Raw genomic sequence first — 222,970 nt, forward strand, 5'->3', positions numbered from 1 at the left:
GGTGTAGCTACGACGGGTGATACGGGACATAAGGGACCTCCAAGTGCGATCAAAGTATCGCTTCTTGGCGTCCGCTGACGGGGGGCCAGATCAGACACCCCCGCGAACCCAACCCGCCCCACCTCTGACAGATTCCCGGTGACGGATCGAAGAGCATTGGGTTGTCGGGACGGAATTTGAAAGAGGGACGCGGCTTCGCCGCGTCCCTCTTTGTTTGAGGGTCTTTTGTAGAGCCGAGCCCGTGCTCGGCTGCTTTGGGACGTGGGCAACAGCAAGCCGAGCGCGGGCTCGGCTCTACACGAGCAAGCGCAGCGCGCGACCCGCTTTTGCCTTGCTTTTCTTCTTCCATTCCGTGGCGGGCCGCGCAGGAAATTGTCAGGGGCCGGGCGGGTGGGCTGTGCGGGGGCGTGAGCCGCATGGATGCGGCGATCGAGCTTACATGGACGTACTTGCAGCGTCCCCCGCGCAGCCCACCCGCCCGGCCAAGCCCATGAAGCCGGTCGACTAACAGTCGACCCTACCAAGATGTCGCCACGAGGGGCTCCGCCGTTGGCCGGACACCCCGCGACAAACCACCGCACGTGCGCAATCCCCACGAACGGCGGACAATGGACTCCTTGGCGGCCCGCCGCGCCGCCCCTCCCGCTTTCCGCTGCAAGGATTCCCCATGGCCGCCCGCAAGTCCTCCGCCCCCCTCATCGAAGTCACCGCCCGCCCCGGCCAGCCGCTGGGCATGGCGCCGGCCACCTTCCTGCGCGACTTCTGGCAGAAACGCCCGCTGCTGATCCGCAACGCCTTCCCCAACTTCCAGACCCCGGTGCAGCCGGAAGACCTGGCCGGGCTGGCCTGCGAGGAAGGCGTGCTGGCGCGCCTGATCGAGCACGACAAGACCCGGGACGGCTGGCGCGTGCGCACCGGCCCGTTCCAGGAAGACGTGTTCCCCGCCCTGCCCGACCACGACTGGACCCTGCTGGTGCAGGACGTGGACAAGTGGGATCCGGACGTGCGCGCCCTGATCGAGCACTTCAGCTTCCTGCCGCGTTGGCGCATGGATGACGTGATGATCAGCTTCGCCGCCACCGGCGGCTCGGTCGGCGCCCATGTCGACCAGTACGACGTGTTCCTGCTGCAGGCCCACGGCCACCGCCGCTGGCAGATCGACGCCAGCGAATCGATCAAGGGCAGGCAGCCACCGCTGGGCTTCCGCCCGGACGTGGAACTGAAGCTGCTGAAGGTATTCAAGCCGACCCACGACTGGGTGCTGGCGCCGGGCGACATGCTGTACCTGCCGCCGAACGTGCCGCACCACGGCGTCGCCGAGGATCCCTGCCTGACGTTCTCGTTCGGCATGCGTGCACCGTCCTCGGCCGAACTGATCAGCGACTACCTGGACACCCTGATCGCCGATGCCAACGAGAACATCCGTTACCAGGATGCCGACCTCAAGGTGCCGGCCGACCCGAACGAAATCGACACGGTGGCGATGGCGCGGGTGATCACCGCGCTCAATGCCATCCGCATGAACGACCCGGACAAGCTGGGTGACTGGTTCGGTCGCTTCATCACCACCTACCGCGCCGCCGGCGAAGTGATGGCCCACCAGGCCGCACCGGCACCGGAGGAAGTAGTCCAGGCGCTGGCCTCCGGCCTGCTGCTGCAGCGCCACCCGTGGGCACGCCTGGCCTGGCGCCGGGCCAAGCGCGGTGCCAGCCTGTACGTCAGCGGCCAGGACTTCGCGCTGCCGGTGAAGGACGCCCAGCGCCTGGCCGGCGCCGAGCAGCTCGACGCCGCCGCCTATCGCGGCCTGTCCGACAAGGGCCGTGCCGTGCTCCAGCAACTGCTGGTCGGCGGCGTGTTCCAGCTGATCGACCCGAATGAGGTGTACGAGGCCGAAGACGAGGACGACGGCGAGGATGCCGTAGTGCTCGGCGAGGTCGTTGAAGGCCGTGACCGGGTGGATGCGATCGACGCCGACGCGGTGTCCGACGATGTCCACTCCGTGACCGTGCACGACGACGGTATCGAGGTCATCGTCAACTTCGAGGACGACGAAGACGACGACAGCACTGGCCGGGCCTGAGCGCTCACAATGATCCGGGTCCAGCAGGTCAGCCACGCCGACGCCCACGTTGCCATCCACAACGTGCGCCAACGCGTGTTCGTGCAGGAACAGGGCATCGCTGCGGAACTGGAACGCGATGCGCTGGACCCGGTCAGCGTCCATGTGTTGGCACTGGACAGTGACAACCAGCCGGTCGGCACCGGTCGGCTGGCCCCGGACGGCCGCATCGGCCGCATGGCCGTGCTGGCCAGCCATCGCAGCCACGGGGTCGGTGAGGCCCTGCTGGAGGCACTGGTCGAGGCCGGGCGAAGGCTCGGCCTGGCCGAGCTGCACCTGCACGCCCAGCTGCCCGCCCGCGAATTCTATGTCCGCCAGGGCTTCCTGCCTGAAGGCGAGGTGTTCGAGGAGGCCGGCATCGGCCACCAGCAGATGCGCCGCCGGCTGGGCGCGGCCAGCGCGATCGACCGCCGCGCCGAGGCGGTGGCCATCACCACAGCCATCATCCACCGCGCCCGTCGCCAGCTGTGGCTGCACAGCCGCCAGCTGGACCCGGGGCTGCTCGACGCGCCCCCGGTACAGGCCGCCCTGCGCCGCTTCGTCACCGCCCGCCATGACAAGCAGCTGCGGGTGATCGTGCACGATGCCGCTGCGATCGCCTCTGCCGGGGCACCGCTGCTGGCGCTGGCCCAGCGCCTGCCAAGCGTGATCCAGTTCCGCGAGGTCAGCGATCCGGTCGACCGCGCGCTGGCCTCGGCCTGCCTGCTCAACGATGCGGGCGACTTCTACTTTCGTCTGATCGGCCATCGCCTCGACGGCGAGGCCGGCATCGCGCTGCCGGCACGTTCGCAGCCGTTCGAGCAGCAATTGCAGCGCGTCTGGGACCGTTCGCGCGATTGCAGCGAACTGCGCGCGCTCGGCATCTGAGCCGGCACCGCTGACCCAACCTGTCTGGAACCGGCACCAGCGGACGCGGGATACCTGTGGTGGTGCCCCTTCGTGTCCGGTTGGGGGTACAATTTGGCTGTTTGAACGCGCTCGCGCAGGGCTATTCATCTTCCTGCCGGGTCCTTCTGAAGCCATACCCCACAAAGCGAATCAACACCCTCCATCGTGGACAATCAACTGAAGCAGTTTGCGCAATCTTCGCAACTCGCCGGCGGCAACGCCTCCTATGTCGAGGACCTGTACGAGCAGTACCTGGTCTCCCCGGATAGTGTCGATCCCAAATGGAAAACCTACTTCGACGGTTTCAAGGGCCGCGAAGCAGGTGACATTCCGCACTCGGCCGTCATCTCCCACATCGCGGACGCGGCCAAGGATGCGCTGAAAGCTGGCACCGGCACCGGTGCGGGCGACGAGCGCGAGCGCAATGTCGGTCGTCTGATCACCGCCTACCGCTCGCGCGGCCACCTGGACGCCCGCCTCGATCCGCTGGGCCTGGCCGCGCCGGTCAACACCCCGGACCTGGGCCTGCCGTTCCACAGCCTGTCCGATGCCGATCTCAACAGCGAGTTCAGCACCGGCGGCGTCGGCGGCCAGCCGCGCATGAAGCTGCGCGACCTGCTCGCACGCCTGAAGGCGACCTACACCGGCTCGATCGGCGCGGAGTTCATGCACATCTCCGAGGTCGAGCAGCGCCAGTGGATCTACAAGAAGCTGGAAGCGGCCGGTGGCAACTACCAGCTGGACGCTGACACCCAGCGCCGCACCCTGGAGCGCCTGACTGCGGCCGAAGGCCTGGAGCGCTACCTGCACACCAAGTACGTCGGCCAGAAGCGCTTCTCGCTGGAAGGCGGCGACTCGCTGATCCCGATGATGGACACCATCATCCGCAGCGCCGGCAAGGATGGCGTCAAGGACGTGGTGATCGGCATGGCCCACCGCGGCCGCCTGAACGTGCTGGTCAACACCCTGGGCAAGAACCCCCGCAAGCTGTTCGACGAATTCGAAGGCAAGTTCGAACACGACGAGCACGCTTCGGCCGGCGACGTGAAGTACCACATGGGCTTCTCCGCCGACGTGGCCACCGACGGTGGCCCGGTGCACCTGGCACTGGCGTTCAACCCGTCGCACCTGGAAATCGCCGACCCGGTCGTGGCCGGTTCCGTGCGTTCGCGCCAGGAGCGCCGCAAGGACACCGCACGCAAGCAGGTCATGCCGATCCTGATCCACGGCGACGCGGCCTTCTCCGGCCAGGGCGTGGTCATGGAGCTGTTCCAGATGTCGCAGGCCCGCGGCTTCGCCGTCGGCGGCACCGTGCACATCGTGGTCAACAACCAGGTCGGCTTCACCACTTCCAACCCGCTGGATACGCGCTCCACGCGCTATGCCACCGACGTGGCGAAGATGATCGCCGCCCCGGTGCTGCACGTGAACGGCGATGATCCGGAAGCCGTCGTGTTCGCCGCGCAGCTGGCCTTCGAGTTCCGCCAGAAGTTCGCCAAGGACGTGGTCATCGACCTGATGTGCTACCGCCGTTGGGGCCACAACGAGGCCGACGAGCCGGCGATCACCCAGCCGCTGATGTACCAGGTGATCCGCAAGCACCCGACCACCCGCGAGATGTATGCCGAGCAGCTGGAAAAGGCGGGCGTGATCGCCGCCGGTGCCGGCAAGGCCATGGTCGATGCCTACCGTGAGAAGCTGGACGCGGGTGAAGTGACCACCGAGCTGGCCAAGGTCGAGAAGACCCCGCCGAGCAGCCCGCTGTTCGTCGATTGGCCGAAGCTGCTGGAAGGCAAGCTGTCCGATCCGGTCTCGACCAAGGTCGAGAAGAACAAGCTGGTCGAGCTGGCCAAGCTGATCAACACCATCCCGGACGAAGTGCAGCTGCACTCGCGCGTGGCCAAGGTCTACGACGACCGCCGCAAGATGGCCGCCGGCGAGATTCCGGGCGACTGGGGCTTTGCCGAGAACCTGGCCTACGCCACCCTGCTCGACGAAGGCCATGCGCTGCGCCTGGTCGGCCAGGACGTCGGCCGCGGTACGTTCACGCACCGCCACGCGATCCTGCACGACCAGAAGACCGACAACTACTACATGCCGCTGCGGCAGCTGGTGGATTCGCCGGAGAAGGCCACCGTCATCGACTCGCTGCTGAGCGAAGAAGCGGTGATGGCCTACGAGTACGGTTTCTCCACCACCGATCCGAACACGCTGTGCATCTGGGAAGGCCAGTTCGGCGACTTCGCCAACGGTGCCCAGGTGGTGATCGACCAGTTCATCGCCGCCGGTGAAGCCAAGTGGGGCCGCATTTCCGGCCTGACCCTGCTGCTGCCGCATGGCTATGAAGGACAAGGCCCGGAACACAGCTCGGCGCGCCTGGAGCGCTTCCTGCAGCTGTGCGCCCTGGAGAACATGCTGGTTGTCGTGCCGTCGACCCCGGCGCAGGCCTTCCACATGCTGCGTCGCCAGCTGCACATGACCACCCGCAAGCCGCTGGTGGTGATGTCGCCGAAGTCGCTGCTGCGCCACAAGCTGGCCGTGTCGACCCTGGACGAACTGGCCAATGGCGAGTTCCAGCACCTGATCGGCGACGCCAATGCCGATGCCAAGAAGGTCAAGCGCGTGGTGCTGTGCTCGGGCAAGGTCTACTACGACCTGCTGGAAGACCAGACCAAGCGTGGCCAGGACGACGTGGCGATCATCCGCGTGGAGCAGCTGTATCCGTTCCCGCGTGCGCTGCTGGCTGCCGAGCTGAAGAAGTACGGCAAGGCCACCGACGTGGTGTGGACGCAGGAAGAACCGCAGAACCAGGGCGCGTGGTACCAGATCCGCCACCACCTGCAGTTCTGCCTGGCCGATGGCCAGAACCTGCACTACGCCGGTCGCGCACGTTCGGCGTCGCCGGCTGCCGGTCACATGGCTGACCACGTCCGCGAGCAGCAGCAGCTGATTGCCGACGCACTGGTCAACCCGTTCAACGACACGTTCGCTGAATAATCCTCCCCCTATTTAGAAGACAAACCAGGAAGCTCCCGCAATGGCCACCGAAGTCAAAGCCCCGGTACTGCCCGAATCCGTCGCCGACGGCACCATCGCCACCTGGCACAAGAAGGTGGGCGACGCCGTCAAGCGCGACGAAAACCTGCTTGACCTGGAAACCGACAAGGTCGTGCTGGAAGTGCCGTCGCCGGTTGACGGCGTGCTGAAGGAAATCAAGTTCAAGGAAGGCGATACCGTGACCTCCAGCCAGGTCGTGGCGATCATCGAAGAAGGCGCCGTGGCTGCGGCTCCGGCTCCGGCCGCTGAAGAGAAGAAGGCTGAAGCCGCACCGGCCGCCGCTGCTCCGGCCACTGCCGCCGCTCCGGCTCCGGCTGCCAAGTCGGCCGCCGACACCCTGCCGCCGGGCGCCCGCTTCACCGCCATCACCGAAGGCGTGAACCCGGCCGACGTCGACGGCACCGGCCGTCGTGGTGCAGTGACCAAGGAAGACATCGTCAACTTCGCCCGCAACGGCGGCGCCGGCAAGGCCGGTGGCGCACGTCCGGAAGAACGCGTGCCGATGACCCGCATCCGCAAGCGCATCGCCGAGCGCCTGATGGAGTCGAAGAACTCCACCGCCATGCTGACCACCTTCAACGAAGTCGACCTGTCCAAGGTGTCGGCGGCGCGCAAGGAGCTGCAGGACGAGTTCGTCAAGGCCCACGGCATCAAGCTGGGCTTCATGAGCTTCTTCGTGAAGGCCGCTGCCAACGCGCTGCAGCGCTTCCCGCTGGTCAACGCCTCGATCGACGGCGACGACATCATCTACCACGGCTACTCGGACATCTCGATCGCCGTGTCGACCGAGAAGGGCCTGGTCACGCCGGTCCTGCGCAACGTCGAGCGCATGTCGTTCGCCGACATCGAGAAGACCATCGCCGACTACGCCAAGAAGGCACGTGACGGCAAGCTGGGCCTGGAAGAACTGCAGGGCGGCACCTTCACCGTGACCAACGGCGGCACCTTCGGTTCGCTGCTGTCGACCCCGATCATCAACCCGCCGCAGAGCGCCATCCTGGGCATGCACGCCATCAAGGAGCGTCCGATCGCCCAGAACGGCCAGGTCGTGATCGCGCCGATGATGTACCTGGCGCTGTCCTACGACCACCGCATCATCGACGGCAAGGACTCGGTGCAGTTCCTGGTGGACATCAAGAACCAGCTGGAAAACCCGGGCCGCATGCTGTTCGGCCTGTAAGAAACCTCCCGCCCCTCCGCGCCTGCGCGGAGGGGTTCTGGTAATGCATCAAGGAATAATTCAATGGCTGAACAATTCGACGTCGTCGTCATCGGTGCCGGCCCGGCCGGTTACCACGCTGCCATCCGCGCGGCCCAGCTGGGCCTGAAGACCGCCTGCATCGACGCAGCGCTGGGCAAGGACGGCAAGCCGGCCCTCGGCGGCACCTGCCTGCGCGTGGGCTGCATCCCGTCCAAGGCGCTGCTGGATTCCTCGCGCCAGTTCTGGAACATGGGCCACATCTTTGGCGACCACGGCATCAGCTTCAAGGATGCCAAGATCGACGTCGAGGCGATGATTGGCCGCAAGGACAAGATCGTCAAGCAGTTCACCGGCGGCATCGGCATGCTGTTCAAGGCCAACAAGGTCGCCACCTACTACGGCTTCGGCCAGCTGCAGCCGGGCAACGTGGTCAAGGTGAAGCAGCACGACGGTTCGGAAGTCGAGCTGAAGGGCACCAACGTCATCATCGCGGCCGGTTCGGATTCGATCGAACTGCCGTTCGCCAAGTTCGACGGCGAGACCATCGTCGACAACGTCGGCGGCCTGGACTTCACCGAAGTGCCGAACCGCCTGGCGGTGATCGGTGCCGGCGTGATCGGCCTGGAACTGGGCAGCGTGTGGAAGCGCCTGGGCGCTGAAGTCACCATCCTTGAGGCCATGCCGGAGTTCCTGGCGGCTGCCGACGCCGAGGTGGCCAAGGCCGCTGCCAAGGAATTCAAGAAGCAGGGCCTGGACATCAAGCTCAATGCCAAGGTTTCCAAGACCGAGATCACCGGCAAGGGCAAGAAGAAGGAAGTCATCGTCACCTACACTGACGCGGAAGGCGAAAAGACCCTGACCGTGGACAAGCTGCTGGTGGCCGTGGGCCGTCGCGCCGCCACCAAGGGCCTGCTGGCCGAAGGCACCGGCGTCAAGATCAACGAGCGTGGCCAGATCGAAGTCGATGCGCACTGCCACACCGGCGTCAACGGCGTGTGGGCGGTCGGCGACTGCGTGCGCGGCCCGATGCTGGCGCACAAGGGCTTCGAGGAAGGCATCGCGGTGGCTGAGCTGATCGCCGGCCTGCCGGGCCACGTCAACTTCGACACCATCCCGTGGGTCATCTACACCGAGCCGGAACTGGCCTGGGTCGGCAAGACCGAAGCCCAGCTGAAGGCCGAAGGCATTCCGTACAAGGCCGGCAGCTTCCCGTTCGCCGCCAACGGCCGTGCAGTGGCGATGATCGAGCCGGCCGGCTTCGTGAAGATCCTGGCCCATGCCGAAACCGATCGCATCCTCGGCATGCACCTGGTTGGCGCCAACGTCTCCGAACTGGTGCACGAAGGCGTGCTGACCATGGAGTTCAGCGGCTCAGCCGATGACCTGGCCCGCATCTGCCACGCCCACCCGTCGCTGTCGGAAGTGATCCACGACGCCGCGATGGCGGTCAGCAAGCGCGCCATCCACAAAGCGAACTGATCTGCATCATGGTAGGTGCCGACCGTTGGTCGGCACTCACCTGCAGAAGAAAAACCCCGCCTCGGCGGGGTTTTTTGTTGGCTGCCCTGGTGTAGAGCCGAGCCCACGCTCGGCTGCGCATTTGGTGGTCCGTGATGGCCTAGCCGAGCATGGGCTCGGCGCTACGCCTTTCCAGCCGGCTTCTTCGGTGGATCCTCACAGACCCGATGCTGCACCACCGTCTCGCCGACCTTCCATTCCTTGGTGACCCGGCAGCGCTCCCTGGCCTCGGGTACCGCCAGAGGCTTCGCCCCCGCAGCATTCGCTTCGTCGGCACCGGCTGCCTGCTGGCGCTCCAGCCACACCGAAGGCGGTGCTGGAGGTGCGGCCAGTACCGGGCCGGCCAACAGGGCCAGACCGACCAGCACCACCGCCCTCATGCGGGCACCGCCCGGCCACCGAGCATGCGCGCCGGCAGCATGAACAGCGCGCGCAGGAACGCGAACAGCGCCGAGAAGGTGATGCCGACCAGTCGGAACGGCAGGCTCAGCAGCCACACGAACGGCCAGGCGATCAGGGCGAGGATCGCCAGCGGCCAGCACAGTACGAACAGCAGGCACCACACGCCGAGCACGAACAGGGTCTTCATCACGGTCTCCTTGGGGCGGCACCCTGCCGCCTGCGGACACCTTGGCGCCCTGCCCTGGCGCCGGCAAACGGTTTGCGACGAAACCGGGCTGGGGGCGATGAAACCGATCCAGCGCAGTGCAACGCCACGCCCACGCCCGGCTGCGCTTCGTGGCAACCGCATGGAACCCGCGCTGACAGTGGCTCCTGCCGGTGCCTTGGCTCTCAGCGCCCGGTGGCGGTTGCCGGCCAGCGGCCGGCGTGACCGTTATTCGAACGAACCGACCGAATCGTGGGCCAGGTTGTCGAAGCGGGTGTACTCACCGAAGAACTTCAGCTTGCACGAGCCAGTCGGGCCACCACGGTGCTTGCCGATGATGATTTCGGCCAGGCCCTTGTCCGGCGAGTTTTCCTTGTTGTAGTAGTCGTCGCGGTAGATGAACACGATCATGTCCGCGTCCTGCTCGATTGCGCCCGATTCGCGAAGGTCGGCCATCACCGGGCGCTTGTCGGTACGCGTTTCCAGCGAGCGGTTGAGCTGCGACAGCGCGATCACCGGCACGTTCAGTTCCTTGGCCAGTCCCTTCAGCGAACGCGAGATTTCCGAGATTTCGGTCGCGCGGTTCTCGCTGTTGCCCGGCACGCTCATCAGCTGCAGGTAGTCGATCACCACCAGGCCCAGGTCATGCTCGCGCTTGAGGCGGCGGCACTTGGAACGCAGCACTTCAGGCGACACGCCCGGCGTGTCGTCGATGAAGATCTTGGTCTCCTTCAGCATCTTGATCGCGCTGGTGACGCGGCTCCAGTCCTCGTCTTCCAGCTGGCCGGTACGCAGGCGCTGCGCGTTGATGCGGCCGTTGGAGGAAATCAGGCGCATCGCCAGCTGCGATGCCGACATTTCCATCGAGAACACCGCCACGCCCTTCTTCGACTTGATGGCCGCGTACTCGGCGATGTTCAGCGCGAAGGTGGTCTTGCCCATTGCCGGGCGCGCCGCGAGGATGATCAGGTCGGTCGGCTGCAGGCCAGCGGTCATCGCATCGAAATCGTTGTAACCGGTCGGCAGGCCGGTGATGTTGCCGCCGTTCTCGAAGCGGTTGCGCAGCTCCTCGAAGGCATCCTTCAGTGCACCGGGCATGGCCACGAAATCGGTACGGCCACGCGCACCCTGTTCGGCGATTGCAAACACGCTCTTTTCCGCCGAGGCCAGCAGCTCGCTGCTGTCACGCCCCTCCGGCTGGAAACCGTCGTTGACGATGTCGGTGCCGACCTGGATCAGCTGCCGCAGCACCGCCTTGTCGCGCACGATCTCGGCGTAGGCCACGATGTTGGCAGCTGACGGCGTGGTACTGGCCAGTTCGATCAGGTAGGCGCCGTCCCCCACCAGTTCCATCTTGCCCTGCGATTCAAACCACTCGCCCAGCGTTACCGCATCGAACGGCCGTTCGCGCTCGGACAGCTCGCGGATCGCACGATAGATCATCTGGTGATCGCGACGATAGAAGTCGCTTTCGGTCAGCTGGTCGTTGACACGGTCATACGCCTCGGGCGCCAGCATCAGGCCACCCAGCACCGCCTGCTCGGCTTCCACCGAATGGGGCGGTACCCGCAACTGGTCGATGCGCGACTCGTCGCGATCGCGATCGAAGCCATCACCGCGCTCTCTGCGGTTGGAACGGAAGCCGGGACGAGCGGACATGCTGCGGTGTTTCCTGCAAAAGTGGACCAGATGAGTGTAGGCATGTGCCGACCCCGGCAGCCATGGACAAACCTGTGGATAAGCCGTGGGAAAACGGGGGATATCCGCCGGTACCTGACCAGACTGGCGTGAGAGCGTCGCACTGCCTGCGACGGGCGCCGTTGCGGCGCCCAAGCGGGACATTATCGCAGATCAACGCCCCGGGGTCGGATCCCCTTCGACGCAGGGACTCTGACCCCGCAGGCGTCAATCGCCCTTGACGTGCACTGCGATCAACGCCAGGAACCGGTCCACGTAACCCTGCAGGAACTTCTGCGTGCCTTCGTTGTGGATCGTGCCGTCGGCATCGATCAGGCCGTCCTTGAAGTGGATGAATGCCTCGGGCTGGCCCAGCACATGCATGTCCAGGAAGGCCAGGCAGTTGCGCAGGTGCTGCTGGGCCACGGCGGTACCGATCTGGCCGATGGAGGCGCCGATCACCGCCGCCGGCTTGCCGGCAAACGCACTGTCACCGTACGGGCGCGATCCGATATCGATGGCGTTCTTGAGCACGCCAGGCACCGACCGGTTGTACTCGGGTGTCACGAACAGCACCGCGTCGGCGGCGCGCACCTGGTCCTTCAGCCGGGTGCCCTGCGGCGGATAATCGGCGTCGAAATCCTGGTCGTACAACGGCAGATCGCCGATCTGCACGTACTGGAAGCGCGCGCGATCACCGGCGAGCTTCTCCAGCGCATGGGCCAGCTTGCGGTTGCAGGAATCCCTGCGCAGGCTGCCAACGAACACGGCGATGGTGGGGACGGACATCGGGACATACTCCTCACGGTGCGGGAGGCCCAGCCTAGTCGCCAGGCCCGTGCCATCCGGTGAAGATCAGCCGCCGGTCACGCCGGTCCGCGCCTGCCGCCAATGCGCCTGCCAGGCCTGGAACATCAGCACGTTCCACAAGTGGGTATGCCACTTGCGCTGCCCCCCCAGGAACTGCTGCCACAGCGGCTGCACCGCCGCCGCCGACAGCACGCCCTCACGCTCCAGCCGCGCCGGCTGCAGCAGGTCCTCGGCCCAGGGCCGCAGGTCGCCCTTCAACCAGTCACTGACCGGTGCGCCGAAGCCGCGCTTGGGACGGTGCACCATTGAATGCGGCACGTAACGGCCCAGCACGCGCTTGAGCAGCACCTTGCTGGTCGTCTCACTGCGCTTGAAGCCCAGCGGCAGCGACCAGGCGAACTCGGCCACGCGCCAGTCCAGCAATGGCGCGCGCGCCTCCAGGCTGACCGCCATCGAGGTCCGGTCGACCTTGCACAACAGGTCATCGGGCAGGTAGGTCACGAAATCGGCCAGCATCATCGCATCGGCCGGTGTCCCCGCGCCGTGCAGCGGATCGGCCAGGTCGTAGAAGCTGCCGGCGGCCTGCGCGCCGGGCACCGCCGCGGCAGGATCGCGCCAGCGCGAGATGCGGTTGCGGTAGACGTCGCCGATGCCACGTGCGCCGGTCTCGGCCAGCAGCGCCGCCAGGCCACCGGTCCGCGAGGCCTCGCCCTGCTGCTGCGAGCGTGCGCCCATCCAGCGCCGCAGCGGCCCCGGCACGCGTCCGAGCATCTGCCAGTTGCGCAGCGCGCGTACATACCGGGTGTAGCCGAAGAACAGCTCGTCGCCACCGTCGCCGGACAGCGCGACGGTCACGCCCTGCCGCGCCAGCCGTGCGACCAGCGCGGTCGGCACCTGCGACGCATCGGCAAAAGGCTCATCGAACATCGCCGGCAACTGCGGCACCACGGCCAGCGCGTCGGCGCCACTGACGTACAACTCGGTGTGATCACAGCCGAGGTGAGCCGCCAGCTCCCTGGCCAGCGGTGCTTCGTCATGTCCCGAGTCGGTGAAGCCGATACTGAAACTATGCACCGGCTGTCCGCTCTGCGCCTGCATCAGCGCCGCCACCAGCGATGAGTCCGTGCCGCCGGACAGGAATACGCCGACCGGCACGTCGGCCACCATGCGCAGCGCCACCGCATCACGCAGCAGCGTGTCCAGCTGTTCCTCGGCCTCTTCGATGCGGCCCTGGAACGGGGCGGCCAACGCCGCCTGCATGCGTGCGCGCGCATCCCAGTACGGGCGCTGTGCCTGCTCCGGGCGGTGTGCCGCGGCGCCTGCGGCCACAGCCGCTGCATCCAGCCGCAGCACCCGGCCCGGCATCAGCTTGTAGCAGCGCTGGTGGATGCTGTGCGGCGCCGGGATGTAATCCAGCCGCAGCAGCAAGGTGAGCGCATCGCGGTCGATGTCGTTGTCGAACGCCGGGTGTTGCCAGAGCGCCTTCAGTTCCGAACCGAACACCAGCGTGTCGCCGGCCCAGCCGTAGTACAGCGGCTTCTTGCCGACGCGGTCGCGGGCCAGCCACAGGCAACGATCCTGGCGGTCCCACAGCGCGATGGCGAACATGCCGTTGCAGCGCTGCAGGGTATCTTCCACGCCCCACTGCAGGATCGCCGCCAGCAGTACTTCGGTGTCGGAATGGCCGCGGAAGGTGTGCCCCAGCGGCTCCAGCTGTTCACGCAGAGCCGCGAAATTGTAGACCTCGCCGTTGTAGGCCATCACGTAGCGGCCGTCCGCCGAGGCCATCGGCTGGTGGCCCAGCGGGGACAGATCAAGGATGCTCAGGCGCCGATGCGCCAGCGCGATGCCCGCCTCGGCATCGACCCAGCTGCCGCCATCATCCGGCCCGCGATGGTGCAGCGCCTGGCCCATGGCCAGCGCCTGCGCCTGCAGCGCCTCGGCCGACGCCAGCGGCGCCGGCAACAACATTCCCGCCAATCCACACATGCATCAGGGTTCCTGCGCCAGGTCGAGGGCGGCGCCAATCACCGCATTGTCGCTTGGAAGCCCGAACATTGCTGCCCCTGCCAGTGGCGTGTAGGTGTCGGCGCCACAGACGCGGCGCAGCGGCAGGTGACCAAAGCCGGCCTCGACCAGCGCCGTGACCACGCCCTCACCCACTCCGCCGCTGTGGCGGCCTTCGTCCAGCACCAGCACCCGCCGCGCGCTCGCGGCCTGGGCCGCGATGAAGCCGGCATCCAACGGTACCAGCCAGCGCAGGTCGACCACCCGCACCTGCCAGCCCAGCTGCTGCTCGATCGCCCGCGCCGCGCGCAACGCCATCGGCACGCCATTGCCATAGGTGTAGATCACCAGGTCTCCGGCCTCCGGTGCATAGACCCGGCCCTCGCCCAGCACCAGCGCCCGGCCCTGTGCCGGGTAGTCGAACAGCCACTGGCCATCCCCCGCTTCGTGCAGGTCCTTGCTCATGTACAGCGCGATCGGCTCCAGGAACACCGCCACGCGCCCATCCACCCGCGCCAGTGCAGCCAGCGTGCGCAGCATCATCACCGCATCGTCGCCGCGCGAGGGGCAGCCGACCACCAGCCCGGGGATGTCGCGCAACGCGGTGATCGAGTTGTCGTTGTGGAAGTGCCCGCCGAAACCCTTCTGGTAGCCCAGCCCGGCCACCCGCACCAGCATCGGGTTGCGGTACTGGTCGTTGGAGAAGAACTGCAGCGAACAGGCTTCACCACGCAGCTGGTCGATGGCGTTGTGCAGGTAGGCCAGGTACTGGATCTCCGGAACCGGCAGCATGCCCAGGTTGGCCAGGCCCTGCGCCATGCCCAGGATCATGGTTTCATCCAGCAGCGTGTTGAACACCCGGCGTGGGCCGAAGCGGCGCAGCAGATCCTTGGTGACGGTGTACACACCGCCCTTCTGAGCCACGTCCTCGCCGAACAGCAGGCTCTGCGGATACTTCGCAAGCAGTTCCTGCAGGCCGTGGTTGATCTGGATCGCGAGATGCCGTGGCGCCTGTCGTTCCGGCAAGGCCTCGGCACCGCCATAGAGTGCCTCGCGCGCTTCGTCGGCGACCTCGCGCCGGGCTTCGGCCTGCACCGCCGCGGGCGTATAGGGTGCCAATGGCGCCATGACCTCCTGCAGCGACTGCAGCTTCGCGCGGCCTTCGGCATCGGCAGCGGCGGCCATGCAGCGCGCGCGCATCGTCTCGTAGGCCACTTCGATGGCGGCTGCATCCATCCAGCCCGATTCCAGCGCGATCTGCGCCGAGCGCAACAGCGGATCCTGCGCCTCGGCCGCGCACAATTCCGGCAATGCACGCCATTCCACCTCGAAGTCGGTGCCGGCGTGGCCCATCAGGCGCGTGGTGCGCAGATGCAGGAAGGTCGGTCGCCGCGTCCGCCGGCAGTGGTCCACTGCGGCCTGCACCTGGGCGTGCCCGGTGGCCAGGTCGAGGCCATCGGCAAGGAAATAGTCCAGCCCCGGCTGGTGGCTGAAACGCTCGGCAATCCAGCCGTCCGGCGTCTTCACCGAGATGCCCAGCCCGTTGTCCTCGCAGACGAACAGGATTGGCGCCGGCAGTTTCTGGTAGGCCGCCCACATCGCGGTGTTGAATGCGGTCTGCGCAGTGGCATGGTTGGCCGAGGCGTCGCCGAACGAGCACAGCACGATGCTGTCGGCCGGAATGGGAAGCGCATGGCCCAGCCGCTTGCCGCTCTCGATGGCCAGCGCGGTGCCCAGCGCTTTCGGCAGGTGCGAGGCGATGGTCGAGGTCTGCGGCAATACCCACAATGGCTTGCTGCCCCACACCTTGTGCCGGCCGCCACTGGCCGGGTCATCGGCGCTGGCCGCGAATGAAAGCGCCGCATCGCGCAACGGGTCGATGCCCGGCACCTGGCGCGAGCGCTCGAGCATGAAGGCGCCGGAGCGATAGTGCAGGAATGCGGGGTCGGTATGCCGGCAGGCCCGCGCCAGCAGCGCGTTGCCTTCATGGCCGGACGACCCGATGGTATAGAAGACCTTGTTCTGCACGCGCAATACGCGCGCCATCAGGTCCAGCTGGCGGCTGGCCAGCTGCGAATCGAACAGCTCACCGAAGGCCGCAGCGCTGAGCGTGCTGCCCGGCAGGATCGGCGCGTCCGGCGCAGGACGTGCGCGCGGTGTGCCTCGCCAGCCACGCACCGCGTCGAGGAAATTGGCGTCGCACACTTCGGCGCGGTTGAGCACGCGCATGCGCGCAGGAATCGGATCTGGAACCACAGCAAACATCGAACACCCTCCGTGTCGTTGTTGCGTTCCACCCGGCAGCGCCGGGCGCTATCCTGTGGGATCAGGCGGCCTCGAAGCGCGCGCGCACCTCGGCGGTCACCGCTGGCATCGCCACGAAGCGCGGCTGCGCACGCACGCGCTGCAGCCAGGCGCGCACTTCCGGGAAGGGCGCCAGGCTGATGCCGCCCTCGCCTGCCACGTCGGTATAGGCGAACAGCGCAATGTCGGCAATGCCGTATGCGCTGCCGGTGAACCACTGCGCTTCGCGCAGGTGCTGCTCCATCACGGCCAGCGCGGTGGCGGCACGCTCGTGCAGGCGTGGCAGTTCAGAACGGCGCGGTGAATCGGGCGGTGTCCAGCCGCGGATGAAGCGCGCTACCGCCACGCATGGCTCGTGCGTGTACTGCTCGAAGAACATCCAGCTCAATGCCTGCGCGCGTTCCCAACCGTCGGTAGGCAGGTAGGGCGTCCCTTCGGCCAACCAGAACAGGATCGCATTGGATTCAGTCAACACGCGGCCATCGTCGCGGACGATCAACGGCACCTTGGCGTTGGGATTGAGCGCAAGGAACTCGGCGGTGTGGGTCTGGCCATGGGCACTGTCCACTTCCACCCAGCGGTAGCGGCTGCCGAGCTGCTCCAGCAGCAGGCGGACCTTGTGGCAATTGCCGGACACCGACATGCCATGCACCGTCAACGGGACGCGCTCTTCCACCATTGCCTGATTCCTCGGATCCGGCCGGCGGCCAGCTGCACGCAGTCTGGCAAGCCCGCCGGTGAATGCCAAGCGCGGATGCAGCATGCGGACAATCTGTAGAGCCGAGCCCACGCTCGGCTGCTGTGCGCCAGATGCAGCCGAGCATGGGCTCGGCTCTACAACGGCGAACGGCGCTGCCGCCACTGTTCGCGCGACTGGCCCCAGATCTGCATCGGCTTGTCGTTGTACGGCGGTGGCAATTCACCCATGCGCAGCAGCGTGCTGCCGAGCTTGCGCGCGACCGCCCTCGAGTTGTCGTTGTTCTCGGCGATGGTGTGGATCACCTCGTCCCAGCCCAGCGTGTCGAACGCCCAGTCGATGGCGGCAACCGCCGCTTCCGGTGCATAGCCCCGGCCCCAGCTGGCATGCCGAATACCCCAACCGACCTCGGTTCCAGGCCAGTCCTGCGGCTGCCACGGTCCCATCCGGCCGATCCAGTCACCGCTGGATTTCTCGATCACGCTGAACATCGAGAAGCCGAACAGCTGCCAGGCGCCGGCCAGGCTGCAGAAGCCGCGCCATGCCACCGAGGGCGGTTGAACACCCCCCAGGGTGCGCATCGTTTCCTCGTCGGCACAGAATGCCAGGTACGGTTCGTAGTCCTCGCGCAGCAGCGGGCGCAGGATCAGCCGCTCGGTTTCCAGGCGCAGGTCGAAGATGCTCATGCCGACTCCTTGTCGAAGGGGGGCATCCATCATGGTCGATTCCCTTTCCCCACGGATGAATGCCCGTGCGCACAACGAAACGGGCCGGCATGAGCCGGCCCGTCGGGTGCAGCAGGGTGTTCTGGATTACTGGCGCGTGGCCGCAGTGGCGCCGGCAGCAGCGGTCTGCGTGACCAGCTGGCCATCGACCACCGGCAGGCGATCGCTGGCCGGCTTGTTGTCCATGCGCACGGTCTTCTCGGCGCCATCATAGCGATAGGTCACGTTGTAGCCCTTCACCACATCATTGGTACCCATGGCGATGCGGCTGCCCGGCTTGCTGGCCATGCGCATGGTGCCGGTGGTGCCGTCTTCGTTGCGATAGGTCACGTTGTAACCGGTGACGCGGCTCGACTCGGACGTTGCGGTTTCGGTGTGGCACTGGCGCTCGGTACGATTGACCACGCGACCACCCACATGGCGCTTGTCGATCTGGTTGCCGATGAAGCCACCGGCCACCGCACCGGCTGCGGTCGCGGCCTTCTTGCCGTTGCCGCCACCGACCTGGTTGCCGAGCAGGCCACCCACCACCGCGCCGACCACGGTACCGCCGACGTTGCCATCACGCTCCGGCAGGCGCTCCTGCACCGTCACGTCCTGGCAGACCTCGTGCGGGGTCTGGGTCGTGGAGGTCTCGCGCACCGGATCGGTGCCGATCACGGTGGCATAGGCCTTCTGCTTCTCGGTGATCGGGTCGACCTTCAGCACATCGGCATATTCCAGCCCGCGCGGCGCCGACGGGTCGAGCTTGTCACCACGTACGCCATCGTCGGTGGCGTTGCCATCGACCAGGCGCGACTCGCCATTGGGGGTTGCGGCGCTGATGGAGTCGGGCGATTTGTCGCCACTCTTCATGAAGGCGGCGGTGGCGATGCCACCCACCAGCAGCGCGCCCGCTGCGACCAGGACAGTTGTAGTTGTGCTTTTCATGACCTGCTCCTTGCGGACCATCCGCAACGTTCTCGGGACAGATTGCAGCATGCGCTGCCTGAACGGAATCTCCACATTTCCTGCTCATTCCTGTAACCCATTCAGCATCGGGAAATGCAGGGCCCGTGGTAGCGTTTGCATATTCCCCACGAGGATCCCCGCCATGGCCAACCCGATGCTGCTGCCAGTACTGCAGTGGGCGCGCCGGCTGCGCTACCCCACCCTGTTCAAGCTCACCGCCGGCCTGTTCGTGCTGACGCTGTTCATCCCGGACCCGATCCCGTTCATCGATGAGCTGGTGCTGGGCTTCGGCACGCTGCTGCTGGCCAACTGGAAGAGCCGCAACGCCACCACGCTACCGCCGCTGGAACAGCGTTGAGCGTGCTGGTCGACAGCCACTGTCATCTCGACGCGAGCGCGTTCGACCCTGACCGTGCCGCGGTGATCGAGCGGGCGCAGGCCGTGGGTGTGCGCCAACAGGTGGTGCCAGCGGTCACCGCTGCCAGCTGGCCGAAACTGCGCGAGGTCTGCCAGCAGGCGCCCGGGCTGTACCCGGCCTTCGGCCTGCACCCGATGTTCCTGGCCGATCACCAGCCTGGGCACCTGCCACTGCTGCGCCAGTGGATCGAGCGCGAACGCCCCTGCGCGATCGGCGAATGCGGCCTCGACTTCTTCGTCGAAGGACTGGATGCCGAGGCTCAACAGGCGTATTTCATCGGCCAGCTGGAACTGGCCCGAGAATTCAATCTGCCGGTGATCGTGCACGCGCGACGCGCGGTGGATGCGGTGATCGCCGCGATCCGTCGCGTCGGCGGCCTGCGCGGCGTGGTGCACAGTTTTTCCGGCAGCCCCGAACAGGCCGCGCAACTGCACAGGCACGGCTTCCTGCTGGGTCTTGGTGGTCCGCTGACCTACGAGCGGGCGCAGCGCCTGCAACGGCTGGTACGCGGGATGCCGCTGGAGCAGCTGCTGCTGGAAACCGACGCGCCCGACCAGCCCGACGCGGGGGTCCGCGGCCAGCGCAACGAACCGGCACGGTTGGCAACCATTGCCCGGCACGTGGCCGCGCTGCGCGGAATGGAGCTGGAGGCCCTGGCACAGGCCACGACAGAGAATGCACGGCGGCTGTTCGCGCTGCCGGCAACGTAAAGGCGGGGGCCAACCTTGGCCGGCACGCTGTAACGACCGCGACGAACCCGATGCCGGCCAGCGGCCGGCACTACCGTCACGCGTCGGCGTAGGCCTCGGTCACCTCGGTTTTCGCCTTCTTCGGCTCCAGCAGCATCTCCAGCGCCTTGCCCACCGCCGCAAAGGCGAACGCGCCGGTGATGTGGGTCGCCGCGCCCAGACCGGCACCGCAGTCCAGCTTCAACGCCGCATCGGCACCCAGGTTCGGACGAATGCCGCAGACGCTGCCATCGGCCTGCGGGTACTTCACATTCTCCAGCGAGTACACCGCCGGCACGCCGAAATAGCGCTTGGCATTCTTCGGGAAGTTGAACTCGCTGCGCAGCTTCTTGCGGATCAGCGCCAGCATGGCGTCATGCTCGGTGCGCGAGACATCGCGGATACGTACCAGGGTCGGGTCGGTGCGGCCACCGGCAGCGCCGACGGTCAGCAGCGGCAGCTTGCGGCGACGACACCAGGCGATCGTCTCGACCTTGACCCGGAAGCTGTCGCAGGCGTCGATCACCAGATCGAACCCGCGGTCCAGCAGCTCAGCCATGTTGGACATCGTCAGGAATGCCTGCACGGCGTCGACGTCGATCCCCGGGTTGATCGCACGGCAGCGCTCGGCCATCGCCTCGGCCTTGTTGCGCCCGTAATTGCCTTCCATCGCCGGCAGCTGCCGGTTGGTGTTGGACACGCAGATGTCGTCGGCATCGATCAGGGTCAGATGACCGACCGCCGAACGGGCCAGCGCCTCCACCACCCACGAGCCGACGCCGCCCATGCCGACCACCACCACGCGACTGCCCTGCAGGCGCTCGAGCGCACCCACGCCATACAGCCGTTCGATGCCGGCGAAGCGTTGTTTGACCTGTTCGTTCATCGGGCTATTTTAACGTGCAGGTGCCAGCGCCCAAAGCACGTCGGCGTCGAACCCACCGTTGCACGCCTGGAGAGCCCGCATGAACGCCAGCCCGCCCCGCCGCCTGTCCCCTGCCCATCGCTACCTGTTCGTACTGTGCCTGGGCCTGCTGATCGGCCTGGTCGCCACGGTAATGGTGGGCCGCGCCCTGCAGGCGCGTCGCGACCCGTTCCCGGACAGCCTGATGCAGGTGATGCAGCGGCAGTCGCAGCTGCTGCAGCAGGCTCAGCAGCAGAACCGCTGCAGCCTGGCCGACAGCGTTCCGCGGCTGCAGGCACTACGCCTGTTGTCCAATGACCTGGACCTGGCGTTCCCCGGGCTGAAGGACAGCACGCAGTTCCAGCAGCACGCCAGCCGACTTCGCGGCAACCTCAACACGGCGCTGGCCGCACCGCCAGGCGACTGCAGGGCCTTGGCCCAGCTCGTGGAAACGCTGCAGGCCGATTGCCGGGCCTGCCACCAGGATTTCCGCTGAGGCGCGTTCATCCTGCAGCCGGGCATCGGGTGCTTGGTTGGCGCGTTGTTCACGTTCGAAGGGAGAGGATTCGTCCACCCTGCTGCATGACGCAGTACCACCCAACATACCCGCCTTCACGGCCAGGAGACGCCCCATGAAGATCCAGCTCATCGCCGCCAGCGCCATCGCTACCCTCGCGCTGGCCGGTTGTGCCACTTCGCCCGGTTACAGTGGCGGTGGTTACAACAACGGCTACAACAACGGCGGCTACGGCAACAACGGCGGCTACAACCAGGGCCGCTGCGCCGACTGTGGCATCGTCACCCGCATCAACACCGTGCCCTCGGGCCGCACCGCGCCCAGTGCGACCGGCGCGATCCTCGGCGGCATCGTCGGCGCCGTGGCCGGCCATGAAATCTCCGACCACACCGGTGGCAGCCGTGGCAACAAGAACATTGCCGCCGCTGCAGGCGCGGTCGGTGGCGCCCTGGCCGGCAATCAGATCCAGAAGAATGTGACCAGCGATACCTACGACATCAGCGTGCGCATGGATGATGGCCGCACCATCGTGGTCAACCAGCGCGACCTGGGTGGCATCCGTGAGAACACCTATGTGCGCGTGGTCAACGGCAAGGTCATCCTGCGCTGACCTGCAGCGGGCCAAAGGCCAAGAAAAAGGCCCGCTTGCGCGGGCCTTTTTCGTGCCGGAGGACGGCAGGTGTTACATCGGCTGGACCTTGTCAGCCTGCAGGCCCTTCTGGCCCTGCACGACTTCAAAGCTCACACTCTGGCCTTCCTTGAGGCTCTTGAAGCCCTGGGTCTCGATGGCGCGGAAGTGCACGAACACGTCCTCGCCATTCTGGCGGCTGATGAAGCCGAAGCCCTTCGCATCATTGAACCACTTTACGGTACCGGTCTCGCGATCAGCCATCTCACTAACTCCCTTTGACTCTCTCTTGTTGTTGGAAACGCCTGGTGGGCGGCTGACAAGCAAGGGGGAAGCGAGGTGCATCGATGCAGCGGATCGGGAAGATCTTGCTTCATCAGGCCACGATCCACGGTGACCTTGCCAAGCTCAGCGACTGCAACTTAACCCGGCCAAAACGAAAAAGCAACTGGCAAAATCTTTCACTGTCAACCCCAAAACGGACTCCATACGGGACAGCATGGGACTCTCATTCATCTTGTATCTGCTAGCGGTCATTTTTGTCCTGATAGGCATCGCCGGCATCATCCTGCCGGCCCTCCCGGGCATCCCGCTGGTGTTCATCGGACTGCTGCTGGCCGCCTGGGCCGACGGCTTCGCCCACGTCGGCTGGCCCACCCTGGTCGCGCTCGGGGTACTGACCCTGCTTTCGCTGCTGGTGGACGTGCTGGCCACGGTTGTCGGCGCGCAGCGTGTCGGCGCCAGCCGCAAGGCGCTGTGGGGAACCTTCGTCGGCAGCATCGTCGGCCTGTTCTTCATGCCCATCGGCCTGTTCGCAGGTCCGCTGGTCGGTGCCCTGCTCGGCGAGTACTGGCACACCCGCGAACTCGGCCGCTCGACCAAGGTCGGCCTGGCCACCTGGCTCGGCATCCTGCTTGGCCTGGCACTGAAACTGGCGGTTGTGATCGCGATGCTGGGCCTGTTCGCGTTCGCCTGGTTCTTCTGAGCCACCTGGCCTTCACGCCACGCGCACGCTGTGACCGTGCATAAACCGTGGGGCTGGCCGCGATCCGGCACAGCCGCCACACTGTGTGATTCCCGAATTCATCGAAGGGCCTGCTGCAATGACCCTCCCCACGCTGTTTCCCCGTCTGGCGCCGCTGGCGCTTGCCCTGGCCAGTGCACCGCTGGCTGCGCAGGAGTTCGCGCCTACCGCCGATGCCTCACCGGCCGCCTGCGCGGCAATTACCACCGACGCGGCCCGGCTGGCCTGCTATGACCGCCTGTTCGGGCATACCGCGGAGGCTACCGCCGCCGCTGATGCTGCCGCCGAAGCGGCTGCGCAGGCCCGCCGCGAAGAACGGCAGACCGCGCGCGTGAGCCAGGGCGAGGAAAAGCTGCGCGAGCGGGTGAGCGACCTGTTCCGCCCGGCAACGCCGGACAGCGCGCTGGCCAACGCCGGCCGCGGTTCGCTGCTGGACAGCCGCTGGGAACTGGCCGAGGACTCCAAGCTGGGGCCGTTCCAACTGCGCGCCTACAAGCCGGTGTACCTGCTGCCCGCCTTCTGGACCAGCGATCGCAACACCATGCCGCACTCGCCGAACCCGGCCAACAGCGTGACCACCCCGCAGGTACTCGACAGTGCCGAGCTGAAGTTCCAGATCAGCTTCAAGACCAAGATCGTCGAGAACCTGTTCGGCGACAACGGCGACATCTGGGCCGGCTACACCCAGAGTTCGCGCTGGCAGGCCTACAACAGCGAGGATTCGCGCCCGTTCCGCGAAACCAATTACGAGCCGGAAGTGATGATGGTGTTCCGCAACGGCTACTCGATCGGTGGCTGGCGCGGGCGCATGACCGGTATCGCGCTGAACCACCAGTCCAATGGCCGCGCCGACCCGCTGTCACGCAGCTGGAACCGGGTCATGCTCAACATCGGCCTGGACCGCGAGAACTGGGCGCTGGTGCTGCGTCCCTGGTACCGCATTCCCGAAAGCCGCAGCGAAGACAACAATCCGGACATCGAGGATTACATGGGTCGCGGCGACGCCACCCTGACCTGGAACCGCAATGGGCATGAGGTCTCGCTGATGGCGCGCCATTCACTGCGCACCGGAAGCCGTTCGCACGGTGCGCTGCAGCTGGACTACGGCTTCCCCATCAGCAACCTGCTGCGTGGCCATGTGCAGGTCTTCGACGGCTACGGCGAAAGCCTGATCGACTACAACCACAAGGCCACCTATGTGGGTGTGGGCGTGTCTCTGCTGGAGTGGTTCTGATGGACGTGACGATCTGGCACAACCCGGCCTGCAGCAACTCGCGCGGCGCACTGAAGCTGATCCGCGATGCGGGCTTCGAGCCGGTGGTGATCGACTACCTGGGCAACCCGCCGGACGCAGCCACGCTGCGCCAGGTACTGGCCGAATCCCGGCTGCACGCACAGGAACTGGTACGCAGCAAGGAGGCGCTGTTCGCCGAACTGGGCCTGGACGGCGCCGACGACGCCACGCTGCTGGCGGCGATGAGCGAACACCCCCGTTTGATCAATCGCCCCGTGGTGCGCACGGCCAAGGGCACGCGGCTGTGCCGCCCACCGGAAACAGTGCTGGAGATCCTGTAACCCGAAAAAGGGGACGGAGGGAATTAAGTCGTTTGTGCACAAACGACTTAATTCCCTCCGTCCCCTTTTTTGGTTACCGCCAGTCGGTGATGCCTTCGCGGCGGTAGACCTCGGCGAACGCCGGGCGCGCCTTCATCGAGGTGGCATGCGCCTTCAGCACTGGCCAGGTGTCGCTGGGCCTGGGCATGTTGCGCGACCAACGCATCAGCATCACCAGCATGTAGTCGACCACGCAGGGCGTTGCGCCCAGCAGATATGGCCCGTGTGCCTGCAGGTGGGTGGCCACGTGCTGCCAGGCAGCTTCCAGGCGCTGCCGCGCCATCTCGCGGGTGGCCTCCACATTTGCCTCGCCGGCAATTTCATGCGGATAGAACCAGGCCCGATAGGCCGGCTGCAGCGTATTGGCACACCAGAACATCCAGCGGTAGGCATCGCCACGCTGCGGCGTGCCCGGCACCGGGAGCAGGCCGGCCTCCGGGTGGCGATCGGCCAGGTACAGGGCGATGGCCGCCGCTTCGGTCAGTACCAGGCCATCGATCAACAATGTCGGCACCACACCGGCCGGATTGAGCGCCAGGTACTGCGCCGACTTGTGCTCGCGCGCGTCGAAATCCAGCAGCACCAGTTCATGCTCGATGCCGAGCTCGATCAGCAGCCAGTGCACGACCAGCGCGGCGGTACTGGTCGAACCATACAGCGTGGTGCTCATGCGGAAGATCCTGTGCGGGTGGATCAGCCGATTATGCGCCCACGCGCGCGATCATTGCTCAGCCACAGCTGCTCATGCAGGAATCCCGGCGCTCGCCACAGGACATCATCGGCGCGCGCATCGCGCAGTCGTGCGTCTTCAGTTCGCAGGCACGGCGCAGGTCCGGATTGTCCACGTCCTTGCAGCGCTTGTCCGGCGCCGGCACCACCTGCTGCTCGCAGTTGCTCTGGCGGCTGCCGAGGGAGTCATTCTGCGCCATGCAGCTGCGATAGCCGGCCTGGCACTGCACGCGGCATTGCGCCGATGCGGGGAAATCCGCGCCTTCGTACGACGCCGGGGTGCTGCAACCGGCCAGGGCCAGCAGCACGCCTACCACGATGAACCGATGCAGGGCCATGGACACGTCCTGTGCGAGGGTGTTCCGACCGTAGCAGAACAACCGCTACCGGAACATCAATATTTTTGCCCATACAACAACGGCGCCACAGGAGCGCCGTTGTCTGGTCCGGGATGGAAGGCTTACTCCACAACCACCGGAATCTTGCCGATGCGGGCCTGCCATTCGCGCGGGCCGGTCTTGTGCACCGATTCGCCGGTGGAATCCACCGCCACGGTCACGGGCATGTCCTGCACGGTGAACTCGTAGATCGCCTCCATGCCCAGGTCGGCGAAACCAACCACCTTGGCGGCCTTGATGGCCTTCGACACGAGGTAGGCCGAACCACCAACGGCCATCAGGTAGGCCGACTTGTGCTTCCTGATCGCCTCGATGGCGGCCGGGCCGCGCTCAGCCTTGCCGACCATGCCCAGCAGGCCGGTCTGTGCCAGTACCTGCTCGGTGAACTTGTCCATGCGGGTCGCCGTGGTCGGGCCGGCCGGGCCCACCACTTCGTCGCGCACCGGATCGACCGGGCCGACGTAATAGATGAAGCGGCCCTTCAGGTCGACCGGCAGTTGCTCGCCCTTGTTGAGCATGTCGACCATGCGCTTGTGCGCGGCATCGCGGCCGGTCAGCAGCTTGCCGTTGAGCAGCAGGGTCTGGCCCGGCTTCCAGCTGGCCACGTCCTCCGGGGTGATCGTGTCCAGGTCCACGCGGGTGCCCTTGGACGCGTCATAGGTCAGCTTCGGCCAGTCTTCCAGCGACGGCGGGTCCAGCATCACCGGGCCACTGCCATCCAGGGTGAAGTGCGCATGGCGGGTGGCGGCGCAGTTCGGGATCATCGCCACCGGCAGGTTGGCCGCATGGGTCGGATAGTCGTTGATCTTGATGTCCAGCACAGTGGTCAGGCCGCCCAGGCCCTGCGCGCCGATGCCCAGCGCATTGACCTTCTCATACAACTCCAGGCGCAGCTCCTCGATGCGGTTGGAGGCACCACGGGCCTGCAGCTCGGTGATGTCGATCGGTTCCATCAGCGCCTCCTTGGCCAGCAGCATCGCCTTCTCGGCGGTGCCACCGATGCCGATGCCGAGCATGCCCGGCGGGCACCAGCCGGCGCCCATGGTCGGCACGGTCTTCAGCACCCAGTCGACGATGGAGTCGGACGGGTTGAGCATGGCGAACTTGGTCTTCGCTTCCGAACCACCGCCCTTGGCGGCAACGATGACGTCGACCTTGTTGCCCGGCACCACCTTGACGTTGACCACGCCCGGGGTGTTGTCCTTGGTATTGATCCGCTTGCCGGCCGGATCAGCCAGCACCGAGGCGCGCAGCTTGTTGTCCGGATGCATGTAGGCGCGGCGAACGCCCTCATTGGCCATGTCTTCCACGCCCATGGTGGCGTCATCCCAACGCACGTCCATGCCGATTTCCAGGAACACGGTGACGATGCCGGTGTCCTGGCAGATCGGACGGTGGCCTTCGGCGCACATCCGCGAATTGATCAGGATCTGGGCCATCGCTTCCTTCGCGGCCGGCGACTCCTCGCGCTCGTACGCGGCGGCGAGGTTCTTGATGTAGTCGACCGGGTGGTAGTACGAGATGTACTGCAGCGCGTCGGCGATGGACTGGATGAGGTCTTCCTGCTTGATCGATGTCACGGCTTGCTCGCTTGCTCGAGGCTGGCGGGGGTAATCCGCCCATTTTACCCCCCTCCCCCGGCCCCGGGGTGGTCGTGCTGGCCGCTGGCCGGCAAGATTCCCCCGACGCTCTGTCACGCCACGCGCCACTGCGGCGTCCTTGCCCACATGAACGCCGAAACCGTTTTCCAGACCCACCGCCCGCGCCTGATGGCGCTGGCCTATCGCCTGCTCGGCAGCCGCGCCGACGCCGAAGACGTGGTCCAGGATGCCTGGCTGCGCTGGTCCGGCGCCGATCCGGCCAGCGTCCGCGCCCCCGAGGCGTGGCTGGTCACCACCACCACCCGGCTCGGCCTGGACCGCCTGCGAGCGGCCAAGCGCGAGCGTGTCCACTATGTCGGCCCATGGCTGGCCGAACCGCTGGCGGTCACCCTGGAGCCTGACCCCGCGCCCGGCCCGGCCCAGCTGCATGCGCTGGCCGACGAGGTCTCGGTGGCCTTCCTGACCCTGCTCGAACAGCTCGGCCCCGAAGAACGCGCCGCCTTCCTGCTGAAGGAGGCCTTCGACCACGACTACCGTGAGATCGCCGACCTGATCGGCCACAGCGAAGCCAACTGTCGGCAGCTGGTGCACCGCGCCCGGCAGCGTCTGCAGGCCGGACGGCCGCGCTTCAACGCCGATGCCATCCAGCACCGGCAGTTGCTGACGCGCTTCATGGATGCCTCGCAGCGCGGCGACAGCGAGGCGATTCAGGCCCTGCTGCACGCCAACGCGCAACTGGTCTCCGACGGCGGCGGCGTGGTTACCGCCGCGATCCGCCCGCTGCGGGGCGCCGAGCGCATCGGGCGACTGTTCTGGGCCATCGCCCGCCGCGGCGCCGCGCATCCGGCGCAGCTGGGCTACGTCAACGGCGAACCGGCGATCCTGCGCTTCCAGGGCGACCGCCTGCACTCGGTCACCACCATCGAAGTGGTCGATGGCCGCATCGCCAACGTTTACAGCGTGCTGAATCCAGAAAAATTGCCGAAGGTTGTCACGCACCGCAACGCTGCGGCGTCCTTGTGATGAAGGCGGCCATCGTGGCCGCCGTGGAGCCCACGATGTCCAATCACACCTCCCCCCGCGTCCCCTACACCCGTCTGGCCGCCGAGGCCTTCAAGGGCCTGCTGGCCACCAGCCAGGCGGTGCATGACAGCTCGATCGACCCGACCCTGATGGAACTGGTGTTCCTGCGCGTGTCGCAGCTCAACGGCTGCGGCTACTGCATGGACATGCACGGCACGGCGCTGCGTAAGGGCGGCATCGAGCCGCGCAAGCTGGACACCCTGCCCGCCTGGCACGAAAGCCGCTTCTTCGATGCCGGCGAACGTGCGGCACTGGGCTGGGCCGAGGCGCTGACCCGGCTGACCGAGGGTGCGCCGTCGCAGGCGGCGTTCGATGCACTGGCGCCGCACTTCGATGCGAAGGGCATCAGTGACCTGAGCATGGGCATTGCGGTGATCAACGCCTGGAACCGGCTGGGTGCGGGCCTGCTGCCGCCGCTGCCGTAAAAGGGTCCTGTTGGCCGGGCTGCCGCCCGGCACCCGCAGAGGCCAGAGCAACAGCTGGAGCAACGGCAAAAGCTGGCTCTTCTGCGGGTTGGCAGGGTGGGTCAGGTCACAGGGGACGCTGCAAGTACGTCCATGTAAGCTCGGTCGCCGCATCCATGCGGCTCACGCCCCTGCGACCTGACCCACCCCGCCTTCGATAGTTCACTGGAGCTGCTGGTAGGTGTCGACCTCGGTCGACACGGTAGATCCACGCCATGCGTGGATGCGGGAGGGTCAGATCCCTTTGTGTGGCAAAGGGATCTGACCCCGGTGCCGGCCACACGGCTGCACTGACCCCCTCTGCACGTAGCAGGCGCGCACAATACGCGCATGCCTGCTTCCGCCACCGCTGGCGCTGCCGCCGCGAAGAAACCCAGCCTGCGCCAGCGCTTCAGGGCGATGCGCAATCTGCCCCCTTTCCTGCGCATGGTCTGGAAGACCAGTCCGGCGCTCACCCTGGCCAGCCTGGGGCTGCGCCTGATCCGTGCCCTGCTGCCGGTGGCGATGCTGTACGTCGGCAAGCTGATCATCGACAGCGCCCTGCACCTGAGCCAGCACGATGCCGGCTTCCCGCCGCTGGGCGAGGCGCTGTCCAGCGGCCTGCTCAATCCACTGCTGGGCCTGCTGGCACTGGAATTCGGCCTGGCCATCGCCTCGGACCTGCTCGGCCGGCTGGTCAGCTTCGCCGACGCTCTGCTTTCCGAACTGTTCGCCAACGCCACCAGCATCCGCCTGATGGAACACGCCGCGACGCTGGACCTGGAGGATTTCGAAGACCCGGACCTGCAGGACAAGCTGGACCGTGCGCGGCGCCAGACCATGGGCCGGATGAACCTGATGAGCCAGCTGTTCGGCCAGGTGCAGGACGCGATCACCGTGGCCAGCCTCGCCGTCGGCCTGCTGGTCTACGCGCCGTGGCTGATCCTGCTGCTGGCGCTGGCACTGGTGCCGGCCTTCATTGGCGAATCGCACTTCAACGCGGCCGGCTACAGCCTCAACTTCCAGTGGACGCCCGAGCGCCGCCAGCTCGACTACCTGCGCCAGCTGGGCGCCAGCGTGGAAACGGCCAAGGAAGTGAAGATCTACAACCTGCACCGCTTCCTGGTGGAGCGCTACCGGCGCCTGTCGGTGGCATTGTTCCAGGCCAACCGCGCCCTGGCACGGCGCCGCGCGTTCTGGGGCACGCTGCTGGCTGCGCTGGGCACGCTGGGGTATTACACCGCCTACGCCTACATCGCATGGCGCACGGTGCGCGGGGACTTCTCGATCGGCGACCTGACCTTCCTCGCCGGCAGCTTCCTGCGCCTGCGCCAGCTGCTGGAAGGCCTGCTGATCGGCTTCTCGCAGGTGGCCAGCCAGGCGCTGTACCTGGATGACCTGTTCTCGTTCTTCCAGATCCAGCCGGAAATCCACTCGCGCGATGGGGCCGTGCGCGTGCCGCAACCGATCCGCCAGGGCTTCGTATTCGAGAACGTCGGCTTCCGCTACCCCGATGCCGAACAGTGGGCGGTGCGCCATCTGGATTTCCAGCTGCACGCCGGCGAAGTGCTGGCCCTGGTCGGCGAGAACGGTGCCGGCAAGACCACCCTGGTAAAACTGCTGGCACGGCTGTACGAGCCGGACGAAGGCCGCATCCTGCTCGACGGCCGCGACCTGCGCGATTACGACCTGGATGACCTGCGCGCCAACCTCGGGGTGATCTTCCAGGACTTCGTGCGCTACAACCTCAGCGCCGGCGAGAACATCGGCGTCGGCCAGGTCGAGGCGATGGACGACCAGGCACGCATCGCTGACGCGGCGCGACGCGGCATGGCCGAGGAAGTCATCGACGACCTGCCCGGCGGCTACGACCAGCAGATCGGCCGCCGCTTCAAGCAGGGCGTGGACCTGTCCGGTGGCCAATGGCAGAAGATCGCCATTGCCCGCGCATGGATGCGCAATGCGCAGGTGATGATCCTGGATGAGCCAACGGCAGCGCTGGATGCCCGTAGTGAGTTCGAGGTGTTCCAGCGGTTCAGGGAACTGGCGGATAATCGCACCGCAGTACTGATTTCCCACCGCTTTTCCTCGGTACGCATGGCCGACCGCATCCTGGTGCTGGCCGATGGCCGGATCGAGGCCAGCGGCACCCATGCGCAGCTGATGGCGCAGGGCGGCCGCTATGCCGAGCTGTTCGAGCTGCAGGCGGCGGGTTACCGCTGAGAACGCCTCTCGTTCCGCCCAATGAGAACTTGTCTCATTTGAGATAGAATCACCCCCGACGACTTTCGATAGATACGCCCATGTCCTCCGCTTTCGGCGCCGAAACGGTGCTTGAGGTCCGTCACTGGACCGATGCCTACTTCAGCTTCACCACCACCCGCGACAGCGGTTTCCGCTTCGAGAACGGCCAGTTCGTGATGATCGGCCTGGAAACCGAGGCGCGACCGCTGCTGCGCGCCTATTCCATTGCCAGTGCCAACTGGGAAGAACAGCTGGAGTTCTTCAGCATCAAGGTGCAGGACGGCCCGCTGACCTCGCGCCTGCAGCACATCAAGCCGGGCGACAAGGTACTGGTCGGCAAGAAGCCCACCGGCACCCTGCTGATCAGCGACCTGCATCCCGGCAGGAACCTGTACCTGCTGGGCACCGGCACCGGCCTGGCGCCGTGGCTGTCGGTCATCAAGGATCCGGAAACCTACGAGCGCTTCGAGAAGGTGATCCTGTGCCACGGCGTGCGCTACGAGAAGGACCTGGCCTATCGCGATTACTTCGAGAAGGAACTGCGTGAGCACGAGTTCCTCGGCGAGATGATCGGCGACAAGCTGCTGTACTACCCGGCCGTCACCCGCGAGCCGTTCGCCAACCAGGGCCGCCTGACCTCGCTGATGGAAAGCGGCGAGATGCAGCGCACCCTCGGCCTGCCGGAACTGAGCCCGGAAAACGACCGCGCGATGATCTGCGGCAGCCCGCAGATGCTGGCCGACCTTCGCACCGTGCTCGATGCCCGGGGTTTCCAGGTTTCGCCGCGCATCGGCCAACCGGGCCACTACGTGTTCGAACGCGCATTCGTCGAGAAATAACCCATCGCATCTGTAGAGCCGAGCCCGCGCTCGGCTTGCGCGCGGCGCGCGCTCTCGGAGTCAGCCGGAAAAGCAGCCGAGCGTGGGCTCGGCTCTACAGCAGCGCTTCGATCGCGCTGCGCAACTGCTCCGGCCGGGTGGTGGGCGCATGCCGCGACACCACCTGCCCCTGGCGATCGACCAGGAACTTGCTGAAATTCCACTTGATGCGGGCACTGCCGAGCAGGCCACGCTTTTCCTGCGTCATCCATGCCCACAGCGGATCAGCGCCCTCGCCGTTGACCTCGATCTTCTCCGACAGCGGAAAGCTGACCGGGTAATCCAGCGAACAGAACTGGCGGATCTGCGCCGCGTCCCCCGGCTCCTGCGCGCCGAACTGGTTGCAAGGGAAGCCGATCACCACCAGGCCGCGTTCGCGGTAGTCCTGCCACAGCTGTTCCAGCCCGGTGTACTGCGGGGTGAAGCCACAGCGGCTGGCGACGTTCACCAGCAGCAACGGGTGGCCCTGATAACGGGCCAGCGCCTGTGGATGGCCGTCGAGGTCACGGAAGCTGAAATCGTAGGCGGTGGTCATGGTGGCGGGCCGAGGGCGGTGAATGCATGGTACCCGCGCCCGGACCCGGCAACATGCCTTTTGACACAAGTGCGGGCGCCGCCGGCCGGGTTACCCTCGGGCCCTTGTTTGCCTTACCGGAGTTCCTGCCTTGACCACCCGCCTTGCCCTTGCCGTGGCCATGTCCCTCGGCCTTGCCCTGCCCGCCTTCTCGGCCAGCGCCGCCACCCCGGCTGCCAGCACCCATGCCCAGCAGGCCAATCCGTTCTTCGCCGAAAGCCCGCTGCCCCTGCATTATCCGCAGTTCGACAGGATCAAGGACAGCGACTTCGCCCCGGCCTTCGACGCCGGCATGGCGCAGCAGCTGAAGGAAGTGGAGGCCATCGCCAACAACAAGGCCAAGCCGACCTTCGACAACACCATCATCGCCCTGGAAAAGAGCGGTGACATCCTCGACCGTGCGACCACCGTGTTCTTCAGCCTGGTCGGTGCCGATACCAATGACACCCGCAAGAAGCTGCAGGCCGACTACTCGGCGAAGTTCGCCGCGCACAGCGATGCGATCGCGCTGAACGGCAAGCTGTTCGCCCGCATCCAGGCGCTGTACGACACCCGCGGCCAGCTGGGCCTGGACGCCGAAGGCGTACGCCTGGTCGAGAAGTACTACGACAACTACGTGCGCGCCGGTGCCAAGCTGTCCGAGGCCGACAAGGCCAAGCTGAAGGAGATGAACGCCGAGCTGGCCAACTTGGGTACCAAGTTCAGCCAGAACGTGCAGTCGGAAGTGAACGCTTCGGCGATCACCGTCGACGACGTCAAGGAGCTGGACGGCCTGTCCAAGGAGCAGATCGCCGCCGCCGCCGAAGCTGCCAAGGCCCGCGGCCAGGACGGCAAGTACGTGATCACCCTGCTCAACACCACCGGCCAGCCGCCGCTGACCAACCTGGCCAACCGCGCCCTGCGCCAGAAGATCTACGAAGCGTCGGTCAGCCGTGGCAGCCGTGGCGGTGAGTTCGACAACACCGCGCTGGTCTCGCGCATCATGCAGCTGCGTGCCGACAAGGCCAAGCTGATGGGCTTCCCGAACTTCGCCGCCTACAACCTGACCAACCAGACCGCCAAGACCCCCGAAGCGGTCAACGCGATGCTGGGCAAGCTGGCTCCGGCCGCCGTGGCCAACGCCAAGCGCGAAGCTGCCGACCTGCAGGCGATGATCGACCAGGAACAGAAGGCGGCCGGCAAGCCGACGTTCAAGCTGGAACCGTGGGACTGGGCCTTCTACAGCGAGAAGGTGCGCCAGGCCAAGTACAACTTCGACGAGTCGCAGCTGAAGCCGTACTTCGAAATGAAGAACGTGCTGGAGAACGGCGTGTTCCATGCCGCCAACCTGGAATTCGGCCTGACCTTCAAGCAGCGCACCGACCTGCCGGTCTATCACGATGACGTCACCGTCTACGACGTGTTCGATGCCGACGGCAGCCAGCTGGCGATCTTCATCTTCGACCCGTATGCACGCGCCTCCAAGCGCGGTGGCGCATGGATGAACTCCTACGTCTCGCAGTCCAAGCTGACCGGCTTCAAGCCGGTGGTCGCCAACCACCTGAACATCCCGAAGCCGCCGGCCGGCCAGCCGACCCTGCTGACCTGGGATGAGGTGAACACCACCTTCCACGAGTTCGGCCACGCCCTGCACGGCATGTTCTCCAACGTGAAGTACCCGTACTTCTCGGGTACCTCGGTGCCGCGTGACTTCGTCGAGTTCCCCTCGCAGGTCAACGAGATGTGGGCTGACAACCCGGTCATCCTGAAGAACTACGCCAAGCACTACCAGAACGGTTCGGCGATGCCGCAGGCGCTGCTGGACAAGGTGCTGGCGGCGGCCAAGTTCAATCAGGGCTTCGCCACCACCGAGTACCTGGGTGCGGCCATGCTTGACCAGCGCTGGCACCAGATCGGCGCCGACCAGGTGCCGGCGGCCAAGGACGTGATGGCCTTCGAGCGCGCCGCGCTGGAGAAGGACGGCATCTACTACGCGCCGGTTCCGCCGCGTTACAAGACCCCGTACTTCAGCCACATCATGGGCGGCTATTCGGCCGGCTACTACGCCTACATCTGGTCGGAAGTGCTCGACGCCAACACCCAGAAGTGGTTCAAGGACAATGGCGGCCTGAGCCGCAAGAACGGCGACCACTTCCGCGCCACCCTGCTGTCCAAGGGCGGCAGCGTCGACGCGATGCAGCTGTTCCGCGATTTCGCCGGCCACGAGCCGCAGATCGAACCGCTGCTGGAAAAGCGTGGCCTGACCGGCGCCGGCAACTGATCGCCTGCGCGCTAGCGTGAAACGAAAGCCGCCCGGGAGACCGGGCGGTTTTTTTGTTGTGGTTGGGGTCAGAGCCCTTTTCTGTGAAAAGGGATCTGACCCCGGGGTCTCCGCCCCCGCGCTGGCTTCATCGTGGCGCCACGTATCCGCCCGGCACGCCTTCCGGCGATAGCACCAGCTGCCACAGCTGCGCGTGCCGGCAGCGGAAGGTGGCCATCGACCCGGCCAGGTAGAAGCGCCACATTCGCCGGAAGTGCTCGTCATAGCGCGCATCCAGCCGTGGCCACGCTGCTTCCACGTTGCGCCGCCATGCCTGCAGGGTCAGGTCGTAGTCGGTGCCGAAGTTGTGCCAGTCTTCCAGCACGAAACGGCCTTCGAACGCCCGGGTGATCTGCGCCGCCGACGGCAGCATCGAGTTGGGAAAGATGTAGCGCGCGATCCACGGATCGGTGCGATGCCGGGAGATGTTGGTGCCGATGGTGTGCAACAGCAGCAGGCCGCGCGGCGACAGGCAACGCTTGGCCACCTCGAAGAAGCCCGCGTAGTTCTTGTCACCGACGTGCTCGAACATGCCGATCGAGAAAATCGCATCGAACGGTTCGTCCAGCTCGCGGTAGTCCTGCAATCGGATCTCGATCGGCAGGCCCGCGCACAGGTTCCGCGCGAACTCGGCCTGCTCCTGCGAAATCGTCACGCCGACGCCACTCACACCGTAGCGCTCAGCGGCGAACTTCAGCGCTTCGCCCCAACCGCAGCCAATGTCCAGCACGCGCTGGCCCGGGCGCAGGCCCAGCTTTCGGCAGACCAGGTCGAGCTTGGCTTCCTGTGCGGCGTCGAGATCATCGGCGTTGCGCCAATAGCCGCAGCTGTAGACCAGGCGCTGGCCCAGCATGGCCTGGTAGAGATCGTTGCCCAGGTCGTAATGACGGCGCCCGACCTCGTAGCTGCCCTGCCCCGCCTGCAGGTTGAACAGGCGCGCCTTCAGCGCATCGGCCACTTCGCGCCAGCCGTGCACCCGTTCATCCAGGTGCGCCTGCATCAGGTGGGCGAGGAATTCATCCAGGACGTTCGCATCCCACCACCCTTCCATGTAGCTCTCGCCCAGGCCGAGCGAGCCTTGGCCCATGACCCGCGCGAAGAAGCGCGGGTCATGCACCTGGATGTCCTGTGGCTGGGTACCGCCGATGCGGACCCCGGCTTCGTGGAGCAGGCCGGCGACCCGCTCCTGCAACCCTGTATCCACGTCACCTCCTCGACTGCGGTCAACCGCGTGCGAACAGCTCCACGTAGTCCTTGGCCACGTGCGGCAACAGCACCGCCGCCGGTACATCGGCGGTCTGGGTGCCGTCCGAGTATGGACCCACCTGGTACGGAGGGAAAACAAAGCGCAGCGCGGTGATCTGCCCCTTGTCGTCGGTCAGTGGCTGGAACTGGCTGAAATTGTCGGCCTGCGGGCCAGTACCGTCGGCGATCATGCGCGATGCGTTGCGCAGCGATTCCTGCAATTGGGCCGGGTCCATGTCCTCGCCGCTGAGCCGCGTGGCCACGCGTTCGCGCAGCTGGTCGGCGACGAACTCACTGATCACCTTCCAGCCCTTGGCATCGGCCACCAGCTTGTCGGCGCTGAGCATCTGCTGCTGCTGCGGCAGCCACACGAAGCGCGCCACCAGCGGTTCGCCATGGGCGCCACCGGTATAGCGGCTGCCATCAGCACTGACCACCACCAGCTGCGGCGTTTCCAGCAGCTTCTCAAAGCTCAGCGACAGCTCGTAGGGCATGGTCGGCTTGTCGTTGCCCAGCCCGTCCAGCGCCTGCTGCAGGTCGCTGCGTGCGCTGGTGGCATAGTCCTGCAGCGCGCGCGCCAGGCCGGGGTAGCGGTCGATACCCGCCGGGTAGCTGATGCCCACCACCTCACGCTCGTTGTTTTCGATCACGTCGCGCAGGTCCAGCGGCGCTTCCGTGGCCGGCGTCTCGCCGGCGGCGGTGGCTTCGGCGGCGGGCGCCGCGTCGGTCGCCGGCGCCGGCTCGCTTTCACGCTGGCAACCGGCCAGCAACAGCACGCCCACCACGCCGGCCAGCACGCTGCCGTGCAATGGCCGGTTGTTTCCAATCTTCATCGGGATCCCCTGTTCATGTTTGTACATCATCGCCTGCCATGGCTGAAGCGTGGCCCGCTGGCACTCAGCCAACGAGCAGGTCGTGGTACTCCTCGTGCCGCTGCAGGAAAGCCTCGGCGTAGGAACATGCCGGCACCACCTTGTACTTCTGCTCGCGGGCGAAACGCAGTGCCACGCGGGTCAGCTCACCGGCGATGCCACGGCCGGCGATCGGCTCGGGCACCTCGGTGTGGGTAATCACCATGCGCTTGCGCTTGATCTGGTAGTCCAGCACCGCCAGCTGTCCTCGCACACGGGCGGTGAAGCGGTGGTTGGCCAGGTCGTGTTCGACCTCGTAGGCCAGACCGGGGGGCGTGACCGAAGCCATGGAACTGTCTCCTGCGGCGACTGCGTGGATGGTGCGCAGCCGGGCGCCATGATCGCGTGAAGCCTGAACAGGGGCAAGTCCAGTCCATTCACGTCAGTTTTCGCCCTCAAGCTGGAGGCGGGCCGGCCGCTATCGCCTATGGAGGGGTACGGCCAGGCTGGCACGACCCTTGCGACCGTTGACCATGCGCACCACCGTGGAGGCTCCCATGCACGCCAGCAATTCCCATTCCGATACCGACCGCGCCCTGCTGGAGGGCCTGCTGCAACTGGCGGTGGAAGGGCAGACCGAGGATCAGGATTTCCAGCGCATCGGCGAGGAAGTGTTCGCCCGCCTGCTGGATACCTACGGCCACACGACCCAGGCCTGAAACCGGATACGCCGGGGCCGGATCCACAGGATCCGACCCCGGCACGCTTCAGCCGCCCAGGCGGAAGGTCGGGTTGGAGAGTTCGCGCAGGAAGTGGTTGAAGATGCTCGGCTGCATGGCCAGCATGAAGATCACGCCGAACGCCGCACCTGCCAAGTGCGCGCTGTGGTTGATGCGGTCGCCGCCGCGCTTGTCCATCCAGATGCTGTAGCCGACGTAGAACGCGGCATAGATGATCGCCGGTGCCGGGATGAAGAACACCAGGATGATCGACCACGGCTTGATCAGGATGAAGGCGAACAGCACCGCCGACACCGCACCGGATGCCCCAAGGCTGAGGTAGTTCGGATTCTTCTGGTTCTTCAGGTAGCTGGGCAGGATCGAGACCAGCAGCGCGCCGATGTAGAACGCCGGGTAGGTCAGGTAGCTGCCGGTCAGCTGCACCATCACACTCTCGATGAATCCCCCGAAGAAGAACAGGGTGATCATGTTGAAGATCAGGTGCGACCAGTCGGCGTGGATGAAGCCATAGGTCACCAGCCGGTCGTACTGGCGATGGCGGTCGACGGCCGGCGGCCACAGAATCAGGCGATCGGCCAGCTTGCGGTTGTTGAACGCCATCCACGACAGGATGGCGGTGATGGCGATCAACAGCAGATTGACAGGGGTCATGTCAGGCTCAGGCGCTACGGTAGTTGTCGACCATACGATAGCGTTTCGCGTACCAACCGAAGGCCAACGCCGCGACGAAGGCGAAACCGGCGAAGAAGAACATCAGGAACGCCGCTTCGCTCAGGCCCGTACTGGCAATCCTGTGGGTCACGGCATCGTTGCGCACGGCAGCGTTGGACAGCAGCACCCACAGGTTGCCGATGGTGGTGGTCAGGTTCCAGAAGCTCATCACCACGCCCTTCATCGCCTGCGGCGCCTGGCTGTAGGCGAACTCCAGGCCGGTGGCCGAGACCAGCACCTCACCGAAGGTCAGCAGCGCATACGGCAGCATCTGCCAGAAGATCGACATGGCGTTGCCGCCGTCCATCACCACCTGGATGCCGCCGACCACGATCCAGGCCAGGCCGCTGAAGGCGATGCCGGCGGTCATGCGGCGCAGCGCGGTCGGCTCAAAGCCGAAGCGGCGCAGGGCCGGGTACAGCACCAGGTTGTTGAACGGAATCAGGATCATCACCAGCAGCGGGTTCAGCGCCTGCATCTGCGAGGCGGTGAACCAGCTCGGCATCTGCATCTGCTGGCCCTGCAGGACCCAGGTCGAGGCCTTCTGGTCGAACAGCGAGAAGAACGGCGTGGTCAGCGCGAAGATCACCAGCACGCGCAGCACCGAGCGCACGCCTTCCACGGCTTCGGCCGGATGCTGGCCGCGGGCGCGATCGAGCTGCAGCCAGGTGCCACCGCCGATGCCCGCCAGGATCGACACCAGCGCCAGGCACAGGCAGATCACGATGCCCAGCGAGCCGACCAGGCCGAACGAGGCCGCCGCCAGCGCCAGGCCGAGCGCGGCGATCACCAGGCCCGGACGGCCCTGGCCGGCCACGCGCGTGGTCAGCGCGGTACGCACCACGTTGGCGAACGAATGCGGATCCTTCGGCGGCAGCGGCACCAGCACGTAACGCTTGCGGCCCAGCCAGAACACGAAGGTAGCAATGAACATCAGGATGCCCGGGATACCGAACGCCCACTGCGGCCCCCAGTTCTTCAGTGCCAGCGGGATCAGCAGCGAGGCGAACAGCGAGCCGAAGTTGATGATCCAGTAGAAGGCGTCGAAGACGATCTTGGCCAGGTGCTTGTTGCTCTGGTCGAACTGGTCGCCCATGAACGAGGCCACCAGCGGCTTGATGCCACCGGCACCCAGCGCGATCAGGCCCAGGCCGAGGAAGAAGCCCTCGCGGCTGTTCTCGAACAGCGCCAGGCACAGGTGGCCGGCGCAGTAGACCAGGCTGAACCAGAGGATGGTGTGGTATTTGCCGAAGAACCTGTCGGCCAGCCAGCCACCGAGCAGCGGGAAGAAATACACGCCGATCATGAAGCTGTGCATGATGTCCTTGGCTTCACCGGCACGGCCTTCCGCAGTGATTTCCTGCAGCAGCAGCGAGGTGATCAGGAACTGCACCAGGATGTTGCGCATCCCGTAGAAACTGAACCGTTCGCAGGCCTCATTGCCGATGATGTACGGAATCTGGCGCGGCATCTTTCCTTGGCCGGCGATGGGGGCGACTGCGTCGTGGCTCATCCTGTAAGGCATTCCTGCAAAGCGAAAGGCGCAAGGTTACCGGAACCGGGGCTTGCGAAGCACGCTGCAGGGCTGCATGACAACGGTGCCAATCCATGGCAGGCAGTGCAGGCCCTGCCGGAAGTCACGGCACCTGCACGACAAAAGCGTAAACTTATCGTTATGTGCCCCCTCGCCCCCGCCCGCCTCCTGCTCAGCTGCCTTGCGCTGTTGCTGGCATTGCAGGCGCAGGCACGACCACAGGCGCCGGCCGCCGTTGCCAGTGAGAGCGAACCTCGGCAGCTGACGGTCGCCGCGCTGGAGCTGCCCAGCCGCGATGACGCGCAATGGAAGCAGCGCCGCGAGCAGGTCGCACAACTGCTGACTGACCTGCAGCCGGACGTGATCTCGGTGCAGCAGGTGCTGCAGCAGCAAGGCCGCAACCCGGCCTGCTGGCTGGCCAGCCGGCTGCGCTACAGCTGCGACTTCGTCACCGCCGACCCACCCAGCCAGCCACTGCGCCATGGCAATGCCATGCTTACCCGGCTGCCGGTGAGCGAGGACGGCGTGACCCTGCTGCATCCTCCCGGCACCTTCAGTGCGGCCGGCATGATGCGGCTGAAGCTGGGCGAGGCGCTGGTCAACATCTATGTGGCGCGGCTGCGCCCGGACCCGGACGAGGCCACTGCCCGCCAACACCAGACCAGCGACCTGATGACCTGGATCGGCGCCACCGCCGAAGGCATGCCCAGCCTGATCGCGGGCGACTTTTCGGCCAGCACGGTGGAGCTGGTGCGGAGCACGCCCGGCTTCCAGCCGGCACGGCGCAATCCCGGCGGCCGCCCCGAGCCGCCTGCGGCCAGTGGCGGCGGCGCCAGTGGCCACGGCTTGGACGTGCTGTTCCAGGTCAAGCACTTCGGCGGCATCCGCCAGCAGCCGATCCTGCTGCCCGCCGACGGCGACCTGCCCGGACTGCGCTTGGGCGTGTTGGCAACCCTGCGCCTGCAGGACGCTACGGCCACGGCGGAATAGGTCGTGCCGGGATCCTGCAACAGAAAAGGCCGGGGTCTCCCCCGGCCTTTCCACTCATCCCGTCACCGCGATCAGGCGATCGCTTCCTGGTAACGGCGCTCGACTTCATTCCAGTCGATGACGTTGAAGAACGCGCCGATGTACTCCGGGCGGCGGTTCTGGTACTTCAGGTAGTACGCGTGTTCCCACACGTCCAGGCCGAGGATGGGGGTGTTGCCTTCCATCAGCGGGCTGTCCTGGTTGCCGGTGCTCTCGACCACCACCTTCTTGTCCGGGGTCACGCTCAGCCACGCCCAGCCGCTGCCGAAACGGGTCAGCGCCGCCTTGGTGAAGGCATCCTTGAACTTGTCGAAACCGCCCAGGTCCTTGTCGATGGCCTTGGCCACGTCACCCACCGGGTTGCCACCTGCGTTCGGGGCCATCACGGTCCAGAACAGCGAGTGGTTGGCATGGCCACCACCGTTGTTGCGCACCGGACCCTGCAGGTTCTCCGGCAACGACTTGAGCTTCTTCACCAGCTCTTCGACCGGCAGGTCAGCGTATTCGGTGCCTTCCAGCGCCGCGTTGACGTTGTTGATGTAGGTCTGGTGATGCTTGGTGTGATGGATTTCCATCGTCGCCGCATCGATATGCGGCTCCAGCGCGTCGTAGGCGTAGGACAGCTTGGGCAGGGTGTAGGCCATGATGCATCTCCTGATTGCGAGGGCACCCGACGATGTCGGGCGGTGCGCCGTGAATGATGGGGACAGACCCGCAGATTACCAAGGGGGATGTAAAGGAAATTGCGTCCTGCCAGTGAGCACGACGGCAATTGTTACGCAGCAGTGACGCGGCGCCCTCCTCATGCGCCATGCAGCGCGCAGGCGCTACAGTGCGTGTACCACCCTCGCCCGCCCCTGCCCATGCGCAACCCCCGGCTGCTGATCACCGCCATCGCCCTGCTGCTGCTCGGCCTGGTCGCCAACCATTTCCTGCAGCGGCCGCCGGCGCCACAGTTCGCACCGGACCTGCAGGGAACACCGACCGCACGGGCCCCTGCCACGGCCACGCCCGGACGGGACAACGGCCTGCCCGCGTTCCTGCCCACCGAAGCACGCCAGACCATTGCCCTGATCCAGCGAGGCGGTCCATTCCCGCACCGCCAGGACGGCACCACCTTCGGCAACCGCGAGCAGCAGCTGCCGCAACGTCCGCGTGGCTACTACCGCGAGTACACCGTCGACACCCCCGGTGCACGCACGCGTGGCACGCGCCGCATCGTCACCGGCGGCGATCCGCCGGAGGCGTGGTACTACACCGACGACCACTACGAATCGTTCCGCAGCTTCACCGTACCGGCCCAGGGAGCGCAGTGATGAGCCGCGATGATTTCGGCCTCGGCCTGCATGACATCAACAATGCCGGCGTCTATGCCATCGACAGCGATGACATCGGCGCACTGGCCGCAGCGATGCGCGATGCCAGCCTCAAGGTGATCCGCATCGATCTGGAGGGCGTGACGGACAAGCGCACCCTGCTCGCCCGGCTCGCCGCGCAACTGGATTTCCCGGCCGGTTTCGGCGGCAACTGGGATGCACTGTCGGACAACCTGCGTGATCTGCAATGGCTGCCGGCCAACGGCTACGCGCTGTTCCTGTGCGATGTGGACGCGCTGCGCGCCGCCGCACAGAGGGACTTCGACACCCTGCTGGACGTGATGGATGAAGCCAGCCGCGATTGGGTCGGCCGCGACGTCCCGTTCTGGGTGTTCCTGTCGCAGAGCGCGTAAGGGCAACGCCCTGATAGAGGCTGACCTTGGTCGGCATGGGCGTGCCCCCCATGGATCATCCACGCATGGCGTGGATCTACCCGGCGCAGCTGGATGCACAGTAGATCCACGCCATGCGTGGATGCGCCGTCCTAGCGGCTCCCGTTGTCTTCCTGCAGTTCTTTCTTGAACGGGATGTCCGGCGGTGGTCGTGCCACGGCCGGCTGGTCCTGCATGTTGGGGTTGGTCAGGCCGCAGCCGCCACCGGCCTGCAGGATCGAAATGACGCAGGAGATCTTCGAGTTGGTGCCCGGCAACGGAATCTCCATCGCCTTGACGCCCTTGCGCACCCATTCGGCCAGCAGCGATTCCTGTGGCACCCAGTACTTGTCGAACGACGTCGGCGTGTAGTCGTACGGCGGACGTTTCAGCCATGTGCCCGATTGCGCGATGCGCTCCTTGCTCCAGCCGTCGTTGGCGCCACCGGGCGCACCGCGCTCGGCATGGCCATCGCCGTCCTGGCCCGGCACGCGCACGCTGCCATCGGCATTGAACAGGCCATTGCCCTTGCCGGCAGTGCTGGCCTGGCGGGCGCCACTGCTGGCACCGTCACGGTTACGGCTGGAGGAACCCCAGTCGTCGCCCTTGGCAGGCGTGGCCCAGTTGCCTGGATTGGGCGCCGGGCGCGCTCCGGCGTGTGCCGGTGTGCTGCCGGAGGCCGACGGACGCGTGCTGCTGCTCGTCTGCGCCGCGCTGCCTTGCGCCGCAGCCGCAGGCGTCACGGAGGCACTGCCACTGGAGGATGCCGGTGCCGCCGCCGGTGCCGGGGCCACTTCACGCTCCCGCACCTGTACATCACGACCGGTGGGCGCGCGTACGGCGGGCTCACGCCCGGCCACCGCCGCCATCCGCACCTGCGGATCGGCCACGGCCTGCACTTCACGTTCACGCACCTGCACGTCCTGCTGTGGCACGCGCACCTGCATTTCAGGGCTGCGCAGCGGTTTGGGCGCGACGGGCGCTTCGACGATGCTGACTTCGCGTTCGCGCACCTGGATGTCACGCACCTGCGGCGTGCGCACGGCCAGTTCCGGGCTGCGCATCTGGCTTGGCGTCGGCGGCGCCTGCACCGGCTGCACACTGCGCTCGCGCACAACGGGCGTGCTGTCACGTGGTACGACGCTGACTTCGGTTCGCGGCACGCTGACCGGCGGCACCACGAAATCCGTGCTGGCCTGCGCCACCTCGGTGGCCTGGACCGGTGAAGGCGGCGGCGCGGCAACCGGCGCCGGCTCGGCTTCGGCTGGCGGAGGAGGAACACTGGCGGTCGGCGCGGATGCAGGGGAAGATGCGGCGGCTTCGGCAGCCGCCGGACGGGGGGCAGGAGCTGTGGCGGCGTCCGCCTGCTGCCCCGTCGCAACCCGACCTGCCGCAGCGGCCGCAGCGACTTCGGCGCCGGGCTGATCACCCCCGCCTTCCTGGGTCGCGCGGCCGACGAACTCCACCTGCACGCGCTCGCCCTCGGCGCCCTCTTCGTCTGGCGCAGTGGTGCGGATCACCGCCACCCACAGCAGCAGCATGAAGAACAGCAGGTGCAGCAGTGCGCTGATCAGCGCCGAGGTCCAGCGCATCCAGCGCTGGTCGCGCGGCGCAGCGTCCCAGTCCTGCCAGAACAGACGGCGCAACGCCTGCCACGGTGACAACTGCGGCGATTGGCCTGGCCGGCCGGGCAGCGGACGCGGCAGCAATACCGCAATCACTTCGCTGGCATGCAACGGCCGCGGCAGCGGCCCCAGCGAGCGCAGCCACAACGCCCAGCCATAAGGCAGGCGCGTGGTCTTCTCAAGGACGGCGCGGGGCTGCTGGCGCGCCAGCAGCAGATCGATGAGTTGCTCGGCCCGGGTCAGAGGCACGCGTCAGCGATCAGGCGACGTTGTCGCGCGGGATGTACGGCGCGTGGCCGCTGTCGTGGTCGGTCGCGTCGCGCACGGCGGTCACGCCCGGCACGCGGCCCATCAGGGTCTTTTCGATGCCCTGCTTGAGCGTCACGTCGGCCATGCCGCAGCCCTGGCAGCCACCACCGAAGCGCAGCAGCACCACGCCGTCGGCCGAGACTTCCTGCACGGCCACCTTGCCGCCATGCGAGGCCAGCTGCGGATTGACTTCGTTCTCCACCACCCAGTGCACGCGCTCGACCAGCGAGGCCGCATCACCGGGCGCTTCACCCTTGATGCGCGGCGCCTTGATGGTCAGCTGCTGGGCACCGGCGGTGCCGGCGACGATGTCGATCTCGGCACCGTCGAGCCAGCCAACGCTGCCGGCATCGACATAGAGGGTGAAGCCATCGCAGTCCACCGCCCACTCGTCGCCCAGCAGGTCGGCGGGTTCGGCGAATTCCAGCCGGGCGTCGGCGCGCGGGGTACCGGGGTCGACCGCGCTCAGGCGCACGCCCATGCCAGGCACGCCCTCGCGTTCGATCAGCTTGCGGAAATGGGTCTGGGCAGTGTCGGAGATCTGGATCATCAGGCTATTCTAGCCAAGTAAGCGTCAGCCGCTCATTCGGTTTATACACCGTCCGGCGCATTGTTCAGTCAACACGAGGTGGAGATTCCCATGGCCGACCTGATTCCACTGGCCCAGGCCCGTTGCGTGCCACGCAAAGGCAGCGACCACAAGCTCGGCGAAGCCCGCCTGGCCGAACTGCTGCCGCAGGTTCCCGGCTGGGAACTGAGCGAGGGCGGGCAGGCCCTGACGCGCACCTTCCGCTTCAAGGATTACTACGCCACCATGGCCTTCGTGAACGCGCTGGCCTGGATTGCCCATCGCGAGGACCACCATCCGGACCTGGGCGTGCACTACGACCGCGCGGTCGTGCGCTTTTCTACCCACGACGTGGGCGGTCTGAGCGAGAACGACTTCATCTGCGCGGCAAAGACTTCGGCCCTGACGGAGCAACTGCCATGAACGTACGCTTGCTGAGCCTGTCCCTGATCGCTGCGACCGGCCTGGCCGGCTGCGGCTCGTCCGAACCGCCGGCACCACCGCCGCCACCGCCGACCGAAGTCGCAGCGGTGAAGACGCCGCCGCCGCAGTACCCGCTTGAACTGGCCTGCATGGGCGTGGGCGGCACCAGTACGTTCAAGGTGACCATCGGCACCGACGGCAAGCCGAGCGAGGTCGCCCTGCTGACTGGCGCGGGCAACCCGCAGCTGGACGAACTGGCCAAAACCGCCGTGCAGGGCTGGCAGTTCAAGGCCGCGACACGCAATGGCCAGCCGGTGCCGGCCACCATCCAGGTGCCGGTCAGCTTCAACCCGCCGCAGCCGAAGCCGGACCAGTGCTTCGCCATTGAAGAGCGCCTGCGCCGCGGCGGCTGATCGCACGCACCCGACGGGGCCAGCCGGCGCCCGCCTCGCCCTCGCCGCCCCGGCCCTGTCCGGGGCGGTTGTCTGTTGACTAGGACTGCGTCGGTAGATGCTGCAGATTCCCCCCGAAAACATCTGGATTGCGCTGGCGGTCACCCTCGCGGCCGGCCTCGCCACTGCGATCGGCAGCCTGCTGGTGCTGTTCTCGCGCCGCCCCAGCCCGCGCCTGCTGGCGTTCGGCCTGGCCTTCGCCGGCGGCGCGATGGTCTATGTGTCGCTGTCGGAAATCCTCAACAAATCCATTGCTTCGTTCGCACTGGCCCATGGCGAGCGCACCGGCTTCACCTACGGCACCCTGGCGTTCCTGCTGGGCGTGATCGTGATCGTGCTGATCGACCACTTCATTCCCAACCCGCATGACAGCCTGGACAAGCAGGATCCCGCGTTCCGCGAAAACAGCCGCGAGTACCTGAAGCGGGTCGCGCTGCTGACCTCGGTCGCGATCACCGCGCACAATTTCCCGGAAGGGCTGGCGACCTTCTTCGCCACGCTGGAAAGCCCGTCGGTGGGCATGCCACTGGCCTTTGCGATTGCCATCCACAACATCCCCGAGGGCATCGCGATCGCGGTGCCGGTGTACTTCGCCACCCAGAACAAGGCCTATGCGTTCAGCGCCAGCCTGCTGTCGGGCCTGGCCGAGCCGGTGGGCGCCGCGCTCGGCTACTGGTTGCTGTCCGGGTCGCTGTCGCACGCCACCTTCGGCTGGGTGTTCGGGCTGATTGCCGGCGTGATGGTGTTCCTGGCGCTGGATGAGCTGCTGCCGGCCGCCAAGCGCTATGCCAAGGGTCACGAGACCGTTTATGGGTTGGTGGCGGGCATGGGCACGCTGGCGATCAGCCTGGTGCTGTTCAAATGGTGAGGGGTTTGCGGCCGACGGGCTGAGCCCCCTCGCGGCTGGTACGTCCCACAGTATCGAGAGGTCACGGGCGGGTATGGGCCTACGCTGCGGATGTCCGGGTCCGCCTTGTAGCGAGCCGAGCACCGCAGGTCCGGCGAGGGCGAAGAGGCGCGGGTGTCTGAGCGCAGCGCGTTCCGCGCCGTCCCTCGGCGGACCGAGGAGCGCAGGGCACCGGCGCGCGGCGCCGGCTCGCGGATGGCGGCGTGTTTCTTTGGTTACTTTCTTTGCACGAGCAAAGAAAGTGACAAGCCCACTCTCCGCAGGGAAGCGACGGCGCCGACCGAGCACCCGGCGCCGCCGAACCGCCGTCAGCGCAGGCGGTCCAGCGCCTCGACCAGCTCATCCGCCAGCGGCGCGTTCAGCACATACGGGCTCTTGCCGTCGTCCAGTGCAAACTCCAGCGAGGCCGCGTGCAGGAACAGGCGCTTCAGCCCGATCTGCTCACGAAGCCGCTTGTTGACCGCAGGATCGCCGTATTTGTCGTCACCGGCCACCGGATGGCCCAGATGCTGGGCATGCACGCGGATCTGATGGGTGCGGCCGGTTTCGATGCGCACCTCGCAGTACGACTGGCCGCCGCGGCGCTCCAGCACCCGGAAGTGACTGATCGATTCCTTGCCGATGGCATTGACCTGTACATGGCGCTCGCCGCCCTGGCGCAGGCCCACGTGCAGCGGCGCGTCGACGGTCATCACGCCGTCCGGCATGCGGCCGGCCAGCAGGGTCAGGTAGCGCTTGCGGATGCCGGCGCCGTGGTCTTCACGCAACAGCGCCTGCAGTTCGCTCAGCGCCGAACGCTTCTTGGCCACGATCAGCAGGCCCGAGGTGTCGCGATCCAGCCGATGGACCAACTCCAGTGTCTGTCCCGGGCGCAACGCGCGCAGGGTCTCGATGGCACCGAAGCTGATGCCGCTGCCGCCATGGCTGGCCACGCCGGAGGGCTTGTTCAGGGCCAGCAGCCGGGCGTCCTCGAAGACGATGGCCTGCTCCAGGCGCCGCATGAACGCCTCTGGCGGGCCGGCCTTGTCTCCTTCCTCACTGAGACGGACCGGCGGCACACGCACCTCATCGCCCGCCTCCAGCTTGCGCTCGGCCTTGGCGCGGCCGCCGTTCACCCGAACCTGCCCGCTGCGCACCAGCTTGTACACCAAGCTGCGCGGGGCTCCCTTCAGCTGGCCGAGCAGGAAGTTGTCCAGGCGCTGGCCGGCGCGGTCGGCGGGAACGGTGATCATGCGCACGGAAGGCTTGTCGCCAGCGGGTTTGGTCGGGTCTTGGGCGGTCATCAGGCTGTTTATTCTGTTACACTCGGGGGGCGAGATAAGGGATTGATTTCGTTGGAAGTTACTCAGGGCCAGAAGCCCAGCTTCCGACGAATCCGGCACAGTGCGCGACCACCGCCCGCGGGGCGGCCATGTTAGCGGCTCACCGGCCTTCCCGGCCATCGCCGGATGCCTGACACGCAACCGTGCTGAACATGTCCCGCGTGGCGCTCCAGCCTGGCTGACAGCTGCCTGCGGCCCTGCAACACCCAAAACCCATAAGAGTGAAGCGCTCCCGCGGCCTGCCGTGGTGTCGTAGCGCTGGAAACCCAAGCCGCCCTCCCCGCGCTTGCGCGAATGGGCGGCGAGCCGTGTCCAGAGGCGAAACCCCATGGCGTTCCGCGCGGTAGCCGCTTGCGAGGAACGCAACAATGAAGCGAATGCTGATCAACGCCACGCAGGCTGAAGAGCTGCGTGTTGCCATCGTGGATGGCCAGTCGTTGTATGACATCGACATCGAACAGCCGTCGAAGGAACAGAAGAAGTCCAACATCTACAAGGGCCGGATCTTCCGCATCGAGCCCTCGCTGGAAGCCGCCTTCGTCGAGTACGGCGGTGGCCGCCATGGCTTCCTGCCGCTGAAGGAAATCTCCCGCGACTACTTCCAGGCCGGTGTCGACCACAACAAGGCCGGCATCCGCGAGCTGCTGAAGGAAGGCCAGGAGATCGTTGTCCAGGTCGACAAGGAAGAGCGTGGCAACAAGGGCGCCGCCCTGACCACGTTCATCTCGCTGGCCGGCCGCTACATGGTGCTGATGCCGAACTCGCCCAGCGCCGGCGGCGTGTCCCGCCGCATCGAGGGCGAAGACCGTGCCGCGCTGAAGGAGGCCCTGGACAAGCTGAACATTCCCGACGACATGGGAGTGATCATCCGTACTGCCGGCGTCGGTCGCGATGCGGAAGAGCTGCAGTGGGACCTGGACTACCTGCTCAACGTCTGGCGCGCCATCGCCGAAGCCGCACTGAGCAAGCCGGCCCCGTTCCTGATCTACCAGGAATCGCGCCTGATCGTGCGCGCCCTGCGTGACTACCTGCGCGCCGACATCGGCGAGATCCTGGTGGACACCGAGGAGATGTACGAGCACGCCCGCGAGTTCATGCAGCAGGTGATGCCGCAGACCCTGCGCAAGCTCAAGCACTACAAGGACGACATCCCGCTGTTCAACCGCTTCCAGATCGAGTCGCAGATCGAAGGTGCCTACGAGCGCAACGTGCGCCTGCCGTCGGGTGGCTCGATCGTGGTCGACCAGACCGAAGCACTGACCGCAGTCGACGTGAACTCCTCGCGCGCCACCAAGGGCAGCGACATCGAGGACACCGCGTTCCAGACCAACCTGGAAGCGGCCGAGGAAGTGGCCCGCCAGCTGCGCCTGCGCGACCTGGGCGGCCTGGTGGTGATCGACTTCATCGACATGGCCTCCAACAAGCACCAGCGCGAGGTCGAGAATCGCCTGGCCAACGCGCTGAAGTACGACCGTGCCCGCGTGCAGGTCGGCCGCATCTCGCGCTTCGGCCTGCTGGAAATGAGCCGCCAGCGCCTGCGCCCGAGCCTGGGCGAATCCAGCCAGATCGTCTGCCCGCGTTGCGACGGCCACGGCCGCATGCGCAGCGTCGAGTCGCTGTCGCTGTCGATCATCCGCGTCGCCGAAGAGCACGCGATGAAGGAGAACACCGGGCAGGTGCTGGTCCAGGCGCCGGTGGAGATCGCCAACTACCTGTTGAACGAGAAGCGCAGCGCCCTGCGCGAGATCGAGCAGCGCCACGAAGCGCCGATCGTGATCGTCGCCGACGAGCAGCTGCACACCCCGCACTATGCGGTCACCCGCCTGCGTGAGAACGAGCTCGGTGAAGAGAGCAGCAAGCCCAGCTACCAGCGCGGCACCCCGCGCAAGCTGCCGGTGCACGCCCTGACCAAGGGCCAGCTGAACATCCCGCCGCCGGCAGTGACCCAGGTCAAGCACACCTCTCCCGCCCCGGTGCGCGAGGAAGCGGCTCCGGCTGCAGCCGCTCCGGCTCCGGTCGTGGCAGCGCCCGTGGCGCCGGCTTCGAGCGGCGGCGTGATCGGTTGGCTCAAGCGCGTGTTCGGTGGCGAGCCGGCACCGGCGCCGGCTCCGGCCGCCCCGGCTCCGCGCCAGCAGCAGGACGGTGGTCGCAAGGACCGCAACAAGGATCGCAACAAGGATCGCAAGGACCGTCGCGACGAAAACCGTGGCAACGGTGGCAACGGCAACGCGCAGCAGCAGAAGGATGGCGGCAACCGCAAGGACCGTTCTGAGCAGCGCAACAAGGACGGCCGCAACGGCAATGCCCAGCAGCAGCCGCAGCAGGGCAGGCAGAAAGAGCCGCAGCAGAAGGATGGCCAGCAGCAGCCGCAGCAGCAGAACAAGCCGCGCAACGAGCAGCAGGGCCAGGGCCAGAACCAGCCGAAGCTGAAGCAGCCCAAGCAGCCGCGCCAGCAGCAGGACGGTGACAAGCCGGCCGAGAAGCCGCAGCGCAACGTCGCCGAAGCCCCGGTTGAAGGTGTGACCGCGGCAGCAGCCGTGGCCGCCACTGCCGTCGCCGCCAATGTGGTGACCGCGCAGGAAGCCACTGCACCGGTCGCCCCGGTTGCCCCGGTGGCCGCCGCTCCGGTGGACGCAGTACCGGTCGAGAACGCTGCCGGCGAGGCCGAGGTGGTTGCGGTTGCCGGTGAAGAGACTGCAGCCGACGCCCATGGCGAGCAGGCTGGCGAAGGTGCAACCCGCCGCCGTCGCGGCCGTCGTGGCGGCCGTCGTCGTCGTCGCGGTGGCGCCGAGAACGCTGCCGGTGGTGACGGCCTGGGCGATGACCAGGACGAGGGTGACGAGGGTGATGACGCCGAGGGCGTCGAGCCGAACGTCGACAGTGCCGCCCCGGCCACTCCGGTCGCCGCCGCACAGCCGACCCGTGCGCAGCCGGAATTCGATTTCGATGACGAAGCCGAACCGGTTGCCGTCGAAGCCGAGAAGCCGGTCCGTACTGCCGTCGCTGCTGTCGCCGCACCGGTGGCGGTGGTGAGCAGCGCCGTGGTCGAGACTGCCGCACCGATCACCGCCGAAGTGCCGGCGGCGGTTGAAGCCGCAGCCAAGGCAGAGCCGGTGTCCTCGCCGGTGCAGACCAGCATGCTCGATGCCATCGACGCGGCAACCCCGGCGCAACCGGTGGCTGTTGCCACACCGGCGGTCGAAGCAAAGCCGGTCGCGGTGGAAGCAGCCCCGGTGGCTGAAGTCACTCAGGCGATCGAAGCGAAGCCGGCGGCAGTCGAGGCTGCACCGGTGGCTGAAGCCAAGCCGGCCGCTACCGAAACCGCTCCGGTGGTAGAAGCCAAGCCGGAGATCGTTGAGGCTGCTCCGGTGGTTGAAGCCAAGCCGGTCGTCGAGACCGCGCCGGTGGCCGAACAGCCGGTCGCTCCGGTGGCAGTTGAAGCTGCACCGGTGGAAGCTGCGGCCCCGGTCGCCGATGCAGTGGTGACACCGTCGATCGATCCGGTCGCCGATGGCCACGCCGATGCGGCAGCCCAGGCGGCCGAAGCCAAGGCCGACGAAGAAGACGAAGAAGGCGCCAAGCGCACGCCGCCGGCGAACTGATCGCGCTTTGATCGCGTGAAAAAACGGCGGGGATCGATGATCCCCGCCGTTTCTGTTTTTGCGCCGGGCGCGTGCAGCGCTCTGGTAGAGGCCAACCCTGGTCGGCGCCGTTGTTGGAGTGAACGCGGACACGTCCGTGCCAACCAAGGGTGGCACCTACCAGGACATCAGTGCGCCGGAGCGAATTGCAGGCGGGTCCACACGCCATAATGGTCCGAGGCCCAGCGACCGCTGTCATCGGGCTGGTCGAACAGGAGCTTGGCCTCACGTGCGACCATCGCGTCCTGCTGGAAGAAGATGTGGTCGATCCGCGAGGCCACCGGGTAGTAGTGCCTGTTCAGCGTACTGGCCCTAGCCAGGTCGGTGTTGACGTGCACGCTGCCGTAGCTGTCACCGTAATGGCTGCGCAGCTCGCTCAGGTCACTGGCATCGACCAGCGCGTTGAAGTCGCCCGCGATCACCACCGGTGCGCCGGCCGAGGTGCTGGCGATGAAGCGCTGCAGGTCCTCGACCTGGGTGCGACGGATGCGCTGGCCATTTTCGTCGCTGCGCTCGTTGAAGTGGGTGGCATAGACGTTGACCGCCTTGCCGTCCACATCGATGCGCAGATGGGCGACCGTCCGGTAGTCGTCCAGCGGCTGTAGCAGGTGCTCACCCTGGGCGAGGATCGGCCGCCGGGTCAGCAGCGCATTGCCGTAACGTTTCGGCGCACCCACCGGATCGGTGGACACGAATACGTACTTGTAGCCGAGTTGGCTGGCCAGCCACTGCGCCTGGTTGCGCACGTTGCGGCGCTGGATCACCTCCTGCAGGGCAACCGCATCCGGCTGCAGGCGCTTGAGCTCGGCCAGGATGGTGCGGCGGCGGCTCGGCCAGTCCTCGCGGTCGTGATGCAGGTTGAAGGTCACCATGCTCATGCCTGGTGCGCTGGCGATGTCAGCCGCTGCCGCGGCGGTTGGCACGGCTGCCATCACGGCACCCGGCAATGCCAATGCAATGGCCAGTCCCAAGGCACGCACGGCCGTGCGTACCCTTCCCCCCTGCTGCTTCATCGTTACTGCCCCTTGCGTTCGGCGCGGCGCACCGCGCCCGGTACATCGATCTCGACCCGCGCCGGCAGCTGGTGCACGTGCAGTTCCCTGTCGGTCCATTCGGCCGCTTCGCCGTTGATGGTCGCCTCGCCCGGATCACCGGCGTACGGCCACGGCAAGACTACGCCACCGACCGGTGGCACCAGGCCCGGCTGCACCTCCAGCACCAGCTGCTTGTCGCTGCGCTGCAGGCGGTAGTTGAGCTGGCCCTGCGGCGTGCGCAGGCCCTGCACAGCGATGCCCTCGCCCTGCAGCCAGGCGGTCGGAATGCCGGCGGCCAACACCAGCGCATCGTCCATGTCACGGCTGTAGGCGAACATGTCCAGGGCCGAGCGCACGAAGTCCGAGGCGACCCAGGCATGCGGCAGGTCACCGACGAAGAACGGCTTGCGCGGCGTGCGCGAGACCACTTCGGCCCACTGGTTCCAGGCCTGCGGCGCACGGTCCTTGAAGAAGAACTCAGTCGCCTGCCAGGCGCGATCGCGCCAGCCAAGGCGGACGAAGGCGGCCACGTTGCGCCACTCGTAGGGCGTGTAGTCCTTCCACTCGCGCTTGCCGTCCCGACGGGCCACGAATTCCTTCCAGTAGCGCTCGAAAGTGGCACCGAGCGCCTGCTGCGGAAGGCGCCCCTGTTCACCGCCCGGAGCCAGCGCAATGGTTGTCGAGGTCGCATCGAAATCGCCCAGCTCGGCCGAGCCCGGCAGGTAATCGATGTTGTGCTGCTGCATCGCCGACAGCAGCGAGGCCTGCAGGTCATCACGGAACTGGTCACGCGATTCGGCAATCTGCATGGCTTCGACCTTGCCCAGCTGGGCCGCCAGCGATGCCGCATCCTTGTAGCCGCGCAACGCCCAGAAATTGTCCCAGTACGAATGCATCGGCTTGGCCGAATAGCCTTCGTGGCTGATCGAGGCCGGCATCATCCCGTAGAACGCCGGATTGCGCGCCCGATTCTCGTCCGTGCGCTCGCTGGCGCGCAGCTGCTCCATGTAGTTGTAGGCGCCCTGCACATGCGGCCACATCAGTTCGGCGAAGGTGCTGTCACCGGTATAGCGCCCATACTCGGCAATGCTGTAGATCAGCTCGCCATGGCTGTCGTTCTCCGGCACCGGATCGCTGCCACGTGCATCGACACAGCACGGCACCTTGCCATTCTCGAACTGATAGGGCGCATACCAGTTGATGTAATCACGCACCGCATCACTGCGCCCCATGCGCAGAAGGCCCTCTGAAATCATCGCGCCATCGCGGATCCAGCTGCGTGCGTACGAGCGCGTGCCCGGCTGCAGGCGCGGGCCGACCCGCGAGATCAGCATGTGCGCCACGGCGGTGCGCAGGGTATCGACCAGTGCCTGGCCCGCAGCCGGTACCTGCAACGAGACCACCCCCAGCTTCTGCCGCCACTGCTCTGCGACCTGTGCCTGCGCCTTGGCCACATCCAGCGCCTGCGGCGCCCAGCCTCCGGTCTGTGGCAACACCACCGCCACTTCTCGGCTCTGGCCAGGCTCCAGCTTGATCGTATACAGCAGCGCACCGGACGCCATGCCGGTGCTGTCCTTCACCGCCGTGCTGGCCGGGTATTTCCCGGAGGCCAGATGCATCGCGTCGAGCTTGCCATCGAACGTGCTGGCGAAGCGCGCATCCGGCACCTGCAACGGATAGATGCGCGGCTCACCGTTGATGCGCACCAGCTGTTCGCCCACATCCAGCGCATCGATGCGACTGATGCCGCCGACGGTATTGAGGAACTGGGTCGGCGGGTTCACCTGCCACGGCCGGATCGCCAGCGCCAGGGTGTACTCGTGCGCCACCTTGTCCGGATTGCTCAACCGGTAGCGGCCGATCAGCTGCGCGCGCTCCGGCGTGCCCTGCACGAAGCTGGTTACCGCCAGGCCGGCCTTCTCATGCACCCAGTCGACATTGGCGATGGGCAGGTAGCGATCCTGCAGCGACTGGGTGATGGCCACCGTCGACCAGTCCAGCAACTTGCCGTCCACGCGGATGAACGGCTCGATGCTGAAACTGCCCTTGGCCGGTTCCAGCGCACCGTCCTCGCTGATCAGTGCCTGCTCCTGGCCGCCATCGAGGCCGAGCAGGGTCCAGTACGGCTGTTCGCCCACATATGCACGCGGCAGCAAGCCGCGCGGCAGGTCGGCCGCCATCGAGGACAGGAATGCGTTCGGCGTGGCCGCGAACGCCAGCGGCTTGAGCGTGATGTCACGGATGCCATAGCGCCAGTTCGGGCCATCGTGCAGATCGAAGCGCACGTAGCGCGCGTCGGTATCCGGCAGCGCCAGCCAGTCGCGGCCGCCCGCACCGCCGATCACCTCGCGCACGGTGCGCCAGTCCCGGCCATCCTCGGACGTCCGCACGGTGTAGCGATTGGCTTCCAGGTTCGGCAGCCAGTCAATCACCGCACCGCCGATCTCGCGGCTCTTGTGCAGGTCCAGGCTGATGGTCTGCTGCTTGACCCCGCCACTGATCCAGAACGTATCGCTCTTTCCGTCGATCATCCGGTCCTGCAGCGCGGTGGCGGTGTCGGCGATCACCGATGGCACCAGCGCCGAATCATCCTGCGGCGGCAGGCCCTGCAGGGTCAGCTTGTCGAAGCACACCGTGCCGCGGCCGCCGACCTTGCTGTAGATCGTGAACTCGACCGCAGCGCTGCGCGCCATCTCCTTCTCCGGCGATGGCCCCCATGCCTTGTCGATCTGGCGACGGCGGTATTCGACCGGCGTCCACGCCTTGGGGAAGCTGTAGCCCGGACGGTTGACCCACCAGACATTATCGCCGCTGGCATCGATCAGCTTGAACTGCAGGTCGTTGCCCGGCGAATCTCCCCGCAGCTGGAAGCCGAAGCGGTAGTTGGCCGGGTACTCGATACCCAGCGCGCGGCGGATGCCGACGTAGCCCGACACCTTGTGGAAATCGTAGTCCAGGCACAGCGCGCGGCCGCCACCGGCACCGCTCACCGGCCGCAGCGAACCGCTGACCTGGTCGGACAGCACCAGCTTCCAGGCGCCGATGTCGTCGAAATCGTCCAGTACCTTCGGCGCCGGCAGTGCCGGTGGTGCGGCGATCGCCAGGGAAGTCCACAACAGGCCCAGTCCAACGGCGATCGCTCGCTTCATCCCTTGACGCTCCCCAGCAACAGACCTTGGATGTAGTACCGCTGCAGCACCAGGAACAGTGCCAGCACCGGAACCACGGTGACCACCGCGCCAGCCATCATCATTTCCACGTCCATGATGTGCTCGCGCGAGAGGGTGGCCAGCGCCACCGGCAAAGTGTAGTGCTCCTGGTCGGTCAACACGATCAGCGGCCACATGAAATCGTTCCATGCCCCCATGAAGGTGAAGATCGCCAGGGTCACCAGTACCGGCTTGAGCATCGGCAGCACGATCTGGAAGAAGATGCGCAGCTCCCCCGCGCCGTCGATGCGGGCCGCTTCAAGCAGCTCGTCCGGGATCGAACGCGCGTACTGGCGCACCAGGAAGATACCGAACACGCTGGCCAGCGCTGGCACGATCACGCCGCCAAAGCTGTTGACCAGGCCCAGCTGCTTCATCAGCAGGAACAGCGGCAGCATCGCCACCTGCGCCGGGATCACCAGCGCTGCCATCAGCACCTGGAACAGGCGTTCGCGGCCAACGAAGTTGAGCTTGGCGAAGGCGTAGCCGGCCATGGTGTTGAGCAGCAGCGAACCCAGCGTGATAGCCAGCGACACCAGCAGGCTGTTGGCGAAGTTGCCGCCCATGCCGGTGCGCGCGAACAGCTCGTGGTAGTTGTGCGTGGTGATGCTCGAAGGCAGCAGTGGCGGCGGGAAATGACTGGCCTCGCCCTGCGGCATGAACGAGACCGAGAGCATCCACAGCAGCGGTGCAAGGCTGACCAGGGCCAGCACCAGCAACGCACCATTGATCATCCACGGATACCAGCGCGACTGGCCGATTTCACGACTCATACCAACTGCCTCTTGCGGCCGAAACGCAGCATCACGGTGGTCACCGCCAGGATGATCAGGAACAGCAGGAACGCCACCGCGGAGGCGCGCCCCAGGTTCCACCACTTGAAGCCTTCCTCGAACATGAAATACAGCACGCTGACGGTGCTCTGCAGCGGATCGCCGCGGGTCATGACATACGGCTCGGCGAACAGCTGGAAATAGCCGGACACGGTGATCACGCCGACCACCAGCAGTACCGGGCCGAGCATCGGCAGGGTGATGTGCAGGAACTGCTTCCAGCGCGAAGCGCCGTCGATGCGCGCGGCTTCGTACAGGTCATGCGGGATCGCCTGCAGGCCGGCGAGGAAGATCACCATGTTGTAGCCGAAGTTCTTCCACACCGCGAACAGCATGATGGTCGGCATCGCCCAGTTGGGATCACCCAGCCAGTCGATCGGACTGATGCCCAGATGGCCCAGCCCGTAGTTCACCAGTCCATAGCTGGTATGGAACAGGTAGCGCCAGATCACCGCCACCGCCACCAGCGTGGTCACCACCGGCGCGAACAGTGCCGTACGGAACAGGGCCTTGAAGCGTGCGGCCGGTGCGTTGAGCAGCATGGCCGCGCCCAGCGACACACCGATCGACAACGGTACGCCGATCAGCACGAAGTAGGTGGTATTCCACAGCGACTTCCAGAACATCGGCGTCTGCAGCAGGTCGATGTAGTTGCCCAGGCCGACGAAGCGCAGGTTGCTGCTGTCGGCCAGTGCATAGAGGTCGAAGTCGGTCACGCTCAGCGCCAGCGCCGAGGCGACCGGCAGGCCGAAGAACACGCCCAGCACGATCAGCGAGGGGCCGGCGAAGATCCAGCCGGCCAGCGAAGTACGTTTCATTGCGCGCTCCCGGCGGCCACTGCGCTGCTCGATTGCGGCGACGGCGCGCGCTCCTGCAGGCGTTGTTGTTCATGCATCCAGCGGCGCTTGGCCAGCACCTTGTCCACGCGCTGGTCCAGTTCGGCCACGGCCTTGTCCTGCGGCAGGCCACCGCGCACCACCTTCTCGGTGACAATGCGCATTTCCTGCACGATGCGCTCCCATTCGAGCACCTTCGGCGTCGGCTTGACCCGCTCCAGCTGATCGCGGAACGCGGCGGCCAGCGGGTCGTTGGCCAGCGACGGCGCGTTCCAGGCGCTGCGGCGTGGCGGCAGGTCGCCGATGATCGAATGGAAGCGTGCCTGGATCTGCGGGCGCGACAGGAATTCGATCAGCTTCCAGGACGCCTCCTTCTGCTGCGACTTGCGGAAGATCACCAGGCTGGTGCCACCGGCGATGCCCGCGCCCGGACCGTCGGGCCCCGGCAGCGCAGCGGTGCCCCACTGTCCTTCCAGTTCCTTCGGCTGCAGTTTCTTGAACTCGCGGATGTTCCAGGGGCCGGAGATGTAGAACACGTTGAAGCCGCGGAAGAATTCATCCCAGACGTTGGAGATCTGCGTCTCGGACATCTTCGGCGCCCAGCCCTGCTCGAACATGTTGGCGTAGAAGGACAGCGTGCGGCGGAATCCCGGGCTGGCGAAATTGCCACGGGTATCGTCGTCGCGCAGCAGCGGGTCGGGCTGCTGCAGGGCCAGCGACAGCTGCTGCTCGAACTCGTTGATCGGCATCAGCACCGCGTAGCGGTTCGGACCCTGCATGCGTTTGATCGCCGCCATCTGCTCGTCCCACTCGGCCCAGGTACGCGGCGGGTGGTCGTAGCCGGCCTTGGCCAGCAGGTCCTTGCGGTAGTAGATCAGGCGCGTATCGACGTACCACGGCACGCCGACCAGCTCGCCGTGGATCACGTTGGTATCCCAGATGCCCTGGAAGTAATCTTTCGGATCGACCACAGTGGAGCGCTGCACGAACGGCTGCAGCGGGGTCAATGCATCGAGTTCGGCGAACTCCGGCACCCAGGTGTTACCGAGCTGGCACACGTCCGGCAGGCCATCGGCGGCGAACGCGGTCAGCAGCTTTTCGTGCGCGGCGGTCCACGGGATGTTCTGCACATCCACCTTGATGCCGGGATTTTCGGCCTCGAACTCGTGGATCAGCTCGCTGACCACCTCGGCTTCGCGGCCCATCGCCCAGAAGCGCACGGTGGTGGTGCCCGGTTCGGTGCGGGCGCAGCCGGCCACGGCCAGGGTGGCCAGGGCAGGCAGCGCCCAGCGGCGCAGGCGGTCGATCCAGTTCGGCATCGGGTTACTTGCCCTGGCCTGTGGTGCGGTTGGCATTGTTCTTCTGTTCCTGCGCGGCAGCCGCGCGTGATTCGGCGATACCCACCGCGCGTGCTGCCGCGGCCTTTTCGTCCTTCTGCAGTTCCAGCGGCTGGAACGACCCTTCCGGCGCCAGCCAGCCACCGCTGAATCCGGCCCGCTCCAGGCCCTTGCGGATGTACGGATTCTTCTTCATCACTTCCCAGACGAAGTCGTTGCGATAGTTGGCGATCATGGTCAGGATCGGCCCCTGGTCGATGGCGATGTAGTCGCTGGCGACCCAGCCGCGATCCGGCACCAGGCGACCGGTCTTGATCGGGATGTCGTAGTTGAAGCTGGGATTGAACGAATCCAGGAAGCCGTAGCTGGAATAGATGTAGTCGCCGTAGCGTTTGTGCATTTCCAGCGTGGCCGGGATCACCTGCTCGGGCGCGAACACCACCGAGGCGATTGCCGCAGTCGGGGCAATGGTGCCGTCATCGAAGTTCTCGCGCAGGCCGGCGCCGCGCGAGGAGTAGTGGCGGAACTGGCGCTGTTCGCCGCGGTACTCCTGCGTGGTGTTCTGCGGGCCATCGCTGGCGGTCAGGCCCCACACGTTCTCGCCATAGTCCTTCCACTGCATCGGGTTGGCGATGGCGTACTCGCGCTGGGCCAGCGCGGCCGAGCGGCTGTTGAGGAAATAGGTGCTGCCGCGCTCGCGCATGTACGCGTCCTGGATATCGCGGAAATCGATCCAGACGTGGCTGTACTGGTGGCCGAACAGCGGGCCGAAGGACAGGTATTCCTGGCCCTGGTAGACACCCCAGTCGTTGTCATAGGTGCGCGTCCACACCGTCCACGCGTCCGGGCTGACCGGGTGCGTGGGCGAGCCCAGGGCGAGGATGTAGACCATCATCGCCTCGTTGTAGCCCATCCAGTCGTGGTCGATGAAGCCGCTCTCCGGGAACCAGCCCATCGAGATCAGCGGTGCACGCTGCTGCAGCCACGGCCAGTCGACCTTCTTGTACAAGGTATCGGCGATCTGGCGGATTTCCTTTTCGCGCGGATCGTCACCGTCGTAGTACGACTGCGCGAACAGCACGCCCATCATCAGCAGTGCGGTATCCACCGAGGACAGTTCGACCCAGCTGTCGTAGCGACGGCCTTCCTGCATGTCCAGGAAGTGATAGTAGAAACCCTTGTAGCCCGCCTTGCCGGTGCGCTGCGGGCCCATCGGCACGTCGCGGAAGAACTTCAGCGTGGTCAGGGTCCGGTCGATCGCCTGGTTGCGGCTGACCCAACCGTTCTCGATGCCGATCGGATACGCGGTCAGCGCGAAACCCACCGACGCGATGCTGGCGAATGGCCGCGACGGATAGCGATCCGGGGTCAGACCATTGATCTCGTTGGTGGTGTCCCAGAAGAACTGGAAGGTGCGGCGCTCGATGTCATCGAACAGCGGCGGCAACTCCGGCTTCATCGGCCGCGGCGGTGCATCGGCCTCGATCAGGATCACCGGCGGGCGCGGCTTGGCAGGTTCCTGCTGGGCCGGCTGGCAGGCGGCCACCGCCAAGCACAGCATTGCGGCGGACAACAGATGGCGTGCCTGCATGGCGCGGTTCCTCCGGTGGTCTGATCGATGGGAAAGCATACCGTCCAATGATCTGAAATCGTTTACAAGATGCGCTCTTAAAAAACCACGAAAAACGTGGTTTGACACCGCGATCATTGCCCACGCCGCTGCCCCCTGCCCGGCAGCGGCGTGGGCAATGGACCGGCACGGGGCCGGCCATTGCCGTTCTCACACAATCGATGCCGCCGGCGGACCGGCGGCATCGGATACAGCAGCAGGCGGCGCCGCTTAGAAGCGGAAGCCCACCTCGGCCTTCACCTGGCGCGGAGTGCCGATGATGTCGCCGGTCTCGTTGTAGCTGGCCTGCAGCTTGCCGTTGGTCTTGACGTAGTTGTAGGTGGAGAAGTTGTCGAAGTTGAACACGTTGATGATGTCCAGACGGGCGTACAGCTCGGTGTTGCCCGCCAGCTTGAACGTCTTCGTCGCCTGCAGGTCGACCGAACGGTAGCCGAAGATCTTGCCACCCACCAGGAACTTGCCGGTTGCGTTGGGCACGGCCGCCTGCGGGGTCGGCAGGGTGTAGCCGCTGGCCTGCATCACCGGGTACCAGTCGTTGACGGCGGTCGGGGTGGCCAGGGTGATCTTGCCGCCGAAGGTGATGCCCCAGAAGCCCGCGTACGAACCGGTCACCACCAGGCGGTGGCGCGGTGCGCCGTTGGAGCGGATGGTCGGGTAGTCACCGATCAGGCCGCGATCGAACGCATACTTCTCGTTGATGTCGCGGTTATGGCGCGCGGTGGTCCAGGTGTAGGCGATCGAGGTGCCCCAGCCGCTTTCCTTGGTGAACGGCTTCTGTGCCGACAACAGGACCTGGGTGGCACGGGTCTTGATGCCCTGCTGGCCGATGATCAGGCTGCCGAAGCCCGGCACGTTGCAGCTCCAGGCCTGGCTCAGGCCCGGGGAGGTGCCACCACACAGGCGCGGATCATCGAAGAACTGGCCGGTCGGGTAGCGGTTGCCCAGGGTGAAGGCGAAGCCGTCGTAGCTCAGGGTGCGAGCAATGGTGGCGTCGGTCAGCCAGTCGCCGATCTGGTTGCTCATGCCCAGGCTGAACTGATCCGAGTACGGCGCCTTCAGCTTGTTGTTCAGCAGGTCCACTTCCAGGCCGGCATTGCTGGTCGCGCCGACCAGGGCCTGCAGGTTGCCGATCCCGCTGAGCAGGTTCGGGTTCCAGTCATAGCAGGCGGCCTGGCCGTTGATGCAGGCGCCGGTGGCCGGATTGCGGAAGTAGATGGTCGGCTGCGGCAGGGCCAGCTTGGTGGTTTCCAGCTGCAGGTTGTCGAACAGGTCACGGTCGTAGGAACGGCCGGCACCACCGTGGATCACGTGCTGCTCGTCGGCGTTGATGTCATACGAGAAGCCCAGGCGCGGCTGCCAGGCGTCCTTGAACGCCTTGCGGTTGTGGCCGTTGCTGATGTAGTCGCTGATGTCCAGGCCGCCCAGTGCCAGCGAATCGGCATAGGTCTGGCCAGCGGGGGCGCGCGGATCCTGCGAATAGATGGCGTCGACCACCTGCTGCGGGGTCACGAAGTCCAGATAGGACGGCGTCTTTTCGTAGTCCCAGCGCAGGCCGATGTTCAGCTGCAGGTGGTCATTGACCTGCCAGTCGTCCTGGATGAACACGCCGTACTGCTTGGACTTCGAACGCACTTCACCGGACACGCCGGTCACGCCGGTCACCGGCTTGACGAACTGCGCCTTGTACGGAATGGAATCGGGGAAGTCCGGATCGCCCAGCGAGTAGGTGAAGGTCGGATTGATCTGCGCCGCATCGGATGCGTACAGATCGATCGCCTTGTACTTCACGCCCATCTTGATGGTGTGGTCACCGGCCCACTGGATGCCATCCAGGGTCAGGTTGTCTTCGATCGACCAGCCCTTCTGGCCCTTCACCTGCGAATCCAGTGCCGAGGCGCCACCGATCTTCACGATGGTGCGGTCTTCGGGGCCGTCCGGTGCGGTGTAGGTGATGCCGTTGGCCAGCGTCAGCGGGGTCGGGTTGTTGAACGAGTCTTCGTGGGTGACCATCAACTCGTTGTAGTAGCGCTCACCACTGTGGTTCCAGCGCAGGGCATAACGACGGTCGGTGTTGACCACTTCACGGCCGGCTTCCGGCGAGGTCTGGCCACTGAACTGCGACTGGGTTTCGTCGCGGTCCTGGAAGGTCAGCTCGATGCGGTCGTTGTCGGTCGGCTCGAAGTCGATCTTGCCGAAGATCAGATCCTGCTGGAACGGCTGGCTGGCCGGGCCGAGGCCGGCGGCACCGGCCGGCGGCAGCAGGCCGGCAGCGCCGGTGACCGCGCCATCCGGCGCGATGGTGACCGGCAGGTCGAAGCGCTTGGCTTCGTAGGTCACGAAGAAGTGCGCCTTGTCCTGGATGATCGGGCCGCCCAGGGCGAAGCCGTATTCCTTCTCGGCCGAGACCATCTTCTCCTTGCCGCCCTGGCGCTCGGCCGGGGTCTTGGCACGCATGTCTTCATCGGTGTAGCGGTAGAACGCCTCACCCTTGAACTCATTGGTACCGGACTTGGTCGCAGCCGTCACTGCGGCGCTCGACACCTGGCCATACTCGGCCTTGTAGTTGCCGCTGATGACCTTGTATTCGCCGATGGCCAGCTGCGGGAACGGGTTACCGGCGCTGCCGGACTGGCCGGCCACGCCGCCGCCCTTGACGTAGCTCTTCTGGCCGACGCCGTCGATGTAGACGTTGGTGCCATCTGCATTGGTGGCGCCGCCGCGCAGCGAGGTGTTGCCCTTGGCATCGCGGGTGAAGATCAGGCCCGGCACCGCGTCAGCGAACTCCAGGAAGTTGCGCGACACCTGCGGGGTGGTCTGGATCTGCTGCAGGCTGACGGTCTTGCCAACTTCGGAGGTGCGCACTTCCTGCAGCAGGGTCGGCGCAACAACGTTGACGGTGTCCAGGTTGGTGGCCGCGGTCGAGCCCGGGCTGCTGCTGGCTGCGCCAGCGAAGTTCAGCGTCGCGGTCGAAGCCACGGTGACGGTGACCTTCTGGGTCTGGCCGTTGGCGACCACGTTGTACGTGCCCGGATCCAGGCCCATCAGCGAGTAGCTGCCGTCGGCGCGGATGGTGCCACGGCGGACGGTACCGGTGGCCACGTTGGTGGCGGTCACTTCGGTGCCGGCCTGGGCACCGGCAACCTGGCCGCGCAGGCTGGCGTTGGCCGACTGCGCCATGACGTTCGGGGCGGCAGCCAGCATCAGGCAGCTGACCAGAGCGGTGCTCAGCAGCCGGCGCGCCGGCATGCGGAAGGTGGTATGCATCATCAACTCAATCTCCGGGTGGCGGTAACCGCTTGCGCGGTCCCTGCGATCAGTCAAAAAAAAAGAAGAAACGCCTCTGGCTTCAACGGCCGGATGGCGGAGTGGTGGAATCGCGAACAATCAAGCGGGGAACCAGGGTCTGCTTGTCCCCTGCCCCATCCGTGGAGGTGCCGTCCATCAACTGCATCAGACGCGTCATGGCCCGGTCGCCGAGCTCGGCGATGCTGACCTGCATGGTGGTCAGCGACGGGTGGACGAAACGCGCCAGTGGAATGTCATCGAAACCCGCCAGGGCCACATCGGCCGGCACACGGACCCCTGCCTGCGTAAACGCATACAGGCAGCCCAGGGCCATCATGTCGTTGGCGGCGAATACGGCATCGGGCAGCGCTCCGGCTGCCAGCAACTCCTGACCGGCACGATGGCCGGAAGCTTCGTCGAAATCACCGGGCAACTCGATGCCTTCGGCGCCACCGCCAGAAGCCGCCAGCGCGTCACGGAAGCCGCGCAGGCGCTCGCGCGCGTCGAAGTTGAGGTCCGGACCAGAAATGAAGGCAATGCGGCGGTGGCCGGCATCCAGCAGGTGGCGGGTCATCGCCATTGCACCGGCGTGGTCGTCGATGCTCAGCACCGGGTGGTCCTGCCCGGGCAGATAGGTGTTGATCAACACCGTCGGCAACGACTGCGGCAGGTTGTCGGTCAGGAAGCCCGGACTCTCGGCATAGGGCGAAAGCACCAGCAGGCCGTCGACGCGGCCGCGCATGGCACGCAGGGCGGCGCCCTGCTGTTCCTGGTCACCGTGGTAGCTGGACACCAGCAGGTGCTGGCGGCGGTTGCGGGCCACCCCGTCAATGCCGCGCATCAGCTCGGAAAAGAATTCGCCGTACAGGTCAGGCAGCACCACGCCCACCGTATTGGTGCGGCGGCTGCTCAGGCTGCGGGCGGCGGCGTGCGGTGTGTAACGCAGCCGTGCGGCCACCTCCAGCACAAGCTGGCGGACCGGTTCGGCGACATTTTCATGCCCGTTGAGCGCGCGGGAAACCGTGGCCACGGAGACCCGGGCTTCGCGTGCGACGTCTTTGATTGTGATAGCTGCCTTGTTCACGAAGCCGCCCTCCACGGCTTGGACCTACCAGCATTGGCGCGGAATGTAAGCGTTTCCATCCAGGCTTGTAAACAGTCCGTTAGGCGAATGTCCCGAAATGGACATGAAAATCTGTCCGTGGCCAGACCCGCAGGGACCGGCCAGGACAGTGCGGGACAAGGACTCAGCCCTGTTCTGACGGGGTCTGTGCGCGGATGGACAGCGCGTGGATATCGGTCTCCATCATCGACCCCAGCGCGGCATAGACCGCGCGATGTCGGGCCAATGGAGCCAGCCCTGCGAAGCGCTCACTGACCACATGCACGTTGAAATGGCCGCGCCCGTCGCGCGCACCGGCATGGCCGGCGTGACGATGGCTGTCGTCCTCGATCTCCAGCACGCTCGGCGCCAGCGCCTGCTGCAGCGCACCACGGATCCGCTCGATCCGTTCCGCGTTCACGGCAGCACCTTGCGGAACGGGCGGACCTGCACGCGGGTGTAGACGCCTGCAGCCACGTACGGGTCGGCATCGGCCCAGGCCTGGGCCTGCGGCAGCGACTCGAACTGCGCGATCACCACCGAACCGCTGAAACCGGCCGGGCCCGGGTCTTCACTGTCCACCGCCGGGCACGGCCCGGCCAGCAGCAAGCGTCCCGCGTCGCGCAGCGCATGCAGCCGCGCCAGATGCTCCGGCCGCGCCTGCAGCCGCTGCGCCAGCACATCCTGGCCGTCATACCCTTCGATCACATACCACACCGGCATTTCCTCGCTTGCGTTGTCGGGTCCGCCGATTCTAGCCAATGCAGCCCCTGCCCCGGTCCGGCTGGACACTGGCGCAGCAAAGGCTTACCCTAGACTCCATTGCACGTGGCTGGATGCAGCAGCCCGTCGGTTTCTGCGGCCACGCAGCCCCCGGCGACAGATCCGCTGCTTCAAACCGGACCACCTGGCCGGGCCACGTAGACGACCTCCCCGTAGTTCTGTCGCTGCCGTTTACTGCGGCGCGTCCTGCTGTTTGATATGTGTGGAATCGCGCCGATCCCGGCGTGTCTGGTGCCCTGGGGCTCCGTGGCGTTGGCCCGGCGAACCCGGTGCCGCGACTGGTCCGTTGCAATCCTGATGTCCATTAGATGACTTCCGAACTCGCGCTCGACGCGAACCCGCCAACCCGGCCGCCCGCCCCCCAGCAGCAGGAAATGCCGCTGGCCGTGGTGCATGGGCAACCGGTCCTGCAGATCCCACAGGACCTGTACATCCCGCCGGACGCGCTGGAAGTCATCCTGGACGCCTTCGAAGGCCCGCTGGACCTGCTGCTGTACCTGATCCGCCGCCAGAACCTGGATGTGCTGGACATTCCCGTGGCCGAAATCACCCGGCAGTACGTGGAATACATCACCGTGATGCGCGAGCTGCGCTTCGAGCTGGCGGCCGAGTACCTGGTGATGGCCGCGATCCTGGCCGAGGTGAAGTCGCGGATGCTGCTGCCGCGCCCGGTCAGCGAGGAAGGCGATGAGGCCGACCCGCGCGCCGAGCTGGTGCGCCGGCTGCAGGAGTACGAACGTTTCAAGCAGGCCGCCGAGGACATCGACGCCCTGCCCCGCCAGGACCGCGACACCACGGTGGCGCATGCCTTCATGCCCGAGCGCGCCACGGTGAAGCTGCCGCCGCCGGTGGACCTGAAGGAAATGCTGCTGGCCCTGCACGACGTGCTCAAGCGCGCCGAGCTGTTCAGCGGCCACGCCATCAAGCGCGAAGCACTGAGCGTGCGGCAACGCATGGGCGAAGTACTGGGACGCCTGGAAGACGGCAAGTTCTATCGTTTTGAAGGGCTGTTCACCGCCGAAGAAGGCAAGCTGGGCGTGCTGGTCACGTTCCTGGCGGTGCTGGAACTGGCCAAGGAACAGTTGCTGGACATCGTCCAGGAAGAACCGCTGGCGCCGATCTACGTGAAGTCGCTGGCCGCTGGAAACACCAACGCGCCGCTGCAGTTCAGCAGCGAGTTCGACGACAACGACGCCGCCAATGCCAACGAGTGAGCGCTGACTGCCGATGGATCAATCGCTGATCGACCGCATTGTCGAGGGTGCCCTGCTGGCCTCCAGCCAGCCACTCACCCTGGCCCAGCTGAAGGACCTGTTCCCGGAAGAGGAACCGGCACCGCCGGGCAGCATCGAACGTGCGCTGGAGCGCCTGCGCGAGGCCTGCGAAGGTCGTGGCGTGGAACTGGTCGAGGTCGCCTCCGGCTTCCGCTACCAGGTCACCAGCGAAGTACATGGCTGGATCAGCCGACTGTGGACCGAACGCAAGACCCGCTACACCCGTGCCACCCTGGAAACCCTGGCGCTGATCGCCTACCGGCAGCCGATCACCCGCGGCGAGATCGAGCAGGTGCGCGGCGTGGCGGTCAGCAGCAACATCATCCAGGCACTGGAAGAACGCGAATGGATCCGCGTGGTCGGCCACCGTGACGTGCCCGGCAAGCCGGCGCTGTTCGGCACCACCAAGGGCTTCCTGGACTACTTCGGGCTGAAGCGGCTGGACGAACTGCCGCCGCTGTCGGAACTGAAGGACCTGGGTGAGCTGGAACCGCAGCTGGCCCTGGACCGTGATGCACCGGCCGTGGCCGGTGCCGAGGGCCCGGACATCTCGGCCGGCGCCGATGGCGTTGCCGCGAACGATGACGCCGGCCTGGCCGGCGGTGACACCCCCGATTCCGCCAATGCAGCCCCTGCATCGGCCTCCGATGAGCAAGCACCTTCGCCCCTCGATGATGGGCACCCCGATTCCGCGCCGGGCGAGCGCGCGGTGCCAGTGAACGAACGCGAAGACAACGCCGTCGCGATGACGACCGTGGCTGTTGACCAAGCCGATTCCGAACCAGAGGCCGACCTCGAAACCGTCGGCCGGAGCAAAACTGATGAGTGACACCCCCCGTAACAAGCTCTCGCTGAAGCGCGAAGCCACCTCCGAACAGTTCAAGCTGGAAGAGCGCCTGCACAAGGTGCTGGCCCAGGCCGGCCTCGGCTCGCGCCGCGCGCTGGAACAGCGCATCGCCGAAGGCCTGGTCAAGGTCAACGGTGAAGTCGCGCAGACCGGCATGTCGGTCAAGAGCGGCGACAGGATCGAACTGGATGGCCGTGGCTTCGTCGCCACTGCCCTGGCCGAGCCGTCGCGCGTGCTGGTCTACAACAAGCCGGAAGGCCAGGTGACCACCCGCGAAGATCCCGAAGGCCGCCCGACCGTGTTCGAGTCGCTGCCGCCGCTGAAGGGCGCGCGCTGGATCGCCATCGGCCGCCTGGACATCAACACCACCGGCCTGCTGCTGGCCACCACCGACGGTGAGCTGGCCAACGCCATGATGCACCCGTCGTTCGAGGTCGAGCGCGAGTACGTGGTGCGCGTGCGTGCACCGGAAGGCGAGGAAAAGGTCTCCGACGCCATCGTCGACCGCCTCAGCCGTGGCGTCGCACTGGAAGACGGTCCGGCCAAGTTTGATGAGATCGAACGCATCGGCGGCACCGATTCCCACGACTGGTTCCGCGTCGTGGTGAAGGAAGGCCGCAACCGCGAAGTGCGCCGCCTGTGGGAATCGCAGGGCTGCCAGGTCAGCCGCCTGAAGCGCACCCGCTATGGCAAGGTGAGCCTGCCGCGCGAACTGGCCCGTGGCCATTCGGTGGAACTGGGCACCGCTCAGGTGGAAGCGCTGCGCGCCCAGCTGAAGCTGGAAGAAGGCGCACCGTCGGCACTGACGCTGCAGCCGGTGATCGGCCAGCGCCGCGCCGCCAAGACCACCGTGCGCGTGCGCGAAGGTGGCCGTGGCAACGCCTACGTCAACGGCCACAACACCGCCGACGAAGGCCGCGAGCTGCGCCGTTTCGACAACGTCCGCGAAGACCGCGGCCGTGGTCGCGGCGGCAAGGGTGGCGGCTTCAAGGGCGGCCTGACGGTCAGCGGTGAAGCGGCGGCCAAGCAGTCGCAGAAGCCGTTCAAGCAGCGCCCGCCGAAGAATGATCGCTCGCTGCCGGAAGGCAACCCGGCCGCGTTCCGTACCTGGTACGTGCCGGACGGCGTGAGCACCGGCCCGAGCGGCCATCGCAACGCCGGTCCGGGCGCACGTGGCCCGGGTGCCCGTGGTCCGGGCGCGGGCGGCCAGGGCCGTCCGTACGGCAAGCCGAAGGGCCCGGGCGCCGCCGGCGGCCAGGGCCGTGGCGGTTTCGGTGGTGAAGGCCGTGGCGGCGCAGGCGGCCAGGGTCGTCCGGCCGGTGCCGGCAACCGCTCGCAGGGCCAGGGCAACAAGCACCCGTACGGTCATCCGGGCAACGCCCCGAGCTTCCCGTCCGACCATGCAACCCCGGGTTTCAACCCGTATGGCAGCCCGAAGCCGGCACAGGGCGCCCGTCCGGGCGGTCGCGGCCCGGGCGGTGGCAACCGTGGCCCCGGAGGTAACCGCGGCCCCGGCGGTCCGGGTGGCAACCGTGGTCCCGGCGGCAACCGCGGCCCGGGCGGCCCGCGCCGTAGCGGCCCACGCGGCGGCTGATCACAGGCCACGCTGAAATGAGAAACCCCGGCCCAGGCCGGGGTTTTTCTTTGTCTGTTGGGTCGATCCGTTGGCAGATCCACGCCATGCGCGGATGAAAAGCGTGAGCTAGGAATTCTTTGAAAACGTGCAATTAGTGCCATAGGTCGACGCGAGCAACGCGATGAACGCCTATCGTGAACCCTCACCCGCAACATGAGGCATTGACGATGGCGTGGTACACCGAAGCAGCGCACCTGCAGGCAGAGAAGGTCACACAGGTATGGACTGACACGCATGGCCCGGCCGAGAAGGTCCAGACGTCAGGCATCTATCGGTGCAAGGGCTGCAAGCGTGAAGTGACGTGCAACAAGAACGATCCATTCCGCCCCAATCCCATCACCAGCACGCGCCCCACGAAGGCGACATCCGCTGGAAGCTGATCGTGCGCACCAACACCGACGGCATCTGATACAAAAAGGGGACGGAGGGGATTAAGTCGCTTTTGCCTCAAAGGGGCGAAAGCGACTTAATCCCCTCCGTCCCCTTTTTTTGGGATCAGCGACGGCTGATGGTGAAGGCGGCGCCGTCCACGCCCAGGTCCCAGCCCTTGCCGGTACCGGACAGGGCCAGCGAGATGTCACCCTTGGTCATCACCTGCGCGTTGCTGGACTTCACGGCACCCGCATGCGCGCCAACCGAGGCGTAGGTGCCCAGCAGTTCGTTGACGCTGACGGCGCCAGTGAAGCTGCCACGGCCATTGGTGATCTTCGACTTGCCCACGGTCAGGCCGCCGCCCTTCACTTCGATACGTACCGGCATGCTGGCGCCATTGCTGCAGGTGACGGTGCCGTTGCCGGAGGCGGTCTTGTAGATCAGCGACCAGCCGGACAGGTTGTAGCGCAGCTGGCAATCGAGATTGCCGGCAGCGTGCGCAGCCGGGGCCAGCGTTGCAGCAGACAGGGCCAGCAGCACGGCGAAAGGCTTGTTCATGGCAGGACTTCCAGTTCGGTCGGACTGACGGCAAATCTAGCAGCGCGCGCGTGCACGTTGGATGCAGGCGCGCGCGCTGGTGCGGCATTGTTCAGGCCGTGGCTCAGGCCTGTTCGTCCAGGTGGAAGGCATCGGCATCGAGCATCGCCGGGAAGCGCGCGCGATGTGCGGCCAGGGCATCGGCCGAGATGGTGGTGGTCACCACCTGTTCGCGTTCGCGGATCTCCACCTGCGGCTGGCCAAGGAAGTCGATCACCGCGCTGTCGCCGGCGTAGTGCAGCTGGTTGCCGTCCACGCCGACGCGGTTTACCGCCGCCACGAAGCACAGGTTCTCGATCGCGCGCGCGCGCAGCAGGGTCTTCCACGCATAGGCGCGCGCCGACGGCCAGTTGGCCACGAAGATCTGCAGATCGAAGTCCAGCTGCTGCGGACGCTCGACGTTGTAGCGGTTGCGGCAGAACACCGGGAAGCGCAGGTCGTAGCAGACCTGCGGATTGATCCGCCAGCCCTTCCATTCCACGCTCAGGCGCTCACGGCCGGCGGCATAACGCTCGTGCTCGCCGCCGTAACGGAACAGGTGGCGCTTGTCGTAGTACTCCAGCGTGCCATCGGGCGTGGCGAACAGCAGGCGGTTGTAGACGCCTTCGCCATCACGCAGCTGCACGCTGCCGATCACCGCCGCGTTCAAGGCCTTGGCCTGCTCGCGCACCCAGGCCACGGTCGGGCCGTCCATGCCTTCGGCCTGGGCAATGGCCTCGTTGGAGAAACCACTGGTGAAGGTCTCCGGCAGGATCACCAGGTCGGTGGTGCCGGCCAGCGGTGCCAGCAGCGCGCCGTAGTAGGCGCGGTTGCCGGCCGGGTCGTGCCAGCGGGTGTCGCCCTGGACGAGGGAAATGCGCAGGTCCTGCATGTCCATGCCTCCGCTCACAGCAGGCGCAGGCGTTCGATCGCCGCGTCCATGGTCGCTTCGTTCTTGGCGAAGCACAGGCGCACCAGGCGCTGGCCGGCCGGCGGAGTCTCATAGAACGGCGACAGCGGGATGGCGGTCACGCCCTTCTCGATGGTCAGCCACTTCACGAACTCATGGTCCGGCAGGTCGCTGATGGCCGAGTAGTCGACCAGCTGGAAGTAGCCGCCCGGTACCGGCAGCGCCTTCAGGCGGGTGCTGGCCAGCTGCTCGCGGAAGCGGTCGCGCTTGGCCTGGTAGAACGCGCCCAGTTCCAGGTGGTGTTCCGGCTCATCGCGGATCATCGCGGCGAAACCGTACTGCGCCGGGCCGAAGCTGGTGAAGGTGTTGTACTGGTGCACCTTGCGGAACTCGGCGGTCAGCGCCGGCGGGGCGATCGCATAGCCGATCTTCCAGCCGGTGCAGTGGTAGGTCTTGCCGAAGCTGGAGATCACGAACGCGCGCTCGCGCAGTTCCGGGTAGCGCAGCGCTGACTCATGGCGACGGCCGTCGTAAATGATGTGCTCATACACTTCATCGGAAATCAGGTAGATCTGCGTGCCGCGCAGCAGTTCGGCCAGCGCCTGCATGTCCTGCGCCGACAGCATCGCGCCGGACGGATTGTGCGGGGTGTTGACGATCAACATGCGGGTGCGCGGGGAGATCGCTGCACGCACGCGATCCCAATCGACGGCGAAGGTCTGCGGATCGAGCGACACATGCACCGCCTTGGCGCCGGCCAGGTCGATCGCCGGCTCGTAGCAGTCGTAGGCCGGGTCGAGCACGATCACTTCCTCGCCCGCACGCACCACGGCGTGGATGGCGTTGAAGATGGCCTCGGTGCCGCCGCTGGTGACGGTGATCTCGCTGTCCGCATCCACCTGCGCGCCGTAGCAGTCCAGCGCCTTCTGGGCGATGGCCTGGCGCAGCGGGGCTACGCCGGTCATCGGCGGGTACTGGTTCAGCCCGGCGGCCATCGCCCTGGCCGTCTCATCGATCAGGCGCTGCGGCGCGGAAAAGTCCGGGAAACCCTGGCCCAGGTTGACCGCGCCGTGTTCGGCGGCGAGCTGGGACATCACGGTGAAGATCGTGGTACCGACCTTGGGCAGCTTGGTGGTGGGTTGCATCGGCCTGGACTGTGGGGAACGAGGCCCAGAAGTGTACGAAATCCGCGCTGCGACTGTGGGTTCAGCCGGTAGCGCCGGGCCATGCCCGGCGGCTCTTTGCATATGCCTTGCGGCCGCCGGGCATGGCCCGGCGCTACCGGGACAGCATTCACCGCTACAATTGCGACCGCACTCCGGCATGAAGACCCCTGCCCCTTGAACACCCCTGCATTGCTGGCCGCCAGCGGCCTGAGCTTCTCCCGCAATGACGAGCCGGTGTTCGGCCCGCTGGACTTCCATGTGGACGCCGGCGAAGCCCTGCTGGTGCAGGGTGGCAACGGCGCCGGCAAGACCACCCTGCTGCGCGTTCTGGCCGGCCTGGCCCGGCCCGGCGCCGGCCAGGTGCGAATCGATGGCAAGCCCGCCAGCAACGCCGAGCGTGCGCGCTATGTCGCCTATCTCAGCCACCTGCCGGCGCTGAAGCCGGACCTCGGCACGCTGGAGAACCTGCACTTCCTGTGCGGCCTGCACGGCCGTCGTGCGCGGCAGATGCCCGGCAACGCGCTGGCCATCGTCGGCCTGGCCGGTTACGAGGACACTCTGGTACGCCACCTGTCGGCCGGGCAGAAGCGGCGGCTGGCACTGGCGCGCATCTGGCTGTCGCCGGCGCCACTGTGGCTGCTCGACGAACCCTACGCCAACCTCGACCTGGAGGGAATCACCCTGGTCAACCGGATGATTTCGGCGCACCTGCGCGCCGGCGGCGCTGCGCTGGTCACCACCCACGGCGCCTATGCCGCACCGCCGGTGCGCACCCGCCAGCTCGACCTCGGCGGTGCCGCATGATCGCGCCGGGCACCGAACCAGGCCTGTGGCAGACCGCAGGCGCCCTGCTCAAGCGCGACCTGCGCCTGCTCTGGCGCCGACGCGGCGACGCGCTGCAACCGCTGCTGTTCGCGGTGCTGGTGGTGGTGCTGTTCGCGCTGGCCCAGGGTCGTGAGCCACAACTGCTGGCCGCTACCGCCGGCGCGGTGCTGTGGCTGGCCGTGCTGCTGGCGGGACAGCTGTCGCTGGATTCGCTGTTCCGTTCCGACGCCGAAGATGGCTCGCTGGAACAGTGGCTGCTGGCGCCGGTGCCGCTGGCCTGGCTGGTACTGGTGCGCGTACTGCTGCACTGGGCCACCACGGCACTGCCGTTGATCGTGGTCAGCCCGCTGCTGGCCGAAATGCTGCATCTGCCGCATGACCAGCTGCCGATGTTGCTGGCATCGTTGCTGCTGGGAACGCCGTTGCTGAGCCTGATCGGTGGCGTGGTCGCTGCACTGACCGTCGGCATCCGGCGCTCTGGTATTCTCGTGGCGTTGCTGTCGTTGCCGCTGTACGTGCCGGTGCTGGTGTTCGGTGCAGGCGGCCTGGCGGCAGCCGGACGCGGGCAGGATCCGGTCGGTGCGCTGCTGATGCTGGGCGCCGGCCTGCTGGTCGCGCTGGTGCTGGCGCCGCTGGCCACCGCCGCTGCAATACGTATTTCTCTGAGTTGACCGAGCTGAGAGCCAATCCACCCCTGCTGGATAGCCGCCACGCATGAATCCGATTGTCCGCTGGTTCCACCAACTCGGTTCGCCTCCCACGTTCGACCGTTTCGCTGCCCGCTGGTCGCGGGTGTTCTACCTTGCAGCAGTGCCGGTGCTGCTGGTCGGCATGTGGCAGGCGCTGCTGGTGGTGCCGCCGGAAGCCAAGCAGCTGGACAGCTTCCGCATTCTCTACATCCACGTGCCCAGTGCCTGGATGAGCCTGTTCGTGTTCGCGCTGATGGCGCTGTATGCCGCGATCGCGCTGATCTGGCGGATCAAGGTCTGCGAGATCCTGGCCATGGCCTGCGCGCCGATGGGCGCCGGCTTCACCCTCATCACCCTGCTGACCGGCAGCATCTGGGGCAAGGGCACCTGGGGCACCTGGTGGGACTGGGACCCGCGCATGACCAGCGAACTGGTACTGCTGTTCCTGTACCTGGGCGTGATCGGCCTGTACCACGCCATCGAGGACCGCCGCAGCGCTGCGCGCGCCGCTGGCCTGCTGGCCATTGTAGGTGTCAGCCTGCTGCCGGTGATCCGCTATTCGGTGGACTGGTGGGGTGGCCTGCACCAGCGCCAGTCGATCAACGTGTTCGGTGAATCGGCGATCAGCAGCGCGATGATCGCGCCGCTGTGGTGGATGGTGATCGGCACCAAGTTCTGGTTCGCCGGTTCGGTGCTGGCCAAGGCCCGCGCCGACAATCTCGACCGCGAGGCCGGCAAGGCCTGGGTCGGCGGCCGTGTCCATGCCGCGCGCGCCTCACGGGAAGCCCAGCCATGACCCACCTGCCCTATGTGATCGGCGCCTACGCCGTATTCGTGCTGGTGCTCGGCGCCGATGCCCTCGGTTCGTGGCTGCGCCTGCGCGTGGCGCGCCGGCTGGCACTGGCCCGCCAGCAACGGCAGCAGACCCGCGCTGGCAGGCAGGACGCGGCGACGCCGCTGTCGACGGAGCTGGAACGATGACCCCGGTGCAGCGTCGCCGCCTGGTGTGGGTGCTGCTGGCCCTGCTCGCCTCCGGCCTGGCCACCGCGCTGGTGGCGATGGCGCTGGAGCGCAACATCGCCTACCTGTACACCCCTTCGGAAGTGCTGCGCGGCGATGTCGATGCACAGTCGCGTTTCCGCTTGGGCGGCATGGTGGTGAAGGGCTCCTTCAACCGCCCGGTCGGCTCGCTGGAGGCGCGCTTCGACGTGACCGACGGCGATGCACAGCTGGCGGTGACCACCTCGCGGATCCTGCCGGACATGTTCGCCGAAGGCACCGCGGTTGTCGCCAGTGGCCGCCTGCAGGACGGTGTCTTCGTCGCCGACGAAGTGCTGGCCAAGCACGATGAGAAGTACGTGCCGAAGGAAGTGGCCGACAAGATGGGCGATGCCCATCGCAAGCACGACGTGCCGGTGACGGCCCCCGAGGTACGCTGAGTGCTGCCCGAACTGGGTCAGATCCTGCTGTTGTGTGCGTTGCTGGCCTCGCTGCTGCAGGCCGGCCTGCCGCTGGCCGGTGCGCATCGCAACAACGCGGCATGGATGGCGGTGGCGCGGCCTGCCGCCTTCGCGCAGCTGCTGCTGTTGGCCGGCGCCTTCGCGGTGCTGACCGCCGCGTTCGTGCAGCAGGATTTCTCGGTGCGCTACGTGGCCGAGAACTCCAATTCGCTGCTGCCGCTGATCTACCGCTATTCGGCGGTGTGGGGCGCGCATGAGGGCTCGCTGCTGATGTGGGCGCTGGTGCTGGCATTGTGGACCGGCGCGGTGGCGCTGTTCTCGCGGCACCTGCCGGCACCGGTGCAGGCCCGCGTGCTGGCAGTGATGGGCGTGGTCAGCGTCGGCTTTCTCGCCTTCCTGATCTTCACCTCCAATCCGTTCCTGCGCCTGAACCCGGCGCCGCTGGAAGGCCGCGACCTCAATCCGCTGCTGCAGGATCCGGGGCTGATCATCCACCCGCCGATGCTGTACATCGGTTACGTGGGCTTTGCGGTGCCGTTCGCGTTCGCGGTGGCGGCATTGCTGGAAGGTCGCGTGGATGCGCGCTGGCTGCGCTGGACGCGGCCGTGGACCAACGTTGCCTGGGGCTTTTTGACCCTGGGCATCGCACTGGGCAGCTGGTGGGCCTACTACGAGCTGGGCTGGGGCGGCTGGTGGTTCTGGGACCCGGTGGAAAATGCCAGCTTCATGCCGTGGCTGGTCGGTGCGGCACTGATCCATTCACAGGCCGTGACCGAAAAGCGCGGCACCTTCGGCAGCTGGACCCTGCTGCTGGCGATCGCCGCCTTCGCGCTGTCGCTGCTGGGCACCTTCCTGGTGCGCTCGGGCGTGCTGACCAGCGTGCATTCATTCGCCGCCGATCCTTCGCGCGGCCTGTTCATCCTGGTGTTCCTGTCAGTGCTGGTCGGTGGCAGCCTGCTGCTGTACGCGCTGCGCGCCAGCCAGCTGAGCGTGGATGCCGATGATCCGCGCCGTGGCTTCACCGCCACCTCGCGCGAGACCCTGCTGCTGGCCAACAACCTGCTGCTGGCCACCGCCTGCGCGATGGTGCTGCTCGGCACGCTGTACCCGCTGCTGGCCGATGCGCTGTCGCTGGGCAAGATCTCGGTCGGTCCGCCCTACTTCGGCAGCCTGTTCCTGCTGCTGATGGCACCGATGATCCTGTTGCTGCCGTTCGGCCCACTGGTGAAATGGCAGCGTGACCAGCCCTCGCGCGCCTTCGCGCTGCTGGCACCCTGGCTGGGCCTGGCAGTATTGCTGGGCGCGCTGGCCTGGTGGCAGGCACCGCAGAATGGCTGGAAGGCCGGTATCGGCGTCGCCGCTGCGGCCTGGGTCGCACTCGGCACCGCACGCTTCGTCTGGCAGCGCCTGCGCGGCAATGGCCGCTTCACCGCCGAGATGCTCGGCATGATCGTCGCCCACGCCGGCATCGCCGTGTTCCTGGCCGGCGCGCTGCTGGTGGAGGCGCTGAACGTGCAGCGCGAAGTGGCGCTGGCGCCGGGCCAGCAGCTGGTGGTCGGTCGCTACGAAGTCCGCTTCGAAGGCGTGGACCATCGCGAAGGGCCGAATTTCATCGCTGATCGAGGCCACCTGCGGGTGTTCCGCAACGGCCGCGAGCAGGCCCTGCTGCATCCCGAGAAGCGCCAGTACGCCAGTGGCGGCCAGGTGATGACCGAGGCCGGCATCGATGCACGCTTCGACGGCGACGTCTACGTGGCATTGGGCGAGCCGCTGGGCAACAATGCATGGGCGGTCCGGGTGCACATCAAGCCGTTCGTGCGCTGGATCTGGCTCGGCGCGCTGCTGATGGCCCTGGGCGGATTCATCACCGCCGCCGACCGCCGTTTCCGTCGTCCGTAGGAGTTCCCATGTCCGAGTCCCCCGCCCCGCGCCCCTCCCGCCCGCTGCCGCCGGTAGCCATCGTGATCGGCGTGCTGTTCTTCTTCGGTCTGCTCGGGCTGATGATCTATGGGGTGATGAAATCGGGCGACCCGCAGCGCGACGTGCTGCCGTCGGCGCTGATCGACAAGCCGGCGCCGGCGTTCGCGCTGCCAGTGCTGCATGACCCGGAAATGATCGTACACAGCGACGAGCTGCGCGGCGCGCCCTATCTGCTGAACGTCTGGGGCAGCTGGTGCGCGGCCTGCCGTGAGGAACACCCGGTGTTGACCCGCTTTGCCGAGAGCAAGCGCGTGCGCGTGATCGGCTACAACTGGAAGGATGATCCGACCGACGCGCTGCACTGGCTGGAACAGCTGGGCAACCCGTTCATGGTGGTGCTCAGTGACGTCGAGGGCCGCACCGCGATCGACTGGGGCGTGACCGCCGCACCGGAGACGTTCCTGGTCGATGGCAGTGGCATCGTGCGCTGGAAGTACAGTGGCGCGATGACCCAGCGCGTGGTCGACGAGAAGCTGATCCCGGCACTGGAGAAGATCGAGAAGGCCCAGGGCAGTGCCGGCAACACCCTGCAAACGGCGCCCTGAACCCATGCGCTGGCTGCTGGCGTTGCTGCTTCTGATGGTGCCGCTGGCCTCGCTGGCCCAGCAGCCGCTGCACGATCCGCAGCCGCTGCAGTTCCGCGATGATGCCGAGGAACGCCGCTTCCATGACCTGGCCGCGCAGCTGCGCTGCGTGCAGTGCCAGAACCAGTCGCTGGCCGATTCGAACGCGCAGATCGCCCAGGACCTGCGCCGCGAGGTGCTGCAGCTGATGCAGCAGGGCCACGACAACGCACAGATCAAGCAGTTCCTGGTCGCCCGATACGGTGAGTTCGTGCTCTATCAGCCGCCGTTGCAGCCGGGTACCTGCCTGCTGTGGGGCGGCCCCCTGGTGGTGCTCGCCGCCGGTGCACTGGTGGTGCTGGGCATCGTCCGCCGGCGTGGACGCAGCGTCAGCGCGGCGCCGGCCGGCAAGGCCGATGAAGGAGACGAATGGTGAACCATTGGCTGCCGGTGCTGGCCGGCCTGGTTGCTGCGCTGATGGCAGCACTGGTGCTGTGGCCGTTGCGCCACCACGGTCGTCGCGGTTTCGTGGTCGTCGTGTTCGCACTGGGCGTGGCCGGTGCCTGCCTGTACCTGCTGGTCGGTGATCCGCGTGCAGCACAGGTACAGCCGACGCCGTCGGTAGCCACCCTGCGCGATGGCGTGCAGGCCCTGCAGGATGCACTGAAGCGCGACCCTCAGCGTGCCGATGGCTGGGCATTGCTCGGGCGTTCGCAGGCCGAACTGGGCAATGCCTCAGCTGCGGCAGACGCCTTCGCGAAGGCCGCCGAATTGGCACCGGATGATCCTGGCGTGCTGGTGGAAGCCGCGCAGGCGCGCGCGCAGGCTGATGCCGGCAAGCAGTTCGATGACACCGCGATGGCCTGGTTGCAGCAGGCACGTACACAGGCCCCTGACGCCGAGCGCGCCAGCTGGCTGCTGGGCATCGCCCTGCGCCAACGCGGAAAGAACGCCGAGGCTGCGGACGTGTGGAGCGGCCTGCTGCCGCGACTGGAACCGGGTGCCGCGCAGGCGCTGCAGGCGCAGATCGCGATTGCCCGCGAGGCCGCCGGCCAGGCGCCCGATGCTGGCGCCGCGGCGCCACCGGCGCTGCTGCAGGTGCGCGTGCAGCTGCCGGCACTGAACAACGCCGAGTGGCCCGCCAGCACCCAGGTGTTCGTGCTGGCCCGTGCCGTCGGTGGCCCGCCGATGCCGGTGGCCGCTCGCAAGCTGCCGCTGAGCGGATTCCCGGACACGGTCGGGCTGGGCGACGGTGACAGTCCGATGCCAACCGCACCGCTGTCAGCCCATCGCGAAGTGGAAGTACTGGCACGCATCTCACGCACCGGCAGCGCCAACCGCAGCGAGGGCGACCTGCAGAGCGTTCCAGTGAAGGTAAGCCTGCCGCATGAAGGCGTGGTGGAACTGCGGTTTCCCTGACTTGTAGAGCCGAGCCCACGCTCGGCTGCGATTGGGTTGCCGGCGCCCGCCAGCCGAGCATCGGTTCGGCTCTACAGCAGATCCACGCCATGCGTGGATACGACGGTCCGGTCCGCGTCCACCCGCTGCTGGAAACCAGCGTGTCGCCAGCTCCACATGCCGCCCCGCTAGAATGCCTGCATGACCGAATTCATCCCGCCCGGCACCCGCTTCCACGCCCTGCCTTCGCCGTTCCCGTTCAAGCGCGGTGGCGCCCTGCACGGCGCGCGCGTGGCCTACGAGACCTGGGGAACGCTGGCGGCCGATGCCAGCAATGCGATCCTGATCGTGACCGGCCTGTCCCCAGACGCGCATGCAGCGGCCAACGAGGCCAACCCGGCACCGGGCTGGTGGGAAGCGATGGTTGGCCCCGGCAAGCCCATCGATACCAACCGCTGTTTCGTGGTCTGCGTGAACTCGCTGGGCAGCTGCAAGGGCTCGACCGGCCCCGCTTCGCTCAACCCGGCCAACGGTCAGCCCTACCGCCTGGACTTCCCCGAGCTGTCGATCGAAGACGGTGCCCGCGCCGCCGTCGACGTCGTGCGTGCACTAGGTATCGAGCGGCTGGCCTGCGTGGTCGGCAACTCGATGGGCGGCATGACGGCCCTTGCCATCCTGATGCTGCATCCGGGCATCGCGCGCAGCCACGTCAACATTTCCGGCAGCGCGCAGGCGTTGCCGTTCTCGATCGCGATCCGCTCGCTGCAGCGCGAGGCGATCCGCCTTGACCCGCGCTGGAATGGCGGCCACTACGACGATGCCGAGTACCCCGAGTCCGGCATGCGCATGGCGCGCAAACTGGGCGTGATCACCTACCGCTCCGCGCTGGAGTGGGATGGCCGCTTCGGCCGCGTGCGGCTGGATTCGGACCAGACCGACGACGATCCGTTCGGCCTGGAATTCCAGGTGGAAAGCTATCTGGAAGGCCACGCACGGCGCTTCGTGCGTTTCTTCGATCCCAACTGCTACCTGTACCTGAGCCGCTCGATGGACTGGTTCGACCTGGCCGAGTATGCCGACGGCGACGTGCTGGCCGGGCTCGCAAAGATCCGCGTGGAGAAGGCGCTGGCGATCGGCGCCAACACCGATATCCTGTTCCCCGTGCAGCAGCAGCAACAGGTTGCCGATGGCCTGCGCGCCGGCGGTGCCGATGCGCACTTCATCGGCCTGGAATCGCCGCAGGGCCACGACGCCTTCCTCGTCGATTTCGAGCGTTTCGGCCCGGCCGTGCGCGGCTTCCTCGACGCGCTGTAAGTGGCGTGGCGGCGTAATCTCGCGCTGGCTGCCTTCGGCGCGTTGATCGCGCTGATGATCAGCGGCGTGCTGCCGCTGTGGCTGGGCGGCTGGTGCGTGCTGGCCAGCGCAGTGTCGTTCGGCCTCTATGGCCATGACAAGCGCGCGGCGCAGCGAAAGCAGTGGCGGATTCCCGAGCGCACCCTGCAGCTGCTGGCCTTTGCCGGTGGTTGGCCCGGCGCGCTGCTGGGCCAGGCGATGTTCCGCCACAAGCACCGCAAGGCCGCGTTCCAATGGGTGCTCTGGCTGTGCGTGCTGGCCAACGTGGCCTCGATCGCGGTACTGCTGCGCGAGTTCTCGCGATAGCCAACCTGTAGAGCCGAGCCCATGCTCGGCTGCCTCTGCTCTACAGTAGATCCACGCCACGCGTGGACATGCCTCGATCAGAGTTCGCGGATCAACACCCCATCACGCAACCGGTACTGCGCATCGACCACGCCTTCGGGCAGGTCGTCGTGGGTGATCATCAACAGGCTGCGCCCGTCCAGCAACCCGGAGAGATCGTGCAGCAGCGCACGTGCGGTATCCACGTCCAACCCTTCGGTTGGTTCGTCCAGCAGCAGGATCGGCGCGTTGCGCAGCAGCGCCCGCGCCAGCGCCAGCCGTCGCGCCTGGCCGGCCGACATCGTCGCGCCGTTCTCGCCCACCCAAGCCTGCAGGCCCCCGTTGCGCTCGGCCCAGTCGCCCAGGCGCACGCGACGGAGGACCGCCCACAAGGCGGCGTCGCTGGCATCGGGATCGCCCAACCGCAGGTTTTCTGCCACGCTGCCGGCAAACACCGGTGCGTTCTGTGGCAGCCACGCCAGTTGCTGGTGCCACTCAGCCTGGGCGACGTCGCGCAGATCGCGGCCACCATAGGTGATTCGCCCCTGCTGCGGATCCCACAGCCGCAGCAGCAGGCTGGACAGCGTGGTCTTGCCACTGCCGCTGTCGCCGCGGATGGCAATGCGTTCGCCTGGCGCCAGGGTCAGCTGGAGACCGGACAGCACCGGCCGCGCCGCGCCCGGCCACTGGAAATGCACATCGTCCCAATGCACGCGCGCGGCTTGCGGCACCGGCTGTGGCACTTGCGGATCGTCCACCGTCGGCGGTTGCTCGACGATCGCCTGCAGGCGATCTGCGGCAATGCGCCCGGACTGCAGCGACTGCCAGGCCAGGCCCATGCCGGCCCACAGTTCAATCAACGCCACGGTCAGGAACACGAGGCCCGCCGCCATCTCCGGCGCGATGCGCTGCCGTTCGGCGGCGTGCAGGGCCAACGCCAGCATCGCCACCAGGCCCAGCCCGGCCACCAGGCCGTGCAGGGTCGAGGCCGCGATCAGGCGCCAGCGACGGCGGCGGTCGCGCGAGACCAGCAGCTTGGCTGCCACGCGTACCTTCAGCTGCCACGCGGCATCGGCATGCAGCGCGGCCAGATCTCCCGCCCCTTCCAACCCTTCAAAGGCCGCGGTGCGCAATGCGGCGCGATGCGCGGCGCGGTCGGCTTCTTCATCATCGTGGCCACGCACGCCCAGCCACGGCACACCGAAGGCGATCAGCAGCGCCAGCACCGCCAGCAGCACTGCCGCCGACGGCAGGATCAGCGCCGCCGATGCAACCGCCACCACCGACAGCGCACCCAGCGCCACCAGCGGCCCGATCGCCCGTACCAGCAGGCCATCCACTTCGCCGATGTCGCCCAGCAGTCGCGCCAGCAACTCGCCGGTACGCGTAGCCCCCAGCCGTGCCGGCGCCAGTGGCAGCGCGCGGCGGAAGAACCAGACGCGCAGATCGCGGGCGATGCGCAGGGTGGCATCGTGGCCCACCAGCTTTTCGAAGTAGCGCGACACGATGCGCGCCATGGTCAAGCCACGGATACCCGCAGACGGCGAGAAGAAATTGAATCCCTGCCCCAGGCCTGCGGCACCGGCCAGCGCGGCCGCAGTGAGGAAACCACCGGACAGGCCCAGCAATGCAGTGCCGGCCAGCATCGTGGTCCACAACAACAGGATCGTCAGCAACAGGCGCGGACGATGACGCAGGAACACCGCGCGCAGCGAATCAGGCGAACGGCTCATGCGCGCACCGCCTGTGCCGGTTCCACCAGGCGGCCTTCCGGCAACAGCAGGCAACGATCGGCCCAGGCGATCACCGCCGGGCTGTGGGTGGCGACCACCACGCTGCGGCCACGTGCATATGCGGCCAGGCTGCGCAGCAATGCCGCTTCGGTATCGGCATCCAGGAACGCGGTGGGTTCGTCCAGCAGCAGCACCTGCGGATCACGCAGCAGAAGGCGGGCCAGGCCGATGCGACGCGCCTCACCACCGGACAGGCCGAAGCCACGTTCGCCGATCACCGTATCCAGCCCCTGCGGCAGGCGCTGCGCAAACTGCAGTACCTGCGAAGCCTCGGCCACCGCGCGCAGGCGCGCATCGCTGGCGCCGGGATCGGCCAGGCGCAGGTTGTCGGCGATGCTGCCGTGGAACAGGTACGGACGCTGGCTGGCATAGGCCACCTGCACGCCGGGACGCACCTGCAGCTTGCCGGCACGCGGCGGCAGCCAACCGGCCAGCGCCTCCAGCAACGTACTCTTGCCGGACCCGCTGGGACCGACCAGGGCCAGGCGCTGGCCCGCTTCCAGCAGCACGTCCAGATCCTGCAGCACATCGTGCGGCGCGCCCAGCGGACGCAGCACCAGACCCTGTGCCCGCAGCGGCGGCAGCGCGGCCTCGGCCGGCTCCACCGCCAGCGGCGCAGCTTCGTTCTCGATCAGGCCCTGCTCATCGGGCAGCGACTGCAGCAGGCGCTCCACCTCGGCAGCGGCAGCCAGCGCATTGGCACGGTCGTGGTAGTGGGCGGCCAGCCGTCGCAGCGGCGCATAGAATTCCGGCGCCAGCAGCAGGCAGAACAGGCCCGCCCCCAGCGTCGGTACCGTTGCATGCAACGACATCATGCCCAGATAGCTCAGCCCGAGGTACAGGGCGACCATCGCCACGCTGACCGAGGCGAAGAACTCCAGCACCGTGGACGAGAGGAAAGCGATGCGCAGAACCTTCAGGGTACGCACGCGCACGCCTTCGGCAGCCGCCTCGATCCCCTCCAGCTCAGCCTCGCCGCGGCCATACAGGCGCAGCAGGCCCAGGCCCTTGATGCGGTCGGCGAAATGGCCGCTCATCCGCGCCAGCTCACCCAGCTGCGCGCGGCCGGCCGCTTCGGCCCCCCAGCCCACCAGCATCATGAAGAACGGTACCAACGGTGCAGTGAACAGCAGGATCAGCGCCACCACCCAGTCGACCCAGGCTACGGCGGCCAGGATCAGCAGCGGCACCACCACCACTTCGGTGCGTACCGGCAGGAAACCGCTGTAGTAGCTCTCGATCGCATCAGCGTGATGCAGCATCAGTTCGCCCAGTTCGCCGGTGCGGCGCTGGCGCAGCCACAGCGGCCCATGGCCAAGCAGGCGTCCGAACACGCGTTCACGCAGGGCCAACCGCGCGGCATCGGCCACATCACCGGCGGCGGCCTGGGTGGCGCTGCCCAGCAGCGTGCGCGCCACCAGGATCGCCGCCAGACCGCCCAGCACCGGCAACCCCGAGGCCAGCGGCGCGCGCTCCACCAGCACCTGCTGCACCAGCCAGGCGATGGCGGCCGCCTGGCCGATCAACAGGGCACCGGACAGGCTGATGCACAGTGCCGCCAGCTGCTGGCGGCCTCGGGCGGAATGGGCCAGATCGGCCAGCCACGCCGCGCGGACACGACGCTGGCGGGCAGTTTCGGCCTCCGGGGACAGGGCGTCGGGGGTGGTTTCGGCGGCGCTCAAGGGGTCTTCACGGGCAACGGGGGAGACACGGCATTGTAGGCGCAGGCAATGGCCGACCTCTGCGGCCAGCGGTCGCAGTCTTCATCGGGTTGGCATACGATCAACCGGGGCATCTGTTCATACATTGATCTGGATCAAGGCTGTTTGAAGTAGTCGGTCACATCATTCACGTCGTAGACCACCCTTCCCGCCACCTGCAACGGCACTATCCCACGAGGTAGCCAGGCCATGATTGATCAGACAGTCGTAGAACTGTCGCGGCTGCAATTCGCGCTGACCGCGATGTACCACTTCCTATTCGTACCGCTCACCCTCGGCCTGTCCTTCATGGTGGCCATCATGGAGAGCGTGTACGTGATGACCGGCAAGGAGATCTGGCGCAGGATGACCCTGTTCTGGGGCGTCCTGTTCGGCATCAACTTCGCCATGGGCGTCGCCACTGGCATTGTCATGGAATTCCAGTTCGGCATGAACTGGTCCTACTACAGCCACTACGTGGGTGACATCTTCGGTGCGCCGCTGGCGATCGAAGGCCTGATGGCCTTCTTCCTGGAAGCCACCTTCGTCGGCCTGTTCTTCTTCGGCTGGAATCGCCTGACCAAGGTCAAGCACCTGATGGTGACCTGGCTGATGGCGTTGGGCACCAACCTGTCGGCGATCTGGATCCTGGTGGCCAATGGCTGGATGCAGAACCCGACCGGTGCGGTGTTCAACCCGGAAACCATGCGCATGGAAGTGGTCGACTTCATGGCGGTGGTGTTCAACCCGGTGGCGCAGGCCAAGTTCGTGCACACCGTCAGCGCCGGCTACGTGACCGGTGCGGTGTTCGTGATGGCGATCAGTGCCCTGTTCCTGCTGCGCAACAAGCACAAGGACCTGGCCCGTCGTTCGTTCGCGGTGGCCGCAGCGTTCGGCCTGCTGTCATCGCTGTCGGTGGTGGTGCTGGGTGACGAGAGCGGTTACGCCGCCAGTGAACACCAGAAGATGAAGCTGGCCGCGATCGAAGCGATGTGGGAGACCGAGCGTGCGCCGGCCGACTTCACCGCCTTCGGCATCCCGAACCAGGACACCCACCAGAACGACTATGCGGTGAAGATCCCCTACCTGATGGGCCTGATCGCCACCCGTTCGTTGAACCAGCCGATTCCAGGCATCCTGGAACTGGTCGAGCGCGCCGAACACCGCGTGCGCGGCGGCCAGCTCGCCTACGGCGCGCTGGAACGCCTGCGTGCGAACAAGAACGACGTGGAAGCACGCGAGATGTTCGACCGCCACTGGCAGGACCTGGGCCACGGCCTGCTGCTCAAGCGCTACCGCGATGACATCCTCAACGCCACCCCGCAGGAAATCTCGCAGGCGGCGATGGACACGGTGCCGCGCGTGATGCCGCTGTTCTGGACCTTCCGCGTGATGGCCGGCCTGGGCTTCTACCTGATCGCCTTCTTCGCGCTGGCCTTCTACTACTCGTGCCGCAACAACTTCCAGGACAAGCGCTGGTTCCTCAAGCTGGCCCTGTGGACGCTGCCGGCACCGTGGATCGCGATCGAGTGCGGCTGGTTCGTGGCCGAGTATGGTCGCCAGCCGTGGGCGGTCGATGGCGTGCTGCCAACCTTCTATGCGGCATCGGGCCTGGCCCTGCATGAAATCGTGCTGACCCTGGCCGGCTTCACCGCGATCTACACCGCGCTGATCGTGGTCGAGATCAAGCTGATGCTCAAGGCGATCCGCAAGGGTCCGGACGAACTGCTGCCTTCGCTGCAGTCGCCCCAGCCGCATGCTTCCCACAATGCCTCGGCGCCCGCCGCCGGCCAGGCCTGAGGCAGGAGAACCAAGATGGACTTCATTCTTCTGGACTACACCACGCTGCGCGTGATCTGGTGGCTGCTGCTCGGCATCCTGCTGATCGGTTTCGCCGTGATGGATGGTTTCGACCTGGGCGTGGGCACCCTGCTGCCCTTCGTCGCCCGCACTGACGCCGAACGCCGCCGGGTGATCAACACCATCGGCCCGGTCTGGGAAGGCAACCAGGTGTGGCTGATCCTGGGTGGCGGCGCGATCTTCGCCGCCTGGCCGCCGCTGTACGCGGTCAGCTTCTCTGGCTTCTACCTGGCGATGTTCGTGATCCTGTTCGCCCTGATCCTGCGTCCGGTCGGCTTCAAGTTCCGCAGCAAGATGCCCAGCGAACGCTGGCGCAACACCTGGGACTGGGCGCTGTTCATCGGTGGCTTCATTCCCGCACTGATCATGGGCGTGGCCGTGGGCAACGTGCTGTTGGGCGTTCCGTTCCATTTCGATGACAGCATGCGCATCTTCTACACCGGCTCGTTCTTCGGCCTGCTGATGCCCTTCGCGCTGCTGGCCGGCCTGCTCAGCGTGTCGATGCTGGTCGCCCACGGTGCGGCCATGCTGGTGATCAAGACCGACGGCCCGGTGGCCGAACGTGCAGCCCGCTTCGGCAGCATCGCGGCAATCATCGCCTTCGTGCTGTTCGCAGTGGGTGGCGCCTGGGTGGCCTTCGGCCTGCCGGGTTACCAGATCACCTCGCAGGTGGTTACCGATGGCGCCACCAATCCGCTGCTGAAGACCGCCGAACTCGGCGCCGCCGGTGGCTGGATGCGCAACTACAGCGCGATGCCGGCCACGATCCTGGCCCCGCTGCTCGGCCTGGCGGGCCTGCTGGCCAGTGCGGTGCTGCTGCGTGCCCGTCGTGGTGGCTTGGCCTTCATCGCCTCCGGTGCGGCCATCGCCGGCATCATCCTGACCGTCGGCTTCGCCATCTTCCCGTTCCTGCTGCCGTCCTCGAGCCAGCCCACCTCCAGCCTGACCGTGTGGGATGCCTCGTCCAGCCACCTGACCCTGTGGATCATGCTGCTGGCCACGGCGGTGTTCCTGCCGATCATCCTCGCCTACACCACCTGGGTGTACCGCGTGCTGAAGGGCAAGACCACCACCGAAGAGATGGGCAACAACCCGAACGCCTACTGATTGCCGGTGTGCCGGCCGACGGTCGGCACACCCTTGAACAAAGGAGATTGACCATGTGGTACTTCGCCTGGATTCTCGGTGCCGGCCTCGCCTCGACGGTGGCCATCCTCAACGGCATGTGGTTCGAAGCCCGCGAGCAGAACCGCATCGAGAACGAAAATCGTCGCTGAGCTGTAAAAAAACCTTGCCGCCCTGGCCTTCACACGGTATCTTAGGCGGCTCCTTCGGGGTGTAGCTCAGTCTGGTAGAGCGCTACGTTCGGGACGTAGAGGTCGCAGGTTCGAATCCTGTCTCCCCGACCACTCACGTGGTCGCATTGAAGCCTGGTGAAGTCATCCAGGCTTTTTTGTTCCCTGAGGTGGCACTGCTTCGGCGGTGTGAAGAAAACAGCATTCACCCCTTGCCGCCATCGGGGTGAATCGCTAGAATAGGCGGCTCCCTTCGGGGTGTAGCTCAGTCTGGTAGAGCGCTACGTTCGGGACGTAGAGGTCGCAGGTTCGAATCCTGTCTCCCCGACCACTTCGGTGGTCACCAAGAAGCCTGGAAGACATCACTGTCCTCCGGGTTTTTTTGTACCCAGCGCCAGGCCGCCCGCATGACGGGACCTTGCCGGAGCGCACACGTACAATGGCCGCGCTGCCGGCCCACCTGCAGCCCCCACCCCCACCTGCCGCTTCGGCGTAGACCGATGCCGGCGCTGCATGCCATTGCCGCGGCGTGCGACACCTGCAAGGACCACCGATGAGTTCCTCCACTTCCGATTCGCCGTCGCTGCTGCACGGTCGCGTCCTCGCGTTTGCCGCGATCCTGCTGGCAGCAGTCAACCTGCGCACTGCGGTCACCTCGATCACCCCGCTGCTGGACGTGCTCGGCCAGCAGTTCGGCTTCGGTACCACCATGACCGGCGTGCTGGGCATGCTGCCGACCGCCTCGTTCGCGCTGTTCGGCGTGGCCACGCCGGCACTGGCGCGGCGCCTGGGCCTGGAACGCACTACGCTGCTGGCGATGCTGATGGCGATGGCCGGCCTGCTGCTGCGCTCCAGCGCCGGCAACGTCGGCACGCTGCTGCTGGGCTCGGTAATCGCGCTGGCCGGCATGGGCATCGGCAACGTGGTGGTGCCGCCGCTGGTGAAGCGTTACTTCGCCAACAAGGTCGGCACCATGAGCACGCTCTACATCAGCGTGCTGCAGCTGGGCACGATGCTGCCGGCGCTACTGGCAGTACCGGTGGCCAACGCTGCAGGCTGGCGCGTGTCGCTGGGCATGTGGGCGCTGCTTGCACTGGCCGCCGCGCTGCCGTGGCTGCTGCTGGCCAGGCGCGCACCGAAGCCGCTGGCCGACGCCGCCGATCCCACCGCGCAGCCGCACGGAAAGGTCTGGCGTACGCCGCTGGGCTGGAGCATGACGCTGATGTTCGGCATGACCTCGCTGATGACCTATTCGATGTTCACCTGGCTGCCGCGCATCGTGGTCGAGGCCGGTGGCACGCCCGCGTTCGGCGGCGTGATGGTGGCCGTGTTCTCGGCACTGGGCCTGCTGCCGTCACTGGTCATTCCGTCGATGGCGGTACGCCTGCAGAACCCGTTCCCGCTGGTGCTGATCGGCTTCTTCTCGTTCGTGATCGCCTTCACCGGGCTGCTGCTGGCGCCGATGAAGGCGCCCCTGCTGTGGGCCTGCCTGCTCGGCGTCGGCCCGTCCACCTTCCCGCTGGCGCTGACCCTGATCAACCTGCGCACCCGCACCCCGGCCGGCTCGGCCGCGCTGTCGGGCTTCATGCAGGGCGTGGGCTACAGCTTCAGCTGCCTGGGCCCGTTCCTGGTCGGCTGGCTGCATACCGTCAGCAATGGCTGGACGCTCCCGTTCAGCTTCCTGTTCGGCTGCGCCACCTTAATGCTGTGCGCCTCGTGGGTCGCCTGCAAGCCCCGCAAGCTGGAAGATCTCTGGTAGCCCGGCCGGGGCCGCCAGACGGCCCCGCCTACCGCTCGTCAGACACCGGGCAATCTTGACGCCGAACTGACAATTCCGGGCGGATAGTGCCCACGAATGCCCTTCCTTGCCGCGTGCCGGCATCGGGCATGGGGGCGGCAGCGCCGCCCAGGCCACCACTCGGTGTGCGGGGGACTCTCGTTTCAGACAAGACATTGCAGGTCGCTGTCCGGGTTGTATCCGTCTTCAATGGGCGGGAACGCACGAAGGGAGTGACGCGGGCCACGGCCACGCCAAATACTGGCATGTGATTTGCGTCACATTTTCACAGGTTGTCTGGTTCGGAAGCCAAGGGGGTCCCCAATGGTCGTCCACCGCCGACTGGCGCTCTGCGTCGGCCTCGCATGCACCGCTCTGGCCTGGGCCAGCGGCGCCGCTCCGACCGACCGCGACACGGCCCTGGCCGAGATCGGCCGCTACCGCGACCAGGCCCGCTGGCTGGATGCGCTCGGCGCAATCGAGCGCGCCAGCCAGCAGCAGCCCAACGACGATCTGCTGTTCAAGCTGCGCGTGCTGACCCTGGGCGACATCGGCAATGCCTGGCGCGCCTGGGAGCTGTACCAGCAGCGGCCGCAGCTGTTCGACGACGCCCAGAAGCAGCGCCTGGAAGGCGACTACCTGGCCAAACTCGTGGTCTGGAGCCTGGCCTACAGCAGCAGCGAGGACAGCCGCCTGGAAGAAGCCGAGTCGACCCTGGCGCGCATGCAGCGCTACGTCGGCGGCGAAGGCACCCCACCCTCGCAGGCCCCACTGCGCATCCGCATGGACCGGCTGATCCTGCTCAACCGGCTGGGCCGCCATGTACAGGTGCGTGAGGAAGCACGAGCCCTGCAGGCCGAAGGCCACACCCTGCCCGACTACGTGCTGCCTGCCGTGGGCGATTCGTTGATGGGCACCCTGCACCCGGAAGAAGCCATTCCGGTACTGCAGGCGGCCGTCGCTGGCGATCCGGCGCGCGACGCCTCGCATTCGGAACTGGCCTACGCCTACCTGGAAAGCGAACAGCAGGAAAAGGCGATCGACCTGCTGCAGGCATGGCGCGACAAGGAGCCGGCGTGGCGCTGGAGCAATGGCAAATCACCGTACGCGAACTGGTCACGCTACGAGGCCGATCTCAACCTGGCAATGGTGCGCGCTTACAGCGGCGACCTGGTCACTGCGCAGCACGATCTGGAGTCGATGGTGGACATCGCACCCGGCAACGGAGGCCTGCAGAGTGCGCTGGGCAGCGTCTACATGATGCGCGGCTGGCCACGCAGGGCACTGCAGCGACAGCAGATGGCACACGCGCTGGACCCGCGTGACATCGAACCGCGGCTGGGCATGGAAGAGGCCTACGTCGCCCTGCAGCGCGACGACCTGGCGCGGCCGCTGCACGATGACCTGGTCGCACGCTATCCCACCCAACCGGCTGTCGAACGCATGGACCAGGCCTGGCGTGCGCATCGCGGCTGGCAGCTGAAGGCATGGACCGACATCGGCCGCAGCTCCGGTGGCGGTGGCACCTCGCCACTGGGCAACAACGATCGCCACTACGGTGTGGAAGTGGAGACACCGATCCTTGATGACCGCTGGCGGTTGTTCGCCCTGGCCGACCGGCGCTCGACCGATTTCCAGGACCAGCGCATCGATCCCCTGTGGCTGGGTGCGGGCGTGCGCTACCGCTTCGGGCAGCTGGATGCGGAAGCGGCCGTCCTGCGCGCCAACGACCACATCGGCGATACCGGCCTGCGGGCCGCCGTCGGCTGGCAGTTCAACGATTACTGGCACGCCGGCCTGGTGGCCGCGCGCAATGATCCAGAAGCCTCGATGCAGGCGCGCGCGGCCGGCATCACCGCCGACAGCGTGAGCGCACAGGTGGACTACCGGCGCAGCGAGCTCACCCACTGGACGTTCGGCGCCAGCCGCTTCCGCTATGACGATGGCAACCACCGCGAACTGTTCAGCACCCGCCTTGACCAGCGCCTGCTGACCCGCCCGCGCTGGCTGATCGATGGCCTCGCCAGTGCCTACACCAGTCGTGGCAGCCGCGACGATGCGCCCTACTTCAACCCGAAGCGCGACCGCATGGTCGAGATCGGGCTGCGCATCGACCAGCAGCTGTGGCGGCACTACGAACGCCACTTCCGCCACCGGCTGACGGTCTCGCTGGGCGACTACTGGCAGGACGGCTTCGGCAGTGCGCTGGTGCCGTCGGTGTCGTACATGCACGAATGGCAGCTGGGCCCGGGCCGCGTGTTCGAGTACGGCGTGCGCTGGTCGCGGCCGGTCTACGACGGCCACCGCGAGCGTCATATCGGCTTTGAAGCCGCACTGCGCTGGGGAGACTGACATGGCCTGCTTCCTGCGACTGATCGTGCTCCTGCTGCTGGCCATCACGCCACCGGCCTTGGCGCAGCAGGCCGCGCATCTCGATGCGATCGACAATGGCCTGCTGATCCTCAGCTACCACGACATCCGCGACCAGGTCGCGGCCAAGGGCGATGCCGATACCTATGCGGTGAGCACGCAGAACTTTGCCGCACACCTGGACTGGCTGGGCGCGCATGGCTATCACCCGGTCTCGCTGTCGCAGGTGATCGATGCCTCGCAGGGCCGGGCCACGCTGCCGCCCAAGCCTGTGCTGCTGACCTTCGATGACGGCCTGCGCAGCGTCTACGACAAGGCCTTCCCATTGCTGCAGGCCTACCGCTACCCGGCGCTGGTGGCGGTGATCACCGACTACGTGGACATGGCTCCGGGCCGCACCATCGACTACGGCTACCGTCCGTTCGGCCGCGATGACTTCGTCACCTGGGCGCAGCTGAAGCAGATGCACGACAGCGGCCTGATCGAAGTGGCCAGCCACACCGACGACCTGCACCACGGCGTGCTGGCCAATCCACAGGGCAATTCAACGCCCGCCGTGGTCACCCGCATCTACAGCCCGGCCACGCACAGGTACGAGACTGAAACGCAGTATGAGCAGCGCCTGCGCGCCGATCTCTCGCGCAGCGTGCAGCGCATCGAGCAGCACCTGGGCGTGCGCCCGCGCGCCATCGTCTGGCCATACGCCGCCTACAACCAGTTGAGCAACGACATCGCCGAACAGCTGGGCATGCCGGTGTCCTTCGATCTGGAGGGCCGCAGCACGCCGGTGGCCAGCGACCTGCATGGCCTGGCGCGCTTCCTGGTCAGCGACAATCCGACCGTGGAAGGGCTGGCCTACGAGCTGCGCCGCGATGTCGCGCTCGATGGCATCCGTGCCCTGCAGATCGACCTGGATGATGTCTACGACGCTGACCCGACGCAGCAGGCACGCAACCTCGATGCGCTGGTCGAACGGGTCAAGCGCATCGCGCCGACGCACGTCTACCTGCAGGCGTTCGCCGATCCGGACGGCAACAACACTGCCGATGCGCTGTACTTCCCCAACCGGCACATGCCGATGCGTGCGGACCTGTTCAGCCGCGTTGCCTGGCAGCTGAAATCCCGCGCCGGCGTGAAGGTCTACGCATGGCTGCCGGTGCTTGGCTTCGAGCTGCCCGACCCGGTGCAGCGCAAGGCGCTGGCGATCCGCAACGGCGATCCCGATGGCATGTACCGGTTGGACTTCACCAACCCGAAGGCCCGCCAGATCATGCTCGACATCTACGAGGACCTGGCGGTCAATTCCTACTTTGAAGGCCTGCTGTTCCATGACGACGGCTACCTGCGCGACACCGAGCTGCCGGCACTGGCAGCCGGCGGCGATGGCAGCGCGCGCACGCAGGCGCTGATCAGCTTCACCCTGGCGCTGCGCGACAGCGCGCAACGCTGGCGCCCGAAACTGGCCACCGTCCGCAACCTGTACGCTGAGCCGGTGCTCCGCCCGCAGAGCGAGGCCTGGTTCGCGCAGCGCCTGGACCTGTTCAACAAGGCCTATGACCAGACCGCGCTGATGGCGATGCCGTGGATGGAAGGCAGCCAGCACCCCGAGCGCTGGCTGGACCAGCTGCTGGCCGCAGTACGCGCACACGACCCGCAGCTGCAGCACACCCTGTTCGAGCTGCAGACCGTCGATTGGCGCAACGGGCAACCGATTCCCGCCGAGCGCCTGCGCGCACAGATCCGCCAGTTGCAGGCACAGGGCGTGCACCACTTCGCCTGGTACCCGGACGATTTCATCGCCGACCAGCCCTCCACCCGCGATGCCCGCGCGGCGATGTCCGCCGGCACCTTCCCGTACCCGGAGAAGTGACATGGACATGCATCCGCTGCTGCAGGTCCTGTTCCAGTTCGCCTTCTACTACCCGATGGTGATGGCGTTCTTCTGGATGTCCGGCGGCCTCTACTACTACTACCGGCGCGAACGCCACTCGCGGCCACGCAACGATCCTCCATTGATGGTCGATCCCCCCTTCGCGAGCCTGCTGGTGCCCTGCCACAACGAGGCAGAGAACCTGGATGACACGCTCACTGCGGCGCTGGCCCAGCGTTACCCCGCCGACTACGAAGTGATCGCCATCGATGATGGCAGCAGCGATGACACCGGCGCGCGGCTGGATGTGCTGGCGGCAAGGCACCCGCGGCTGCGCGTATTGCACCTGGACCGTAACCTGGGCAAGGCCAATGCGCTGCGCATGGGTGCACTGGCCGCTCGCTCGGAGTACCTGGTGTGCATCGACGGCGATGCAATGCTGGAGGAACATGCGCTGCACTGGATGGTCTGGCACCTGGTCAGCGGCAACCGGGTTGGTGCGGTCACCGGCAACCCGCGCATCCGCAACCGCTCCACCCTGCTCGGACGCCTGCAGGTGGCCGAGTTTTCCTCGATCATCGGCATGATCAAGCGCGCGCAGCGCGTATACGGGCGCATCTTCACCATCTCCGGGGTGATCGCCGGCTTCCGCCGTACCGCCCTGCACCAGGTGGGCTGGTGGTCGGATGACATGGTGACCGAGGACATCGACATCAGCTGGCGCCTGCAGCGCGCGCACTGGGACATCCGCTACGAACCCAATGCGCTGTGCTTCATCCTGATGCCGGAGACCCTCAAGGGCCTGTGGCGGCAGCGCCTGCGCTGGGCCCAGGGGGGCGTGGAGGTGATGCTGCGTCACGCGCGCTCGCTGCTGCACTGGAAAGAGCGGCGCATGTGGGGCGTGCTGCTGGAGTACGTGCTGAGCGTGATCTGGGCCTACACCATGTTGTTCATCGTGCTGCTGTGGGCACTGGGCAAGTTCATCGAGCTGCCGCCGCAGCTGCATATCGCCAGCCTGCTGCCGCAGTGGCATGGCGTGATCCTGGCGCTGGTCTGCCTGCTGCAGTTCGCCAGCAGCCTGATCATCGACCGGCGTTACGAAACACAGATTGGACGCAACTATTTCTGGGTCATCTGGTACCCGATGGCGTACTGGCTGATCAGCCTTTCCACCACCCTGGTGGCGCTGCCGAAGACACTGCTGCGCCGTCGCAGCAAGCGCGCCACCTGGACCAGCCCTGACCGGGGGATCCGATGAACGCGCAACGCCCGTCCAACCGCTTCGACTCACGGATGATCCGCAAGCCACACCGCCAGCCGCGCTTCCAGCGCACCGCCTGGGGCTTCGTCACCCTGGCGTTCTGGGGCTTCTACTTCTACCTGTGGGCGCCCCTGGTGACCCTGTTCTCGTGGTTGGTTGGCGGCCAGCTGGCCTGGCAGCAGCTGTACGAACGGCAAAGCCAGTTCGATCCCTACGTGCTGGTGGCATTGCCGCTGATGCTGTTGTGCGCCAGCGTGCTGCTGATCGGTTGGGCCGAGTACAACCGTGCCCGCTTCCGTGGCCGCGAGCGTCGCCTGCCGCGGCCACTGGCCAGCCTCAACGAAGTGGCCGCCGATCTGGGTGCCAGCAGCGGCCTGGCCGAACGCCTGATGGGCTGCAAGGCCGCCACGCTGCACATGGATGATCACGCACGCCCGGTCGGCATCCGCCGCGAGGTGGTGTAGCCCGACAGCCCGGTGGATGCCGGCCTTGGTCGGCACCGGGGTCTGCCGCGAAGAACATCCACGCATGGCGTGGTTCCACTTATGTGCGCGTCTGCCCTTCGCCACGCACCACGAAGCGTTCGACGGTGAGCGCTTCCAGACCCATCGGGCCATAGGCATGCAGGCGCGTGGTGGAAATGCCGATTTCGCTGCCCAGGCCCAGCTGGCCACCATCGGAGAAGCGCGATGAGGCATTGACCATCACCACCGCCGAGCGCAGCGCAGTAACGAAACGCTCGGCATGGCCGGCGTCTGCGGTCGCGATCACTTCGGTGTGATCTGAGGTATAGCGGCGGATGTGCGCGATGGCCGCATCGAGGTCGTCCACCACGCGCACGGCCAGCACCAGGTCGAGGAACTCGGCAGCGTAGTCCTCCTCGGTCGCCGCCGTGCTGCCCGGCAGCAGCGGCTGCGCCTGCGCATCGGCGCGCAGCTGCACGCCGCGCTCGCCGAGCGCCTGCGCCACGCGCGGCAGGAACGAATCGGCTACGTCACGGTGTACCAGCAGTGTCTCCAGCGAATTGCAGGCGGCTGGCCGGCTGCACTTGCCATCCACCAGCAGGTCGATGGCCTTGCCCAGGTCGGCGCTGGCATCCACGAACAGATGACAGACGCCCTTGTAGTGCTTGATCACCGGTACCCGCGCATGCTCGGCAACGAAACGGATCAGGCCTTCGCCACCGCGCGGAATCGCCAGGTCGATCAGCTCATGCAGCTGCAGCAGTTCCAGCATCGCCTCGCGGCGCAGGTCGGTCAGCACGGTCACGGCGGCCGGCGGTACGCCGTTGGCCTTCAACGCACCGGCGAGTGCCTGCGCGATCGCGGTGTTGGAGTGAATTGCCTCGGAACCACCACGCAGGATCACGCCGTTCCCCGCCTTCAGGCACAGCGCCGCGGCTTCGGCGGTCACGTTCGGGCGCGCCTCGTAGATCATCGCGATCACGCCCAGCGGCACGCGCACCTTCTGCACGCGGATGCCGTTCGGGCGCACGTCATCGCGGGTGACCTCGCCGACAGGATCTGGCAATCCGGCCACTTCGCGCACGGCTTCGGCCATCGCGAACAGGCGCGGCGGGTCCAGTGCCAGACGATCGAGCATGGCGCTGCCCACGCCCTTCCCGCGCGCGGCGGCGAGGTCGCGTGCGTTTCCGGCCAGGATCAACCCTGCATTCACTTCCAGCGCCTGCGCCATCGCCAGCAGCAGCGTGCGTCGTGCCGCACTGTCCAGGCCGGCAACGATCTGCGCCGCATCACGGCAGGCACGCGCCTGCGCTTCGATCTCGCTCATCGGTGTGTCCTTCAATCCGGTCATGGCAGCACCAGGTCGTCGCGATGGACGACGCTGCCGCCGTAGTTGTAGCCGAGCACGGCCTGGATGTCGCGCGAATGGTGGCCGGCAATCCGGCGTACGTCGTCGGCAGCATACTGGCTGACGCCACGGGCCACGCAGACACGGCCCTGCGGCGCGTTCCAGCACACCTGTACCATATCGCCGCGGCGGAACACGCCCTCTGCACCGGTGATGCCACCGGGCAGCAGCGAGGCCCCCTTCTCGCGCATCGCCTGTGCCGCACCGGCATCGATGACGATCACGCCCTCGGCCAGCGGTGCATGCCGCAGCCAGTGCTTGCGGGCGGCCTCGCGGCTGCGTGCGGCATGGATGCGGGTGCCGAACAGGCGATCCTGCGCCAGCGCGCGCACCACGTCACCGCTGCGGCCATTGAACAGATAGGTTTCGATGCCCAGGCGCCCGGCCTTCGCCGCCGCCTCCAGCTTGGTGCGCATGCCGCCGGTACCGGCGCGCGAGCCGGCGCCGCCCGCCATCGCCAGCACCTCGTCACCCAGCTCCGGCACGTCGTGCAACGGCCGCGCATCGGCCACGGTGCGCGGGTCGGCGCTGTACAGGCCATCGATATCGGTAGCGATGAACAGCGCATCGGCGTCGACCAGCGCCGCCACGGTGGCAGCCAGGTTGTCGTTGTCGCCGAGCTTGAGCTCATCCACCGACACGGTGTCGTTCTCGTTGACCACCGGCAACGCGCCCAGGCGCAACAGTTCACTCAACGTGGCGCGTGCATTGAGGTAGCGGCGGCGGTTGCGCAGGTCGTCGTGGGTCAGCAGCACCTGCGCCACCGGGCGCTCGAAGAAGCGCTGCCAGAGCCCGATCAGCTGTGCCTGGCCGAGCGCGGCCAGGGCCTGCCTCGCCGCCATCGCCGCGCCAGGCTTATCGGCCCGAGGCAGGATCGCGCGCCCGGCAGCGACCGCGCCGGAAGACACGATCACCACCTCGCGCCCGGCCAGGACATTGGCCGAGACGAACTGCGCCAGGCCCAGCGCGTGGCGTGGCGACAGGCCGCCGCCATCAGCTGCCAGCAGGCTGCTGCCAACCTTGAGCACCGCACGCCGCCACGGCGGCAGCGCTTGTTCGGGGAACGGCGAGGCGACGTGGGCAGCGTGCTGGATCATCGGTCAGGCTCTCAGCGGGTGTTCCATTCGTGCACGGTCAGGTCGGAGGCCTGCATCGTCACCAGTGGATCGGTGGCGACGATGGCCTGTGCCTGCGCCAGGCTGTCCACGTTGCACAGCACGTAGGCGCCACCGCTGCCATCGGCGAAGCCACCGGTCAGCTGCAGCTTGCCCTGCGCCTGCAACGCATCGAGGAAATCGCGATGCGGCTGCACCGCTGCATCGTTGAAGTCCGGCCGGCGCATCGCCAGCACCAGATACACCGTGGCCGCCATCAGGACAACGCCTGCCAGCGCGCGCGCAGTTCGTCCAGGCGCAGGTCGGCGGCCGAGCCCGGCGATACACGCGCGGCCAGGCTGCCCTCCGGCGTGCGTCCCTGCCCTGCACTGTCGGCACCGGCCGCAGCGGCCTTGTAGGCCTCGCGGAACGGTACGCCAGCCACGGCCGCCTCCACGGCGACGTCGGTGGCATACATGCCCGAGTCGATCGCTGCGCGCAGCCTGTCGTCGCGCCATTCCAGGTTGGCCAGCAATGCCGGCAGCAGCTCCAGCGCGGCCAGGCCGCGGCCGAAGCCATGGAAGATGGCGCCCTTGGACGATTGCAGGTCGCGGTGATAACCCGAAGGCAGCGACAGCAGCTGCTCGATCTCGGTGCGCGCAGCGGCGACGCTGGCGTGGGTGGCGCGCATCAGCTCGATCACATCCGGATTGCGCTTGTTGGGCATGATCGAACTGCCGGTGGTGTACTGCGCCGGCAGCGCGACGAAGCCGAACTCGGCGCTGGTGAACAGCGACAGGTCCCACGCAATGCGGCGCAGGTCCAGCGTGGCGCCACCGAGCGCTTCCAGTGCAGCCAGCTCGAACTTGCCACGCGACAGCTGCGCGTAGATCGGCGAGACCTGCATGCGCGCGAAACCGAGCGCGGCGGTGGTGTGCTCGCGGTCCAGCGGCAGGTTCACGCCGTAGCCGGCGGCGGTGCCGAGCGGATTGGCATCAACCAGCGCATGGGTGTCACGGGCGCGGATGGCGTTGTCGATGAAGGCCTCGGCCCAGCCCGCCCACCACATTCCGGCCGAGGACACCACGGCACGCTGGATGTGGGTGTAGCCGGGAATCGGCAGATCCTTCTCGGCCTGCGCGCGGTCCAGCGCGACCTTTGCCACTTCGGCGCTGAGCTGCGTCACGCGCTGCAGCTTCTCCTTCAGCCACAGGCGGGTGGCGACCAGGATCTGGTCGTTGCGGCTGCGGCCGGTGTGGATCTTGCGACCCGCATCACCAAGGCGTTCGGTCAGGCGCGCCTCGATCGCCGAGTGGCCATCCTCGTACTGCGTATCCAGCACGAAGCGGCCTTCGCGGAAGTCCTGCGCCAGGATCTCCAGTTCGCGCAGCAGGCCGGCAAGCTCATCGGCACTGAGGATGCCGATGTGCTGCAGGCCCTGCGCATGCGCGGCGCTGGCAGCGATGTCATGCAGGAAGAACTCGCGGTCGAGGATCACGTCGTCGCCGGCGAGGAAGGACTGGATCTGGGCGTCGACAGCGACGCCGGGCTTCTGCCAAAGAAGGTCTGCCATGGGGGCTCCGGAAGGCGTGTTCAGTGCGGGATCGACGTCAGTTCGTCGATGCCCAGCGCGAGGTTGAGGTTCTGCATGGCCTGGGTGGCCGCGCCCTTCAGCAGGTTGTCCAGCGTCGCCACCACCACCACCCGCTTGCCGCCCGGCGCGAGCGTGAAGCCACCGACCTGGGCACCGTGGCGGCCGGCGATGCGGCTGACCCACGGCGCTTCGTCCACCACCTCGATCAGCGGTTCGCCCGCATAGGCCTGCTGGAAGCGCTCGACGATCTGCTCACGGGTCTGCACGCGGTTCAGCCACAGGTTGGCGGTCAGCGTGATGCCCCGGAAGTGTGGCGCGACGTGCGGCATGAATTCCACGGCCACGCCCAGCTGCACCGACACCTCGCGCTCGTGCACGTGGTTGGTCAGCGCGTACGGCATCAGGTTGTCGGCCAGCAGTTCGACGTTGTTCTTGTCCGACGGCGTGGTACCGGCACCGGAGTAGCCGGAGACACCGAAGCACTGCGGCGGACCGGCCAGCAGGTCCAACAGCGGATGCACCGCCAGCTGCATCGCGGTGGCATAGCAGCCCGGGTTGCTGATGTGCTTCTGGCCGTTGTAGCGGCCGCGGGTCAGCTCCGGCAGGCCGTAGTACCAGCTGTTGTCGAAACGGTAGTCGGCCGAGAGATCGACGATGACGGTGTCAGCCTTCGCCGCTTCCAATGCGGCCACGAACGGCGCGGCCAGGCCGTTGGGCAGGGCCAGGATCACCGCGTCCACGCCCTTGGCCGCCACCGCATCGGCGTCCAGGTTTTCGTACTGCAGCTCGCCCTGGAATTCCGGGTGGTGGTCGGACAGGCGCTGCCCGGCGCGCTCGCGCGAAGAGACGAAAGCCAGCTTCAGCCGCGGGTGGGTGGCCACCAGCTTGATCAGCTCGGCGCCGGTATGGCCGCGGGCACCGACGATGCCCAGGGTAAAAGTCGAATCGTTCATGCGTGACTGTCCAGGCGGTACTGCAGGTGGCGCTTCACGCCCTGCCATTCCGCATCGATGATGGAGAAGATGACGGTGTCGCGCGGCGTGCCGTCGGCGTGCCGCTTGTGGTTGCGCAGCACGCCATCCTGCTTGGCGCCGAGGCGGGCGATGGCGGTGCGCGAGGTGACGTTGAACCAGCTGGTTTCCAGCACCACGCTGATGCAGCCCATGGACTCGAAGGCGTGCTGCAGCAGCAACAGCTTGGCCTCGGTGTTGGCGCCGGTGCGCTGCACGCGCGGCGTGTACCAGGTGTAGCCGAGGCTGAGCCTGGGCACGCTGGCATCCATGTCGTAGAAGCGCGTGCTGCCGATGATGTCACCGGCGGCGTCGCGGATCACGAACGGCAGCACCTTGCGTTCGGCATGCGCCTGCAGCGCGGCCTGCACATAGTGCTCGACCTGCTGCGGTGACGGCACCTGGGTGTACCAGAGCTGGTCCAGGCCGCTGCCTTCGAGGGCAGCGCGCAGGCCGGGGACATGCCCAAGCTGCAGCGGCTGCAGCGCCACGTGCTGGCCGCGCAGGGTAGGCACCGTGTTCCACACGTCAGGAGGACTCATCGCTCACCCCAGCAGGCTCGGCGCGCGCTGGGCGCAGTGGTCGACGTAGGTCTTGATCCGGTCGATGCCATCGGCGCCGAACCAGAACACTTTCCAATGGTCCTGCTTGTAGCAGCCATCGGACTCGGCGTAGTAGAAGTGGTTGATCGGGTTGCCGTGGCGCGAGCGCCAGAACAGCTGCGGGGTCTCCTCCAGCATCACGTTCCAGACCGCACGCCCCAGGCCTTCACCCTGCGCGTCGTCGAGCACAGCGAACTTGTCCAGGTACACGCCTTCGGCCTCGTCGGTGAGGATCACCGCAGTGCGGTAGTTCTCGCTGACATAGGCGCGCAGCAGCCTGGTCTTTTCGAAGTAGTCCGGCACCAGGGTGCGGCCGAAGCTGGATTCGATCAGGCCCTTCAGCCGCGGCAGGTCGAGCTCGCTCCAGGCGGTGGCGCGCAGCACTTTCTCACCCTTGCGCACCAGCGTGCCCGAGCCCTTGTGGGTGAACAGTTCCTTGGCCAGGTCGGCCGGACGCGTGATCGACACCGACGACTCCAGCGGCAGGCGGTCGAGCAGGTCCTTGATCTGTTCGATCTTCACCTTCATGCCGCCGTGGATCCACGGCTGCGCGATGAGGTGGTCGTACTCGGTGGACAGGTTGATCGAATCGATCACGTTGCCCGCCTCGTCCAGCAGGCCCCCGGTGCCGGTCAGGAAGATGATCTTGTACGGCTGCAGTTCCTGCACCAGCTCGTTGGCGGCAAAGTCGGCGTTGACGTTGAGGATCTGGCCACCGGCGGTTTCACCCAGGCTGGTGATGACCGGGATCGAGCCGGCACGCAGGCTGGCCTCGATCGGTGCCAGGTTGACCTTCTTCACTTCGCCGACCAGGCCGTAGGTGTCCACGTCCAGGTACTCGGCCTCGAACACGCCACCGGTAATCGAGGTGGCACGTGCGCCGTTCTGCTGCAGCGCCTCGACCAGGCGCAGGTTGGACTGCTGGAACACCCGGCGCACGATCGCCAGTGCTTCCGGCGAAGTCACGCGCAGGCCGTTCACGGTCTGCTTCTCGATGCCGGCCGCCGACAGCTCGGCATCCAGCTGCGGGCCGGCGCCGTGCAGCACGATCGGGGTCAACCCGACTTCCTGCAGGAACGACAGCGAAGAGGTCAGCGCGTCGAGATCGTCGCGCAGCACCGCGCCGCCGACCTTGACCACGGCGAAGCGCTTGGCGTCCAGCTGCGAGAAGCGCTTGAGGTACTGGCTGATCTCCTTCGCGCTGGCCATGCTGGAAAGCAGGCGCACGATGGTCTGGCGGGTCTGGCGGTGGGGCTGGAGGGCAGGAGACATTTCGGTTTCGTCACAGGCGGCGGTCGCCGCGTTGCAGTCCCGCCATGCCCGTGGCATGGCGGCGTTGTAGGGTCGATCAGGCGCCGGCGGCGATGATCCGGTGCACGGCGTGGGTATAGCGCTGCAATTGGTCCAGCGTCACGAACTCATCGGCGGTGTGGGCCTGGGCGATGTCACCCGGGCCGAATACCAGTGTGGTATAGCCAGCGGCCGAGAACAGCGACGCCTCGGTCCAGAAATCCACGGCATTGCCGATCGGCAGCTCCAGCGCATCGGCCACGTCGCGCGCCAGCAGGCGGCGGTTCTCAGCTTCGGCGATGTCACCGGCGGGCAGGCTGGGACCACGGAACGTCTCGGTGAACACGGCGGCTTCCGGCTCGGCGAAACCGGCGAAGGTCGCCAGCAGGCCATCGATGTCCATCGACGGTAGCGGGCGGAACCCGAAGCGCACCTCGGCAGCCGGTGCGATCATGTTGGCCTTGATACCGCCTTCGACGCGACCGATGTTGAAGCGCAGGCCGGTCAGCCCACCGAAGCGCGCCGAAGCCAGCGATTCCACATGATCCAGCGCGCGATTGCCCCAGCGCATGGCCTGGTGCAATGCGCTGGCAGCCGCATCCTGCTTGCCCGACGCATGGCCGGCACGGCCGGCGAACTGCATCAGCACCGAACTGATGCCACGATGCGCCAGCACCGCTTCGCTCATGGTCGGTTCGGCCACGAGTACGGCTTCATACGGCAGGCCACGCGCCAGGAACGCGGCGATGCAGCGCGGGTCGTTGGCTTCTTCGTCGCTGGAGAACAGGAACGCGGCATCGCCATCGCTGGCGTTGGCCGCCGCCACCAGCGCAGCGGCGGCGCCCTTGATGTCACACACGCCCAGGCCGACCACGCGGTCGTCCAGGCGGCGCATCACATGCGGATCGGCACTCCAGTGCGGCGAGTCCGGTACGGTATCCAGGTGCACGTTGAACAGGAACTTCGGCGTCCCACGCACGGCGTACAGGCTGACCGCACCGGCGCCATGGTCGATCACCTCGACGTTGAAGCCGGGCAGGTTCGCGCGCAGGTAATCGAAGATGCCGCCGATGGTGATCGCACGCGGCGGGTTGCGGGTGTCGAAGGACACCAGGACCTGCAGGTGATCGAGCGTCTGTTCAAGCATGAAACAAAGATCCTGTGGAATTCCGCCGGGCATGGCCCGGCGCTACCGTGATGCGTCTGGTGGAGAGCCCCCTTCTTGTTGAAGGGGGCGCGCCAACGGCGCAGGGTTAAGGTGGAATGCGCGGGAGACGCGCGCGCAATTCAATCGCTCAGCGATTGACTTGCGCGTAAAGCGTCGAACTCATGCCGAACAGCTTGATGAAGCCTTCAGCCTCTTCCACGCCCCAGTCGGCCGACTGTGCGTAGGTGGCGCCCTTGGTGTTGAGCAGGTGCGGCGACTTCACCGCCACCGCGTCGACGCGGCCACCGCGGGTTTCCAGCACCACTTCGCCGTTGACCTTGGCCTGCGAGGACTTCAGGAAGGCTTCGATGTCGGTCTTCAGCGGGTCGTGGTAGAAGCCTTCGTACACCAGCTCCACCCACTTGCGTGCCACGTCCGGCTTGAAGCGGTTCTGCTGCTTGGTCAGCACGGCATCTTCCAGCGCGCGGTGCGCGGCCAGCAGCGAAACCAGGCCCGGGGCCTCGAACACGATGCGGCCCTTCAGGCCGATCACGGTGTCGCCGGTGTAGACGCCGCGGCCAACGCCGTACGGGGCAAACAGCTTGTTGAGCTGGGCCAGGATCTGGTCGCCCGGCAGCGCCTTGCCGTTCAGTTCGACGGCTTCGCCTTCAACGAACTTCAGGGTCACGGTCAGCGCCTGTTCCGGCCACTCGCTGCGCGGCGAGCACCAGCCACGCGCACCTTCGCCCGGGGCTTCCCAACGGTCGATCTCGCCGCCGGACATGGTCACGCCCAGCAGGTTCTCGTTGATGGTGTAGGCCTGCTGCTTGGCGCGCACGCCGAAGCCGCGCTCTTCCAGGTACTTCTGCTCGTAGGCGCGGGTCTGGGTGTGTTCCTTCTGGATCTCGCGGATCGGCGCGATGATCTGGTAGTCGCCCAGTGCCTTCACGGCCAGGTCGAAGCGGACCTGGTCGTTGCCCATGCCGGTGCAGCCGTGGGCGATGATGTTGGTACCCAGCTCGGCAGCACGCTTCAGCGCGGCATCGACGATCAGGTAGCGGTCCGAGACCAGCAGCGGGTACTGGCCCTGGTAGCCTTCGCCGGCCCACACGAACGGCTTGACGAAGCCTTCCCAGATGGCCGGGCCACCATTGACGGTGACATGGCTGGTCACGCCCAGCTCGGCGGCACGCTTCTCGATGAAATCGCGCTCCTCATCATCCACGCCGCCGGTGTCGGCGAACACGGTGTGCACGTTGTAGCCGCGCTCCTGCAGGTAGGGCACGCAGAAGCTGGTATCCAGGCCGCCGGAGAAGGCGAGAACGACGTCTTTGTTGCTCATGGGGAGGGTATGTCCTGGTAGCGCCGGGCCGTGCCCGGCAGAAATGATTGAATCGGAAAAAATCAGCGCCCGGCAACGGCGGCCATGATCGCCTTCTGCACGTGCAGGCGGTTCTCGGCTTCGTTGATGGCGATGCACTGCGGCGAATCCATCACCGCATCGGTGGCTTTCACGTTGCGGCGCAGCGGCAGGCAGTGGCTGAACACCCCGTTATTGGTCAGCGCCATCTTCCGCTCGTCCACGATGAAGTGCTTGAACTGGTCGCGGATCGGCTTTTCCGGTTCCCAGTTGCCGAAGAACGGCAGCGCACCCCAGCTCTTGGCGTAGACCACGTCGGCGCCGGCGTAGGCGCTGTCGATGTCATGGCTGATCTTCAGCGAACCACCGCTCTCGGCCACGTTCTGCTCGGCCCAGCCCATGTAGCGCTCGTCGAGGATGTAGTCGGCGGTCGGGCACAGCAGGGTCACGTCCATGCCCATGCGGGTGGCGATGGTCAGCGCCGAGTTGGCCACGGCGGTGTTCAGCGGCTTGGGGTGGTAGGTCCAGGTCAGCACGTACTTCTTGCCGCGCAGGTCCTGGGTGCCGAAGTGCTCCTGCAGCGCCATGATGTGGGCCAGCTCCTGGCACGGATGGGTGATGGTCTCCATGTTGATGACCGGCACCGGCGAGTACTTGGCGAAGCTGTTGAGGACGATGTCCTGGCGGTCGTAGGCCCAGTCGATGAACTTGGGGAACGCGCGCACGGCGATGATGTCGCAGTAACGGCCCAGCACCTTGGCCACCTCAGCGATGTGCTCTTCGGTATCGCCGTCCATCACCGTGCCGAGGTTGAACTCGATCGGCCACGCATCCTTGCCCGGCTGCAGCACCACCGCGTGGGCACCGAGCTGGAATGCGCCCAGTTCGAAGCTGGTGCGGGTACGCATGGACGGGTTGAAGAACACCAGCGCGATCGACTTGCCCTTGAGCTGGTCGCCGAGCTTGTTGCGCTTGAACAGCGCGGCCTGGGTCAGCAGCGCGTCGAGATCGCTGCGGCTCCAGTCCTGGGTGTTCAGGAAGTGCTTGGGGGACATCATCTTTCCTTGCGTGGCGGCGCCGGGTTCGACGCGGTGGAAGGGAAAACAGGAAGCAAAGGTGAAACGAAAAGGTTGCAGTTGCAGCTTTCAGAACGCGGAAACGAAAAAACCCAGCCGGCGGGCTGGGTTTTTTTCGGACGAACAGCAAAAAGCTCCGGTTACCCAGCGAGAATGTGGGGTTCCGGTCGACGCGCACGCGAGGTCATGCCCGACGCCTGTCGGGCTGCGCTGCTGTCGTGCTGGAAGTCGGTGAGCTTCATGGCCGAATATCTTTGCATGCGGCCGTGACCGGCGCAAGGGGCCGGGGTCGCAGAATCAGGGATTGCCGGCGGCGCCCTGCTCCGGACCCACCCAGGGGGTGATCGACACCCGGATCTTGAGCCGGTTGCCCGGGTCTTCCGGCAGCCGCGACCGATACTTGGTGCCCTTGTAGACGTAATCCACGTCGTAGGCGATGGGCCGGCGGAATTCACGCCCCACCGGAACGATGCGGCAGTCGCGGGTCAGCATCGGACCGGTGTTGGCCGGCGCCGGGGCCGGCGACTCGGTTCCGACCTCCTCAACAACCTCCTCATCGCTGCGCTTGAACATCGAGCGCACCGAATCCCAGAAGCGGCTGATCCGGCCCTTGTCCTCGACCGGCTCCTCGCCGGTCACGTTCACCGGGGCCAGCGTCCGTGTCGACACCGGCTCGCAGTGCTCCTCGGTACGGGTCGCGCGCAGGGTCTGGAACACCGGCTCGACGTTCAGCACCTGGGCGTAGTCGAACTTCACGTTCTCCACGATCACCACCCGGTTGCGGGGCTCGGCCTCCTGGGCCAGCACCACGGCGGGCAGCGCCGACAGGCAGGCCAGGGTCAGCAACGCGGTGGATTTCATTGGCGACGGGAGCAAGGACACGGCAATAGTGTAGGCAGTGGCGAGCGCAAGGGGCTGAACATTACCCGTCCACGCCGCTCCTGCCCACCCCACCCTGGACGGACCCGGCGTCCACCGGTGGCAGCCAGTGCCCCCAAAGGGGGCCGACACGTTCTAAAATCACAGGCTTGTCCCCCAGCCACAGCCCCATGACCCTGCGCCTGCACAACAACCTGACTCGCCAGCTCGAACCGTTCACTCCGCTCGACCCGGCCTGTCCGACCCTGTATGTGTGCGGCCCCACGGTCTACAACTACGTGCACATCGGCAACGCCCGTGGCCCGGTGGTGTTCGGGGTGCTGGCCGACCTGCTGCGGCGCCGTTTCGGCGCGCTGCGCTACGCCCGCAACATCACCGACGTGGACGACAAGATCAACACCGCCGCGCGCGAGCAGGGCGTGCCGATCAGCACCATCACCGGCAAGTTCGCCGCCGCCTACCGTGAAGACATGGCCGCGCTGGGCGTGGTGCCGCCGGACATCGAGCCGGAGGTGACCGCGCACATGCCGCAGATCATCACCATGATCGAGCAGCTGATCGCCAATGGTCATGCCTACGCCGCCGAGGGTCACGTACTGTTCGCGGTGGCCAGCTTCGACGGCTACGGCAAGCTCTCGCGCCGTGACCCGGAAGAAATGCTGGCCGGTGCCCGTGTCGACGTGGCCCCGTACAAGCGCGACCCGGGTGATTTCGTGCTGTGGAAGCCGTCCAGCGACGACCTGCCCGGCTGGGAATCGCCGTGGGGCCGGGGTCGTCCGGGCTGGCATATCGAATGCTCGGCGATGGCCGCCGCCCACCTGGGCGAGACCATCGACATCCACGCCGGCGGCGTCGACCTGCAGTTCCCGCACCACGAGAACGAGATCGCGCAAAGCGAATGCGCCCACGGCGGCAAGATCTTCGCCCGCTTCTGGCTGCACAACGGCATGCTCAACTTCGGCGGCGCCAAGATGAGCAAGTCGCTGGGCAACATCGAGCGCGTACACGACCTGGTCCGCCAGCATCCGCCGGAGGCGCTGCGCCTGGCCCTGCTGTCGGCCCACTACCGGCAGCCGCTGGACTGGTCTGATGCGCTGATCGAACAATCGGTGCGCACCCTGGACCGCCTGTACGGCACGCTGCGCGAACTGGCGTCGATCGAGGCCACGGCAGTGATCCCCGCCAGCGTCGAAGCGACCCTGGACGACGATCTCAACACACCCCAGGCGCTGGCCGAAGTGGCCCGCATCGCCGCCGACGCGCGTCGTGCCACCGACCCGGCCGAACAGGCGCGCCTGAAGGGCGAACTGCTCGGTGCGGGCCTGGTGCTGGGCCTGCTGCAGGCCGACCCGGCGCAGTGGTTCGGCACCGCAGCGGGCGACGAGGACGACGATGCCCGCGTCCAGGGCCTGATCGACGAGCGCGCCGCGGCCAAGAAGGCACGCGACTTCGCCCGTGCCGACGCCATCCGCGACCAGCTGGCCGCCGAAGGCATCGTGCTGGATGACACCCCGCAGGGCGTTCGCTGGTCGCGCAAGCGCAGCTGACCTGCCCTGCCCCGTGGCCGGTCCGCCGGCCACGCCCCACCGTAGAGACTGTTGTGACCGACTCCCCGTTCCCGCTTGAACCCACCGCCGCCGAGGCCCAGGCCGCCATCGCCGAGGAATTCGGCTTCTTCGGCGACTGGTCCGAGCGCTACCAGTACCTGATCGACCTCGGCCGCAAGCTGCCGCCCTTCCCGGAAGAATGGAAGACCGAAGAGCATCGCCTGCTCGGCTGCCAGTCGATGGTCTGGATCGTGCCCGAGGGCAACGCGCAGTCGCTGCGCTTCCATGCCATCAGCGATTCGGCGATTGTCTCCGGCCTGATCTTCCTGGCGCTGCGCGTGTACTCCGGGCGCTCGGCGCAGGAGATCCTGGACACCGAGCCGAGCTACATCCAGGACATCGGCCTGGCCCGCCACCTCTCGCCCACCCGCAGCAATGGGGTGGCGGCGATGCTGGCGTTCATCCGTGAGACGGCGCAGGCGCAGCTGCAGCGCGACCCGCCGTGAGCGAACCCGCCACAGCCGAAGACAGTGCACTGGGCCTGCTGTCCCGCCCCGGTTTCGCCAGGCTGCTGGCCTACCGCATCTTCGCGATGCTGTCCTACCAGGTGGTCGCGGTCACTGTCGGCTGGCACATCTACGAAGTCACCCGCAATCCGTTCTCGCTGGGCCTGATCGGCCTGGCCGAGGTCGTGCCGTTCTTCTGCGTGGCTCCGTTCGCCGGTTACCTGGTGGATCACCTGCCGCGCCGTCGGCTGGGCATGGTCGCCTGTTGCGGGCTGATCGCCACTGCACTGGTGTTGACCAGCGTAGCCATGGGCTGGCTGCCGATTGACGGCGTGTGGCCGATCTATGCGGCCATCGCGCTGACCGGCATGGTCCGCGCCTTCCTGTCGCCGATCTACAACGCCTTGTTCGCCCGCGTGCTGGCCCGTGACCAGTTTGCCCGTGGCGCCGGCCTGGGCGCGGTGGTGTTCCAGGCCGGCATGATCGCCGGCCCGGCACTGGGTGGCGTGCTGGTCGGCTTCGGTGGCAAGGGTCTGTCCTACGCGGTGGCTACGGCCTTTGCGCTGGTGGCGATGGCCTGCCTGGCCACACTGAAGGTGGAAGAACCGGTGCATACCGGTCCGGCCGCACCGATCTTCAAGAGCATCGCCGAAGGCGCGCGCTTCGTGGTCGGCAACCGGATCATGGTCGGCGCGATGGCGCTGGACATGTTCTCGGTGCTGCTGGGCGGCGTGGTAGCGATGCTGCCGGCGTTCCTGCACGAGATCCTGCACCACGGCCCGGAAGGCCTGGGCATCCTGCGCGCGATGCCGGCGCTGGGCTCGGTGTGCGTGGGCCTGTGGCTGGCGCGCCACCCGCTGCAGCGCAATGCCGGCCGCGTCCTGCTGTTCGCGGTGGCCGGCTTCGGCCTGTGCGTGATCAGCTTCGGGTTGTCGCAGCATTTCTGGCTGTCGGCGCTGATCCTGCTGTTCTACGGCGCGTTCGATGGCGTCTCGGTGGTGATCCGCTCGACCATCCTGCAGTTGGCTACGCCGGAAGAAATGCGCGGTCGCGTATCGTCGATCAACGGCATCTTCATCAGTTCGTCCAACGAGCTGGGCGCGTTCTATGCCGGCACGATGGCGAAGCTGCTCGGCCTGGTGCCGGCGGTGGTGCTGGGCGGACTCGCGGTGCTGAGCGTGGCCGGGATCACCGCGTGGAAGAACCCGACATTGCGGAAATTGAATCTTCGCGACCTGCAGTGAACCTGTAGAGCCGAGCCCATGCTCGGCTGCGTATTTCCGTGCGCCCACGCAGCGGTTGCGCCGGGCCGCGCCCGGCGGGCTTCTTCCGCGACCGCGGCGGGGTGTACCTTTCTTTGCTCGTGCAAAGAAAGTAACCAAAGAAACGCTCCGCCATCCGCGAGCCGGCGCTGCGCGCCGGTGCCCTGTGCTCCTCGGTGAATCAGGGGACGGCGCCGAACTCGCTGCGCTCAAACAGCGGCGCCTCTTCGCCCCTGATTCCCCTGCGGTGCTCGGCCCGCTACAAGGCGGACCCAACAGCCGCGAGCGCACGCATGACCGCTCCTGTCGGCCTGAGCCGAGCGTGGGCTCGGCTCTACATCGGCCGCGCACGCAGGAAACCGTCGAGAGCCTGCGGGTGGGTCCGGGCAGGACCGTCCGCGGCATGGATGCCGCGGCCGAGCTTACAGGGATGTACTTGCAGCGTGTCCTGCCCGGACCCACCCGCAGGCTCACGCCGATACCCGCAAGGCGCCGCTCTACGCAACCAACACGAACCCAACAAAAAACCCGGCCGAAGCCGGGTTTTTCGCATGACCAGACAACGAACTGGAATCAGTCGCCCTGCTGCTTCTGCAGGTGCTCCCAACGCTCCTGGGCGTCGATGGTGCGCTCTGCGGTGAGGCGCGCTTCCAGGCGCTCCAGGCCGATTTCTTCGCCGGTGTCGACGCAGTAACCGTAGTCGCCAGCTTCCAGGCGCTTCAGGGTGCTGTCGATCTTGCCGATCAGCTTGCGGTAGCGGTCGCGGGTACGCAGTTCCAGCGAGTTCTCGGTCTCGCGGGTCGCACGCTCGGCTTCGTCGCCGATGTCACGCACTTCCTCGCGCAGGTTCTCGATGGTCTGCTTGGACTCTTCCACCAGGTCCGCGCGCCAGTTCTGCAGGCGCTGGCGGAAATACTCCTGCTGCAGCGGGCTCATGTATTCCTCTTCCGAGGACGGCTTGTAGCCAGCCGGCAGGATCGGGCGGCCAGTGGCCTCGTCGGTCTTGTACTCGACCACCTTGTACTTGCTGCGCGGGGCCGGTGCTGCCGAGCGGGCGGCGACGGCCACGGCAACCTTGCCGACAGGGCGCGACGCGGTCTTCGGGGCGGAATCGGATTTCACGGCGGTTTTGGCAGGCGATTTCGAAACGGGCACGGGATTCTTGGATTGCGGGGCCTTCGAAGCGACAGGAGCGGCGGCCGGGGCCGGTGTTGAGGCCGGTTGGGCTGCCGCCACTGCCACGGTCTTGGCCGGGACAGGCTTGGCCGGAGCCGGCTTGGCAGCAGGCTTCGGTGCGGACTTCACTACTGGGGCCGGGGTCGGCTTTACGGCCGGCGCGGCAACGTTCTTGGCAACCTTCTTTACAGCGGCAGGCGTGGCGGCCGGTTTAGCCGCAGCGACCTTCTTTGCTACGGGCTTGGCGACCGGCTTGGCTGCAGCCTTCTTCACCACCGCCTTCGGCGACGGTTTGGCGGCTGCCTTCTTGACCACCGGCTTGGCGGCGGCCTTCTTCACCGGCGCGGCCTTGCTGACGGTCTTCTTCACCGGCGCCTTCTTGCTGGCGGCGGCTGGCTTGGCCTTGGCGGGCGCAGCGGCCTTCTTCGCCACCGGCTTGGTTGCCTTGACCGGCGTTTTCTTTGCGGTGGCCTTCCTGGCCGCCGGTTGCGAGGACGCTGCCTTGGTCGCCGGCTTGCTGGCCGGCTTCTTGGCAACGGGCTTTGCCGCCAACTTCTTCACAACAGGCTTGGCGGTTTTCTTGGCGGCCGTTGCGGCCTTCTTTGCAGTTTTTTTAGCAGCCACGAAACGCTCTTCCTTGGATTTCCCGGGGCCCGGGAAAGCGGGCCTTTATAGCCTACCCGACCCGCAGCAGCAACCTTGGCACCCTGCTCCATTCAGTCCTGGAGCCAAGGCGCCCTGGAGGGCAGTCCGACGAACACGGACCGCCTTGCGCGGTACGGAACCTGGCCAGCACCCGACGGTGCTGGTACCGGTCGCAGGCCATCGGCGACATGCGACCAACGCCCCATCCTGCACAAATGCGTCCTTCATGCCAACTGGCATAAGATGACTGGGTGATCTCGCGCCTGCTCATTGCCCTGCTGCGCTTCTACAAGCGCTTCATCAGCCCCCTGCTGGGGCCGCGCTGCCGTTTCGTGCCGAGCTGTTCTGAATACGCGATGGACGCCATCTCGCGGCACGGCCCGCTGCGCGGCAGCTGGTTGGCTGCGCGCCGGCTGGGCCGCTGCCATCCGTTCCATCCCGGCGGCTTCGATCCCGTGCCCGAGTCCCCCAACGCCCCCTCTTGCCGTTGCACAGGAAAACACTGACATGTCCTCCACCCTCATCACCAACGCCCGCATGGTCAACGAAGGCCGCACCTTCGATGGTGACCTGCGCATCGAGAACGGCCGCATTGCGCAGATCGGCGCCGGGCTGGCGCCGCGCAACGGCGAGCAGGTGGTGGACGCGGCCGGGCGCTGGCTGCTGCCCGGCATGATCGATGACCAGGTGCACTTCCGCGAACCGGGCCTGACCCACAAGGGCGACATCGCCAGCGAATCGGCGGCCGCCGTGGCCGGTGGCCTGACCAGCTTCATGGACATGCCCAACACCAACCCGCCGACGCTGGATTCAACCATCCTGGAAGCCAAGTACGAGCTCGCGCGCGGCCGCGCCTGGGCCAACTACGGTTTCTACCACGGTGCCAGCAATGACAACCTGGACGCGATCCGTGCCCTGGACCCGAAGAAGGCCCCGGGCGTGAAGGTGTTCATGGGTGCTTCGACCGGCAACATGCTGGTCGACAACCCGGAAACGCTGGACGCGATCTTCCGCGAATGCCCGACCCCGATCATCACGCACTGCGAAGACACGCCGATGATCGATGCCAACCTCAAGGCCTTCCAGGAAAAGTACGGCGATGCGCTGACCCCGGACATGCACCCGGACATCCGTTCGCGCGAAGCCTGCATCAAGTCGACCCGCCTGGCGATGTCGCTGGCACGCAAGCACGGCACCCGCCTGCACGTACTGCACATCTCCACCGCCGATGAGCTGGCGCTGTTCGAGAAGGGCCCGCTGATCCGAGCCGATGGCAGCCGCAAGCAGATCACCGCCGAAACCTGCGTGCACTTCCTGCACTTCGCGCGCCCGGACTACGCGACCAAGGGCAACCTGATCAAGTGCAACCCGGCGATCAAGGAAGTGTCCGACCGCGAGGCAATCACCGCTGCCTTGGCCGATGACGTGCTGGACGTGCTGGCCACCGACCACGCGCCGCACACCTGGGAAGAGAAGCAGAAGCCCTACGCGCAGGCGCCGTCGGGCCTGCCGCTGGTGCAGTACGCGCTGGTGGCCGCGCTGGAGCGGGTGCACGACGGCAAGCTGACCCGCGAGCAGGTGGTGCAGAAATTCGCACATGCGCCGGCGCAGCTGTTCGACGTGGAAGAACGCGGCTTCCTGCGCGAAGGCTACTTTGCCGACCTGGTGCTGGTGGAGGACGTGCCGTTCACCGTCAAGCGCGAGGACGTGCTGTCCAAGTGCGGCTGGTCGCCGTTCGAAGGCACCACTTTCCGCTCGCGCATCGCCTCCACCTGGGTCAACGGCCAGCTGGTGTGGGACGGCAGCAAGCTGGTGGGTGAGCCCGCCGGCCAGCGCATGACCTACGACCGCTGATGCGTTCGGCACTGATGATCGGGGCGCTGCTGCTGGCCGCGCCCCTGTTTTCCTCTTCCCCGGCGCAGGCGCAGGATGGCATCGGCAGCCTGATCGACAGCCGCGTGGTGTTCCCGGCCAGTGCCTCGCAGGGCGCGCTGGTTATCGGCAAGGTGCCCGCAGGCAGTCGCGTGCAGTACGCCGGCCGCCAGCTGCGGGTGAGCGGCTACGGCAGCGTGGTGTTCGGCATCGGCCGCGACGAGAAGGGTCCGCTGCGCGTACAGGTGCAGCGCCCCGATGGTGGCAGCGAGACAGCCACCATCGCGGTAACGCCGCGCGACTGGCCCACCGAGCGGGTGAATGGCGTGCCGCCGAAGACGGTCAACCCGCCGCCGGCGATTGCCGAGCGGATCAAGCGCGAACAGGCGCAGGTGACCGCCGCACGTGCCCGCGATGACGACCGCACCGACTTCACCCAGACCTTCATCTGGCCGGTACAGGGCCGCATCAGCGGCCGCTTCGGCAATGCGCGCGTCTACAACGGGCAGCCGGGGGCTGGCCATTCCGGCATGGACATCGCGGTGCCGACCGGCACCCCGGTGAAGGCGCCGGCGGCCGGCATCGTGACCTTCGCTGGGCCGGACCTGTACCTGACCGGTGGCACGCTGCTGCTCGACCACGGCTTCGGGGTCAGTTCCAATTTCCTGCACCTTTCGCGCATCGACGTAAAAGTTGGCGACCGTGTGGAGCAGGGCCAGGTGATCGCTGCCGTCGGCGCCACCGGCCGTGCCACCGGCCCGCACCTGCACTGGGGCATGAACTGGTTCGACACCCGCATCGATCCGTTGCTGGTGCTGGAGCGGAAGTAACGCCCATCGCCCGGTGCGGTGGTGAGCCGCTGTTGTAGAGCCGAGCATGGGCTCGGCTCTACAGACAGCATTCAATCAACCGCGCGAGGTAGCGCCGGGCCATGCCCGGCGGAGCGCGGGATCAACCGCGCGCTGCCCACCACACGCGCAGCAACGTGCGCACCGGGGTGGCTTCGATTGGCTTGCCTGCGGCCTGCGCGGCAACGCGGGCGCGCGCCAGGCTCGACCACACGCGCCGCGGGCGCGGGCCCGGCACGCGGCTGCCCCATCCTTTCAGCAGGTACTGGGCCCAGCGCTGCGCGGCCGTGCTGGAATCCTCATCCAACAGGCTGCGCGGCACACCGGCTACGCCGGCATCCTGCAGGCGCTGGGCCAGCGTCTGCAGCTGCACCGCACGACCGGCGCCGGTGCGCGGCTTGTCGGCAAACAAGGCCGCTTCCACTGCGGCCACGGCCTCGGCGTAATTGGCCAGCGCACGCTCGGCACCGGCTGCATCCAACGCAACAGTACGCGCTTCAACGAGGTCCGGCAGCGCTTCGGCCAGTTGCACCCACGGCGCACGCACCGGCTCCAGCAGACGGCCCAGTGGATGGCGCGAACGATGCCCTGCCCAGCTGCGCAGTTCCTCGCCCCACCACGCCAGCTTGGCATCGGCCGGCAGCGGATCGCCGCTGGTGTTGAGCATGTCGTCAAACTCCTGCAGCAGCGCAAACCACGCCACTGCGAGCTCGCGTTGCGGTTCGGCCACGAACGGAGCGGCCACCGACCATTCCGGCCAACGGCTGCGCCACTTGTCGAGGAAACTGTCCAGCGCGGTACTGCTCACTACGGGATTCCTTACGGCTGGGCCGGGGCTGCCGGCCGGGTCGGCCAGAGACTGGCCAGTTGCAGAAGTTCAGCGTTCTCGACCAGCACGTCGGCCTGCCAGGCCAGCGGATCGTCGCTGTGCAGGCGGTAGCCCCACAGCGCCGCCACCGACGGCATCGCGGCAGCACGTGCAGCGATGATGTCGCGCTCGTCATCGCCCACGTACACGCAGTCTTCGGCGGCCATGCCAATGGCCTGCGCAGCGTGCAGCAGTGGAAGCGGGTGCGGCTTGCGCTCGGCCAGGCTGTCACCGCCGACCAGCACCGCGCAGCGCTGCTGCCAACCATGCTGCGGCAGGATCAGGCGCGCCAGGTACTCCGGCTTGTTGGTGACGATGCCCCATACCGTACCGGCCTCATCCAGCGCGGCGAGCATGCCGGCCACGCCGTCGAACAGCACCGCGTGCTGGCCGATCAGCGCTTCGTAGCGCTGCAGGAATTCCGGGATCAATGCATCGCGCGCAGCGGCATCCAGGTCCGGGAAAGCGGTCCCGACCATCGCGCGCGAGCCCTTGGAGACCACCGGCCGCAGCTGCGCCGGATCGATCGCTGCCCGGCCCCGCTCGGCCAGCATCGCATTGCAGGTGGCGACGAAGTCCGGCGCGCTGTCCAGCAACGTGCCATCCAGGTCGAACAGCACCGCACGCGGGAAGCGGGCGGAGGTCATGCCGGCTTGACCGCGTAGGCCAAGTAGTTGATGTCGGTGCGGCTGCTCAGGCGGGCATGGTTGCGCCACGGCTCGTAGGCCATGCCGCTGACATCCACCAGCTGCAGGTCGGCCTCGCGCAGCCAGCGCGCCAGCTCGGCCGGCTTGATGAATTCCTGGTAGTGGTGGGTACCCCTGGGCAGCAGCCGCGCCACGTACTCGGCGCCGACAATCGCCACCGCGAAGGCGGCCGCGGTGCGGTTGATGGTCGACAGGAACAGGTGGCCGCCCGGCTTCAGCAGGCGCTTGCAGGCGTCGATGATCGCGCCCGGGTCTGGCACGTGCTCCAGCATTTCCATGCAGGTGACCACATCGAAACTGCCCGGCTGCTCGGCGGCCAGATCCTCGGCGGCCTGCACGCGGTAGTCGACCTTGGCGCCGCTTTCCAGCGCATGCAGGCGCGCGACCTTCACCAGTTCCGGGGCCAGGTCGATGGCGGTGACGTCGGCGCCGGCCTGCGCCAGTGCTTCGCTCAGCAGCCCGCCACCGCAGCCGATGTCGAGCACGCGCGCGCCACGCAACGGCACGCGGTCGGTCACGTACTTCAGGCGCACCGGGTTCAGCGCATGCAGCGGCTTCTGCGGGCCGTCAGCGTCCCACCAGCGGTTGGCCAGCGCGGCGAACTTGTCCAGCTCGGCCTGATCGAAATTGGAGGAAGCGTGAGGGGCAGTCATGAGGGGTCCTTGCGGCGCCAGGGATCAGGCGCGGATATGACGGATGCGCTCGCGCCACTGGCGCGCGTTGGCGATGATGCCCGGCAGGTCCATGCCGACCAGCTCGCGCTGCACCAGCTTCGGCTTGCCGGCGATCCAGACGTCGCTGACCTGCTGGCGGCCGGTGGCATACACCAGCTGCGACAGCACGTTGTGCAGCGGCTGGGTTTCCAGCGCCGACAGGTCGACACAGACCAGGTCGGCCTGCTTGCCGATTTCGATCGAACCGATACGGTCACCGAAGCCCAGCGCGCGTGCGCCGCCCAGCGTGGACGCGCGCAGCGTGGTCGCCGCGTCGAGCGCGGTGGCATCATCGGCCACGGCCTTGGCCAGGATCGCTGCGGTACGGTTCTCGCTGAACATGTCCAGGTCGTTGTTGCTGGCGCAGCCATCGGTGCCGATCGCCAGGTTCACGCCGGCGCGCTGCAGGGCGCAGGCCGGGCAGAAACCGGAGGCCAGCTTCAGGTTCGATTCCGGGCAGTGCACCACGCTGACGCCGCGTTCGGCGCACAGGTGGATTTCCGCATCGGTCAGCTGGGTCATGTGCACCGCGATCAGGCGGTCGTTGACCAGGCCGAGCCGATCCAGCCGCGCCAGCGGGCGCTGGCCGTGCAGCTTGATCGAATCGTTGATCTCCTGCGCGGTCTCGTGGGTATGCAGGTGCACCTGCATGTCGAGCTGGTCGGACAGCATCCGCACCCGCTCGAAGTTGGCATCGTTGACCGTGTACGGCGCATGCGGCGCGAACGCGGTCCCGATCAGCGGATCGGTGCGCCACTGGTCGTGCAGTTCACCAGCCTTGGCGAAGTATTCGTCGTCGGTCCTGGCCCAGGCGGTGGGGAAATCGATGATGACCGCGCCAACCAGTGCGCGGAAACCGTGCTTCTTGTAGACCGCAGCCTGCACGTCGCCGAAGAAGTAGTTCTCGTTGGCGCAGGTGGTGCCGCCGCGCAGCATCTCGGCGATGGCCAGGGTGGTGCCGTCGGCGACGAACTCAGGACCAATCACCGCCGCTTCCACCGGCCAGATGTGCTGCTGCAGCCAGGTCATCAGCGGCAGGTCGTCGGCGACGCCGCGCAGCAGGGTCATCGGGTTGTGCGTGTGCGCGTTGACCAGGCCCGGCATCAGCGCCGACTCGGGGCGGCTGACCACCTGCGCGGCACGGAAGCGTGCGCGCGCCTCGGCACGCGGCAGGATGGCCACGATCTCGCTGCCACGCACGGCAACGGCATGGTCTTCCAGCACCACCGCATGCGGCTCGATCGGAACGACATGACCGGCTTCGATGAGCAGGTCGCAGGCTTCGGGGAGGTGCGGGCTATCGCTCATGCGGGCTCACTGGCTATTGGAGAAGGGCCTGGCGGGAGGCGGTAGCGCCGGGCCATGCCCGGCGGCTGTCCGCTGCGGCGCCATGGGCGCCAGCAACGGGTCCGGGCGGTGCCCGGAAAGCCGAGCGCGGGCTCGGCTCTACAGTGAGGTCGGCCAACCGCCGGAACCTTATTTGACGCGTGCGGAGTATTCGCCCGAACGGGTGTCGACACGGATCACTTCGTCCTGGTTGACGAACAGCGGCACGCGGACCACGGCACCGGTTTCCAGGGTGGCCGGCTTGCCGCCGCCGCCCGAGGTGTCGCCACGGACGCCCGGATCGGTTTCGGTGATCTTCAGTTCGACGAAGTTCGGCGGCTGAACGAAGATCGGCTCGCCATTCCACAGGGTGACCACGCAGGACTCTTCGCCCTTCAGCCACTTCTCGGCGCCGCCCATGCCGGCCTTGGTGGCCTGGACCTGCTCGAAGGACTCCGGATCCATGAAGTGCCAGTATTCGCCGTCGCTGTACATGAAGTTCATGTCGGTATCGACGACGTCGGCTGCATCCAGCGAGTCGGTCGACTTCATGGTCACTTCCTGGGTACGCCCGTCCTTGATCAGGCGGTACTTCACGCGGGTGAAGGCCTGGCCCTTGCCCGGCTTGACGTATTCGGTGTCGATGATGACGGCCGGTTGGTTGTTGACCAGGATCTTCATCCCGTTCTTGACGTCGTTCATGCCGTAGCTGGCCATGCGTAAACTCCTGAGTGGCAGAAACGCCGCGGGTGCGGCGAGCCGTTAGAATGGAAAGCCCACCGGATGCCGGTGGGCGACTGTTTTTCTGCCCCCATGATAACCGCAGGCCCCCTCTCCATGCAGCTTTCCGCCTTCCCCCGGCCCCAGTCGCCAGGCGCGCCCGCGCGCTGGCAGCAGCTCTGGCGCCAGGCGCTGCGCGACCCGCACGCCCTGCTGGCCCGGCTGCAGCTGGACCCGGCGGCGCTGGGTGTCTCGGAGGCGGCCATGAACCAGTTCGCATTGCGCGTGCCCGAGGGCTTCGTGGCCCGCATGCGCGTGGGCGATGCGGCCGACCCGCTGCTGCGCCAGGTGCTGCCGATCGGCGAGGAAATGCGCCCGGCGCCCGGGTTCAGCTTCGACGCGGTGGGCGATGGTGCCGCCAGGAAGGCTACCGGGGTGATCCAGAAGTACCGTGGCCGTGCCCTGCTGGTCGCCACCGGCAGCTGCGCGATCAACTGCCGCTACTGCTTCCGCCGCCACTTCGACTATGCCGCGGAAAACGCTGCCAAGGGCGGCTGGCAGGAGGCCGTAGCTGCCATCGCGGCCGACCCGGACATCGATGAGGTGATCCTGTCCGGCGGTGACCCGTTGTCACTGGCCACGCACAAGCTGGTCGAGCTGACCGACGCCCTGCGCGCGATTCCGCATATCCGCCGCCTGCGCATCCATACCCGGCTGCCGATCGTGCTGCCGGAACGCGTGGACGATGAACTGGTGTGCTGGCTGGGCAGCCTGCCATGGCCGCTGGCGATCGTGGTCCACGCCAATCACGCCAATGAATTCGACGCCAGCGTGGACGCGGCGATGGCCCGCCTGCGCGCTACCGGCGCCCAACTGCTGAACCAGGCGGTGTTGCTGCGCGGGGTCAATGACAGCGTGCAGGCCCTGCAGGACCTGAGCGAGCGCAGCTTCGACGCCGGCGTGCTGCCCTACTACCTGCACCAGCTGGACCGGGTCGAAGGCGTGGCCCACTTCGAAGTGGATGATGCCCAGGCCAAGGCACTGATTGCCGGCCTGACCGCACGCCTGTCCGGTTATCTGATTCCCAAGCTGGTGCGCGAGCTGCCGGGCGACCCGAGCAAGCGCCCGCTGTAATCCGGGGGCGGGGTCAGATCCCTTTTCCTGCGGAAAAGGGATCTGACCCCAGGACAACGGCAGCAGGTCAGAGGCCCGATTCGATCATCCGCACCACTTCGGTGGCGGTCACCGGGTGGCTCAGCCAGTAGCCCTGGCCAAGATCGCAGCCGCGCTGCACCAGCAGTTCGAACTGCGCCTGCTGCTCGATGCCCTCGGCCACCACCGTGATGCCCAGTGCGTGGGCCATGGCGATGATCGCCGTGGTCAGCGCCAGATCGTCGGGATCGCGCTGCATGTCGGCCACGAAGCTCTTGTCGATCTTCACGCCGTCCACCGGTACCTGGCGAAGATGGCTGAGACCGGAGAAGCCGGTGCCAAAATCGTCCAGCCAGACCTTCACGCCGGTGCGGTGCAGCTTGTCCAGCAGCTGCGCGGCAACCATTTCGTCGCCGATCACCGCGGTTTCGGTCAACTCCAGGTGCAGGCGCGACGCCGGCAGCCCGGACTCGTGCAGGCACTGCGCGACCAATGCCGGCAGTTCACCGCCGCGCAGCTGCCGTGGCGACACATTCACCGACACGAACAGATCATCGCCGCCCGCCCCGCGTGGCCACTGCGAGGCTTCCATGCAGGCCGCACGCAGCACCTTCGGGCCGATGAGCTCGATCAGCCCGCTCTGCTCGGCCACTTCGATGAACACCGACGGCGGAATCGTGCCCAGGGTCGGATGCTGCCAGCGCAGCAGCACTTCCACGCCGACCATGCGCCGGTCGCGCATGCGGAAGATGGGCTGGTAGGCCAGGCGCAGCTCGCCGCGCTCCCAGGCCCCGCGCAGCTCCTGCTCCATGTGCACGCGGCGCTCGACCGCGTGGTCCATCGCACGGCTGTAATAGCGGTAGCAGTTCTTGCCGGCCATCTTGGCCTGGTACATGGCGATGTCGCCGTTCTTCAGCAGCGTGGTCGCATCAGCGGCATCGTCCGGGAACAGGGTCACGCCGATCGAAGTGCCCAGGAACAGTTCCCGGCCCTGCACCACCAGCGGCTTGCCCAGCTCGCGCACCAGCACTTCGGCCAGCAGCCGTGCGTTGGCCGCCACGTCGCCATCACCGACCAGGATCACGAACTCGTCGCCGCCAAAGCGGGCCAGCAGGGCTTCATCGCCACCGGCCTCGGCAACCGCACTGCCGATGCGCTGCGCGAACTGCAACAGCGCTTCGTCACCGGCCTCATGGCCCAGGGTGTCGTTGACGCGCTTGAAATCGTCGATATCGGCAAACAGCAGGCCCAGCCGATGATTGGATGCGCGCGCGGCCATCAGGCGATGGTCCAGCGCTTCCCGGAATGCCAGCCGGTTGGTCAGCCCGGTCAGCGCATCGGTATAGGCCATGCGCCGCACCTCGCGGTCATGCCGGGCGATGGCATCGCGCATTCGGGCGAAGCCGCGCACCAGCTCGCCGACCTCGTCGTCGCGGGTGTTCTCGGCCAGCGGCGCCTGGTAGTCGCCAGCTTCGATGCGGCGCGCCGCAGCGGCCAGGTCCCGGATCGGCGCCACCAGGGTGCGCTGCACGTACAGGATCACCACCACGCCGATCACCACCAGCAGGCCCAGCATCAGCAGCAGCCAGCCCAGGTGGCGGCTGCCGACCTGCTGCAGGCGCTCGCCAAGCGTGGCATTGGCGGCCTGTTCGCGCCGCTGCACCTCGTCCAGCGCCATGCCGACGCGGACGCCGCCGATGCGCTGGTTGCCGACCATGATCGGCATGGTGTTGTCGAGCACCTTGGGCGATTCCTGCACCACCAGTGCCTGCGCCACCGCGGCCTTGGGGGCCAGCGGGTCGGTCATCGGCTGGCCGAAGCCGGACACCTCGATCGAGCCGTCATGCACCAGCCGGCCGCGTTCGTCGAACACCAGCACATAGCGCACGACCGGTTGCCGTGCGGTGTTGCGCACCAGCGCACCGACCTGATCCAGGTCGCGGTAGTACAACGGGTTGGCCAGCGCGTCGGACAGCTCGCGCGCCATTGCTTCGCCGCGGCTGCGCACGCTGCGGTCGAACAGTTCATGGATGACGCCACCACTGAGGTTGCGCACCTCGCCCTGCATCGCCGCCTGCCGCCCCAGCAACACCGCCAGGATCGCCACCACCACGACCATCGCCCCGCCCATCGCCAGCAGGAACCGGGCCTGCATTCCCGAGCCGAGCCACTTCATTCCACTTCCATCCGCACGCGCGTCAATCCTTGTTTCAATTCATCCAGCCGCTGCTGCGCATGCGCATCGACGCGGTGGAAACCGGAAGTGCCGAAAAACCGATGCAGCGCCCCCTGTGCCTGCGGGTCGCTGGCCGCCTGCAGCAGGACGTCCTGCAGCCGGTCACGCACCCGCGGGTCAAGGTCGGCGCGAACCATTTCCACCGCCCGCGGGTAGGGTTCGGTGCGCAGCAGTTCGCGGAAGTCGCGCCGGAATGCCGCAGGCATCCGTCGCTCGTCATTCCAGTCCACGCTGCTCACCGCCCCCACTTCGACCATGCCCTTGTGCACGAACGTGGCGATGTTCAACTCGCTACGTGCGAACACGTACCCCACGCTGTCCCGGCCCGGCACGTCCCACACACCGGCCAGGATCTGCGGCGCCAGCCCTTCCTGCAGCAGCGTCATCACCGGCACCAGGTAGGCACTGGTGGACGCCGTGTTCTGCAGCGCCAGGCGATGCCCGCGCAGGTCCTGGATCCGCTGGATCGGACTGTCGCGACGCACGAAGAACACGGTCTGGTACTCACGCACGCCGTTGCGCTCGGTCAGCAGCAGCGGCCGCGCGCCACTGCGCTGGCCCAGTGCCACCGCCGTACCCGACGTTTCCGTGACCCAGTCGACCCGCCCCCGCCGCAGATAGCTGGCCATCTGCTGCGGGTCGCGTGCCATCAGGATCCGCCCTTCGGTGATGCCGACGTCGTGCATGCGTGCCACTACATAGTCCAGCAACGGTTGCAGCTGCTCGTAATGGGCCTTGGGATCATCGCTGATCCGGCCCAGCACCAGCACCGGGTCCGGTGCTGCACGCACCGTCCCGGCCAGCAGGATCATGACCAGGCTCAGCAGTCCCCTCTGCACTGCCCTTCGCAGACCCGACACAGGCTTCATCCCCCCTGGGTATCCGGACAGACTACCCGAAAAAATGAGAACGTCGTCAGCTGTCCTTGTTGCCCGCCTGTGCCAGCCGCGCCATCCGCTGGGTGTCGGCAAGGATGCCGCGCAGCAGGCGCACTTCCTGCTCGCTCGGCTCGCTGCGCAGGAACAGCCGGCGCAGCTTGCGCATCGCCGATTCCGGGGCGCGGCCCTTGTGGAAATCGATCTCGTCCAGCGTGTCACCGAGCTGGGCGAAGAAGCTCTCCATCTGTTCATGGCTTGCTGCCTGTTCGCGGAAGCCGGGCTCGGCATTGGGGGCCGGCTGCGCGCCCAGCAGCTGCATGCGCGTTTCATAGGCCAGCACCTGTACGGCGGCCGCCAGGTTGAGCGAACTGAACGCCGGGTCTGACGGGATGTGCACTGCGGCGTGGCAGAGCTGCAGCTCCTCGTTGGTCAGGCCAGTGCGCTCACGGCCGAACACCAGCGCCACCTCGGCGCCCTCGCCCGCCTTGGCCACCGCACGAGCGGCGGCATCGGCCGGCAGGTACTCCTCCAGCTGCACGCGGCGGGCACGCGCGGTGCAGCCCAGCACCAGGCGGCAATCGGCCACGGCCTCGGCCAGGGTGGCCACCACCGGGGCGTCCCCCAGCACATCTTCGGCACCGGCCGAGCGGCGGAAGGCCTCCTCGTCCAGCGGTTTCTCGGGGGCGACCAGCACCAGGCGGGCCAGGCCCATGGTCTTCAGGGCACGGGCGGCGGCCCCCATGTTGCCGGGGTGCTGGGTACCGACCAGGACGAATCGGAGGCGGGTGGCGGCGGGAAACTGGGACATGAACAGGGAAAAGGTCGAGCTGGACGATGACCAATGGTAAACTGTGCGGCCGGCCACTGCGCCGGACCCGCTCTTTTCCCCCGCCAGTCCATCTCTTCTGCCTTTCCGGGAGCCCACGCCATGCAGAAACCCGCCGTCACCGTCATGGTCAAGGCCGCCCGCCTCGCCGGCAACGTCCTGTTGCGCAACATCAACAAGCTCGAGGCACTGAACGTGGTGCAGAAGGGCCGGATGGACTACGCCAGCGAAGTGGATGCGGACGCGGAAAAGGTCATCGTCAAGGAACTCAAGCGCGCTTACCCGGACTACGGCATCTTCGGCGAAGAAGGTGGCGTGCAGGGCGAGCGCCGCCAGATGTGGGTCATCGACCCGCTGGACGGCACCAGCAACTACCTGCGTGGCGTGCCGCACTACTGCGTGTCGATCGCGCTGGTAGAGAACGGCGAGCCGACCGACGCGGTCATCTTCGACCCGCTGCGCAATGAACTGTTCACCGCCAGCCGGGGTGCCGGCGCCGTGCTGAACGACCGCCGCATCCGCGTGGCCGACCGCAAGGATCTGGAAGGCACGATGATCCACACCGGCTTCGCCCCGCGCGAGCGCAGCCGTGCCAGCGCCCAGCTGAAGGCGGTTGACGCCCTGCTGGTGCACGGCGAGGACATCCGCCGCACCGGCTCGGCCGCGCTGGACCTGGCCTACGTGGCCTGCGGCCGTGCCGACGCCTACTTCGAGGCCGGTGTGAAGGCGTGGGACATCGCCGCCGGCCTGCTGCTGGTCCGCGAAGCGGGCGGCAAGGTCTGTGACTTCAAGGGCGCCACCCTGGGCCGCATGGACAACCGCGGCCCGGAGACCCACCAGATCGTGGCCGGCAACCTGAAGGTGGCCGAGTCGCTGCAGAAGGTGCTGGTGAACACCGGTTACGCGGCGGAGTTTGACGCGAAGTTCTGAGATTCCGTGTAAAAGCGATTCATGGAGACGGCACCTGCGAAGGTGCCGTTCCCGTATCCGCGGTGATCGTGCTTGTCACTTTCTTTGCGCGCAAAGAAAGTAACCAAAGAAGCGCTCCGCCGGCCGCGAGCCGACGCGCTGCGCACGCCGGTGCCCTGCGCTCCTCGGCCCGCCGAGGGACGGTGCGGGAACTCGCTGCGCTCAGACACCCGCACCTCTTCGCCCTCGCCGGACCTGCGGTGCTCGGCTCGCTCAAGGCGGACCCAAGGTCAAATGCCACAGCTGCACCCAGTACATCTTCGCGACGGGTGGATGCTGTTGTTCTTGATCTTGATCTTCCAGTCCGCCTTGAGCGAGCCGAGCATCGCAGGCGAATCAGGGGCGAAGAGGCGCCGGTGTCTGAGCGCAGCGAGTTCGGCGCCGTCCCCTGATTCGCCGAGAAGCGCAGGGTACCGGCGCGTAGCGACGGCTCGCGCCCCGGCGGCGTGTTTCTTTGGTTACTTTCTTTGCACGAGCAAAGAAAGTGACACCCCTCCGCGGTCGCGGAAACGACTCTCGCCAGGTCGTACCCGGCGCCACCAATGCATCGGCGCGCAAACAAAAACGCCCGGCGCGAGGCCAGGCGTTCCTGCACTATCTTGAAAGCAGAAGCTTACGCCACCGTCGACGCCCGCAGCGCGGCAATGCGCTCTTCCAGCGGCGGATGGCTCATGAACAGCTTCTTCGCCGTCGAACCGGCAATACCGAACGCGGCGATCTGGGTCGGCAGCGTGCTCTGGCCATGGTTGAGCTGCAGGCGCTCCAGCGCGGCGATCATCTTCTGGCGACCGGCCAGCGCGGCACCGCCGGCATCGGCGCGGAACTCGCGGTGGCGCGAGAACCACATCGAGATCATCGTGGCGAACAGGCCAAACACCATCTCCAGCACGAACACGATGATGTAGTAGGCGAAGCCACGGCCGCCGCCTTCGCGGTTGCCCGACAGCGCGCTGTCGATGATGCCGCCGACCACGCGGGCCAGCACGATCACGAAGGTGTTCAGCACGCCCTGCAGCAGCGCCATGGTGATCATGTCACCGTTGGCGACGTGGGCGATCTCGTGGCCCAGCACGGCTTCAGCCTCGTCTTCGCTCATGTTGTGCAGCAGGCCGGTGGACACCGCCACCAGCGCGTTGTTGCGGTTGGCACCGGTGGCGAAGGCGTTGATCTCCGGGCCGTCATAGACCGCCACTTCCGGCATGCCGATGCCGGCGGCCTTGGCCTGGCGCTCGACCGTGGCCAGCAGCCAGCGCTCGGTCTGGTTGCGCGGCTCGGTGATCACCACCGCACCGGTGGAGCGCTTGGCCATCCACTTGGACAGCAGCAGCGAGATGAAGGAGCCACCGAAACCGAAGATGCCGGCCATCACCAGCAGGCCGCTCATCGAACGCGCGTCCACGCCCAGGATCGACATGACGATGCCGGCCAGGATCAGGACCGCGAGGTTGGTCGCCAGGAACAGGGCAATACGGGTGAACATGGGAAAATCCGGCTCGGAAGGGATCGATATCCGTCAATTTGCGGTGCGCTCAGCTTGAATTCAAGCGCCAACCTGACCGACGATTCAGCCTGCATGACCGCCATTGTTCCCTGCGGCCGCTTCGCGCCCTCGCCGACCGGCCTGCTCCACCCCGGATCCCTGCTTGCCGCCTTCGGCAGCTGGCTGCTGGCCCGCCACCACGGCGGCCTATGGCGGCTGCGCATCGAAGACGTTGACCCGCCGCGTACCGTGCCCGGCGCCGCGCAGTCACAGCTGCAGGCACTGGCTGCGTTCGGCCTGGTCCACGACGGCCCGGTCCTGTGGCAGAGCGCTCGAGGCGAGGCCTACCAGGCCGCGCTGGACGTGCTGCAGGCCAGCGACCAGGCCTTCATCTGCCACTGCAGCCGCAGCGAACTGGCTGCCAGCGGCGGCATCCACCACCGCTGCGTTGCGCGGCAACCGCGACCGGACCCCGCCGTCCGCTTCCGCGTGCCACCGGGCAGCGTCGTGCACTTCGACGATGGCCTGCGTGGCCCGCAGCAGCAGGACGTGCATGCCGAAGTCGGCGACTTCGTGCTGCGCCGTGCCGACGGCTGCTGGGCCTACCAGCTGGCGGTGGTAGTCGATGACGCTGCGCAGGGGGTGACCGAAGTGGTGCGCGGCGCCGATCTGCTCGATTCCACCGCGCGGCAGATCCTGCTGCAGCAGGCGCTGGGCCTGGCCGTGCCGCGCTACTGGCACCTGCCGCTGCTGCTCGACGCCCCCGGCCACAAACTGTCCAAGTCGCTGGCGTCGCTGCCGGTGGACAGTACAAGGCCGGTGCCGGTACTGCGCGCGCTCTGGCAGCTGCTGGGCCAGGCCCCTGCCGCACTGGACGGCGCCGATGACCGGGATGCGCTGCTGCACGCTGCGCAACGGGCATTCGACCCGGTTCGACTGCCGCGGACCGACATCCTGTTGCCGGCCGGCGCACTTTCCGCGCCGATGTTGCAGAATCCCCCTTCCCCCATCTGATTCCCGGACAGCACTCCATGACATCTCGCGTCGCACTGGTCACCGGCGGAACCGGCGGCATCGGTACCGCCATCTGCCAACGCCTGGCCGACCAGGGCCACCGGGTCGCCACCAATTACCGCGACGAGGACAAGGCCCGCGCATGGCAGCAGGCGATGACCGAGCGCGGCTACAACGTGTCGATCTTCCCGGGCGATGTGTCCGATCCAGGCAGCGCCGAGGCGCTGGTGCGTGCGGTCGAGGCCGAGCTGGGCCCGGTCGAGATCCTGGTCAACAACGCCGGCATCACCCGCGACACGACGTTCCACCGCATGCGCGCGGACCAGTGGCACGATGTGATCAACACCAACCTCAATTCGGTGTTCAACGTCACCCGTCCGGTCATCGAAGGCATGCGGCGCCGCGGCTGGGGCCGGGTCATCCAGATCAGCTCGATCAACGGCCTGAAGGGCCAGTACGGCCAGGCCAACTACGCCGCGGCCAAGGCCGGCATGCACGGCTTCACCATTTCGCTGGCCCGCGAGAACGCCGGCTTCGGCATCACCGTGAACACCATTTCGCCCGGCTACGTCGCCACCGACATGGTGATGGCGGTTCCGGAGGACGTGCGCGCCAAGATCATCGCCGATATCCCCACCGGGCGCCTCGGCAAGCCGGAGGAAATCGCCTATGGCGTGGCCTTCCTGGTGGCCGAGGAGGCCTCATGGATCACCGGCAGCAACCTGGACATCAACGGCGGCCACCACATGGGCTGGTAAGCCGCGCAGGGGCCGCTGCGGCGTGCGCTGACGGCCCCTGCCGATGGTCATGCTGCGCAGCACGCAAACCCTTGCTGCGCAACATGATCGCTGCTGAAAGCCAAGCCTGGCGGGGGCTGGGGCGGTTGCAACCGCTGCTGCACTGCGCCATGCTGCGCGTCTACTGTGACGAGTACCGCTTCATGGCTGCGACCCGCATCATCAAGAAGTATCCGAACCGCCGTCTCTACGACACCGAGATCTCCAGCTACATCACCATCGAGGACGTGCGCCAGCTGATCCTGGACGGTGAAGACTTCGAAGTCCGCGACGCCAAGAGCGGCGACGACCTCACGCGGTCAGTCCTGCTGCAGATCATCGCCGACCAGGAACAGGACGGCGAACCGATGCTGTCCACCCAGCTGCTGAGCCAGCTGATCCGCTTCTACGGCGACTCCCTGCAGGGCTTCATGGGCAATTACCTGGAGCGCAGCATGCAGGTCTTCCTCGACCAGCAGCAGCAGTTCCGCCAGCAGATGGGCAACCTGCTGGGGCAGACCCCGTGGGCGATGATGAACCAGCTGACCGAGCGCAACCTGGAGCTGTGGCAGGAATTCCAGCGCAGCATGGGCAGCGGCTTCGGTGGCCCGCGCCCGGGCGGCACCGGAACGGGAACCGGCAACAAGCCCGGCGAACCCGGCACCGGTACCGGCAGCAAGACCCGCCGCTGAGCTGCAGCAACGGCTGATACGAAAACGGCGCGCCCCTGGCGCGCCGTCTTGTTTGGCATCGCGCCAACCGTGCGTCAGCGTTTGGCCTTGCACCCCGTGCACACGCGCTCGACCTTGTAGCCCTTCGCCCTCAGCTTCTCGACCACGCCATCACTGCCCAGCAGGTGCAGCGTGCCGACCACCACCAGCGTACCGCCCTGCCCGGCCTGCAGGTACGGCTGCAGCTTCGGCACCCAGGCATCGTTGCGACCGGTGTTGATGCGCTGGTACAGCTGCGGATACTGCTGGCGCATCTCTGCCGCCATCTTGGTCCACAGCAGGCGCTCGTCGCCGCGACGCCATGCATCATGCAGCAGCCGCGCCTGCTCATCGGCCTTGCCGGCCTGGTCCAGTGCTTCGGCCAGCATCTGCCGCTGTTCCTGCACCGTCATCCCGTCCAGCATGCCGATCTGGGTATCGATATCTTCCAGTCCCGCGGTCTTGCGGCCGGTCTTCTGCGCGCGTTCCATGAAGTGGCGGTCCAGGCCCAGCGCCGGGTCCAGGCCCAGCTTCTGCATCTGCCCGATCGAAATGCTCAGACCGACGAACCAGGGCTTCATGCCCTGCATCTGCGCCAGCGGCAACTGGTTCTGGGCAGCAAAGGCCTGCAGCTTCTGCCAGGTGGCCGCATCCAGATCACGCTTCAGCTCGCTGCCATCGGTGCGGGTCGCAGCCTGCACCATGCGGCTGGCCAGCTGGGGCGATTGCATGTCTTCCGGCGACAGTTCGAACACCACCCGCTGCGAGGCTTCGAACGCCTGCTCGACATCGGGCGACAGCGGGTAGTCCTGCGGCTTCAGCAGATGGAACGATCCCAGCAGGTATACGCGTGCGTCGCCCGGGCCGGTGACTTTCCACAACAGGGGCACCGGCGGCTTGGCCGCCGTTGCGGCCGCGGCCGCGGCAGGGCTGGCCTGGCCATCGCGGGCCGTGGCCAGTGGCGCCACTGCGCAGGCCGCCAGCAGCAGCGCGGTACGGAACAGGTGTTTGATCGGCATGGTCAGCCTTCTCCTTCAGGCAGGTGGTAGGCCTTCTCGCCCGCTTCCACGCGCAGGTCCAACCGGTTTTCCGGCGGCGCCAGCGGGCAGGTCGCGTAGGCGGTGAACGCGCACGGTGGGTTGTAGGCATGGTTGAAATCGATGCGCACCGTGCCGTCTGCAGCGGGGGCCTCGGTATCCAGATAGCGCCCGGCCGGATAGCTGCCGCGGCCGCTGGTGCGGTCGGCGAAGATCAGGAACAGTGGCTGCCCGGGCGCACCGATGGCCTCCAGGCGCCAGCTGCGGCCATCACGTTCGAACTCCACCGCACCGGCATTGGGCATCTCGGTGGTCAGGCCAGTGATGTCGACGATCGGCAAGGTCTTCCCCGGCGGATGCGCGATGAAGCGCGCCTGCACCTGCCAGTCCGCGCCGCCCGGCCAGTACTGCAGGCCGGCGAAATCACGCCGCGCAGGTGCCTCGGCATGCTTGACCCGCAGCGCGTCCCGTGGCCCCCGGCGGATGATGCTGAGCTGGCCCTTGCCGCCATCGAAGGCCAGCAGCGTCGGCTGCGCGTCCTTGTCGGTGTCGACGCGGATGCGGCCACGCACCGGCTGGCCGTCGTGGCTGACATCGACACCGGCTTCAGGCGTGAACCACCACTGCGCCCCGTCGCGACGCAGCAGGCCCAGCCTGTCCGGGCCAACCGTCAGGCGGATGCCGTTGGTGGCGCCGCTGCCAACGAAATGGGATTTGTTCTGCAGCCAGTGCAGGCCGACCAGGGCCGTCCAGCCATCGGGCCGGGTCAGGTCCTGGTAGCGCGCTACACGCCATTGCTGCTGCGCGGCCGCGTAGGCCGGATCTTCAGCGACCGTCGGCGCCGGCGGTGTTGCCGGGCTGCAGGCGGCCAATACCACGGCGGCCAGCAGGCCCGCCACTCCCCGATAACGCATCGATGCTCCCCTCAACGTCCGCGCAGGAACCAGCGGTCGATCTCCGCCAGCGAAAAACGGGCCCAGGTCGGTCGGCCGTGGTTGCACTGGCCGGACCGTTCGGTGATTTCCATGTCGCGCAGCAGCGCGTTCATTTCCGGCACGGTCAGGCGCCGGTTGGCACGCACCGCGCCATGGCAGGCCATGGTCGACAGCAGCTCGTCGCGTGCACTGGCCACGCGGCGGCTCTGGCCATGCTCGCGCAGGTCGGTCAGCACGTCGCGCAGCAGTCCTTCCGGTTCGGCATGCGCCAGCAGTGCCGGAATGCTGCGCACGTGCAGCGACCCGGGGCCGGCCCGGGTCACCTCGAAGCCGAGCGCCGCCAGTGTGTCGGCTTCGCTTTCGGCGGTGTCGGCCTCGCGCTCGCCCACCGCCAGCGTGATCGGCACCAGCAACGGCTGCGACTGCAGGCCGATGCCATCGTGCGCATTCTTCAGGCGCTCGTAGCCGATGCGTTCGTGGGCCGCATGCATGTCGACCACGATCAGGCCTTCAGCGTTCTCGGCCAGGATGTAGATGCCATGCAGCTGCGCGATCGCGTAGCCCAGCGGCGGTACACCCGCGTCGGCACTGGTCACCGGCAACCCGTTCTCGCTCGGCATCGGCGGCAACGCCGCTGCGCGTTCGGCACCGGCCGGCGTGGCATACAGCGCGGCGTAGGCGGCCGGTGCATCGGCCACCTGCAGGCCCAGCGGCTGCTGCGGACGCCAGCCTGAAAATCCGCCACCACCACCTCCCGAGCCGGGCGCAGCCCCACGCACCAGCCCGAACCCCGACGCGCCGGCGCTCGATGCCGTCGGGACGGCGGCGGCGTCCGCCGGATGTGCGGGGCCGGCACCGATCTCCTGCGCCGACATGCCTGCACGGGTATCGGCCAGCGCATCCTTCAACGTGCGATAGACGAAATCGTGGACCAGCCGCGAATCGCGGAAGCGCACCTCGTGCTTGGCCGGATGCACGTTGACGTCGACGCGGGTCGGATCCAGTTCGAGGAACAGCACATAGGCCGGCTGGCGGCCGTGATACAGCACGTCGCCGTAGGCCATCTTCACTGCGTGGGCGACGCTGCGGTCACGCACTGAGCGACCGTTGACGTACAGGTACTGCTGGTCGGCGCTCGCGCGCGAATAATGCGGCTGCGCAATCCAGCCATGCAGGCGCAGGCCGGCGCCGCTGTGGTCCACGCGCACGGCCTGGTTGGCGAAATCCTCGCCCAGCGTTTCGGCAAGGCGTGCATCGGAATACAGATCGCCCGGCTTGTAGCGCCGCGAGGCCTTGCCGTTGTGCGACACGCGCAGCTCGACATCCGGCCGCGCCAGCGCCAGCGAACGCAGCCACTCTTCGATATGGCCCAGTTCGGTACGCTCTGCGCGCAGGAACTTGCGCCGCGCCGGCACGTTGTAGAACAACTCACGCACTTCCACCGTGGTGCCCGGCGCATGCGCGCGCGGGGTCACCTCGCCGATCTTGCCGCCTTCGATCTGCAGTGCCGAACCGTGCTCGTCGTGCGCGCGGCGCGAGCACAGGGTGAAGCGGCTGACCGATGCGATCGACGGCAGCGCTTCTCCCCGGAAACCGAGCGTGGCCACCGATTCGAGATCGTCAAGATCGGCGATCTTGCTGGTGGCATGGCGCGATACCGCCAGCGGCAGCTGTTCCGGTGCGATGCCACTGCCGTTGTCGCGGATGCGGATCAGGCGTACACCGCCCTCTTCAAGATCGATATCAACGCGGCTGGCGCCGGCGTCGATCGCGTTCTCGACCAGCTCCTTGACCACCGACGCGGGTCGTTCGACCACTTCGCCGGCGGCGATCTGGTTGATCAGGATCTCCGGCAACGGCCGGATCGGGCGCGGATGGGTAGCAGACGTCATGCGGGGATGATAACGGAGCGGCCGAGGGTAGAGTCGAGCCATGCTCGACTGACGGGCTACCGGCAAGGCCCAGTCGAGCGCGGCTCGACTCTGCAGAAAGCAGAAACCCGCCTTCGGCGGGTTATTTGCTGCCGCCGGCCATGGTGGCTGCGGCGTCGATCTCGGCCTGCGCGCGGGCAGCATACAACGTGCCCGGCGGCGGTTGGCGGCTGAAGAAGGTGTGCACGCCATCCAGCACAGCGCCAGCGACCTTGCGCTGGTAAGCCGGGTCCGTCAGGCGGCGCTCTTCATCCGGATTGGAGATGAACGCCGTTTCCACCAGCATCGCTGGCATGTCCGACGTGCGCAGCACCGCGAAGTTCGCGCGCTCGATGTTCGGCTTGTGGTTGTTGCCGATCCGCTTCAGGCCGCCCAGCACGTGGCCGGCGGCGTCTTCGGACGCCTTCATGTAGCCGCTCTGCGCCAGGTCCAACAGCACATTGGCAAGCGTGCCCTCGGTCTGCTGCAGGCGAACGCCACCGACCAGATCGGCCGCGTTTTCCTTGTCTGCCAGCCAGCGGGCGCGCTGCGAAGAGGCACCCTTGGTCGACAGCACGTACACCGACGAACCTGTGGCCGAGCGGTTCTCGGCCGCGTCGGCATGGATCGAAATGAAGATGTCCGCCTTGTTCGCACGCGCCTTCTGCGCACGCATCGGCAGCGGGATGAACACGTCGCTGTCGCGCGTCAGGTAGGCCTTCAGGCCCGGCGTGGCGTTGACCTGGCGGGCCAGCTCACGCGCCACGGCCAGGGTGACATCCTTCTCGCGCTTGCCGGTCGGGCCGATCGCACCCGGGTCCTGGCCACCATGACCAGGATCGATCGCCACCACAAGATGGCGCATGCCGGGCTGCATGCGGATGCGCGATGCATCGCTGGGCATGGCCGGACGCGGCGGCTCGGCCGGCGTCGGTGCCGGTGTAGGGGCCGTTGCCGGCGGCGTGGTCACCACCGCAGCAGTGCGCTGGCCGGCGAGGATTGCAGCCGGCGAGGATGAAGGCGTGCTGCTGGCCGCGACACCTGCCGCAGCAACCTGGGCCGGCGCGCTGGTCGGTGCGGGGGTCGGCGTGGCGGGTGCGGCAGCGCTGGCGCTGGCCTGCTGCTGCACCTGTGCGGTCAGCAGGGCGGTGGCCCGCGCAGCATCGGTGCGTGACTGCGCGTTCTCGGCCGGCGTGGGCGCGACTGAGCCCCCCGCAGCGGCCGCCTGCGGCTGCACGGCCGGTGGCGTCGCCGGGCGGCTGGTGGTGGCCACGGCAGGGCCATCACCCGGCCATTCGATCACCAGCTTGGATTCATTGCCCTCGCGCTGCATCTGCGGGCGGAACGGCGCCACCGATTCGGCAAGGTCGAACACGACACGGAAAGTGCCCGGGACCGGCTGTCCGGTACGCACCGCCGTGACCACGCCCTGCGCGGCCGGCATCTTCAGGTTGCGTACGGCGCTGGAGTCGGGGAAATCGACCACCAGGCGGTTCGGGCCGGCCAGCGACAGGGTCTTGTAGCCGCCACTGCCGACCAGTGAGATCTCGGCACGGGTGCCGGTCGCGCCGGTGTTCAGCAGCACCTGGCGGACTTCACCCGCCCACGCACTGACGCTCGCCAGACCCAGTCCGACGGCGGCACAGATGGCGATGAGACGGTTCCCCGGGCGCATGGCTCAGGATTCAATCACCGCGCTGAACGGAATGCAACACCTTTTTCCTTAATAATCCGTAACCTGCCGATCTTTGTTCTCGTCAGCCGACAGAAATGGCCTGCAAGTCGCCCCCTTGGGGCAGCCGTTTCAGCCATTCATGTCCAACGTCGCTGCCCGCGGTGAGACTGGCGCGGCGCCCATGTCCTTCGATCTCCAGTGCCACCACCAGGTCGGTCGGCGGCAGCGCGCCGGCGCCCCGTTCCGGCCATTCGACCAGCCACAGCACCGCGCTGCCTTCGTCCAGGCCGAGGAAATCCAGCTCACCGGCCTGGCCGATGCGGTACAGGTCCAGGTGCCACGCCTCACCGCCACTGGCCAGCGGATAGCGCTCGACCAGGGTGTAGGTGGGGCTGCGGATCGCGCCCTGCACGCCCAGCGCCCGCAGCAGCGCGCGGGCCGTGGTCGACTTGCCGGCGCCCAGGTCGCCGCGCAGTTCGATCAGCGCCTGCGGGGGCCGGGTGGCCGCCAGCCACTGCCCGAGCAGTTCGGTGGCGTCGCTGTCGGCAAGGAAGAAATCGGTCATGGGAAGCGTTCCGGGTTGGCCAGTCGCCGCAGCGGCGCCAGCAGATCAGTAGGAAGCAGGCCGCGTGCGCCGTCAGCGGCAGCCGCGTCGCCGGCCAGCGCATGCAGCAACGCGCCCGCCGCGGCGGCATCGAAGGCGGCCAGGCCCTGCGCACGCAGGCCGGCGATGATGCCGGTGAGCAGGTCGCCCATGCCCCCCACGGCCATGCCGGGATTGCCGGCGGCGATCAACCGGGGCGTTTGCCCGGGCGCCGCCACGATGCTGCCGGCGCCCTTCAACACCACCACCGCATGGAAACGCTCGGCGAGCGTCTGCGCACAGGCGTAGCGATCGGCCTGGATGTCGCTGGTGCTGCAGCCGAGCAGGCGTGCGGCCTCGCCCGGGTGCGGTGTGAGGACGGCGCCGGGCAAGGCACGCGGATCCTGCGTCAGCAGGTTCAGCGCGTCGGCATCGACCACCAGTGGTCTGGCGCTGGCCAGCACCCGCGCAAACAGTGCGCGTGCCCATTCGTCCTGGCCCAGACCGGGCCCGATCGCCACCACCTTGGCCCTGTCAAGCAAGGCCGGCAGCGCTTCGCCGTCTTCCAACGCGTGGGTCATCGCCTCGGGCAGCCGAGCCAGCAGTGGACCGACGTGGTCGCGGCGGGTGCCCAGGCTCAACAGCCCCGCCCCTGCGCGCAAGGCGGCCTCGGCTGCCATGGCGATGGCACCGCCGCTGCCGTGGTTGCCGCCGACGCACAGCACGTGGCCGGATTCACCCTTGTGGGTATTGGCGCGGCGCGGCGGCAACAGGGCCGGCAACCGTGCCTGCGTCCAGTACTCCACGGCAGGCGACACGCTTTGCCATGCGGCCGCGGGCAACTGCAGGGGTGCCAGGGCCTTGTGCCCGCAATGATCCAGCGCGTCGCCGGTGTACAGCCCGCGATGGGCCACGATGAACTGCAGGGTCCGCGCAGCGCGTACTGCCGCGCCGGGTACCGCACCGCGGTCGGCATCGACGCCACTGGGCACATCCAGGGCCAGCACAGGTGCCGCCTGCGCATTGATCGCAACGATCAGCGCCTGCGCCGCGCCCTCCGGCGCGCGATCGAAACCCAGCCCGAACAGGGCATCGACCCAGAGGTCGGCCTCGGGCAGCGCGCCGTCGAACTCGGTGATGGCGCCGCCGTCGGACCTGAATTCCGATGTTGCACGCTGCGCCAGCGCCGTCGATGGCGCCCGGCCCGGCAGGACGATCACCCTCACCTCGCGCCCGGCCTGCAACGCGTGGCGAGCCAGCACGAGGCCGTCGCCGCCATTGTTGCCCGCACCGACCACCACGCCGATGCGCTGCGCCTGCGGCCAATGCTGCAGCAGGCACTGCCAGGCGGCCTGGCCGGCCTGCGCCATCAGTCCCCAGCCAGCATCCCCCGCCAGGGTGGACGCCTGGGCATCCAGCGCACGCGCGGCAGCGGAATCGAACAGATCGGCGAGGTTGGCCATGCAGGGATTTTATACTGGTGCGCATGTCCCTCGCCCCCTCCCCCGTCGATCCAGCCCAGGCCGTGCAGCGCATCCGCGAACTGGCCCGCGCGCATGGCTTCCAGCGCTGCGGCATCGCCGGTATCGAGCTCGGCGAGGACGAGGCGCACCTGGCCGACTGGCTGGGCCAGGGCCTGTACGGCACGATGGACTGGATGGCGCGCCACGGCACCCTGCGCGCACGACCGGCCGAGCTGTTGCCCGGCACTGTGCGCGTGATCTCGGTGGGCATGGACTACAGCCACAAGGATGACACCGAAGCGTGGGCGACGCTGGCCGACCCGGGCCGCGCCTACGTGGCGCGCTATGCGCTGGGCCGCGACTACCACAAGCTGATGCGCAACCGCCTGCAGAAGCTGGCCACGCAGATCAACGACGAAGTCGCGCCACTGGGCTACCGCGTGTTCGTCGATTCCGCCCCCGTCCTGGAGCGCGCACTGGCCCGCAACGCCGGGCTCGGCTGGATCGGCAAACACACCTGCCTGATCGACCGCCATGGCGGTTCCTGGTTCTTCATCGGCGAGATCTACATCGACATCCCGCTGCCGATCGATACGCCGGCCACGGCGCACTGCGGCACCTGCACGCGCTGCATCGATGTCTGCCCGACCCAGGCCATCACCGGCCCGCAGCGGCTGGACGCGCGGCGCTGCATTTCCTACCTGACCATCGAACACGACGGCGCCATTCCCGAACAGATGCGCCCGCTGATCGGCAACCGCATCTATGGCTGCGACGACTGCCAGCTGGTCTGCCCCTGGAACAAGTTCGCCAAGCGCACCGACGAAGCCGATTTCCGTGCGCGCAACAACCTCGATACCGCGCGCCTGGACCAGCTGTTCGCCTGGGACGAAGCCGAGTTCCTGCGCCGCACTGAAGGCAGCCCGATCAGGCGCAGCGGCCATGAGCGCTGGCTACGCAACATCGCCGTGGCGCTGGGCAATGCGCCGTCCTCGGCCGAAGCGCTGGCTGCGCTGCAGACCCGCATCGACGATCCCTCGCCGCTGGTGCGTGAACACGTGCAGTGGGCACTGGGCCAGCACACAGCGCGCTGACGTGCGATCCTGAGCCCCCGTTCCGCCCGCAGCACGCCGTTTCCATGCAGCCACGCAACAACGACATCCTCACCCCCAGCCAGCTCAACACCCTGGCCCGCGACCTGCTGGAAGGCAGCTTCCCGGCGATCTGGGTCGAGGCCGAACTGGGCAGCGTGGCGCGTCCTGCCTCCGGACACCTCTACTTCACCCTGAAGGACGCGCGCGCGCAGCTGCGTGCGGCGATGTTCCGGATGAAGGCGCAGTACCTGAAGTTCGTGCCGCGCGAAGGCATGCGCGTGCTGGTGCGCGGCAAGGTGACCCTGTACGACGCCCGTGGCGAGTACCAGATGGTGCTGGACCACATGGAGGAAGCCGGCGAAGGCGCGCTGCGCCGCGCCTTCGAGGAGCTGAAGGCACGGCTGGAGGCCGAGGGCCTGTTCGACCCGGCACGCAAGCGGCCGCTGCCGGCGCACGTGCAGCGCCTGGCCGTGATCACCTCGCCCACCGGCGCCGCCGTGCGCGACGTGCTGAGCGTGCTCGGCCGGCGCTTCCCGCTGCTGGAAGTGGACCTGCTGCCAACCCTGGTACAGGGCAGCAGTGCCGCCGCGCAGATCACCCGGCTGCTGCAGGCCGCCGATGCCAGTGGCCGCTACGACGTGATCCTGCTGACCCGCGGTGGTGGTTCGCTGGAAGACCTGTGGGCCTTCAACGATGAAACACTGGCCCGTGCGATCGCCGCCAGCCGCACGCCGGTGGTCTCGGCGGTGGGCCACGAAACCGACTTCAGCCTGAGCGACTTCGCCGCCGACCTGCGTGCACCAACGCCCTCGGTGGCGGCCGAGCTGCTGGTACCCGACCAGCGCGAACTGGCCCTGCGCCTGCGCCGCACGGCCGCCCGCATGGTGCAGCTGCAACGGCATGCGATGCAGCAGGCGATGCAGCGCGCCGACCGCGCCCTGTTGCGCCTGAACGCCCAGAGCCCGCAGGCACGACTGGACCTGCTGCGTCGACGCCAGCTCGATCTGGGCCGGCGCCTGCATGCCGCGTTCAACCAGCAGCAGGAGCGCCGTGCCGCGCGGCTTCGCCATGCAGCGGCGGTCCTGCGCGGGCACCATCCACAGCGCCAGCTCGACACGATGCAACGCCGCCTGGCCACCCTGCGCGGACGACCGCAGGCAGCGATGCAGCGTCTGCTGGAGCGCGATGCACTGCGACTGCGCGGGCTGGCACGTTCACTTGAAGCAGTCAGCCCGCTGGCGACCGTGGCGCGTGGCTACAGCATCCTGACCCGCAGCGATGATGGCACCCTGGTGCGGAAGGTTGATCAGGTACAGCCCGGTGACGCCCTGCGGGCCCGCGTCGGCGACGGCGTGATCGACGTGCAGGTCAAGTAAAGGGGTTCGGCAGGGCTGCGCCCTGCACCTGCCGGAGCTTCAATCAAAGGTCGAAGCAACAGCAAAAGCCGGCTATCCGTGGATGGCGGGGCGATGTCGGAGTGCGGGGACGCCGCAAGTACATCCCTGTAGGCTTGGCAGCCGCTTGCTAGTGTGCGCTTTCCTGCGCACACGGCAAGACCAGGGTTGGGCGTCCTGCCCAACCCGCCCGAGGCATGCCTCGGGCCCATGCGGCTGACACCCCGCACTCCGACACCGCCCCACCTCTGACAGTTTTCCGCGATCGTGTAGATCCACGCCATGCTGGATGACTCTCCATCGGAATCGAATATTTCGAATCGAGATCGAAAAGCATCCACGCATCGCATGGATCTACCGTGTCGACCAAGGTCGACACCTACCAACAGCAGCAGAAATCTGTCGAAGGCGGGGTGGGTCCGGTTGCGGGGGCGTGAGCCGCATGGATGCGGCGACCGAGCTTACATGGGTGAGGGCGCTTTGCTTGCGAAGCACTGCTTCGCAAGCGCCCGAACGCACAGCCGCCCGCGGCTGGGCCGGGCCCCGGAGGGGGACTTGCAGCGGCCCCCGCAACCGGACCCACCCCGCCACCCCACGGAATGCACGCTGTTGCTGTTGCTGTTGCTGTTGCTCTGGCTTCGGCAGGTGCAGGGCGCAGCCCTGACGAACACCCCCCTACTTTGCCTGCTCGCAGAACTTCTGCCGGTACTCGAGCGCCTTCGGCATCAGTGCCTGCAGGTTCTGGATGCGGGTGCCCGGATTCGGGTGGGTGGAGGCGAACTCCGGCGGCGCCTGGCCGCCACTGGCCTGGCCCATGCGCTGCCACAATGGCACTGCCTCGCGGGGATCGAAGCACGCCGCTGCGGCCAGCATCAGCCCCACTTCGTCGGCCTGCGTCTCGTGGCTGCGCGCATAGGGCAGCAGATAGCCGTAGCCCATCGCCGACATCATCATCTGTTGCTGCTGCGCATCCATGCCGCTGGCGGCACCGGCCATCTGCCCGATCTGGGTCAGCTTCTGCTGCGCCATCCGCTGCGCACCATGGCGCAGCAGCGCGTGGGCGATCTCATGGCCCATCACCACCGCCATCGCATCACGCGTACGCGCCACCGGCACCAGGCCGGTGTAGACCGCCATCTTGCCGCCCGGCAGGCAGAACGCATTGGCCTGCTCGGACGGGATCACATTCACTTCCCACTGGAAATCCCGCGCGAAATGCGCCGGCTGCACGCCGTGCTCCTGTGCCAGCGCGGTCTCCACCACATCCACCTTGGCGATCAGGCGCTGCGCGATGTCGCGCACATCGCGCGCGATCGGCGCATTCGGATCCATCGGCCGTTCCTGTGAGAGGATCTGCTGGTAGGCCTGCAGACCGAGCGCGGTCTCCTGGCGCGCATCCAGGCTGCTGTCGATCATCACCTTCTCGCCGGTGTAGGGATCGACGGTGCGATTGGAGAACCAGTAGAACACCGCATAGCCCGCCGCCAGCAGCAGCACCCACCAGCGGATGTTGCCGAACAGGCCGCGTCGCTGCGGGCCTTGGGGCGAGCGGGAAAAGGGATCGTTGCGCATCGGTGGTCTTCCAGCAGACCCCGCCGGCTGGCGGGCACGGCGCAATCTTAGTGCGCGGACGCCAGCAGCGGGTGAAGCCCGATGCCGCTCAGATGCCGCGCACCAGACGGAAGCCGATGCGCGCATTGGTGGTGTCCGAATCCTGCGATTGCCGCCAGGCCGCACGGGTCTGCTCGGGCGCATTGGCCCAATTGCCGCCCCGGATCACCCGTGACCGGCAGCCCGGGTTGAACCAGGCGACACCGTCGGACGGCGCACGCCGGTAGCTGGCGTGCCAGCAGTCGGCCACCCATTCGCTCAGATTCCCGGCCATGTCGTGCAGGCCGAAAGCATTGGCCTGGAAACTGGCCACCGGCGCCGGTCCCCACCAGCCATCGCCATAGCCGATGAAAGCGTTGTGCCAGTGCCGACCCGAAGGCGAGACGTCCTTGCTGCCGGTGAAATTGCCGCTGCCCGGCGGCGGCGTACCCGCGTCTCCCCAGGGGTAGCGGCCACTGCTCCCGGCGCGCAGCGCATATTCGAATTCGGCCTCGCTCGGCAGCCGGTAGCTGCGTCCGGTCTGCTCGGACAGCCATGCCGCGTAGTTCTCGGCATCCCGCACGCTGACATGCATCACCGGCGAGTTGCCCAGTGCGCGCGCGCCATCGTAATCCGAACGCCAGTCGACGCCGCTGCGGCGGATGAAATTGCCGCTGCGCTCGTCATAGACCACCGAGTGGCCGCGCCGGGTCGCACGTGGTCGTGCATTGGTCGACTTCACATAGCGCTCGAAATCGCCGACGGTAACCTCGGTGATCGCCATCGCGAAGCCGCGGTCAAAGCGAACGTAATGGGAGGGGCGCTCGGCGTCGGTGGAGCCGGGCTCGGCATCACCCGCGCCCATCTGGAAGCCGCCATGCGGCACAACCACCATCTGCGGACCGCGCCCACCATCACGCATCGCGTCGCTGAACACCTGACCCGGGCGGAAGCTGCCGTAATGGGTGGCCAGATCGATGCGTTCGCGCAGCTGGGCCACCACCGCATCCCCCGGCAAGGCGATGCGCAGGGCCTCGGCCAGCTTTTCGCGCGCCGGCTTCAGCCCCTGCGGCGTCGCCAGCTCGCGCAGGCCCTCATCACGCAGCTGCAGCAGCGCGGCGGCGCGGATCTGCTCGATGCGCTCGAAGGCATCGGCAATGGTCGGTGACGAGTCACGGACCTTGCTGGCTTCGGCCAGCCAGGTGCCCGCACTGGCAAAGTCGCGCACGCGCGCGGCGTCCTCGGCCCGGCGGATCAGGCCACTTTCGGCCGCCGCCAGGCCCTGCCGCGCCCGGCTGTTGTGTTCGTCCAGAGCCAGCGCTTCACGGAAGTTGCCGATCGCACCGTCGCCGTCCTCACCGATCCGCCCCGACCGCAGGTCTTCCTCGCCAGCACGGTTATAGGCCACCACGCGCTGGGCGAGCTCTACCCGGCCCTGCAGCGCGCGCACCTTCTCATCCTTCGGCGCCAGGGTCAGCAGCACCAGCGCCTGGCGACTCGCCTCGGCCAGCGCCTCGCGCTGCCGCAGTGGCCGAACCAGCAGGGCATCGGCCTGCTGCTGCAGGCGCTGGCGAGCACGCTGCAGGCCGCTGCGGGCGAGGCGGTCATCCGGGTCTTCCTCCTGCACCGCCAGCCACAGCGGAACCGCCGCGTCGGCGTCCTCGTACAGGTGCCCTTCGCTGAACGCCTTTTCGGCTGCGCGGCGCAGCTGGGCGACGCTGCGGCCCTGCCGGTCGACCCGCGGCGGTGTCCACCGCTGCACGTCCTCGGTGGCATCCTCACCGGCAATGGTGACGCTGCCCTGCCCGGTCCCCGGTGTCGGCTCCGCCAGTGAGCCTTCCTGCGGCCGCGCGTCTTCGCCAGCAGCCGGCCCCGGCTCCGGTGTCGCCGAGGGCGACGGTGTGCAACCGGCCAGGGCCACGGCCAGAGCGGTGCACAGCACGGACGACAGCGGAAAACGCAAGCAGGATCTCCTTCGGCACGGACGCGGACCGACGTTAGGCTATTCTCCCCTGCCTGAGCAAACCCGAGTAGTAGGCCCTGACCCGTGGCAACCTGGATCACCACCCCCGCCGAGCTGGATGCGTACTTCCAGCAGCGTCCGGCCCGCATCGGCCTGGACACCGAATTCATCCGTGAACGCACGTTCTGGCCGCAGTTGGCTCTGGTGCAGATGGCGGTCGGGCAGGACATCCTGCTGATCGATCCGCTGATTCCCGGTATGGCCGAGGCACTGGCGCCGTGGCTGGCCGATGAGTCGATCACCAAGGTGATGCACAGCGCCAGCGAAGACCTGGTTGCCTTCAAGTGGACCTGCGGCGTGTTGCCGCGACCGCTGTTCGACACACAGATCGGCGCCTCGCTGGCCGGCATTGGTGGCGGCATGGGCTACCAGAAGCTGGTCGCGGAAATCACCGGCGTGGCGCTGGCCAAGGGTGAAACGCGCTCGGACTGGATGCGCCGTCCGCTCTCGGAGTCGCAACTGCAGTACGCCGCCGACGACGTCGAGCATCTGTTCGCGCTGCATGACGCCATTGATGCCAAGTTGCAGGCGCTGGGCCGCCAGCAGTGGCTGCACGACGACGGCGAGCGCCTGCTGGCCAGCGTCGCCAATGACGAGGACCGCTGGCCGCATCTGGCGATGCGCTCAGCGCAGTTTCTCGATGCTCCCGCGCAGCGCCGCCTGCTGCGCCTGCTGCGCTGGCGTGATGTGCAGGCACGCAGCAGCGACCGCCCGCGCAGCTGGATCCTGGACAACGAACTGGCCGCCACGCTGGCACGCACGCCACCGGCCGATGCCGCCGCGCTGGCCACGCTGTTTGAACAGTTCCCGAAGGCACCGCGCAAACTCGCTGGCGCCGTGTGGCAGGCGCTGGACACACCGCTGGCCGATGAGGCCGAGGCACCGCTGGCGCTGCCGGCCAACGACAGCAACAAGCAGGCACTGAAGAAGCTGCAGGACGCGGTCGCCGAGCGCAGCCGCGAACTGGGCCTGCCGGATGGCGTGCTGGCCTCGCGCAAGCACCTGGAAAGCTATCTGGAACGTCGCCAGTGGCCGGCCGCACTGGCGGGCTGGCGCCAGCAGGAGCTGGAGTCGCGGCTGCAGGCGCTGCTGCCGGCACGTTGAAGCGCCGAGCACGGCGCCGGATTGCGATCCGGCTACCGTGGAAGGCCATGAAAAAGGGCGACCCGGATCACCGGGCCGCCCTTTGCATTCCAGCAGTGCGATGGCGGGAAGACCCGCCACCGTCGCAACGCCTTACCAGTTCATGTTCAGCGAGACACCGACGGTGCGCGGTTCGTTGTAGACCGCAGCCATATAGTTCTCGATCACACCCTTGAGGTTCTTCTCGTTGGTGATGTTGCGCGCGAACAGCGCCACTTCGTAGGCACCGTAGTTGCCCGAGTAGCCGATCTTCAGGCCGCCTTCGAAATCACCCTTGGAGTTGAACTCCTTGCTGTCGTACAGCACGAAGCTGGTGTAGCCCTGCTTGTTCCAGTCGGTGGAGACGAACATGGTGCCGGCGTCGCTGACCGGGAAGTCGTAGCGGGCGGCCAGGTTGACGTTGTACTTCGGCGCGTTCGGCAGCGGGTTGCCGTCGATCTGCGCGAAGGTGTTGGCACCGACCTTGATGGTCGGGTCATTCACCGTGCACACCACCTGGCCGTTGAGGCCGCAGACCTGCGCGTAGACGCGCTTGTCCTTGATCTCGCTGTGCAGCAGGCTCAGGCCGGCGCTCAGGGTCAGGTTCGGGATCGGGCGCAGCTCCATGTCCGCTTCGAAACCATAGGCCTTGGCCTTGTCGGCGTTGAACAGCACGCCGTTGCCGTCCGAATCGTTGCCGTTGAGCTGGATGTCGTTGACGGTGTAGGTGAACGCGGTGGCGTTCAGGCGCAGGCGGTTGTCCCACAGGCTGCTCTTCACGCCCGCTTCCCAGGACAGGATGGTCTCGGAATCGGCGGTGGTGAAGTCGGCATTGAACACGGCCGAGCGGCCCTGGATGGTCGGGCCGCGGAAGCCGCGGGCGACCTTGGCATAGACGCTCACGTCCGGCGTGATCTGATACATCGCGCTCAGATCCCAGCTCGGGGTGGTGTCGGACATCTTGACGTCGGTGCGGCCCTTGTAGGTGACCACGCCAGCGGCAGTGTCAGCCGTCTTCAGCAGGCGGGTGTGCTTCTCGTCCCGGGTCTGGCGCAGGCCGGCCGTGACGGTGAACTTGTCGGTGAAGGCATAGCTCAGCTGGCCGAAGCCGGCCCACGAGGTGTTCTTGTTGCGCAGGCGCACCCAGTTGTTCGGGTTGCGGGCCGCGCCCTGCAGGAACCAGGCGCGCTGGTAGAAGTCGGTGGTGTCGCTGCCGTTGAAGTAGAAGGCACCGGCCTGCCACTGCAGCGCGCTGTCGTCATGGCTGGCCAGGCGGAATTCCTGGGTCCACTGGTCCAGGTCACGGATGCGGCCCATCGACTGGCCGTAGCCGTTCGGCACGCCGTTCACCGGGAAGTTCACCGCGGCGCCACCGTCGGTGTCGCCACGGCTGTAACCGGAGGTGGTCTCGTAGGCGGTGATCGAGGTGAAGTCGATCGCGCCGAAGTCGTAACGCGCCTTCACCGAGCCGCCGTAGGTCTTGTAGGCCTGCGGGTTGTTGTCGGCTTCGTCGTAGGCGACCTGGTCGCGCGGCACGTCGGTCTTGTTCGAACCCTTGGTCAGCGCACCGCGCAGGAACAGGGTCGAGGTGCCTTCGTAGTCACGGGCGTGGGCCGAGGCCAGGATCGAGAACTGGTCGCTCGGGGTCAGCAGCAGCTGCGCGCGTACGTTGCGGTCATCGAAGCCGCCCATCGCGTTCTTCTTCGGGCTGACCGTGCCGTCGGCACTCGGGCCCTTGTAGGTGTTGTCGACGTAGTCATCGCGGTGCTGGTACAGCGCCGACACGCGGAACGAAGCGATGTCGTTGATCGGGCCGCCGAAGCCGCCGTCGATCGACACGCTGTTGTAGGTCGCGTAGCTGGCGCTGACCCGGCCGGTGTAGTCCTGGGTCGGCTTCAGGGTGTCGAACTTGACGATGCCGGCGGTGGTGTTGCGGCCGAACAGCGAGCCCTGCGGGCCACGCAGCACTTCCACCTGGTCCACGTCATAGACCGGGTTGGACTTCAGCACCACGTGCTCCAGCACCACATCGTCCTGGATGATCGACACCGGCTGCGAGGCACCCAGGTAGAAGTCGATATTGCCCAGGCCACGGATATAGAAGCGCGGGAAGATGCGGCCGGTGGTGGTTTCCGCATACAGGCTCGGCACGCGGCCGGACAGTGCCAGCAGGGTGTCGTCGCCGCCGGCGGTGAAGTCGCGCATGCGCTCGCCCTGCACCACGCCCACCGAAACCGGCACTTCCTGCAGGTTCTGCTCACGGTGTTCGGCGGTCACGGTGATCGTGTCCAGGCCGGTCGGGGTCGGCGCGCTGTCCTGCGCGGCGGCACCGAAGCTGCCGACCAGGGCCAGGCCGGCACAGGCCAGGGCCAGCGGATGGCGGCGGAAGGAAGCGAAGGAAGACGACAGACCCGACAGGCGGCGGGAATCGGAATGGGAGGGCATGGAATGCTCTGAGGAGGCGTCCGTGCGGCCTGCGCGAGCCGGGCGGCAAAAAGGGGGAAAACTGCGCAAGCGGCCATTATCCCCCAAATTGTTACGATTTCGTTGCGCGGCACCCGAACCCGGCGAAACAAGCGGTTTCGGCACAGTCCGCCGGCACCACCTTGGGGTCAGCTCCGTTCTCCCAAGGAAAACGGATCTGCCCCCGAAGCTCCTGGCAGCCGGGTCAGCGCGACATCGACCCTCGCAAGTCGCCCGCATGCGCGCTGCGAAACCAACTCTCGCCTTTACTTCTACGGCGCCACGGCTTCGCGGAACGACTGCTCATTGCTGCCGCCCCCGGCATTGCCTTGCGCAACGCCTGGTCTCTGTCGAATTCGCCCTGCTGCGCCAAGCACTGGCCCGAATCCGGCCGGCACGGCGGTGGATCCAGGCCTTGCGTCGTCCCTGCCCGGTGCTTGGCAAGCCCGGCAGGCAGCGCTACACTGCAGCCTTGCCGTGGGGCCATAGCTCAGCTGGGAGAGCGCGTCGTTCGCAATGACGAGGTCAGGAGTTCGATCCTCCTTGGCTCCACCACTATTCAGAAGAACCCGTAGATCCTGGCGATCTACGGGTTTTTTCTTGTCTGGAATCCGCCTAGCCGGGTTCCTGGCCGCCATCCTTGCGGCGCGGGCTGCGCGAATGCGCATCACGCACCTGTTGGTCGCACTGGCCCGGCCGCTGCTTCGCCACGTTGTCCTGCTTCCGGTCCTGGCGGCTTTCCTGGATGCCCTGCTTCGGGTCCTGATCCTTGTCTGGCTCGTTCATCTGATTACTCCCTCATCGGCATCAGGCCGACGTTCTGCCCCACGCTAGAGGCCGGCGGGTAATCCACAGGTCAGTCCCGCGCCAACAGCGTGTGCACGAACCCACTTGCTGCGACGGTGAACACACGCCCAGAATCCGATGCAGCACGAATTCCGCGGACACCCATGCCCCCGCCCGCCCAGCACGCGACGCCCACCGTGCCGATGAACTTCAATCCAACCGACGGCAGCATCCAGCTCGGCACGCTGCCGAACCTGATCCGTCCCAGCCTCTCACTGCAGGAGGCGCGCATCGCCTTCGCCACGCTGACGCATGGCGAGCGCGATGTCGGCACCGGCTACGTCTGGCTGAGCCTGCAGCGGCTCAGCCTGGGCGGTGCGCCCGCTGGCATCAGCCTGGGCTTCCACGGGCAACAGCTCGACAGGGTGACGATGGGTGTCGATCTGCCTGATGCGACACTGGAAGACGGCTGGCCGACCCAGGCCGCGATCGATGCCGAAGTGGCTTTCATGCGGCGCACGCTGGGTGCAGCGCTGGGTCGCACGTTGAGCGGCGGCCACGTCCGCTTCAGCTGGGGCGAGGCCTGGGCCCGGTTCGACCCGAAGGGATTCATGGCCAGCAGCGGCATCCGCTACTCGCCTCGCACGTGACGGCGCTCAGGTTCGGGTGATCGACACGCCGCCTTCAACGCGCATTGCGGTACCGGTAACGAAGCTGCTTTCATCGCTGGCCAGGAACAACGCCGCATTGGCGATCTCTTCCGGCTCGGCCATGCGCTTGAGTGCATGCAGCGAGCGCACGAAGTCGCGGGCATCGCCGGTCGGTGCGGCCTGCCGGCCCATTTCGGTATCGGTGCCCCCGGGCAGCAGCACGTTGCTGCGCACGCCGCGCGCGCCGTACTCGGCCGCAATCACCTGGCTCAGGCCGATCAGCCCCGCCTTGCTCGACGCATAGGCCGCCATGCCCGGGAAGCCGACGGTGTGGCCGACGAAGGTGCCGACAAACACCAGCGAGCCACCGCCGCGTGCCAGCAACGCCGGCAACTGGGCGCGTGCGGCGTGGAAGGCGGCATCGAGATTGGTGGCCATCACCTCGCGCCACGCATCCACCGGGAACTCTGCTGCCGGTGCACCGGGCCCGAGCATGCCGGCATTGTTGAGCGCGATGTCCAACCCACCGAATGACTGCTGGGCCAGTTCCACCAGCGCCGGTGCCGTGGCCGGATCAGCCACGTCCGCGGCATGCACCACCACCTCGCCACCGGCGGCGCGGATCTGCTCGGCCAGCACCTGCAGCGGCTGTGGGCGTCGTGCATTGAGCACCAGCTTTGCCCCTTCGGCAGCAAAGCGCAGCGCGCTGGCGCGGCCGATGCCAGCACTGGCACCGGTGATGAGGGCGATCTTGTTGTTCAGGCGCATGAGGGTGGTACCGGTTGTGGAGTGGCCACCACGATGCCGCGCCTCTCGCCTGCCGACACTCCGTTTCCGGGCCTCCCGACCCGGTGCAGGAAACGGAGTTTCCGTAGAACCGGCACGTGCCAGAATCCATCCATGGACAGCACCGCCACCACCGCTCCCGATGCCCGCGTCGAACGGGTCTGCCGCCATCTGCAGGCCAGCCTCGACGAGCCCTCGCTGCAGGCGTTGGCCGCCATCGCCGGCTGCAGCCCGACCCGGCTGCATCGCCTGTTCAAGCAGGCGACCGGGTTGACCCCGAAGCAGTACGCTGCAGCGCTGCGCGCCGATCGCCTGCGCAGCGAACTTCAGCAGAAGGAACGCATCACCGACGCCTTCCACGATGCCGGCTTCGGCTCCAGCGGACGCTTCTACGAGAACGCGCCGAAGCTGCTGGGCATGACGCCGAAGCAATGGCGTGCCGGTGGTCGCGGCGAAGTCATCCACTTCGCGCTTGCCGAAAGTTCGTTGGGCAGCGTGCTGGTGGCCAGCAGTGCCACCGGCGTGGTCGCGATCCTGCTCGGCGACGATCCGGAAGCGCTGCTGCAGTCACTGCAGCAGCGCTTCCGCCAGGCCGAACTGGTCGGGGCCGACAGCGGCTATGAGCAACTGGTGGCACAGGTGGTGGGCCTGGTCGAGGATCCCTCGCGGGGCGCCACGCTGCCGCTGGACATCCGCGGCACGGCTTTCCAGCAACGTGTATGGCAGGCGCTGCAGCAGATTCCGCGCGGACAGACGGCCTCATATGCCGAAATCGCCGCGCGTATCGGCGCGCCGCGATCAAGCCGCGCGGTGGCACGCGCCTGCGCAAGCAATCCGCTGGCCGTGGCGGTGCCCTGCCACCGGGTGGTGCGCCGCGACGGCGACCTGTCCGGCTATGCCTGGGGCGTGGCACGCAAGCGCGAACTGCTGCGCCGGGAAAAGGTCGCCAACGGCTGACGCGACCCGCAAGCCGCCGACCTTGTCCGGCACCGGCCAAGCCCTCAGTCCAGCTTCACCACCAGCTTGCCGAAGTTGTGCCCCAGCAGCAGCCCGAAGAACGCCTCCGGTGCATTTTCCAGCCCTTCCACCACATCCTCGCGGTACTGGATGCGGCCCTCACGCAGCCACTGCGCCATCTCGCGCTCGAAGTCCGGCCACAGGTGCTTGAAGTCATGCACGATGAAACCGCGCACGGTCAGGCGCTGGCGCAGGATCTGGCTGAACAGCGCCGGCAGGCGGTCCGGGCCAGGCTGCGTGACACCACGATCGTTGTAGGTGGCGATGGTGCCGCACACCGGAATGCGGGCGAAGTCGTTGAGCAACGGCAGCACCGCGTCCAGTACATGACCCCCGACGTTCTCGAAGTACACGTCGATACCCGCAGGTACCGCCGCGCGCAGCTGCTCGGCAAAATCAGCCGCGCGATGATCCAGCGCCACGTCCACGCCCAGCGTCTGCAGATAGGCACGCTTGGCCTCGCCACCGGCGATAGCCACTACGCGCGCGCCCTGCAGCTTGGCCAACTGCGCCACGGTCGCGCCGACCGGCCCTGTTGCGGCGGCCACCACCAGCGTCTCTCCCGGCTGCAGGCGGGCGATTTCATGAAGGCTGGAGTAGGCGGTGAAGCCCGGCATGCCATACACCCCCAGCGCCGTACTCAACGGCAGCCCGGCCGGGTCCAGGCGGCGGCCCAGCGCCTTGGCCGGCAGCACGGCGTGGGTCTGCCACCCGCCCGGCGCCAGCACCCGTTCGCCCACTGCGACCCCCTCGGCCCTGGATTGCACCACCTCGGCCACGGTCTGGCCTTCACAGCCCCCACTGCCACCGGCGCGGCATACGACGGTCCCTCATCCATGCGTCCACGCATGTACGGGTCCAGTGAGAGGTAGCGATTGCGCAGCAGCACCTCGCCGTCGCCCAAGGGCGGCAGCGCGGCCTGCTCCAGACGGAAATTGGCTGCGGTGGGCGCCCCCTGCGGACGCGACGCCAGCACGATGCGGGTGGTGGTCGATGAGTCGGACATGACGACGGTCTCTGCTGTTGCCAGCATCAGGAAAGGAACGCCGACACTACGCCGCAGCGTTCCCCCATGGCGGTCACGAAAACAGCGTTCCATGTCCGGTATCGGTGCCGTCCACGCGCAGGCCGCGCCACGCCGCGTTTGTCGATCACCGTGGCCCGCTGAATTCCGCCGCACGCGATGATCACCGCGCCGCCGCGCCCGGTTGAATCGGCATCCAGCGCGCCCCCGCTCCGCGACGGCGGATCAAGTACTTGCGCCTGCGCAGACGGCAATGTGAAGGTTTTTTGCCAAAATGCTTGCCGTAGGCGGCTGACCTCCGTAATATGCGCGTCCTTGGCAGCGACCTCGCTGCAATGAACTACGTGGCCGAGTAGCTCAGTTGGTAGAGCAGGGGATTGAAAATCCCCGTGTCGGCGGTTCGATTCCGTCCTCGGCCACCACGTTCGACAGCCTGCAGAAATGCAGGTCTTTTTTTCGGGAATCACGGTTGATCGTGATTGCCACACAGTTTGGCCGAGTAGCTCAGTTGGTAGAGCAGGGGATTGAAAATCCCCGTGTCGGCGGTTCGATTCCGTCTTCGGCCACCATCTTTCGAGACCTGCAGAGATGCAGGTCTTTTTTTGTTCGTGCTTCGCGCACTGCACGAGTGGCGGATGCGGCGCCTGCGCACACGCCCGGTTGACGAAACATTTACACCGGCATGCGCGGCGGCACCTACGCTCCAGACTCCTGCCTGGAGCCTGACGATGCCTCTGCGCCCCGCCCTGTTCGCCTGCCTGCTGCTGGCCGCTTTCCCGGTGATCGCCACTGAACCTGTGCGCGCGGTCGAGCGCCTGGACATTGATCGCTACGCCGGCCAGTGGCACGAGATTGCGCATCTTCCGGTCTCGTTCCAGAAGCAGTGCGTGGGCGAGATCACCGCCAACTACGGACTGCGCAGCGATGGCCGCATCAGTGTCACCAACGCCTGCCGCAACGGCGACGGTGAGCGCGTGGTCGCCGAAGGCGTGGCTCGCGCGGTGGCCGGCCATCCCGGCCAGTTGCAGGTGCGCTTCGCGCCGGACTGGCTGAGCTGGGTCCCGCTGGTCTGGGCCGACTACTGGGTGCTGGCGCTGGATCCGGACTATCAGTGGGCGCTGGTCGGTGAACCGGACCGGAAGTACCTGTGGATCCTCTCGCGCCTGCCGGAAATGGATCGCGCACGCTTCGAAGCGCTGAAAGAAAAGGCCGAGGCCATGGGCTACGACCTGCGCCCGCTGCGCCTGATGGCCCCGCTTCGCGATACGCCCGCCGATTGAACCGCGTCGCAACCGCGGCGCCGCGCACGCCCGGCCACCATCTTCACGCGCTACCCTCTGCGACGGGTCGCCACAGGCGATCCAAACGACCATACGCCGTAGTATGCTTATCCAAACGCACCCCTCCAGAGGACTTGCGCCCATGCTCCACCGTTTCCGTATCGCCTTGATTGTCCTGTGCACCCTCGCCCTTGTTGCCTGCAACAACGGCATCGTCAAGCGTGTTTCGGAACCGGCGGCCAGCCTGCAGCAGCTGACCGTGCGTGCCGACGGCAACTGGACCGTGGCCCTGCGCCTGCAGAACTTCAGCTCGATGCCGATGACCTTCGATGACGTTTCGCTGGCGCTGACCGTCGGCGACAACGAAGCCGGCACCCTGCAGGCCAAGCCCGGCATCTCCATCGGCGGCACCTCCGCCGACGTCATCAATGTCGACCTCGTGCCCAGCTCGGCCGCGCGCCTGGTGGTGGCCGATGCGCTGGCCAGCAACCGCACCCTGGCCTATGGCCTGAAGGGAACGGTGGCGGCCACGCCGCAGGAGAAGAAGCAGCGCAGCTTCGACATCAGCAGCCGCAGCACCCTCAACCAGGCCCCCGGCCTGCCCGGCGTGCTGCGCTGAACCCGCCTTTCGTGGCGGCGCCCGGCGCCGCTCTCCCCTGCCCTGATCAAATCGAGACGTACCGATGAGCAGCTACACCGCCCCGCTTTCCGACCTCCGTTTCGCCCTGCACGACGTGCTCAAGGTCGAACCCCTGTTCGCCCGCCTGGGCTTCACCGACGCCACCGCCGACGTGGTCGATGCCGTGCTGGAGGAAGCCGGCCGCTTCAGCGCCACCGTGCTGGCCCCGCTCAACAGCGTCGGCGACGAGATCGGCTGCGTGCTCGACCAGGCCACCGGTGAAGTGACCACCCCGCCCGGCTTCAAGCAGGCCTACGACCAGTTCGTCGATGGCGGCTGGACCGGCCTGACCGCCTCGCCGGAGCTGGGCGGCCAGGGCCTGCCGCACACCCTGGGCGTGCCGCTGAACGAAATGATCAACGCCGCCAACCTGGCGTGGGGCAACTTCCCGCTGCTCTCGCACGGCGCGATCGAAGCGTTGAAGCAGCACGGCGAGGCCTGGCAGCACGAGGCTTTCCTCAAGCCGCTGATCGAGGGCCGCTGGACCGGCACCATGTGCCTGACCGAACCGCACTGCGGTACCGACCTCGGCCTGCTCAAGACCAAGGCCGAGCCGAACGCCGATGGGAGCTATTCGATCACCGGCACCAAGATCTTCATCACCGCCGGCGAGCATGACCTGACCGGGAACATCGTGCACCTGGTGCTGGCCAAGCTGCCCGACGCTCCCCCGGGTGCCAAGGGCATCTCGCTGTTCGTCACCCCGAAGTTCAAGGTCGACCGCGACGGCAACGTCGGCGAGCGCAACGCACTGCGCTGCGGCTCGATCGAGCACAAGATGGGCATCAAGGGGTCGGTCACCTGCGTGATGAACTTCGATGGCGCGCAGGGCTACCTGGTCGGCCAGCCGCACAAGGGCCTGCAGGCGATGTTCACCATGATGAACACCGCGCGCCTGGGGGTCGGCCTGCAGGGCATCGGCCTGTCCGAGCGCGCCTACCAGAACGCGCTGAAGTACAGCCGTGAGCGCCTGCAGTCGCGCGCCCTGAGTGGTGCCAGGTTCCCTGACAAGCCGGCCGACCCGATCCTGGTCCACCCGGATGTGCGCCGCATGCTGCTGACGGTGAAGTCGCTGGTCGAAGGCAGCCGCCTGCTGGCGCTGCACGCCGCAACCCTGATCGACGTCGCCCACCATGCCGAAGATGCGGCCGAGCGCGAGCGCGCCGACACCCTGGTGAGCTTCCTGACCCCGATCTCCAAGGCCTGCCAGACCGAATGGGGCATCGAGAACACCTACAACGCCCTGCAGTGCTTCGGTGGCCACGGCTACATCCGCGAACACGGCATGGAACAGCTGGCCCGCGATGCCCGAATCACCACGCTGTATGAAGGCACCACCGGCATCCAGGCGCTGGACCTGATCGGCCGCAAGACCGCGTCCAGCCAGGGCGCCGGCCTGAAGCTGATGCTGGCCGAGATCGAAGCCTTCGCCAAGGAACACGAGGGCAACGAAGCGCTGGCCGAGTTCATTGGCCCGCTGCGCGCCAAGGCCGCCGAATGGGGCAAGCTGACGATGGACGTGCTCCAGCGCGCGGCCGCCAGTCCGGACGAACTGGGCGCGGCCAGCTACGACTACCTGTTCTATTCGGGTTACGTGGTGCTGGCCTACTGGTGGGCCCGCAGCGTGGCCGCCGCCGATGCCAGCGCGCACGGCGCCGCCTTCGCCCAGGGCAAGCGCGAGACTGCGCGGTTCTACTTCGCCCGCGTGCTGCCGCGCACCCTCAGCCACGCCGCCGCGATCCAGTCCGGCGCCGCCCCGCTGATGGCGATGGACGACGAGCGATTCGGCGTCTGAGCCGGGCTGCCGCCCGGCACCCGCGGTAGTGCCGGCCGCTGGCCGGCAACCGCAACAACAACAGCTGTATCCCGGTGGATGGCGGGGCGGTGTGGCCTGGCAGGACACGCCGTAAACCCATCCTTGGGGGCTCGATGGCGCCATCCATGGCGCCAACGGTCCTGCCACCCCACACCGCCCCGCCTCTGACAGTCCCCCGCGATCTGCCGTAGATCCACGCCACGCGTGGATGAGAACCACCGGAATCCATCTGGAGAAAAGCCCCCTTTGTTAAGGGGGGGCGCACCGACAGGTGCGGGGGATAGGAGGAATGCGCGGACCTGAATGTTGACGATTTGCGTATCGCCGACGGGCGATACACAAATCGTCAACATTCAGGTATAAGCTGTTCTCCCGATGGAGACAGACACTACACGCTTGGGTCTGATCGAAGCCGGAGCTCCGTTTTCTGCTCCGGGCGCCGAAGCATCGCCCAACGCCACGACGCTGCATCGCCCCGGTTCGGTCCGGCTGCTCTCGCTTGATGCCCACGGACGCGTACTGGACTGGATCACCTGGCAGGATGCGGCCTGCCTCTACGCCCGCGAGGCAGTGGCCTGGACGCTTGGCGATCCCTGCCTGCACATCCACGGTGGCACCAACCGCTTCAGCGGCCTGCAGAGCGGCATGGACCTGCACCCGATCATCGCTGCCCGCGGCCACGCCCGCTCCCGCGCGATCGACCCGACGCCGAACCTGACCAACCAGGCCCTGTTCGCCCGCGACGCCCATCTGTGCATGTACTGCGGCCAGCAGTTCACCCGCCCCACGCTCACCCGCGACCATGTCATGCCGCTGTCCAAAGGTGGCCTGGACTGCTGGGAAAACGTGGTCACCGCCTGCTTCCACTGCAACTCGCGCAAGAGCGACCGCACCCCGCAGCAGGCCGGCATGCCCCTGCTGGCGGTGCCCTACCGGCCCAGCTGGATCGAGCACCTGATCCTGTCCAACCGCAACATCCTGGCCGACCAGATGGCCTTCCTGAAGGCGCAGTTGCCCAAGCGCTCGAAACTGAGCACCTGAACGCCCGAACATGCAACCCTCACCGTCCTGTCACGGACGGCGGCGTTTGCTTGCCCCACCCCCGTTTGAGGGCGAAAATGGGCGTTCAGAAAAAGTGCGAACATGATGATCGACTCTGCCCGCTATCCCCGCCTCGCGCGCATCCAGACACCGGATGACCTGCGCACGTTCGACGAATCCGAATTGAGGGCGGTCGCCGACGAACTGCGCGCCTACCTCATCGAATCGGTGGGCAAGAGCGGAGGCCACTTCGCCGCCGGCCTGGGCGTCATCGAGCTCACCGTGGCGCTGCACTACCTGTACCAGACCCCGGTCGACCAGCTGGTGTGGGACGTCGGCCATCAGACCTACCCGCACAAGATCCTGACCGGCCGCCGCGACGAGATCCATACCGTCAAGCAGAAGGACGGTGTCGCGCCGTTCCCGAAGCGCGAGGAAAGCGAGTACGACACCTTCGGCGTCGGCCACTCCTCCACCTCGATCTCGGCCGCGCTCGGCATGGCCATCGCCCGCCAGTCCGAAGGCGACGACCGCAAGGTCGTGGCAGTGATCGGTGACGGCGCGATGACTGCCGGCATGGCGTTCGAGGCGCTGATGCACGCCGGTGGCATGGAGCCGGAGCCGAACCTGCTGGTGATCCTCAACGACAACAACATGTCGATCTCCGAGGCAGTGGGCGGCCTGACCAAGATGCTGGGCCGAGCGACCGGCAGCCGTACGCTCAACGCGCTGCGCGAAGGTGGCAAGAAGATCCTCGGTGACAAGAAGAACAACCCGGCGCGTTTCGTGAAGCGCTGGGAAGAACACTGGAAGGGCATGTTCGTGCCCTCCACGATGTTCGAAGAGATGGGCTTCCACTACACCGGCCCGATCGACGGCCACGACATGCCGGCGCTGTTGTCCACCCTGAAGACGCTGCGCGCCTCCAAGGGCCCGAAGCTGCTGCATGTGATGACCACCAAGGGCAAGGGCTACGAGCCGGCGGAAGGCGATCAGATCGGTTACCACGCCGTGGGCCCGTTCGATCCGGACAAGGGCCTGGTGGCCAAGGCCGGGGCCAAGAAGCCGACCTATACCGATGTATTCAGCGACTGGCTGTGCGATGCCGCCGCCGCCGAGCCGCGCCTCTACGGCATCACCCCGGCGATGCGCGAAGGCTCCGGCCTGGTGCGCTTCAGCAAGGAGTACCCCCAGCGCTATTTCGACGTGGCGATCGCCGAGCAGCACGCGGTCACCCTCGCCGCCGGCATGGCCACCCAGGGTGGCAAGCCGGTGGTGGCGATCTACTCCACATTCCTGCAGCGTGCGTACGACCAGCTGGTGCACGACGTGGCGATCCAGGATCTGGACGTGCTGTTTGCGATCGACCGCGCTGGGGTGGTCGGTCCGGACGGCGCGACCCACGCCGGCAACCTCGACCTCAGCTTCCTGCGCTGCGTGCCGAACATGGTGGTGATGGCACCCTCCAATGAAGCCGAGTGCCGGCAGATGCTCAGCACCGGCCTGCAGCACCCGGGTCCGGCTGCCGTGCGCTACCCGCGCGGTACGGGTACCGGCGTTGCGGCCGGCACCGACCTGTCGACCCTGCCGATCGGCAAGGGCGAGCTGCGCCTGCAGGGCAACCGCATCGCCCTGCTTGCCTTCGGCAGCACCGTGCCCGCCGCCGAGCAGGTCGGCCGCGAACTGGGCCTGAGCGTGGTCAACATGCGCTTCATCAAGCCACTGGATCGCGAGCTGGTGCTGGCCATGGCCGCCCAACACGAGGGCCTGGTCACGATCGAAGACAACGTCGTGGCCGGCGGTGCCGGTTCCGGTGTCGGTGAACTGCTCAATGCCGAAGGCGTGCTGCGTCCGATCCTGCACCTGGGCCTGCCCGACAGCTACCAGCACCACGCCAGCCGCGAGGACCTGCTGGCCGAAGCCGGTATCGATGCGGCCGGCATCCGCGCCGCCGTGCTCAAGCGTTGGCCACAGCTGGCCGCAGGCAGCCCGCCGCTGAGTGCCGCGGGCTGAGGCCGATCAGGAATCCACGCATCACGGGAAGGTGCAGCCGAAGGCTCGCACCTTCCACGGTGGAAGCAGGTGGTTCCACGCCATGCGTGGATGGCCGAACCCCGCAGGCCTGCCCCGGCAGGCGCCCCACGCTCAACCGTAACTGACCGCTTCCACGAACGCCCCGCTGGCCTCCACGCGCACGGCGGCGCGCTGCCCGGTGTCGACGAAGTGCAGGCGGGCCAGGGTCTCGGCAAAGTCATAGGCTCGTGCGCCATCACGGAACTCGATCGGCTCCGGCCTATCCGGGTGCAGCACGCGCCACTGGCGCTGTTCGCATTGCAGGCGGATCAACATGCAGCTCACTCCTTGAGGCAGCGTATCGACGGCGGCGCGATGCTGATGCCGGCTACGGCAATCGACATCACCGGGTATCAGGGCACGCAGGGCGCCCTGGTCACAGACGATACGTCGTTCAAAATGTGAGCTGTATCAGATTATTCTGATTTTCACGGGTTGAACCCGTAAAGCTCAGTTCACCTGGAACTGCGCCCTGCAGCCATCGCTCACCCAGATGCCGCGGCGATCCCAGCCCCAGCTCTGACCTTCGATGCAGGCACTGCGCGAGTCCTGGCGGATCAGGCGCACGCCCCGGCGGATGCGGGCATCGCAGTACTCCTGCCGGTGGCCATTGGAATGGCAGGTGACCACATCGCCACCACCCCATCCATTGCCGTTGCCCCAGCCGCCGCCATTGCCGCCCCAGCCGCCGCCGCGGCGGTATTCACCGACGAATTCGGCACGGCACCCCTGTGTGACCCAGACGCCGTTGCGCGACTGGCCCCAGGTCTCACCTTCCACACAGGGCGAACCGGACAATTGGCGGATCAACCGCGCGCGGCCATCCAGGCGGCACTCATTGCTGCGGTTCTTGACCGACTCGCAGCGCACGATGCCACTGCCATCGCGGCCGCCGTAGCGGTCGTCGTCGTAGCCGTAGCCATAGCTCTGCGCCTGGGCGCCGCCGGCGGCCGCCAGCATCGGCAACAGGATGCAGGCCAGGGTGCGCCAGGTGAGTGCCTTGCCCATCGAGATCTCCAGATGAATACGATGGCGCAAGCATCCGGGATTCACGGCGCGGCGCACAGAGGGAGGCGCGATGGCAGTTGTTCCCCCATTCAAACAACTCAACCGGACCTGACTGGACCGCCGTGAACTCATGGGCCCCCGTTTGCTGCCCCACTGGCCATGCCACCGGCATTGCCCAGGCGTTCCTCGAACGCATAGGCGAACAGCTCGGCATCATTGCTGATGCCCAGTTTCCTCATCGCCGAAATGCGTTGCCGGCTGATGGTACTGACGGTGCGCCGCAGCTTCCCGGCGATCTCTGTGATCGAAGGTCCCGACACATACAGCCGCAGAACCTCCAGCTCCTTGGGCGACAACACCGAAAGCGATCGCTCACGCCCACCCTCCTGCAGGCAGTGCGCCAACTGGGGGTCCAGGTAGATCCCCCCGCTCAACACGGTATCGACCGCCTTGCGGGTGCCATCCACGCAACTGCACTTCCACACCAGTCCGCGCACACCGGTACGCATTGCCATGTTCAAGGTGGTGGCGTTGGTGACCATCGTGACCAGGATCACCGGCACCTTGGGGTAATTGCGACTCAGCGCCTGCAGCATCGCCTGACCGTCCGAGCGGCCGACATCCGGCATCGAAAAATCAGTCACCACCAGATCCACCGGCTCTTCGGCCAGGATGGCCAGCAGGCTTTCTGCACATCGCGCCTCCGCCACCACGCGATGCTGCCCACCGGCCTCGATCACGATGCGCGTGCCTAGCAAGACCAGTGGATGATCATCCGCAATGGCAATTCGAGTGAGCATGCTGATTACCCGTCAATAGTCACGCCGCAGTGCGCAGTGGAGACGCTAGTAATCATTCCAGGTTACGTCAACTTAATAATCGCTCACTGCAATTGATGTCATTGCAGCAGTAACTTCCGGCCAATTCCATTAATTGCAGAGAGCATCAAAAATACGAATTACACAGCAGTTTTCCCAATAGTTTCATTCCAGAAAGCCAGCGGGGCCGCTTACAAAGTCACCTCCGATCACTCGCCGCACTGGACACCCCATGGTCCGATTCCGTCGTCAATCGTTTGAGGATCTGCAAGAGCCCTTTGAAGCAGAGCCACTGGCGCCGGCCGCATTGCCAACTGCCGCATTGCCGTTCGTACAGCAGTTGCGACTGCATCTGGCGAGCGACAGCACGCCGTCGCGGCGGCCGGCCCATGCCGCGATCATTCACGACGGGGCCACCGTGTGCTGGCTGGACGCCAGGAACGACCGGATGATGACCACCGCACCCGCGCCGATCACGCTGACACTGCTGCAGAGACTACTGGGCGACGCAGACTCTCGACTGAGCCTAGTACCGGTGACACAGGAGGTCTTCGTGCAGCGTGCGACGGTGTGCAGCAATGTTCCGCTGCGCCTGACGCTGTGGAACGTTGCCCTGGTCACGGACGGGCCCGGCGTGCCGATCCCGCCCCTGCAAGACTGCACGAAGTTGCGCCTGCGGCGTTGGCCAGACTTCCGCATCCTGGCCCATCGTCCCGATCACTTCCGACTGTGCGCGCTGCTGATCAAGCAGGGCGCGTCCGTGCGCGCATGCTGCGACATCCTGGATCTGCCACGCCAAACCGTGCAGTCGTTCTTCAACGCAGCGTTCCTCACCGCCTATGCCTTTCCCGTTGTGGGCGAGGACGCACCTGTGCGCCCCTCGCCCGCCGACAGCCTCGTCAATCTGTGGCGACAACTTCGCATCCGCTGGAGTGCATGACCGTGCGTGAGCACAAGATCGTAGTGATGGGCCCACTCGGCGCGGGCAAGTCCACCCTCGTGCAGACCCTGACCCAGGGCACGGCGGTGGTGACGGAAGCCCGCAATACCGACCCTTCCGTGGGCAAGCAATACACCACCGTGGCCATGGACTATGGCGACATCGACCTGCCAGGCGGCGACCGCCTGCGCCTGTACGGATCGCCGGGGCAGGAACGTTTCTCCTACATCTGGCCGATCCTGCTGGCCGGTGCAGAAGGTGCCATCGTTCTGATCGATGGCAGCGCCAGCGTGGGCGCCACGCTGGCCGGGCGGCATCTGCGAGCTATCGCCGAAAGCGCACCGGGGCTGCCCGTCGTCATCGGCTTCACCCGATGCGGTAGCACCGATGATCCGGTACAGCCGCACTGGCAGGACTGGTTGCAGGACCATGCGCCACACCTGCCGGCATTGCCGCTGGACCCACGCGACATGGCGCAGGCCATCATGGCGATGGACCTGCTGATGAGTCAGATCGAATGCAATGCCACGGCGGCCGCCCATGAATGACATCGACCGCACATTGGCACTCGACGCGCTCGTACACGATGTCACCGGCATCCAGGCGCTCGTCGTTGCCAGCACTGATGGTTTCGCACTGGCCCAGGCCGGCCCGAAGGGCCATGTCGCCGATCGCCTGGCCGCGATGACCAGCTCGATGCTCGGCCTGGCCAGTGCGCTGGGTCGCGAACTGCACTTTGGTGAACTCGACACACTCATCCTCGATGCCGCCAACGGCAAGGTTTTGATGCTTGCCATTCCCGGAACACAGCCCCGCCTATTGATGACCGCATGCGACCACAGCTGTGTCATCGGCAACGTGCTGTGGCATGCCAAGCAGTGCGTACGGGCCCTGACCGACAACCCGAACTGATGCATGCCCTCTCACTGATCAGACGGCTCTTCAACTCCTCACACCCGCAACGGACCACTGAAATGAACATCGCCATCAACAAATGACTGGACACGCTCATGCAGATCAACGGCGCACAAGCCGTTGCCCTGGTCGACTACGAAAGCGGCATGCTGCTGGGTGAGGCCGGCTCAGGCGTGGACATGGAGCTGGCGGCCGCAGGAAACACCGAGGTGCTGCGCGCCAAGATGAAAGCGGCTGAAGCGCTGAAGCTCAACGACAGCATCGAGGACGTGCTGATCACTCTGGGTCGCGCGTACCACGTGCTGCGCCCGGTGTCGGCCAAGAAGGGCCTGTTCTTCTATGTGGTACTGGATCGGCAGAAGGCCAATCTAGCTCTCGCCCGGCGCATGGTGCTGGACGTGGAAAGCTCGCTGGCGCTGTAGCGCACGACAACGATAGCCAGGGGATGCGAATGCCGGGGCTGCTCTGGGGAGAGCGGCCCCGGCCTGTGGTTGCACCGCGCGCCCTTCTCGACAACGGGAGCCGCCCTCCATGCGCCCTCGATCAACCACACAGGCGGCACCTCGCCGACGCCACTACCGGCCCTGGGCGTCGGTCTGCATCGTCGCCGGACTGACAGCCGTCTACGCGCTACTGTTGTGTGCGCCCTCGGCAGATGACGCTACCGGCCGCACCCGGCCGCGCGACGCGGCCAGCGTGCTGGGCGGCGCCATCGCCGCCGTGGAAAGCAGTTACGCCGAAGGTGATCTCACCGTGACCGACCAGCACCTGGGACTGCCTGCCAGCGCCGCGCATTGCGTGCACCTGCGCGCCTCGCTCCCCGACACCGGCCGCGCGGTGCTGACCTGCGATCTGCGCCAGGACGGCCGCCTGCAATGGTGGCGAACCCCTGCCGGAGAATGGCGATGCAATGCGGGCAAGGCCGATGTGCAGGCAGTGCCTGGGCCATGCCCAACGCAATTGCGGCGCACTTTCTGATTATTCGCAAAACAGTCGCGCGGCCATTCAACACGCTCGACTTTACCAGTTCTTGAATATACCCACTGCCGTGCACGTGATTTCCTATGACTGCGCCACGAATGCTTGTTTCCGGGCCAGACCAATGAAACCACCACGCCACAGAGGATTATCATGAACACCGCAATCGGCCGTACACGCCACGCAGGCAAAAGCGCATCCCGGCAGAAGGGCTTTTCCCTTATTGAACTCATGGTGGTGGTGGCGATCATCGGGATTCTGGGGATGATTGCCCTGCCGCAGTATCAGCGGTTCGCGGCCAAGGCAAAGTTGGCGGGCGCCCTCGCAGAAGTTGCCGGTGGAAAAGTTGGCGTTGAATCACTCCTCGCCGAGGGCAGCGAGGTCACCACGCCGGCATCGATTGGCCTGCCCGAGTCGAGCTCCCGCTGTACCTGGATTACGGTGACAAGCGATGTCACGAATGGAGCTACGAGCATCAACTGCGAGCTCAAGAGCGACGCTGCAATCGGCAGTGGCAGCCTGACCCTGGATCGCGACTCGCAGGGAGCTTGGCTCTGCAAGGGCGACATTCCGGACCGGAGCCTCCTTCCCCAGGTCTGCCTGAACTGATCGCACGCGCATGCCCCTACATAGATCGCCGGGCCTGTATACAGTTGCGCGCGTCTCTCCCATTGCGTGCGCCAGCCATGATTCAAAGTTGATTTCCTCATGGAGGAACCTATGAGAAAGAAAATCTCAAGGGCCGGTCACGCGTTGAGGCATACACGCCGGCAACGAGGATTCTCTCTGGTCGAACTCATGGTGGTCGTCGCCATCATTGCAGTTCTTTCCCTGATCGCAGTTCCGCAATACAAGAAGTTCTCTACCAAAGCCAAGCTGGCGGCGGCGTTGGCCGAACTGGCTGGCGGGAAGGCTGGAGTGGAGGCGTGGCTGGCCGAACGGGGGGATTTCTATGGCTCGGACAACCGCAAGCTGGGAGTACCGGAGAGCAGTGAGCGCTGTGAAACCATCACGGCAAAGTATCGTGCAGATGGCGGCTTCGAGATCGATTGCCTGCTGCGATTCGATGCTGGCTACAACGTGGGGACATGGCGGCGCAATCTGGTGCTGATCATGGACACGCGCAGCCGTGAATGGCGCTGCTGGACTGCCATCCCCTATTACGACCTCCTGCCCAAAGGCTGTGGCCCCGACAATCCATAGCCTGCTATGCAGATACTTCAAGCTGTTCACGCTTTGCCACTCCAGTCAGGCAGTGGCGCCTGCGAAAGCCGGCCGTCCCCCCTCCCCTCCCTCGTCATCGCCGATGCAAACCCCTGGATCCGACGCGAACTGATACGCAGACTCCAGCCCCATCTGGACGGCAGAACCCTCGGCGAAGCGCGTTCGCCCGCAGAGGTTCTGACCCAGATCGCCAGCCCGCGCTGCAACGCACTGATCATCGATCCCTGCATGCCGACTGTGGGCCAGGCTGACGGCATGCCACTGCTGCGCCGCATCTGCTGCCTGCGCAGGGATCTGCTCATCCTCGTGCTGGCCCAACAGCCCTTGCGCGTACTGCAGGATCGCGCCCTGCCGGCACAGATCGGTCATGTCTATGCCAAAACGGTGAATCCATCGTGGCTGCGCCATGTCGTAAGCCAGGCACTGCACGGGGGATCCTCCGGCGTTACGCCACCGGCGCAGGACGCAGGCCGGTAACCGGCCCCGAGGCGGTTGCCATCGCCTCGAAATGCACGGCATCCACGCTGCTACCCAGCGCCTCCACGCGCACCGTGCTGCCCTGGCCGGTCCGGCGATGGTGGGCGCTGGCCAGGCCAACCGCGGCATCGAACGCTGCGGCCCCGGAGTTGAATGCTTCGGCGACGCCTGCGGCCGGATCCAACAGGGACCACTGCGCGGCACTGCACTTGACGGTAATGACCATGGGACGCTCCTTCTGGGAAAGGCGCAGGGGGCACTAGACCCTCTGCTGATGCCGTCACCCTAGCCATGCCATCAGGGTGGTCCCATCAGAAAAGTACGAAAAGTCCGCGCCAGTGCGTCAGAACCCCACCCTCATCACATCCCTGAGTCCGTTTAGCCCGTTCATTCCGTGATCCTTGTCACGGAGTCAGGCTGGCTTCACACTACCGTCATCAACAGGGGCCCCTTCCACATGCGCACCTTCTTCTCGCACCAGCGTTCGACGTTGCTGAAGTTCTATTTCGTGGCCAGCTATCTGATCCTGATCGAAGAGTTGATCCGCGCCGCCGTGCATTGAGCGCTTGCTGGCGAGCTATTTGCGACAGAAAATGTCGCTTTACGCACGGAGCTCGCGCATGAAGGTGCTTCTTCTGATCCCGGCCCTGCTGGCTCTGGCCGGCTGTGCCAGCCAGGACACGGCGACCGCGCGCGCTGATGCGGCTGAGGCGTCGCCAGCGACACCGGTGGTGGGGGGCGACCGTGATGCGCACGGCTGTATCGGCTCTGCCGGCTATCAGTGGTGCGAACACAGCCAGCGCTGCGAGCGCCCCTGGGAACTGGCGCAGGCGCAGGGCCTGGCCAACACGGCCGAGGCCATCGACGCGTACTGCGCCAAGCCCGCCAGCCCGACGCGCAAGTGAGCACGCCCTGCCATGGCTGAGCTGACTCCCCTGCCCGATCTCGCCCGTGGCCGGTATCGCCACTTCAAGGGCGGCGAATACGAGGTGCTCGACATCGTCCGCAGCAGCGAGACGTTGGAACCGATGGTGCTTTATCGCGCACTCTATGGCGAAGGCGGCCTGTGGGTACGCCCCTACCCGATGTTCATCGAGCAGGTTCCGGGCGAACACGGCCCGCAGGCGCGCTTCGCTCGCATCGACGATTGATCCGGTGCGACCCGCAGTGACCCGGAGCCCGCGATGAACCCCTATATCTACCTGGCCACCGCCATCGTGCTGGAAGTGATCGCCACGTCACTGCTGAAAGCCTCGGACGGCATGAGCCGGCTGTGGCCGACAGTGGGCGCACTGGTTGGCTATGGGCTGTGCTTCTACCTGCTATCGGTCACCATGAAGTCGGTGCCGACCGGCATCGCCTATGCAATCTGGTCCGGCGTCGGCATCGTGCTGATCTCGCTGATCGGCCTGGTGGTCTTCAAGCAGCGGCTGGATGCACCGGCATTGATCGGGATCGGCCTGATCTGCGCCGGCGTACTGGTGATCAATCTGTTCTCGCGCAGCAGCGCGCACTGAAGACGCTGCTGCGCGACTGGCGCTAGCTGACCTTCTTCGCCACGCTCATGCCGATCAGGAACAGGACCACGGCGATGATGATGCCTGCCCAGAACAGGAACTTGGCGATGCCCACGGCGGCGCCAGCGATGCCGCCGAAGCCCAGCACGCCAGCGATGATGCCGATGATGGCGAAGATGATGGCCCACTTGATCATGTCGATCCTTTCCCTGCAGGGAATGCAAACGGTGCGATCAGGCTAGGCCGCCACCGATGCGGCGCTCGTGAACGGGCCGCGTGTGCGGCGTGAATCAACGCGGCCGGAAGCGCAGCAGCGCCACTGCGAAGGCCAGGAACACGCTTCCCACCAGCCGCTCGAACCAGCGCCGTGCGAATGGCTTGGCAAGCCAACGGCGCAGGCCGTGGCCACCGGCCGCATACATCACGTACCAGAACAGTTCGCAGGCCGCGAAGGTCGCCACCAGCACGCTGTACTGCACGGCCTGGCTGCGCGACGGATCGACGAACTGTGGCAGGAACGCTGCGGCGAACAGCAGTAGTTTGGGATTGCTCAGGCCAACCCACAGGCCGCCGCGGAACACCGTTCCTGCGCCATGTACCGGCGCCAGTGTGACCTCGGCAGCATCGACCACTGCGGGTGCGGGCCGGCAACTGTCACGCCAGGCCTTGATGCCGAGCCAGGCCAGGTAGGCCACACCGAGATAGCGCAGCACCTCGAACAGCATGGGCGAGGAATGCAGCAGCGCACTCAGGCCCGCTGCGGAAGCCGCCAGCACCAGGAGCATCGCCAGCAGGCAGCCGGCCATGGCCGGCACACTGCCACGGAACCCCAGCCCGACGCTGCGCCCAAGGATGTGCAGCATGTTCGGCCCGGGCGTCCCGCACAGCACGAAGACCGTGGCCAGGAACCACCACCAGGTATGCAGGGCCATATCGGGCGTCCACTTCAGAACATCTAACCAGCATAGAGCGCGCCGGCCTGGCGCGGCACACACAGTGCAGCATGGATGCGGTGGTTACAGAGGCAGGCTCAGGCCGCGAGCGCGTCGCGCCGTACCAGTACCTGGTCGATCAGGCCCCATTCGCATGCCTGCTCGGCGCTCATGAACCGATCACGGTCCAGGGTCTGTTCGACCTCCTCGAAACTGCGTCCGCAATGCCGCGCATACAGTTGGGTGATGCGCTGCTTGGTGCGCTGCATCTCCTCGGCGTGGATGAAGATGTCCGAAGCCTGGCCCTGCACCCCGCCCAGCGGCTGGTGCACATGCAGGTTGGCATTGGCCAGCGCCGCGCGGTGACCCGGCTCGCCGGCCATCAGCAGGAACGAACCCATCGACCGCGCGGTGCCCATGCACAGCGTATGCACCGGGGCCGAGATGTATTGCATCGTGTCGTACATCGCCAGGCCGCTGGAGATCACCCCACCCGGCGAATTGATGTACAGATGGATCGGCTTCTCCGGATTTTCAGATTCAAGGAACAGCAGTTGCGCGCAGACCAGCGCCGATACGGTGTCATCGACTTCGCCGTTGAGAAAGATGATGCGCTCGCGCAGGAGCCGCGAGTAGATGTCATAGGAGCGCTCACCGCGCTCGCTGCGTTCCACCACCATCGGTACCAGCTGCATTCTGTCCCGCATGTGCCTGCTCCCTGTAGCGTTCGATCCAGGCGCCGGCTCAAGCCGCGCGCATCACCGTGCGATGGTCATCGTTGGACGCCGGCGGTATCAGCGCGCGCCGGTCGGTGAGCCGATGCACGATGGTCAGCACCGTTCCCCCATCCTCATCAGCGCGCAGCCGAAAACACACAAGGCTGTGCAGATGTGGGGGCTGTGCATCGCGCAAGCGGAATCCCAGCTCCCGCCCCTCCTCGCACAGGCAGGGCTGTGGATCGGCAAGATCGGCGGCAGGCAACCAGCGCTCACGCAGTGCCGGGTCGAACAGTGCGCGCCAGACCCGTTCCGGCGGCGCAGGCAACCGCTGCTCCATCACCAGCGCGGGAGCCGCTTCCTTCAGTACATCGTCCATCAGTCCATCTCCTCCAGCAGGTTCTGCAGTGCGGACATCCGCGCCGGCCAGTAGGCCCGGTATCGCTGCAGCCAGCGTCCGATGTGGGCCAGCCCGCGCGGATCGACTTCATAGTGGACGAAGCGCCCCTGGCGCTGCTCACGCACCAGCCCTGCATCGCGCAGCACTGCCAGGTGCTGGGACATCGCAGACTGGCTGATCGCAATGCCCTCGCGTAGCGCGCTGGCATGCCGCCCACCATCGGCCAGCTTTTCGAAGATGTGGCGGCGGGTGGGGTCAGCCAGCGCCTTGAACAGGGCGTTCTCGATCATGATCAACACATTAGCAGTCACTAATGTATGGTGCAACTGCCACACCTGCTGTGCTGCAATGACGACTCCCTGGCATGGAGCAGTGCATGAAGACCCTTGGCCTGATCGGCGGGATGAGTTGGGAAAGCTCGGCGCAGTACTACCGTCTCATCAACGAGGCGGTGCGGAACCGCCTCGGTGGCGCCCATTCGGCGCAACTGCTGCTGTGGTCGGTGGATTTCGCCGGCATCAAGCAGTTGCAGCACGATGGTCGGTGGGATGTGCTGGGCAACCACATGCTCGATGCCGCGCGGCGACTGCAGGCCGGTGGCGCCGAGCTGCTGGTGATCTGCACCAACACCATGCACACGCTGGCCGACCGGATCGAAGCCGAGTGCCCGCTGCCCTTGCTGCATATCGCCGACCCGACCGCCACGGCGATCCTGCAGGCAGGCATCCGCAAGGTGGGACTGCTCGGCACCGCCTTCACCATGGAGCAGGCGTTCTACCGCGACCGGCTGCAGGACCGCTTCGGGCTGCAGGTACTGGTTCCGGAGGCTGATGATCGCCGCTGCGTGCACGACATCATCTACCAGGAGCTGATCGCCGGCGTGGTCAGCGAGCACTCACGGCAGGCCTACGCCGGCGTGATCGCGCGCCTGGTCGCGCGCGGCGCCGAAGCGATCATCCTCGGCTGTACCGAGATCATGCTGCTGGTGCGCCCAGAAGACAGTGCGGTGCCGTTGTTCGACACCACCACCCTGCACGCGCTTGCGGCGGTGGACGCTGCGCTGGCCTGACCGCGCGCAGCGTCAGCCTTCGCCCTGGACTTCCAGGGCGGTGATCAGCCAGTCGACCACGGCCTGCGAATCACACAGGAAGAAGATGGCATCACCCGAACGCGCCTCGGTCAGCAGTCGATAGACGGTAATCGCCACCGCCGACTGGTTGGCGATGAACACCTCCGGGCTGCGCGGCCCTTCGCTGTGGCCAGCCACGGCGTGCAACGCCTTGCGCGCAGCCACGGTGGCGGGCGGGTCTGCGCTGCGGGTCAGTTCCGGCCCGCGCAGGCCCCACGCAATGAACACATGCTTGCCCTTGAACGTGGTGTCCAGGACACGCACCTGCCCGGCCTCTGCGCCAGCCGAGCGATGAATGACGGTACTGCTGATCAACGCAACCCCCTGTGGTCGTCGTGGTCCGCGCATCCTCCTCCGCAAGCCGGCTGCACGCCAGTGACGGCAGCCACAGGCTGCGCCGGCATGCGTGGGAGACATGTAAGAAGGTGTAAGCCGATGCGATCGGATGTGCCGCGATGATAAGGGATGTAAGGCCCTGCATGGGCCGGTGCGCACTACTAAATCCCCACTGAGCCAGCGCCGGAACGATCCGTTCCGACGGCCTCGGGCTGGTCCATTCTTGCGGCCCATTCCCTCTGCCTAGGCTCTCCATGACCCATCGCCTGTTGCTGCCGATTTCCACCTCCGCCCTGGCCCTGTTGCTGGGGGCCACCACGGTGGCCGCCCAGGACTACGTCAGCGATCACATTCCGCCGCTGCGTTGCGAGTCGCAGTTCAACAAGACCCAGCAGTGCCCGATCGAAGGCCGCATGCGCATGGCCAGGCAGCTGTCGGTCACCCGCTGCGTCGAGGACCAGAACTGGGGCCAGAGCCGCCGAATGCTCTGGGTCACCGAAGGCTGCCGCGCTGAGTTCGTGGCCGACGAACAGGGACGCGGCCGCTGGCCGGGGCGCGGCCGGGACCGTGACCGGGATGACGACGGCGAGCGCCTGGTCTGCGAGTCCTACGAACAGAAGGACAAGGAATGCCGCATCCGGGTGCGCCATGGAGTGCGCCTGGTCAAGCAGAAGTCGGTGACGCCGTGCGTCGAGGACCGCAACTGGGGCTGGGACCGCCGGGGGGTGTGGGTCAGCGACGGCTGCCGTGCCGAGTTCCGCGTGTATTGACTGCCGACCACACGCTGGCTGTGGCGGATACGCAGACACGGCCGAGGTGATCGATGGGCTGGGCGCATCCAGTCCAGGAGCCTGCGATGGCACAGCCGATCTTTCCTCGACGATGCTGCATATCCGCGAGGTGATGCCCGCCTCGGGTTTCATCGACAGCGGCATCGTGCATGGATTGGACGAAGGCGATCCGGAGCTGATCTACCGCTTTTCCGGCAGCTGATCGAGATACATGGTCACCTTTGCGTCCAGCAGGTCCATCAATACCGGATCCATGCAGCGATAGTCGTCGGGGATATCCAGGCAATGCAGGCGCTTGTGTTCCAGCAGGCGCGCGTACGCGGCCTGCAGGCGATGCTGGTGCTTGGCCTCCATCACGAAGATGACATCGGCCCAGCGGATATCCGCCGGGCCGATGGGGCGTCGTGCGTGCGGGCTGGTGCCGGCCGACTTCGCGTTGAAGCCGGGCCGCCGTCGCCACATGGCTTCGGCGGTCGGGCTCCGCAGCTGGTTGCGGCTGCAGACGAACAGCAGGTTGATCATTCCTGTTCCTGCAGTTGGCGGGCGCTGAGGACCGGATAGGTGAAGCCCAGCTGGCGTGCACGCGCGAGCTTGGCATCGCGCGTATACAACAGCTTCCAGTTCTTCTCGGGCTTGTAGCGGTAGGCCGTCGTGGCGCGGTCGCCACCACGGTTGCGGGCCTGGCTGCGACGCCAGGCACGGTTTCTTGCAGATTCCATGATGTGTTCTCGTGAGTACCGGGTTCAGCAGCCGCGGTAGTACGAGTGGCGCGCAGCATACACCGCACGCACAAAAAAGCCCACGCATCGCTGCGCGGGCTTCTTGATTCATCACAGTGGTCGGGACGGCCGGATTCGAACCGACGACCCTCTGCCCCCCAGGCAGATGCGCTACCAGGCTGCGCTACGCCCCGACTGATGCTGCGATGTGCCCGCCAGTGCGGCGGGCCGTGAAGTATAGCGGATTACGATGGAAATAGGATCAGCGGCGCAGCAACTGCAGCACTTCTTCCAGCTCCATGCGCACCTGTTTGATGATCTGGTTGCTCAGCGCCGATTCCTCGCGGGCATCGGGACCCTCCAGGCGCAGGCGTGCACCACCGATGGTGTAGCCCTGTTCGTACAGCAGGCTGCGGATCTGCCGCACCATCAGCACGTCATGGCGCTGGTAGTAGCGGCGGTTGCCTCGGCGCTTGGCCGGCTCAAGGCTGGGAAACTCGGTTTCCCAGTAGCGCAGGACGTGCGGCTTGACGTCGCACAGCTCGCTGACTTCACCGATGGTGAAGTAGCGCTTGGCCGGGATCGGCGGTAGTTCGCGGTTACTGCCCGGATCCAGCATAAGCTTCCACCCTCTCCTTGAGCTTCTGGCCCGGCCGGAAGGTGACCACCGTACGGGCGGAAATCGGAATTTCCTCGCCGGTCTTGGGGTTGCGACCCGGGCGCTGGTTCTTGCGCCGCAGATCGAAATTACCGAAGCCCGACAGCTTCACCTGACGTCCCTGTTCCAATGCTTCACGCAGCACATCGAAAAACGCGTCGACGAATTCCTTGGCTTCCCGCTTGTTCAGACCGACTTCGTCGAACAGCTTTTCCGCCATCTCCGCCTTGGTCAATGCCATTGCCTGCTACCCCCGAGTGCTGCCCGCTCAGCCGCGGATCCGGGCGTGGTGTTCACGCTCGATGGCAGTGACCGCCTCGGCCACCACCGCATCCACGTCGCGGTCCGTCAGAGTGCGCGACTTGTCCTGCAAAATCAAGCCCATAGCGAGACTCTTGAATCCCGGCTCGACGCCCTGGCCAACATAGCGATCGAACAGGTTCAGGTCGCGCAGCAGCGGGCCGGCGGCCTGGCGGACGGTGGCCGCCAGATCGGTCCAGGCCACCTGTTCAGGCACCAGGAACGCCAGGTCGCGACGCACCGCCGGGAATCGCGACAGCTCGCCGGCACGCGGCAGGCGGCGGGCGGTCAGCGGTTCCAGGTCCAGCTCGAAGGCATAGACGTCGGCTTCGATCTCCATCGCCTTGGCCAGGCGCGGGTGGATCTGGCCGATCCAGCCGATCGGCACGCCATCGCGGAACACCTCGGCCGACCGCGCCGGGTGGCCGTAGGCACGGGACGACGGGCGGAACTCCAGTACCGCACCACTGGCAGCCGCCAGCGATTCCAGGTCGCCCTTCAGGTCATGGAAATCGACCTTGCGGGTCGGCAGGCCCCACTGCACCGCCTGGGCCTCACCGCAGACAGCTGCCGCCACGCGCTGGGTTTCCAGCGGTGCCGGTTGGCCATCTCCGGCCTGCTGGGCGAACACGCGGCCGAGCTCGAACAGGCGCACGCGGCCGAGCTGGCGGGCGGCGTTGCGGCCCAGGGTGGCGACCAGGCCCGGCAGCAGCGACGGACGCATCACCGCCAGTTCGGCCGACAGTGGGTTGGCCAGTGGCACCAGGCCGTCGCGCAGCTGCCACTGGGCCAGCAGTGCGTCGTCGACGAAGGCGAAATTGACGGTTTCCTGCAGGTCGCGGGCGATCAGCTGGCGGCGCACGCTCAGCGCGTCCAACTGGGTCTCGCTCGGCATCGCCACGCGCGAGGCACCGCCCGGCAGCGTGGTCGGGATCTGCTCGTAACCGTGGATGCGGGCCAGCTCTTCGATCAGGTCTTCTTCAATGGCGATGTCGAAGCGGCGGCTCGGCGCGGCGACCTGCCAGCCCTCGGCCGTGGCAGCCACGTCCATGCCCAGCGCGCGCAGGATGCGCTCGACTTCGGCGTCGTCGATGGTGATGCCCAGCACGCGGGTGATGCGTGCGCGGCGCAGTACGATCGTCGCCGGCTGCGGCAGGTCATCGGCGCGCACGGCCTCGGTGACCGGCGCCGGGGTACCGCCGGCCAGGTCCAGCACCAGGCGGGTGGCGTATTCGATGGCGGTGCGCGGCAGTGCCGGATCTACGCCACGCTCGAAGCGGTGGCCGGCATCGGTGTGCAGGCCCAGCTTGCGGCCACGGCCCATGATCGCAGCCGGCGCGAAGTGCGCGGCTTCCAGGAACACGGCAGTCGTCGCGTCGGTGACGCGGGTGTCGAAGCCGCCCATCAGGCCGGCCAGGCCGATCGCACGATCGGCGTCGGTGACCACCAGGAAGCTGTCGTCCAGCGCGGCATCGCGGCCGTCCAGCAGCTTCAGCGTCTCGCCCGCGCGCGAACGGCGCACGGCAATGCTGCCCTGCAGGGTGGACAGGTCGTAGGCATGCATCGGCTGGCCCAGTTCCAGCATCACGTACTGGGTGATGTCGACCAGCAGCGAGACCGGACGCACGCCACTGCGGCGCAGGCGCTCGGCCATCCACAACGGGGTCTTGGCGGCAGCGTTGACGCCCTCGATCACACGGCCCAGGTAACGCGGCGCTTCGGCGCCAGCGTCGAGCTGGATGGCCAGCTCACGGCTGCCGGCAGCCGGAATGGCGTCGGCAGCGAAATCCAGCACTTCGCTGCGGGTAGCGGCGGCGACGTCGTAGGCGATGCCGCGCAGGCTGAAGCAGTCGGCGCGGTTCGGGGTCAGCTTGATCTCGATGCTGGCGTCCGGCAGGCCCAGGTACTCGACCAGGGCCTGGCCGACCGGTGCGTCATCGGGCAGTTCCAGCAGGCCGGAGGCATCGCTGTCCAGGCCCAGTTCCTTGGCAGAGCACAGCATGCCGTTGGACTCCACGCCGCGCAGCTTGGCCGGCTTGATCTTCAACTCGCCGATCTGCGCACCGACCATCGCCAGTGGCGCGACCAGGCCCGGGCGGGCGTTCGGCGCACCACAGACGATCTGCAGCAGCTCGCCCTGCCCGGCATCGACCCTGCACACCTGCAGGCGGTCGGCTTCGGGATGGCGCACGGCCTCGACGATGCGTGCCACGACCACGTGATCGAGGCCTTCGCCCAGCGCGGTCACGTCTTCCACTTCCAGGCCGATGGCGGTCAGCACTGCACTCAGTTCATCGCGCGAGGCGCCGGTCGGGACATGGCTGCGCAGCCAGTTTTCGGAGAATTTCATGGTGTCACCCTGGTGGGCCCGGCGCATGCGCCTGGGCCTGCGAATTTAGGAGCAGCCGAGCATGGCTCGGCTCTACATGGTTGCGGCTTACGCGAACTGTTTCAGGAATCGCACGTCGTTCTCGAAGAACGCGCGCAGATCGTTGACGCCGTAACGCAGCATCGCGAAGCGCTCCACGCCCATGCCGAAGGCGAAGCCGGTGTAGCGCTCCGGATCGATGCCGACGTTGCGCAGCACGTTCGGATGGACCATGCCGCAGCCCAGCACTTCCAGCCAGCGGGTGCTGCCATCGGGCTGCTGCCAGGCGATGTCCACTTCCGCGCCCGGTTCAACGAACGGGAAGTAGCTGGGGCGGAAGCGCATCTCGAAGTCGCGCTCGAAGAAGGCGCGCACGAACTCGGCCAGCGTGCCCTTCAGGTCGGCGAAGGTCGAATGCTCGTCCACCAGCAGGCCTTCCACCTGATGGAACATCGGCGAATGGGTCTGGTCGCTGTCGCTGCGGTACACCTTGCCGGCGGCGATCATGCGCAGCGGCGGCGCGTGGTCGCCCATGTAGCGCACCTGCACGCCCGAGGTGTGCGTGCGCAGCAGGCGGCCGTCGCCGAAGTAGAAGGTATCGTGCATGGCGCGCGCCGGGTGGTGCGGCGGGAAGTTCAGCGCCTCGAAATTGTGCCAGTCGTCCTCGATCTCCGGCCCTTCCGACAGCTCGTAGCCCAGCCGGCCGAAGATGCCGGTGATGCGCTCCAGGGTGCGGGTGATCGGGTGCAGGCCGGCACGCTCGCCGTTGCGGCCCGGCAGGGTGATGTCGATGGCTTCGGCGGCCAGGCGCGCATCCAGCGCCGCGTCTTCCAGCAGCGCCTTGCGCTCGCCCAGCGCGCGGGTCAGCGCGTCACGAGCCTGGTTGATCGCTTCACCGGCGGCCTTGCGCTCGTCGGCCGGCAGGGCACCGAGCTGCTTGAGCTGCGAGGTGATGCTGCCACTCTTGCCAAGCAGGGCCACGCGCAGCTGTTCCAGCACGTCGGGGCTCTGTGCGGCGGCCACATCGGCCAGCGCCTGGGTGGTGAGGGATTGGATGTCGCTCATGGGGGGGCCGGAACTCCAGTCGATCTGCCATCGCGATGCGCGAAGGGCCGACCCCTGTCGCCACCGCCGTCCCCGCGCTGCCGCCATGGCCTCGCCGGGACCCAAAAAAGAATGGGGAAGGACTTGCGCCCTTCCCCATGCATTGCCTTGACCTGACACCGTTCCGAGTGAACGGTTACGGCATCGGGAAGGACTTATGCCGCCAGCGCGCCCTTGGCCTTTTCGGCCAGCGCAGCAAAACCGGCTGCGTCGTGCACGGCGATGTCAGCCAGGACCTTGCGATCCAGGGTGATGCCGGCCTTCAACAGGCCGTTCATGAAGCGGCTGTAGCTCAGGCCGTTGATGCGGGCAGCCGCATTGATACGGGTGATCCACAGCGAACGGAAGTTGCGCTTCTTCTGCTTACGGCCGATGTAGGCGTACTGCTGTGCCTTGATGACCGCCTGCTTGGCGACGCGGAAGACCTTGCGACGGGCGTTGTAATAGCCCTTGGCGAGATCCAGAATCTTCTTGTGGCGGCGACGCGCCTGTACGCCACGCTTAACTCGTGCCATTTTTCAGTTCCTCAGAGGTAAGGGAGCATGCGGTCCAGACGGCCTGCGTCTTCTGCACGGACATGGCCCGTCTGACGCAGATTACGCTTACGCTTGGTCGCTTTCTTCGTGAGGATGTGGCTACGGTTGGCGTGGCCGCACTTGTACTTGCCCGAGGCGGTCTTGCGGAAACGCTTGGCCGCTGCCCGGTTGGTCTTGATCTTGGGCATTGCAATGTCCTTGATGGGATATGACCCTGGTTTCTGACTGATCTGGCGGCGGCCTGGGCCGCTCTTTCCGTCCTGCCATGATCGGCGTACGACCCGTCCTGGGTGGGTCGAGCCGGGCATGATACAGGCAAAACCGCCCTGCCACCAGCCCCTGCAACCCTTTCACGGCAATTCACCGGCCTGCCGCAAAAGCGAAGGGGCGCCGATGGCGCCCCTTCACCCTGAACCGTTCAGCCAGGCGCCCCGGAGGGCGGCCCGTCAGGCCTCAGGTCTTCTTCTTCGGCGCGATCATCATGACCATCTGACGCCCTTCCAGGCGCGGACGGGATTCAATGACGATGTCCTCGCCCAGATCGGCCTCGATCCGGTTGGCCATTTCACGACCCAGCTCCTGGTGACTCATTTCACGGCCACGGAAGCGGATGTTGACCTTGATCTTGTCACCATCCTCAAGGAACCCGCGCATCTTGCGCAGCTTGATCTGGTAGTCGCCCTCGTCCGTGACCGGACGGAACTTCACTTCCTTGATCTCGACCTGCTTGGTCTTCTTCTTGGCCTCACTGGCCTTCTTCTGCGCTTCGAACTTGAACTTGCCGAAGTCCATGATCTTGCAGACCGGCGGATCGGCCTGCGGCTGGATTTCGACCAGGTCCAGGCCTTCATCTTCGGCCATGGACAGCGCTTCGTCGCGCGACAACACGCCGATCATTTCTCCGTCACTGCCGATCACGCGGACGCGCGGCACACGGATTTCCTGATTCTTGCGGTTCTGTTTGTTGTCAGGGGTGCTGATATTACGTTCTCCCAAGGGTATCGAACCGGTCCGGGTGCCTGTGCGCCCGGACCGGACCTTTGCTTACGCGCCCTCGGCGTGGAGCCGCTCGATGAAGGCCTGCAGGCTCATGCTGCCCAGATCTTCGCCAGAACGCGTACGCACCGCCACAGCCCCATTTTCCTTCTCGCGGTCACCAATGACCAGCAGGTAGGGCACGCGCTGCAACGTATGCTCACGGATTTTATAGCCGATCTTCTCGTTACGCAAATCCGAGCTGACGCGGAAGCCTTGCTCCGCAAGGGTTTTGGTCACGCCCGAGACGTAGTCGGCCTGGGCGTCGGTGATGTTGGCCACCACCACCTGGGTCGGGGCCAGCCAGGCCGGGAACTGGCCGGCATGGTGCTCGATCAGGATGCCCAGGAAGCGCTCCATCGAGCCGACGATGGCGCGGTGCAGCATGACCGGGTGCTTCTTCTGGCTGTTCTCGTCCACGTACTCGGCGCCCAGGCGGCCCGGCATCATGAAGTCGACCTGCATGGTGCCCAGCTGCCAGGTACGGCCGATCGCGTCCTTCAGGTGGTACTCGATCTTCGGGCCGTAGAAGGCACCCTCGCCCGGCAGCTCCTGCCATTCCACACCACAGGCGGTCAGTGCCGAGCGCAGCGCGCCTTCGGCCTTGTCCCAGGTGGCGTCGTCACCCAGGCGCGATTCCGGACGCAGCGCGATCTTGATCTGGATCTCGTCGAAGCCGAAGTGCCGGTAAACCGCCAGCGCCTGCTGGTGGAAGGCCGTCACTTCCGACTCGATCTGGTTTTCCGTGCAGAACACGTGGCCGTCGTCCTGGGTGAAGCCACGCACGCGCAGGATGCCGTGCAGCGCGCCGGACGGCTCGTTGCGGTGGCAGGAACCGAACTCACCGTAGCGGATCGGCAGGTCGCGGTAGCTGTGCAGGCCCTGGTTGAACACCTGGATGTGGCCCGGGCAGTTCATCGGCTTGACCGCGTAGGTGCGCTTCTCCGATTCGGTGAAGAACATGTTGTCCTGGTAGTTGTCCCAGTGGCCGGACTTCTTCCACAGGCTCACGTCCAGGATCTGCGGGCAGCGCACTTCGCCGTAGCCGCTGTTGCGGTAGACCTTGCGCATGTACTGCTCGACCACCTGCCACAGTGCCCAGCCCTTCGGGTGCCAGAACACCAGGCCCGGGGCTTCTTCCTGCAGGTGGAACAGGTCCTGCTGCTTGCCGATGCGGCGGTGGTCGCGCATCTCGGCTTCCTCGATGCGCTTGATGTACGCCTCGAGCTGCTTCTTGTCGGCCCAGGCGGTGCCGTAGATGCGCTGCAGCTGCTCGTTCTGCGCGTCGCCGCGCCAGTAGGCGCCGGAGATGCGGGTCAGCTTGAAGGCCTTCAGGAAGCGCGTGTTCGGCACGTGCGGGCCGCGGCACATGTCCACGTATTCCTGGTGGTAGTACATGCCCATCGCCTGGATGTCGTCGGACATGTCTTCGATCAGGCGCAGCTTGTAGTCCTCGCCACGGGCCTTGAAGATCTCGATCACCTCGGCGCGCGGCGTCATCTTCTTGATGACGTCGTAGTCCTGGGCGATCAGTTCACCCATGCGCTTCTCGATCGCGGCCATGTCGTCCGGCGTGAACGGGCGCTCGGAATAGATGTCGTAGTAGAAGCCCTCGGCGATCACCGGGCCGATCACCATCTTCACGTCCGGGTACAGCTGCTTGACGGCGTGGCCGACCAGGTGGGCGCAGGAGTGGCGGATGATCTCCACGCCCTCCTCGTCCTTGGCGGTGATGATGCGCAGGCTGGCATCGTGGTCGATGACGTCGCTGGCATCGACCAGCACGCCATCGACGGAACCGGCGATGGTGGCCTTGGCCAGGCCGGCACCGATCGACTGGGCGACGTCCATGACGCTGACGGGATTTTCGAACTCGCGGCGGCTGCCGTCGGGAAGGGTAATGTTGATCATCGCATTGGTTTCGTGCGGGCCCGCGGGGCGGGCTGGAAAGCGTTCCCGGGCCGCGGCCCGGGCAATAAAAAAGCGCCGCGAGGGCGCCTGGAACACAGGGCCTTCGGGGGCAGGTCAACAGTGGGCGGTGGTAGTGCTCATGTCGCACGCTCGGCCGGCGCTGGGCGCGGGCCACCTTGTTCCAGTCAGGAGTCTGCGACGATCTTAAACCAGCGCACCGGAAAGCCCAAGGGCTGCCGTACGGTCCGCTGAATGGCCGGCGCTGGCGGCGTGAAAACGCAATGATTACCATGTCCGCGCAGCCCGCCCCGTGCCAGCCTGCCCGCTTCCCCCAGGACCTCGTGATGCGCCACCCGCTCCGACCGGCTCCCGCCGGCCCCGCCCGTGCCCCGCGTTCGCCGGCCCACTGCCGCGGCGCCCGCCCGCAATGATCACCGTCGGCCTTTCCACCCTGGGCTTCTGCAGCCTGGGCATGCTGGCAGCGATGTTTTCGGCACTGGCCTTCTATGCCGCCTCGCCGCACTGCCGTTGGCCGCGCCTGCGCCGCGCCGGTCGCCTCGGCCGCCAGATCGGCCTGGTCGCCGCGGCTGCCGCATTGTGGCTGTGGATGGCCGAACTCGGCTTCGCTGCCGGTCTGGTGGCGATGCTGTGCACCTGGATGCTCGCCGCGATGCTGCTGCCGGCGCTGGCCGCCTGGCATCGCCCGGGCACGGAGTCGCCGTGATGTGGTCGCGCGCCATCGCCGGCATCATCGCTGGCTTCCTGCTTGCGGCCGCCGCGACCGGCCTGCTGGCCTGGCTGCCGCCCGGCCCGTGGCAGCGCGCACTGGTGCCGACCCTGATCGCCTTCATCCCGTTATGGATGCTGGCCGCCCTGTGGGCGTTCAGCTTCCGCAGCGCACTGCGCGCCTGGCTGGTTCTGGGTGGCAGCGCCGCAGCCGGCTTCGCCGTGCTCGGGCTGCTGCGCCTGGCCGGCGCGGTGCAATGAGAGCTCCCCCATGAAGTTCAGTTCGCAGACGCTGCGCACATTCACCACCCTGCACACCTGGGTCGGCCTGGTCGCCGGCTTCGGCCTTTTCGTGGCCTTCTATGCGGGTGCGCTGACCCTGTTCCATCACGACCTGCCGCTGTGGCAGACCCCGGGCGCCGCCACCGCCCTGCCGGCGGGCCTGGACGATGCGCAGTATCTGCTGGAAGACGTACTGGCGACACACCCGGAGGCCCGCCGCCACGTTGGCATGACCTTCCCCGGTACCGAACACCCGCAGCCCCTGGCGTACTGGCAGGCCGACGACGGCAGCTGGCGCTACGCCTGGCCGGGCCAGATCGCCGGCAGCCCCGCGCCGCCGCAGACCGGACTGGCCGAACTGGTCAACGAATTGCACTACAGCCTCGGCCTGCCGGTGGCCGGCATCTATGTGATGGGCATCGTCAGCCTGCTGTATGGCATGGCGCTGCTGAGCGGCCTGGTGATCCACCTGCCTAGGCTGTTCGGCGACCTGTTCGCGCTGCGCCCGGGTCGCAACCTGAAGCAGCTGTGGCAGGACGCGCACAACGTGATCGGCGTGCTCAGCCTGCCCTTCCACCTGATGTTCGCGGTCACGGGCGCCCTGCTGTGCCTGGTGTTCGTGCAGATGGCCCTGCTCAATCCGCTGATCTACGATGGCAAGGCGCTGCAGGCGGTACCGACCGCGATGGACACTGCGCCGGTGCGCGATGCCAGCGGGATTCCGGCACCACCGGGCAGCCTGCGCGTGCTGCATGCGCGCGCACTTGAAGTGGCCCGCGCGCAGGGCGTGGCCAACTTTGAACCGGCCTACCTGAAGCTGGCCAATGGCGGCGATGCCAACGCCACGATCGAGATCACCGGCGAGGCCAGTGGCACCCTCGGCCCGCTTGGTGCCGTGGCATTGGACGTGGCCAGCGGCGACCTGCTGGCCTCCCAGCTGCCGGGCCAGCGCGACGCCAACCACGCCACGCTCAGCGCCGCCTACGCGCTGCACTTCGGTGAGTTCGGCAACGGCGTGGTGGTCTGGCTGTACTTCCTGCTCGGCCTCGGCGGTGCGTTCCTGTTCTACTCCGGCAACCTGTTGTGGATCGAGTCGCGGCGCAAGCGTCGCCAGCCGCAACAGCCACGTGCCGGTGTGAACATGGCGCGGGCCACGGTCGGCGTGTGCATCGGCCTGTGCGTGGCGATCTCGATCGCGTTCGTCACCGCACTGGTGCTGGAGCGGCTGGCACCGTCGGCGGTCGACCACGGCATCCGCTGGGCCTGCTTCGGCAGCTGGGCAGCCTGTGCGCTGTGGGCTGCACTGCGCCGTCCCGCGCAGGCCGCGCGCGAACTGCTGTGGGCCGCAGCGATCAGCACTGCACTGGTGCCGGTCCTGCACGGTGCACTCAATGGTGACTGGCTGTGGCGGGCCGCCGGGCGTGGCCAGTGGCCGCTGTTCTGGGTCGATGCCATCGCGCTGGCCATGGCCTTCGGCTTCGCCCGCCTGGCCGTCGCCAGCCAGCGCCGCGCCCGCAACGGCGATCCGAACAGCGTCTGGGCGGACTGAAGCGTCGCCGGGCATGGCCCGGCGCCAGCAGGCGACTCAATCGCCGATACGCGCGTTCTGCCACGGGCCGAGCATGGCGTTGAGCAGGCTGGCCTGCTCGTCGTCGCCGGTCAGCTCCCACATGAACACCCCGGCCAGGCCCTGCTCGCGGGCGAACTGCGCACGCAGCCCGATCGAGCGCGGGTCTTCATAGCTGATGAAGACCTTCTGTTCGGCGTTGTACAGCCACGGGCTCTGCGCCTGCGGCTGCCAGTGCCTGGTCCAGCCCGGCTGGTCGAGATAGCGCGCCTTGATCACCCGCCAGTCGCCGGCGTCGGCCGGTGCGCTGTAAGGCTGATACAGGCCATCCGGTGCATCGCCGGTGACCTTGAAGCCGCGCCCGTAGAACGGCACGCCCAGCACCAGCTTGTCGGCCGGTACACCGTGCTCGCGGTAGTACTGCACGGCGCCGGCCACGTTGTTCCAGCGGCGCAGCTCCGGCGCCAGCGGATCGGCCGGCACCTCATGCAAGGGAGCATTGAAGGTCGACACCGACGAGAAGCCGGTGCCCATGTCGTAGCTCATCAGGTTGATGAAATCGAACACCCTGGCCAGCGCCGGCAGGTCGTAGCTCGCCGCCGGATCATAGGGGCCATCGGTCTGCAGGCGACCGGCGGCCAACGCGGCGGTCAGCAGCATCGGCTGGCCAACCTTGCGACCGCGCGCATCGAGTGCCTGGCGGAAGGCCTGCGCAAGCCGGGTCAGGTTGGCGCGATCCTGCGGGCGGTGTGCCAGCTCCTTCGGCCCACCACTGACCGGGAATTCCCAGTCGATGTCCACACCATCGAAGCTGCCTGCATGGCGCTCGAAGAACAGCGCCATGCATGAGTCGACCAGGCGCTTGCGGCTGGTTTCGGTCAGTGCCGCATCGGAGAAGCCGCCTGCGCCCCAGCCGCCAATGGAGATCAGCGTGCGCAGGTGCGGGTGCGCCTTCTTGAGTTGGGCCAGTGCGGCGAAATTCTTCGGCGCTTCCGCACCGACCGTGCAGCGGCCGTCCTCGATGGTGGAGAACGCGTAGAACAGGTGTGTCAGGCGCTCGGCCGGAATGCTCGACACCGGATAGCGCTCGGCCGATCCACCAGGGTAATAGGCGCCGAAGATCGGCTGCTGTGCGGGCGCTGCGTGCGCGGCAATGGGCAAGGCACCGGCAATCAGCACGGCAAGGACGGCCACGGTCTGGCGGAACATGGGATCTCCCGGTTCAAAGGCGCCGCCACGTTAGCAAACCGATGGGGCTGCGGTACGGATGTCGCGGCATGTCGTCCCATGGACAGGCGCGATCCGTGCAACGGTGACAGAACGATGGCTGCGTGGCGGCGATCATGCACTGCAGCAGGACATGCAGCGACCTGGATGAGCGTCTCTTCACAACATCGAGGCAAAGAAAAAGCGGGCCGAAGCCCGCTTTTTCATTTGCGAAAGCGTGAGGACCAACGGTCCTCACCCACCGCACGATCAGCAGTACCGATTATTCGGCGCTGGCGCCTTCGCCTTCTTCGACGGCCTTCATCGACAGGCGGATACGGCCCTGCTTGTCGACTTCCAGCACCTTGACCTTGACCACATCGCCTTCCTTCAGCTTGTCGCCGACCTTCTCGACGCGCTCGCTGGAGATCTGCGACACGTGGACCAGGCCGTCCTTGCCCGGCAGGATGGTGACGAACGCACCGAAGTCCATGATCTTGGCGACCTTGCCTTCGTAGATGCGGCCCGGCTCGACGTCCGAGGTGATCTGCTCGATGCGGGCCTTGGCAGCCTGGGCAGCGATGGCGTTGACCGACGCGATGACGATGGTGCCATCGTCCTGGATGTCGATCTGGGTGCCGGTTTCCTTGGTGATGGCCTGGATGGTCGAGCCACCCTTGCCGATCACTTCGCGGATCTTGTCCGGGTGGATCTTGATGGTCAGCAGGCGCGGCGCGTAGTCCGACAGCTCCTCACGCGGAGCGGTCAGGCCGTGGGCCATTTCACCCAGGATGTGCAGACGGCCAGCCTTGGCCTGCTGCAGGGCCTGCTTCATGATCTCTTCGGTGATGCCTTCGATCTTGATGTCCATCTGCAGGGCGGAAATGCCCTCAGCGGTACCGGCCACCTTGAAGTCCATGTCGCCCAGGTGATCTTCGTCACCCAGGATGTCGGACAGGACCACGAAACGGTCGCCTTCCTTGACCAGACCCATGGCAATGCCGGCCACCGGGGCCTTCACCGGCACGCCGGCGTCCATCAGCGCCAGCGACGAGCCGCAGACCGAGGCCATCGACGAGGAACCGTTCGACTCGGTGATTTCCGAAACGACGCGGATGGTGTACGGGAAGGCTTCCAGCGACGGCATGACAGCCAGCACGCCGCGCTTGGCCAGACGACCGTGGCCGATTTCGCGGCGCTTCGGGCCCATCATGCGGCCGCACTCACCCACCGAGAACGGAGGGAAGTTGTAGTGGAACAGGAAGTTTTCCTTGTACTCACCGGCAACGGCGTCGATGACCTGGCCGTCACGGGCGGTGCCCAGCGTGATGGTCACGATGGCCTGGGTTTCGCCACGGGTGAACAGCGAGGAACCGTGGGTACGCGGCAGCACGCCGGTCTTCACGGTGATCGGGCGGACGGTGTCCAGCGCACGGCCGTCGATGCGGACCTTGGTGTCCAGCACCGAGTCACGCATGGTGCGGTATTCCAGTTCGCCGAATTCCTTCGACAGCTCGGCCGGGTTCCAGCCTTCGGCGGCCACACGGCCGGCCAGGGCTTCGAACACGTCCTTCTTGATCGCCGAGATGGCGTCACGGCGCTGCAGCTTGTCACGCACCTGGAAGGCTTCGCCCAGGCGCGGGCCGATGGCTTCCTTCAGGGCGGAGATCAGCGCGTCGTTCTTGGCCGGGGCTTCCCAGGTCGACGGCTTGGTGCCGGCTTCGACGGTCAGCTCGTTGATCGCGTTGATGACCTTCTGCATTTCGCGGTGACCGAAGGTCACGGCGCCCAGCATCACTTCTTCGGACAGCAGCGCGGCTTCGGATTCGACCATCAGCACGGCGTTGGAGGTACCGGCGACAACCAGTTCCAGCTGCGAGTCAGCCAGTTCGCTGACGGTCGGGTTCAGGATGTACTCGCCGTTCTTGTAGCCGACCTTGGCAGCGCCGATCGGGCCCATGAACGGGGTGCCGGCCAGGGCCAGCGCAGCCGAGGCGCCGATCAGGGCCGGGATGTCGCCGTCCACGTCCGGGTTCAGCGACATGACCGTGGCGATGATCTGCACTTCGTTCTTGTAGTCTTCCGGGAACAGCGGACGGATCGGACGGTCGATCAGACGCGAGATCAGCGTTTCCTTCTCGGTTGCACGGCCTTCACGCTTGAAGAAACCACCCGGGATGCGGCCGCCGGCGTAGAACTTTTCCTGATAATCGACGGTCAGCGGGAAGAAGTCCTGGCCTTCGCGCGCGCTCTTGGCGGCGACGGCGGTGACCAGCAGTACGGTGTCGTCCATCTTGACGATGACCGCACCGCTGGCCTGGCGGGCGACTTCGCCGGTCTCAAGCGTGACGGTGTGCTTGCCGTACTGGAAGGTTTTGGTGATTTTTGCCACGGAGGGTGTCCTTGGGGATGCTGTCTGCGAATTTGGACCGTCGGCGACCCTTGCCGCCAGCGGGTGGCCGGATCGTTCCGGCCTGAATCGGGGATTGCGGTGCTACAAAACAAAACCGCGGCGCATCGCTGCGCCGCGGGGGATTCGTTGCTTAGCGACGCAGGCCAAGCTTTTCGATCAGGGCCTTGTAACGCTCGACGTCCTTCTTCTTCAGGTAGTCGAGCAGGCTGCGACGGCGGTTGACCATCTGCAGCAGGCCGCGGCGGCTGTGGTGATCCTTCTTGTGGGTCTTGAAGTGGCCGGTCAGCAGTTCGATGCGGGCGGTCAGCAGGGCAACCTGGACTTCCGGGGAGCCGGTGTCAGCGGCGCTGCGCTTGTTGTCTTCAATGACCTTCTGGGTGTCGATCGACATTTCTTTTTTCTCTGTGATGCGTGGCCGGCAGGAACGCGCTTCGCGCACCGCCAGGCTCGCCGTGGACTACGAGGATGAAACCTGCGGGAGGCAGGTTGCCGGAAAACGGCCGCGAAATTGTAACGGCCAGGGGCTTCCGGGACAAGGACCGGGGCTGAACCACCCTGCCCCGGTCAGAGGTTGAAACGGCGCTGCGGGGCCAGCAGGCCACTGTCGTCGACCTGGCCCAGGCCCTGGACAGCATCGTCCGGACCGAACACGGCCACCAGGCCATGCGGCCAGGTCATGTCACGCTGGCGCTGGCCGACGCAGAAACGGTGAGCCTGGGCGGCGTCGAGGTCGACCCGCGGATACTCGGCCAGGCCGGCCGCCAGCGGCAGCAGCAGCGCGTCCATGCCCGCCTCGTCGCCGGCCTCGGCCATCACCCGCAGTTGGTCCAGGGTGACCATCACCGGTTCACGGAACGGCTCGACCCATAGCCGGCGCAGCGCACTGATATGGGCGCCGCAGCCCAGGCGTTCGCCGAGGTCGCGTGCCAGGCTGCGGATGTAGGTGCCGGAGCCACAGGTCACGCGCAGCCGCAGCCGTTCCGGCTGCTGCTCGAGTACCTCGATGGCGTGCACCTGGACCTCGCGCTCCGGGGCCTCGATGGCCTCGCCGCGGCGGGCCTTCACATACAGCGGTTCACCGCCCTGCTTCAGCGCCGAATAGATCGGCGCCCGCTGGCGGATGTTCCCCGTCAGTGGTGCCAGCGCAGCCTGCAGGGCCTCGGCGCTGATCGCCGGCACCGGACGCTGCAGCAGCACCTGGCCCTCGGCATCATCGGTATCCGTGGTCTGGCCGAGCACGATCTCGGCATCGTACGCCTTGGCCGAACCCAGCAGCAGGCCGGCGATCTTGGTCGCCTCGCCGAAGCATAGCGGCAGCAGGCCGGTGGCCAACGGGTCGAGGCTGCCGGTGTGGCCACCCTTCTCGGCACGGAACAGGCGGCGCGCCACCTGCAGGGCGGCGTTGGAGCTCATGCCGGTCGACTTGTCGAGCAGCAGGATGCCATCCAGGCGGCGGAACTGAATTCGGGTCATGACAGATACGGGTAGCGCCGGGCCATGCCCGGCGAGCGCGAAGCGCGGCCAGCGTCCGGCCTCGCACGGTCAGAATGAAAAGACGCCGGGCATGGGCCCGGCGCTAGCTTATTCTTCGTCGCTCTCGCGACGCTTCTCCGCGGCCAGCGTATCGGGCAGGTCGCGCAGGATGTTGTCGATGTGCTCACCACGGTCGACCGAATCGTCGTAGTGGAAATGCAGCTCCGGCACGTGGCGCAGCTTCATCGCACGGGCCAGGTCCATGCGCAGGCGGTAGCCCAGCTCCTTCAGGCCGGCCACGGCTTCAGCCGAGCGTTCCGGCATCAGGGCGGTGACGAACACCTTGGCATGGGCCATGTCGCGGGTGATTTCCACGTCGGACACGCTCACCGAGGGCAACCCGTGCTCGCGCACGGCGTTGTGCACCAGGGTGCCGAGTTCACGGCGCAGCTGGGCGGAGACACGGTCGGTTCGATGGAAAGTCTTGGGCACGAGCAGCTCTTGGTTCAGTTGTCGCCCGACCAACGGTCGGGCGCTACAGGTACATGGTAGGGCCCGACCGTTGGTCGGGCCACCTTGCAGCATTACAGGGTGCGCGGCACTTCGATACGCTCGAAGCACTCGATCTGGTCGCCTGGCTTGACGTCGTTGTAGGCCTTCACCGCGATACCGCATTCGGTACCGTTGCGGACTTCCTCGACATTCTCCTTGAAGCGACGCAGCGATTCCAGCTCGCCCTCGAAGATCACCACGCTGTCGCGCAGCACGCGGATCGGCTTGTTGCGCTTGACCACGCCCTCGATGACCATCGAGCCGGCAACGGCGCCCAGCTTGGAGCTGCGGAAGACGTCGCGGACCTCGGCGATACCGATGATCTCTTCGCGGATCTCCACGCCCAGCAGACCGGATGCCACCTGCTTCACCTGATCGATCACGTCATAGATGATCGAGAAGTAACGCAGGTCGACGCCGTTGGATTCAATGATGCGGCGGGCCGAAGCATCCGCACGCACGTTGAAGCCGATGACGGTGGCCTTCGAAGCAGCCGCCGAGTTGGCGTCCGATTCGGTGATGCCGCCGACGCCGGAGTGGATCACGTTGATGCGGATGTCTTCGTTGGACAGCGCGACCAGCGCCTGGCTCAGGGCCTGCACCGAACCCTGCACGTCGGCCTTGATGACCAGGTTGAGAACCTGCTGGCCCTCGCCCTTGCCCAGGGTCGCCATGATGTCTTCCATGCGGCTGCCAGCGGTGGCGACCAGGCGCGACTCACGGCGCTTGGTCTCACGCTGCTGCGCAACATCCTTGGCCAGGCGCTCGTCCTCGACCACCACGAAGTCGTCTCCGGCTTCCGGCACACCGGACAGGCCCAGGACCTGCACCGGGATCGACGGGCCGGCGAACTCCGGCTGCTTGCCGGTTTCGTCGAACAGCGCACGCACGCGGCCGTACTGGATACCGCACACCAGGTAGTCGCCCTTCTTCAGGCGGCCCTGCTGCACCAGCACCGTAGCGACCGGGCCGCGGCCCTTGTCCAGCGACGATTCGATCACCACGCCCGAGGCGCGGCCTTCGTCGACGGCCTTCAGTTCCAGCAGTTCGGCCTGCACCGACACCGCGTCCAGCAGGTCGTCGATGCCCAGGCCGGTCTTGGCCGAGATCTCCACCATCTGGATGTCACCACCGAACTCTTCGGCCACGACCTGCTCGGAGAGCAGCTCGTTCTTGACCCGCATCGGGTCGGCACCGGACTTGTCGATCTTGTTGATCGCCACGATCAGCGGCACACCCGCCGAACGGGCGTGCTGGATCGCTTCCTTGGTCTGCGGCATGACGCCGTCGTCGGCAGCAACCACCAGCACCACGATGTCGGTCAGCTTGGCACCGCGGGCACGCATCGAGGTGAACGCGGCGTGGCCCGGGGTATCCAGGAAGCTGATGACGCCCTTGGGCGTTTCGACGTGATAGGCACCGATATGCTGGGTGATGCCGCCGGCTTCGCCGTGGGCAACCTTGGTGCGGCGGATGTAGTCCAGCAGCGAGGTCTTGCCGTGGTCGACGTGACCCATGATGGTGACCACCGGCGGGCGCTGCACGGCTTCGCCCTGGTTTTCACCGGTCGAAGCAAGCAGCGCGTCTTCGGCATCGTTGTCGTTGGCACGGATCGCCTTGTGGCCGAGTTCTTCGGTCACCAGCGCAGCGGTGTCGTGGTCGATGGACTGGGTGATGGTCGCCATCACGCCCATCTTGAACAGCGCCTTCACCACCTCGCCGCCCTTCAGCGCGAGCTTCTGCGCCAGGTCGGCCACGGTGATGGTCTCGCCGATCGCGACTTCACGCACGACCGGGGCGGTCGGGCGTTCGAACGCGTGCGGACCGGCATTGTTGCCACCACGCGACATGTCGCGACGGCCACCGGACTGGTTGCGGCCACCCGGACGTCCACGCGAATTGCTGTTGTTGCTGTTGCCGCGACGCGCACGGTCGGCGGCCGACAGGTGCATCTGGCCGGCGAAGCGGTCGCCCGGGCCACGCTCGTTGCGCGGCGCGCTGCGGTTGTTGCGCTCGTCGTTGCGCGGCGGCGGCGGCGGAGCACCACGCGGCGCAGCCGGGGCGGCGGCCGGGGCGCGCGGCGGGCGCGGCGCGGTTTCGTCGATCGGAGCACGCTTGGGCTTGCTGGCGGCCAGTGCCTCGGCCGCCTTGGCCGCAGCCGCAGCTTCCTCGGCAGCCTTCTTCTCGGCTTCGGCGCGTTCCTTGGCGGCGGCCTCTTCCTCACGGGCACGGACGATGGCCTCGTCGCGCAGACGATCCTTCTCGGCCAGGGCCTGCTGTTCGGCGAGGTTGCGCGCACGCGACTCTTCCAGCTTGCGCAGGATGTCGGCGCGCTCTTCGTCCGGCGTCATGGCGCGAGCACCATCCTTGACGTAGGTACGCTTCTGGCGCACCTCGACATTCACGGTCGTCTTGCTGCGACCGGAATTGACCGTCACTTCCTGCTGCTTCCGGCGGTTGAGCGTGATCTTCTTCGCAGACTGATCGGTCTCTTCCGGGGCCTGCTCGGGCTTGCCGTGCGAACGACGAAGGAAGCCCAGGAGCTTTACCTTCTCGGAGCTGGTCACGACCTGGTCGGGACCGCTGAACTTCATGCCGGCACCGGCCAGCTGTTCCAGCAGTTTTTCGACCGGCGTGTTGACCAGTTCGGCAAGCTTGCGGATGGTGGTTTGCTGCGACATTCGGATCCTATGATCTTGTGGGCGCCCCCCCGCATCTGGAGGTGGCGCGGATTCTACGCCCTGAGCGGCTCAGGGCCCTGTTCATTGCCGGCTCATTCGCCGCGTTCCAGTCGGGCGATCTCCTCGGCACGGGCGGCCAGGATCAGCGCAGCGGCGCGCGCCTGATCCAGTCCTTCGATGCCGAAGTCCATGACCTCGTCGGCGGCCAGGTCGGACAGGTCCTCGCTGGTACGCACGCCGTGGCCGGCCAGCGCATATGCGGTGGCTTCGTCCATGCCCTTCAGGGACAGCAGGTCCTGCGCCGGCTGGCCGTCTTCAAGGCCTTCCTCGACTGCCAGGGCCTCATTGAGCAGCGCATCGCGGGCACGAGCGCGCAGCTCTTCGACGATGTCCTCGTCGAAACCTTCCACGGCCAGCAGTTCGCCGACCGGGACATATGCGATTTCCTCGACGGTGCCGAAGCCTTCGCTGACCAGGATGCCGGCGATTTCCTCGTCCACTTCCAGCTTGTCCATGAACAGCTGGCGGGCGGCAGCCTGCTCGGCCTCCGACTTGGCAGTGACCTGGTCCTGGGTCATCACGTTGAGCTGCCAGCCGGTCAGGCGGCTGGCCAGGCGCACGTTCTGGCCGCCCTTGCCGATCGCCTGGGCCAGGCGGTCTTCGGCAACGGCCAGGTCCATCGAGTGCTTGTCCTCATCGACGATGATCGACTGCACTTCGGCCGGCGCCATCGCGTTGATGACGAAGTTGGCCGGGTTGTCGTTCCACAGCACGATGTCCACGCGCTCGCCATTGAGCTCGTTGGACACGGCCTGCACGCGCGAACCGCGCATGCCGATGCAGGCACCGATCGGATCGGTGCGCTGGTCGTGGGCCAGCACGGCGATCTTGGCGCGGTCGCCCGGATCGCGGGCGCAGGCCTTGATTTCCACCAGGCCCTGGCCGACTTCCGGCACTTCCAGCTTGAACAGCTCGATCATGAACTCCGGCGCGGCGCGGCTGATGAACAGCTGCGGGCCACGCGGCTCCGAGCGCACTTCGGCCAGGTAGCCGCGCACGCGGTCGCCGGCACGCAGCACGTCGCGCGGAATGCCCTTGTCCTTCGGAATGAAGCCTTCGGCATTGCCACCGAGGTCGACGTAGATGTTGCCGCGCTCGGCGCGCTTGACCACACCGGTGATCAGCTCACCCACGCGATCCTTCCATGCATCCACGACCTGCTGGCGCTCGGCTTCGCGCACGCGCTGGACGATGACCTGCTTGGCGGCCTGGGCAGCGATGCGGCCGAAGTCCGGGTTCTCGATCTGCTCTTCGATGTAGTCGCCGACCTCGACGCCTTCGGCCTCGTCGACGGCGTCCATCAGGCGGATCTGGCGATCCGGGGATTCCATGACCACGTCATCAGCCACCACTTCCCAGCGGCGGAAGGTTTCGTAGCTGCCATCCTTGTGGTCGATGACCACGCGGGTCAGCACTTCCTCCTCGGGATAGCGCTTCTTCGCTGCCGAGGCCAGGGCGGCCTCGATGGCATCGAAGATCACTTCACGCGGCACGCCCTTCTCGTTGGCGACTGCGTCGACTACCAGCAACAGTTCCTTGCTCATTGGCTCACTCCGCGCGCGGCTTCTTTGCCGCCGGCTCGTTGGAAGAAGAATTCGTGTTCGGCTTCGGACGCTTCGGTGCCGGACCGGTCGGCTTGCTCGGGGCCAGCCCCAGCGCCACCCAGTCGGGCATGATCCGTGCCTTGTCGATGTTGTCGGCCGACACGACCACTTCAGCCTTGTCGACGATGAAGGTGACGGTGCCCGCGGCCTCGTCGATCGCTTCGATGCGGCCCTGCAGGCGACGACGGTTGTCCTGCGGCAGCTTCAGCGTGACCTTGGCCGATTCACCCTGGTGGCGGCCGAACTGCTCCAGGTTGAACAGCGGGCGGTCCACGCCCGGCGAGGACACTTCCAGCGTGTAATTGCCGCTGATCGGGTCTTCGACGTCCAGCTGCGCCGAGACTTCGCGGCTGACCCGCTCGCAGTCGTCGACATTGATGATGCGCTCGGGCTGTTCAGCCAGCGGCACGTCGATGTAAAGGCGCAGGGTCGCACCGCCGGGGGCCGGCAGATACTCAACGCCCAGCAGCTCCAGGCCCAGCGACACAACGGTCGGGGCGAGCAGATTCGCGATGTCGGTTGCCTTGTCGCTCACAGCCTGCCTTGATCTCTATGGTTGGGTGCCGGCCTTGGCCGGCGTGGAAACATGACGCCCCGGAAACGACAAAGGGCCCGTTGGGCCCCTTTTCCGGAAAGACTCCGGTGACTGGATTCCGGTTGCAACCTGCATTGCCTGCCGGTTGCGGCCCTCCTTCCGGGTCCGGACTCCCGCTGGGAGGCCGCCTTCAGGGGTACTGCTAGGCCGCTGATGATAGCGGCTGCACCGCGCTGGTGCAAGGTGCGGGGCTACCCCGAAGCGTCCGCTGCGCTCGCCGGGCATGGCCCGGCGCTACCACCGTGCGGCGTACGGGTAGCGCCGGGCCAGCCCAAAGAAAAACGCCCTCGAAGCAGGACTTCGAAGGCGATCTTCTTACTTGGTAGCGGGGGCAGGATTTGAACCTGCGACCTTCGGGTTATGAGCCCGACGAGCTGCCAGACTGCTCCACCCCGCATCAGAAGCGGAATTATGAGCGATGGCTCCAAAAACTGCAAGCCTTCCCTCATTCATCAAACCGGTTGGCGCCGATCGGAAGTTGGTAGCGGGGGCAGGATTTGAACCTGCGACCTTCGGGTTATGAGCCCGACGAGCTGCCAGACTGCTCCACCCCGCACCGGAAGTGTTTGAACTGCTGCCCTGCTCTTTCGAGGAGGGCTACCGCAACGATGTTCTGGCTGAACCGCTGCAGTGACAACTCAGGCTGCGCATATTACACGAATCGCGCAGCTTTGTGTCAACTTTTATGCAAGATGCGCAAATGCCTGCTGGCACCAGACCATGATCGGGTTCCAGGCCAGGCCCAGGGCCAGCAGCGCCAGGGCATTGACGCCCAGCACCACACCCAGCACGCGGTCGTTGTTGCGCGGCATGGCCTCGCCCACCGGCTCATCGAAGTACATGACCTTGATGACGCGCAGGTAGTAGAAGCAGCCGACCACGGCGCACAGCACGCCCAGGATGGCCAGCCACAGCAGGCCGCCGTTGACGGCCGCGCCCAGCACCGCCAGCTTGGTCCAGAAGCCCAGGAACGGCGGGATGCCGGCCAGCGACGCCATGATGCACAGCACCAGGCCTGCCATCCACGGGTTGCGGGCATTGAGGCCCTTGAAGTCCTCGATGTTCTCGGCTTCAAAGCCGGCACGCGACAGCGCGATGATCGCGCCAAAGGCGGCGGTCGACATGATGGCGTAGGCCAGTGCGTAGAACAGCGCAGCGGCATAGCCCTGCGCGCCACCACCGGCGATGCCCATCAGCAGGAAGCCGATGTGCGAGACGGTGGAGAACGCCAGCATGCGCTTGAGATTGCTCTGCGCGATGGCCATCAGGTTGCCGATGACCAACGAGACTGCGGCCAGGCCGGCGATCAGCAGCTGCAGTTCCGTCGACAGCGGGCCCACGCCCATTTCCAGCAGGCGGTAGGCCATGCCGAAGGCGGCCAGCTTCGGCGCCGAGCTGATGAACAGCGCGATCGGTGCCGGGGCACCCTGGTACACGTCCGGCAGCCACATGTGGAACGGTGCCGCACCCAGCTTGAAGGCGACGCCGGCGATCATGAACACCGCACCGGTGATCAGCAGCACGCGCTCTTCCGAGTGCGGGATGGCGTCACGGATGACGTCCAGGTGCAGGCTGCCGGTCGCGCCGTAGATCAGCGACATGCCGTACAGCAGCAGGCCCGAGGCCAGCGAGCCGAGCACGATGTACTTCATCGCCGCTTCCGAGGCCAGGCCGTTTTCGCGGTTGCTGGCGACCAGGGCGTAGGAGCACAGCGCCAGCAGTTCCAGGCCCAGGTAGACCATCAGCAGGCTGCCGGCCGACACCAGGATCATCATGCCGGCGGTGCCGAACAGGATCAGCACCGGGATCTCGCCCTGGAACAGGTTGCGGTCACGCAGATAACGCCAGCCATAGACCAGGGTCAGGCCGCTGAGCAGCACGATCCCGGTCTTCATCACGTCCGCGGCGGTATCGCGCACGAACATGCCATGGAAGACCTCGCCCTGCCCGCCCACGCCGGTGGCCAGCATGAACAGCACCACGGCCAGCGCAGCGAGCGAGAACAGGTGGGTGACGATCTTGTTCCGGTTGCTGACGAACAGGTCGAGGATCATCAGGGCGAAGGCGCTGCCGATCAGCACCAGCTCGGGAGCGAGCGGTGGCAGGTCAGCGGCGGTCAATGGCAGCAGCGGCGAGGTGGTCATCATCAAATCCTGGAATTACAGCAGCTTGCTGGATGCGATCTGCATCGCCAGCTTCGCGATCGAGGGCTCCATCAGGTCGGTCAGCGGCTTGGGATAGATGCCCAGGGCCAGCACGCCGATGGCGAACACGCCCAGCACCAGCCATTCGCGGCCGTTGATGTCCTTCAGTTCGGCAACATGGCTGTTGGCCACTTCACCGAAGAAGATGCGCTTGTACAGCCACAGGGTGTAGGCGGCGCCGATGATCAGGGTGGTGGCCGCGCCCAGCGCGATCCACGGATTACGCTGGAAGGCCGAGAGGATGACCATGAACTCGCCGACGAAACCGCTGGTACCCGGCAGGCCCGCGTTGGCCATGAAGAACAGCATGGCGAAGGTGGCGAACCACGGCATCACGTTGACCACGCCGCCGTAATCGGCGATGCGGCGGCTGTGCATGCGGTCGTACAGCACGCCGACGCAGGAGAACATCGCGCCGGACACGAAGCCGTGCGAGATCATCTGCACCATGGCGCCCTGCAGGCCCAGGCGGGCGGCATCGGCGTTGCCGGCTTCACGCACCAGCCACAGGGCGATGAAGGTGCCCAGGGTGACGAAGCCCATATGCGCGATCGACGAATAGGCGATCAGCTTCTTCATGTCGTCCTGCACCAGGGCGACCAGGCCAACGTAGATCACCGCGATCAACGACAGCGCGATCACCAGCCAGGCCCATTCCTGCGACGCGTCCGGGACGATCGGCAGGTTGAAGCGCAGGAAGCCATAGCCACCGATCTTCAGGGCGATGGCGGCCAGGATCACCGAACCGGCGGTCGGCGCTTCCACGTGGGCATCCGGCAGCCAGGTATGGACCGGGAACATCGGCACCTTGACCGCGAAGGCGATCAGGAACGCGAAGAAGATCCAGGTCTGTTCCTTGGCCGACAGCGGCAGTGCATACAGGTCGGCCAGCTGGAAGCTGCCGCCCTTCATGTACAGGTAGATCAGTGCCACCAGCATCAGCACCGAGCCGAGGAAGGTGTACAGGAAGAACTTCAGCGCAGCGTAGATGCGGCGCGGGCCGCCCCAGACACCGATGATCAGGAACATCGGGATCAGCATCGCCTCGAAGAACACGTAGAACAGCATCGCATCCGTCGCCGCGAAGATACCGACGGTGACGCCTTCCAGGATCAGGAAGGCTGCCACGTACTGGTTCACGCGCTTGTCGATGGCGCTCCAGGCGCCGATCAGGGCGAGCACGCTGACCAGGGTGGTCAGCAGGATCAGCGCCACGGCAATGCCGTCCACGCCCAGGTTGTAGCCGATCTTGTACGCCGGGATCCACGCATGGGTCTCGACGAACTGCAGGCCGTCGATGCCCGCGTTGTAGCCGCTCAGCAGCGAGAGGCTTGCAACGAAGGTGAGCACCGCGACGCCCAGCGACGCCCAGCGGGCGGTCTGCGCATCACGGATCGCAAGGATCAGGGCACCACCGATGATCGGCAGCCAGATGAGGACACTGAGTAGAGGCCAGTTCGACACGTCTTCTTATTCCGTACAGGTCATCAACGCAGGTAATGCATCAGCACGCCCAGCAGGGCAATCAGGCCGATGATCATCGCGAAGGCGTAGTGATAGAGGAAACCGGATTGGGTACGACGCAGCACGCCGGCTGCGACGTCCACAACACGTGCCGAGAGATTGACCACGCCGTCGACGATGTTGCTGTCGATCCAGCGCGAGACCTTGCCCAGCTTGACGCTGCCACCGGCAAAGCCATCGATCCACAGCTTGTCGAAGCCGTACTTGTTTTCCAGCACCGACACCAGCGGAGCGAAGGACTTGCGCGCCTTGCCCGACAGGTCCGGCTTCCACAGGTAGAACAGTACGGCCAGCAGGAAGCCCGCGACGGTCAGCATGAACGCCGGAGCCATCATGCCGTGCAGCGCGAAGGCGACCGGGCCGTGGAACTCCTCACCCAGGAAGCCGATGGTGTTCTTGGCCGGATCGTAGAAGTCGACGATGCCGGTGAAGAACGTATGCGCCTGGCCCTTGATGGCATCGTGGGCATGGTGGCCGGCCCAGTCGGTGCCGTACAGCATCGGACCGATGCTGAAGAAACCGATGGCGATCGACGGGATGGCCAGCAGGATCAGCGGCAGGGTCACCACCCACGGGGTTTCGTGCGGCTCATGCGGACCGTGGCCATGGCCGTGGTCATCGTGATGCGCATCGCCGTGGTGGGCGTCGGCGGCGTGGTGATCGTCATGGCCGTGACCATGATCGTCATGATGCACGTCGCGGAAACGCTCCTTGCCGTGGAAGGTCAGGAACAGCAGGCGGAAGCTGTAGAAGCTGGTGACGATCACGCCACCCAGCACTGCCCAGTAGCCGTAGGTGGCCACCCAGTTGTTGGACAGGTGCGCGTGCAGCTCGGCGGCCTCGATGATGGTGTCCTTCGAGTAGAAGCCGGAGAAGAACGGCGTACCCACCAGTGCCAGCGTACCGATCCACATGGTGATGAAGGTGATCGGCATGTACTTGCGCAGGCCACCCATCCTGCGCATGTCCTGCTCGTGGTGCATGGCAATGATGACCGAGCCGGCACCCAGGAACAGCAGCGCCTTGAAGAAGGCGTGGGTCATCAGGTGGAACACGGCGGCCGAGTAGGCCGACACGCCCAGTGCAACCGTCATGTACCCCAGCTGCGACAGCGTGGAGTACGCGACGACGCGCTTGATGTCGTTCTGCACGATGCCGATCAGGCCGGTGAAGAAGGCGGTGGTGGCACCGATGAACAGCACGAAGTTCAGCGCGGTCTGCGACAGCTCGAACAGCGGCGACATGCGGGTGACCATGAAGATACCGGCGGTCACCATCGTCGCGGCGTGGATCAGTGCCGAGATCGGGGTCGGGCCTTCCATCGAGTCGGGCAGCCACACGTGCAGCGGGACCTGGGCCGACTTGCCCATGGCACCGATGAACAGGCAGATGCAGATGACGGTGGCGATCGACCAGATCACCGGCTCGTTCAGCAGCTGCATGCCCAGGAGGGTGCCGTCCCAGATCTGCAGCTGGGCGCGCGGGTCGGCCAGCATGCCGGCCTGCGAGAACACCTGCGAGTAGTCCAGGGTGCCGAACACCCAAAGCACGCCGGCGATGCCGAGCAGGAAGCCGAAGTCACCGACGCGGTTGACCAGGAACGCCTTCATGTTGGCGAAGATCGCGGTCGGGCGCTTGAACCAGAAGCCGATCAGCAGGTACGACACCAGGCCCACCGCTTCCCAGCCGAAGAACAGCTGCAGGAAGTTGTTGCTCATCACCAGGGTGAGCATCGAGAAGGTGAACAGCGAGATATAGCTGAAGAACCGCTGGTAACCCGGATCGTCCTGCATGTAGCCGATCGTGTAGATGTGGACCAGCAGCGACACGAAGGTCACCACCACCATCATCATCGCGGTCAGCTTGTCGACCATGAAGCCGACGTGGGCCGAGTACTGGCCGACTTCGAAGAACGTATAGATGTTCTGGTTGAACGGCTGCGCGCCGCCCCACATCAACTGGTAGAACGTGTACATCGACAGGCCGCAGGCCACCGCGACGCCGAGGATGGTGATGGTCTGCGCGCCGAAGCGCTTGACCTGGCGACCGAACAGGCCGGCGATGATGCTGCCGAACAGCGGTGCGAGCACCACTGCGATCAACAGACTCTTGGAGAGAGTGATTTCCATCTGTGGATCAGCCCTTCAACGAATCGACTTCGCCGACATTGATCGTGCGGCGGGTACGGAACAGGGTCACCAGGATCGCCAGGCCGATGGCGGCTTCCGCGGCGGCGACGGTCAGGATGAAGAACACGAACAGCTGGCCGGACGGATCGCCCAGCTGGCGCGAGAAGCCGACGAAGTTGATGTTCACCGACAGCAGCATCAGTTCGATCGACATCAGCAGGACGATGACGTTCTTCCGGTTGAGGAAGATGCCGGCCAGGCTGATGGCGAACAGCACCGCGCCAAGCGCAAGGATGTGGCCAAGGGTAATCACGGCTGGGTCTCCTCGCCGGTGGCCGGCTTGCTGTTGCTGTGCACGACCGGTGCTTCGGCACCCATCTTGACCATGCGCAGGCGCTGGCCGGCCTTGACCATGGTCTGCTCGCCCGGGTTCTGGCTCTTGACGCCGGTACGGCGGCGCAGGGTCAGCATCACGGCGGCAACCACGGCCACGGTCAGGATGACGGCGGCGAACTCGAACGGCAGCAGGTACTCGGTGAACAGCGTGCGTGCCAGCCAGGTGATGTTGGAACTGTCGGCGGCGACCGCAGCGGCGTTGTCGGCCGGGAACGGCGTGACCGAGCGTGCCTTGACGCCGATCAGGATCAGCATCTGCGCCAGCATCGCCACCGCGACGATGAGGCCGACCGGCAGGTAGCGCACCCAGCCCTCACGCAGCTTGGTGGGGTCGATGTCCAGCATCATCACCACGAACAGGAACAGCACCATCACCGCGCCGACATAGACCAGCACCAGGGCCACGCCGAGGAACTCGGCACCCACCAGCAGCCACACGCAGGCAATGGAGAAGAAGGTCAGCACCAGGCAGAGCACGGCGTGAACCGGGTTGCGCACGCTGATCACCGCACCGGCCGAAACCGTTGCCGCGATGGCGAACACCCAGAAAGCGATATTTACCCAATCCATCTCTCGACCTCAGCGGTAAGCGGCATCGGCGGCACGACGCTCGGCGATCTCGGACTCGAGACGGTCGCCAAGGGCCAGCAGCTGCGGCTTGGTAACGATGTTTTCGCCACGGTTCTCGAAGTGGTACTCGAGGATGTGGGTTTCGACGATCGAGTCCACCGGGCAGCTTTCTTCGCAGAAGCCGCAGAAGATGCACTTGAACAGGTCGATGTCGTAGCGGGTGGTGCGGCGGGTGCCGTCCTCGCGCTTGGCCGAGTCGATGGTGATGGCCAGCGCCGGGCACACCGCTTCACACAGCTTGCAGGCAATGCAGCGCTCTTCGCCGTTGGGATAACGGCGCAGGGCGTGCAGGCCACGGAAGCGCGGCGACTGCGGGAACTTCTCCATCGGGTACATCATCGTGTACTTCGGCTTGAAGCTGTACTTCAGCGTCAGCCAGAGGCCGGCCAGCAGTTCGAGCAGCAGCAGGCTCTTGAAGTAATGGGTAATCCTGTTCATCACTTAGACGCCCTTTTGAATCACGCCGAAGAACACCATGACGGCGGTAACCGCGATCCACAGAATGGCCAGCGGGATGAAGACCTTCCAGCCCAGGCGCATGATCTGGTCATAGCGGAAGCGCGGGAAGCTGGCACGGAACCAGATGTAGGCACTGGCGAAGAAGAACACCTTGACGAACAGCCACGGTGCACCGCCCTTCCAGATCCAGTCGACCAGCGGCGAGACGTTACCCAGATCAACCCAGCCCTGGACCGGGCTCAGCCAGCCGCCGAGGAAGAAGATCGAGATCAGGAAGCTGATCAGGATCATGTTCGCGTATTCGGCCAGGAAGAACAGGGCGAACGCACCGCCGGAGTACTCGACCATGTGGCCGGCAACGATTTCCGACTCGCCTTCCACCACGTCGAACGGCGCGCGGTTGGTTTCAGCCACGCCCGACACCCAGTAGATGACGAACAGCGGGAACAGCGGGAGCAGGAACCAGTCGAAGAAACCGGAGCTGCCGGCCTGCGCAGCGACGATGTTGCTCAGGTTCAGGCTGCCCGAGGCGATCATCACGCCGACCAGGGCGAAGCCCATGGCGATTTCGTAGCTGATCATCTGCGCCGAGGCGCGCATGGCACCCAGGAACGCGTACTTCGAGTTCGATGCCCAACCGGCCAGGATGATGCCGTAGATGCCCAGCGAGGTCATCGCCAGCAGGTACAGCAGGCCGGCGTTGGCGTTGGACAGTACGATCTGCGAATCGAAGGGGACCACCGACCAGGCCGCGAAGGCCGGGGCCAGGGTGATCAGCGGTGCCAGCAGATAGATCGCCTTGTTGGCGCTGCTCGGCTGGACCACTTCCTTGAACAGCAGCTTGAAGACGTCGGCGAAGGCCTGGAAGATGCCCATGCCCACGTACATCGGGCCGTGGCGGACGTGCATCCAGCCGATCAGCTTGCGTTCCCAGACCACATAGAAGGCCACCGAGATGATCACCGGCACGGTGATCACCAGGATCTTCAGGATGATCCAGATCAGTGCGCCGATGTCACCGAGGCCCAGCAGCCACTGGTGCAGCGGGTCGACCGCGTTCAACAGCAATTCGTTCATGCAGCCACCACCGATACGCGAGCGGCACCCAGCGGCGCGGTCGCGCCGTGGCCCGATTCAATCCAGACCGAACCCGCAGCGACGCGGGCGTCGACCACCACCGGCAGGGTGGCCTTGCCGGCATCGGTGCCGACCTTGGCCATCTGCCCTTCCTGCAGTTGCAGGCGAGCGGCATCTTCAGCGTTCAGCACGATGCGCGGGGCGTTGTTGAGCGGATGCGACTGCAGCGCCGGCGCGCGACGGACCACCGCATCGGTGCGGTAGATCGCGGCGGTCGAAGCCACTTCCAGGCCTTCGCCGGCAACCGCCGGCTGCGCCGAAGCAGCGACGGTGACCGACACCGGGGCCAGGCTGGCACGCAGGCCGGCCAGGTCGGTGAAGTCGAAGCCGGCCAGCGCCATGTCGCCGCCCAGTGCGCGCAGCACGCGCCAGCCTTCGCGGGCCTCGCCCGGCAGCTTGCCGCCGGCACGGGCCGACTGCTCGCGACCATCGAGGTTGGTCAGGGTGGCATCGATTTCCGGCAGCGCACCGATCGGCAGGATCACGTCGGCAACGTCGCGGGTCGAGGCGCAGGCGAACTGGCTGAAGGCCACCACCTGGGCACCGGCCAGCGCCTTGCGGGCGGCCGGGGCGTCGGCGAAGTCCAGGCCCGGCTCGAGGCCGTACACCACGTAGGCCTGGCGCGGCTGCGCCAGCATCGCGGCGACGTCCTTGCCGGCCGGCAGCACGCCGGCGCGGGTCAGGCCAACGGCGTTGGCGCCCTGCGGGATGCGGCACAGCTTGGCACCGGTAGCGGCAGCGAAGTCACGCGCGGCAGCGCGGATCGCGGCAGCCTGCGGGTGGTTCTCGGCGATGCCACCAACGATCAGCACGGTGTTGTTGCCGCCCTGCACGGCCGAACGCAGCTCGGCGTTGGCCAGCGCGTCGACGAACTTCGACGGGGCAACGATCTGCTTGCCGGCGACACTGAAGGCGAAGTCGAAGTCCACCGGATTGACGACGTGGATCTTCGCGCCCTTGGTGGTCTGCGCCTTGCGCAGGCGAGCGTGCAGCAGCGGCAGTTCGTGGCGGATGTTGCTGCCCAGGACCACGATGCGGTCGGCGCCCTCGATCTCAGCCAGCGGCAGGCCGAACACTTCGGCGGTTGCGGCGTCGGAGAAATCGCGGTTGTTGATGCGGTGGTCGATGTTGCCCGAGCCCAGGCCCTTGGCCAGGCGGGCCAGCAGTGCGCCTTCCTCGTTCGAGGTCGACGGGTGCACCAGCACGCCCAGGTTGTCGCCCTGGTTGGCCTTGAGGATTTCGGCGGCCGCGGCCAGGCCTTCGGCCCAGCTCACTTCCTTCCACTCGCCGTTGACCTTGCGCAGCGGCTTGACCGCACGGTCTTCGCTGTACAGGCCCTGGTGCGAGTAGCGGTCACGGTCGGACAGCCAGCACTCGTTCACGGCTTCGTTGTCGCGCGGCACGGTGCGCAGCACTTCGCCGCGACGCACGTGCAGGAACAGGTTCGAACCCATCGCGTCGTGATAGCCCAGCGACTCGCGCGCGGTCAGTTCCCACGGGCGGGCGCGGAACTGGAACACCTTGTTGGTCAGCGCGCCGACCGGGCAGACGTCGACGACGTTGCCGGACAGCTCGGTGGTCAGCGGCTTGCCGTCGAAGGTACCGATCTGCAGGTTCTCACCGCGGTACATGCCACCCAGTTCGTAGGTACCGGCAACGTCGGCGGTGAAGCGGACGCAGCGGGTGCACTGGATGCAGCGGGTCATCTCGGTGGCAACCAGCGGACCCATGTCCTCGTCAGGCACCACACGCTTGCGCTCGTTGAAGCGGCTGACCGAACGGCCATAGCCCAGCGACACGTCCTGCAGCTCGCACTCGCCGCCCTGATCGCAGATCGGGCAGTCCAGCGGGTGGTTGATGAGCAGGAACTCCATCACCGAGCGCTGGAACTTCAGCGCCTTCTCGCTGCGGGTGGCGACCTTCATGCCGTCCATCACCGGGGTGGCACAGGCCGGCGCCGGCTTCGGCGACTTCTCCACGTCCACCAGGCACATGCGGCAGTTGGCGGCGATCGGCAGCTTCTCGTGATAGCAGAAGCGCGGAATCGGAATGCCGGCCTTGTCGGCCGCCTGGATGATCATCGAGCCCTTGGGCACGACCAGCGACTTGCCATCGATCTCGATGGTGACGTGATCGGGTGGGACGCTCGGATTCACGGGTTGCGCGCTCATGCAGCGGCTGCCTCCACCTTCTTGCCGTCAACCATCGAATGACCGTTGACGATGTAGTACTCGAACTCGTCCCAGAACTGGCGCAGGAAGCCCTGGATGGGCCATGCAGCCGCTTCGCCGAACGCACAGATGGTGTGGCCTTCGATCTGCCCGGCCACTGCCTTCAGCTGGTGCAGGTCTTCCATCGTGGCCTTGCCGGCGACGATGCGCTCCAGCACGCGGTGCATCCAGCCGGTGCCTTCACGGCACGGGGTGCACTGGCCGCAGGATTCCTTGTGGAAGAACTGGCTGATGCGGCAGGCGAACTTGACGCAGCAGACGCTGTCGTCGAGCACGACGATCGCACCCGAGCCCAGGCCGGAGCCCAGCGCACGGATGGTGTCGTAGTCCATCGGCAGGCCCTTCAGCTCGGCCGCGGTCAGCACCGGCATCGACACGCCGCCCGGGATCGCGCCCTTGAGCTTGCGGCCCGGACGCAGGCCACCGGCCATTTCCAGCAGGTCGTCGAAGGTGGTGCCCAGCGGTACTTCGAAGTTGCCGCCGTTCTGCACGCAGCCGGACACCGAGAAGCACTTCGGGCCGCCGTTGGCGGTCAGGCTCAGGCCCTTGAACCACTCCGGGCCGTTGCGGATGATCGCCGGCACCGAACCGTAGGTTTCGGTGTTGTTGATCGTCGACGGCTTGCCGTACAGGCCGAAGTTGGCCGGGAACGGCGGCTTGTAACGCGGCTGGCCCTTCTTGCCTTCCAGCGATTCCATCAGCGCGGTTTCTTCGCCGCAGATGTACGCGCCGGCGCCCAGCGCGCCGTAGATGTCGATGTCCACGCCGCTGCCGAGGATGTTCTTGCCCAGCCAGCCGTTCGCATAGGCGTCGGCCAGGGCCTGCTCGAAGTGCTCGAACGGCTCGTGGTGGAATTCACCGCGCAGGTAGTTGTAGCCCACGGTCGAACCGGTGGCGTAGCAGGCGATCGCCATGCCTTCCACCACCGAATGCGGGTTGTAGCGCAGGATGTCGCGATCCTTGCAGGTGCCCGGCTCGGATTCGTCCGAGTTGCAGAGGATGTACTTCTGCATGTTGCCCTTGGGCATGAAGGACCACTTCAGGCCGGTCGGGAAGCCTGCGCCACCGCGGCCGCGCAGGCCCGAGGCCTTGACCATCTCGATGACCTGCTCCGGCGGGATCTTCTCTTCGAGGATCTTGCGCAGGGCAGCGTAGCCACCGGTCTTCAGGTAGCTTTCGTACGACCACGGGGTGTCGTAATGCAAGGTGGTATAGACCACCTGGTGCGGCAGCGGCGCGGGGCCGACCGGACCCTTGGATTCGTGGTGATGTGCCATGCCCTTACTCCAGCCCGTCCAGCAGCTCGTCGACCTTTTCCAGGGTCAGACGCTCATGGTAGTGACCGTTGATGACCATCATCGGCGCGCCACCGCAGCCGGCCAGGCACTCTTCCTCGCGCTTGAGGTAGACGCGGCCGTCAGGGGTCGATTCACCGTGCTTGATGCCCAGCTTCTTCTCGCAATGGCGCACGATGTCCTCGGCGCCATTGAGCCAGCAGCTGATGTTGGTGCAGATGGCCACGTTGTTGCGGCCCACCTTCTCGGTCTCGAACATCGAGTAGAAGCTGGCGACCTCGTAGGCCCACACCGGCGGCAGGTCCAGGTACTTGGCCACGCCGGCGATCAGTTCGTCGGTCAGCCAGCCCTGGTTCTGCTCCTGGGCCGCATGCAGGCCCTGCAGCACGGCAGAGCGCTTGCGGTCCGGCGGGAACTTGGACAGCCAGTGATCGATGTGAGCGCGGGTCTTGTCGCTCAGCACCACCATCGGGTCGACGTCGCGCGCCGCCTCGAAATTACCTGTCGCCTTCATCGGCCGACCTCAGCGAAATGCATAACGTGAAATTCCAGAAACTGCGGCGCCGGCTTGCGCCGGCTGCCTGCAGCGGGCGTTGGCGTGGCGGACGGCATTACCGGTCAACCTCGCCGAACACCAGGTCGTAGGTGCCGATCATCGCCACCACGTCAGCCAGCATGTGGCCGCGCACGACCGAATCGATCGAGGACAGGTGGGCGAAGCCCGGCGCACGCAGGTGCACGCGGAACGGCTTGTTGGCGCCATCGGAGACCAGGTAGCAGCCGAATTCGCCCTTCGGGGCTTCCACCGCCGAGTAGGTCTCGCCGGCCGGCACGCAGTAGCCTTCGCTGAACAGCTTGAAGTGGTGGATCAGCGCTTCCATGTCGTCCTTCATGTCCTCGCGCCTGGGCGGAGCGACCTTGAAGTTCTTCACCATCACCGGGCCCGGGTTGGCCTTCAGCCACGCCACGCACTGCTTGATGATGCGGTTGGATTCGCGCATTTCGGCAACGCGGACCAGATAGCGGTCATAGCAGTCGCCTTCCTTGCCCAGCGGGATGTCGAAATCGACGGCATCGTACTTGGCGTACGGACGCTTCTTGCGCAGGTCCCAGGCAATGCCCGAGCCGCGCAGCATCACGCCGGTCATGCCCCACTGGTGGGCCAGTTCGGGAGCGACCACGCCGATGCCGACGGTACGCTGCTTCCAGATGCGGTTGTCGGTCAGCAGGGTTTCGTATTCGTCGATGCGCTTGGGGAACTCGACGGTGAAGTTCTCCAGGAAGTCCAGCAGCGAACCCTCGCGCGAAGCATTGAGCTGCTTCAGCGCCTTGCCCTTGTGCCAGCGCGATTCCTTGTACTTCGGCATGTGGTCCGGCAGGTCGCGGTAGACACCGCCCGGACGGTAGTACGCCGCGTGCATGCGCGCGCCGGAAACCGCTTCGTAGCAGTCCATCAGCTCTTCGCGTTCGCGGAAGGCGTACAGCATCACCGCCATCGCGCCCAGGTCGAGCGCGTTGGAGCCCAGCCACATCAGGTGGTTGAGGATGCGGGTGATTTCATCGTACATGGTGCGGATGTACTGGGCACGCTCCGGCGCCTCGATGCCCATCAGGGTCTCGATCGCGCGCACGTAGGCGTGCTCGTTGCACATCATCGACACGTAGTCCAGTCGATCCATGTAGCCGATCGACTGGTTGAACGGCTTGGACTCGGCCAGCTTTTCGGTACCACGGTGCAGCAGACCCACGTGCGGGTCGGCGCGCATGATGGTTTCACCGTCCATTTCCAGGATCAGGCGCAGCACACCGTGAGCGGCCGGATGCTGCGGGCCGAAGTTCATGGTGTAGTTGCGGATTTCCTGCCGGCTCTCGGCGGCGTTGCTGGCGAATGCTTCGCCGGCCTGGTGTACGTGGCTCACTTCACTGCCTCCTGCGCGCGCTCACCTTCTGCGGTCTGCAGACGGGCGTCGTCGCGGATCACGCGCGGCACGCCGACACGCGGCTCCACCGAGGTGACCGGTTCGTAGATCACGCGCTTCTTCTCTTCGTCGTAGCGGACTTCGACATTGCCGATCAGCGGGAAGTCCTTGCGGAACGGATGGCCGACGAAACCGTAGTCGGTCAGGATCCGGCGCAGGTCCGGGTGGCCTTCGAAGATCACGCCGTACAGGTCGAACGCCTCGCGCTCGAACCAGTTCAGACCCGGCCAGATACTGGTCAGCGAGGACACCACCGGCAGCGCTTCGTCAGGAGCGAAGCAGCGCAGGTGCATCATCAGGTTGTGCTGGTAGGAACGCAGCTGCGCGACCACGGCGAAGCGCTGGGTCGGCATGTGCTGCGGGCGGGCACCGTCGGCACCGTTTTCCTCGGTGGGGAACTCGCCCCACGCGAAGCGGCCCTGGGCCTTGCCTTCGACGCCTCGGCTGAACCCCTGCGAGGACACGTCAGCGGTGTCCCATTCGTCGGAGCCATAACCGAGGTAGTCGACGCCGCACAGATCCACGGCCTGCTCGAAACCAAACTCGTCACGCAGCGCCAGGGCGGTGGCGTGCCACTCGGCGGCAGGCACTTCCAGCGTCACTTCGCCGCGGGGTTCGACCACGATGACCTTCGCACCAGCGAAACGTGCGGAGAGTCGGTCGATGAAGGATGCTTGCTCTGCCATGGGGGCTTGGCGCGCTCTAGTCAGGTGAAGGGGTCAGCGGGCGATGGTCTGTGTACGCCAGATCTTCTTCTGCAGCTGCAGGATCCCGTACACCAGCGCCTCGGCAGTCGGCGGGCAGCCCGGGACGTAGACGTCCACCGGCACCACGCGATCACAGCCGCGCACCACAGAATAGGAGTAGTGGTAGTAGCCGCCACCGTTGGCGCAGCTACCCATCGAGATGACCCACTTCGGGTCCGGCATCTGGTCGTAGACCTTGCGCAGCGCCGGGGCCATCTTGTTGACCAGGGTACCGGCCACGATCATCACGTCGGACTGACGCGGCGAAGGGCGGAACACTACGCCGTAGCGATCCAGGTCCAGGCGCGCGGCGCCGGCGTGCATCATCTCGACGGCGCAGCAGGCCAGGCCAAAGGTCATCGGCCACATCGAGCCGGTGCGCGCCCAGTTCAGCAGTGCGTCGACGCTGGTGGTGACGAAGCCCTTTTCCAGCAGCGGGTTGTCGCCTTCCGGCCGCAGGATGTCATCAACCCGGCCTTCCGGCGACGGATTGTTCATGAGGCCATCGAGAGTCTGAATCACTCCCATTCCAGCGCTCCCTTCTTCCAGACGTAAATGAAACCGAGGAACAGCATGCCGACGAACAGGCCCATGGTAACCAGCGAACGGGCGCCCAGTTCCATGAAGACCTGGGTCCACGGCACGATGAAGATGATTTCCAGGTCGAAGACGATGAACTGGATCGCGATCAGGTAATAGCGCACGTCGAACTTCATGCGCGCGTCTTCGAAGGCTTCGAAGCCGCACTCATACGGCGACAGCTTTTCCAGATCGGGGCGGCGGGGACCGAGGAATCGACCAACCAGCATCAGCGTAACGCCGATACCGGTGGCAACGATCAGAAACAGCAGAGACGGCAAATATTCGGCCAGCACAGCGATTCTCTCTTGCCTCTGCCGCTGCGCCTGCAGGCGCTTTGGCATGGGGGAGTGGACGGGAACCTGCCTGGCGCCTTGCGCGCCAGACGAACCCGCTTTACTTACAAATGGTGCCCAAGAGGGGACTCGAACCCCTACGACTTGCGTCGCTACCACCTCAAGGTAGTGCGTCTACCAATTCCGCCACCTGGGCAAACGATCACATCAGACTATCTTTCCGATGCGCCGCGTATTGTAACCGGCTTCAGTCTTTCTGGGAGCCTTCCGAAGGCTTTTCTTCACCAGAAACCGAAGATTCCGCCTGAGCCGGCACATTGGCGGCCGGAACCGGGGCTGCCGGGACCGCATCGGCCTTCGGGACGGCCGGCAGCTCGCCCGCCGGAGCCGCCGGAGCGGTCGCTGCCGGGGCGGACATCAGACCCAGATCCTGGTCGGCCGCCGGACGGGTGCCGTGACCGGCATACCAGGCCATGAAGAGGCTGATGCCAAAGAACACGACAGCCAGCCACTTGGTCGACTTGGACAGGAAGTTCGAGGCGCCACGCGCACCGAACACCGTGCCCGAGGCACCGGCACCAAAGCCCGAACCTGCCGCCGCACCCGAGCCACGCTGCATCAGGATCAGCGCGATCATGGCCACAGCGACCAGCACGTAGACGACATTGAGGATCAACATCAGCATTGGAAACCGCCCTCGGACAATACTTCTAGGATTAGTTCGCGGCCGCCGCCCGTGCGATGGCCAGGAAGTCCGCGGCCACCAGGGAGGCGCCGCCGACCAGCCCACCATCGACATCCGGCTGCGCGAACAGTTCCCCGGCATTGTCGGGCTTCACGCTACCGCCGTAAACAATGGGCAGTGAATCGGCGATTCTAGCATCGATACGCGCGACTTCGCCACGGATGAACGCGTGCACCTGCTGTGCCTGCTCCTTGCTGGCGGTACGGCCGGTGCCGATGGCCCAGACCGGCTCGTAGGCGACCACGGCGTTGGCGAAACCGGCCGCACCGACCAGTTCCAGCACCGGCGCCAGCTGGCTGGCGATGACCGCTTCGGTCTGCCCGGCCTCCCGCTGTTCCAGGGTCTCACCCACGCACAACACCGGGACCAGGCCGGCATGCTGGGCGGCGGCGAACTTGCGCGCGACCAGCTCGCTGCTTTCATGGTGGTACTGGCGGCGCTCGGAGTGGCCGACCAGACCATAGCGGGCCCCGACCTCGACCAGCATGGCTGCGCAGACCTCGCCGGTGTAGGCACCCTTCTCGTTGCTGCTGACGTCCTGTGCACCAAAGGCCAGGCCGGTCGCGCCGAAGTCCTCGACCAGCTCGCCCAGGTACGGCAGCGGCGGCATGATCACCACGTCCACGCCCTCCGGCGGCAGCCCGGCGACCACCTGCCCCAGCAGTTCATTGGCGAATTGACGGCTGCCGTGCAGCTTCCAGTTTCCGGCGACGATCTTGCGGCGCATGAGCGGGTGGCTCCTGTGTGAAGTCAGCCGGTCATGATACCCGTTACGGCAAAAATCCGTTTCCGTGTAAGCGGTTACATGGGTTTTCAGCCAACGGCGCAGCCCCTTGTGGCGAGGGTCGGGTTGGTCACGGAGAGCCCGGCTGGATCTGGGGCTTGGCCGCGGCATGGATGCCGCGAACACCCCCGTCATCCCCGCCCGGCCTCTGACACATTCCGACGGTTCCGCCCGCCACGGAAAGAAAAAAGAAGAGCAAGAGCAAAAGCGGCATTCCGGGTGCCCTGCCCCACTTCGATCTGACAGATCTCATCCACGCAAGGCGTGGATCTACCGCGTCGACCAAGGTCGACACCCACCGGGAATCGCGATTTACCCACCGTCACCGGGAAACTGTCGAAGGCGGGGAGGTGTCGGATGGCGGGGTGTCCGCGGCATGGATGCCGCGGCCAAGCCCCCAGGGATGGGTCAACGGCGTCCCCGCCATCCGACACCTCCCCGCCTCCCCACGGAACACCCCAGAGCCGCTTTGGCTTTGGCTTTGGCTTTGGCCTCTGCGGGTGCAGGGTGCAGCCCTGCAAAGAAAAAGGCCGCCTTTCGGCGGCCTCACTTTTCTTTACTTCAGCTTGATCTCGCGCAGGCGTTCCTCGAGGAAGCCGTGGGCGGTGATCGGCTCCGGGTACCGGCTCGGGTTCTCCGGGGTGATGCACGAGGGCAGCACGTCGATCAGGAAGTCCGGGTTCGGGTGCAGGAAGAACGGTACCGAGTAGCGCGGCTGGCGCGCCAGTTCGCCCGGAGGATTGACCACGCGGTGGATGGTCGACGGATACACATGGTTGGTCAGGCGCTGCAGCATGTCGCCGATGTTGACCACGATGGTGTCCGCGTCCGAGGTGAACGGCACCCACTCGCCGTCGCGCGACTGCACTTCCAGCCCTGCGGCACTGGCACCCACCAGCAGGGTGATGAAGTTGATGTCGCCATGAGCACCGGCACGCACGTTCGGGATGTCGTCGGTGGTGATCGGCGGGTAGTGGATCGGGCGCAGGATCGAATTGCCGAAGTTGGTCTTGTCGGCGAAGAAATTCTCCGGCAGGCCGATGTGCAGGGCGAGCGCCGACAACACGCGCGACCCCAGGTTGTCCAGCGCCTGGTACAGGCCGTACCCCCGCTCGCGGAAGCCCTCGACTTCGGTCGGCCACAGGTTCGGCGCCATCACGTCACGGTACTTGGAGTCGTCGGCGATCTCGCGGCCGATGTGCCAGAACTCCTTCAGGTCGAAGTGCTTGGAGCCCTTGGCGGTCTCCACGCCGAAGGGGGTATAGCCGCGGGCGCCGCCGCTGCCAGGCACGTGGTACTTGCGCTTGACCTCTTCCGGCAGGGCGAAGAAGGCCTTGAAGGCATCGTAGGCCGCGTCGATGTCGGCCTGCGGGATGCCGTGGTTGCGGATGCCCGCGAATCCCCATTGGCGATAGGCCGCGCCCAGCTCGGCCACGAAGGCCTCGCGGTCGCTGTCGAAACGGGTGATGTCGAGGGTGGGGATCTGGCTCACAGCGGTTCCTGGCTTGTCATTGGGTCTGGGGGGCCAGCGCATTCATGGCCCGCCTGAACATTGTGACAGATCGCCCGGGGGACGCCATTCGATACGAAGAAACAAACCGATACAATGCGCGACCCGCGCGCGGATTAACGCTTCCGTCACGTGGCGCCCGACCTTTCCCCGCTCCCTGAATCCGCTTCGCCATGTCTGCAGCCGCCCCTGCCGCACTCGCCCTTGAAGGCTCCACCCGGCGTTGGCGCCGGCTGGCCTGGTGGTCGCTGTTCGTCGCCGGCAATGCGGTCCTGGCTGCGGCGATCGCACTGGGCAACGTGCCGCTGCGGGACAATCCAGGCGGCAGCCCGGGCCTGGCCTACCTCGCGATCGCCCTGCCCGGCCACCTGCTCGCGTTCGGCGCGCTGGCCGGCCTGCTGCCGTTGTTGCTGGGGCTGTGGCCACGCACTGCCCGTACGCTGAGCATCAGCGCCGTTCTCCTGCAGGGCCTGTGGCTGTGCCTGCTGCTGGTCGACGCCAAGGTGTTCACCCTGTATCGCTTCCACCTCAACGCCATGGTCGTGAACATGGTGTTCGGCGGCGCCCTGCAGGACCAGGTCGCCCTGTCCTGGAAGACCTGGCTGCAGGTCGCGCTGCTGGTCGCCGCGGTCTTCGCCGCCGAAGGCCTGCTGGCCTGGGCGTGCTGGAAGCTGCTGCCGGCCGTGCCGCGCCGGCGACGGGTGCTGCAGGCGTGGGCAGCGGTCGCGCTTCTGATGGCCGGCGGCCAGGTGGCCACCGCCTACTACGACGCCCGCGGCGACCGCGATGTGATCGCGCAGTGGAACTACCTGCCGTGGGCGCAACCGATCACCGCCAAGAGCTTCATGCGGCGCCTGGGCGTGGTCAGCCAGCAGCAGGCCGGCCTGCCCGACCCGCGCCATGCGCAGCTGCAGTACCCACTGCACCCGCTGCGGTGCCAGAACCCGCATCGTCCCAATGTGCTGATGGTGGTGCTGGAATCGCTGCGCCAGGACGTGCTGACACCGCAGCTGATGCCCAACACGTTGGCGCTGGCGCAGGACGCGCGCGTGTTCGACCAGCACTTCAGCACCGGCAATGCCACCCGCTACGGCCTGTTCGGGCTGCTGTACGGCCTGCCCGGTGGTTACTGGCCAAGCATGCTCGACGAGCAGCGCGGCTCGCAGCTGTTCCAGGTGCTGGGCCAGCAGGGCTACGACCTGCACCTGTACGGCAGTGCGCCGTTGTACAGCCCGGAATTCGATCGCACGGCATTCGCCGATGTGCGCGACCAGCTGCACCAGGGGCCATCGGCACTGAAGTCCGACGGCCGCGACCGCGCGATCATCAGTGCACTGCAGCAGGACATCCGCGCCAGCCAGGCGGCGCAGCGCCCGTGGTTTGGCTTCGTGTTCCTCGACTCCACTCACGCGCCCTACCACATGCCCGATGGTTACCCGCCCGTGGCGACGCCGATGGCTGCGGACATCGACTTCCTCAAATTCGGCCCGGAGCATGACCCGACGCCGGAACTCAACCGCTACCGCACCGCCGTGCACTACGCAGACAGCCTGATCGGCTCGCTGCTGGACGACCTGCGCGCACAGGGCCTGGCCGAGGACACCATCGTGCTGGTCACCGGCGACCATGCCGAAGAGTTCAACGACCTCAAGCTGAACTATTGGGGCCACAACGGCAACTTCTCCGACTACCAGCTGCAGGTCCCGTTCGTGCTGCATTGGCCAGGCAGGGCCGCTGGCCGCGACGCCCGTACCAGCTCGCACGAAGACTGGGTACCGACACTGATGCGCCATGCGCTGGGCTGCGAGAACGCGCTGAGCGATTACAGCACCGGCCAGGACCTGCTGGCCGAACCGCAGGGCCCGCGTGCCCTGGTGGTCGAAAGCTGGTCGCAGCGCGCGATACGCCATGGCGACGCGATCTACGTGTTCGACAAGTTCGGCAACGCCACAGCGCTGGACCGGCACTACCTCCCGCTGCCCCAGCAGGCCCCTGATGCGGCTGCCGTACGCACTGCATGGGAAGCGTTGACCCGCTTCCGCAATCGTTGACCTTCAAGGATCGATCCCGCATGAACCGTCCGCTGCGCATCCTGCACACCGAAGCCGCCAAGGGAATGGGCGGGCAGGAGATCTACATCTTCCGCCACATGCAGGTGATGCGCGCGCGTGGCCATGAGGTGGCGCTGCTGTGCCAGCCCGAAGCGCGACTGGCCAAGCTGGCACGCGACGACGGTTTCACCGTGCACACCCTGCGCATGGGGGGCCTGCTGCGCCTGCTGCGCGGCATCTGGTCGGTCTCGCGCCTGGTGCGTCGCGAGCGCTACGACGTGGTCAACACCACCAGCCGCCGTGACGCGCTGATCGCCGCCGCCGGTGCACGCCTGGGCGGCACACCGCTGGTAATACGCTCGCGCCACCTGATGAGCCCGGTCAACTCGCTGCTGACCTATACCGGCCTGCCGCACCGGGTGATGACCGTCAGCAGCTTCGTCAAGCAGCTGCTGACCGAGCGCGGCATTCCGGCCGAGCACATCGGTATCGTGCCGCCAATTGCAGTCCCGCCGCGCTGGAGCGAGATCCGCAAGGCCGATCCCTGGCAATGCCTGCAGGAGGTGCGCGCGGAGGTGCGCGCCGAGCTCGGTTTCGGCGAGCAGGACATCGTGGTCGGTTGCGTGGCGGTGCTGCGCGGCCCCAAGGGCCATGCCGACCTCCTGCAGGCGATGGTGCCGCTGTGCAGGACGCATCCGAACCTGCACCTGGTGGTGATCGGCGATGGCCAGCCGGTCATGGATCGGCTGCAGGCGCTGCGCGACGAGCATGGGCTGCAGCAACAGGTCCACCTGCTCGGCTATCGTGACGGCGCGTGCCGGCTGATGGCCGGCTTCGACATCTTCGCGCTGGCTTCGCACAAGGAAGCGGCCGGTACCGTGTTCCTGGAGGCCGCCTATGTCGGGGTACCGATCGTGGCCACGCGCGTAGGTGGCGTGCCGGAGATGGTGGTCGAGGGCAGCAATGCGATCCTCACCCGATTGGGCGACAATGCAGCCCTGACAGGCGCACTGCGCCTGCTGGTGGAAGATCCGGAACGGCGGCGGCAGATGGGCCGCGCCGGGTGGGACTGGATGCACAGCGCGCACCGGTTCACCCCCGATGGCCACGGTGAGACCACCGAACACTACTACCGCCAGTGGCTGAAGGAGCTGGGACATGGCTGATGCCCGAACCGTACCGGTGCTCATGCACCACCACGTCAGTCCGTCGCCGGGCATGATCACCGTGTCACCGGAGAATTTCGAAAGCCAGATCGCCTGGTTGGCCGGCAACGGCTGGACTTCGCTGACACTGGACCAGTACGCCGGCTTCCTGGCCGGCAAGCCGGTGCCGCGCAAGTCGATCGTGATCACCTTCGACGATGGCTACCTGGACAACTGGGTGTATGCGCACCCGATCCTGCAGAAGTACGGCATGCACGCAGTGGTGTTCGTGGTCACCGGCTGGATGGGTGAAGGCCCGGAGCGGCCCCACGCGGGGCTTGCCGGGGCAGTGCTGCCTGCCACGCCGGACCACCGCGGCTGCGAAGCGGCGATCTACGAGCAGAACCGCAGCGACGACGTGATGATGCGCTGGAGCGAAGCGCGCGCGGCCATCGCCGCCGGCACCTTCGAAGTGCATTGCCACACCCATACCCACACCCGCTGGCTGCGCCGCGACGACCTGGACCGCGCACAGCGCCGTGCGGGCCTGAGCCACGACCTGGCAGTCTCGCGCGAAGTCCTGCGGGACAAGCTCGGCGAGGTGTCCGATACGCTGTGCTGGCCTTACGGCGATTTCGACGAGGATCACATCGAGGTGGCACGCGAGCACGGCTTCCGCTACCTGCACACCACCCACCCGTTCGGCCGTAATGTGGTCGGCGGCGATCCGGAACGCATCTACCGCTTCGCGATCCGCAACCGCCCGGCGAGCTGGTTGCGCAAGCGCATCGCCCAGAGCTACACCCCCCTGATCGCGCCGCTGTTCAATGGCTTCAAGGCGCGGCAGAAGAAGATGGTGCCGGGGCCGTGAGCCTCGCGCAGCCTTGCCGCCTGAACGAAAAAACGCCCCGGCATTGCGGGGCGTTTCTGTTTGGGCAAATGCACAGCTGCCTCAGGCGGCGGCTTCACGGACCGCTGCAGACAGGCGGTCCAGCGTGTCCTGCATCAGCGTTGCATCATCGGCCTCGACCGTGACACGCACCACCGGCTCGGTACCGGACGGGCGCAGGAACGCACGGCCACGGCCGGCCACTGACTGCTGCGCGACGGCCAGCGCGGCCTGCACGCTGTCGGCCTGCACGGTGGCCTTGGCCGAGACATTGCCCAGCCGCACGTTGACCGTCTTCTGCGGCACCCGCAGCAGCCCCTTCAATGCCTGGCGCAGGGTCTGCCCGCTGTTGCGCAACGCCACCAGCACCTGCAGCGCACTGACGATGCCGTCACCGGTGGTGGCCCGATCCAGGCACAGCAGGTGGCCGGAGGCTTCGCCGCCGAGCACCCCACCGCCTTCGATCAGCGCCTGGTGCACATAGCGATCACCGACATTGCTGCGCACGAACGGAATCTGCAGATCGGCGAAGGCCTTCTCCACGCCGTAGTTGCTCATCAGCGTGCCGACCACCGGGCCGCGCAGGCGGCCTTCGGCTTTCCATGCCCGTGCCAGAATGTAAAGCAGGTCGTCGCCGTCGACCGGGTTGCCCTGGTCGTCGGCCATCAGCACGCGGTCGCCGTCGCCGTCGAAGGCAATGCCGAGATCGGCGCGGGTTTCGCGGACCTTGGCCGCGAGATTGTCGATATGGGTGGAGCCCACGCCGGCGTTGATGTTGACGCCGTTGGGCTCGGCGCCAATGCCGATCACCTCGGCACCCAGCTCGCGGAACAGCAGCGGTGCGATCTGGTAGGTGGCGCCGTGCGCGCAGTCCAGCACCAGGCGTACGCCACGCAGGTCGAACGCGCGCGGCACGCTGGCCTTGCAGAACTCGATGTAGCGGCCGACCGCCTCGCGGCCACGCGACGCCTTGCCCAGCTTCTCCGATTCGACGGTGGTGAACGGAACGTCCAGCGCCGCTTCGAGGGCAAGCTCGGTGGCATCGTCGAGCTTCTCGCCCTGGGCGGAGAAGAACTTGATGCCGTTGTCGTAGTGCGGGTTGTGCGAGGCACTGATGACGATGCCGGCATCCACGCCCAGCGTACGGGTCAGGAACGCCACCGCCGGCGTCGGCATCGGGCCCAGCAGCTGCACGTCGGCACCGGCGGCCACCAGGCCGGCTTCCAGCGCCGCCTCGAACATGTAGCCGGAAATGCGGGTGTCCTTGCCGATCACCACGATCGGCCTGCGCCCGTCCTGGCCGCGCAGGGCGACCAGGACACGGCCCAGCGCGTTGCCCAGGCGCAGCACGAAGTCGGCCGAGATCACGCCCTGGCCGACCCTGCCACGGATGCCATCAGTACCGAAGTACTTGCGGCCTCCCATCAAGCCACCTCCGGCGCCGGCTGACGGCCCAGCATCGCCAGCAGGTCGGACAGGCGGTCGCGCAGCTCGCGGCGATCGCAGATCTGGTCGATGGCACCATGTTCGAGCAGGAACTCCGAGCGCTGGAAGCCTTCCGGCAGTTTCTCGCGCACCGTCTGCTCGATCACGCGCGGGCCGGCGAAGCCGATCAGCGCCTGCGGTTCGGCGATGTTGATGTCGCCCAGCATCGCAAAGGAGGCCGAGACACCACCGGTGGTCGGATGGGTCAGCACCGAGATATACGGCAGCCCGGCTTCACGCAGCTTGCCCAGCGCGGCCGAGGTCTTGGCCATCTGCATCAGCGAGAACAGGCCTTCCTGCATGCGGGCGCCACCGCTCTGCGAGAAGCACACGTAGGGCGCACCGATCTCGACCGCGGTTTCTGCGGCCAGTGCGAAACGCTCGCCGACCACCGAGCCCATCGAGCCGCCCATGAAGGCGAAGTCGAAGGACGATGCCACCAGCGCACGGCCCTTGAGCAGGCCGCGCATGGCGATCAGCGCGTCGTACTCGCCGGTATTCTTCTGCGCGATCTTGATGCGCTCGCTGTACTTCTTCTGGTCCTTGAACTTGAGCAGGTCGGTCGGCCCCAGGCGCGCACCGATCTCGGTGGTGCTGTCGGCGTCGAACAGGGCGGCCAGGCGCGCGCGCGCGCGGATCGCCATGTGATGGCCGCACTTCGGGCAGACTTCCAGGTTCTCTTCCAGTTCCGGACGGTACAACGCGCTGCCGCAGTTGCTGCACTTTTCCCACAGGCCCTCGGGGACACTGCGCTTCTTGCTGGGGGTGTTGTCGGTGCGGATGCCGGACGGCATCAACTTGCTGAGCCAACTCATGCGGGAGGACACTTCCGTTCAGGGCGGCCCGGGGGCCGCAAAGGCGGACAGTCTAGCTCCGCTTTCCCCGCCCGTGCACCCCCTTGCCAGCCGCGGGGAAGCCGGAAAAAACCATGCTGGGACGTACGTTTAGGTGCTGGGCGGTGCCCGCCGCCGGCCGGCAGCCTTTGCACGCCAGCCATCAGGAGGACGCCGGCCAGCGGCCGGCAGTCCTGTTACGCGTCCAGCGCCTGCCGCAGCGGGGCGAGGAAGGCCCGGGCGCGCTGCACCGCGTCTTCCGCCGAGCCCGCTTCCGCCAGCGCCGCCACCAGCGCGCTTCCGACCACCACGCCATCGGCCTGGCGGGCCATGGCCGCGGCACTGGCAGCATCCTTGATGCCGAAGCCCGCCACCACCGGCACCGACGCGCGCGCGCGCAACGCCTGCAGGCGGGTACTGGCGGCATCGCTGTCCAGGCGCTCGGACGCGCCGGTGACACCGGCAAAGCTGACGTAGTAGAGATAGCCACGGGCCAGCGCCAGCAGCTTGCCGGCTCGCGCCTCGCTGGTGGTCGGCGACGCCAGCAGGACCAGCGCAAGGCCGGCTGCGTCGAACGCCTGCTGGGCATCGCCCGCTTCTTCCGGCGGCAGGTCGACCAGCAGCACGCCGTCCACGCCTGCGTCGACGGCGGCCTTGGCGAAGGCCGCGTAGCCATGGATCTCCACCGGGTTGAGGTAGCCCATCAGCACCACGGGGGTCTGCGCATCGCGTTCGCGGAACTGCGCCACGGCCTGCAGGACGTAGCGGCTGCCGGCGCCGCGTGCCAGCGCGCGCTCGGAGCTGCGCTGGATGGTCGGGCCATCGGCCATCGGGTCGGAAAACGGCACGCCCAGTTCGATCACGTCGGCGCCGGCCTCGACCAGTGCGTGCATGACCGGAACGGTCGCCTCCAGCGAGGGATCACCGGCGGTGACGAAAGGAATCAGCGCCTTGCGCTGCTGTTCGCGCAGACGCAGGAAGCAGGCATCGAGTCGGGATACGGACATGTCAGGTACATCCTTCGATCAGGTCAACGGCGCCGCTGGCGCCCCAGTACATTCGGGAGATGGTGCCGTCGACGATCTCCACGCGGATCGCCAGGTCGGAACCGGGGTCCTGCCAGAGCAGGCTCTCACCGGCCTCCGCATCATCGTCATAGGGTTGCGTGGAAACGCCCTTGGGCAACTGCTGGAGTGCCTGCGCGCGTGGCATGCCCAGATGAAGGCCAAACGGCCCCGGCTGCAGCACCACCTGGCCGGAATCGTCAATGGGGGCCAGGTCGAAGCGCACCACGTCGCCGTCCTGCACCATCATCGCCACGCCCTCGGGCAGCGTGCCGCGCTCGTAGTACTCGCAACGCCCAGCGGTCGACTCGCCCAGCCCGGCCGAGTGCCACTGCGCCTCGCCCTGCAGTTCGCTGAAGGGCTGGCCGATCAGCACCTCACCGGCATGGTCCAGGGCCACCGACACCACCGCCCGGGCCGCCTGGTCCTCGCCGCCATCGCCTGCCGTGGACATCGCCGCGTCCTCGATCGGGCGATATGCGGCCTCATCGTCGTTGCTGGCCGGTTCGCGTGCCGGGGCGATCGCCGCAGGGGTGGCCGGGGCCGGGGCAAGCACCGGTGGATCGGGCGGCGTGCAGCCGCCCATGCCGATCACCAGCACCAGCGCCCCGCCGTGGCGCAGCACGTGATTCACAGCACCAGCCCTTCGCGCGCGGCGATGGTGTGCACGTCCTTGTCGCCACGGCCGGACAGGTTGCACAGCACGATCTGGTCACGCGGACGCTCACGCGCCAGCTTGATCGCCTGTGCCAGTGCGTGGCTGGACTCCAGTGCCGGCAGGATGCCCTCGGTATGCGCCAGCAGGTGGAAGGCCTGCAGCGCTTCTTCATCAGTGATGCCGAGGTAGCGCGCACGGCCGGTATCGGCCAGGAAAGCATGCTCCGGGCCGACGCCCGGATAGTCCAGGCCGGCCGACACCGAGTGGGTCTCGATGATCTGGCCGTCGTCGTCGCACAGCACATAGGTGCGGTTGCCATGCAGCACGCCCGGCCGACCGGCGGCGATCGATGCGGCGTGGCGGCCGGTGCCGATGCCGTCGCCGGCGGCTTCGGCGCCGACGATCTCGACCTGGCGATCATTGAGGAAGGCGTGGAACAGGCCGATGGCGTTGCTGCCGCCGCCGACGCACGCGGTGATCGCATCGGGCAGGCGGCCATACTCGGCCAGCATCTGTTCGCGCGCCTCGCGGCCAACGATGGCGTTGAAGTCACGGACCATGCGCGGATACGGATCCGGGCCGGCCACGGTGCCGATGATGTAGAAGGTGTCCTGCACGTTGGTCACCCAGTCGCGCATCGCTTCGTTGAGCGCGTCCTTCAGGGTGGCCGAGCCGGAGGTGACCGGCACCACCGTCGCGCCAAGCAGCTTCATGCGGTAGACGTTGATCTTCTGCCGCTCGATGTCGGTGGCGCCCATGTACACCACGCATTCCAGGCCCAGGCGGGCGGCAACGGTGGCACTGGCAACGCCGTGCTGGCCGGCACCGGTCTCGGCGATGATGCGCTTCTTGCCCATCCGCGCGGCCAGCAGTGCCTGGCCGATGGTGTTGTTGATCTTGTGCGCGCCGGTGTGGTTCAGGTCTTCGCGCTTGAGCAGGATCTGCGCGCCGCCGACATGGGCGCTCAGGCGCTGGGCGTGGTAGATCGGGCTCGGCCGGCCCACGTAATGGGCCAGGTCGCGGTCGTAGGCCGCCTGGAATGCCGGATCCTGACGGGCCTGGTCATAGGCCTGGGCCAGTTCCTGCAGCGGACCGACCAGGGTTTCGGCGACGAAGCTGCCGCCGTAGCGGCCGAAATGGCCCTGGGCATCCGGGAAGGCGTGGTAGTCGGCAATGGGGGAGGCAGACATGGAAGCGACCGCTGGTATCGAGACAGGTGGATACTCTAGCGCACGGGTCTTGACCGGAAAATGGATATTATCTGGCGCATATCGTCAGGAAATCTCACATGAGCCACTCCCTGCTGCCACCGCTCAATGCGCTGCGTGCGTTCGAGGCCACCGCCCGTCTCGGCGGCGTCGGCCGCGCCGCACACGACCTGCATGTCACCCATGGTGCGGTCAGCCGGCAGCTGAAGCTGCTGGAAGACCATCTCGGCCTGGCGCTGTTCCAGCGTGCCGGTCGCGGCCTGCGCCTGACCGCTGCGGGCACGCGGCTGCAGGCAGCGTGCAGCGAGGCCTTCGGCGGCATCGAAGACTGCGTGCGCGAACTGCGGCGGCCGGCGGCGGCCCCGGCGCTGGTGCTGGGCTGCAGCGGCAGCGTGCTGGCGCGCTGGATGATCCCGCGCCTGCCTGCGCTGCAGGCCGCCCTGCCCGGCGTGCGCCTGCAGTGGTCAGCGCTGGATGGCAGCTTCACCGAGGCACAGGCGGCCCTGGATGCGGTGCTGCTGCTGGCGCAGGGGCCGTGGCCCCGGGGCTGGCAGGTGCGTGAGCTGGCGCCGGAACGGGTCGGCGTGGTGGTGGCGCCCTCGCATCCGGCGGCGCAGCGGCTGCGGCATGTACCGCCCTCGGCGCTGCTGCAGGAGACGCTGCTGCACACCAGCTCACGGCCGCAGGCGTGGCCGGCGTGGGCGCAGGCGCACGCTCTGGACCCCGCGAAGCTGCAGCTGGGCACGGCCTTCGAGCATCTGTACTACCTGCTGGAGGCAGCGGTGGCCGGGCTGGGCCCGGCGATCGCACCCGAGCCACTGGTGGCCGAGGACCTGGCCGCCGGGCGACTGGTCGCGCCGTGGGGGTTTGCCGCCACTGGTGGTTTCTGGGTGCTGGCGCGACCGGACGGACCACCTGATGCGCGCGTGGATGCGCTCGCCGACTGGCTGGGCCAGCAACTCCGCTGACAACAAAAAGGGGACGGAGGGAATTAAGTCGCAAGTGGCACAAACGACTTGATTCCCTCCGTCCCCTTTTTTCAGCTGGCGGTCGCTGTGACCAGGCGCTGCTGCAGGTCTTCGCGCAGGCGCGACAGCTCCGCTTCCGCCTGCTGCCGCTGCTGCATCCCTTCGCGATGGATGCTGCGCACTTCTTCCACCGTGGCGATCAGCTGGTCGTGCACATGGCGCAGCGTGGCCACGTCGATCACGCCGCGCTGGTTGCTGCGCGCGGTATCCACCGAGGCCTGGCGCAGCAGGTCGGCATTGCGGCGCATCAGTTCGTTGGTGGCGTCATCGATGGCCGTGGACAGTTCGACCGCAGCCTTCTGTTCGCCCAGCGAGAGCTGGATGGCGAACTGGCGCTTCCACGACGGAATGGTGATGTCGCGGACGGTGTTGAACTTCTCGATCAGCTGCAGCGCGTTGGCCTGGATCAGGCGGATCATCGGCAGCGACTGATCGGCCGCATGCTGCATCAGCTGCAGGTCGGACACCCGCTTTTCGAGGAGGCGGATCGCGTTGTCGACTTCGCTCTGGCGGATGCGCTGCTGCGGATCCTCACTGCCCTGCCCGGCCAGCTGTTCGGCCTGCAGTTCGGCCAGCCGCTGCTTGCCGGCTGCCGCATACAGTCCAAGCGCACGACGCTCTTCGCGGACGATATCGTGCATGCGGTCGAACTCGCCCACGCGCTTGCCCATCAACGCCTGCTGCACGCCAACGTCGGCCAGCAGCTGTTCGATCTGCGCGTTGGTGTCGCTGAACTTCTGCACCAGCTCGCCCTTGGAGGCGCGCATGCGGTCGATCAGGCCACCGATCACCGGCACCTTCGAACGCTGGGCGAAGCCGTCCAGCTTCAGGCTGCGCGCGATGCGCACCACCTCGCCCAGCTTCTCGCCACTGGCATCCAGGTCACGATTGCGGACCTGGTCCAGCAACTGGCTGGAGAACGCGGCGGTGCGCGTGGCCGCCTCGCGGCCGAACACCTGCAGGTTGCCCGGGCGCAGATCGTCCAGTTCCAGACGGATCTCGGCGATGCGCGGCAGATCCTCGCGGACCAGCCCAAGCGCCTGCAGTGCACCTTCGTCGAGCGCAGTGGCGGTGGTCGTGCCGGGTACGAGGGCACCGGGGGTCTGGCTGTCCTGGGTCATCGGGCAGTCTCCTTGCAGTTGGGTAAGCGGCAGCGGCGGCCGGCTCAAGGCAGTCTAGCCTGAGCCGCGGCCACCTCGTCATCGATCTGTGCGTGCAACGTGGCAGCCTTGCCGGCCAACGCAGCGCCCGCAGCGGCCTGGCCCGCCAGTGCAGCCTGCCGCCAGGCTGGCAGCAGCACGTCATGGATGCGCGCGAAGCGTTGCAGCAGCATGTGGTCCTGGTCCTGCAGCAGCTGCCATTGGCCGGCTTCCAGGCGGCGCAGCGAGGCCAGCCGGCGAAGATGGTCCAGCCGGTGCGACAGCGCGGCCTGACCGGCGATATCCAGCGTCGTCAGCCGCGACGCAGCCAGTTCGGCCCAGCCGTCCAGCGCCGCGGCCGCCGCGGAATGCTCAATGATGGCCATGGCCCGCAGCTGCATGTGCTGCTGCAGGTGCTGGGCCTGCTCACGCGCCTGCAGGGCCAGTACGCCCAGCTGCGACTGCAGCGCGTGCCCTTCTGCTTCGCGAGCGACATCGCGCCCCAGCAGCCGCCCCCACCAGCCTTCCTGCTGCCGGATCTGCGCCGGGTTGCCGGCCTGCAGGGCCAGCGCGATGCGCGCAAGCGCAGCCACCAGGCGCTCGCCCGCATCCGGTGGCAACGGCGTTTCGCGCCGCGCCAGCGCCTGCAGCAACGGCGCACCATAGTCGGCCAGCGCAGCGACATCGACCGTATCCGGCAGCATCGGTGGCGGCAGTGGCACGCGCGTGGTCACGGCAGCGGCGGCGGCTTCGGCGTGGATGCCGGCATGCCATCGCCGTCTTCCGGTGGCAATGACTCGCCGTAGAAGTGGCGCATCAGCGCCTCATCCAGCGCCCGCTCCTCCGGCGTCGCGGCGCGGCGCACGCGCGCGCGCTGCGCCACCACAGCGCTCGGCGTGCCCCGCTCGACCTGCTGTCGCGCCCAGCCGGCGAACGCGGCCAGGGTCTGCGACACCTGCACCTGCTGCGCCTGCGATGCCGCCAGCAGCTCCACCAGCGGCGCCAGGCCCGCCTGCAGGTCTTCGGCCAAGGCCGTGGCCGGCACGCCGGGGGCTGCCGCGACCGGCGCCGGCGCAGCGGCCGGACGCGCCTCTGAAAGGCGATGCAGGGCCTCCAGCAGCGCCGGCCACGGCGCCGGGTCCGCAATGGCGATCGCTTCCGGCG

General features: G+C 66.7%; 212 protein-coding genes, 9 tRNA genes and 2 pseudogenes (1 of these 223 cut by a window edge). 93 read left to right on the forward strand and 130 right to left on the reverse strand.

Annotation, left to right across the window (positions count from 1 at the left end; translation table 11 throughout):
• Positions 1-667 precede the first annotated feature (667 nt).
• The 5 genes from AC2A1N_RS04915 to lpdA all read left to right on the forward strand — a co-directional run bounded on the left by AC2A1N_RS04915 (position 668) and on the right by lpdA (position 8,744).
• Positions 668-2,080, forward strand: coding sequence for a ribosomal protein uL16 3-hydroxylase (locus AC2A1N_RS04915; protein ID WP_242894108.1), 1,413 nt, complete (start codon positions 668-670; stop codon positions 2,078-2,080).
• Between the two features lie 9 nt (positions 2,081-2,089).
• The gene (locus AC2A1N_RS04920) at positions 2,090-2,986 is read left to right on the forward strand and encodes a GNAT family N-acetyltransferase (RefSeq protein ID WP_484371676.1); all 897 of its coding nucleotides are present in this window, start codon (positions 2,090-2,092) and stop codon (positions 2,984-2,986) included.
• A 186-nt stretch (positions 2,987-3,172) separates the two neighbouring features.
• Positions 3,173-6,004, forward strand: coding sequence for a 2-oxoglutarate dehydrogenase E1 component (locus AC2A1N_RS04925; RefSeq protein WP_005417518.1), 2,832 nt, complete (start codon positions 3,173-3,175; stop codon positions 6,002-6,004).
• A 40-nt stretch (positions 6,005-6,044) separates the two neighbouring features.
• Positions 6,045-7,244, forward strand: a complete 1,200-nt coding sequence (gene sucB, locus AC2A1N_RS04930) for a dihydrolipoyllysine-residue succinyltransferase (protein ID WP_242894103.1) — start codon at positions 6,045-6,047, stop codon at positions 7,242-7,244.
• A 63-nt stretch (positions 7,245-7,307) separates the two neighbouring features.
• Entirely contained in the window at positions 7,308-8,744 is a 1,437-nt protein-coding gene (gene lpdA / locus AC2A1N_RS04935) for a dihydrolipoyl dehydrogenase (RefSeq protein WP_242894101.1), read from the forward strand.
• A gap of 161 nt (positions 8,745-8,905) precedes the next feature.
• On the opposite strand, the gene AC2A1N_RS04940 is transcribed toward lpdA, so the two are convergent.
• The 9 genes from AC2A1N_RS04940 to AC2A1N_RS04980 form a co-directional block, all read right to left on the reverse strand.
• Positions 8,906-9,163, reverse strand: coding sequence for a hypothetical protein (locus AC2A1N_RS04940; protein ID WP_134969315.1), 258 nt, complete (start codon positions 9,161-9,163; stop codon positions 8,906-8,908).
• Complete coding sequence (locus AC2A1N_RS04945; RefSeq protein ID WP_242894099.1) at positions 9,160-9,372, reverse strand: hypothetical protein; 213 nt, start codon at positions 9,370-9,372, stop codon at positions 9,160-9,162. The genes AC2A1N_RS04940 and AC2A1N_RS04945 overlap by 4 nt, the downstream gene beginning before the upstream one ends.
• Positions 9,373-9,618: 246 nt before the next feature.
• Positions 9,619-11,049 (reverse strand): replicative DNA helicase, encoded by a 1,431-nt coding sequence (locus AC2A1N_RS04950; protein ID WP_005417526.1) that lies wholly within the window; start codon positions 11,047-11,049, stop codon positions 9,619-9,621.
• Positions 11,050-11,295: 246 nt separating this feature from the next.
• A complete protein-coding gene (locus tag AC2A1N_RS04955; RefSeq protein WP_134969316.1) occupies positions 11,296-11,856 on the reverse strand; it encodes an NADPH-dependent FMN reductase in 561 nt (186 codons plus the stop codon).
• A 66-nt stretch (positions 11,857-11,922) separates the two neighbouring features.
• Positions 11,923-13,866 (reverse strand): asparagine synthase (glutamine-hydrolyzing), encoded by a 1,944-nt coding sequence (asnB, locus tag AC2A1N_RS04960; protein WP_061477980.1) that lies wholly within the window; start codon positions 13,864-13,866, stop codon positions 11,923-11,925.
• A 3-nt stretch (positions 13,867-13,869) separates the two neighbouring features.
• Entirely contained in the window at positions 13,870-16,149 is a 2,280-nt protein-coding gene (locus tag AC2A1N_RS04965; RefSeq protein ID WP_231352201.1) for a transketolase C-terminal domain-containing protein, read from the reverse strand.
• A gap of 61 nt (positions 16,150-16,210) precedes the next feature.
• Positions 16,211-16,867, reverse strand: coding sequence for a glutathione S-transferase family protein (locus AC2A1N_RS04970; protein WP_111177393.1), 657 nt, complete (start codon positions 16,865-16,867; stop codon positions 16,211-16,213).
• Between the two features lie 155 nt (positions 16,868-17,022).
• Positions 17,023-17,571: a GNAT family N-acetyltransferase gene (locus tag AC2A1N_RS04975; RefSeq protein WP_061477983.1), complete on the reverse strand. Its 549-nt coding sequence runs from the start codon at positions 17,569-17,571 to the stop codon at positions 17,023-17,025.
• Positions 17,572-17,697: 126 nt separating this feature from the next.
• Positions 17,698-18,540: a glycine zipper 2TM domain-containing protein gene (locus AC2A1N_RS04980; RefSeq protein WP_061478099.1), complete on the reverse strand. Its 843-nt coding sequence runs from the start codon at positions 18,538-18,540 to the stop codon at positions 17,698-17,700.
• A 163-nt stretch (positions 18,541-18,703) separates the two neighbouring features.
• Between AC2A1N_RS04980 and AC2A1N_RS04985 the strand changes: the two genes are divergently transcribed.
• Together AC2A1N_RS04985 and AC2A1N_RS04990 are read left to right on the forward strand one after the other, a co-directional pair.
• Positions 18,704-18,919, forward strand: a complete 216-nt coding sequence (locus tag AC2A1N_RS04985) for a DUF6116 family protein (protein ID WP_484371681.1) — start codon at positions 18,704-18,706, stop codon at positions 18,917-18,919.
• Positions 18,916-19,689 carry a TatD family hydrolase gene (locus tag AC2A1N_RS04990; protein ID WP_134968881.1) on the forward strand — a complete coding sequence of 258 codons (774 nt, stop codon included), beginning with the start codon at positions 18,916-18,918 and terminating at the stop codon, positions 19,687-19,689. Before AC2A1N_RS04985 ends, AC2A1N_RS04990 begins: the two co-directional genes overlap by 4 nt.
• Positions 19,690-19,765: 76 nt before the next feature.
• On the opposite strand, the gene AC2A1N_RS04995 is transcribed toward AC2A1N_RS04990, so the two are convergent.
• Positions 19,766-20,593 (reverse strand): tRNA threonylcarbamoyladenosine dehydratase, encoded by an 828-nt coding sequence (locus AC2A1N_RS04995; protein WP_242894097.1) that lies wholly within the window; start codon positions 20,591-20,593, stop codon positions 19,766-19,768.
• Between the two features lie 79 nt (positions 20,594-20,672).
• Here AC2A1N_RS04995 and AC2A1N_RS05000 point away from each other — a divergent pair, with 79 nt between their 5' ends.
• Both AC2A1N_RS05000 and AC2A1N_RS05005 read left to right on the forward strand, forming a co-directional pair.
• A complete protein-coding gene (locus AC2A1N_RS05000; protein ID WP_061477985.1) occupies positions 20,673-21,107 on the forward strand; it encodes a cytochrome c in 435 nt (144 codons plus the stop codon).
• Positions 21,108-21,243: 136 nt separating this feature from the next.
• On the forward strand, positions 21,244-21,738 hold the full coding sequence (locus AC2A1N_RS05005; RefSeq protein ID WP_005417545.1) for a glycine zipper 2TM domain-containing protein: 495 nt from the start codon (positions 21,244-21,246) through the stop codon (positions 21,736-21,738).
• 72 nt (positions 21,739-21,810) lie between these two features.
• On the opposite strand, the gene AC2A1N_RS05010 is transcribed toward AC2A1N_RS05005, so the two are convergent.
• Positions 21,811-22,020 (reverse strand): cold-shock protein, encoded by a 210-nt coding sequence (locus AC2A1N_RS05010; protein ID WP_005417546.1) that lies wholly within the window; start codon positions 22,018-22,020, stop codon positions 21,811-21,813.
• Between the two features lie 235 nt (positions 22,021-22,255).
• On the opposite strand from AC2A1N_RS05010, the gene AC2A1N_RS05015 reads away from it, so the two are divergent.
• The 3 genes from AC2A1N_RS05015 (at position 22,256) to arsC (ending at position 24,355) form a co-directional block, all read left to right on the forward strand.
• Positions 22,256-22,741 carry a DUF456 domain-containing protein gene (locus AC2A1N_RS05015; RefSeq protein WP_032958895.1) on the forward strand — a complete coding sequence of 162 codons (486 nt, stop codon included), beginning with the start codon at positions 22,256-22,258 and terminating at the stop codon, positions 22,739-22,741.
• Positions 22,742-22,859: 118 nt separating this feature from the next.
• Entirely contained in the window at positions 22,860-24,014 is a 1,155-nt protein-coding gene (locus AC2A1N_RS05020; protein ID WP_484371684.1) for a phospholipase A, read from the forward strand.
• On the forward strand, positions 24,014-24,355 hold the full coding sequence (gene arsC, locus AC2A1N_RS05025) for an arsenate reductase (glutaredoxin) (RefSeq protein WP_061477988.1): 342 nt from the start codon (positions 24,014-24,016) through the stop codon (positions 24,353-24,355). The genes AC2A1N_RS05020 and arsC overlap by 1 nt, the downstream gene beginning before the upstream one ends.
• A gap of 73 nt (positions 24,356-24,428) precedes the next feature.
• On the opposite strand, the gene AC2A1N_RS05030 is transcribed toward arsC, so the two are convergent.
• From AC2A1N_RS05030 to AC2A1N_RS05040, 3 genes are all read right to left on the reverse strand, one after another.
• Positions 24,429-25,064 carry a glutathione S-transferase family protein gene (locus tag AC2A1N_RS05030; protein WP_484371686.1) on the reverse strand — a complete coding sequence of 212 codons (636 nt, stop codon included), beginning with the start codon at positions 25,062-25,064 and terminating at the stop codon, positions 24,429-24,431.
• Between the two features lie 58 nt (positions 25,065-25,122).
• Positions 25,123-25,461 carry a hypothetical protein gene (locus AC2A1N_RS05035; protein WP_005417563.1) on the reverse strand — a complete coding sequence of 113 codons (339 nt, stop codon included), beginning with the start codon at positions 25,459-25,461 and terminating at the stop codon, positions 25,123-25,125.
• A 122-nt stretch (positions 25,462-25,583) separates the two neighbouring features.
• Entirely contained in the window at positions 25,584-27,101 is a 1,518-nt protein-coding gene (locus AC2A1N_RS05040; RefSeq protein WP_180879208.1) for a fumarate hydratase, read from the reverse strand.
• A 147-nt stretch (positions 27,102-27,248) separates the two neighbouring features.
• Between AC2A1N_RS05040 and AC2A1N_RS05045 the strand changes: the two genes are divergently transcribed.
• From AC2A1N_RS05045 to AC2A1N_RS05060, 4 genes are all read left to right on the forward strand, one after another.
• Positions 27,249-28,145 (forward strand): RNA polymerase sigma-70 factor, encoded by an 897-nt coding sequence (locus AC2A1N_RS05045; protein WP_484371688.1) that lies wholly within the window; start codon positions 27,249-27,251, stop codon positions 28,143-28,145.
• A gap of 35 nt (positions 28,146-28,180) precedes the next feature.
• Positions 28,181-28,630: a carboxymuconolactone decarboxylase family protein gene (locus AC2A1N_RS05050; RefSeq protein ID WP_484371690.1), complete on the forward strand. Its 450-nt coding sequence runs from the start codon at positions 28,181-28,183 to the stop codon at positions 28,628-28,630.
• 369 nt (positions 28,631-28,999) lie between these two features.
• The gene (locus tag AC2A1N_RS05055) at positions 29,000-30,871 is read left to right on the forward strand and encodes an ABC transporter ATP-binding protein (RefSeq protein ID WP_484371692.1); all 1,872 of its coding nucleotides are present in this window, start codon (positions 29,000-29,002) and stop codon (positions 30,869-30,871) included.
• A gap of 80 nt (positions 30,872-30,951) precedes the next feature.
• On the forward strand, positions 30,952-31,731 hold the full coding sequence (locus AC2A1N_RS05060) for a ferredoxin--NADP reductase (RefSeq protein WP_154351108.1): 780 nt from the start codon (positions 30,952-30,954) through the stop codon (positions 31,729-31,731).
• Positions 31,732-31,825: 94 nt separating this feature from the next.
• Here AC2A1N_RS05060 and AC2A1N_RS05065 read toward each other — a convergent pair whose 3' ends face one another.
• Complete coding sequence (locus AC2A1N_RS05065) at positions 31,826-32,305, reverse strand: glutathione peroxidase (RefSeq protein WP_484371694.1); 480 nt, start codon at positions 32,303-32,305, stop codon at positions 31,826-31,828.
• A 130-nt stretch (positions 32,306-32,435) separates the two neighbouring features.
• On the opposite strand from AC2A1N_RS05065, the gene AC2A1N_RS05070 reads away from it, so the two are divergent.
• Complete coding sequence (locus AC2A1N_RS05070) at positions 32,436-34,604, forward strand: M3 family metallopeptidase (RefSeq protein ID WP_484371696.1); 2,169 nt, start codon at positions 32,436-32,438, stop codon at positions 34,602-34,604.
• Positions 34,605-34,731: 127 nt separating this feature from the next.
• On the opposite strand, the gene cfa is transcribed toward AC2A1N_RS05070, so the two are convergent.
• The 3 genes from cfa to AC2A1N_RS05085 are packed head-to-tail and all read right to left on the reverse strand — an operon-like array spanning position 34,732 to position 37,088.
• Positions 34,732-35,847: a cyclopropane fatty acyl phospholipid synthase gene (gene cfa, locus AC2A1N_RS05075; protein WP_061477996.1), complete on the reverse strand. Its 1,116-nt coding sequence runs from the start codon at positions 35,845-35,847 to the stop codon at positions 34,732-34,734.
• A 19-nt stretch (positions 35,848-35,866) separates the two neighbouring features.
• Entirely contained in the window at positions 35,867-36,748 is an 882-nt protein-coding gene (locus tag AC2A1N_RS05080) for a DUF3298 and DUF4163 domain-containing protein (RefSeq protein ID WP_134972247.1), read from the reverse strand.
• 37 nt (positions 36,749-36,785) lie between these two features.
• Positions 36,786-37,088, reverse strand: a complete 303-nt coding sequence (locus tag AC2A1N_RS05085) for a GNAT family N-acetyltransferase (RefSeq protein ID WP_005417588.1) — start codon at positions 37,086-37,088, stop codon at positions 36,786-36,788.
• A gap of 208 nt (positions 37,089-37,296) precedes the next feature.
• On the opposite strand from AC2A1N_RS05085, the gene AC2A1N_RS05090 reads away from it, so the two are divergent.
• Complete coding sequence (locus tag AC2A1N_RS05090) at positions 37,297-37,458, forward strand: hypothetical protein (protein ID WP_180883853.1); 162 nt, start codon at positions 37,297-37,299, stop codon at positions 37,456-37,458.
• A gap of 48 nt (positions 37,459-37,506) precedes the next feature.
• On the opposite strand, the gene AC2A1N_RS05095 is transcribed toward AC2A1N_RS05090, so the two are convergent.
• Entirely contained in the window at positions 37,507-38,130 is a 624-nt protein-coding gene (locus AC2A1N_RS05095) for a rhomboid family intramembrane serine protease (RefSeq protein ID WP_005417591.1), read from the reverse strand.
• A 7-nt stretch (positions 38,131-38,137) separates the two neighbouring features.
• Positions 38,138-39,703, reverse strand: coding sequence for a POT-type proton-dependent oligopeptide transporter (locus AC2A1N_RS05100; protein ID WP_346476890.1), 1,566 nt, complete (start codon positions 39,701-39,703; stop codon positions 38,138-38,140).
• 162 nt (positions 39,704-39,865) lie between these two features.
• On the opposite strand from AC2A1N_RS05100, the gene AC2A1N_RS05105 reads away from it, so the two are divergent.
• Entirely contained in the window at positions 39,866-40,714 is an 849-nt protein-coding gene (locus AC2A1N_RS05105; protein WP_061477999.1) for an endonuclease/exonuclease/phosphatase family protein, read from the forward strand.
• Positions 40,715-40,785: 71 nt separating this feature from the next.
• Here the strand turns inward: AC2A1N_RS05105 and AC2A1N_RS05110 are convergent, their stop codons facing one another.
• Positions 40,786-41,397: a superoxide dismutase gene (locus AC2A1N_RS05110; protein WP_005410310.1), complete on the reverse strand. Its 612-nt coding sequence runs from the start codon at positions 41,395-41,397 to the stop codon at positions 40,786-40,788.
• A gap of 219 nt (positions 41,398-41,616) precedes the next feature.
• Between AC2A1N_RS05110 and AC2A1N_RS05115 the strand changes: the two genes are divergently transcribed.
• Both AC2A1N_RS05115 and AC2A1N_RS05120 read left to right on the forward strand, forming a co-directional pair.
• Positions 41,617-42,069 carry a guanyl-specific ribonuclease gene (locus AC2A1N_RS05115; protein WP_061478000.1) on the forward strand — a complete coding sequence of 151 codons (453 nt, stop codon included), beginning with the start codon at positions 41,617-41,619 and terminating at the stop codon, positions 42,067-42,069.
• Positions 42,069-42,482 carry a barstar family protein gene (locus tag AC2A1N_RS05120; protein ID WP_484371700.1) on the forward strand — a complete coding sequence of 138 codons (414 nt, stop codon included), beginning with the start codon at positions 42,069-42,071 and terminating at the stop codon, positions 42,480-42,482. The genes AC2A1N_RS05115 and AC2A1N_RS05120 overlap by 1 nt, the downstream gene beginning before the upstream one ends.
• A 131-nt stretch (positions 42,483-42,613) precedes the next feature.
• Here AC2A1N_RS05120 and AC2A1N_RS05125 read toward each other — a convergent pair whose 3' ends face one another.
• Positions 42,614-44,374, reverse strand: coding sequence for a hypothetical protein (locus tag AC2A1N_RS05125; RefSeq protein WP_484371702.1), 1,761 nt, complete (start codon positions 44,372-44,374; stop codon positions 42,614-42,616).
• 10 nt (positions 44,375-44,384) lie between these two features.
• Positions 44,385-44,984, reverse strand: a complete 600-nt coding sequence (locus tag AC2A1N_RS05130) for an NfuA family Fe-S biogenesis protein (protein ID WP_061478003.1) — start codon at positions 44,982-44,984, stop codon at positions 44,385-44,387.
• A 90-nt stretch (positions 44,985-45,074) separates the two neighbouring features.
• Here AC2A1N_RS05130 and AC2A1N_RS05135 point away from each other — a divergent pair, with 90 nt between their 5' ends.
• The 3 genes from AC2A1N_RS05135 to zupT all read left to right on the forward strand — a co-directional run bounded on the left by AC2A1N_RS05135 (position 45,075) and on the right by zupT (position 46,745).
• A complete protein-coding gene (locus tag AC2A1N_RS05135; RefSeq protein WP_021203009.1) occupies positions 45,075-45,425 on the forward strand; it encodes a 4a-hydroxytetrahydrobiopterin dehydratase in 351 nt (116 codons plus the stop codon).
• Positions 45,422-45,838: an energy transducer TonB gene (locus tag AC2A1N_RS05140; RefSeq protein WP_005417613.1), complete on the forward strand. Its 417-nt coding sequence runs from the start codon at positions 45,422-45,424 to the stop codon at positions 45,836-45,838. Before AC2A1N_RS05135 ends, AC2A1N_RS05140 begins: the two co-directional genes overlap by 4 nt.
• Positions 45,839-45,935: 97 nt before the next feature.
• The gene (gene zupT, locus AC2A1N_RS05145) at positions 45,936-46,745 is read left to right on the forward strand and encodes a zinc transporter ZupT (RefSeq protein WP_049417245.1); all 810 of its coding nucleotides are present in this window, start codon (positions 45,936-45,938) and stop codon (positions 46,743-46,745) included.
• 347 nt (positions 46,746-47,092) lie between these two features.
• On the opposite strand, the gene AC2A1N_RS05150 is transcribed toward zupT, so the two are convergent.
• Positions 47,093-48,067 (reverse strand): RluA family pseudouridine synthase, encoded by a 975-nt coding sequence (locus tag AC2A1N_RS05150; protein WP_049397926.1) that lies wholly within the window; start codon positions 48,065-48,067, stop codon positions 47,093-47,095.
• A gap of 407 nt (positions 48,068-48,474) precedes the next feature.
• On the opposite strand from AC2A1N_RS05150, the gene rne reads away from it, so the two are divergent.
• Positions 48,475-51,708, forward strand: a complete 3,234-nt coding sequence (gene rne / locus AC2A1N_RS05155) for a ribonuclease E (RefSeq protein ID WP_484371704.1) — start codon at positions 48,475-48,477, stop codon at positions 51,706-51,708.
• Between the two features lie 167 nt (positions 51,709-51,875).
• On the opposite strand, the gene AC2A1N_RS05160 is transcribed toward rne, so the two are convergent.
• The 10 genes from AC2A1N_RS05160 to AC2A1N_RS05205 form a co-directional block, all read right to left on the reverse strand.
• Entirely contained in the window at positions 51,876-52,760 is an 885-nt protein-coding gene (locus tag AC2A1N_RS05160) for an endonuclease/exonuclease/phosphatase family protein (protein WP_346476892.1), read from the reverse strand.
• Between the two features lie 2 nt (positions 52,761-52,762).
• Complete coding sequence (locus AC2A1N_RS05165) at positions 52,763-55,930, reverse strand: discoidin domain-containing protein (RefSeq protein ID WP_484371706.1); 3,168 nt, start codon at positions 55,928-55,930, stop codon at positions 52,763-52,765.
• On the reverse strand, positions 55,927-56,763 hold the full coding sequence (locus AC2A1N_RS05170) for a carbohydrate ABC transporter permease (protein WP_005417620.1): 837 nt from the start codon (positions 56,761-56,763) through the stop codon (positions 55,927-55,929). Before AC2A1N_RS05170 ends, AC2A1N_RS05165 begins: the two co-directional genes overlap by 4 nt.
• Positions 56,760-57,641 (reverse strand): carbohydrate ABC transporter permease, encoded by an 882-nt coding sequence (locus AC2A1N_RS05175; RefSeq protein ID WP_005410323.1) that lies wholly within the window; start codon positions 57,639-57,641, stop codon positions 56,760-56,762. Before AC2A1N_RS05175 ends, AC2A1N_RS05170 begins: the two co-directional genes overlap by 4 nt.
• Positions 57,638-58,978 (reverse strand): sugar ABC transporter substrate-binding protein, encoded by a 1,341-nt coding sequence (locus AC2A1N_RS05180; protein ID WP_235648475.1) that lies wholly within the window; start codon positions 58,976-58,978, stop codon positions 57,638-57,640. Before AC2A1N_RS05180 ends, AC2A1N_RS05175 begins: the two co-directional genes overlap by 4 nt.
• A 4-nt stretch (positions 58,979-58,982) precedes the next feature.
• Positions 58,983-60,587, reverse strand: coding sequence for a glucoamylase family protein (locus AC2A1N_RS05185; protein ID WP_061478010.1), 1,605 nt, complete (start codon positions 60,585-60,587; stop codon positions 58,983-58,985).
• Positions 60,588-60,836: 249 nt separating this feature from the next.
• Entirely contained in the window at positions 60,837-63,893 is a 3,057-nt protein-coding gene (locus AC2A1N_RS05190; protein WP_484371708.1) for a TonB-dependent receptor, read from the reverse strand.
• Between the two features lie 79 nt (positions 63,894-63,972).
• Positions 63,973-65,010 (reverse strand): LacI family DNA-binding transcriptional regulator, encoded by a 1,038-nt coding sequence (locus AC2A1N_RS05195; protein ID WP_005417630.1) that lies wholly within the window; start codon positions 65,008-65,010, stop codon positions 63,973-63,975.
• Positions 65,011-65,158: 148 nt separating this feature from the next.
• Complete coding sequence (locus tag AC2A1N_RS05200; protein ID WP_484371710.1) at positions 65,159-65,434, reverse strand: BolA family protein; 276 nt, start codon at positions 65,432-65,434, stop codon at positions 65,159-65,161.
• A complete protein-coding gene (locus AC2A1N_RS05205) occupies positions 65,431-65,730 on the reverse strand; it encodes a YciI family protein (RefSeq protein WP_005417634.1) in 300 nt (99 codons plus the stop codon). Before AC2A1N_RS05205 ends, AC2A1N_RS05200 begins: the two co-directional genes overlap by 4 nt.
• Before the next feature lie 374 nt (positions 65,731-66,104).
• Between AC2A1N_RS05205 and AC2A1N_RS05210 the strand changes: the two genes are divergently transcribed.
• Genes AC2A1N_RS05210 through AC2A1N_RS05220 form a run of 3 tightly spaced genes read left to right on the forward strand, consistent with a single transcriptional unit; the run spans position 66,105 to position 69,511 of the window.
• Complete coding sequence (locus tag AC2A1N_RS05210; RefSeq protein ID WP_005417635.1) at positions 66,105-67,010, forward strand: segregation and condensation protein A; 906 nt, start codon at positions 66,105-66,107, stop codon at positions 67,008-67,010.
• 13 nt (positions 67,011-67,023) lie between these two features.
• Positions 67,024-67,899 (forward strand): SMC-Scp complex subunit ScpB, encoded by an 876-nt coding sequence (scpB, locus tag AC2A1N_RS05215; protein ID WP_134968726.1) that lies wholly within the window; start codon positions 67,024-67,026, stop codon positions 67,897-67,899.
• On the forward strand, positions 67,892-69,511 hold the full coding sequence (locus AC2A1N_RS05220) for a pseudouridine synthase (protein WP_346476896.1): 1,620 nt from the start codon (positions 67,892-67,894) through the stop codon (positions 69,509-69,511). The genes scpB and AC2A1N_RS05220 overlap by 8 nt, the downstream gene beginning before the upstream one ends.
• Before the next feature lie 537 nt (positions 69,512-70,048).
• On the opposite strand, the gene AC2A1N_RS05225 is transcribed toward AC2A1N_RS05220, so the two are convergent.
• The 3 genes from AC2A1N_RS05225 to AC2A1N_RS05235 all read right to left on the reverse strand — a co-directional run bounded on the left by AC2A1N_RS05225 (position 70,049) and on the right by AC2A1N_RS05235 (position 72,556).
• Positions 70,049-70,483, reverse strand: coding sequence for a hypothetical protein (locus AC2A1N_RS05225; RefSeq protein WP_061478014.1), 435 nt, complete (start codon positions 70,481-70,483; stop codon positions 70,049-70,051).
• Positions 70,484-70,586: 103 nt separating this feature from the next.
• The gene (locus AC2A1N_RS05230; protein WP_484371713.1) at positions 70,587-71,393 is read right to left on the reverse strand and encodes an amidohydrolase; all 807 of its coding nucleotides are present in this window, start codon (positions 71,391-71,393) and stop codon (positions 70,587-70,589) included.
• Between the two features lie 14 nt (positions 71,394-71,407).
• Positions 71,408-72,556 (reverse strand): pyridoxal phosphate-dependent aminotransferase, encoded by a 1,149-nt coding sequence (locus tag AC2A1N_RS05235; RefSeq protein ID WP_061478016.1) that lies wholly within the window; start codon positions 72,554-72,556, stop codon positions 71,408-71,410.
• Positions 72,557-72,658: 102 nt separating this feature from the next.
• On the opposite strand from AC2A1N_RS05235, the gene ccmA reads away from it, so the two are divergent.
• The 11 genes from ccmA (at position 72,659) to AC2A1N_RS05290 (ending at position 81,151) form a co-directional block, all read left to right on the forward strand.
• Complete coding sequence (gene ccmA, locus AC2A1N_RS05240; protein ID WP_423181106.1) at positions 72,659-73,381, forward strand: heme ABC exporter ATP-binding protein CcmA; 723 nt, start codon at positions 72,659-72,661, stop codon at positions 73,379-73,381.
• Positions 73,378-74,073 carry a heme exporter protein CcmB gene (ccmB, locus tag AC2A1N_RS05245; RefSeq protein ID WP_134969234.1) on the forward strand — a complete coding sequence of 232 codons (696 nt, stop codon included), beginning with the start codon at positions 73,378-73,380 and terminating at the stop codon, positions 74,071-74,073. Before ccmA ends, ccmB begins: the two co-directional genes overlap by 4 nt.
• A 43-nt stretch (positions 74,074-74,116) precedes the next feature.
• Positions 74,117-74,887, forward strand: a complete 771-nt coding sequence (ccmC, locus tag AC2A1N_RS05250; RefSeq protein WP_484371716.1) for a heme ABC transporter permease CcmC — start codon at positions 74,117-74,119, stop codon at positions 74,885-74,887.
• On the forward strand, positions 74,884-75,072 hold the full coding sequence (locus AC2A1N_RS05255) for a heme exporter protein CcmD (RefSeq protein WP_134969232.1): 189 nt from the start codon (positions 74,884-74,886) through the stop codon (positions 75,070-75,072). The genes ccmC and AC2A1N_RS05255 overlap by 4 nt, the downstream gene beginning before the upstream one ends.
• The gene (ccmE, locus tag AC2A1N_RS05260) at positions 75,069-75,530 is read left to right on the forward strand and encodes a cytochrome c maturation protein CcmE (protein ID WP_061478019.1); all 462 of its coding nucleotides are present in this window, start codon (positions 75,069-75,071) and stop codon (positions 75,528-75,530) included. Before AC2A1N_RS05255 ends, ccmE begins: the two co-directional genes overlap by 4 nt.
• Positions 75,531-77,450 carry a heme lyase CcmF/NrfE family subunit gene (locus tag AC2A1N_RS05265; protein WP_134969230.1) on the forward strand — a complete coding sequence of 640 codons (1,920 nt, stop codon included), beginning with the start codon at positions 75,531-75,533 and terminating at the stop codon, positions 77,448-77,450.
• 8 nt (positions 77,451-77,458) lie between these two features.
• The gene (locus AC2A1N_RS05270) at positions 77,459-78,076 is read left to right on the forward strand and encodes a DsbE family thiol:disulfide interchange protein (protein ID WP_061478021.1); all 618 of its coding nucleotides are present in this window, start codon (positions 77,459-77,461) and stop codon (positions 78,074-78,076) included.
• A gap of 4 nt (positions 78,077-78,080) precedes the next feature.
• Positions 78,081-78,530 (forward strand): cytochrome c-type biogenesis protein, encoded by a 450-nt coding sequence (locus tag AC2A1N_RS05275; RefSeq protein WP_242893366.1) that lies wholly within the window; start codon positions 78,081-78,083, stop codon positions 78,528-78,530.
• A complete protein-coding gene (locus AC2A1N_RS05280; protein ID WP_242893364.1) occupies positions 78,524-79,513 on the forward strand; it encodes a tetratricopeptide repeat protein in 990 nt (329 codons plus the stop codon). The genes AC2A1N_RS05275 and AC2A1N_RS05280 overlap by 7 nt, the downstream gene beginning before the upstream one ends.
• Before the next feature lie 180 nt (positions 79,514-79,693).
• Positions 79,694-80,806: a homoserine O-acetyltransferase MetX gene (gene metX / locus AC2A1N_RS05285; RefSeq protein ID WP_242893362.1), complete on the forward strand. Its 1,113-nt coding sequence runs from the start codon at positions 79,694-79,696 to the stop codon at positions 80,804-80,806.
• Positions 80,807-81,151 (forward strand): DUF1294 domain-containing protein, encoded by a 345-nt coding sequence (locus AC2A1N_RS05290; protein ID WP_242893358.1) that lies wholly within the window; start codon positions 80,807-80,809, stop codon positions 81,149-81,151.
• Between the two features lie 77 nt (positions 81,152-81,228).
• Here the strand turns inward: AC2A1N_RS05290 and cydC are convergent, their stop codons facing one another.
• On the reverse strand, positions 81,229-82,902 hold the full coding sequence (cydC, locus tag AC2A1N_RS05295) for a thiol reductant ABC exporter subunit CydC (RefSeq protein ID WP_242893355.1): 1,674 nt from the start codon (positions 82,900-82,902) through the stop codon (positions 81,229-81,231).
• Positions 82,899-84,644, reverse strand: a complete 1,746-nt coding sequence (gene cydD, locus AC2A1N_RS05300; RefSeq protein ID WP_242893352.1) for a thiol reductant ABC exporter subunit CydD — start codon at positions 84,642-84,644, stop codon at positions 82,899-82,901. Before cydD ends, cydC begins: the two co-directional genes overlap by 4 nt.
• Before the next feature lie 228 nt (positions 84,645-84,872).
• Here cydD and AC2A1N_RS05305 point away from each other — a divergent pair, with 228 nt between their 5' ends.
• The 10 genes from AC2A1N_RS05305 to pgaD all read left to right on the forward strand — a co-directional run bounded on the left by AC2A1N_RS05305 (position 84,873) and on the right by pgaD (position 95,559).
• A complete protein-coding gene (locus AC2A1N_RS05305) occupies positions 84,873-86,462 on the forward strand; it encodes a cytochrome ubiquinol oxidase subunit I (RefSeq protein ID WP_053501033.1) in 1,590 nt (529 codons plus the stop codon).
• Positions 86,463-86,477: 15 nt separating this feature from the next.
• A complete protein-coding gene (cydB, locus tag AC2A1N_RS05310; RefSeq protein WP_053501030.1) occupies positions 86,478-87,629 on the forward strand; it encodes a cytochrome d ubiquinol oxidase subunit II in 1,152 nt (383 codons plus the stop codon).
• 53 nt (positions 87,630-87,682) lie between these two features.
• Complete coding sequence (gene cydX / locus AC2A1N_RS05315) at positions 87,683-87,799, forward strand: cytochrome bd-I oxidase subunit CydX (RefSeq protein WP_021204639.1); 117 nt, start codon at positions 87,683-87,685, stop codon at positions 87,797-87,799.
• Between the two features lie 55 nt (positions 87,800-87,854).
• Positions 87,855-87,931, forward strand: a tRNA-Pro gene (locus AC2A1N_RS05320).
• 140 nt (positions 87,932-88,071) lie between these two features.
• Positions 88,072-88,148 (forward strand) — tRNA-Pro (locus tag AC2A1N_RS05325).
• Positions 88,149-88,370: 222 nt separating this feature from the next.
• The gene (locus tag AC2A1N_RS05330) at positions 88,371-89,576 is read left to right on the forward strand and encodes a CynX/NimT family MFS transporter (protein WP_242893349.1); all 1,206 of its coding nucleotides are present in this window, start codon (positions 88,371-88,373) and stop codon (positions 89,574-89,576) included.
• Between the two features lie 342 nt (positions 89,577-89,918).
• The gene (gene pgaA, locus AC2A1N_RS05335) at positions 89,919-91,946 is read left to right on the forward strand and encodes a poly-beta-1,6 N-acetyl-D-glucosamine export porin PgaA (protein WP_484371722.1); all 2,028 of its coding nucleotides are present in this window, start codon (positions 89,919-89,921) and stop codon (positions 91,944-91,946) included.
• Between the two features lies 1 nt (position 91,947).
• Positions 91,948-93,834, forward strand: coding sequence for a poly-beta-1,6-N-acetyl-D-glucosamine N-deacetylase PgaB (pgaB, locus tag AC2A1N_RS05340; RefSeq protein ID WP_134968849.1), 1,887 nt, complete (start codon positions 91,948-91,950; stop codon positions 93,832-93,834).
• Position 93,835: 1 nt separating this feature from the next.
• The gene (pgaC, locus tag AC2A1N_RS05345) at positions 93,836-95,092 is read left to right on the forward strand and encodes a poly-beta-1,6-N-acetyl-D-glucosamine synthase (protein WP_061478032.1); all 1,257 of its coding nucleotides are present in this window, start codon (positions 93,836-93,838) and stop codon (positions 95,090-95,092) included.
• The gene (gene pgaD, locus AC2A1N_RS05350) at positions 95,089-95,559 is read left to right on the forward strand and encodes a poly-beta-1,6-N-acetyl-D-glucosamine biosynthesis protein PgaD (protein WP_154351135.1); all 471 of its coding nucleotides are present in this window, start codon (positions 95,089-95,091) and stop codon (positions 95,557-95,559) included. Before pgaC ends, pgaD begins: the two co-directional genes overlap by 4 nt.
• Before the next feature lie 79 nt (positions 95,560-95,638).
• Here the strand turns inward: pgaD and AC2A1N_RS05355 are convergent, their stop codons facing one another.
• The 11 genes from AC2A1N_RS05355 to AC2A1N_RS05405 all read right to left on the reverse strand — a co-directional run bounded on the left by AC2A1N_RS05355 (position 95,639) and on the right by AC2A1N_RS05405 (position 107,001).
• Entirely contained in the window at positions 95,639-96,910 is a 1,272-nt protein-coding gene (locus tag AC2A1N_RS05355; RefSeq protein WP_061478033.1) for a glutamate-5-semialdehyde dehydrogenase, read from the reverse strand.
• Positions 96,907-98,064, reverse strand: a complete 1,158-nt coding sequence (proB, locus tag AC2A1N_RS05360; RefSeq protein WP_242893342.1) for a glutamate 5-kinase — start codon at positions 98,062-98,064, stop codon at positions 96,907-96,909. Before proB ends, AC2A1N_RS05355 begins: the two co-directional genes overlap by 4 nt.
• A gap of 11 nt (positions 98,065-98,075) precedes the next feature.
• Positions 98,076-98,339, reverse strand: a complete 264-nt coding sequence (locus AC2A1N_RS05365; RefSeq protein ID WP_154351136.1) for a YciI family protein — start codon at positions 98,337-98,339, stop codon at positions 98,076-98,078.
• Positions 98,339-99,634, reverse strand: coding sequence for an argininosuccinate lyase (argH, locus tag AC2A1N_RS05370; RefSeq protein WP_061478036.1), 1,296 nt, complete (start codon positions 99,632-99,634; stop codon positions 98,339-98,341). The genes AC2A1N_RS05365 and argH overlap by 1 nt, the downstream gene beginning before the upstream one ends.
• A gap of 20 nt (positions 99,635-99,654) precedes the next feature.
• Complete coding sequence (gene argC / locus AC2A1N_RS05375; protein ID WP_061478037.1) at positions 99,655-100,608, reverse strand: N-acetyl-gamma-glutamyl-phosphate reductase; 954 nt, start codon at positions 100,606-100,608, stop codon at positions 99,655-99,657.
• Positions 100,605-101,207, reverse strand: a complete 603-nt coding sequence (locus AC2A1N_RS05380) for a GNAT family N-acetyltransferase (protein ID WP_061478038.1) — start codon at positions 101,205-101,207, stop codon at positions 100,605-100,607. Before AC2A1N_RS05380 ends, argC begins: the two co-directional genes overlap by 4 nt.
• 3 nt (positions 101,208-101,210) lie before the next feature.
• Positions 101,211-102,539 carry an acetylglutamate kinase gene (locus tag AC2A1N_RS05385; RefSeq protein ID WP_061478039.1) on the reverse strand — a complete coding sequence of 443 codons (1,329 nt, stop codon included), beginning with the start codon at positions 102,537-102,539 and terminating at the stop codon, positions 101,211-101,213.
• A gap of 76 nt (positions 102,540-102,615) precedes the next feature.
• Entirely contained in the window at positions 102,616-103,704 is a 1,089-nt protein-coding gene (locus AC2A1N_RS05390; protein WP_242893339.1) for an acetylornithine deacetylase, read from the reverse strand.
• A gap of 148 nt (positions 103,705-103,852) precedes the next feature.
• The gene (locus tag AC2A1N_RS05395) at positions 103,853-105,046 is read right to left on the reverse strand and encodes an argininosuccinate synthase (RefSeq protein ID WP_108750132.1); all 1,194 of its coding nucleotides are present in this window, start codon (positions 105,044-105,046) and stop codon (positions 103,853-103,855) included.
• 62 nt (positions 105,047-105,108) lie between these two features.
• Positions 105,109-106,119 (reverse strand): N-acetylornithine carbamoyltransferase, encoded by a 1,011-nt coding sequence (locus AC2A1N_RS05400; RefSeq protein WP_069139794.1) that lies wholly within the window; start codon positions 106,117-106,119, stop codon positions 105,109-105,111.
• Positions 106,120-106,437: 318 nt separating this feature from the next.
• Positions 106,438-107,001, reverse strand: a complete 564-nt coding sequence (locus tag AC2A1N_RS05405; RefSeq protein ID WP_061478043.1) for a glycine zipper 2TM domain-containing protein — start codon at positions 106,999-107,001, stop codon at positions 106,438-106,440.
• Between the two features lie 188 nt (positions 107,002-107,189).
• Here AC2A1N_RS05405 and cysS point away from each other — a divergent pair, with 188 nt between their 5' ends.
• From cysS to AC2A1N_RS05420, 3 genes are read left to right on the forward strand one after another with little or no spacing between them, the layout of a single operon-like run.
• A complete protein-coding gene (gene cysS, locus AC2A1N_RS05410; protein WP_061478044.1) occupies positions 107,190-108,566 on the forward strand; it encodes a cysteine--tRNA ligase in 1,377 nt (458 codons plus the stop codon).
• A 53-nt stretch (positions 108,567-108,619) separates the two neighbouring features.
• Positions 108,620-109,072 (forward strand): SufE family protein, encoded by a 453-nt coding sequence (locus AC2A1N_RS05415; protein ID WP_242893336.1) that lies wholly within the window; start codon positions 108,620-108,622, stop codon positions 109,070-109,072.
• Complete coding sequence (locus AC2A1N_RS05420) at positions 109,069-110,316, forward strand: MFS transporter (RefSeq protein WP_242893333.1); 1,248 nt, start codon at positions 109,069-109,071, stop codon at positions 110,314-110,316. Before AC2A1N_RS05415 ends, AC2A1N_RS05420 begins: the two co-directional genes overlap by 4 nt.
• A 591-nt stretch (positions 110,317-110,907) precedes the next feature.
• On the opposite strand, the gene dksA is transcribed toward AC2A1N_RS05420, so the two are convergent.
• Entirely contained in the window at positions 110,908-112,134 is a 1,227-nt protein-coding gene (gene dksA / locus AC2A1N_RS05425) for an RNA polymerase-binding protein DksA (protein WP_242893330.1), read from the reverse strand.
• 272 nt (positions 112,135-112,406) lie between these two features.
• Here dksA and yidD point away from each other — a divergent pair, with 272 nt between their 5' ends.
• From yidD to AC2A1N_RS05440, 3 genes are read left to right on the forward strand one after another with little or no spacing between them, the layout of a single operon-like run.
• Positions 112,407-112,661, forward strand: a complete 255-nt coding sequence (gene yidD / locus AC2A1N_RS05430; protein ID WP_014037867.1) for a membrane protein insertion efficiency factor YidD — start codon at positions 112,407-112,409, stop codon at positions 112,659-112,661.
• A 1-nt stretch (position 112,662) separates the two neighbouring features.
• Complete coding sequence (locus AC2A1N_RS05435) at positions 112,663-114,009, forward strand: dihydroorotase (protein WP_242893327.1); 1,347 nt, start codon at positions 112,663-112,665, stop codon at positions 114,007-114,009.
• Positions 114,009-114,857 (forward strand): M23 family metallopeptidase, encoded by an 849-nt coding sequence (locus AC2A1N_RS05440; protein ID WP_061478049.1) that lies wholly within the window; start codon positions 114,009-114,011, stop codon positions 114,855-114,857. Before AC2A1N_RS05435 ends, AC2A1N_RS05440 begins: the two co-directional genes overlap by 1 nt.
• Before the next feature lie 121 nt (positions 114,858-114,978).
• Here AC2A1N_RS05440 and AC2A1N_RS05445 read toward each other — a convergent pair whose 3' ends face one another.
• From AC2A1N_RS05445 to efp, 5 genes are all read right to left on the reverse strand, one after another.
• Positions 114,979-115,683, reverse strand: coding sequence for a squalene/phytoene synthase family protein (locus tag AC2A1N_RS05445; protein ID WP_061478050.1), 705 nt, complete (start codon positions 115,681-115,683; stop codon positions 114,979-114,981).
• An 11-nt stretch (positions 115,684-115,694) separates the two neighbouring features.
• Positions 115,695-116,390, reverse strand: a complete 696-nt coding sequence (locus tag AC2A1N_RS05450; RefSeq protein WP_061478051.1) for a phosphoglycolate phosphatase — start codon at positions 116,388-116,390, stop codon at positions 115,695-115,697.
• Positions 116,387-117,103 carry a bifunctional 2-polyprenyl-6-hydroxyphenol methylase/3-demethylubiquinol 3-O-methyltransferase UbiG gene (ubiG, locus tag AC2A1N_RS05455; RefSeq protein WP_061478052.1) on the reverse strand — a complete coding sequence of 239 codons (717 nt, stop codon included), beginning with the start codon at positions 117,101-117,103 and terminating at the stop codon, positions 116,387-116,389. Before ubiG ends, AC2A1N_RS05450 begins: the two co-directional genes overlap by 4 nt.
• A gap of 24 nt (positions 117,104-117,127) precedes the next feature.
• Entirely contained in the window at positions 117,128-118,471 is a 1,344-nt protein-coding gene (locus AC2A1N_RS05460; RefSeq protein WP_099487291.1) for a TRZ/ATZ family hydrolase, read from the reverse strand.
• Between the two features lie 168 nt (positions 118,472-118,639).
• Positions 118,640-119,206: an elongation factor P gene (efp, locus tag AC2A1N_RS05465; protein WP_005410381.1), complete on the reverse strand. Its 567-nt coding sequence runs from the start codon at positions 119,204-119,206 to the stop codon at positions 118,640-118,642.
• 96 nt (positions 119,207-119,302) lie between these two features.
• On the opposite strand from efp, the gene epmB reads away from it, so the two are divergent.
• Entirely contained in the window at positions 119,303-120,343 is a 1,041-nt protein-coding gene (epmB, locus tag AC2A1N_RS05470; RefSeq protein WP_242893320.1) for an EF-P beta-lysylation protein EpmB, read from the forward strand.
• 67 nt (positions 120,344-120,410) lie between these two features.
• Here the strand turns inward: epmB and AC2A1N_RS05475 are convergent, their stop codons facing one another.
• The 3 genes from AC2A1N_RS05475 to AC2A1N_RS05485 all read right to left on the reverse strand — a co-directional run bounded on the left by AC2A1N_RS05475 (position 120,411) and on the right by AC2A1N_RS05485 (position 124,283).
• Positions 120,411-122,537 (reverse strand): putative bifunctional diguanylate cyclase/phosphodiesterase, encoded by a 2,127-nt coding sequence (locus AC2A1N_RS05475; protein ID WP_242893317.1) that lies wholly within the window; start codon positions 122,535-122,537, stop codon positions 120,411-120,413.
• A complete protein-coding gene (locus AC2A1N_RS05480) occupies positions 122,534-123,409 on the reverse strand; it encodes a phosphate/phosphite/phosphonate ABC transporter substrate-binding protein (RefSeq protein ID WP_242893314.1) in 876 nt (291 codons plus the stop codon). Before AC2A1N_RS05480 ends, AC2A1N_RS05475 begins: the two co-directional genes overlap by 4 nt.
• 103 nt (positions 123,410-123,512) lie before the next feature.
• Positions 123,513-124,283 carry an RNA methyltransferase gene (locus tag AC2A1N_RS05485; protein ID WP_061478056.1) on the reverse strand — a complete coding sequence of 257 codons (771 nt, stop codon included), beginning with the start codon at positions 124,281-124,283 and terminating at the stop codon, positions 123,513-123,515.
• A 120-nt stretch (positions 124,284-124,403) separates the two neighbouring features.
• On the opposite strand from AC2A1N_RS05485, the gene AC2A1N_RS05490 reads away from it, so the two are divergent.
• Positions 124,404-125,231, forward strand: a complete 828-nt coding sequence (locus AC2A1N_RS05490) for an inositol monophosphatase family protein (RefSeq protein ID WP_005417749.1) — start codon at positions 124,404-124,406, stop codon at positions 125,229-125,231.
• A 652-nt stretch (positions 125,232-125,883) separates the two neighbouring features.
• Here AC2A1N_RS05490 and htpX read toward each other — a convergent pair.
• Positions 125,884-126,750 (reverse strand): protease HtpX, encoded by an 867-nt coding sequence (htpX, locus tag AC2A1N_RS05495; protein WP_061478057.1) that lies wholly within the window; start codon positions 126,748-126,750, stop codon positions 125,884-125,886.
• A 93-nt stretch (positions 126,751-126,843) separates the two neighbouring features.
• Here htpX and gluQRS point away from each other — a divergent pair, with 93 nt between their 5' ends.
• From gluQRS to phaR, 3 genes are all read left to right on the forward strand, one after another.
• The gene (gene gluQRS / locus AC2A1N_RS05500; protein WP_061478058.1) at positions 126,844-127,764 is read left to right on the forward strand and encodes a tRNA glutamyl-Q(34) synthetase GluQRS; all 921 of its coding nucleotides are present in this window, start codon (positions 126,844-126,846) and stop codon (positions 127,762-127,764) included.
• Between the two features lie 17 nt (positions 127,765-127,781).
• On the forward strand, positions 127,782-128,522 hold the full coding sequence (gene phbB / locus AC2A1N_RS05505) for an acetoacetyl-CoA reductase (RefSeq protein ID WP_061478059.1): 741 nt from the start codon (positions 127,782-127,784) through the stop codon (positions 128,520-128,522).
• A gap of 182 nt (positions 128,523-128,704) precedes the next feature.
• Positions 128,705-129,232, forward strand: coding sequence for a polyhydroxyalkanoate synthesis repressor PhaR (gene phaR, locus AC2A1N_RS05510; RefSeq protein WP_061478101.1), 528 nt, complete (start codon positions 128,705-128,707; stop codon positions 129,230-129,232).
• Positions 129,233-129,306: 74 nt separating this feature from the next.
• Here the strand turns inward: phaR and AC2A1N_RS05515 are convergent, their stop codons facing one another.
• The 6 genes from AC2A1N_RS05515 to AC2A1N_RS05540 all read right to left on the reverse strand — a co-directional run bounded on the left by AC2A1N_RS05515 (position 129,307) and on the right by AC2A1N_RS05540 (position 136,853).
• Positions 129,307-130,269, reverse strand: a complete 963-nt coding sequence (locus AC2A1N_RS05515) for a TraB/GumN family protein (protein ID WP_005417757.1) — start codon at positions 130,267-130,269, stop codon at positions 129,307-129,309.
• A 2-nt stretch (positions 130,270-130,271) separates the two neighbouring features.
• On the reverse strand, positions 130,272-131,201 hold the full coding sequence (locus AC2A1N_RS05520; RefSeq protein WP_242893304.1) for a DUF1684 domain-containing protein: 930 nt from the start codon (positions 131,199-131,201) through the stop codon (positions 130,272-130,274).
• Between the two features lie 11 nt (positions 131,202-131,212).
• Positions 131,213-133,114: a DNA mismatch repair endonuclease MutL gene (mutL, locus tag AC2A1N_RS05525; RefSeq protein WP_061478061.1), complete on the reverse strand. Its 1,902-nt coding sequence runs from the start codon at positions 133,112-133,114 to the stop codon at positions 131,213-131,215.
• Positions 133,115-133,235: 121 nt separating this feature from the next.
• Entirely contained in the window at positions 133,236-134,807 is a 1,572-nt protein-coding gene (locus AC2A1N_RS05530) for an N-acetylmuramoyl-L-alanine amidase (protein WP_061478062.1), read from the reverse strand.
• Positions 134,808-134,889: 82 nt separating this feature from the next.
• Positions 134,890-135,372 (reverse strand): tRNA (adenosine(37)-N6)-threonylcarbamoyltransferase complex ATPase subunit type 1 TsaE, encoded by a 483-nt coding sequence (tsaE, locus tag AC2A1N_RS05535; RefSeq protein WP_180868293.1) that lies wholly within the window; start codon positions 135,370-135,372, stop codon positions 134,890-134,892.
• A complete protein-coding gene (locus tag AC2A1N_RS05540) occupies positions 135,369-136,853 on the reverse strand; it encodes a bifunctional ADP-dependent NAD(P)H-hydrate dehydratase/NAD(P)H-hydrate epimerase (RefSeq protein WP_061478064.1) in 1,485 nt (494 codons plus the stop codon). The genes tsaE and AC2A1N_RS05540 overlap by 4 nt, the downstream gene beginning before the upstream one ends.
• A 23-nt stretch (positions 136,854-136,876) precedes the next feature.
• Between AC2A1N_RS05540 and queG the strand changes: the two genes are divergently transcribed.
• The gene (queG, locus tag AC2A1N_RS05545; RefSeq protein WP_061478065.1) at positions 136,877-137,947 is read left to right on the forward strand and encodes a tRNA epoxyqueuosine(34) reductase QueG; all 1,071 of its coding nucleotides are present in this window, start codon (positions 136,877-136,879) and stop codon (positions 137,945-137,947) included.
• Positions 137,948-137,991: 44 nt separating this feature from the next.
• Positions 137,992-139,323 carry an exodeoxyribonuclease VII large subunit gene (xseA, locus tag AC2A1N_RS05550; RefSeq protein ID WP_061478066.1) on the forward strand — a complete coding sequence of 444 codons (1,332 nt, stop codon included), beginning with the start codon at positions 137,992-137,994 and terminating at the stop codon, positions 139,321-139,323.
• Between the two features lie 693 nt (positions 139,324-140,016).
• On the opposite strand, the gene AC2A1N_RS05555 is transcribed toward xseA, so the two are convergent.
• Both AC2A1N_RS05555 and AC2A1N_RS05560 read right to left on the reverse strand, forming a co-directional pair.
• Positions 140,017-140,913 (reverse strand): M48 family metallopeptidase, encoded by an 897-nt coding sequence (locus AC2A1N_RS05555; RefSeq protein ID WP_005417787.1) that lies wholly within the window; start codon positions 140,911-140,913, stop codon positions 140,017-140,019.
• An 88-nt stretch (positions 140,914-141,001) separates the two neighbouring features.
• Positions 141,002-142,894 carry a formylglycine-generating enzyme family protein gene (locus AC2A1N_RS05560; RefSeq protein ID WP_061478067.1) on the reverse strand — a complete coding sequence of 631 codons (1,893 nt, stop codon included), beginning with the start codon at positions 142,892-142,894 and terminating at the stop codon, positions 141,002-141,004.
• An 84-nt stretch (positions 142,895-142,978) separates the two neighbouring features.
• Between AC2A1N_RS05560 and rnd the strand changes: the two genes are divergently transcribed.
• Complete coding sequence (gene rnd, locus AC2A1N_RS05565) at positions 142,979-144,058, forward strand: ribonuclease D (RefSeq protein WP_061478068.1); 1,080 nt, start codon at positions 142,979-142,981, stop codon at positions 144,056-144,058.
• Between the two features lie 132 nt (positions 144,059-144,190).
• Here the strand turns inward: rnd and AC2A1N_RS05570 are convergent, their stop codons facing one another.
• Positions 144,191-146,521, reverse strand: a complete 2,331-nt coding sequence (locus AC2A1N_RS05570) for a TonB-dependent receptor (RefSeq protein WP_061478069.1) — start codon at positions 146,519-146,521, stop codon at positions 144,191-144,193.
• A gap of 497 nt (positions 146,522-147,018) precedes the next feature.
• Between AC2A1N_RS05570 and AC2A1N_RS05575 the strand changes: the two genes are divergently transcribed.
• Positions 147,019-147,094: transfer RNA gene (locus AC2A1N_RS05575), tRNA-Ala, on the forward strand.
• Between the two features lie 60 nt (positions 147,095-147,154).
• On the opposite strand, the gene AC2A1N_RS05580 is transcribed toward AC2A1N_RS05575, so the two are convergent.
• Positions 147,155-147,325 carry a hypothetical protein gene (locus AC2A1N_RS05580; protein ID WP_005417792.1) on the reverse strand — a complete coding sequence of 57 codons (171 nt, stop codon included), beginning with the start codon at positions 147,323-147,325 and terminating at the stop codon, positions 147,155-147,157.
• A gap of 164 nt (positions 147,326-147,489) precedes the next feature.
• On the opposite strand from AC2A1N_RS05580, the gene AC2A1N_RS05585 reads away from it, so the two are divergent.
• Entirely contained in the window at positions 147,490-147,975 is a 486-nt protein-coding gene (locus tag AC2A1N_RS05585; RefSeq protein WP_061478070.1) for a hypothetical protein, read from the forward strand.
• Positions 147,976-147,981: 6 nt separating this feature from the next.
• Here the strand turns inward: AC2A1N_RS05585 and AC2A1N_RS05590 are convergent, their stop codons facing one another.
• On the reverse strand, positions 147,982-148,743 hold the full coding sequence (locus AC2A1N_RS05590) for an SDR family oxidoreductase (protein ID WP_061478071.1): 762 nt from the start codon (positions 148,741-148,743) through the stop codon (positions 147,982-147,984).
• A gap of 132 nt (positions 148,744-148,875) precedes the next feature.
• Here AC2A1N_RS05590 and AC2A1N_RS05595 point away from each other — a divergent pair, with 132 nt between their 5' ends.
• Complete coding sequence (locus tag AC2A1N_RS05595; RefSeq protein WP_061478072.1) at positions 148,876-149,718, forward strand: bifunctional transcriptional activator/DNA repair enzyme AdaA; 843 nt, start codon at positions 148,876-148,878, stop codon at positions 149,716-149,718.
• Between the two features lie 44 nt (positions 149,719-149,762).
• Here AC2A1N_RS05595 and AC2A1N_RS05600 read toward each other — a convergent pair.
• A pseudogene (locus AC2A1N_RS05600) lies at positions 149,763-150,784 on the reverse strand (NADP-dependent oxidoreductase).
• 364 nt (positions 150,785-151,148) lie between these two features.
• Between AC2A1N_RS05600 and AC2A1N_RS05605 the strand changes: the two are divergent.
• The 7 genes from AC2A1N_RS05605 (at position 151,149) to dxs (ending at position 157,631) form a co-directional block, all read left to right on the forward strand.
• A tRNA-Phe gene (locus tag AC2A1N_RS05605) sits at positions 151,149-151,224 on the forward strand.
• 71 nt (positions 151,225-151,295) lie between these two features.
• A tRNA-Phe gene (locus AC2A1N_RS05610) sits at positions 151,296-151,371 on the forward strand.
• A gap of 159 nt (positions 151,372-151,530) precedes the next feature.
• Positions 151,531-152,082: a lipocalin family protein gene (locus AC2A1N_RS05615; protein WP_005417806.1), complete on the forward strand. Its 552-nt coding sequence runs from the start codon at positions 151,531-151,533 to the stop codon at positions 152,080-152,082.
• Positions 152,083-152,224: 142 nt separating this feature from the next.
• Positions 152,225-152,701, forward strand: coding sequence for an LEA/WHy family protein (locus AC2A1N_RS05620; RefSeq protein WP_072169136.1), 477 nt, complete (start codon positions 152,225-152,227; stop codon positions 152,699-152,701).
• Between the two features lie 64 nt (positions 152,702-152,765).
• Positions 152,766-154,556, forward strand: coding sequence for an acyl-CoA dehydrogenase C-terminal domain-containing protein (locus tag AC2A1N_RS05625; protein WP_231352219.1), 1,791 nt, complete (start codon positions 152,766-152,768; stop codon positions 154,554-154,556).
• 396 nt (positions 154,557-154,952) lie between these two features.
• The gene (locus AC2A1N_RS05630; protein ID WP_032954353.1) at positions 154,953-155,618 is read left to right on the forward strand and encodes an HNH endonuclease; all 666 of its coding nucleotides are present in this window, start codon (positions 154,953-154,955) and stop codon (positions 155,616-155,618) included.
• Positions 155,619-155,723: 105 nt separating this feature from the next.
• Entirely contained in the window at positions 155,724-157,631 is a 1,908-nt protein-coding gene (dxs, locus tag AC2A1N_RS05635; RefSeq protein WP_061478102.1) for a 1-deoxy-D-xylulose-5-phosphate synthase, read from the forward strand.
• A 132-nt stretch (positions 157,632-157,763) separates the two neighbouring features.
• Here dxs and AC2A1N_RS05640 read toward each other — a convergent pair whose 3' ends face one another.
• From AC2A1N_RS05640 to AC2A1N_RS05650, 3 genes are all read right to left on the reverse strand, one after another.
• A complete protein-coding gene (locus AC2A1N_RS05640) occupies positions 157,764-157,967 on the reverse strand; it encodes a hypothetical protein (RefSeq protein WP_005417823.1) in 204 nt (67 codons plus the stop codon).
• 174 nt (positions 157,968-158,141) lie between these two features.
• Positions 158,142-158,699 carry a DUF3011 domain-containing protein gene (locus AC2A1N_RS05645; protein ID WP_061478076.1) on the reverse strand — a complete coding sequence of 186 codons (558 nt, stop codon included), beginning with the start codon at positions 158,697-158,699 and terminating at the stop codon, positions 158,142-158,144.
• Between the two features lie 128 nt (positions 158,700-158,827).
• Complete coding sequence (locus tag AC2A1N_RS05650; protein ID WP_049413639.1) at positions 158,828-159,499, reverse strand: response regulator; 672 nt, start codon at positions 159,497-159,499, stop codon at positions 158,828-158,830.
• A 250-nt stretch (positions 159,500-159,749) separates the two neighbouring features.
• On the opposite strand from AC2A1N_RS05650, the gene AC2A1N_RS05655 reads away from it, so the two are divergent.
• The 7 genes from AC2A1N_RS05655 (at position 159,750) to AC2A1N_RS05685 (ending at position 163,553) form a co-directional block, all read left to right on the forward strand.
• Positions 159,750-160,457: a hypothetical protein gene (locus tag AC2A1N_RS05655; RefSeq protein WP_061478077.1), complete on the forward strand. Its 708-nt coding sequence runs from the start codon at positions 159,750-159,752 to the stop codon at positions 160,455-160,457.
• On the forward strand, positions 160,454-161,005 hold the full coding sequence (locus AC2A1N_RS05660; protein WP_049413642.1) for a GTP-binding protein: 552 nt from the start codon (positions 160,454-160,456) through the stop codon (positions 161,003-161,005). Before AC2A1N_RS05655 ends, AC2A1N_RS05660 begins: the two co-directional genes overlap by 4 nt.
• Positions 160,998-161,369, forward strand: coding sequence for a roadblock/LC7 domain-containing protein (locus AC2A1N_RS05665; RefSeq protein ID WP_061478078.1), 372 nt, complete (start codon positions 160,998-161,000; stop codon positions 161,367-161,369). Before AC2A1N_RS05660 ends, AC2A1N_RS05665 begins: the two co-directional genes overlap by 8 nt.
• A 98-nt stretch (positions 161,370-161,467) precedes the next feature.
• Positions 161,468-161,794 (forward strand): hypothetical protein, encoded by a 327-nt coding sequence (locus tag AC2A1N_RS05670; RefSeq protein ID WP_197467660.1) that lies wholly within the window; start codon positions 161,468-161,470, stop codon positions 161,792-161,794.
• 109 nt (positions 161,795-161,903) lie between these two features.
• Positions 161,904-162,350: a pilin gene (locus tag AC2A1N_RS05675; RefSeq protein ID WP_061478079.1), complete on the forward strand. Its 447-nt coding sequence runs from the start codon at positions 161,904-161,906 to the stop codon at positions 162,348-162,350.
• Between the two features lie 153 nt (positions 162,351-162,503).
• Positions 162,504-162,959 (forward strand): pilin, encoded by a 456-nt coding sequence (locus tag AC2A1N_RS05680; RefSeq protein ID WP_061478080.1) that lies wholly within the window; start codon positions 162,504-162,506, stop codon positions 162,957-162,959.
• Positions 162,960-163,070: 111 nt separating this feature from the next.
• Positions 163,071-163,553 (forward strand): type IV pilin protein, encoded by a 483-nt coding sequence (locus AC2A1N_RS05685; protein WP_082783263.1) that lies wholly within the window; start codon positions 163,071-163,073, stop codon positions 163,551-163,553.
• Positions 163,554-163,598: 45 nt separating this feature from the next.
• Here AC2A1N_RS05685 and AC2A1N_RS05690 read toward each other — a convergent pair whose 3' ends face one another.
• Entirely contained in the window at positions 163,599-164,003 is a 405-nt protein-coding gene (locus AC2A1N_RS05690) for a hypothetical protein (protein ID WP_061478082.1), read from the reverse strand.
• A 16-nt stretch (positions 164,004-164,019) separates the two neighbouring features.
• Entirely contained in the window at positions 164,020-164,277 is a 258-nt protein-coding gene (locus tag AC2A1N_RS05695) for a hypothetical protein (protein ID WP_061478083.1), read from the reverse strand.
• Positions 164,278-164,671: 394 nt separating this feature from the next.
• Here AC2A1N_RS05695 and AC2A1N_RS05700 point away from each other — a divergent pair, with 394 nt between their 5' ends.
• The 3 genes from AC2A1N_RS05700 to AC2A1N_RS05710 are packed head-to-tail and all read left to right on the forward strand — an operon-like array spanning position 164,672 to position 165,568.
• Positions 164,672-164,956 carry a hypothetical protein gene (locus tag AC2A1N_RS05700; protein WP_061478084.1) on the forward strand — a complete coding sequence of 95 codons (285 nt, stop codon included), beginning with the start codon at positions 164,672-164,674 and terminating at the stop codon, positions 164,954-164,956.
• Positions 164,957-164,968: 12 nt separating this feature from the next.
• Positions 164,969-165,202: a DUF1653 domain-containing protein gene (locus AC2A1N_RS05705; protein ID WP_061478085.1), complete on the forward strand. Its 234-nt coding sequence runs from the start codon at positions 164,969-164,971 to the stop codon at positions 165,200-165,202.
• A 33-nt stretch (positions 165,203-165,235) separates the two neighbouring features.
• Positions 165,236-165,568, forward strand: coding sequence for an SMR family transporter (locus tag AC2A1N_RS05710; RefSeq protein ID WP_484371745.1), 333 nt, complete (start codon positions 165,236-165,238; stop codon positions 165,566-165,568).
• A gap of 22 nt (positions 165,569-165,590) precedes the next feature.
• Here the strand turns inward: AC2A1N_RS05710 and AC2A1N_RS05715 are convergent, their stop codons facing one another.
• The 5 genes from AC2A1N_RS05715 to AC2A1N_RS05735 all read right to left on the reverse strand — a co-directional run bounded on the left by AC2A1N_RS05715 (position 165,591) and on the right by AC2A1N_RS05735 (position 167,906).
• Positions 165,591-165,764, reverse strand: coding sequence for a DUF1328 domain-containing protein (locus AC2A1N_RS05715; protein ID WP_005417836.1), 174 nt, complete (start codon positions 165,762-165,764; stop codon positions 165,591-165,593).
• A 94-nt stretch (positions 165,765-165,858) separates the two neighbouring features.
• Positions 165,859-166,500 (reverse strand): LysE family translocator, encoded by a 642-nt coding sequence (locus AC2A1N_RS05720; RefSeq protein WP_242892513.1) that lies wholly within the window; start codon positions 166,498-166,500, stop codon positions 165,859-165,861.
• 98 nt (positions 166,501-166,598) lie between these two features.
• Positions 166,599-167,207 (reverse strand): ATP-dependent Clp protease proteolytic subunit, encoded by a 609-nt coding sequence (locus tag AC2A1N_RS05725; RefSeq protein WP_242892510.1) that lies wholly within the window; start codon positions 167,205-167,207, stop codon positions 166,599-166,601.
• A gap of 37 nt (positions 167,208-167,244) precedes the next feature.
• On the reverse strand, positions 167,245-167,595 hold the full coding sequence (locus AC2A1N_RS05730) for an SRPBCC family protein (protein ID WP_049413658.1): 351 nt from the start codon (positions 167,593-167,595) through the stop codon (positions 167,245-167,247).
• A complete protein-coding gene (locus AC2A1N_RS05735; RefSeq protein ID WP_005417843.1) occupies positions 167,595-167,906 on the reverse strand; it encodes an ArsR/SmtB family transcription factor in 312 nt (103 codons plus the stop codon). Before AC2A1N_RS05735 ends, AC2A1N_RS05730 begins: the two co-directional genes overlap by 1 nt.
• An 86-nt stretch (positions 167,907-167,992) precedes the next feature.
• On the opposite strand from AC2A1N_RS05735, the gene AC2A1N_RS05740 reads away from it, so the two are divergent.
• Positions 167,993-168,685 carry an aspartate/glutamate racemase family protein gene (locus AC2A1N_RS05740; RefSeq protein WP_061478087.1) on the forward strand — a complete coding sequence of 231 codons (693 nt, stop codon included), beginning with the start codon at positions 167,993-167,995 and terminating at the stop codon, positions 168,683-168,685.
• A gap of 12 nt (positions 168,686-168,697) precedes the next feature.
• Here the strand turns inward: AC2A1N_RS05740 and AC2A1N_RS05745 are convergent, their stop codons facing one another.
• The gene (locus AC2A1N_RS05745) at positions 168,698-169,093 is read right to left on the reverse strand and encodes a hypothetical protein (protein WP_061478088.1); all 396 of its coding nucleotides are present in this window, start codon (positions 169,091-169,093) and stop codon (positions 168,698-168,700) included.
• A gap of 242 nt (positions 169,094-169,335) precedes the next feature.
• Here AC2A1N_RS05745 and AC2A1N_RS05750 point away from each other — a divergent pair, with 242 nt between their 5' ends.
• Together AC2A1N_RS05750 and AC2A1N_RS05755 are read left to right on the forward strand one after the other, a co-directional pair.
• Positions 169,336-169,851 (forward strand): DUF3011 domain-containing protein, encoded by a 516-nt coding sequence (locus AC2A1N_RS05750; protein WP_061478089.1) that lies wholly within the window; start codon positions 169,336-169,338, stop codon positions 169,849-169,851.
• A gap of 136 nt (positions 169,852-169,987) precedes the next feature.
• Positions 169,988-170,074 (forward strand): annotated as a pseudogene (locus tag AC2A1N_RS05755) (GNAT family N-acetyltransferase); the annotation flags it as partial.
• Here AC2A1N_RS05755 and AC2A1N_RS05760 read toward each other — a convergent pair.
• The 11 genes from AC2A1N_RS05760 to thrS all read right to left on the reverse strand — a co-directional run bounded on the left by AC2A1N_RS05760 (position 170,053) and on the right by thrS (position 178,503).
• A complete protein-coding gene (locus AC2A1N_RS05760; RefSeq protein WP_061478090.1) occupies positions 170,053-170,394 on the reverse strand; it encodes a low molecular weight protein tyrosine phosphatase family protein in 342 nt (113 codons plus the stop codon). The pseudogene AC2A1N_RS05755 and the gene AC2A1N_RS05760 sit on opposite strands and share 22 nt — an antisense overlap.
• Entirely contained in the window at positions 170,391-170,591 is a 201-nt protein-coding gene (locus AC2A1N_RS05765) for a hypothetical protein (RefSeq protein WP_088496157.1), read from the reverse strand. Before AC2A1N_RS05765 ends, AC2A1N_RS05760 begins: the two co-directional genes overlap by 4 nt.
• A 117-nt stretch (positions 170,592-170,708) precedes the next feature.
• Positions 170,709-170,785: transfer RNA gene (locus AC2A1N_RS05770), tRNA-Pro, on the reverse strand.
• 68 nt (positions 170,786-170,853) lie between these two features.
• Positions 170,854-171,210, reverse strand: a complete 357-nt coding sequence (locus AC2A1N_RS05775; protein ID WP_053518690.1) for a MerR family transcriptional regulator — start codon at positions 171,208-171,210, stop codon at positions 170,854-170,856.
• Positions 171,191-171,490, reverse strand: a complete 300-nt coding sequence (locus AC2A1N_RS05780) for an integration host factor subunit alpha (protein WP_005410432.1) — start codon at positions 171,488-171,490, stop codon at positions 171,191-171,193. The genes AC2A1N_RS05775 and AC2A1N_RS05780 overlap by 20 nt, the downstream gene beginning before the upstream one ends.
• 27 nt (positions 171,491-171,517) lie before the next feature.
• Positions 171,518-173,899, reverse strand: coding sequence for a phenylalanine--tRNA ligase subunit beta (gene pheT, locus AC2A1N_RS05785; protein WP_242892507.1), 2,382 nt, complete (start codon positions 173,897-173,899; stop codon positions 171,518-171,520).
• Positions 173,900-173,986: 87 nt separating this feature from the next.
• Entirely contained in the window at positions 173,987-174,982 is a 996-nt protein-coding gene (locus tag AC2A1N_RS05790) for a phenylalanine--tRNA ligase subunit alpha (protein WP_072169124.1), read from the reverse strand.
• A gap of 194 nt (positions 174,983-175,176) precedes the next feature.
• Positions 175,177-175,536 carry a 50S ribosomal protein L20 gene (gene rplT / locus AC2A1N_RS05795; RefSeq protein ID WP_005410435.1) on the reverse strand — a complete coding sequence of 120 codons (360 nt, stop codon included), beginning with the start codon at positions 175,534-175,536 and terminating at the stop codon, positions 175,177-175,179.
• Between the two features lie 11 nt (positions 175,537-175,547).
• Entirely contained in the window at positions 175,548-175,745 is a 198-nt protein-coding gene (rpmI, locus tag AC2A1N_RS05800; RefSeq protein WP_005410436.1) for a 50S ribosomal protein L35, read from the reverse strand.
• 265 nt (positions 175,746-176,010) lie between these two features.
• Entirely contained in the window at positions 176,011-176,553 is a 543-nt protein-coding gene (gene infC, locus AC2A1N_RS05805) for a translation initiation factor IF-3 (RefSeq protein WP_019660568.1), read from the reverse strand.
• Positions 176,554-176,601: 48 nt separating this feature from the next.
• Complete coding sequence (thrS, locus tag AC2A1N_RS05810; RefSeq protein WP_134968480.1) at positions 176,602-178,503, reverse strand: threonine--tRNA ligase; 1,902 nt, start codon at positions 178,501-178,503, stop codon at positions 176,602-176,604.
• A gap of 427 nt (positions 178,504-178,930) precedes the next feature.
• On the opposite strand from thrS, the gene AC2A1N_RS05815 reads away from it, so the two are divergent.
• The 3 genes from AC2A1N_RS05815 to AC2A1N_RS05825 are packed head-to-tail and all read left to right on the forward strand — an operon-like array spanning position 178,931 to position 181,060.
• Positions 178,931-179,227 carry a hypothetical protein gene (locus tag AC2A1N_RS05815; protein ID WP_005410439.1) on the forward strand — a complete coding sequence of 99 codons (297 nt, stop codon included), beginning with the start codon at positions 178,931-178,933 and terminating at the stop codon, positions 179,225-179,227.
• The gene (locus AC2A1N_RS05820) at positions 179,227-179,490 is read left to right on the forward strand and encodes a hypothetical protein (protein WP_061478092.1); all 264 of its coding nucleotides are present in this window, start codon (positions 179,227-179,229) and stop codon (positions 179,488-179,490) included. The genes AC2A1N_RS05815 and AC2A1N_RS05820 overlap by 1 nt, the downstream gene beginning before the upstream one ends.
• 10 nt (positions 179,491-179,500) lie before the next feature.
• Positions 179,501-181,060, forward strand: a complete 1,560-nt coding sequence (locus AC2A1N_RS05825) for a PepSY-associated TM helix domain-containing protein (RefSeq protein ID WP_242892504.1) — start codon at positions 179,501-179,503, stop codon at positions 181,058-181,060.
• Between the two features lie 36 nt (positions 181,061-181,096).
• On the opposite strand, the gene AC2A1N_RS05830 is transcribed toward AC2A1N_RS05825, so the two are convergent.
• The 28 genes from AC2A1N_RS05830 to AC2A1N_RS05965 all read right to left on the reverse strand — a co-directional run bounded on the left by AC2A1N_RS05830 (position 181,097) and on the right by AC2A1N_RS05965 (position 210,330).
• Positions 181,097-182,287: a glycoside hydrolase family 18 protein gene (locus tag AC2A1N_RS05830; RefSeq protein ID WP_484371751.1), complete on the reverse strand. Its 1,191-nt coding sequence runs from the start codon at positions 182,285-182,287 to the stop codon at positions 181,097-181,099.
• Positions 182,288-182,567: 280 nt separating this feature from the next.
• Entirely contained in the window at positions 182,568-184,676 is a 2,109-nt protein-coding gene (pnp, locus tag AC2A1N_RS05835; RefSeq protein WP_005417884.1) for a polyribonucleotide nucleotidyltransferase, read from the reverse strand.
• Between the two features lie 151 nt (positions 184,677-184,827).
• Entirely contained in the window at positions 184,828-185,088 is a 261-nt protein-coding gene (gene rpsO, locus AC2A1N_RS05840) for a 30S ribosomal protein S15 (RefSeq protein WP_005417886.1), read from the reverse strand.
• A gap of 173 nt (positions 185,089-185,261) precedes the next feature.
• Positions 185,262-186,170: a tRNA pseudouridine(55) synthase TruB gene (gene truB / locus AC2A1N_RS05845; RefSeq protein WP_061478095.1), complete on the reverse strand. Its 909-nt coding sequence runs from the start codon at positions 186,168-186,170 to the stop codon at positions 185,262-185,264.
• Positions 186,171-186,278: 108 nt separating this feature from the next.
• The gene (gene rbfA, locus AC2A1N_RS05850; protein WP_005410447.1) at positions 186,279-186,662 is read right to left on the reverse strand and encodes a 30S ribosome-binding factor RbfA; all 384 of its coding nucleotides are present in this window, start codon (positions 186,660-186,662) and stop codon (positions 186,279-186,281) included.
• 92 nt (positions 186,663-186,754) lie between these two features.
• On the reverse strand, positions 186,755-189,403 hold the full coding sequence (infB, locus tag AC2A1N_RS05855) for a translation initiation factor IF-2 (protein ID WP_053499259.1): 2,649 nt from the start codon (positions 189,401-189,403) through the stop codon (positions 186,755-186,757).
• Positions 189,404-189,495: 92 nt separating this feature from the next.
• The gene (gene nusA / locus AC2A1N_RS05860; protein ID WP_005417911.1) at positions 189,496-191,007 is read right to left on the reverse strand and encodes a transcription termination factor NusA; all 1,512 of its coding nucleotides are present in this window, start codon (positions 191,005-191,007) and stop codon (positions 189,496-189,498) included.
• A 4-nt stretch (positions 191,008-191,011) separates the two neighbouring features.
• Positions 191,012-191,602, reverse strand: a complete 591-nt coding sequence (gene rimP, locus AC2A1N_RS05865) for a ribosome maturation factor RimP (RefSeq protein WP_049413675.1) — start codon at positions 191,600-191,602, stop codon at positions 191,012-191,014.
• 380 nt (positions 191,603-191,982) lie between these two features.
• Positions 191,983-192,059, reverse strand: a tRNA-Met gene (locus AC2A1N_RS05870).
• 82 nt (positions 192,060-192,141) lie between these two features.
• Positions 192,142-192,218 (reverse strand) — tRNA-Met (locus tag AC2A1N_RS05875).
• Positions 192,219-192,345: 127 nt separating this feature from the next.
• A complete protein-coding gene (gene nuoN, locus AC2A1N_RS05880; protein WP_049415243.1) occupies positions 192,346-193,806 on the reverse strand; it encodes an NADH-quinone oxidoreductase subunit NuoN in 1,461 nt (486 codons plus the stop codon).
• A 15-nt stretch (positions 193,807-193,821) separates the two neighbouring features.
• Positions 193,822-195,330 carry an NADH-quinone oxidoreductase subunit M gene (locus tag AC2A1N_RS05885; protein ID WP_005410452.1) on the reverse strand — a complete coding sequence of 503 codons (1,509 nt, stop codon included), beginning with the start codon at positions 195,328-195,330 and terminating at the stop codon, positions 193,822-193,824.
• A 23-nt stretch (positions 195,331-195,353) separates the two neighbouring features.
• A complete protein-coding gene (gene nuoL, locus AC2A1N_RS05890) occupies positions 195,354-197,519 on the reverse strand; it encodes an NADH-quinone oxidoreductase subunit L (protein ID WP_242892483.1) in 2,166 nt (721 codons plus the stop codon).
• Between the two features lie 7 nt (positions 197,520-197,526).
• On the reverse strand, positions 197,527-197,832 hold the full coding sequence (gene nuoK, locus AC2A1N_RS05895; protein WP_005417921.1) for an NADH-quinone oxidoreductase subunit NuoK: 306 nt from the start codon (positions 197,830-197,832) through the stop codon (positions 197,527-197,529).
• Positions 197,829-198,485 (reverse strand): NADH-quinone oxidoreductase subunit J, encoded by a 657-nt coding sequence (locus AC2A1N_RS05900; protein WP_005417923.1) that lies wholly within the window; start codon positions 198,483-198,485, stop codon positions 197,829-197,831. The genes nuoK and AC2A1N_RS05900 overlap by 4 nt, the downstream gene beginning before the upstream one ends.
• Positions 198,486-198,494: 9 nt before the next feature.
• The gene (gene nuoI, locus AC2A1N_RS05905; RefSeq protein ID WP_005417924.1) at positions 198,495-198,983 is read right to left on the reverse strand and encodes an NADH-quinone oxidoreductase subunit NuoI; all 489 of its coding nucleotides are present in this window, start codon (positions 198,981-198,983) and stop codon (positions 198,495-198,497) included.
• Positions 198,984-198,986: 3 nt separating this feature from the next.
• Positions 198,987-200,081 (reverse strand): NADH-quinone oxidoreductase subunit NuoH, encoded by a 1,095-nt coding sequence (nuoH, locus tag AC2A1N_RS05910; RefSeq protein ID WP_061478097.1) that lies wholly within the window; start codon positions 200,079-200,081, stop codon positions 198,987-198,989.
• The gene (gene nuoG, locus AC2A1N_RS05915) at positions 200,078-202,312 is read right to left on the reverse strand and encodes an NADH-quinone oxidoreductase subunit NuoG (protein WP_005417933.1); all 2,235 of its coding nucleotides are present in this window, start codon (positions 202,310-202,312) and stop codon (positions 200,078-200,080) included. The genes nuoH and nuoG overlap by 4 nt, the downstream gene beginning before the upstream one ends.
• On the reverse strand, positions 202,309-203,649 hold the full coding sequence (gene nuoF, locus AC2A1N_RS05920; RefSeq protein WP_005417934.1) for an NADH-quinone oxidoreductase subunit NuoF: 1,341 nt from the start codon (positions 203,647-203,649) through the stop codon (positions 202,309-202,311). The genes nuoG and nuoF overlap by 4 nt, the downstream gene beginning before the upstream one ends.
• Before the next feature lie 4 nt (positions 203,650-203,653).
• Positions 203,654-204,181 carry an NADH-quinone oxidoreductase subunit NuoE gene (gene nuoE / locus AC2A1N_RS05925; RefSeq protein ID WP_005410460.1) on the reverse strand — a complete coding sequence of 176 codons (528 nt, stop codon included), beginning with the start codon at positions 204,179-204,181 and terminating at the stop codon, positions 203,654-203,656.
• 97 nt (positions 204,182-204,278) lie between these two features.
• Positions 204,279-205,586 (reverse strand): NADH-quinone oxidoreductase subunit D, encoded by a 1,308-nt coding sequence (locus AC2A1N_RS05930; protein WP_061480010.1) that lies wholly within the window; start codon positions 205,584-205,586, stop codon positions 204,279-204,281.
• Positions 205,583-206,332 carry an NADH-quinone oxidoreductase subunit C gene (locus AC2A1N_RS05935; RefSeq protein ID WP_010486428.1) on the reverse strand — a complete coding sequence of 250 codons (750 nt, stop codon included), beginning with the start codon at positions 206,330-206,332 and terminating at the stop codon, positions 205,583-205,585. The genes AC2A1N_RS05930 and AC2A1N_RS05935 overlap by 4 nt, the downstream gene beginning before the upstream one ends.
• Before the next feature lie 33 nt (positions 206,333-206,365).
• The gene (locus AC2A1N_RS05940) at positions 206,366-206,920 is read right to left on the reverse strand and encodes a NuoB/complex I 20 kDa subunit family protein (protein ID WP_005417936.1); all 555 of its coding nucleotides are present in this window, start codon (positions 206,918-206,920) and stop codon (positions 206,366-206,368) included.
• On the reverse strand, positions 206,911-207,267 hold the full coding sequence (locus AC2A1N_RS05945) for an NADH-quinone oxidoreductase subunit A (RefSeq protein WP_005417937.1): 357 nt from the start codon (positions 207,265-207,267) through the stop codon (positions 206,911-206,913). The genes AC2A1N_RS05940 and AC2A1N_RS05945 overlap by 10 nt, the downstream gene beginning before the upstream one ends.
• Before the next feature lie 111 nt (positions 207,268-207,378).
• Positions 207,379-207,463: transfer RNA gene (locus AC2A1N_RS05950), tRNA-Leu, on the reverse strand.
• A 51-nt stretch (positions 207,464-207,514) separates the two neighbouring features.
• Entirely contained in the window at positions 207,515-207,952 is a 438-nt protein-coding gene (gene secG / locus AC2A1N_RS05955) for a preprotein translocase subunit SecG (RefSeq protein WP_049415231.1), read from the reverse strand.
• A gap of 31 nt (positions 207,953-207,983) precedes the next feature.
• Entirely contained in the window at positions 207,984-208,739 is a 756-nt protein-coding gene (gene tpiA, locus AC2A1N_RS05960) for a triose-phosphate isomerase (protein ID WP_242892478.1), read from the reverse strand.
• A gap of 613 nt (positions 208,740-209,352) precedes the next feature.
• Positions 209,353-210,330: an isopenicillin N synthase family dioxygenase gene (locus AC2A1N_RS05965; protein ID WP_061480011.1), complete on the reverse strand. Its 978-nt coding sequence runs from the start codon at positions 210,328-210,330 to the stop codon at positions 209,353-209,355.
• A gap of 149 nt (positions 210,331-210,479) precedes the next feature.
• On the opposite strand from AC2A1N_RS05965, the gene AC2A1N_RS05970 reads away from it, so the two are divergent.
• Genes AC2A1N_RS05970 through AC2A1N_RS05980 form a run of 3 tightly spaced genes read left to right on the forward strand, consistent with a single transcriptional unit; the run spans position 210,480 to position 214,373 of the window.
• Positions 210,480-212,357, forward strand: coding sequence for a DUF3413 domain-containing protein (locus tag AC2A1N_RS05970; RefSeq protein ID WP_061480012.1), 1,878 nt, complete (start codon positions 210,480-210,482; stop codon positions 212,355-212,357).
• Between the two features lie 20 nt (positions 212,358-212,377).
• The gene (locus tag AC2A1N_RS05975) at positions 212,378-213,523 is read left to right on the forward strand and encodes a glycosyltransferase family 4 protein (RefSeq protein ID WP_134969165.1); all 1,146 of its coding nucleotides are present in this window, start codon (positions 212,378-212,380) and stop codon (positions 213,521-213,523) included.
• A complete protein-coding gene (locus AC2A1N_RS05980) occupies positions 213,516-214,373 on the forward strand; it encodes a polysaccharide deacetylase family protein (RefSeq protein ID WP_242892474.1) in 858 nt (285 codons plus the stop codon). The genes AC2A1N_RS05975 and AC2A1N_RS05980 overlap by 8 nt, the downstream gene beginning before the upstream one ends.
• 81 nt (positions 214,374-214,454) lie before the next feature.
• Here the strand turns inward: AC2A1N_RS05980 and glmM are convergent, their stop codons facing one another.
• From glmM to trpB, 5 genes are all read right to left on the reverse strand, one after another.
• Entirely contained in the window at positions 214,455-215,816 is a 1,362-nt protein-coding gene (gene glmM / locus AC2A1N_RS05985; protein ID WP_242892470.1) for a phosphoglucosamine mutase, read from the reverse strand.
• The gene (gene accD, locus AC2A1N_RS05990; RefSeq protein WP_005417947.1) at positions 215,816-216,691 is read right to left on the reverse strand and encodes an acetyl-CoA carboxylase, carboxyltransferase subunit beta; all 876 of its coding nucleotides are present in this window, start codon (positions 216,689-216,691) and stop codon (positions 215,816-215,818) included. The genes glmM and accD overlap by 1 nt, the downstream gene beginning before the upstream one ends.
• 215 nt (positions 216,692-216,906) lie before the next feature.
• On the reverse strand, positions 216,907-217,716 hold the full coding sequence (gene trpA, locus AC2A1N_RS05995) for a tryptophan synthase subunit alpha (protein WP_242892468.1): 810 nt from the start codon (positions 217,714-217,716) through the stop codon (positions 216,907-216,909).
• 1 nt (position 217,717) lies between these two features.
• Positions 217,718-218,407, reverse strand: coding sequence for a hypothetical protein (locus tag AC2A1N_RS06000; RefSeq protein ID WP_061480017.1), 690 nt, complete (start codon positions 218,405-218,407; stop codon positions 217,718-217,720).
• A complete protein-coding gene (gene trpB / locus AC2A1N_RS06005; protein ID WP_061480018.1) occupies positions 218,404-219,621 on the reverse strand; it encodes a tryptophan synthase subunit beta in 1,218 nt (405 codons plus the stop codon). Before trpB ends, AC2A1N_RS06000 begins: the two co-directional genes overlap by 4 nt.
• 98 nt (positions 219,622-219,719) lie before the next feature.
• On the opposite strand from trpB, the gene AC2A1N_RS06010 reads away from it, so the two are divergent.
• Complete coding sequence (locus AC2A1N_RS06010; RefSeq protein WP_242892464.1) at positions 219,720-220,607, forward strand: LysR family transcriptional regulator; 888 nt, start codon at positions 219,720-219,722, stop codon at positions 220,605-220,607.
• Positions 220,608-220,678: 71 nt separating this feature from the next.
• On the opposite strand, the gene AC2A1N_RS06015 is transcribed toward AC2A1N_RS06010, so the two are convergent.
• The 3 genes in view from AC2A1N_RS06015 to AC2A1N_RS06025 are tightly spaced (at most 44 nt apart) and all read right to left on the reverse strand, a layout consistent with a single transcriptional unit that may run on beyond the window.
• Positions 220,679-221,788, reverse strand: coding sequence for a toxic anion resistance protein (locus tag AC2A1N_RS06015; protein ID WP_242892461.1), 1,110 nt, complete (start codon positions 221,786-221,788; stop codon positions 220,679-220,681).
• 44 nt (positions 221,789-221,832) lie between these two features.
• Positions 221,833-222,540 (reverse strand): hypothetical protein, encoded by a 708-nt coding sequence (locus AC2A1N_RS06020; RefSeq protein WP_061480020.1) that lies wholly within the window; start codon positions 222,538-222,540, stop codon positions 221,833-221,835.
• Positions 222,537-222,970 carry the final stretch of a DNA repair ATPase gene (locus tag AC2A1N_RS06025; protein WP_242892458.1) on the reverse strand. 4,954 nt of this gene lie beyond the right edge of the window, so the window shows 434 of its 5,388 coding nt (coding positions 4,955-5,388); its start codon lies beyond the right edge, outside the window — the gene reads right to left on this strand; it ends in the stop codon at positions 222,537-222,539. Before AC2A1N_RS06025 ends, AC2A1N_RS06020 begins: the two co-directional genes overlap by 4 nt.

The sequence above is a fragment of the Stenotrophomonas maltophilia group sp. SKK55 genome (assembly GCF_057179845.1).

Excerpts from the sequence above, each read along its gene's own strand:
- AC2A1N_RS04915 (WP_242894108.1), top strand. The coding sequence starts at position 668 with ATGGCCGCCCGCAAGTCCTCCGCCCCCCTCATCGAAGTCACCGCCCGC.
- AC2A1N_RS04920 (WP_484371676.1), top strand. The coding sequence starts at position 2,090 with ATGATCCGGGTCCAGCAGGTCAGCCACGCCGACGCCCACGTTGCCATC.
- sucB (WP_242894103.1), top strand. The coding sequence starts at position 6,045 with ATGGCCACCGAAGTCAAAGCCCCGGTACTGCCCGAATCCGTCGCCGAC.
- lpdA (WP_242894101.1), top strand. The coding sequence starts at position 7,308 with ATGGCTGAACAATTCGACGTCGTCGTCATCGGTGCCGGCCCGGCCGGT.
- AC2A1N_RS04940 (WP_134969315.1), bottom strand. The coding sequence starts at position 9,163 with ATGAGGGCGGTGGTGCTGGTCGGTCTGGCCCTGTTGGCCGGCCCGGTA.
- AC2A1N_RS04945 (WP_242894099.1), bottom strand. The coding sequence starts at position 9,372 with ATGAAGACCCTGTTCGTGCTCGGCGTGTGGTGCCTGCTGTTCGTACTG.
- AC2A1N_RS04950 (WP_005417526.1), bottom strand. The coding sequence starts at position 11,049 with ATGTCCGCTCGTCCCGGCTTCCGTTCCAACCGCAGAGAGCGCGGTGAT.
- AC2A1N_RS04955 (WP_134969316.1), bottom strand. The coding sequence starts at position 11,856 with ATGTCCGTCCCCACCATCGCCGTGTTCGTTGGCAGCCTGCGCAGGGAT.
- asnB (WP_061477980.1), bottom strand. The coding sequence starts at position 13,866 with ATGTGTGGATTGGCGGGAATGTTGTTGCCGGCGCCGCTGGCGTCGGCC.
- AC2A1N_RS04965 (WP_231352201.1), bottom strand. The coding sequence starts at position 16,149 with ATGTTTGCTGTGGTTCCAGATCCGATTCCTGCGCGCATGCGCGTGCTC.
- AC2A1N_RS04970 (WP_111177393.1), bottom strand. The coding sequence starts at position 16,867 with ATGGTGGAAGAGCGCGTCCCGTTGACGGTGCATGGCATGTCGGTGTCC.
- AC2A1N_RS04975 (WP_061477983.1), bottom strand. The coding sequence starts at position 17,571 with ATGAGCATCTTCGACCTGCGCCTGGAAACCGAGCGGCTGATCCTGCGC.
- AC2A1N_RS04980 (WP_061478099.1), bottom strand. The coding sequence starts at position 18,540 with ATGAAAAGCACAACTACAACTGTCCTGGTCGCAGCGGGCGCGCTGCTG.
- AC2A1N_RS04985 (WP_484371681.1), top strand. The coding sequence starts at position 18,704 with ATGGCCAACCCGATGCTGCTGCCAGTACTGCAGTGGGCGCGCCGGCTG.
- AC2A1N_RS04995 (WP_242894097.1), bottom strand. The coding sequence starts at position 20,593 with ATGAACGAACAGGTCAAACAACGCTTCGCCGGCATCGAACGGCTGTAT.
- AC2A1N_RS05000 (WP_061477985.1), top strand. The coding sequence starts at position 20,673 with ATGAACGCCAGCCCGCCCCGCCGCCTGTCCCCTGCCCATCGCTACCTG.
- AC2A1N_RS05005 (WP_005417545.1), top strand. The coding sequence starts at position 21,244 with ATGAAGATCCAGCTCATCGCCGCCAGCGCCATCGCTACCCTCGCGCTG.
- AC2A1N_RS05010 (WP_005417546.1), bottom strand. The coding sequence starts at position 22,020 with ATGGCTGATCGCGAGACCGGTACCGTAAAGTGGTTCAATGATGCGAAG.
- AC2A1N_RS05015 (WP_032958895.1), top strand. The coding sequence starts at position 22,256 with ATGGGACTCTCATTCATCTTGTATCTGCTAGCGGTCATTTTTGTCCTG.
- AC2A1N_RS05020 (WP_484371684.1), top strand. The coding sequence starts at position 22,860 with ATGACCCTCCCCACGCTGTTTCCCCGTCTGGCGCCGCTGGCGCTTGCC.
- arsC (WP_061477988.1), top strand. The coding sequence starts at position 24,014 with ATGGACGTGACGATCTGGCACAACCCGGCCTGCAGCAACTCGCGCGGC.
- AC2A1N_RS05030 (WP_484371686.1), bottom strand. The coding sequence starts at position 25,064 with ATGAGCACCACGCTGTATGGTTCGACCAGTACCGCCGCGCTGGTCGTG.
- AC2A1N_RS05035 (WP_005417563.1), bottom strand. The coding sequence starts at position 25,461 with ATGGCCCTGCATCGGTTCATCGTGGTAGGCGTGCTGCTGGCCCTGGCC.
- AC2A1N_RS05045 (WP_484371688.1), top strand. The coding sequence starts at position 27,249 with ATGAACGCCGAAACCGTTTTCCAGACCCACCGCCCGCGCCTGATGGCG.
- AC2A1N_RS05050 (WP_484371690.1), top strand. The coding sequence starts at position 28,181 with ATGTCCAATCACACCTCCCCCCGCGTCCCCTACACCCGTCTGGCCGCC.
- AC2A1N_RS05055 (WP_484371692.1), top strand. The coding sequence starts at position 29,000 with ATGCCTGCTTCCGCCACCGCTGGCGCTGCCGCCGCGAAGAAACCCAGC.
- AC2A1N_RS05060 (WP_154351108.1), top strand. The coding sequence starts at position 30,952 with ATGTCCTCCGCTTTCGGCGCCGAAACGGTGCTTGAGGTCCGTCACTGG.
- AC2A1N_RS05065 (WP_484371694.1), bottom strand. The coding sequence starts at position 32,305 with ATGACCACCGCCTACGATTTCAGCTTCCGTGACCTCGACGGCCATCCA.
- AC2A1N_RS05080 (WP_134972247.1), bottom strand. The coding sequence starts at position 36,748 with ATGTACAAACATGAACAGGGGATCCCGATGAAGATTGGAAACAACCGG.
- AC2A1N_RS05085 (WP_005417588.1), bottom strand. The coding sequence starts at position 37,088 with ATGGCTTCGGTCACGCCCCCCGGTCTGGCCTACGAGGTCGAACACGAC.
- AC2A1N_RS05090 (WP_180883853.1), top strand. The coding sequence starts at position 37,297 with ATGCACGCCAGCAATTCCCATTCCGATACCGACCGCGCCCTGCTGGAG.
- AC2A1N_RS05095 (WP_005417591.1), bottom strand. The coding sequence starts at position 38,130 with ATGACCCCTGTCAATCTGCTGTTGATCGCCATCACCGCCATCCTGTCG.
- AC2A1N_RS05100 (WP_346476890.1), bottom strand. The coding sequence starts at position 39,703 with ATGAGCCACGACGCAGTCGCCCCCATCGCCGGCCAAGGAAAGATGCCG.
- AC2A1N_RS05105 (WP_061477999.1), top strand. The coding sequence starts at position 39,866 with ATGTGCCCCCTCGCCCCCGCCCGCCTCCTGCTCAGCTGCCTTGCGCTG.
- AC2A1N_RS05110 (WP_005410310.1), bottom strand. The coding sequence starts at position 41,397 with ATGGCCTACACCCTGCCCAAGCTGTCCTACGCCTACGACGCGCTGGAG.
- AC2A1N_RS05115 (WP_061478000.1), top strand. The coding sequence starts at position 41,617 with ATGCGCAACCCCCGGCTGCTGATCACCGCCATCGCCCTGCTGCTGCTC.
- AC2A1N_RS05120 (WP_484371700.1), top strand. The coding sequence starts at position 42,069 with ATGAGCCGCGATGATTTCGGCCTCGGCCTGCATGACATCAACAATGCC.
- AC2A1N_RS05130 (WP_061478003.1), bottom strand. The coding sequence starts at position 44,984 with ATGATCCAGATCTCCGACACTGCCCAGACCCATTTCCGCAAGCTGATC.
- AC2A1N_RS05135 (WP_021203009.1), top strand. The coding sequence starts at position 45,075 with ATGGCCGACCTGATTCCACTGGCCCAGGCCCGTTGCGTGCCACGCAAA.
- AC2A1N_RS05140 (WP_005417613.1), top strand. The coding sequence starts at position 45,422 with ATGAACGTACGCTTGCTGAGCCTGTCCCTGATCGCTGCGACCGGCCTG.
- zupT (WP_049417245.1), top strand. The coding sequence starts at position 45,936 with ATGCTGCAGATTCCCCCCGAAAACATCTGGATTGCGCTGGCGGTCACC.
- AC2A1N_RS05150 (WP_049397926.1), bottom strand. The coding sequence starts at position 48,067 with ATGACCGCCCAAGACCCGACCAAACCCGCTGGCGACAAGCCTTCCGTG.
- rne (WP_484371704.1), top strand. The coding sequence starts at position 48,475 with ATGAAGCGAATGCTGATCAACGCCACGCAGGCTGAAGAGCTGCGTGTT.
- AC2A1N_RS05160 (WP_346476892.1), bottom strand. The coding sequence starts at position 52,760 with ATGAAGCAGCAGGGGGGAAGGGTACGCACGGCCGTGCGTGCCTTGGGA.
- AC2A1N_RS05165 (WP_484371706.1), bottom strand. The coding sequence starts at position 55,930 with ATGAAGCGAGCGATCGCCGTTGGACTGGGCCTGTTGTGGACTTCCCTG.
- AC2A1N_RS05170 (WP_005417620.1), bottom strand. The coding sequence starts at position 56,763 with ATGAGTCGTGAAATCGGCCAGTCGCGCTGGTATCCGTGGATGATCAAT.
- AC2A1N_RS05175 (WP_005410323.1), bottom strand. The coding sequence starts at position 57,641 with ATGAAACGTACTTCGCTGGCCGGCTGGATCTTCGCCGGCCCCTCGCTG.
- AC2A1N_RS05180 (WP_235648475.1), bottom strand. The coding sequence starts at position 58,978 with ATGCCGAACTGGATCGACCGCCTGCGCCGCTGGGCGCTGCCTGCCCTG.
- AC2A1N_RS05185 (WP_061478010.1), bottom strand. The coding sequence starts at position 60,587 with ATGCAGGCACGCCATCTGTTGTCCGCCGCAATGCTGTGCTTGGCGGTG.
- AC2A1N_RS05190 (WP_484371708.1), bottom strand. The coding sequence starts at position 63,893 with ATGATGCATACCACCTTCCGCATGCCGGCGCGCCGGCTGCTGAGCACC.
- AC2A1N_RS05210 (WP_005417635.1), top strand. The coding sequence starts at position 66,105 with ATGACTTCCGAACTCGCGCTCGACGCGAACCCGCCAACCCGGCCGCCC.
- scpB (WP_134968726.1), top strand. The coding sequence starts at position 67,024 with ATGGATCAATCGCTGATCGACCGCATTGTCGAGGGTGCCCTGCTGGCC.
- AC2A1N_RS05220 (WP_346476896.1), top strand. The coding sequence starts at position 67,892 with ATGAGTGACACCCCCCGTAACAAGCTCTCGCTGAAGCGCGAAGCCACC.
- AC2A1N_RS05225 (WP_061478014.1), bottom strand. The coding sequence starts at position 70,483 with ATGAACAAGCCTTTCGCCGTGCTGCTGGCCCTGTCTGCTGCAACGCTG.
- AC2A1N_RS05230 (WP_484371713.1), bottom strand. The coding sequence starts at position 71,393 with ATGCAGGACCTGCGCATTTCCCTCGTCCAGGGCGACACCCGCTGGCAC.
- AC2A1N_RS05235 (WP_061478016.1), bottom strand. The coding sequence starts at position 72,556 with ATGCAACCCACCACCAAGCTGCCCAAGGTCGGTACCACGATCTTCACC.
- ccmA (WP_423181106.1), top strand. The coding sequence starts at position 72,659 with ATGCCTTGCGGCCGCCGGGCATGGCCCGGCGCTACCGGGACAGCATTC.
- ccmB (WP_134969234.1), top strand. The coding sequence starts at position 73,378 with ATGATCGCGCCGGGCACCGAACCAGGCCTGTGGCAGACCGCAGGCGCC.
- ccmC (WP_484371716.1), top strand. The coding sequence starts at position 74,117 with ATGAATCCGATTGTCCGCTGGTTCCACCAACTCGGTTCGCCTCCCACG.
- AC2A1N_RS05255 (WP_134969232.1), top strand. The coding sequence starts at position 74,884 with ATGACCCACCTGCCCTATGTGATCGGCGCCTACGCCGTATTCGTGCTG.
- ccmE (WP_061478019.1), top strand. The coding sequence starts at position 75,069 with ATGACCCCGGTGCAGCGTCGCCGCCTGGTGTGGGTGCTGCTGGCCCTG.
- AC2A1N_RS05270 (WP_061478021.1), top strand. The coding sequence starts at position 77,459 with ATGTCCGAGTCCCCCGCCCCGCGCCCCTCCCGCCCGCTGCCGCCGGTA.
- AC2A1N_RS05275 (WP_242893366.1), top strand. The coding sequence starts at position 78,081 with ATGCGCTGGCTGCTGGCGTTGCTGCTTCTGATGGTGCCGCTGGCCTCG.
- AC2A1N_RS05280 (WP_242893364.1), top strand. The coding sequence starts at position 78,524 with ATGGTGAACCATTGGCTGCCGGTGCTGGCCGGCCTGGTTGCTGCGCTG.
- metX (WP_242893362.1), top strand. The coding sequence starts at position 79,694 with ATGACCGAATTCATCCCGCCCGGCACCCGCTTCCACGCCCTGCCTTCG.
- cydC (WP_242893355.1), bottom strand. The coding sequence starts at position 82,902 with ATGAGCCGTTCGCCTGATTCGCTGCGCGCGGTGTTCCTGCGTCATCGT.
- AC2A1N_RS05305 (WP_053501033.1), top strand. The coding sequence starts at position 84,873 with ATGATTGATCAGACAGTCGTAGAACTGTCGCGGCTGCAATTCGCGCTG.
- cydB (WP_053501030.1), top strand. The coding sequence starts at position 86,478 with ATGGACTTCATTCTTCTGGACTACACCACGCTGCGCGTGATCTGGTGG.
- cydX (WP_021204639.1), top strand. The coding sequence starts at position 87,683 with ATGTGGTACTTCGCCTGGATTCTCGGTGCCGGCCTCGCCTCGACGGTG.
- AC2A1N_RS05330 (WP_242893349.1), top strand. The coding sequence starts at position 88,371 with ATGAGTTCCTCCACTTCCGATTCGCCGTCGCTGCTGCACGGTCGCGTC.
- pgaA (WP_484371722.1), top strand. The coding sequence starts at position 89,919 with ATGGTCGTCCACCGCCGACTGGCGCTCTGCGTCGGCCTCGCATGCACC.
- pgaB (WP_134968849.1), top strand. The coding sequence starts at position 91,948 with ATGGCCTGCTTCCTGCGACTGATCGTGCTCCTGCTGCTGGCCATCACG.
- pgaC (WP_061478032.1), top strand. The coding sequence starts at position 93,836 with ATGGACATGCATCCGCTGCTGCAGGTCCTGTTCCAGTTCGCCTTCTAC.
- pgaD (WP_154351135.1), top strand. The coding sequence starts at position 95,089 with ATGAACGCGCAACGCCCGTCCAACCGCTTCGACTCACGGATGATCCGC.
- AC2A1N_RS05355 (WP_061478033.1), bottom strand. The coding sequence starts at position 96,910 with ATGACCGGATTGAAGGACACACCGATGAGCGAGATCGAAGCGCAGGCG.
- proB (WP_242893342.1), bottom strand. The coding sequence starts at position 98,064 with ATGATCCAGCACGCTGCCCACGTCGCCTCGCCGTTCCCCGAACAAGCG.
- AC2A1N_RS05365 (WP_154351136.1), bottom strand. The coding sequence starts at position 98,339 with ATGGCGGCCACGGTGTATCTGGTGCTGGCGATGCGCCGGCCGGACTTC.
- argH (WP_061478036.1), bottom strand. The coding sequence starts at position 99,634 with ATGGCAGACCTTCTTTGGCAGAAGCCCGGCGTCGCTGTCGACGCCCAG.
- argC (WP_061478037.1), bottom strand. The coding sequence starts at position 100,608 with ATGAACGATTCGACTTTTACCCTGGGCATCGTCGGTGCCCGCGGCCAT.
- AC2A1N_RS05380 (WP_061478038.1), bottom strand. The coding sequence starts at position 101,207 with ATGAGTCCTCCTGACGTGTGGAACACGGTGCCTACCCTGCGCGGCCAG.
- AC2A1N_RS05385 (WP_061478039.1), bottom strand. The coding sequence starts at position 102,539 with ATGTCTCCTGCCCTCCAGCCCCACCGCCAGACCCGCCAGACCATCGTG.
- AC2A1N_RS05390 (WP_242893339.1), bottom strand. The coding sequence starts at position 103,704 with ATGCTTGAACAGACGCTCGATCACCTGCAGGTCCTGGTGTCCTTCGAC.
- AC2A1N_RS05395 (WP_108750132.1), bottom strand. The coding sequence starts at position 105,046 with ATGAGCAACAAAGACGTCGTTCTCGCCTTCTCCGGCGGCCTGGATACC.
- AC2A1N_RS05400 (WP_069139794.1), bottom strand. The coding sequence starts at position 106,119 with ATGTCCCCCAAGCACTTCCTGAACACCCAGGACTGGAGCCGCAGCGAT.
- AC2A1N_RS05405 (WP_061478043.1), bottom strand. The coding sequence starts at position 107,001 with ATGAAATCCACCGCGTTGCTGACCCTGGCCTGCCTGTCGGCGCTGCCC.
- cysS (WP_061478044.1), top strand. The coding sequence starts at position 107,190 with ATGACCCTGCGCCTGCACAACAACCTGACTCGCCAGCTCGAACCGTTC.
- AC2A1N_RS05435 (WP_242893327.1), top strand. The coding sequence starts at position 112,663 with ATGTCCTCCACCCTCATCACCAACGCCCGCATGGTCAACGAAGGCCGC.
- AC2A1N_RS05440 (WP_061478049.1), top strand. The coding sequence starts at position 114,009 with ATGCGTTCGGCACTGATGATCGGGGCGCTGCTGCTGGCCGCGCCCCTG.
- AC2A1N_RS05450 (WP_061478051.1), bottom strand. The coding sequence starts at position 116,390 with ATGACCTCCGCCCGCTTCCCGCGTGCGGTGCTGTTCGACCTGGATGGC.
- ubiG (WP_061478052.1), bottom strand. The coding sequence starts at position 117,103 with ATGACTGCCCCTCACGCTTCCTCCAATTTCGATCAGGCCGAGCTGGAC.
- AC2A1N_RS05460 (WP_099487291.1), bottom strand. The coding sequence starts at position 118,471 with ATGAGCGATAGCCCGCACCTCCCCGAAGCCTGCGACCTGCTCATCGAA.
- efp (WP_005410381.1), bottom strand. The coding sequence starts at position 119,206 with ATGGCCAGCTACGGCATGAACGACGTCAAGAACGGGATGAAGATCCTG.
- epmB (WP_242893320.1), top strand. The coding sequence starts at position 119,303 with ATGATAACCGCAGGCCCCCTCTCCATGCAGCTTTCCGCCTTCCCCCGG.
- AC2A1N_RS05475 (WP_242893317.1), bottom strand. The coding sequence starts at position 122,537 with ATGAAGTGGCTCGGCTCGGGAATGCAGGCCCGGTTCCTGCTGGCGATG.
- AC2A1N_RS05480 (WP_242893314.1), bottom strand. The coding sequence starts at position 123,409 with ATGATCCTGCTGGCCGGGACGGTGCGTGCAGCACCGGACCCGGTGCTG.
- AC2A1N_RS05485 (WP_061478056.1), bottom strand. The coding sequence starts at position 124,283 with ATGTCCCAGTTTCCCGCCGCCACCCGCCTCCGATTCGTCCTGGTCGGT.
- AC2A1N_RS05490 (WP_005417749.1), top strand. The coding sequence starts at position 124,404 with ATGCAGAAACCCGCCGTCACCGTCATGGTCAAGGCCGCCCGCCTCGCC.
- htpX (WP_061478057.1), bottom strand. The coding sequence starts at position 126,750 with ATGTTCACCCGTATTGCCCTGTTCCTGGCGACCAACCTCGCGGTCCTG.
- gluQRS (WP_061478058.1), top strand. The coding sequence starts at position 126,844 with ATGACCGCCATTGTTCCCTGCGGCCGCTTCGCGCCCTCGCCGACCGGC.
- phbB (WP_061478059.1), top strand. The coding sequence starts at position 127,782 with ATGACATCTCGCGTCGCACTGGTCACCGGCGGAACCGGCGGCATCGGT.
- phaR (WP_061478101.1), top strand. The coding sequence starts at position 128,705 with ATGGCTGCGACCCGCATCATCAAGAAGTATCCGAACCGCCGTCTCTAC.
- AC2A1N_RS05515 (WP_005417757.1), bottom strand. The coding sequence starts at position 130,269 with ATGCCGATCAAACACCTGTTCCGTACCGCGCTGCTGCTGGCGGCCTGC.
- AC2A1N_RS05520 (WP_242893304.1), bottom strand. The coding sequence starts at position 131,201 with ATGCGTTATCGGGGAGTGGCGGGCCTGCTGGCCGCCGTGGTATTGGCC.
- mutL (WP_061478061.1), bottom strand. The coding sequence starts at position 133,114 with ATGACGTCTGCTACCCATCCGCGCCCGATCCGGCCGTTGCCGGAGATC.
- AC2A1N_RS05530 (WP_061478062.1), bottom strand. The coding sequence starts at position 134,807 with ATGCGCCCGGGGAACCGTCTCATCGCCATCTGTGCCGCCGTCGGACTG.
- tsaE (WP_180868293.1), bottom strand. The coding sequence starts at position 135,372 with ATGACCGATTTCTTCCTTGCCGACAGCGACGCCACCGAACTGCTCGGG.
- AC2A1N_RS05540 (WP_061478064.1), bottom strand. The coding sequence starts at position 136,853 with ATGGCCAACCTCGCCGATCTGTTCGATTCCGCTGCCGCGCGTGCGCTG.
- queG (WP_061478065.1), top strand. The coding sequence starts at position 136,877 with ATGTCCCTCGCCCCCTCCCCCGTCGATCCAGCCCAGGCCGTGCAGCGC.
- xseA (WP_061478066.1), top strand. The coding sequence starts at position 137,992 with ATGCAGCCACGCAACAACGACATCCTCACCCCCAGCCAGCTCAACACC.
- AC2A1N_RS05555 (WP_005417787.1), bottom strand. The coding sequence starts at position 140,913 with ATGCGCAACGATCCCTTTTCCCGCTCGCCCCAAGGCCCGCAGCGACGC.
- AC2A1N_RS05570 (WP_061478069.1), bottom strand. The coding sequence starts at position 146,521 with ATGCCCTCCCATTCCGATTCCCGCCGCCTGTCGGGTCTGTCGTCTTCC.
- AC2A1N_RS05580 (WP_005417792.1), bottom strand. The coding sequence starts at position 147,325 with ATGAACGAGCCAGACAAGGATCAGGACCCGAAGCAGGGCATCCAGGAA.
- AC2A1N_RS05585 (WP_061478070.1), top strand. The coding sequence starts at position 147,490 with ATGCCCCCGCCCGCCCAGCACGCGACGCCCACCGTGCCGATGAACTTC.
- AC2A1N_RS05590 (WP_061478071.1), bottom strand. The coding sequence starts at position 148,743 with ATGCGCCTGAACAACAAGATCGCCCTCATCACCGGTGCCAGTGCTGGC.
- AC2A1N_RS05595 (WP_061478072.1), top strand. The coding sequence starts at position 148,876 with ATGGACAGCACCGCCACCACCGCTCCCGATGCCCGCGTCGAACGGGTC.
- AC2A1N_RS05615 (WP_005417806.1), top strand. The coding sequence starts at position 151,531 with ATGCCTCTGCGCCCCGCCCTGTTCGCCTGCCTGCTGCTGGCCGCTTTC.
- AC2A1N_RS05620 (WP_072169136.1), top strand. The coding sequence starts at position 152,225 with ATGCTCCACCGTTTCCGTATCGCCTTGATTGTCCTGTGCACCCTCGCC.
- AC2A1N_RS05625 (WP_231352219.1), top strand. The coding sequence starts at position 152,766 with ATGAGCAGCTACACCGCCCCGCTTTCCGACCTCCGTTTCGCCCTGCAC.
- AC2A1N_RS05630 (WP_032954353.1), top strand. The coding sequence starts at position 154,953 with ATGGAGACAGACACTACACGCTTGGGTCTGATCGAAGCCGGAGCTCCG.
- dxs (WP_061478102.1), top strand. The coding sequence starts at position 155,724 with ATGATCGACTCTGCCCGCTATCCCCGCCTCGCGCGCATCCAGACACCG.
- AC2A1N_RS05640 (WP_005417823.1), bottom strand. The coding sequence starts at position 157,967 with ATGTTGATCCGCCTGCAATGCGAACAGCGCCAGTGGCGCGTGCTGCAC.
- AC2A1N_RS05645 (WP_061478076.1), bottom strand. The coding sequence starts at position 158,699 with ATGGGCAAGGCACTCACCTGGCGCACCCTGGCCTGCATCCTGTTGCCG.
- AC2A1N_RS05650 (WP_049413639.1), bottom strand. The coding sequence starts at position 159,499 with ATGCTCACTCGAATTGCCATTGCGGATGATCATCCACTGGTCTTGCTA.
- AC2A1N_RS05655 (WP_061478077.1), top strand. The coding sequence starts at position 159,750 with ATGGTCCGATTCCGTCGTCAATCGTTTGAGGATCTGCAAGAGCCCTTT.
- AC2A1N_RS05660 (WP_049413642.1), top strand. The coding sequence starts at position 160,454 with ATGACCGTGCGTGAGCACAAGATCGTAGTGATGGGCCCACTCGGCGCG.
- AC2A1N_RS05665 (WP_061478078.1), top strand. The coding sequence starts at position 160,998 with ATGAATGACATCGACCGCACATTGGCACTCGACGCGCTCGTACACGAT.
- AC2A1N_RS05670 (WP_197467660.1), top strand. The coding sequence starts at position 161,468 with ATGCAGATCAACGGCGCACAAGCCGTTGCCCTGGTCGACTACGAAAGC.
- AC2A1N_RS05675 (WP_061478079.1), top strand. The coding sequence starts at position 161,904 with ATGCGCCCTCGATCAACCACACAGGCGGCACCTCGCCGACGCCACTAC.
- AC2A1N_RS05680 (WP_061478080.1), top strand. The coding sequence starts at position 162,504 with ATGAACACCGCAATCGGCCGTACACGCCACGCAGGCAAAAGCGCATCC.
- AC2A1N_RS05685 (WP_082783263.1), top strand. The coding sequence starts at position 163,071 with ATGAGAAAGAAAATCTCAAGGGCCGGTCACGCGTTGAGGCATACACGC.
- AC2A1N_RS05695 (WP_061478083.1), bottom strand. The coding sequence starts at position 164,277 with ATGGTCATTACCGTCAAGTGCAGTGCCGCGCAGTGGTCCCTGTTGGAT.
- AC2A1N_RS05700 (WP_061478084.1), top strand. The coding sequence starts at position 164,672 with ATGAAGGTGCTTCTTCTGATCCCGGCCCTGCTGGCTCTGGCCGGCTGT.
- AC2A1N_RS05705 (WP_061478085.1), top strand. The coding sequence starts at position 164,969 with ATGGCTGAGCTGACTCCCCTGCCCGATCTCGCCCGTGGCCGGTATCGC.
- AC2A1N_RS05710 (WP_484371745.1), top strand. The coding sequence starts at position 165,236 with ATGAACCCCTATATCTACCTGGCCACCGCCATCGTGCTGGAAGTGATC.
- AC2A1N_RS05715 (WP_005417836.1), bottom strand. The coding sequence starts at position 165,764 with ATGATCAAGTGGGCCATCATCTTCGCCATCATCGGCATCATCGCTGGC.
- AC2A1N_RS05720 (WP_242892513.1), bottom strand. The coding sequence starts at position 166,500 with ATGGCCCTGCATACCTGGTGGTGGTTCCTGGCCACGGTCTTCGTGCTG.
- AC2A1N_RS05725 (WP_242892510.1), bottom strand. The coding sequence starts at position 167,207 with ATGCGGGACAGAATGCAGCTGGTACCGATGGTGGTGGAACGCAGCGAG.
- AC2A1N_RS05730 (WP_049413658.1), bottom strand. The coding sequence starts at position 167,595 with ATGGACGATGTACTGAAGGAAGCGGCTCCCGCGCTGGTGATGGAGCAG.
- AC2A1N_RS05735 (WP_005417843.1), bottom strand. The coding sequence starts at position 167,906 with ATGATCGAGAACGCCCTGTTCAAGGCGCTGGCTGACCCCACCCGCCGC.
- AC2A1N_RS05740 (WP_061478087.1), top strand. The coding sequence starts at position 167,993 with ATGAAGACCCTTGGCCTGATCGGCGGGATGAGTTGGGAAAGCTCGGCG.
- AC2A1N_RS05745 (WP_061478088.1), bottom strand. The coding sequence starts at position 169,093 with ATGCGCGGACCACGACGACCACAGGGGGTTGCGTTGATCAGCAGTACC.
- AC2A1N_RS05750 (WP_061478089.1), top strand. The coding sequence starts at position 169,336 with ATGACCCATCGCCTGTTGCTGCCGATTTCCACCTCCGCCCTGGCCCTG.
- AC2A1N_RS05760 (WP_061478090.1), bottom strand. The coding sequence starts at position 170,394 with ATGATCAACCTGCTGTTCGTCTGCAGCCGCAACCAGCTGCGGAGCCCG.
- AC2A1N_RS05765 (WP_088496157.1), bottom strand. The coding sequence starts at position 170,591 with ATGGAATCTGCAAGAAACCGTGCCTGGCGTCGCAGCCAGGCCCGCAAC.
- AC2A1N_RS05775 (WP_053518690.1), bottom strand. The coding sequence starts at position 171,210 with ATGCTGGATCCGGGCAGTAACCGCGAACTACCGCCGATCCCGGCCAAG.
- AC2A1N_RS05780 (WP_005410432.1), bottom strand. The coding sequence starts at position 171,490 with ATGGCATTGACCAAGGCGGAGATGGCGGAAAAGCTGTTCGACGAAGTC.
- pheT (WP_242892507.1), bottom strand. The coding sequence starts at position 173,899 with ATGAAATTCTCCGAAAACTGGCTGCGCAGCCATGTCCCGACCGGCGCC.
- AC2A1N_RS05790 (WP_072169124.1), bottom strand. The coding sequence starts at position 174,982 with ATGAGCGACATCCAATCCCTCACCACCCAGGCGCTGGCCGATGTGGCC.
- rplT (WP_005410435.1), bottom strand. The coding sequence starts at position 175,536 with ATGGCACGAGTTAAGCGTGGCGTACAGGCGCGTCGCCGCCACAAGAAG.
- rpmI (WP_005410436.1), bottom strand. The coding sequence starts at position 175,745 with ATGCCCAAGATCAAGACCAACCGGGCAGCGGCCAAGCGTTTCCGCAAG.
- thrS (WP_134968480.1), bottom strand. The coding sequence starts at position 178,503 with ATGATCAACATTACCCTTCCCGACGGCAGCCGCCGCGAGTTCGAAAAT.
- AC2A1N_RS05815 (WP_005410439.1), top strand. The coding sequence starts at position 178,931 with ATGATCACCGTCGGCCTTTCCACCCTGGGCTTCTGCAGCCTGGGCATG.
- AC2A1N_RS05820 (WP_061478092.1), top strand. The coding sequence starts at position 179,227 with ATGTGGTCGCGCGCCATCGCCGGCATCATCGCTGGCTTCCTGCTTGCG.
- AC2A1N_RS05825 (WP_242892504.1), top strand. The coding sequence starts at position 179,501 with ATGAAGTTCAGTTCGCAGACGCTGCGCACATTCACCACCCTGCACACC.
- AC2A1N_RS05830 (WP_484371751.1), bottom strand. The coding sequence starts at position 182,287 with ATGTTCCGCCAGACCGTGGCCGTCCTTGCCGTGCTGATTGCCGGTGCC.
- rpsO (WP_005417886.1), bottom strand. The coding sequence starts at position 185,088 with ATGTCGATCGACACCCAGAAGGTCATTGAAGACAACAAGCGCAGCGCC.
- truB (WP_061478095.1), bottom strand. The coding sequence starts at position 186,170 with ATGACCCGAATTCAGTTCCGCCGCCTGGATGGCATCCTGCTGCTCGAC.
- infB (WP_053499259.1), bottom strand. The coding sequence starts at position 189,403 with ATGTCGCAGCAAACCACCATCCGCAAGCTTGCCGAACTGGTCAACACG.
- nusA (WP_005417911.1), bottom strand. The coding sequence starts at position 191,007 with ATGAGCAAGGAACTGTTGCTGGTAGTCGACGCAGTCGCCAACGAGAAG.
- nuoN (WP_049415243.1), bottom strand. The coding sequence starts at position 193,806 with ATGACCACCTCGCCGCTGCTGCCATTGACCGCCGCTGACCTGCCACCG.
- nuoL (WP_242892483.1), bottom strand. The coding sequence starts at position 197,519 with ATGGAAATCACTCTCTCCAAGAGTCTGTTGATCGCAGTGGTGCTCGCA.
- AC2A1N_RS05900 (WP_005417923.1), bottom strand. The coding sequence starts at position 198,485 with ATGGATTGGGTAAATATCGCTTTCTGGGTGTTCGCCATCGCGGCAACG.
- nuoI (WP_005417924.1), bottom strand. The coding sequence starts at position 198,983 with ATGAACAGGATTACCCATTACTTCAAGAGCCTGCTGCTGCTCGAACTG.
- nuoH (WP_061478097.1), bottom strand. The coding sequence starts at position 200,081 with ATGAACGAATTGCTGTTGAACGCGGTCGACCCGCTGCACCAGTGGCTG.
- nuoG (WP_005417933.1), bottom strand. The coding sequence starts at position 202,312 with ATGAGCGCGCAACCCGTGAATCCGAGCGTCCCACCCGATCACGTCACC.
- nuoF (WP_005417934.1), bottom strand. The coding sequence starts at position 203,649 with ATGGCACATCACCACGAATCCAAGGGTCCGGTCGGCCCCGCGCCGCTG.
- nuoE (WP_005410460.1), bottom strand. The coding sequence starts at position 204,181 with ATGAAGGCGACAGGTAATTTCGAGGCGGCGCGCGACGTCGACCCGATG.
- AC2A1N_RS05935 (WP_010486428.1), bottom strand. The coding sequence starts at position 206,332 with ATGGCAGAGCAAGCATCCTTCATCGACCGACTCTCCGCACGTTTCGCT.
- AC2A1N_RS05940 (WP_005417936.1), bottom strand. The coding sequence starts at position 206,920 with ATGGGAGTGATTCAGACTCTCGATGGCCTCATGAACAATCCGTCGCCG.
- secG (WP_049415231.1), bottom strand. The coding sequence starts at position 207,952 with ATGCTGATGTTGATCCTCAATGTCGTCTACGTGCTGGTCGCTGTGGCC.
- tpiA (WP_242892478.1), bottom strand. The coding sequence starts at position 208,739 with ATGCGCCGCAAGATCGTCGCCGGAAACTGGAAGCTGCACGGCAGCCGT.
- AC2A1N_RS05965 (WP_061480011.1), bottom strand. The coding sequence starts at position 210,330 with ATGCGCTGGCCCCCCAGACCCAATGACAAGCCAGGAACCGCTGTGAGC.
- AC2A1N_RS05970 (WP_061480012.1), top strand. The coding sequence starts at position 210,480 with ATGTCTGCAGCCGCCCCTGCCGCACTCGCCCTTGAAGGCTCCACCCGG.
- AC2A1N_RS05975 (WP_134969165.1), top strand. The coding sequence starts at position 212,378 with ATGAACCGTCCGCTGCGCATCCTGCACACCGAAGCCGCCAAGGGAATG.
- AC2A1N_RS05980 (WP_242892474.1), top strand. The coding sequence starts at position 213,516 with ATGGCTGATGCCCGAACCGTACCGGTGCTCATGCACCACCACGTCAGT.
- glmM (WP_242892470.1), bottom strand. The coding sequence starts at position 215,816 with ATGGGAGGCCGCAAGTACTTCGGTACTGATGGCATCCGTGGCAGGGTC.
- accD (WP_005417947.1), bottom strand. The coding sequence starts at position 216,691 with ATGAGTTGGCTCAGCAAGTTGATGCCGTCCGGCATCCGCACCGACAAC.
- trpA (WP_242892468.1), bottom strand. The coding sequence starts at position 217,716 with ATGTCCGTATCCCGACTCGATGCCTGCTTCCTGCGTCTGCGCGAACAG.
- trpB (WP_061480018.1), bottom strand. The coding sequence starts at position 219,621 with ATGTCTGCCTCCCCCATTGCCGACTACCACGCCTTCCCGGATGCCCAG.
- AC2A1N_RS06010 (WP_242892464.1), top strand. The coding sequence starts at position 219,720 with ATGAGCCACTCCCTGCTGCCACCGCTCAATGCGCTGCGTGCGTTCGAG.
- AC2A1N_RS06015 (WP_242892461.1), bottom strand. The coding sequence starts at position 221,788 with ATGACCCAGGACAGCCAGACCCCCGGTGCCCTCGTACCCGGCACGACC.